General features: G+C 50.7%; 209 protein-coding genes, 5 tRNA genes, 1 pseudogene and 3 riboswitches (2 of these 218 only partly in view). Of the genes and pseudogenes, 113 read left to right on the top strand and 102 right to left on the bottom strand.

Translation table 11 applies throughout. The features are described 5' to 3' along the window. The 3 genes from FMR86_RS01615 to FMR86_RS01605 form a co-directional block, all read right to left on the bottom strand. A protein-coding gene (locus FMR86_RS01615; RefSeq protein ID WP_239057107.1) for a serine protease crosses the window boundary here: on the bottom strand, nucleotides 1-685 show its 5' end (the start). 1079 nt of this gene lie to the left of the window's left edge; only the first 685 of its 1764 coding nucleotides appear in the window; it begins with the start codon at nucleotides 683-685; its stop codon lies beyond the left edge, outside the window. Nucleotides 686-799: 114 nt separating this feature from the next. Further along, nucleotides 800-5050 (bottom strand): acyl-CoA dehydratase activase, encoded by a 4251-nt coding sequence (locus FMR86_RS01610; protein WP_239057106.1) that lies wholly within the window; start codon nucleotides 5048-5050, stop codon nucleotides 800-802. Beyond that, nucleotides 5010-5813 carry a glutaminyl-peptide cyclotransferase gene (locus FMR86_RS01605; RefSeq protein ID WP_163349456.1) on the bottom strand — a complete coding sequence of 268 codons (804 nt, stop codon included), beginning with the start codon at nucleotides 5811-5813 and terminating at the stop codon, nucleotides 5010-5012. The genes FMR86_RS01610 and FMR86_RS01605 overlap by 41 nt, the downstream gene beginning before the upstream one ends. Before the next feature lie 149 nt (nucleotides 5814-5962). On the opposite strand from FMR86_RS01605, the gene FMR86_RS01600 reads away from it, so the two are divergent. Then, nucleotides 5963-6946 (top strand): tetratricopeptide repeat protein, encoded by a 984-nt coding sequence (locus FMR86_RS01600; RefSeq protein WP_163349316.1) that lies wholly within the window; start codon nucleotides 5963-5965, stop codon nucleotides 6944-6946. 3 nt (nucleotides 6947-6949) lie between these two features. Here FMR86_RS01600 and FMR86_RS01595 read toward each other — a convergent pair whose 3' ends face one another. The 3 genes from FMR86_RS01595 to FMR86_RS01585 all read right to left on the bottom strand — a co-directional run bounded on the left by FMR86_RS01595 (nucleotide 6950) and on the right by FMR86_RS01585 (nucleotide 11270). Continuing rightward, a complete protein-coding gene (locus FMR86_RS01595) occupies nucleotides 6950-7606 on the bottom strand; it encodes a TrkA family potassium uptake protein (RefSeq protein WP_163349315.1) in 657 nt (218 codons plus the stop codon). Nucleotides 7607-7820: 214 nt separating this feature from the next. After that, on the bottom strand, nucleotides 7821-9218 hold the full coding sequence (locus tag FMR86_RS01590) for a TrkH family potassium uptake protein (protein WP_373682435.1): 1398 nt from the start codon (nucleotides 9216-9218) through the stop codon (nucleotides 7821-7823). 126 nt (nucleotides 9219-9344) lie between these two features. Then, the gene (locus FMR86_RS01585; protein WP_163349313.1) at nucleotides 9345-11270 is read right to left on the bottom strand and encodes an ATP-binding cassette domain-containing protein; all 1926 of its coding nucleotides are present in this window, start codon (nucleotides 11268-11270) and stop codon (nucleotides 9345-9347) included. 277 nt (nucleotides 11271-11547) lie between these two features. On the opposite strand from FMR86_RS01585, the gene FMR86_RS01580 reads away from it, so the two are divergent. Beyond that, the gene (locus FMR86_RS01580) at nucleotides 11548-11949 is read left to right on the top strand and encodes an Hpt domain-containing protein (RefSeq protein ID WP_163349312.1); all 402 of its coding nucleotides are present in this window, start codon (nucleotides 11548-11550) and stop codon (nucleotides 11947-11949) included. A gap of 78 nt (nucleotides 11950-12027) precedes the next feature. On the opposite strand, the gene FMR86_RS01575 is transcribed toward FMR86_RS01580, so the two are convergent. After that, the gene (locus FMR86_RS01575; protein ID WP_163349311.1) at nucleotides 12028-12465 is read right to left on the bottom strand and encodes a flavodoxin; all 438 of its coding nucleotides are present in this window, start codon (nucleotides 12463-12465) and stop codon (nucleotides 12028-12030) included. Between the two features lie 467 nt (nucleotides 12466-12932). Here FMR86_RS01575 and FMR86_RS01570 point away from each other — a divergent pair, with 467 nt between their 5' ends. The 3 genes from FMR86_RS01570 (at nucleotide 12933) to metC (ending at nucleotide 16435) form a co-directional block, all read left to right on the top strand. Continuing rightward, entirely contained in the window at nucleotides 12933-14024 is a 1092-nt protein-coding gene (locus tag FMR86_RS01570) for a bifunctional 3-deoxy-7-phosphoheptulonate synthase/chorismate mutase type II (protein ID WP_163349310.1), read from the top strand. Beyond that, on the top strand, nucleotides 14024-15112 hold the full coding sequence (gene aroB, locus FMR86_RS01565) for a 3-dehydroquinate synthase (RefSeq protein WP_163349309.1): 1089 nt from the start codon (nucleotides 14024-14026) through the stop codon (nucleotides 15110-15112). Before FMR86_RS01570 ends, aroB begins: the two co-directional genes overlap by 1 nt. Before the next feature lie 162 nt (nucleotides 15113-15274). Then, nucleotides 15275-16435 (top strand): cystathionine beta-lyase, encoded by a 1161-nt coding sequence (gene metC, locus FMR86_RS01560; RefSeq protein WP_163349308.1) that lies wholly within the window; start codon nucleotides 15275-15277, stop codon nucleotides 16433-16435. Between the two features lie 108 nt (nucleotides 16436-16543). Here metC and FMR86_RS01555 read toward each other — a convergent pair whose 3' ends face one another. Continuing rightward, a complete protein-coding gene (locus FMR86_RS01555) occupies nucleotides 16544-16894 on the bottom strand; it encodes a PilZ domain-containing protein (protein WP_163349307.1) in 351 nt (116 codons plus the stop codon). A 273-nt stretch (nucleotides 16895-17167) separates the two neighbouring features. Here FMR86_RS01555 and FMR86_RS01550 point away from each other — a divergent pair, with 273 nt between their 5' ends. The 4 genes from FMR86_RS01550 (at nucleotide 17168) to FMR86_RS01535 (ending at nucleotide 22905) form a co-directional block, all read left to right on the top strand. Then, a complete protein-coding gene (locus tag FMR86_RS01550; RefSeq protein ID WP_163349306.1) occupies nucleotides 17168-18457 on the top strand; it encodes a diguanylate cyclase in 1290 nt (429 codons plus the stop codon). A 168-nt stretch (nucleotides 18458-18625) separates the two neighbouring features. Continuing rightward, entirely contained in the window at nucleotides 18626-19201 is a 576-nt protein-coding gene (locus FMR86_RS01545; RefSeq protein WP_163349305.1) for a DUF4136 domain-containing protein, read from the top strand. Between the two features lie 196 nt (nucleotides 19202-19397). Next, nucleotides 19398-19588: riboswitch (cobalamin riboswitch) on the top strand. Nucleotides 19589-19665: 77 nt separating this feature from the next. Further along, a complete protein-coding gene (gene metE / locus FMR86_RS01540; RefSeq protein ID WP_163349304.1) occupies nucleotides 19666-21939 on the top strand; it encodes a 5-methyltetrahydropteroyltriglutamate--homocysteine S-methyltransferase in 2274 nt (757 codons plus the stop codon). A gap of 72 nt (nucleotides 21940-22011) precedes the next feature. Next, the gene (locus FMR86_RS01535; protein ID WP_163349303.1) at nucleotides 22012-22905 is read left to right on the top strand and encodes a methylenetetrahydrofolate reductase; all 894 of its coding nucleotides are present in this window, start codon (nucleotides 22012-22014) and stop codon (nucleotides 22903-22905) included. Between the two features lie 57 nt (nucleotides 22906-22962). Here the strand turns inward: FMR86_RS01535 and FMR86_RS01530 are convergent, their stop codons facing one another. Continuing rightward, nucleotides 22963-23625 (bottom strand): hypothetical protein, encoded by a 663-nt coding sequence (locus tag FMR86_RS01530; RefSeq protein WP_163349302.1) that lies wholly within the window; start codon nucleotides 23623-23625, stop codon nucleotides 22963-22965. 303 nt (nucleotides 23626-23928) lie between these two features. Here FMR86_RS01530 and FMR86_RS01525 point away from each other — a divergent pair, with 303 nt between their 5' ends. Next, entirely contained in the window at nucleotides 23929-24495 is a 567-nt protein-coding gene (locus FMR86_RS01525) for a transporter substrate-binding domain-containing protein (protein WP_163349301.1), read from the top strand. 70 nt (nucleotides 24496-24565) lie between these two features. Here FMR86_RS01525 and FMR86_RS01520 read toward each other — a convergent pair. Next, a tRNA-Leu gene (locus FMR86_RS01520) sits at nucleotides 24566-24652 on the bottom strand. A gap of 223 nt (nucleotides 24653-24875) precedes the next feature. Here FMR86_RS01520 and FMR86_RS01515 point away from each other — a divergent pair. Together FMR86_RS01515 and FMR86_RS01510 are read left to right on the top strand one after the other, a co-directional pair. Continuing rightward, complete coding sequence (locus FMR86_RS01515) at nucleotides 24876-25916, top strand: hypothetical protein (protein ID WP_163349300.1); 1041 nt, start codon at nucleotides 24876-24878, stop codon at nucleotides 25914-25916. After that, nucleotides 25916-28384, top strand: coding sequence for a cytochrome ubiquinol oxidase subunit I (locus tag FMR86_RS01510; RefSeq protein WP_239057105.1), 2469 nt, complete (start codon nucleotides 25916-25918; stop codon nucleotides 28382-28384). The genes FMR86_RS01515 and FMR86_RS01510 overlap by 1 nt, the downstream gene beginning before the upstream one ends. 255 nt (nucleotides 28385-28639) lie before the next feature. Here the strand turns inward: FMR86_RS01510 and FMR86_RS01505 are convergent, their stop codons facing one another. After that, the gene (locus tag FMR86_RS01505) at nucleotides 28640-30208 is read right to left on the bottom strand and encodes a DEAD/DEAH box helicase (RefSeq protein ID WP_163349299.1); all 1569 of its coding nucleotides are present in this window, start codon (nucleotides 30206-30208) and stop codon (nucleotides 28640-28642) included. A gap of 612 nt (nucleotides 30209-30820) precedes the next feature. Between FMR86_RS01505 and FMR86_RS01500 the strand changes: the two genes are divergently transcribed. After that, nucleotides 30821-31750: a glycosyltransferase gene (locus tag FMR86_RS01500; RefSeq protein ID WP_163349298.1), complete on the top strand. Its 930-nt coding sequence runs from the start codon at nucleotides 30821-30823 to the stop codon at nucleotides 31748-31750. Nucleotides 31751-31847: 97 nt separating this feature from the next. On the opposite strand, the gene FMR86_RS01495 is transcribed toward FMR86_RS01500, so the two are convergent. The 4 genes from FMR86_RS01495 to FMR86_RS01480 all read right to left on the bottom strand — a co-directional run bounded on the left by FMR86_RS01495 (nucleotide 31848) and on the right by FMR86_RS01480 (nucleotide 38390). Next, the gene (locus FMR86_RS01495; protein WP_163349297.1) at nucleotides 31848-34532 is read right to left on the bottom strand and encodes an adenosylcobalamin-dependent ribonucleoside-diphosphate reductase; all 2685 of its coding nucleotides are present in this window, start codon (nucleotides 34530-34532) and stop codon (nucleotides 31848-31850) included. Nucleotides 34533-34720: 188 nt separating this feature from the next. After that, nucleotides 34721-34858: riboswitch (cobalamin riboswitch) on the bottom strand. A 151-nt stretch (nucleotides 34859-35009) separates the two neighbouring features. After that, nucleotides 35010-35096, bottom strand: a tRNA-Leu gene (locus FMR86_RS01490). Nucleotides 35097-35308: 212 nt separating this feature from the next. Further along, complete coding sequence (locus FMR86_RS01485) at nucleotides 35309-36598, bottom strand: citrate synthase (RefSeq protein ID WP_163349296.1); 1290 nt, start codon at nucleotides 36596-36598, stop codon at nucleotides 35309-35311. A gap of 412 nt (nucleotides 36599-37010) precedes the next feature. Beyond that, complete coding sequence (locus FMR86_RS01480) at nucleotides 37011-38390, bottom strand: sigma-54-dependent Fis family transcriptional regulator (RefSeq protein WP_163349295.1); 1380 nt, start codon at nucleotides 38388-38390, stop codon at nucleotides 37011-37013. A 252-nt stretch (nucleotides 38391-38642) separates the two neighbouring features. On the opposite strand from FMR86_RS01480, the gene FMR86_RS01475 reads away from it, so the two are divergent. The 6 genes from FMR86_RS01475 to FMR86_RS01450 all read left to right on the top strand — a co-directional run bounded on the left by FMR86_RS01475 (nucleotide 38643) and on the right by FMR86_RS01450 (nucleotide 43263). Beyond that, on the top strand, nucleotides 38643-39629 hold the full coding sequence (locus tag FMR86_RS01475; protein WP_163349454.1) for a 4Fe-4S dicluster domain-containing protein: 987 nt from the start codon (nucleotides 38643-38645) through the stop codon (nucleotides 39627-39629). Next, nucleotides 39622-40086 (top strand): iron-sulfur cluster-binding protein, encoded by a 465-nt coding sequence (locus FMR86_RS01470; RefSeq protein ID WP_163349294.1) that lies wholly within the window; start codon nucleotides 39622-39624, stop codon nucleotides 40084-40086. Before FMR86_RS01475 ends, FMR86_RS01470 begins: the two co-directional genes overlap by 8 nt. Nucleotides 40087-40144: 58 nt before the next feature. Continuing rightward, nucleotides 40145-41773 carry a tetrathionate reductase family octaheme c-type cytochrome gene (locus tag FMR86_RS01465; protein ID WP_163349293.1) on the top strand — a complete coding sequence of 543 codons (1629 nt, stop codon included), beginning with the start codon at nucleotides 40145-40147 and terminating at the stop codon, nucleotides 41771-41773. A gap of 2 nt (nucleotides 41774-41775) precedes the next feature. Then, nucleotides 41776-42420, top strand: a complete 645-nt coding sequence (locus FMR86_RS01460; protein ID WP_163349292.1) for a cytochrome b/b6 domain-containing protein — start codon at nucleotides 41776-41778, stop codon at nucleotides 42418-42420. 128 nt (nucleotides 42421-42548) lie between these two features. Further along, a complete protein-coding gene (locus tag FMR86_RS01455; protein ID WP_163349291.1) occupies nucleotides 42549-42716 on the top strand; it encodes a hypothetical protein in 168 nt (55 codons plus the stop codon). Beyond that, on the top strand, nucleotides 42694-43263 hold the full coding sequence (locus FMR86_RS01450) for a GNAT family N-acetyltransferase (protein ID WP_163349290.1): 570 nt from the start codon (nucleotides 42694-42696) through the stop codon (nucleotides 43261-43263). Before FMR86_RS01455 ends, FMR86_RS01450 begins: the two co-directional genes overlap by 23 nt. A gap of 67 nt (nucleotides 43264-43330) precedes the next feature. On the opposite strand, the gene dmpI is transcribed toward FMR86_RS01450, so the two are convergent. The 7 genes from dmpI to satP all read right to left on the bottom strand — a co-directional run bounded on the left by dmpI (nucleotide 43331) and on the right by satP (nucleotide 49883). Further along, nucleotides 43331-43528 (bottom strand): 4-oxalocrotonate tautomerase DmpI, encoded by a 198-nt coding sequence (dmpI, locus tag FMR86_RS01445; protein WP_163349289.1) that lies wholly within the window; start codon nucleotides 43526-43528, stop codon nucleotides 43331-43333. A gap of 19 nt (nucleotides 43529-43547) precedes the next feature. Continuing rightward, complete coding sequence (locus tag FMR86_RS01440; protein ID WP_163349288.1) at nucleotides 43548-44033, bottom strand: hypothetical protein; 486 nt, start codon at nucleotides 44031-44033, stop codon at nucleotides 43548-43550. Nucleotides 44034-44058: 25 nt separating this feature from the next. Next, entirely contained in the window at nucleotides 44059-45987 is a 1929-nt protein-coding gene (locus tag FMR86_RS01435; protein WP_163349287.1) for a molybdopterin biosynthesis protein, read from the bottom strand. A gap of 84 nt (nucleotides 45988-46071) precedes the next feature. After that, nucleotides 46072-47313 carry a gephyrin-like molybdotransferase Glp gene (glp, locus tag FMR86_RS01430; protein WP_163349286.1) on the bottom strand — a complete coding sequence of 414 codons (1242 nt, stop codon included), beginning with the start codon at nucleotides 47311-47313 and terminating at the stop codon, nucleotides 46072-46074. 205 nt (nucleotides 47314-47518) lie between these two features. Beyond that, nucleotides 47519-48223, bottom strand: coding sequence for a molybdopterin-guanine dinucleotide biosynthesis protein MobB (locus tag FMR86_RS01425; RefSeq protein WP_163349285.1), 705 nt, complete (start codon nucleotides 48221-48223; stop codon nucleotides 47519-47521). A 24-nt stretch (nucleotides 48224-48247) separates the two neighbouring features. After that, entirely contained in the window at nucleotides 48248-49126 is an 879-nt protein-coding gene (argB, locus tag FMR86_RS01420) for an acetylglutamate kinase (protein WP_163349453.1), read from the bottom strand. A gap of 199 nt (nucleotides 49127-49325) precedes the next feature. Then, complete coding sequence (gene satP / locus FMR86_RS01415) at nucleotides 49326-49883, bottom strand: acetate uptake transporter (protein WP_163349284.1); 558 nt, start codon at nucleotides 49881-49883, stop codon at nucleotides 49326-49328. Nucleotides 49884-50247: 364 nt separating this feature from the next. Between satP and FMR86_RS01410 the strand changes: the two genes are divergently transcribed. Together FMR86_RS01410 and FMR86_RS01405 are read left to right on the top strand one after the other, a co-directional pair. After that, nucleotides 50248-51459 carry a cation:proton antiporter gene (locus tag FMR86_RS01410; RefSeq protein WP_163349283.1) on the top strand — a complete coding sequence of 404 codons (1212 nt, stop codon included), beginning with the start codon at nucleotides 50248-50250 and terminating at the stop codon, nucleotides 51457-51459. Nucleotides 51460-51556: 97 nt separating this feature from the next. After that, on the top strand, nucleotides 51557-51913 hold the full coding sequence (locus FMR86_RS01405; protein ID WP_163349282.1) for a PilZ domain-containing protein: 357 nt from the start codon (nucleotides 51557-51559) through the stop codon (nucleotides 51911-51913). A 7-nt stretch (nucleotides 51914-51920) separates the two neighbouring features. Here FMR86_RS01405 and FMR86_RS01400 read toward each other — a convergent pair whose 3' ends face one another. Continuing rightward, entirely contained in the window at nucleotides 51921-53099 is a 1179-nt protein-coding gene (locus FMR86_RS01400; protein ID WP_163349281.1) for an MFS transporter, read from the bottom strand. 139 nt (nucleotides 53100-53238) lie between these two features. On the opposite strand from FMR86_RS01400, the gene FMR86_RS01395 reads away from it, so the two are divergent. After that, nucleotides 53239-53991: a potassium channel family protein gene (locus tag FMR86_RS01395; protein ID WP_163349280.1), complete on the top strand. Its 753-nt coding sequence runs from the start codon at nucleotides 53239-53241 to the stop codon at nucleotides 53989-53991. Here FMR86_RS01395 and FMR86_RS01390 read toward each other — a convergent pair. The 14 genes from FMR86_RS01390 to FMR86_RS01325 all read right to left on the bottom strand — a co-directional run bounded on the left by FMR86_RS01390 (nucleotide 53988) and on the right by FMR86_RS01325 (nucleotide 65766). Next, nucleotides 53988-55151, bottom strand: coding sequence for a hypothetical protein (locus FMR86_RS01390; protein WP_163349279.1), 1164 nt, complete (start codon nucleotides 55149-55151; stop codon nucleotides 53988-53990). The two genes, FMR86_RS01395 and FMR86_RS01390, sit on opposite strands and share 4 nt — an antisense overlap. A gap of 293 nt (nucleotides 55152-55444) precedes the next feature. Next, entirely contained in the window at nucleotides 55445-56587 is a 1143-nt protein-coding gene (proB, locus tag FMR86_RS01385; protein WP_163349278.1) for a glutamate 5-kinase, read from the bottom strand. Further along, entirely contained in the window at nucleotides 56553-57611 is a 1059-nt protein-coding gene (obgE, locus tag FMR86_RS01380; RefSeq protein WP_163349277.1) for a GTPase ObgE, read from the bottom strand. Before obgE ends, proB begins: the two co-directional genes overlap by 35 nt. Nucleotides 57612-57693: 82 nt before the next feature. Next, complete coding sequence (gene rpmA, locus FMR86_RS01375; protein ID WP_163349276.1) at nucleotides 57694-57963, bottom strand: 50S ribosomal protein L27; 270 nt, start codon at nucleotides 57961-57963, stop codon at nucleotides 57694-57696. Nucleotides 57964-57996: 33 nt separating this feature from the next. After that, nucleotides 57997-58308 (bottom strand): 50S ribosomal protein L21, encoded by a 312-nt coding sequence (rplU, locus tag FMR86_RS01370; protein WP_163349275.1) that lies wholly within the window; start codon nucleotides 58306-58308, stop codon nucleotides 57997-57999. Between the two features lie 69 nt (nucleotides 58309-58377). Next, entirely contained in the window at nucleotides 58378-61464 is a 3087-nt protein-coding gene (locus FMR86_RS01365; protein WP_163349274.1) for a DUF5714 domain-containing protein, read from the bottom strand. Between the two features lie 74 nt (nucleotides 61465-61538). Further along, entirely contained in the window at nucleotides 61539-62282 is a 744-nt protein-coding gene (locus tag FMR86_RS01360; protein WP_163349273.1) for a ComF family protein, read from the bottom strand. Nucleotides 62283-62294: 12 nt separating this feature from the next. Next, entirely contained in the window at nucleotides 62295-62669 is a 375-nt protein-coding gene (locus FMR86_RS01355; RefSeq protein WP_163349272.1) for a response regulator, read from the bottom strand. Then, the gene (locus FMR86_RS01350; RefSeq protein ID WP_163349271.1) at nucleotides 62659-63267 is read right to left on the bottom strand and encodes a flavodoxin family protein; all 609 of its coding nucleotides are present in this window, start codon (nucleotides 63265-63267) and stop codon (nucleotides 62659-62661) included. The genes FMR86_RS01355 and FMR86_RS01350 overlap by 11 nt, the downstream gene beginning before the upstream one ends. 20 nt (nucleotides 63268-63287) lie before the next feature. Then, nucleotides 63288-63482: a hypothetical protein gene (locus FMR86_RS01345; RefSeq protein WP_163349270.1), complete on the bottom strand. Its 195-nt coding sequence runs from the start codon at nucleotides 63480-63482 to the stop codon at nucleotides 63288-63290. Nucleotides 63483-63606: 124 nt separating this feature from the next. Then, nucleotides 63607-64233 (bottom strand): MBL fold metallo-hydrolase, encoded by a 627-nt coding sequence (locus FMR86_RS01340; protein WP_163349269.1) that lies wholly within the window; start codon nucleotides 64231-64233, stop codon nucleotides 63607-63609. Further along, a complete protein-coding gene (locus FMR86_RS01335; RefSeq protein ID WP_163349268.1) occupies nucleotides 64233-64751 on the bottom strand; it encodes a nitroreductase in 519 nt (172 codons plus the stop codon). Before FMR86_RS01335 ends, FMR86_RS01340 begins: the two co-directional genes overlap by 1 nt. A 12-nt stretch (nucleotides 64752-64763) precedes the next feature. Further along, nucleotides 64764-65354, bottom strand: a complete 591-nt coding sequence (locus tag FMR86_RS01330; protein ID WP_163349267.1) for a hypothetical protein — start codon at nucleotides 65352-65354, stop codon at nucleotides 64764-64766. Between the two features lie 139 nt (nucleotides 65355-65493). Next, entirely contained in the window at nucleotides 65494-65766 is a 273-nt protein-coding gene (locus tag FMR86_RS01325) for a hypothetical protein (RefSeq protein ID WP_163349266.1), read from the bottom strand. Nucleotides 65767-65943: 177 nt separating this feature from the next. Then, a riboswitch (SAM riboswitch) is annotated at nucleotides 65944-66043 on the bottom strand. Between the two features lie 194 nt (nucleotides 66044-66237). On the opposite strand from FMR86_RS01325, the gene FMR86_RS01320 reads away from it, so the two are divergent. Beyond that, nucleotides 66238-66846, top strand: coding sequence for a hypothetical protein (locus tag FMR86_RS01320; protein ID WP_163349265.1), 609 nt, complete (start codon nucleotides 66238-66240; stop codon nucleotides 66844-66846). Between the two features lie 5 nt (nucleotides 66847-66851). On the opposite strand, the gene FMR86_RS01315 is transcribed toward FMR86_RS01320, so the two are convergent. From FMR86_RS01315 to FMR86_RS01305, 3 genes are read right to left on the bottom strand one after another with little or no spacing between them, the layout of a single operon-like run. Then, nucleotides 66852-68411, bottom strand: coding sequence for an AAA family ATPase (locus FMR86_RS01315; RefSeq protein ID WP_163349264.1), 1560 nt, complete (start codon nucleotides 68409-68411; stop codon nucleotides 66852-66854). Between the two features lie 12 nt (nucleotides 68412-68423). Then, a complete protein-coding gene (locus tag FMR86_RS01310) occupies nucleotides 68424-69269 on the bottom strand; it encodes an ABC transporter permease (protein ID WP_163349263.1) in 846 nt (281 codons plus the stop codon). Next, on the bottom strand, nucleotides 69269-70261 hold the full coding sequence (locus FMR86_RS01305) for an ABC transporter permease (RefSeq protein WP_163349262.1): 993 nt from the start codon (nucleotides 70259-70261) through the stop codon (nucleotides 69269-69271). Before FMR86_RS01305 ends, FMR86_RS01310 begins: the two co-directional genes overlap by 1 nt. 248 nt (nucleotides 70262-70509) lie before the next feature. Here FMR86_RS01305 and FMR86_RS01300 point away from each other — a divergent pair. The 3 genes from FMR86_RS01300 to FMR86_RS01290 all read left to right on the top strand — a co-directional run bounded on the left by FMR86_RS01300 (nucleotide 70510) and on the right by FMR86_RS01290 (nucleotide 74268). Continuing rightward, nucleotides 70510-70585 (top strand) — tRNA-Ala (locus FMR86_RS01300). Between the two features lie 440 nt (nucleotides 70586-71025). Next, nucleotides 71026-73290 (top strand): SUMF1/EgtB/PvdO family nonheme iron enzyme, encoded by a 2265-nt coding sequence (locus FMR86_RS01295; RefSeq protein ID WP_163349261.1) that lies wholly within the window; start codon nucleotides 71026-71028, stop codon nucleotides 73288-73290. A gap of 741 nt (nucleotides 73291-74031) precedes the next feature. Further along, nucleotides 74032-74268, top strand: a complete 237-nt coding sequence (locus tag FMR86_RS01290) for a hypothetical protein (RefSeq protein WP_163349260.1) — start codon at nucleotides 74032-74034, stop codon at nucleotides 74266-74268. Between the two features lie 31 nt (nucleotides 74269-74299). On the opposite strand, the gene FMR86_RS01285 is transcribed toward FMR86_RS01290, so the two are convergent. Beyond that, complete coding sequence (locus tag FMR86_RS01285; RefSeq protein WP_163349259.1) at nucleotides 74300-75562, bottom strand: EAL and HDOD domain-containing protein; 1263 nt, start codon at nucleotides 75560-75562, stop codon at nucleotides 74300-74302. Nucleotides 75563-75695: 133 nt separating this feature from the next. Here FMR86_RS01285 and FMR86_RS01280 point away from each other — a divergent pair, with 133 nt between their 5' ends. From FMR86_RS01280 to FMR86_RS01225, 12 genes and pseudogenes are all read left to right on the top strand, one after another. Beyond that, nucleotides 75696-76628, top strand: a complete 933-nt coding sequence (locus FMR86_RS01280; RefSeq protein WP_163349258.1) for a permease — start codon at nucleotides 75696-75698, stop codon at nucleotides 76626-76628. Nucleotide 76629: 1 nt separating this feature from the next. Further along, entirely contained in the window at nucleotides 76630-77394 is a 765-nt protein-coding gene (locus FMR86_RS01275; protein WP_163349257.1) for a hypothetical protein, read from the top strand. Nucleotides 77395-77534: 140 nt separating this feature from the next. Continuing rightward, a complete protein-coding gene (locus FMR86_RS01270) occupies nucleotides 77535-79010 on the top strand; it encodes an adenylate/guanylate cyclase domain-containing protein (protein ID WP_203544744.1) in 1476 nt (491 codons plus the stop codon). Between the two features lie 162 nt (nucleotides 79011-79172). Beyond that, nucleotides 79173-79793 carry a flavodoxin family protein gene (locus tag FMR86_RS01265; protein ID WP_163349256.1) on the top strand — a complete coding sequence of 207 codons (621 nt, stop codon included), beginning with the start codon at nucleotides 79173-79175 and terminating at the stop codon, nucleotides 79791-79793. Nucleotides 79794-80067: 274 nt separating this feature from the next. Further along, on the top strand, nucleotides 80068-82086 hold the full coding sequence (locus FMR86_RS01260; protein ID WP_163349255.1) for a methyl-accepting chemotaxis protein: 2019 nt from the start codon (nucleotides 80068-80070) through the stop codon (nucleotides 82084-82086). A gap of 190 nt (nucleotides 82087-82276) precedes the next feature. Then, nucleotides 82277-82585: pseudogene (locus tag FMR86_RS01255) on the top strand (Spx/MgsR family RNA polymerase-binding regulatory protein); the annotation flags it as partial. A gap of 161 nt (nucleotides 82586-82746) precedes the next feature. Next, the gene (locus FMR86_RS01250) at nucleotides 82747-83220 is read left to right on the top strand and encodes a methylglyoxal synthase (RefSeq protein WP_163349253.1); all 474 of its coding nucleotides are present in this window, start codon (nucleotides 82747-82749) and stop codon (nucleotides 83218-83220) included. 71 nt (nucleotides 83221-83291) lie between these two features. Continuing rightward, the gene (locus FMR86_RS01245; protein WP_163349252.1) at nucleotides 83292-83567 is read left to right on the top strand and encodes a hypothetical protein; all 276 of its coding nucleotides are present in this window, start codon (nucleotides 83292-83294) and stop codon (nucleotides 83565-83567) included. 131 nt (nucleotides 83568-83698) lie between these two features. Then, complete coding sequence (locus tag FMR86_RS01240) at nucleotides 83699-84571, top strand: hypothetical protein (protein ID WP_163349251.1); 873 nt, start codon at nucleotides 83699-83701, stop codon at nucleotides 84569-84571. Nucleotides 84572-84775: 204 nt separating this feature from the next. Beyond that, on the top strand, nucleotides 84776-85498 hold the full coding sequence (prxU, locus tag FMR86_RS01235; RefSeq protein WP_163349250.1) for a thioredoxin-dependent peroxiredoxin: 723 nt from the start codon (nucleotides 84776-84778) through the stop codon (nucleotides 85496-85498). A 190-nt stretch (nucleotides 85499-85688) separates the two neighbouring features. After that, the gene (locus tag FMR86_RS01230; RefSeq protein WP_163349249.1) at nucleotides 85689-86879 is read left to right on the top strand and encodes a putative sulfate/molybdate transporter; all 1191 of its coding nucleotides are present in this window, start codon (nucleotides 85689-85691) and stop codon (nucleotides 86877-86879) included. A 78-nt stretch (nucleotides 86880-86957) separates the two neighbouring features. Beyond that, on the top strand, nucleotides 86958-87809 hold the full coding sequence (locus tag FMR86_RS01225; RefSeq protein WP_163349248.1) for a uridine kinase: 852 nt from the start codon (nucleotides 86958-86960) through the stop codon (nucleotides 87807-87809). A gap of 42 nt (nucleotides 87810-87851) precedes the next feature. Here FMR86_RS01225 and FMR86_RS01220 read toward each other — a convergent pair whose 3' ends face one another. Further along, the gene (locus FMR86_RS01220; protein ID WP_163349247.1) at nucleotides 87852-88058 is read right to left on the bottom strand and encodes a hypothetical protein; all 207 of its coding nucleotides are present in this window, start codon (nucleotides 88056-88058) and stop codon (nucleotides 87852-87854) included. Between the two features lie 96 nt (nucleotides 88059-88154). Between FMR86_RS01220 and FMR86_RS01215 the strand changes: the two genes are divergently transcribed. After that, entirely contained in the window at nucleotides 88155-88502 is a 348-nt protein-coding gene (locus FMR86_RS01215) for a helix-turn-helix transcriptional regulator (protein WP_163349246.1), read from the top strand. Nucleotides 88503-88556: 54 nt separating this feature from the next. On the opposite strand, the gene FMR86_RS01210 is transcribed toward FMR86_RS01215, so the two are convergent. Next, nucleotides 88557-89333: a hypothetical protein gene (locus tag FMR86_RS01210; RefSeq protein WP_163349245.1), complete on the bottom strand. Its 777-nt coding sequence runs from the start codon at nucleotides 89331-89333 to the stop codon at nucleotides 88557-88559. Between the two features lie 177 nt (nucleotides 89334-89510). On the opposite strand from FMR86_RS01210, the gene FMR86_RS01205 reads away from it, so the two are divergent. Then, entirely contained in the window at nucleotides 89511-90227 is a 717-nt protein-coding gene (locus tag FMR86_RS01205) for a bifunctional 2-polyprenyl-6-hydroxyphenol methylase/3-demethylubiquinol 3-O-methyltransferase UbiG (RefSeq protein ID WP_163349244.1), read from the top strand. A gap of 4 nt (nucleotides 90228-90231) precedes the next feature. Here the strand turns inward: FMR86_RS01205 and FMR86_RS01200 are convergent, their stop codons facing one another. The 5 genes from FMR86_RS01200 to FMR86_RS01180 all read right to left on the bottom strand — a co-directional run bounded on the left by FMR86_RS01200 (nucleotide 90232) and on the right by FMR86_RS01180 (nucleotide 94485). Beyond that, nucleotides 90232-90912, bottom strand: a complete 681-nt coding sequence (locus FMR86_RS01200; protein ID WP_163349243.1) for a transporter substrate-binding domain-containing protein — start codon at nucleotides 90910-90912, stop codon at nucleotides 90232-90234. 77 nt (nucleotides 90913-90989) lie between these two features. Beyond that, on the bottom strand, nucleotides 90990-91760 hold the full coding sequence (locus FMR86_RS01195) for an ABC transporter substrate-binding protein (protein WP_163349242.1): 771 nt from the start codon (nucleotides 91758-91760) through the stop codon (nucleotides 90990-90992). Nucleotides 91761-91839: 79 nt separating this feature from the next. Then, nucleotides 91840-93195 carry a TolC family protein gene (locus FMR86_RS01190; protein WP_163349241.1) on the bottom strand — a complete coding sequence of 452 codons (1356 nt, stop codon included), beginning with the start codon at nucleotides 93193-93195 and terminating at the stop codon, nucleotides 91840-91842. A gap of 13 nt (nucleotides 93196-93208) precedes the next feature. Continuing rightward, entirely contained in the window at nucleotides 93209-94162 is a 954-nt protein-coding gene (locus tag FMR86_RS01185) for an efflux RND transporter periplasmic adaptor subunit (protein WP_163349240.1), read from the bottom strand. 2 nt (nucleotides 94163-94164) lie between these two features. Next, nucleotides 94165-94485 (bottom strand): DUF3302 domain-containing protein, encoded by a 321-nt coding sequence (locus FMR86_RS01180; RefSeq protein WP_373682434.1) that lies wholly within the window; start codon nucleotides 94483-94485, stop codon nucleotides 94165-94167. 208 nt (nucleotides 94486-94693) lie between these two features. Here FMR86_RS01180 and FMR86_RS01175 point away from each other — a divergent pair, with 208 nt between their 5' ends. After that, the gene (locus tag FMR86_RS01175; RefSeq protein ID WP_163349239.1) at nucleotides 94694-95350 is read left to right on the top strand and encodes a nitrite reductase; all 657 of its coding nucleotides are present in this window, start codon (nucleotides 94694-94696) and stop codon (nucleotides 95348-95350) included. A gap of 64 nt (nucleotides 95351-95414) precedes the next feature. Here FMR86_RS01175 and FMR86_RS01170 read toward each other — a convergent pair whose 3' ends face one another. Further along, nucleotides 95415-95765 carry a helix-turn-helix domain-containing protein gene (locus FMR86_RS01170; protein WP_136672894.1) on the bottom strand — a complete coding sequence of 117 codons (351 nt, stop codon included), beginning with the start codon at nucleotides 95763-95765 and terminating at the stop codon, nucleotides 95415-95417. A 424-nt stretch (nucleotides 95766-96189) separates the two neighbouring features. Between FMR86_RS01170 and FMR86_RS01165 the strand changes: the two genes are divergently transcribed. Both FMR86_RS01165 and FMR86_RS01160 read left to right on the top strand, forming a co-directional pair. Next, nucleotides 96190-97341 (top strand): iron-containing alcohol dehydrogenase, encoded by a 1152-nt coding sequence (locus FMR86_RS01165; RefSeq protein WP_163349238.1) that lies wholly within the window; start codon nucleotides 96190-96192, stop codon nucleotides 97339-97341. A 141-nt stretch (nucleotides 97342-97482) separates the two neighbouring features. Continuing rightward, nucleotides 97483-98706, top strand: a complete 1224-nt coding sequence (locus FMR86_RS01160) for an NAD(P)-dependent oxidoreductase (RefSeq protein ID WP_163349237.1) — start codon at nucleotides 97483-97485, stop codon at nucleotides 98704-98706. A gap of 179 nt (nucleotides 98707-98885) precedes the next feature. Here FMR86_RS01160 and FMR86_RS01155 read toward each other — a convergent pair whose 3' ends face one another. The 4 genes from FMR86_RS01155 to FMR86_RS01140 form a co-directional block, all read right to left on the bottom strand. Continuing rightward, a complete protein-coding gene (locus tag FMR86_RS01155; protein WP_163349236.1) occupies nucleotides 98886-100424 on the bottom strand; it encodes a DUF1566 domain-containing protein in 1539 nt (512 codons plus the stop codon). A 199-nt stretch (nucleotides 100425-100623) separates the two neighbouring features. Further along, nucleotides 100624-103056 (bottom strand): methyl-accepting chemotaxis protein, encoded by a 2433-nt coding sequence (locus tag FMR86_RS01150; protein ID WP_163349235.1) that lies wholly within the window; start codon nucleotides 103054-103056, stop codon nucleotides 100624-100626. Between the two features lie 212 nt (nucleotides 103057-103268). Beyond that, nucleotides 103269-103994: an ABC transporter substrate-binding protein gene (locus tag FMR86_RS01145; protein ID WP_163349234.1), complete on the bottom strand. Its 726-nt coding sequence runs from the start codon at nucleotides 103992-103994 to the stop codon at nucleotides 103269-103271. 65 nt (nucleotides 103995-104059) lie between these two features. Continuing rightward, nucleotides 104060-105382 (bottom strand): M48 family metalloprotease, encoded by a 1323-nt coding sequence (locus FMR86_RS01140; RefSeq protein WP_163349233.1) that lies wholly within the window; start codon nucleotides 105380-105382, stop codon nucleotides 104060-104062. Between the two features lie 145 nt (nucleotides 105383-105527). Here FMR86_RS01140 and FMR86_RS01135 point away from each other — a divergent pair, with 145 nt between their 5' ends. The 4 genes from FMR86_RS01135 to FMR86_RS01120 all read left to right on the top strand — a co-directional run bounded on the left by FMR86_RS01135 (nucleotide 105528) and on the right by FMR86_RS01120 (nucleotide 111045). Continuing rightward, on the top strand, nucleotides 105528-107825 hold the full coding sequence (locus FMR86_RS01135; RefSeq protein WP_163349232.1) for a GAF domain-containing protein: 2298 nt from the start codon (nucleotides 105528-105530) through the stop codon (nucleotides 107823-107825). Nucleotides 107826-107963: 138 nt separating this feature from the next. After that, entirely contained in the window at nucleotides 107964-108650 is a 687-nt protein-coding gene (locus FMR86_RS01130; protein WP_203544743.1) for an ATP-binding cassette domain-containing protein, read from the top strand. Next, complete coding sequence (gene fetB, locus FMR86_RS01125; RefSeq protein ID WP_163349230.1) at nucleotides 108647-109444, top strand: iron export ABC transporter permease subunit FetB; 798 nt, start codon at nucleotides 108647-108649, stop codon at nucleotides 109442-109444. Before FMR86_RS01130 ends, fetB begins: the two co-directional genes overlap by 4 nt. Before the next feature lie 71 nt (nucleotides 109445-109515). After that, on the top strand, nucleotides 109516-111045 hold the full coding sequence (locus FMR86_RS01120) for a diguanylate cyclase (RefSeq protein ID WP_163349229.1): 1530 nt from the start codon (nucleotides 109516-109518) through the stop codon (nucleotides 111043-111045). Nucleotides 111046-111081: 36 nt separating this feature from the next. Here the strand turns inward: FMR86_RS01120 and FMR86_RS01115 are convergent, their stop codons facing one another. Then, nucleotides 111082-113109, bottom strand: a complete 2028-nt coding sequence (locus FMR86_RS01115; protein WP_163349228.1) for a methyl-accepting chemotaxis protein — start codon at nucleotides 113107-113109, stop codon at nucleotides 111082-111084. 1064 nt (nucleotides 113110-114173) lie between these two features. Between FMR86_RS01115 and FMR86_RS01110 the strand changes: the two genes are divergently transcribed. From FMR86_RS01110 to FMR86_RS01075, 8 genes are all read left to right on the top strand, one after another. Continuing rightward, nucleotides 114174-114650 (top strand): cytochrome c3 family protein, encoded by a 477-nt coding sequence (locus tag FMR86_RS01110; protein WP_163349227.1) that lies wholly within the window; start codon nucleotides 114174-114176, stop codon nucleotides 114648-114650. A 5-nt stretch (nucleotides 114651-114655) separates the two neighbouring features. Next, on the top strand, nucleotides 114656-115801 hold the full coding sequence (locus FMR86_RS01105) for a 4Fe-4S dicluster domain-containing protein (protein WP_163349226.1): 1146 nt from the start codon (nucleotides 114656-114658) through the stop codon (nucleotides 115799-115801). A gap of 329 nt (nucleotides 115802-116130) precedes the next feature. After that, nucleotides 116131-117102, top strand: coding sequence for an RnfABCDGE type electron transport complex subunit D (locus FMR86_RS01100; RefSeq protein WP_163349225.1), 972 nt, complete (start codon nucleotides 116131-116133; stop codon nucleotides 117100-117102). Between the two features lie 3 nt (nucleotides 117103-117105). Then, nucleotides 117106-117675, top strand: coding sequence for an RnfABCDGE type electron transport complex subunit G (gene rnfG / locus FMR86_RS01095; RefSeq protein WP_163349224.1), 570 nt, complete (start codon nucleotides 117106-117108; stop codon nucleotides 117673-117675). A 9-nt stretch (nucleotides 117676-117684) separates the two neighbouring features. Further along, nucleotides 117685-118371 (top strand): electron transport complex subunit RsxE, encoded by a 687-nt coding sequence (gene rsxE / locus FMR86_RS01090; protein WP_163349223.1) that lies wholly within the window; start codon nucleotides 117685-117687, stop codon nucleotides 118369-118371. Between the two features lie 14 nt (nucleotides 118372-118385). Further along, nucleotides 118386-118961, top strand: coding sequence for an electron transport complex protein RnfA (locus FMR86_RS01085; RefSeq protein ID WP_163349222.1), 576 nt, complete (start codon nucleotides 118386-118388; stop codon nucleotides 118959-118961). A 27-nt stretch (nucleotides 118962-118988) separates the two neighbouring features. Then, nucleotides 118989-121103 carry an RnfABCDGE type electron transport complex subunit B gene (locus FMR86_RS01080; RefSeq protein WP_163349221.1) on the top strand — a complete coding sequence of 705 codons (2115 nt, stop codon included), beginning with the start codon at nucleotides 118989-118991 and terminating at the stop codon, nucleotides 121101-121103. Between the two features lie 11 nt (nucleotides 121104-121114). Then, nucleotides 121115-122164 (top strand): FAD:protein FMN transferase, encoded by a 1050-nt coding sequence (locus tag FMR86_RS01075; protein WP_163349220.1) that lies wholly within the window; start codon nucleotides 121115-121117, stop codon nucleotides 122162-122164. A 209-nt stretch (nucleotides 122165-122373) separates the two neighbouring features. Here the strand turns inward: FMR86_RS01075 and FMR86_RS01070 are convergent, their stop codons facing one another. Beyond that, a complete protein-coding gene (locus FMR86_RS01070; RefSeq protein WP_163349219.1) occupies nucleotides 122374-122820 on the bottom strand; it encodes an isoprenylcysteine carboxylmethyltransferase family protein in 447 nt (148 codons plus the stop codon). A gap of 141 nt (nucleotides 122821-122961) precedes the next feature. Between FMR86_RS01070 and FMR86_RS01065 the strand changes: the two genes are divergently transcribed. The 7 genes from FMR86_RS01065 (at nucleotide 122962) to FMR86_RS01035 (ending at nucleotide 130004) form a co-directional block, all read left to right on the top strand. Then, on the top strand, nucleotides 122962-123390 hold the full coding sequence (locus FMR86_RS01065; protein ID WP_163349218.1) for a MarR family winged helix-turn-helix transcriptional regulator: 429 nt from the start codon (nucleotides 122962-122964) through the stop codon (nucleotides 123388-123390). Nucleotides 123391-123599: 209 nt separating this feature from the next. After that, the gene (locus FMR86_RS01060; RefSeq protein WP_163349217.1) at nucleotides 123600-124616 is read left to right on the top strand and encodes a BMP family ABC transporter substrate-binding protein; all 1017 of its coding nucleotides are present in this window, start codon (nucleotides 123600-123602) and stop codon (nucleotides 124614-124616) included. Nucleotides 124617-124620: 4 nt separating this feature from the next. Beyond that, nucleotides 124621-125775: a sensor domain-containing diguanylate cyclase gene (locus tag FMR86_RS01055; RefSeq protein ID WP_239057103.1), complete on the top strand. Its 1155-nt coding sequence runs from the start codon at nucleotides 124621-124623 to the stop codon at nucleotides 125773-125775. Nucleotides 125776-125808: 33 nt separating this feature from the next. Then, complete coding sequence (locus FMR86_RS01050; RefSeq protein ID WP_163349215.1) at nucleotides 125809-126135, top strand: multidrug efflux SMR transporter; 327 nt, start codon at nucleotides 125809-125811, stop codon at nucleotides 126133-126135. Nucleotides 126136-126441: 306 nt separating this feature from the next. Continuing rightward, on the top strand, nucleotides 126442-128175 hold the full coding sequence (locus tag FMR86_RS01045) for a bacteriohemerythrin (protein ID WP_163349214.1): 1734 nt from the start codon (nucleotides 126442-126444) through the stop codon (nucleotides 128173-128175). 6 nt (nucleotides 128176-128181) lie between these two features. Further along, nucleotides 128182-128826: a LysE family translocator gene (locus FMR86_RS01040; protein WP_163349213.1), complete on the top strand. Its 645-nt coding sequence runs from the start codon at nucleotides 128182-128184 to the stop codon at nucleotides 128824-128826. A gap of 125 nt (nucleotides 128827-128951) precedes the next feature. Continuing rightward, nucleotides 128952-130004: a TrkA family potassium uptake protein gene (locus FMR86_RS01035; protein WP_163349212.1), complete on the top strand. Its 1053-nt coding sequence runs from the start codon at nucleotides 128952-128954 to the stop codon at nucleotides 130002-130004. 6 nt (nucleotides 130005-130010) lie between these two features. Here FMR86_RS01035 and FMR86_RS01030 read toward each other — a convergent pair whose 3' ends face one another. Genes FMR86_RS01030 through FMR86_RS01015 form a run of 4 tightly spaced genes read right to left on the bottom strand, consistent with a single transcriptional unit; the run spans nucleotide 130011 to nucleotide 134699 of the window. Continuing rightward, nucleotides 130011-131522, bottom strand: a complete 1512-nt coding sequence (locus FMR86_RS01030) for an ATP-binding protein (protein WP_163349211.1) — start codon at nucleotides 131520-131522, stop codon at nucleotides 130011-130013. Continuing rightward, complete coding sequence (locus FMR86_RS01025) at nucleotides 131519-132079, bottom strand: YfiR family protein (RefSeq protein ID WP_163349210.1); 561 nt, start codon at nucleotides 132077-132079, stop codon at nucleotides 131519-131521. Before FMR86_RS01025 ends, FMR86_RS01030 begins: the two co-directional genes overlap by 4 nt. Next, entirely contained in the window at nucleotides 132067-133998 is a 1932-nt protein-coding gene (locus FMR86_RS01020) for a TonB-dependent siderophore receptor (RefSeq protein WP_163349209.1), read from the bottom strand. The genes FMR86_RS01025 and FMR86_RS01020 overlap by 13 nt, the downstream gene beginning before the upstream one ends. Continuing rightward, nucleotides 133995-134699 carry a response regulator transcription factor gene (locus tag FMR86_RS01015; protein ID WP_163349208.1) on the bottom strand — a complete coding sequence of 235 codons (705 nt, stop codon included), beginning with the start codon at nucleotides 134697-134699 and terminating at the stop codon, nucleotides 133995-133997. The genes FMR86_RS01020 and FMR86_RS01015 overlap by 4 nt, the downstream gene beginning before the upstream one ends. A gap of 251 nt (nucleotides 134700-134950) precedes the next feature. Here FMR86_RS01015 and FMR86_RS01010 point away from each other — a divergent pair, with 251 nt between their 5' ends. The 9 genes from FMR86_RS01010 (at nucleotide 134951) to FMR86_RS00970 (ending at nucleotide 145365) form a co-directional block, all read left to right on the top strand. Next, nucleotides 134951-135808, top strand: coding sequence for a flagellin (locus tag FMR86_RS01010; RefSeq protein ID WP_163349207.1), 858 nt, complete (start codon nucleotides 134951-134953; stop codon nucleotides 135806-135808). Nucleotides 135809-136298: 490 nt separating this feature from the next. Next, nucleotides 136299-136844, top strand: a complete 546-nt coding sequence (locus FMR86_RS01005) for a sigma-70 family RNA polymerase sigma factor (RefSeq protein WP_163349206.1) — start codon at nucleotides 136299-136301, stop codon at nucleotides 136842-136844. Further along, complete coding sequence (locus FMR86_RS01000) at nucleotides 136841-137521, top strand: flagellar hook assembly protein FlgD (RefSeq protein WP_163349205.1); 681 nt, start codon at nucleotides 136841-136843, stop codon at nucleotides 137519-137521. The genes FMR86_RS01005 and FMR86_RS01000 overlap by 4 nt, the downstream gene beginning before the upstream one ends. Nucleotides 137522-137549: 28 nt before the next feature. Continuing rightward, nucleotides 137550-139091, top strand: coding sequence for a flagellar hook protein FlgE (locus FMR86_RS00995; RefSeq protein ID WP_163349204.1), 1542 nt, complete (start codon nucleotides 137550-137552; stop codon nucleotides 139089-139091). A gap of 114 nt (nucleotides 139092-139205) precedes the next feature. Beyond that, nucleotides 139206-140957 (top strand): flagellar hook-associated protein FlgK, encoded by a 1752-nt coding sequence (gene flgK / locus FMR86_RS00990; RefSeq protein ID WP_163349203.1) that lies wholly within the window; start codon nucleotides 139206-139208, stop codon nucleotides 140955-140957. A 79-nt stretch (nucleotides 140958-141036) separates the two neighbouring features. Further along, on the top strand, nucleotides 141037-142245 hold the full coding sequence (flgL, locus tag FMR86_RS00985; RefSeq protein ID WP_163349202.1) for a flagellar hook-associated protein FlgL: 1209 nt from the start codon (nucleotides 141037-141039) through the stop codon (nucleotides 142243-142245). Between the two features lie 25 nt (nucleotides 142246-142270). After that, entirely contained in the window at nucleotides 142271-143998 is a 1728-nt protein-coding gene (gene fliD / locus FMR86_RS00980; protein ID WP_163349201.1) for a flagellar filament capping protein FliD, read from the top strand. 20 nt (nucleotides 143999-144018) lie between these two features. Next, entirely contained in the window at nucleotides 144019-144822 is an 804-nt protein-coding gene (locus FMR86_RS00975) for an AraC family transcriptional regulator (RefSeq protein WP_163349200.1), read from the top strand. Between the two features lie 204 nt (nucleotides 144823-145026). After that, nucleotides 145027-145365 carry a tRNA-binding protein gene (locus FMR86_RS00970; RefSeq protein ID WP_163349199.1) on the top strand — a complete coding sequence of 113 codons (339 nt, stop codon included), beginning with the start codon at nucleotides 145027-145029 and terminating at the stop codon, nucleotides 145363-145365. On the opposite strand, the gene FMR86_RS00965 is transcribed toward FMR86_RS00970, so the two are convergent. The 4 genes from FMR86_RS00965 to FMR86_RS00950 are packed head-to-tail and all read right to left on the bottom strand — an operon-like array spanning nucleotide 145362 to nucleotide 151316. After that, nucleotides 145362-146477 carry an MBL fold metallo-hydrolase gene (locus tag FMR86_RS00965; RefSeq protein WP_163349198.1) on the bottom strand — a complete coding sequence of 372 codons (1116 nt, stop codon included), beginning with the start codon at nucleotides 146475-146477 and terminating at the stop codon, nucleotides 145362-145364. The genes FMR86_RS00970 and FMR86_RS00965 overlap by 4 nt on opposite strands. A 48-nt stretch (nucleotides 146478-146525) precedes the next feature. Next, entirely contained in the window at nucleotides 146526-149654 is a 3129-nt protein-coding gene (locus FMR86_RS00960) for an efflux RND transporter permease subunit (RefSeq protein ID WP_163349197.1), read from the bottom strand. Continuing rightward, nucleotides 149651-150691, bottom strand: coding sequence for an efflux RND transporter periplasmic adaptor subunit (locus FMR86_RS00955; protein ID WP_163349196.1), 1041 nt, complete (start codon nucleotides 150689-150691; stop codon nucleotides 149651-149653). Before FMR86_RS00955 ends, FMR86_RS00960 begins: the two co-directional genes overlap by 4 nt. Continuing rightward, the gene (locus FMR86_RS00950; protein ID WP_163349195.1) at nucleotides 150681-151316 is read right to left on the bottom strand and encodes a TetR/AcrR family transcriptional regulator; all 636 of its coding nucleotides are present in this window, start codon (nucleotides 151314-151316) and stop codon (nucleotides 150681-150683) included. Before FMR86_RS00950 ends, FMR86_RS00955 begins: the two co-directional genes overlap by 11 nt. 321 nt (nucleotides 151317-151637) lie before the next feature. Here FMR86_RS00950 and FMR86_RS00945 point away from each other — a divergent pair, with 321 nt between their 5' ends. Next, complete coding sequence (locus tag FMR86_RS00945; protein WP_163349194.1) at nucleotides 151638-152792, top strand: multidrug effflux MFS transporter; 1155 nt, start codon at nucleotides 151638-151640, stop codon at nucleotides 152790-152792. A gap of 78 nt (nucleotides 152793-152870) precedes the next feature. On the opposite strand, the gene FMR86_RS00940 is transcribed toward FMR86_RS00945, so the two are convergent. Next, nucleotides 152871-153170, bottom strand: coding sequence for a putative quinol monooxygenase (locus FMR86_RS00940; protein ID WP_163349193.1), 300 nt, complete (start codon nucleotides 153168-153170; stop codon nucleotides 152871-152873). 244 nt (nucleotides 153171-153414) lie between these two features. On the opposite strand from FMR86_RS00940, the gene FMR86_RS00935 reads away from it, so the two are divergent. After that, entirely contained in the window at nucleotides 153415-154863 is a 1449-nt protein-coding gene (locus FMR86_RS00935; protein ID WP_163349192.1) for a DNA-3-methyladenine glycosylase 2, read from the top strand. A gap of 2 nt (nucleotides 154864-154865) precedes the next feature. Further along, nucleotides 154866-155354, top strand: a complete 489-nt coding sequence (locus tag FMR86_RS00930) for a methylated-DNA--[protein]-cysteine S-methyltransferase (RefSeq protein WP_163349191.1) — start codon at nucleotides 154866-154868, stop codon at nucleotides 155352-155354. An 8-nt stretch (nucleotides 155355-155362) separates the two neighbouring features. Here the strand turns inward: FMR86_RS00930 and FMR86_RS00925 are convergent, their stop codons facing one another. The 3 genes from FMR86_RS00925 to FMR86_RS00915 form a co-directional block, all read right to left on the bottom strand. Continuing rightward, nucleotides 155363-156451, bottom strand: coding sequence for a tetratricopeptide repeat protein (locus tag FMR86_RS00925; RefSeq protein ID WP_163349190.1), 1089 nt, complete (start codon nucleotides 156449-156451; stop codon nucleotides 155363-155365). A 152-nt stretch (nucleotides 156452-156603) separates the two neighbouring features. Continuing rightward, a complete protein-coding gene (locus FMR86_RS00920; RefSeq protein ID WP_163349189.1) occupies nucleotides 156604-156987 on the bottom strand; it encodes a pancreas/duodenum homeobox protein 1 in 384 nt (127 codons plus the stop codon). A 126-nt stretch (nucleotides 156988-157113) separates the two neighbouring features. Beyond that, entirely contained in the window at nucleotides 157114-159579 is a 2466-nt protein-coding gene (locus FMR86_RS00915; RefSeq protein ID WP_163349188.1) for a PAS domain S-box protein, read from the bottom strand. 180 nt (nucleotides 159580-159759) lie between these two features. Between FMR86_RS00915 and FMR86_RS00910 the strand changes: the two genes are divergently transcribed. The 4 genes from FMR86_RS00910 to FMR86_RS00895 all read left to right on the top strand — a co-directional run bounded on the left by FMR86_RS00910 (nucleotide 159760) and on the right by FMR86_RS00895 (nucleotide 164142). Beyond that, the gene (locus FMR86_RS00910) at nucleotides 159760-160722 is read left to right on the top strand and encodes a DUF523 and DUF1722 domain-containing protein (RefSeq protein WP_163349187.1); all 963 of its coding nucleotides are present in this window, start codon (nucleotides 159760-159762) and stop codon (nucleotides 160720-160722) included. Then, entirely contained in the window at nucleotides 160715-162274 is a 1560-nt protein-coding gene (locus FMR86_RS00905) for an SDR family oxidoreductase (protein WP_163349186.1), read from the top strand. The genes FMR86_RS00910 and FMR86_RS00905 overlap by 8 nt, the downstream gene beginning before the upstream one ends. 97 nt (nucleotides 162275-162371) lie before the next feature. Beyond that, the gene (phrB, locus tag FMR86_RS00900; RefSeq protein ID WP_306770939.1) at nucleotides 162372-163598 is read left to right on the top strand and encodes a deoxyribodipyrimidine photo-lyase; all 1227 of its coding nucleotides are present in this window, start codon (nucleotides 162372-162374) and stop codon (nucleotides 163596-163598) included. 181 nt (nucleotides 163599-163779) lie between these two features. Then, nucleotides 163780-164142, top strand: a complete 363-nt coding sequence (locus FMR86_RS00895) for a hypothetical protein (protein ID WP_163349185.1) — start codon at nucleotides 163780-163782, stop codon at nucleotides 164140-164142. Nucleotides 164143-164196: 54 nt separating this feature from the next. Here FMR86_RS00895 and FMR86_RS00890 read toward each other — a convergent pair whose 3' ends face one another. Next, a complete protein-coding gene (locus tag FMR86_RS00890; protein ID WP_163349184.1) occupies nucleotides 164197-165219 on the bottom strand; it encodes a substrate-binding domain-containing protein in 1023 nt (340 codons plus the stop codon). A gap of 216 nt (nucleotides 165220-165435) precedes the next feature. On the opposite strand from FMR86_RS00890, the gene FMR86_RS00885 reads away from it, so the two are divergent. Beyond that, complete coding sequence (locus FMR86_RS00885; protein WP_239057102.1) at nucleotides 165436-166044, top strand: M15 family metallopeptidase; 609 nt, start codon at nucleotides 165436-165438, stop codon at nucleotides 166042-166044. Between the two features lie 215 nt (nucleotides 166045-166259). Beyond that, entirely contained in the window at nucleotides 166260-167273 is a 1014-nt protein-coding gene (gene msrB, locus FMR86_RS00880; protein WP_239057101.1) for a peptide-methionine (R)-S-oxide reductase MsrB, read from the top strand. Nucleotides 167274-167779: 506 nt separating this feature from the next. Here msrB and FMR86_RS00875 read toward each other — a convergent pair. Beyond that, a complete protein-coding gene (locus FMR86_RS00875; RefSeq protein ID WP_163349182.1) occupies nucleotides 167780-168712 on the bottom strand; it encodes a hypothetical protein in 933 nt (310 codons plus the stop codon). Between the two features lie 119 nt (nucleotides 168713-168831). Between FMR86_RS00875 and FMR86_RS00870 the strand changes: the two genes are divergently transcribed. Both FMR86_RS00870 and FMR86_RS00865 read left to right on the top strand, forming a co-directional pair. Next, nucleotides 168832-169686 (top strand): glycosyltransferase family A protein, encoded by an 855-nt coding sequence (locus tag FMR86_RS00870; RefSeq protein WP_239057100.1) that lies wholly within the window; start codon nucleotides 168832-168834, stop codon nucleotides 169684-169686. Nucleotides 169687-169703: 17 nt separating this feature from the next. Next, the gene (locus FMR86_RS00865; protein WP_203544742.1) at nucleotides 169704-170636 is read left to right on the top strand and encodes a multidrug resistance efflux transporter family protein; all 933 of its coding nucleotides are present in this window, start codon (nucleotides 169704-169706) and stop codon (nucleotides 170634-170636) included. On the opposite strand, the gene FMR86_RS00860 is transcribed toward FMR86_RS00865, so the two are convergent. Continuing rightward, on the bottom strand, nucleotides 170633-171178 hold the full coding sequence (locus FMR86_RS00860) for a cysteine hydrolase family protein (RefSeq protein ID WP_163349180.1): 546 nt from the start codon (nucleotides 171176-171178) through the stop codon (nucleotides 170633-170635). The two genes, FMR86_RS00865 and FMR86_RS00860, sit on opposite strands and share 4 nt — an antisense overlap. 113 nt (nucleotides 171179-171291) lie before the next feature. Between FMR86_RS00860 and FMR86_RS00855 the strand changes: the two genes are divergently transcribed. Together FMR86_RS00855 and FMR86_RS00850 are read left to right on the top strand one after the other, a co-directional pair. Beyond that, complete coding sequence (locus FMR86_RS00855; protein ID WP_163349179.1) at nucleotides 171292-172269, top strand: GlxA family transcriptional regulator; 978 nt, start codon at nucleotides 171292-171294, stop codon at nucleotides 172267-172269. Nucleotides 172270-172382: 113 nt separating this feature from the next. Beyond that, nucleotides 172383-173219, top strand: a complete 837-nt coding sequence (locus tag FMR86_RS00850) for a DUF4198 domain-containing protein (protein ID WP_163349178.1) — start codon at nucleotides 172383-172385, stop codon at nucleotides 173217-173219. 209 nt (nucleotides 173220-173428) lie between these two features. Here FMR86_RS00850 and FMR86_RS00845 read toward each other — a convergent pair whose 3' ends face one another. Continuing rightward, nucleotides 173429-174313, bottom strand: a complete 885-nt coding sequence (locus FMR86_RS00845; RefSeq protein WP_163349177.1) for a VacJ family lipoprotein — start codon at nucleotides 174311-174313, stop codon at nucleotides 173429-173431. After that, nucleotides 174310-175605 (bottom strand): alpha/beta fold hydrolase, encoded by a 1296-nt coding sequence (locus FMR86_RS00840; RefSeq protein ID WP_163349176.1) that lies wholly within the window; start codon nucleotides 175603-175605, stop codon nucleotides 174310-174312. Before FMR86_RS00840 ends, FMR86_RS00845 begins: the two co-directional genes overlap by 4 nt. 79 nt (nucleotides 175606-175684) lie before the next feature. Between FMR86_RS00840 and FMR86_RS00835 the strand changes: the two genes are divergently transcribed. Beyond that, nucleotides 175685-176143, top strand: coding sequence for a MarR family winged helix-turn-helix transcriptional regulator (locus FMR86_RS00835; protein ID WP_163349175.1), 459 nt, complete (start codon nucleotides 175685-175687; stop codon nucleotides 176141-176143). A 47-nt stretch (nucleotides 176144-176190) separates the two neighbouring features. After that, nucleotides 176191-177207, top strand: a complete 1017-nt coding sequence (locus FMR86_RS00830; protein ID WP_163349174.1) for a methyltransferase — start codon at nucleotides 176191-176193, stop codon at nucleotides 177205-177207. A gap of 176 nt (nucleotides 177208-177383) precedes the next feature. Here the strand turns inward: FMR86_RS00830 and FMR86_RS00825 are convergent, their stop codons facing one another. The 9 genes from FMR86_RS00825 to FMR86_RS00785 form a co-directional block, all read right to left on the bottom strand. Continuing rightward, nucleotides 177384-177815, bottom strand: a complete 432-nt coding sequence (locus FMR86_RS00825) for a hypothetical protein (protein WP_163349173.1) — start codon at nucleotides 177813-177815, stop codon at nucleotides 177384-177386. After that, on the bottom strand, nucleotides 177808-178347 hold the full coding sequence (locus FMR86_RS00820; RefSeq protein ID WP_203544741.1) for an HAD-IIIA family hydrolase: 540 nt from the start codon (nucleotides 178345-178347) through the stop codon (nucleotides 177808-177810). The genes FMR86_RS00825 and FMR86_RS00820 overlap by 8 nt, the downstream gene beginning before the upstream one ends. 170 nt (nucleotides 178348-178517) lie before the next feature. After that, nucleotides 178518-179318, bottom strand: coding sequence for a tetratricopeptide repeat protein (locus tag FMR86_RS00815; RefSeq protein ID WP_163349172.1), 801 nt, complete (start codon nucleotides 179316-179318; stop codon nucleotides 178518-178520). A 27-nt stretch (nucleotides 179319-179345) separates the two neighbouring features. Continuing rightward, nucleotides 179346-180470 (bottom strand): glutamine-hydrolyzing carbamoyl-phosphate synthase small subunit, encoded by a 1125-nt coding sequence (carA, locus tag FMR86_RS00810; RefSeq protein WP_163349171.1) that lies wholly within the window; start codon nucleotides 180468-180470, stop codon nucleotides 179346-179348. Continuing rightward, nucleotides 180467-181210 carry a 3-deoxy-manno-octulosonate cytidylyltransferase gene (kdsB, locus tag FMR86_RS00805; RefSeq protein ID WP_163349170.1) on the bottom strand — a complete coding sequence of 248 codons (744 nt, stop codon included), beginning with the start codon at nucleotides 181208-181210 and terminating at the stop codon, nucleotides 180467-180469. The genes carA and kdsB overlap by 4 nt, the downstream gene beginning before the upstream one ends. A 158-nt stretch (nucleotides 181211-181368) precedes the next feature. Further along, the gene (locus tag FMR86_RS00800; protein ID WP_163349169.1) at nucleotides 181369-182643 is read right to left on the bottom strand and encodes a 3-deoxy-D-manno-octulosonic acid transferase; all 1275 of its coding nucleotides are present in this window, start codon (nucleotides 182641-182643) and stop codon (nucleotides 181369-181371) included. Nucleotides 182644-182680: 37 nt separating this feature from the next. Then, on the bottom strand, nucleotides 182681-183589 hold the full coding sequence (locus FMR86_RS00795; RefSeq protein WP_163349168.1) for a D-alanine--D-alanine ligase: 909 nt from the start codon (nucleotides 183587-183589) through the stop codon (nucleotides 182681-182683). After that, nucleotides 183555-184214 (bottom strand): phosphohydrolase, encoded by a 660-nt coding sequence (locus FMR86_RS00790; RefSeq protein ID WP_163349167.1) that lies wholly within the window; start codon nucleotides 184212-184214, stop codon nucleotides 183555-183557. Before FMR86_RS00790 ends, FMR86_RS00795 begins: the two co-directional genes overlap by 35 nt. A 160-nt stretch (nucleotides 184215-184374) precedes the next feature. Further along, complete coding sequence (locus FMR86_RS00785) at nucleotides 184375-184659, bottom strand: hypothetical protein (protein WP_163349166.1); 285 nt, start codon at nucleotides 184657-184659, stop codon at nucleotides 184375-184377. A 409-nt stretch (nucleotides 184660-185068) separates the two neighbouring features. Here FMR86_RS00785 and FMR86_RS00780 point away from each other — a divergent pair, with 409 nt between their 5' ends. Beyond that, nucleotides 185069-185386, top strand: coding sequence for a TusE/DsrC/DsvC family sulfur relay protein (locus FMR86_RS00780; protein WP_163349165.1), 318 nt, complete (start codon nucleotides 185069-185071; stop codon nucleotides 185384-185386). Nucleotides 185387-185551: 165 nt separating this feature from the next. On the opposite strand, the gene FMR86_RS00775 is transcribed toward FMR86_RS00780, so the two are convergent. Next, a complete protein-coding gene (locus FMR86_RS00775; RefSeq protein WP_163349164.1) occupies nucleotides 185552-186262 on the bottom strand; it encodes a hypothetical protein in 711 nt (236 codons plus the stop codon). 35 nt (nucleotides 186263-186297) lie between these two features. Beyond that, nucleotides 186298-187425 carry a lipid-A-disaccharide synthase gene (gene lpxB, locus FMR86_RS00770; RefSeq protein WP_163349163.1) on the bottom strand — a complete coding sequence of 376 codons (1128 nt, stop codon included), beginning with the start codon at nucleotides 187423-187425 and terminating at the stop codon, nucleotides 186298-186300. Nucleotides 187426-187663: 238 nt separating this feature from the next. Between lpxB and FMR86_RS00765 the strand changes: the two genes are divergently transcribed. Continuing rightward, nucleotides 187664-187924, top strand: coding sequence for a hypothetical protein (locus FMR86_RS00765; RefSeq protein ID WP_163349162.1), 261 nt, complete (start codon nucleotides 187664-187666; stop codon nucleotides 187922-187924). 61 nt (nucleotides 187925-187985) lie between these two features. On the opposite strand, the gene FMR86_RS00760 is transcribed toward FMR86_RS00765, so the two are convergent. After that, nucleotides 187986-188768, bottom strand: a complete 783-nt coding sequence (locus FMR86_RS00760; protein ID WP_163349161.1) for an A24 family peptidase — start codon at nucleotides 188766-188768, stop codon at nucleotides 187986-187988. Between the two features lie 107 nt (nucleotides 188769-188875). Here FMR86_RS00760 and FMR86_RS00755 point away from each other — a divergent pair, with 107 nt between their 5' ends. Beyond that, the gene (locus FMR86_RS00755; RefSeq protein ID WP_163349160.1) at nucleotides 188876-190165 is read left to right on the top strand and encodes a phenylacetate--CoA ligase family protein; all 1290 of its coding nucleotides are present in this window, start codon (nucleotides 188876-188878) and stop codon (nucleotides 190163-190165) included. Between the two features lie 36 nt (nucleotides 190166-190201). Here FMR86_RS00755 and FMR86_RS00750 read toward each other — a convergent pair whose 3' ends face one another. From FMR86_RS00750 to rimP, 15 genes are all read right to left on the bottom strand, one after another. Continuing rightward, nucleotides 190202-191122: a metal ABC transporter solute-binding protein, Zn/Mn family gene (locus FMR86_RS00750; protein WP_163349159.1), complete on the bottom strand. Its 921-nt coding sequence runs from the start codon at nucleotides 191120-191122 to the stop codon at nucleotides 190202-190204. 71 nt (nucleotides 191123-191193) lie between these two features. After that, complete coding sequence (locus tag FMR86_RS00745) at nucleotides 191194-192099, bottom strand: metal ABC transporter permease (RefSeq protein ID WP_163349158.1); 906 nt, start codon at nucleotides 192097-192099, stop codon at nucleotides 191194-191196. After that, nucleotides 192099-192827: a metal ABC transporter ATP-binding protein gene (locus tag FMR86_RS00740; protein ID WP_163349157.1), complete on the bottom strand. Its 729-nt coding sequence runs from the start codon at nucleotides 192825-192827 to the stop codon at nucleotides 192099-192101. The genes FMR86_RS00745 and FMR86_RS00740 overlap by 1 nt, the downstream gene beginning before the upstream one ends. Next, on the bottom strand, nucleotides 192828-193766 hold the full coding sequence (locus FMR86_RS00735) for a metal ABC transporter solute-binding protein, Zn/Mn family (protein WP_163349156.1): 939 nt from the start codon (nucleotides 193764-193766) through the stop codon (nucleotides 192828-192830). 3 nt (nucleotides 193767-193769) lie between these two features. Beyond that, the gene (locus FMR86_RS00730; protein ID WP_163349155.1) at nucleotides 193770-194402 is read right to left on the bottom strand and encodes a DUF6162 family protein; all 633 of its coding nucleotides are present in this window, start codon (nucleotides 194400-194402) and stop codon (nucleotides 193770-193772) included. Between the two features lie 159 nt (nucleotides 194403-194561). Further along, a complete protein-coding gene (gene pnp, locus FMR86_RS00725) occupies nucleotides 194562-196802 on the bottom strand; it encodes a polyribonucleotide nucleotidyltransferase (protein ID WP_163349154.1) in 2241 nt (746 codons plus the stop codon). 250 nt (nucleotides 196803-197052) lie between these two features. Next, on the bottom strand, nucleotides 197053-197322 hold the full coding sequence (gene rpsO, locus FMR86_RS00720) for a 30S ribosomal protein S15 (protein WP_163349153.1): 270 nt from the start codon (nucleotides 197320-197322) through the stop codon (nucleotides 197053-197055). 72 nt (nucleotides 197323-197394) lie between these two features. After that, the gene (gene truB / locus FMR86_RS00715) at nucleotides 197395-198327 is read right to left on the bottom strand and encodes a tRNA pseudouridine(55) synthase TruB (protein WP_163349152.1); all 933 of its coding nucleotides are present in this window, start codon (nucleotides 198325-198327) and stop codon (nucleotides 197395-197397) included. Nucleotides 198328-198429: 102 nt separating this feature from the next. Then, nucleotides 198430-199395, bottom strand: coding sequence for a bifunctional oligoribonuclease/PAP phosphatase NrnA (locus tag FMR86_RS00710; protein WP_163349151.1), 966 nt, complete (start codon nucleotides 199393-199395; stop codon nucleotides 198430-198432). Then, on the bottom strand, nucleotides 199358-199711 hold the full coding sequence (gene rbfA, locus FMR86_RS00705; RefSeq protein WP_163349150.1) for a 30S ribosome-binding factor RbfA: 354 nt from the start codon (nucleotides 199709-199711) through the stop codon (nucleotides 199358-199360). Before rbfA ends, FMR86_RS00710 begins: the two co-directional genes overlap by 38 nt. A gap of 39 nt (nucleotides 199712-199750) precedes the next feature. Further along, nucleotides 199751-200038, bottom strand: coding sequence for a DUF503 domain-containing protein (locus FMR86_RS00700; RefSeq protein ID WP_163349149.1), 288 nt, complete (start codon nucleotides 200036-200038; stop codon nucleotides 199751-199753). A gap of 55 nt (nucleotides 200039-200093) precedes the next feature. Beyond that, nucleotides 200094-202997 carry a translation initiation factor IF-2 gene (infB, locus tag FMR86_RS00695; protein ID WP_163349148.1) on the bottom strand — a complete coding sequence of 968 codons (2904 nt, stop codon included), beginning with the start codon at nucleotides 202995-202997 and terminating at the stop codon, nucleotides 200094-200096. 6 nt (nucleotides 202998-203003) lie between these two features. Further along, nucleotides 203004-203243, bottom strand: coding sequence for a YlxR family protein (locus tag FMR86_RS00690; protein WP_163349447.1), 240 nt, complete (start codon nucleotides 203241-203243; stop codon nucleotides 203004-203006). Between the two features lie 45 nt (nucleotides 203244-203288). After that, nucleotides 203289-204662 carry a transcription termination factor NusA gene (nusA, locus tag FMR86_RS00685; RefSeq protein WP_163349147.1) on the bottom strand — a complete coding sequence of 458 codons (1374 nt, stop codon included), beginning with the start codon at nucleotides 204660-204662 and terminating at the stop codon, nucleotides 203289-203291. 75 nt (nucleotides 204663-204737) lie between these two features. Continuing rightward, nucleotides 204738-205205, bottom strand: coding sequence for a ribosome maturation factor RimP (gene rimP, locus FMR86_RS20790; protein ID WP_163349146.1), 468 nt, complete (start codon nucleotides 205203-205205; stop codon nucleotides 204738-204740). Nucleotides 205206-205630: 425 nt separating this feature from the next. Between rimP and FMR86_RS00675 the strand changes: the two genes are divergently transcribed. From FMR86_RS00675 to fliW, 12 genes are all read left to right on the top strand, one after another. Beyond that, nucleotides 205631-205903 (top strand): hypothetical protein, encoded by a 273-nt coding sequence (locus tag FMR86_RS00675; protein WP_163349145.1) that lies wholly within the window; start codon nucleotides 205631-205633, stop codon nucleotides 205901-205903. 144 nt (nucleotides 205904-206047) lie between these two features. Further along, nucleotides 206048-206812, top strand: coding sequence for a flagellar basal-body rod protein FlgF (flgF, locus tag FMR86_RS00670; RefSeq protein ID WP_163349144.1), 765 nt, complete (start codon nucleotides 206048-206050; stop codon nucleotides 206810-206812). A 24-nt stretch (nucleotides 206813-206836) separates the two neighbouring features. Beyond that, nucleotides 206837-207619, top strand: a complete 783-nt coding sequence (flgG, locus tag FMR86_RS00665) for a flagellar basal-body rod protein FlgG (RefSeq protein WP_163349143.1) — start codon at nucleotides 206837-206839, stop codon at nucleotides 207617-207619. Nucleotides 207620-207732: 113 nt separating this feature from the next. Continuing rightward, a complete protein-coding gene (gene flgA / locus FMR86_RS00660; protein ID WP_163349142.1) occupies nucleotides 207733-208737 on the top strand; it encodes a flagellar basal body P-ring formation chaperone FlgA in 1005 nt (334 codons plus the stop codon). A gap of 21 nt (nucleotides 208738-208758) precedes the next feature. Continuing rightward, nucleotides 208759-209457 (top strand): flagellar basal body L-ring protein FlgH, encoded by a 699-nt coding sequence (locus FMR86_RS00655; RefSeq protein ID WP_163349141.1) that lies wholly within the window; start codon nucleotides 208759-208761, stop codon nucleotides 209455-209457. A gap of 149 nt (nucleotides 209458-209606) precedes the next feature. Continuing rightward, complete coding sequence (locus FMR86_RS00650) at nucleotides 209607-210740, top strand: flagellar basal body P-ring protein FlgI (RefSeq protein ID WP_203544740.1); 1134 nt, start codon at nucleotides 209607-209609, stop codon at nucleotides 210738-210740. Nucleotides 210741-210977: 237 nt separating this feature from the next. Next, nucleotides 210978-211700, top strand: a complete 723-nt coding sequence (locus tag FMR86_RS00645; protein WP_163349140.1) for a rod-binding protein — start codon at nucleotides 210978-210980, stop codon at nucleotides 211698-211700. 78 nt (nucleotides 211701-211778) lie between these two features. Further along, entirely contained in the window at nucleotides 211779-212258 is a 480-nt protein-coding gene (gene flgN / locus FMR86_RS00640) for a flagellar export chaperone FlgN (RefSeq protein ID WP_163349139.1), read from the top strand. Next, complete coding sequence (gene flgK, locus FMR86_RS00635; RefSeq protein ID WP_163349138.1) at nucleotides 212258-214345, top strand: flagellar hook-associated protein FlgK; 2088 nt, start codon at nucleotides 212258-212260, stop codon at nucleotides 214343-214345. Before flgN ends, flgK (FMR86_RS00635) begins: the two co-directional genes overlap by 1 nt. Before the next feature lie 33 nt (nucleotides 214346-214378). Beyond that, complete coding sequence (gene flgL / locus FMR86_RS00630) at nucleotides 214379-215950, top strand: flagellar hook-associated protein FlgL (RefSeq protein ID WP_163349137.1); 1572 nt, start codon at nucleotides 214379-214381, stop codon at nucleotides 215948-215950. Nucleotides 215951-216095: 145 nt separating this feature from the next. Then, a complete protein-coding gene (gene csrA, locus FMR86_RS00625) occupies nucleotides 216096-216335 on the top strand; it encodes a carbon storage regulator CsrA (RefSeq protein ID WP_015850902.1) in 240 nt (79 codons plus the stop codon). Continuing rightward, nucleotides 216311-216754, top strand: coding sequence for a flagellar assembly protein FliW (gene fliW / locus FMR86_RS00620; protein ID WP_163349136.1), 444 nt, complete (start codon nucleotides 216311-216313; stop codon nucleotides 216752-216754). The genes csrA and fliW overlap by 25 nt, the downstream gene beginning before the upstream one ends. 112 nt (nucleotides 216755-216866) lie before the next feature. On the opposite strand, the gene flgM is transcribed toward fliW, so the two are convergent. Continuing rightward, the gene (flgM, locus tag FMR86_RS00615) at nucleotides 216867-217166 is read right to left on the bottom strand and encodes a flagellar biosynthesis anti-sigma factor FlgM (protein ID WP_163349135.1); all 300 of its coding nucleotides are present in this window, start codon (nucleotides 217164-217166) and stop codon (nucleotides 216867-216869) included. A 58-nt stretch (nucleotides 217167-217224) separates the two neighbouring features. Next, complete coding sequence (locus FMR86_RS00610; RefSeq protein ID WP_163349134.1) at nucleotides 217225-217641, bottom strand: DVU0524 family FlgM-associated protein; 417 nt, start codon at nucleotides 217639-217641, stop codon at nucleotides 217225-217227. Nucleotides 217642-217876: 235 nt separating this feature from the next. Between FMR86_RS00610 and FMR86_RS00605 the strand changes: the two genes are divergently transcribed. From FMR86_RS00605 to FMR86_RS00550, 12 genes are all read left to right on the top strand, one after another. Beyond that, on the top strand, nucleotides 217877-218728 hold the full coding sequence (locus FMR86_RS00605) for an NAD(+)/NADH kinase (RefSeq protein ID WP_163349133.1): 852 nt from the start codon (nucleotides 217877-217879) through the stop codon (nucleotides 218726-218728). A 7-nt stretch (nucleotides 218729-218735) separates the two neighbouring features. Then, a complete protein-coding gene (locus FMR86_RS00600) occupies nucleotides 218736-220481 on the top strand; it encodes an ARMT1-like domain-containing protein (protein ID WP_163349132.1) in 1746 nt (581 codons plus the stop codon). An 8-nt stretch (nucleotides 220482-220489) separates the two neighbouring features. After that, complete coding sequence (locus FMR86_RS00595) at nucleotides 220490-221770, top strand: MltA domain-containing protein (RefSeq protein WP_163349131.1); 1281 nt, start codon at nucleotides 220490-220492, stop codon at nucleotides 221768-221770. Between the two features lie 135 nt (nucleotides 221771-221905). After that, nucleotides 221906-223351 (top strand): Asp-tRNA(Asn)/Glu-tRNA(Gln) amidotransferase subunit GatB, encoded by a 1446-nt coding sequence (gene gatB / locus FMR86_RS00590; protein WP_163349130.1) that lies wholly within the window; start codon nucleotides 221906-221908, stop codon nucleotides 223349-223351. A gap of 116 nt (nucleotides 223352-223467) precedes the next feature. Further along, a complete protein-coding gene (gene mtnA, locus FMR86_RS00585; RefSeq protein ID WP_163349129.1) occupies nucleotides 223468-224508 on the top strand; it encodes an S-methyl-5-thioribose-1-phosphate isomerase in 1041 nt (346 codons plus the stop codon). A gap of 280 nt (nucleotides 224509-224788) precedes the next feature. Further along, on the top strand, nucleotides 224789-226141 hold the full coding sequence (gene der, locus FMR86_RS00580) for a ribosome biogenesis GTPase Der (protein ID WP_163349128.1): 1353 nt from the start codon (nucleotides 224789-224791) through the stop codon (nucleotides 226139-226141). A 102-nt stretch (nucleotides 226142-226243) separates the two neighbouring features. Beyond that, nucleotides 226244-226338: transfer RNA gene (locus tag FMR86_RS00575), tRNA-Ser, on the top strand. Nucleotides 226339-226507: 169 nt separating this feature from the next. Next, nucleotides 226508-227164: a response regulator transcription factor gene (locus FMR86_RS00570; protein ID WP_163349127.1), complete on the top strand. Its 657-nt coding sequence runs from the start codon at nucleotides 226508-226510 to the stop codon at nucleotides 227162-227164. Between the two features lie 74 nt (nucleotides 227165-227238). Continuing rightward, nucleotides 227239-227330: transfer RNA gene (locus tag FMR86_RS00565), tRNA-Ser, on the top strand. A 125-nt stretch (nucleotides 227331-227455) separates the two neighbouring features. Then, entirely contained in the window at nucleotides 227456-227752 is a 297-nt protein-coding gene (locus tag FMR86_RS00560) for a type II toxin-antitoxin system RelB/DinJ family antitoxin (protein WP_163349126.1), read from the top strand. Between the two features lies 1 nt (nucleotide 227753). Then, nucleotides 227754-228029 carry a type II toxin-antitoxin system RelE/ParE family toxin gene (locus FMR86_RS00555; protein WP_163349125.1) on the top strand — a complete coding sequence of 92 codons (276 nt, stop codon included), beginning with the start codon at nucleotides 227754-227756 and terminating at the stop codon, nucleotides 228027-228029. A 58-nt stretch (nucleotides 228030-228087) separates the two neighbouring features. After that, on the top strand, nucleotides 228088-229776 hold the full coding sequence (locus FMR86_RS00550) for a TrkA family potassium uptake protein (protein ID WP_163349124.1): 1689 nt from the start codon (nucleotides 228088-228090) through the stop codon (nucleotides 229774-229776). A 62-nt stretch (nucleotides 229777-229838) separates the two neighbouring features. Here FMR86_RS00550 and FMR86_RS00545 read toward each other — a convergent pair whose 3' ends face one another. Further along, on the bottom strand, nucleotides 229839-230686 hold the 3' portion of the coding sequence (locus FMR86_RS00545) for a bi-domain-containing oxidoreductase (protein WP_163349123.1). 1333 nt of this gene lie beyond the right edge of the window; only the last 848 of its 2181 coding nucleotides appear in the window; its start codon lies beyond the right edge, outside the window — the gene reads right to left on this strand; the stop codon is at nucleotides 229839-229841.

Here is a 230686-nt window from a genome sequence, read left to right as displayed (position 1 = left end):
CCATGTTGCGCAGGGTCTCAGCGGGGATCACATCCCCGTATTCCTTGATCATGTGCGGCACGTCTTTACCGTTGGCGGAACCTACAGTGCGCTCCAGCAGGGCGGCCTGCGACTTGAGGAATTTGGCCTCGTCCAGTTTTACGGGATAGATGGAAAAAAAATTCGGCCCGGTTTTAAGGGGATATTTCTTGAACTGGGCCAGCGCATCGGCGTGGATTTTTGATTCTTTTTCGTGGAGCTTGCTTTTCAGTTTTGCCAGACGGGGAGGTGTCTGGCCGAGATCGTTTAGGATGGCGAGGGATTCAATTTCATCCACAAGTGCACGCGCATTATCCAGCTTGAGGCGGATCAAAGTCCACTTAGCGGATTTTTCAGGCCAATGGATGGAAAGGATGTTTGTTGTAGCTGCGGAAATTTTCGGGCGGTAACGTTTTTTAAGATTGGAAGCCGCTTTGGTTATCTCATCCATTGCCTTCGGCTTTGCCAGAAAATAGTCCTGATTATCAAGCCAGATCTGTTCCGCCTCAGAGAATTTATTGCGGTCCACTGCCCGGGTGAATTTATCCTCCGGCTGGGATGAAATTACAGTTTCTTTGATATTTGTTTTTAGGGATCGTCCGGCCCGGCATCCGCAGATGGTAATCAGCAGTATTAACAGGCACAGCCCTATCATTCTTCTATTCAATGTGTCCTCCCCCCGGAAAAGCGTTTCCGCTTCAATCTATCCTGAGAGGTGGTATCATAATAGCTTGTGCTATATCAAGAAGAACTAAAGTAATATTAATTTGGGCCTGCCATTTCAATTCATCCGTTCATGCAGCCGTTTGGCCTGCAGACAGAATGCTTCCAGCCTTGCTTCGATCAGTTGCGGGAAGGGATTGCCGTCCGTCTCAATGGCCAGAAAAGGCAACCGTGAATCAGGAGCAACCACGGATGTGGCCTTGCCTCCTGCTGATCCGGCCCGGAATTTTTCACTGAGCACCGCTTCTGCCACCCGTGAGGGCATGCAGCCGAAAGGACCGATGGAGATGACCCCGCAGGATGGGGACATTATCTCGTGCAGGGATGCGCCCACAGTGAGGATTGCCTCCCCGGTGAGCTGTTCGGAAATATGCTTTTTGCCGTGGCTGACCACTTTTCGCACATCCGGTCCGGGATAGAAGAGCAGTCCGCTTTTGGCGAGTATATGCCGGATGCGCCGCTCAAAATATGATTTCACGCCTTGCGTAATCAGGGTTTTCAGTTCGGCCCTGCCTTCGATATTATTGCGGTTCAGCCAGTCGGTGTATTTCATCCACTCCAGCACCGGGGCCACGCGCACGATGAAGCCCTGTTCGGTAAGCCTTTCCGGCAGGGAGCGGCGGGCCAGCGGATCGTGGCGCACATAAATTTCACCAAGAAGGGAGATTACCGGATATTCCCGTATTGGTTTTGACAGTTTAATGGTGGATAGCTCTTTTGCCGCTTTGCGCAGTGCCTTGGAGAAGGTTTTCCAGTCGGCCATGCCATCGAGCAGGTTTTGACGGACCTGCCGGAAAAGTTTCAGGGCCGCGTCCTTATCTGTAGCGGCTGTGGAAATGGTGGCGTGGATGTCCTCAAGGATGGACCCGGCAACAATGCCTTGCCACATGCCAAGGGTCACCCCGGTGCTTAATCCCCCGTAGCCGTCCGTGGAACTGGGCGCGAAAATGGCAAGGTCCGGGATTTCCAAACGCTCAATGAGATCATTCATGAACACGGAATACTGCCCGAAGCGGCACGGCCCCTTGGCCTTGGGCATCAGGAAGAGGGCGATTTCGTCTTCGTCCCGGTTTTCCAGATGTTCCAGTAACGCTCCTGCTGTGAGTTGCAGGGGCAAACATTCCTTGCATGATGAATTGTTGCGGCCCATTTTGAGGGCAGCTTCACTGGCGTGACCCAGCACCTTGTAGCGGATGTTGTCCCGCTGCATGGAGGCGGCCAGAAAATCCGTGCTGATTTCACCTAGGCTGGGAATAAGCAGGGTGACTTTCGGATCATTGACCGCATACCAGTCTCCTTTGGAGTCGGTAATTCCGGTAATTCCGTCGCGAACTTCACAACAGGCCGGACGGAAAGAGTTCGCCGCCGGTCTGTCTGTTTCTTTTTGGCGGCTGAAACCGTCCACAATATCCAGAAACGCTTCAATGCGGGTTTCGATCCCGGCATCGGCGGTGTGACTGTCCAGCTCCAAGGTCAGTGAAGGCTTGCTGCCCATGACTTTGCGGAAATGGCCGAGCAGGAATGAATCCGGTCCGCAGGAAAAGTTGGTGATGTAGGTGCCGAAAAGTTTGGGATGTTCAGCTGCCTGCTTGGCACTGTCCATGATCTGTTCCCCGGTGGCCCAGTACATATTCAGTTCTGATCCGCATTTTTCACTGCGTGGGAGCATATCGCAGGGGATGATCTCAACTCCGCGGGTGGCGAATTTTGCGGGAATGGATTTATTGGCCCATGAGCTGAAAGCATTGTATGGGCGACCGAATAGCACCATGCCCTGCCTGTCGCTTTCATCCAGTGCGGCCATGAATTCTTCTCCTTTGCGACGCAGGTCGGAAAAGAATTGTTCCTGCGCGGCAAGTGCCGCCTCCAGTGCGTCTACAGCACGTGCGACATCCACCTTGAGTACGGCGGCTGTCTGGAGCAGGGCTTTGCGTAATTGTTCTTCACCGTCCTGCATGTGGATGACCGGGGCCAGCAGGGAGCGTTTTTCCAGTTCCGGGAAAGCGGATTTCAGGTAATAAGGCTCTCCCTGAACCAGCACGCAGGTGCAGGAGCGGTCACCGCTTTTGAGTGGCATGGAACGCAGATGGGGCAGGAAAATATGATCGGTCTCAAGTCCCAGCAGTTCCCCCAGCCCGCCGTGGGCCAGTTCCACCGGATGACAGAAGGGCGCGCCTTTCTGCTCAATGGAATCGGGATCGATTTTATCCGGCAGCCGGACTCCGAAGCCCATCTTTTTGAAAAAAGTATTGAAGAGCGGAAACCACGTGTTCATGAGCAGGGAGCGGTTCATGCCGATTACGGACTGGCCTGCCTCTGGCTCAGTCAAATCCCGGAAAACCCGTTTCTCCCGCCAGAGTACAAGATCATCTGCCGGCTTGGTGTTTTTGGCGACCTTGGAATTATCAAAGCGGTTGCAGATACCGCCGAAGGGGAAGGTTTTGCCCTGTACTTCAATGCGGGCAATGGTGCAGCCGAGGTCGCAATCCCGTCCGGCTCCGTTGCAGACGAAAGGTGATTTGTGGTTCACTTTTCTTTCAGCCAGCTCGGCGGGATTGAATTCTCCTTTGGCAATGGTACCCTGATCAGCTCTTTTCGCTGCCTCAAGAGCCACCCCGAAGGCTCCGGTAAGTCCCGGATGGGGCGGGACGATGATTTCCTGTCCGGTCAGTGCGGCCATGGCCGTGGGCACGGCCTTGTTGTAGCAGACCCCGCCCTGCATGAAAATTTTACGACCGACTGTGCGGCTGCCTTTAACCCGGTTGGCGTAATTTATACAGATGGAATAGACCAGCCCGGCAACCATGTCCTCCAGCGGAACACCCTCCTGCGCCGCAAGCTTGAGGTCAGAGCCGATGAAGGCCGCGCACTGGTCATTGAAGTTGGGTGGATTCTTTCCTTTAAAGGCCACATCAGCAATGTCGGTGACCGCGATGCCCAGAGTTTCTTTGGCACTTTCTTCAAGGAACGATCCGGTTCCGGCACTGCATGCTTCGTTCATGGCGTAGTCGCAGGGAACTGAATTTTTCAGCCATGTATACTTGGCATCCTGTCCGCCGATTTCGAAAATTGTGTCCACTTCCGGATCATAATGCACGGCGGCGGTGGCGTGGGCGGTGATCTCGTTGATAATGCCGTCCGTGCCCGCATGCAGCCCGGCAATGTTGCGGCCAGATCCGGTCACTCCCATGATTTCAGCCACGGTTCCGTCCGGAACCTGCGTAGCCAGTTCGGCGTAAACCCTGCATGATGCCCCGATGGGATCACCGTCCGTGCGCAGGTAGCAGGAGGCTGCAATCTCGGTACGTTCCAGATCAAGAAGCACCCCTTTAGTGGTAGTCGAACCTACATCAAGGCCGAGGGCCAGCCTGTTGCCGGGGACGAATCCGGCCTGCCTGCTTTTGTGAAATTTAACAGAATCAGTGAAGTTTTTCAGCGGCGGCAGGAAAGTGAACGCTGTGTCACCTTTGCGAATGATGCTGCCTGTCTCCTGCGGCAACGGGGCCCCGTTTTCAGCTGCCCAGATGGCCGCCCCAAGGGCCTCGAAGCAGTTGCCGTGCTCCGGCAGAAAGAGGTCCGCTATTTCCCGGCGCAGTTCATTGACCATGAATTTGTTCTGCGAGCAGTTACCGATCAGGGCTACTTTTTCCGCGGGTAGTTTGCGCAGCAGTTCCACGCATTTTCCGGCCATCATGCGGGCCAGCCCGGCCACCACGGCATCTTTTTCCACCCCTTTGTTCAGAGCATGGGTGCAGTCGCTTTTGCAGAAAACCGAGCAACGCCCGGAGACCTTGTGCGGTTCGCATTCCTGCATGGCGGACATATCGTCCAGAGTAAGGCCCATGCGGCCTAATTGCTGAGCCAGAAATTCCCCGGTGCCGGAAGCGCACTTGTTCCCGGTATGCACGGTTTCAACCTTGCCGTCATTATCAAGCAGGTAGGCCATGAAGGTTTCCCCGCCCGCGCTGAGTACGGTGCGGTAACCTTCTTTTACGAAATTCTGCTGCGTAAGTGCTGTTTCAAGGGCTTGCGGTTCGGAGATGGTCGGCAGTTCCAGCAGGTGCCGGAATTTGCGTCCGGTTACTGCTGCCGGAACGTTGTCCGGTAGCCCTAATTCCTGCAAGGCTTTGACGACGGTTTTCGCGGGATTGCCTTCGTGGTTAAGTGAAATTGATTTAATTATTTCAATTTGTCCGTCAGCGTCGTCCATGAGGACCATGCTGATAGTGGAAGCCCCGGCACAGATACCCAGTGAAGCGGTGGGGTGGTCAGTTTGGGGCGGGCTTATTTTCAAGTGTGGGTAGTTCAATTTCAAAAACCTTGTTCCAGAATTTTCCGGTCACGAAAAGTCGTTTGTTCTCAGCATCCCAGGCAATGCCGTTGGCGGCTTCGGCTTTTTCCCCGGCAAGAGGGCGCAGTGATGATATATCCAGCCAGAATTTTACTTTGCCGTTTCGGGGATCAATGGCTGCTATGCGGTCTTTTTTCCAGATATTGCTGAAAATCAGGCCGTTTATGAATTCCAGTTCGTTTAAACTATGAATGTTGGCAACGCCGTCCGTGACCCGCAGCCTTTTAATGCGTGCAAAATCATAAGGGTCGCGCAGGGTGATCACCGAAGAACCGTTGCTCTGGTAGATGAAGTCTCCGTCTGTGGTCAGGCCCCATCCCTGCCCCTTGTATTGGAAGATTCTTTTGCGGGCAAGGGAAGCAGCGTCATACACGTAACATTTACCTGACCGCCATGTTAGTTGGTAAATTTCATTGTTATGGTAGCAGATGCCTTCGCTGAAAATTTTCTCATCATTTTTAATCAGGGTGCGCACAATGCCGCTTTCCAGTTCAACCTTGCGCAGTGAAGATCGGCCACGCTTGCCCGTGCTTTCGTATAAATAGCTTTTATGATAGAGAAAACCCTGCGTGAATGCCAGGTCGTCGTGCGGAAACTGGTGGAGTAATCTGCACTGAATGATCGGAGCCGAAATCTTCTTGCGAGCGTAGCTTTTTTGCCCGAAAAAGTGCAAAATAAAGATAACGGTAAGAAAAAATAAAATTAAACGGTGTACTTTCATCACGCTGAAGACTAGCGAATTTTTTTTCGAAGTTCCAGCTGTAGGAATATTCATTTTTATTTAGATGATGGCAATCTATACCGGAACGGGTAGAATGCCGATAAGGAGTATGTGAGGGGTCTGAACAGGATATTCGGAGGCTTAAAACAATGAGTGCCGACTCATCATTATTTGACTATACTCCTCCCGCAGATCAGGGGATTCCAGAGGATTCAAGCCTTGTGACGGTTGTTTCCCTGCGCACAGACTCGCATAAAATCAAGGGTAAAAAATACTGGCTGGCCACCAAAGTGGACGATGACCGTTTTGAATTGCTGCTTCTCAATGAACAGCATATTCCCACAGGCGATCCCCAGATTATCGGCGGCGGCGAGTTTGCCGCCCATTACGCCCTTGAACTGGACTATTTTCAGCAGCATGTTCGTCCGGCCATGGACCAGCAGGAAGCACGGCTCAGCAGGGGCGAGGCCCACCGTGAACAGGGCGAGCTTTACAGCGCGGAAATGGAATACGCCGACGCGCTGGAAGTGGATGAGGAAAATGTCCGCGCCACCTTCGGTCTCGGTATGACCTACCTTGAAAAGGGCGATGTGGAGAGGGCGCAGGAAGTGTTCGCCAAAGTGCTCCAGCTCAAATCCGCCTTTACCACTGAACACAAGCACATGTTCAATGATTTCGGTATATCCATGCGCAAGAACGGCATGTATCGCGAGGCCCTGCAGTACTACAATCGCGGAGTCGATCTCGACAGTACCGATGAAAATCTTTTCTTCAACATTGCCCGCACCCACTATGAAGCGGGTGACTGGGAAAATTGTTTCCGCTATCTGACCATGTGTCTTGAAAAGAACCGCGGTGTTCAGGAAGCCCAGAAATTCTGTCATTACCTGATCAAAAAAACCGAAGAAGACGAAACCATGCTCCGGGAAATGGGAACCGGGGACAACGGCGAAACCCTGCGCAGTGACATTCTCAACCTGCTGCGCAAGATGCAGTTGGCCGCCGGGGTGGAGCTTGATGATGCCATTGAAAAGACACACGAAATCAGGGACCGCATGATCGCCCTTGCAGAAGAGGATATGCAGATGAAAGAGATTGAAAAGAATCTCTACAATGTCGATGTTGATTTATAGCCGCTAGGGCAGTTTCAGCAGGTTTTCCCGCGCTCCGATCATAATCAGCACATCATTTTCACTGAGCGGCTCGTTCGCTTTGGGCACGAAATTCAGTTCTTCCGATCCGTTTTTACGGATGGCAATGACCTGTACCTGATAATTGTTGGTCAGGTTCAGATCAATGAGTGTTTTTCCGGCCCAGTCATCGGCTTCGCGTTCTTTGATCAGAATGTCGTTGCCCATGGAAAGGTATTCGACCATGCCCGGAGTGGATAGCTTGTGGGCCAGCTGTTTTGCCGCAAAATGTTCCGGGAAGACAACATAATCCACGCCCATTTTGCTGAGTACCTTTTTATGGGCCGCGCTGATGGCTTTGACCCAGATCTTGTTGACCCCGATTTCCTGCAGATTAAGCACCACCAGAACGCTGGCCTCCAGTGAGTCCCCGGTGGAAACCACCACGTAATCAAAGTCCTGAAAGCTAAGCTGCTTCAGGGTTTGCGGATCAGTTCCGTCAGCCTGAAAGACTTGGGGAATGAAAGGTTTAGCAGCTTTGACCCGTTCTTCCCCGGTATCAATTCCCACAACATTGTGGCCCAGTCTGCGCAGGTTAAGTGCCAGTTCCAGACCGAATTTACCAAGGCCGATAACGCCTACTTCTATTGTTTTTTTTGTCATATTTTTGTGCCTCCGGCGGCTGGGGAAGGGGAAACTTTTGCAAAAGTTTCCCCTTCCCCAGACCCCATCCCCTTCAAAACCTTTTATTATGCTTCGCGAGTAGCGCGCTATAGCGGTCTTCGAATAAAGAGATGGCAAAGTCTTATTAAAACGTTTTGGGATTCTTAAACCCTTTTGGAAAAGGGGTTAAGGCCCCCGGCAGGGTCGCCGAAGGCTATCCTAACGGCAGATCGTCTTCAGGTAATCTGTAGCGGGGTTCGCGTTGCCAGCTGTTGATGGCTGTTAAGAGCCAGACTGGCCCCAGTCTTCCGACGAACATGAGAAATATTATGATCCCTTTTCCCGGTCCGCTCAAGTCCGGGGTTACTCCGGTGGATAAGCCCACGGTTGCGAAGGCGGAAATGGCTTCAAAGGTGATTTCGATGAAATGCCCGCGCACTTCGCTGTGCGGCAGGTGGCTGCCTTCGGTGATGCTGAGCAAAATGATGGCTGAGCCGAGGATTACGCTGGCGAGGGTCAGCAGGGTCAGGGCGCGGTTGACGCTTTCTTCGCTGAGTGCGTACCAGCCGACCTTGACTTGTGAATGGCCTTTGATTTTGGAGATGATAAAGCCCAGCCAGGTGCGGAAGGTGGTGGTTTTCAAGCCCCCGGCGCATGATCCCGGAGAACCGCCGATGAGCATCAGCCCGATCATGATCAGCAGGGATATATTGGTCAGCCCGGAAATATCAACGGTGTTGAATCCTGCGGTGCGGCAGGTGACCGACTGAAACAGGGCCGTGATCTCATTGACCATGGCCCCTTCGACTTTATGTACCTTGAGACTTTCTGCAAAAAAAATAGCCACCCCGCCGCCGATGATCAGGAAGGCTGAGGTTTCCAGTACAATGCGGGTGTGCCAGCTCAAGGCGTGGGCTGAGACTTCGGTTTTGCGTCTGCGGATGAAATTCTGGAATTTCTGCCACAGCTCGGTCATGACGTAGAAACCCAGCCCGCCCATGATGATCAGGGCCATGAAGACCGAGTTGATTCCCAGATGATTTTTCCATGTGGTCAGACTGTCCGAATAGAGCGAGAATCCCGCGTTGCAGAATGCCGATATGGAATGAAATATGGCCGAGAAGGGGTGGAATCCCGCTGGGTCCATAATGTTCAGGAGCAGTGCTCCCAGTGCTTCAATGGACAGCACTGCCGTGACCACGCCCACAATGAATTTACCGATATTAAAGGACGGGTCATGAATCAAAGTCTGGCTGACCGCGATACGGTCCGAGGCACTGACTTTTTTGCCCAGCAGGTAAATTACCAGACTGGCGTATGTCATAATCCCCAAACCGCCCAACTGGATCAGGGCCAGAATCACGCTCTGCCCGGTGCGGCTGAAAAAGCTCCCGGTATCCACCACCGCCAGCCCGGTAACACAGACTGCCGAGGTGGCCGTAAATACGGCATCAAGAAATGAAAGTTCCTTTCCCGGATGGCAAATGTCCAGTTTTAAAAGCAATCCTCCGACTAGAATAGTCAGAAAGAATGCGTAAATAGGCATCCAGAAAGGAGAAAAAGCTTTGGATTTCATATGATGCTTTTTACGCCTGAATTGTAAAGATAGCAAATTTAGATAGGTATGTGACGTACTGGCAAGTTATATGCGAAGCAAACTGAAAGGTTTTGAAAGGGATGGGGTCTGGGGAAGGGAAAACTTTTGCAAAAGTTTTCCCTTCCCCAGCCGCCGGAGGCATCAATTTTGTCCTGTTCTTCTACGATACTCTTCCAATTTTTCTTCCACTTCTTCCCAGCGCATGAAGGTTGTTTCGTGCTCGGATTCGAGTTCTTCCAGTTCCGCTTGTGCGGCGGCCATTTCTCCGCCGGATTTTTTGTAGAATTCCGGGTCGGCCATTTGGATCTGCATGGCTTCGATAGCGGTTTCAAGCTCTTCTATCTTTCCGGGCAACTCGACTATTTCCACTTCAAGTGCTTCAAATTCGCGCTGCTCTTTGTAGCTGAGCTTTTCCGGGCGCACGTCCGGGGTCTTCTTCGGCTTGGGCTTGGATGCTTTGGGTTTGGCTTCCTCTTCAGCCTGCGGACGCTGGCGCACCCAGTCATCGTACCCGCCAACGTAATCGTTAACCTGCGCATTGCCGTCAAAGGCAAGGGTGCCGCTGACCACGTTGTTCAGGAAGGCACGGTCATGGCTGACGATGATTACGGTACCGGGATATTCCATGATCCGGTCTTCGAGCAGTTCAAGGGTCTCGGCGTCGAGGTCGTTGGTGGGTTCGTCCATTACCAGCAGGTTGGAAGGGCGGGTGAACAGCCGGGCCAGCAGGAGACGGTTGCGCTCACCGCCGGAAAGTACGCTGACCGGAGAATTAGCCCGGTCCGGGGAGAACAGGAAATCCTTGAGATAGCCCATGACATGCTTGTTGCGGCCGTTGATGGTCACGGTGTCGTTGCCGTCGGCAACTGAGTTGCGCACGGTTTTTTCCGGGTCCAGCTGCTCGCGGTGCTGGTCGAAATAGGAAATTTCCAGCTTGGTGCCGAGTTTCACTGTGCCGGAATCAGGCTTGAGATTGCCGAGCAGTACCTGAATGAGGGTGGTTTTGCCTGCGCCGTTGGGCCCGATGATTCCTATGCGGTCCCCGCGCATGATGGTTGCGTTCAGGTCTTTGAAAATAGGAGTGTCGTCCCATGAATAACAGGCGTTCACGGTTTCGGCTACCACTTTACCGGAGCGGGCGGCTTCCTGAATTTCAATGGTCGCTTTTCCGGTCCGTTCACGGCGTTGCTTGCGTTCATCGCGCAGTTTTTTGAGGGCGCGTACGCGGCCTTCGTTACGGGTGCGGCGGGCCTTGATGCCCTGCCTGATCCAGACTTCCTCGCGGGCCAGCTTTTTGTCGAACTCGGACCAGTTTTTTTCTTCGGCAGCCAGCAGGTCTTCCTTGCGCTTGAGAAAGGTGTCGTAATCGCAGGACCAGTCTGCAAGGTTGCCTCGGTCAAGTTCGATGATGCGGGTGGCGATCTTGCGCAGGAACATGCGGTCGTGAGTGATAAAAATCAGGGTGCGGATGTTCTTGACGATAAATTCTTCCAGCCAGGCAATGGAGTCGATATCCAGATGGTTGGTCGGCTCGTCAAGAAGCAGAATATCCGGCTTGGAGGCCAGCGCACGGGCCAGCAGAGCGCGTCTTTTTAAGCCCCCGGAAAGGTTTTCAAAGCGCATTTCGGCACTGAGGGAGAGGCGGGAAATGACCATCTCAATGGTAGTCAATGCTTCCCAGCCGCCGTGCTTTTCCATGATCTCTTCCACTTCGGAAAGTTTGGCAACATCGCCGCCGTTTGCCACTTCAAGACTTACGGTGTGGTAGCGGGTCAGGGCTTCGCCAAGGTCGCCGAGGCCCCCGGCAACCACTTCGAAGATGGTCCCTTTCAGCACTTCGGGCACCTTCTGGGAAAGCCGGGCCACGCTGACTCCTTTCTGGTAAGAGATGTTTCCGCCGTCCGGCACAAGGTCTCCGCTCATGAGCCGGAGCAGGGTGGATTTACCTTCCCCGTTACGTCCCACAATACAGATCCGCTGGCCTTCCTCCACTTGAAAGGAAACTTTATCCAGCAGCTGGGGGCCGCCGAAGGTCATGGAAACATCGCTTACGCTCATCAAAGCCATTTTATTTAACTCCGCACTATACTTGATTAAAAATATAATATAATTAAAGACAGAAGGTGATATTTTTTACTAGTATCTCAAACTTGAGGGCGGCAGTGTAGAATTTTGCTGTCAAAAAGGGAAGTCCGTATAGGGCTGCGCAAAGGTGTTTTTTTGCGTTACAATTTGTTGACGAAAGCCTAAGCTTAGGGCAGATAACCTCTAACGTTGCTCCTGCAGAGTAACGAAATAGTGATTTTAACCCCTGCTGTTGCGGCGGGTGGGACAGATAAATATAATGAGTACCGGCGACAGACTACTGGACATCTTTCAGGATGAAACCCTTGAGCGGCTCGATAATATCGAGACCGGGCTTCTGCAATTGGAAAACAGCCCGGCCGATCTTACCCCGGAGCTGATCAATTCCATCTTCAGAGATGCCCATTCCATCAAAGCAGGGTCGAACCTGCTCAAGCTGACCGTCATCGAAGAGCTTTCTCACAAGCTGGAAAACGTGCTGGAGATGATCCGCTCCGAAGGACTGATTCCCACGGAACTCATCATTACCGCGTCACTTGAGTCGGTGGATAAACTTCGCATGCTGACGGAAGATGTGCTCAGCAGCAATACCAAGAGTATCCGCTTGCAGAAAACAATGCTGGAAGTTTCGGTTCAGCGTGCTCTGGCCGGCCAGAACTAGTTGAAGATAGAATAAAATTTTAAAGCCCCCGCAGTATTAGTGCGGGGGCTTTATTAATTGTGATCAGCTGGATTCGGGCTAAAGCTTTGCAGCGATCTCACCACCCCAGTCCATGATAGGATCGCGTTCCGGGTCACCGTCGATTTTAAGGCTGTCCCCGATAACAACGGCACCTATTTTTTCGAGTTTTTCTTCAATGGCGTCAACTGCCCCGCAGAAATAGGTGTAATCGGAATCTCCGCAGCCGAAGACCGAGACTTTCTTTCCTTTCAGGTCGGCATCTTCGAGAGAGTCGTAGAGGGGGATGAAGTCATCCTGCAATTCAATCTCTTCTTCGCCCCAGGTGGAGCAGCCGAAGAGTACGATGTCATATCCGCCCAGATCTGCTGCACCGACATCGGTGACATTTTTCAATACTACTTCGATTTCTTTGTTTTCAAAAGCTTCAGCCACGTATTCAGCTGTGGTTTCTGTGTTTCCAGTGGTTGAGCCGTAGACGATCAGTGACTTGGACATGATGTCCTCCTTTTAAATATGTAATCAGGTTTGTTAACGTTATTTTGACTTTTAGTGAGAATGAAATTTAAAGTCAATATCAATAAATAAAATTGTTAAGAAAATATGAAAAAAACAGTTTCCGGGTCATTGAGTGTTTACGCCGCATCACTGTGGTGTTATGGGGTACCTAAGACTTATCGGAAAATTCTGATGCAGCCACCGCCAGCAACCGGTTGCCGTCTGTTTTCCGCCTCTGCCTCCCCGGCAGGGTGTATAGTCCAACTTCATTTATAATTTATTTTTGATTACGTGGGATTGATGCAATCTCCCGTATTCGGTGCTTGTCTTTTTCCGGCCGATTTTTTCCTGCTGTTTTCTGCATTGTCTGTTATATTCAGATTTCATTTTTGCAGTATTATTTCATCTAGCGCCATCAAACCGGCCCGGACTTCTTTTCAACTTCAATTATTACGGAGGTCATTACCATGAGCGTACAACTCGATGTAAAAGGTTTGGATACTTGGGGTTTCAATAACGACGGTCCGCTGATTATCGCCGGGCCCTGCAGTGCGGAATCCCGCGAACAGCTGCTCGATACCGCACGCGGCATCAAAGACAAAGGAGTGCATCTCCTGCGCGCAGGCATCTGGAAACCCCGCACCCGTCCCGGCTGTTTTGAAGGCATGGGTGAGGAAGGTCTCAAATGGCTGGTGGAAGCCAAGGAAGAAACCGGGCTGCCCATCTGCTGTGAAACTGCCACCCCCGAGCACATTGAGCTCTGCCTTAAATACGGCGTGGACCTGATCTGGATCGGTGCTAGAACCACCGTTAACCCCTTTGCCGTGCAGGCCATGGCCGATGCCTTGCAGGGAACCGATATTCCCGTGCTGGTCAAGAACCCCATCAACCCCGATGTGGAACTTTGGCTCGGCGCACTGGAGCGCATCAACAAGGCCGGAGTAACCAAGCTCGGTGCTATTCACCGCGGTTTCTCCTCCGCCCGTCCCAGTGAATTCCGCAATGCTCCCAACTGGAGAATTTTTATTGAACTGCGCCGCCGCACCGAAGGCATGCCTATTATCTGCGACCCCAGCCACCTTTGCGGTAAGCGTGAACTCATCCCCGCAGTAGCCCAGAAATCTCTCGACCTGCTTTTTGACGGTCTGATGATTGAATCCCATATTAATCCTGACGTGGCACTCAGTGACAGCAAACAGCAGTTCACCCCTGAAGATCTCGGTGAAGTTCTTGCCGGACTTGAGGTCAAGCAGCCCGCTGCGGAAGATGAGGAATTTGCCCATCGCATGGAAAGCAAGCGTACCCGTCTTGTTGAAATTGATGACGCCATTGTTGAACTGCTTGCCGAACGCATGGCCCTTGGCCGCAAGATAGGTAAGATGAAATGTGAGCGCGGTATTGCACTTCTGCAGCCCGCACAGTGGAAGAAGACTGTTGAAAAGCGTACCCGCGAAGGTGTTGCCCGCGGCATGGACGAACATTTCATGCTCCGTATCTTCCAGTACATCCACGAAGAATCCCTGCGTCAGCAGGAATGCGTGCTGGCCGGGGAAGATTAATGCCCTGCGTCAGTGTTGAACTGCGCGGGGAGTTCGATAATTCCTATGAAATCAGCGTCGATTACTCCGTCATGGATGAAGTTGTCGCTGATCTCAAAGCACGGAAATTCGGACACACCCCGGTAGTTATCTGCGATGAAAATACCCGCGGGCTTTTCGGTCATGAGCTGGTCGAAAAGCTCGCTTTAGCGGGGGTTGACCCGCTGCTGCTCACTGTCCCCGCCGGGGAAAACAGCAAATCCCTTGATGTGTTCGGTTCCCTGCTGGAAGCAATGCTTGAGGCCGGGATTACCCGTCAGGATGTTGTGGTCGCCCTTGGCGGCGGCGTGGTCGGCGATCTTTCCGGCTACGTTGCCGGGAGTTATATGCGCGGCATTAATTTTGTGCAGGTTCCCACAACCCTGCTTTCTCAGGTGGATTCCTCCGTGGGCGGCAAGGTGGCGGTGAACATTAAGCACTGGAAGAATTACTGCGGTATGTTCTACCAGCCCAAGCGGGTTTATACCAACATCTCAGCCCTTGAATCTCTCCCTGAGCGGGAAATTCTCAGCGGGCTGGGCGAAGTGGTCAAGACCGCTTTCATCGCCGATGGCGGGCTGGTGGATTACCTCTCTGTCAATGCCGATAAAGTCCGCGCCCTTGACCCGGAAGTCATGGGCAAGGTTGTGGCCCGTTGCTGCGGGATCAAGGCCGATGTGGTTGCCCGTGACGAAAAAGAGGGCGGTGTGCGCCGTATCCTCAATTACGGTCATACCGTGGGCCATGCCATTGAGACTTTTGCCGGATACAGGATTTCTCACGGCGAATGTGTGGCCTGGGGCATGCGTATTGTTTCCCGGGCCTGCAATAGGGCCGGAATGCTTTCAGCCGAGGATCTCCGGTTGCATGAAGAGCTTATGGATAAGCTGAATCTTGCAACCGGAAAGCTGGATATTGATCCTGCCAAAATCATGCAGCTCATGCAGAAGGATAAGAAGGTCAAGCAGGGGCAGGTTGTCATTGTCGGTCTTGACAGGCTGGGCCGTGCAGTGGTTAAGGAAGACTTCCCCCTTGAGTTAATTGAGGAAGAATTGAAAAAGATGATTTAAGAATGCCTCCGGCGGCCAAAGAACCCTTTGGAAAAGGGGTCTCTGGACTCTCCTAAACTTTTTATTAGGGCTTCGCCGTGTTGTTTAATAAATTTGCGGGGAACTGGTTGTTTTACCAGTTTCCCGCTTTATGTTTGGGTCCAGCCACAACAAGGAACTTCCATGAAAAAATCCACCACTCTGGTCAATGCGGGCAAAGCCGAAGCCCGTGAATTTATAGATACTATCAATCCGCCCCTGCACCGCGCTTCCACTGTTCTTTTTGATTCCTACGCTGATATGCTTAAAGCCAACAAAGGCGAGTTTGAAGGAGTGGAGTACGGGACCTGCGGTCTGGCTGCCCAGAACGCTTTTGAAGCCGCCATGGTTGAGCTGGAGGGTGCGCACGGCTGTAAAGCGTATCAGTCAGGCATAGCCGCTATTGCCATGGTGCTTATGGCTTACACAAAGCAGGGCGACCATATTCTTATTTGCGATAATGTCTATGGCCCGACACGTCATTTCTGTGATGGTTTTCTTTCCAAATACGGTGTTGAAACAGATTATTTCCCATCTGATTCCGGGGCAGATATAGCCGGGTACATCCGTGAGAACACAAAGCTTCTGTTTCTGGAATCCCCCGGTTCAAATACTTTTGAGATTCAAGATATTGCTGCTGTCAGTGAAATATGCCGATCCAAAGGTGTGGTTTCTGTCATTGATAATACCTGGGCAACTCCATTATATTTCAACCCCTTTGAGCATGGGGTTGATGTTTCCATTCAGTCCTGCACCAAGTACATCACTGGGCATTCTGATATCCTTCTGGGCACGGTTTCCACTAATGAGCAGAGTTGGGCAGCCCTTGAAAAATGTTCCGGAATTTTTGAAGCTTTTGCGGCTCAGGAAGATTGCTATCAGGCTTTGCGCGGCTTGCGGACTCTGAAAGTTCGCCTCAAGGCCCATGAGGAATCCGCTTTTGAAATTGCCAAATGGCTGGAAAATCATGAAATGGTAGAATCTGTGATCCATCCGGCTCTGGAAAGCCACCCTCAACATGATCTCTGGAAGCAGTATTTCAAAGGGGCGAGCGGTCTCTTCGCATTTACCCTTAAAGATGAATATGAAGATATGGATCATTCGCCGTTTGTGGACAATCTGGAGTTGTTTGGCCTCGGTTACAGCTGGGGAGGCTACAAAAGCTTGATTACCGGAGGTAAGTTCAGGCGAACAAATCCTTTCGGTTACGAAGGCAAAACCATTTTCAGGCTGAACATCGGACTGGAAGATGTGGAAGATTTGAAGGCTGATCTGGCGCAGGGGCTGGAGAGGTTGAAAGGATAAAAAAAAGATCCCCCGGAACATTGGTTTCGGGGGATTTCTCATCAGTTGCTTCCAGATATCGTTTCAACATTCATTTTCTTGGAGTAGGCATGTCTCGGCGGAAAAGACTTAGGTCATCATTTCTGCAAGTGTGGTGTGGTCAATATCAAGGGCCGGGGTGAATTTTACTCCGTAAAGTGAATCCTCCTGCCATACGGTAACCGCCTTCTGGCTGCTCAGAAATCCGATATTATCATTGAAAATGCAGCCGCGGATGAATATTTCATCATCCGGATTGATCCCGCTGGAATCAGCTCTGGAGTTGAGTATAAATTTCATTCCCTGAGTGGATATATTCAGGATGGTGATGTCAAGGTCCCGACCGGACGATGATGCGGCAATATCGCATTGCCGGAAGAATCCGTTTATGGAGCCAAGTTCAATTCTTGTATGTTTGCGTCTTTCAGCTGATCTATTCATAATTATCTCCCCGAACGAACAGGACACTAAGTTTTATTAAAATTCAAGGGAATTATTTTTTGTCATTTTTGATGTACTGTGTTATTCTATACTGTTAAAGGATTGTATTGTGGCGTTCTTTTTATTGCGTAAATCTCAGTTGTTGAGTCTCCTTACATTGAAAATGTTGAGAGAGGTTGGAAAATGCTTGTGTGTTCGGTGAGTTGTTGACGTAGGAGAATTTTATTTTTTATACTTACGGTACTCAAAAGAATTTTCATTCCGGGGTATGTAATGAACATAGAAAATCTAATGAGGCGCATTGCCGAACTGGAAGGGGAGCTTGAGTTTAAAACATTGCTGGCGGACTCCTCATCGGAAGCTATCGGGGTCTTTGATGAAAATGTCTGTTGTGTGGCAGTGAACAGGGAGGTGCTTAAAGTTCTGGGGTATACCCACGATGAAGTAATCGGGATGGGCGGTCTGGATTTTATTGCCGAAGATTATCGCGGTCTGGTGAAAGAAAATATCGTGGAAATGTTTGAGGAGCCGTATTTTGTGATGGGCAGGCGTAAGGACGGTTCTACTTTCCCGGCAGAAATCCGCGGGCGTACAGTTGTAGTGCGTGAAAAACAATACCGTATCTCAGCCATCCGCGATATCTCCTATCTGAAAGCAACAGAAATGGAGTTGCGCGAAACCCTGCATGAATTAAAAATAATATTTGAAAGCAGCAGGGTCGGGATGATGTTTCTGCAGGGCGGGCGGGTCCTGAAAAGAGCCAATCAGGCCCTTGCCGATATTTTGGGGTATGATTCTCCCGAAGAAATGGTCGGCCTAGGCATGGGTGACTTGCATCTTTCCGAAAAGAAATTTCATGAGTTCGGCGAGCAGTATTATAACGCCCTTGAGGCTCGTGCGCAGGTGAATATTGAATACCAGTTGCGGAGGAAAGACGGAAAATCCTTATGGTGTTCCCTTTCCGGGCAGGCCGTGGATGTAAATAAACCTGCGGATTTGAATCGTGGTGTGCTCTGGGTGGTGGATGATATTTCTTTCCGAAAGGTTGAAGAAGAGCGTCTTGTTCTGCTGGCAACCACGGACAGTCTGACCGGGGCTTTGAACCGCAGAGAGTTTTTCCGTCAGCTTGATTTGCGCAACCAAAAAGATAAGCGCAGCTCTCCAGGGCCGTGCATGCTGATGATCGACCTTGATCATTTTAAAAGTATTAATGATACATATGGTCATGAGGGCGGGGATGAAGTTCTGAAGTTTTTTGCAGATTCCTGCCGGAGCATTGTCCGCGACAAGGATTTGTTTGCCCGTCTGGGCGGTGAGGAATTTGCAATTTTCCTGCCCGGCACTGATTTGGGCGGAGGTATTGCTGTGGCGGAGCGTCTGCGAAGAACAATGGAAGACAACGAAGTCTCTGTTTCAGGGGGCAGTATCCGTTGTACCGCAAGCGTCGGCGTTGCTTCGGTAAATTCACGCAGCCTTGATCCGGAGCGGTTGCTGCGTATGGCCGATTTGGCCTTGTATAATGCCAAAAGTTCCGGGCGTAACAGGGTCTGCTTTTATGATTAATAATTTTATGTGCTGCATGAAATCTGTTCCGGACATTGATTTTGTTTTACCACTTGGCTAAAGCCGTTAAAAAAGTTAAATGGTTAGGCTATAGGGAATTGTAATAAAGAGTTTAATACGGTTTTTTCCTTTAAAGGCGACCGTGACAAATAAAGTCAGGAGATTGTGGTGAGGAAGTTATTTGTTGTTTTTGCCCTGCTCGCAGTGATGCTTTCCGGGTGTGTGTATGTGAATATGGATGTTGAGAACAGACCTGTTAAAGGTACTGATTTCAGCCAGCTGAAAACTTTTGCTTTCAAGCAGAAAAGCGACTCCAAAAAGGATCTTGAAGCTATCCTGCTCAATAGTGCCAAGCTTGAGCTTGAAGCCAAAGGATTCCGCTACGATCCTGCAGCTCCTGATTTTGTGGTGGTTGTTAATTTCGGCTCCAAAGCTTTTATGGAAAGAGGGGTCACCTACAAAAGGGAAGCTAATGAATTCGATTACATAAGCAGTCAGACCTATACAGAAATCGGTGTGGTCAAGGATGCCGATGCTCCCCGTGTTGATAACACCGTGCGAATCTACCTGATGACCCCTGAAGAAGAAGGCATGAAAACCTATCTCTGGCGCGGTAAGGCTGTAAGTCAGGACCGCGAGGGGCTTGATATCGTAGGGCGTTGTCTGGTGAAAGGTGCTCTGCTGAAATTTCCGGCAGCAAGCGGCAGCTTCAAAGAAAAGCTGAATGTTAAGGATTGTGAATAATATTTTTTTCAGGACCGTCTGAATTATAGACGGCTTGTACATGATTTAAATGGGCTGTGAGGTTTTCCTCACAGCCTTTTTTGTTTTTCAGTGAGCGGGCTTTCCGGGGATTATTCCGGCTTTGAGTATGAAATTTTCAATTGCGCTTGACTTCAGGGATGAAGGATGGCATTTCTTGATCACTATATAACAATATTTTTATATATTGAATTTGAGTTATGAAAGCCCGCAGGAAACGGAAGACGGTGAGAGTCCGTCACAGGCGCGCTGCTGTAACCGGGAAATAAAAATGAATGGTGTCGGATCACTGTGAAAACGGGAAGGTTCGACACTGTGCGTCAAAACAGCCCGGAAGTCAGAAGACGTCCTGCAGGAACGAGTGGCCGGATCTCGCGAACAGGTCCGGAGAACAGGGATTGAGAATCCCACCGCCAAAGGCGGACACTGCAAACATGGAGAATTTTATGCTGACGCACACCTTGGGCTACCCCAGAATGGGCAGTAACCGTGAACTTAAAAAGAAACTTGAATCCTACTGGAGAGGGGAATCCGGAAGGGATGACCTTTCATTGACCGCCAGAAAGCTGCGCGTGCAGCACTGGGAAGACCAGAAAAAAGCAGGCGTAGACCTTCTTCCGGTAGGGGATTTTTCCTATTACGATCATATGCTGGATAATGCATTCAGGTTCGGCGTTATCCCGGAAAGATACGGCGTACACAATGGGAAAGCTTCCATTGATGATTATTTCAGGATGGCCCGTGGCGAAGCCGGAGAAAACGGTGTTGCCGCCATGGAAATGACCAAATGGTTCGATACCAACTACCATTATATAGTCCCCGAATTCAGTCGGGCTCAGGAATTTGTTCTTGCCGATGATTCCTTGCTGCAGCAGGTGGATGAAGCAGTTTTGCTGGGGCACAGGGTTAAAGCTGTACTGCCCGGACCGCTGACTTTTCTCCTGCTCGGCAAATGCGCGGATCAGGAATTTGACAGACTGGATCTTCTGGAAAGGCTGCTGCCTGTCTATGTGGAACTGATCGAAAAGCTTGCTGCCAAATGCGAATGGATTCAGTTTGATGAACCTGTTCTGGCTCTTGATCTTGATGAGAATGTCCGCAAACTTTTCGGGCCTGTTTATCGCACTTTCAAGGATGCTGCGGCAGGCTGCAAAATTATGGTTGCATCATATTTCGGCGGACTGGGCAGTAATCTTGAAACAGCCGCATCCCTGCCTGTAGACGCACTGCACGTTGATCTGGTGCGCGGCGCACAGGATCTTGAGCCGTTGCTCGCCAAGCTGGGCGGTAATTTGAGTCTTTCTCTGGGTGTGGTGGATGGTCGCAATATCTGGCGGGCCGACCTTGATAAAGCTGTGGCAGCCGTAAACTCTGCGTTGACAGTTCTGGGTGAAGACCGGGTGCTGGTTGCCCCTTCCTGCTCACTTCTGCATGTTCCTTTTGACCTTGAGCTGGAAGCAAAGCTGGATGCGGAAATTAAATCGTGGATGGCCTTTGCCCGCCAGAAGTGCGCGGAAATCAGGACTGTTGCCGATGCTGCTGCAGGTAAGGATGTTGAAGAAGTTCTTACTGAAAACCGCAGTATTCTTGAAGCCCGCAAAAGCAGCCCGAGGGTGAACAATCCCAAGGTTGCTGAAAGGCTGGGCGCGCTTAAAGCTGAAGATTACCGCCGCAAGTCCGTTTATGAACAGCGGGCGGAAATCCAGCGCGGCCTTGGTTTTCCCGTGCTGCCCACTACGACCATCGGTTCTTTTCCCCAGACCCCGGAAGTGCGCTCCACCCGCAGCGGATTTAAAAACGGACGCATTGAGCGCGCTGATTACGAAAGTTTCATGCGCAACTACATTGAAGACTGCATCCGCAAACAGGAAGAAATCGGTCTTGATGTGCTGGTTCACGGTGAACCGGAGCGCAACGATATGGTCGAGTATTTCGGGGAGAACTTTGACGGTTACTGCTTCACTTCCAACGGCTGGGTGCAGAGTTACGGTTCCCGCTGCGTGAAGCCCCCGGTGATTTTCGGCGATGTATCCCGTCCCGGTCCTATTACCGTGGACTGGATCAATTATGCCCGTTCTCTTTCCGATCGTGAAGTCAAAGGCATGCTTACCGGGCCGGTAACCATTCTCTGCTGGAGTTTTGTGCGTAACGACCAGCCGCGCAGTGAAACCTGCCGTCAGATCGCACTGGCTGTGCGTGACGAGGTTGCCGACCTTGAAAAGAGCGGGGTGAAGGTCATTCAGATTGACGAACCTGCTCTGCGTGAGGGGCTGCCCCTGCGCAAGGCCGAGCAGGCTGAATACCTGAAATGGGCTGAGGAATGCTTTCGTCTTTCCTCCTCCTGCGTTGGAGATGCGACCCAGATTCATACCCACATGTGCTATTGCGAATTTGATGAAATCATGAATTCCATTGCCGCCCTTGATGCCGATGTAATCAGCATCGAAGCCAGCCGCAGCCGCATGGAGCTTCTGGGAAGTTTCAGACAGTTCAGCTACCCCAATGAAGTGGGGCCCGGTGTTTATGATATCCACAGCCCCGCTATCCCGGCAGCGGATGATATGGCCGGATTGCTGGAAAAAGCACTGGAAGTCATCCCGGCAGAACGTCTCTGGGTAAACCCGGACTGCGGACTTAAAACCCGCAAATGGGATGAGGTTGTCCCGGCTCTTAAAAATATGGTTCAGGCGGCGGAAAGCGTTCGCCGCAAGATTCAATAGATAAATACAGAACATCCTCCCGGGCCGTGCCTGCGGTCCGGGAGCCAAGCAGATAAAAATGGAGAATTTAAAATGCAGGTGGCACAGAATATCAATGAAGCAGGACAGTTTTTTTCTTTTGAATTTTTTCCTCCCAAGGACAAATCCACATGGCCCAAGTTCATGGAACGGGCCGAAAGGCTGGCCGCACTCAACCCTCTTTTTGCCTCAGTAACTTACGGTGCGGGCGGCACCAGTCATGACAACTCCCTTGAGATCTGTTCCCTGCTGAAAAAAGATATGGGCATTGATATTCTCGCCCACCTGACCTGCGTTGGGGCCAGTGAAGAGTCTATTGACGGATTTGTGTCCAGTCTGGTGGAAGCCGGGGTTTCCGATATTCTGGCCCTTGGCGGCGACGGAGTAGCCGATGCCAACGGTAACGGGCAGAGTCGTTTTTATCATGCTTTAGATCTGGTGGAATATGTGGATGGTAAGTTCTCGGATGTTGGCATCGCCGTGGCCGGATATCCCGGCGGACATCCTGAATCCCCGTCCTTGTTTCGTGATCTTGAATTTCATCATGCCAAGCTTTCCAAGGGCGCGGATTTTACCATGACCCAGCTCTTTTTTGATAACCGGGTCTATTTTGATTACGTGGACCGTCTGGCCGAAATGGGCATAGACCGTCCGGTGATTCCCGGGGTGTTGCCCATTCAGTCCCTCGGTTCCCTGCGCCGGATCATGTCCCTTTGCGGTGCGGCTATTCCCGGTGATCTCTATTGCGGTGTGGAAAAAGCCTTTGAAGAGGGCGGTGATGAAGCGGTCATGGAATTCGGATTTGATTTCGCCCGCAAACAGATTGCGGACCTGCTCGATAAGGGCGCGCCCGGAGTACACATATACAGCCTGAACCGGGCCGCCATGTGTGAGAGATTGATTACTGATTTGAAGGGTGATGGATATTTCAATTTAAATGATAGATAGCCCGTAAAAAAGTCCCTCCAGCCGTTCAGGCTGGAGGGACTTTTTTTACTAATCATCTTACAAAAAGCCTTTGAACATTTCGGCAATTTTTGCGGCGGACTGCACCCGTTCCGGTCCGTTCTCAATGATGAAGGGCAGGATTTTGTCGGAATATTCGCCCAGCCCGGAAAGCAGGCTTTCGCTGAGTCCTTTTGCGGAGGGGGAAGCGATGAAATTCTTGATTTCAGTGTACAGGGTTTTGGCTTCGCTTACGGAGCTGTTACCGGAAGTGTAAGCTGTGGAGGCATGGTCATAGACTTTTTTGGCTTTTTCCATGCTGCCCGGAGTAGTGATAATTTTAGTAAGCTTGGAAGTCAGGGAGGGGCTGGTTGTAGCTGCATCCATGCTTTCGGAAAAACCGACCATTTTGCTCAGGGTGCTGAGTCCTGAACCGGAATCCATGTTCCCGAATTTGGAAATCAGGGACGCTCCTTCTTCAGGGTCAATCAGGCTCATGACTGTGGTCTGGGCATCTATGAGGTTGTCGGTGGAATCGTAAAACCCGGTATATACGGATTTGGCCCGGTCAAGCAGGCTGGCTCCTTCGGCCGCACCTTTTGCTGTATCTGCAGCGGAGGAAAGGTCCTTCAGGCCGAAGGCAGATGCAGCCGGGGTCTGAATGAGCATACTGGCTGCTACCAGCAGGCAAAGCAGTATCATGCGGGAACGTAAAATTTTCATATTGTTGTCTCCTTTTTAGTTAGGTCTGCAGTATACCTGAATGACGAAAATTTTCCATTAGAAAGCTTGCTTCTTTAGCTGTATTTTTTTTATGATAGTTCTGAATAATAATATTAACGCCGGGGTTAAGATTTGCCGTTAAGATTGTTCCTTTTCATATTAATTTTTGTTTGCTTGAGCAGCACTGCTTTTGCCTGGGAGCTAAAATTCGCCTCTATTGAAGGGTTGGCAGAACAGAAAATAGGAGGATATGTCCTGCCGCGTATTTATAAGCGGATCGGAGTGGATGTTGAAGTCCTGCCCATGCCCGGCAAGCGCGCCCAGTTGGCAGTAGAAAAAGGTGCGGTCGATGGTGAGGTCATGCGTATCTATACTTACGGTGGAGAAGTTCCTAATGTTGTGCGGGTGGAGCCTGCTTATTTTTATCTGGATACAACTCCGTATGTGAAAAAGGGCAGCGGGATTCAGATTAATGCAGTCGATGATTTGAGAAATTACCGTATAGCCAAAGTTCGGGGTGTAAAACACACTTCAAACATTACTGCGGGTATGGATCGTGTTTACGATCTGGACAGTGCTGAACAAGTTATCAAATTTCTGGAATATGGTCGGGCGGATGTGGCTATCGGTAATTCTCTGAACTTGAATTATCTGCTTAAAGAAATGAAAAATGAGGATGTTGTTGCTGCCGGGCCGCCTTTGGCAAGGTTGCCGCTTTATCATTATCTTACAAAAAAACATTCGCGTAAGGCAGCAAAAGTAGGGAAGATGATAAGTGGCATGCAGCAAAGCGGGAAGCTGGAAAGGTTGATACAGGAAGCTGAGTATAAAATTTTTCAGGCCCCGGGTGAGGCTCACTACAAGCATTGATACTGATCCGGGCGTGATGGACACAACAAAAAAAGCCGCAACATCTGTTGCGGCTTTTCTTATTTACGAGTGGTGCCGAAGAGAAGACTCGAACTTCCACGGAGAAACCTCCACTAGACCCTGAACCTAGCGTGTCTACCAATTCCACCACTTCGGCACTCGGTAGAAAGGTTTCTATTTACTTCGGCCTGCTTTGGCAAGAACTTTTTTTGTTAAATCGTAAATAAATTGTAAAATGGCGGGAAAATATCAATCGGAACGTTTTGGTATGCTGCTCCGAGAAGAAATGTTCCAATTTAATCATAATCCGTTTCTAATTGTGACTGTGCTTTTCTCCTGCTATGTAAAGCGGAAACTCCAATTCAATAAGGGGGAGATTCATGGACCCGTCCTCGCTGGTTCCGGCAGTCATTGGCATTTCAGTTCATCCCATATGGCCGGTAACGCTTTCGATCGTAACTTTTTCCGTCCATCTGCTGCTGATGAATGCAGTCTTCGGGGGTGCGGCGATTGTTTTTATTCATTCCCTTTCCGGCGGAACTCCGGTTTCGCAGAATATTTCCCGCAAGCTGCCGACCCTGCTGGCTCTGGCAATTAACGCCGGGGTGCCGCCGCTGCTTTTTTTGCAGGCGGTTTACGGGCAGTTCAGCTATGTGTCTTCCATACTTATGGCAGTGTTCTGGCTGGCGGTCATAGCGGTCCTCATCAGCGGCTATTACGGGTTGTATATCCATAATTACCGTTACGAAAAGCTGGGTGCCACAGGCCGTAAACTGCTCATGCTGGGTGTGCTCTGTGCCATTTCCTACATCGGGTTCATGCTTTCCAATAAGATGACCTTGATGCTGCGCCCGGAGGCCTGGTCCGAATATTTTGCCGATCCGGACGGTTTTGTGCTTAACCTGAGCGATCCGGTGCTTTATCCGCGTTTCATGCATTTCGCCATTTCCGCTTTGGCAGTGGGCGGACTGTTTGTGGCTCTTGTGGGCAAACGTAAAGGCGAGCAGTCCTTCATTGATACGGGCATGAAATGGTTTTCGCGCTCCACTCTGGTTAACGTAATCATGGGCGTATGGTTCCTGCTGGCCCTGCCCAGAGAAGTCATGCTCATCTTCATGGGGCAGGATATGCCGGCCACAGTGCTGCTCTGTGCGGGGCTGCTGGCAACTTTCGGTATGCTTCATGCCGGGTTTACAAAAAATATTTACGCAGCCGCCGCAACAACGGTCTTTATCGTTCCGGTCATGGCGGTCATGCGCCATCTTGTGCGCCAGAAATATCTTGAACCGTACTTCACTCTGGATACCGCTCCGGTGTCCGGTGATTGGGACCCGTTTATACTTTTTATTGTGTCGCTGATTGCCGGCGGACTGTGCATCGTCTACATGCTCAAACTAATGCTCAGGGCTGAAAGGGGTTAATGATGGAATATCCAATCTGGCATCTGACTACTTTCGGCGGCGGGTTCTGGATCGCGCTTATTGCGACCTTGCATGTGTTCGTGGCCCAGTTTGCCGTGGGCGGCGGTCTGTTTCTCGTCGTTACTGAGAAGTTGGCCTACAGGACTGAATCAAACGAACTGCTTGATTACGTAAAAAAACATTCCAAATTTTTCCTGCTCCTGACCATGGTTTTCGGCGGCGGGTCCGGGGTGGCTCTCTGGTTCACCATGGCCCTGCTCAGTCCGCAGGGCACCCTCGTGCTGGTGCGCGAGTTTCTTTTTGCATGGGCCACGGAATGGGTCTGGTTTGTGGGCGAGGTCATAGCCCTGCTCATCTACTATTATTATTGGGAAAAGATGAATCGCCGCGACCACCTGATTATCGGCTGGTTCTATTTCGTTTTTGCTTTTCTTTCTCTGTTGACCATCAACGGGGTGGTCTCCTTCATGCTCACCCCCGGCCCATGGCAGGAAACGCGTAATTTCTGGGATGCCATTTTCAATCCCACCTTCTGGCCCGCGCTCTTTTTCCGTACCGCCCTTTGCGGCATGCTGGCCGGGCTGTTCGGCTTTGTAACCGCTGCAAGAATCAAGGAACAGAGCCTGCGCTGCATGATGGTCCGGTTCTGCGGAATATGGACTCTGACCGGATTGGTGCTGACCGTATTTTCCGGCTACTGGTACATGAGCTATCTGCCCCCGGAACAGGCTATGCTGGTGCTTCATAAATCCCACCGGGTGGCATTTTTTCTGAAAGTATTCAAATACAGTGCTCCGCTGATTCTTTTCGGCGGTCTGTTTATGGCTGTCTGTGCTCCGCGCAGAGTCAATTTCAGTTCGGCCATGCTTATGCTTGTGGTTGCGCTGGTTTTCTACGGCTCATTTGAATTCATGCGTGAAGCAGGCCGCAAACCCTATGTTGTCTGGGGCGAGGTCTACTCCACCAATATCACTGTGGAGCAGGCCGAAGAGCTTAAAGGAAAATCCATCCTGCAAACTGCCAAATGGATTCCGCAGGATTTGCGTGAAATCAACGCTGAGAACCGCCTCCGGGCAGGGTCATGGCTTTACCAGATGCAGTGCGGTCCCTGTCACGCCATTAACGGTCCCATGAACGACATTGTTCCCCGCACCGCAAAATATACTGCCGCCGGGCTGGATGCGTTCATCTCCGGTATGGGGCGGATGAATAAATATATGCCTGAGTTTTTCGGTACAGCAGAGGAGCGGAGTGTGTTGGCCGAATACATCCATTCCGTCGGTCCGGGCTATGGACCGGAACTGGCCGCGCCGGAAGAACCGGCACTTGCCCCCGCTCCCTTTGAACCGGAGCAGGAATACGTGCTTATGGCCTGGCCGCTGGAAGGGCTGCGTCTGATCATCGACAAAGACCGGACCATGTCCGTTTCCGATAAAGGCAGCATCGTCCGCGCCCAGCTTATCATGCGTGGTGATTCGCCAGAGATCGTTACCGAAGATGTGAAGATCGTCTGTAAACCGCAGTCCATGGATAAAACCTTCGAACTGGCGGCTGAAGACGGTTATTTCCAGTCCGCTCCTATCGAAATCCTGCCCTACACCATGGAAACATACCAGCCCTTGCCTCCGGTGGAAGTGCAGGCCCTTGATGCGGATGGAAATATTCTCGCCGCAACAACTATAGTGCTTCCGGTTTCCACCCGTCCGGGCTGTAACAACTGCCATGGCGGCGGTTGGAATTTCCCGGAACAGGGCGGTTTCTCTGCGCAGACCGCAGCGGATATCGTCAGCGTGCATGACCGGGAGAATAATACCGACTTCAGAAAACGGCTCAAGAACAGCGAGAACATCGATTGTAGGGCTTGTCATGACGGCGGGTTGCAGCTGAACCTGTCCACAGCTCTGCACGGCTTTCACGCCGTATATCTGGCAGATAGGGAGAACGATGCCTGCATGATGTGCCATCCGCAGGAAAGTCTGCGCGGGGTTCATGTTGATGCCGGAATGGAATGCGTGAACTGCCACGGCTCCATGGAGAATCACGCTATTGCCCTGCTTAAAGGGGAAGAGCAGAAGCCCGCAGCCAGACAGCTTATAAAGCTGATCGCTCCGGTTGATTACGATCTGGATGAGATAAACCCGCGTCAGCCGGGCGAGCAGCAGCCCGACTGCCTGACCTGTCATGTTGAATTCGCCGATCCTGAATCGGACTCAGCTTTCAACGAATGGACCGAGGGTCGCGAAAGTCTCTTCCGCAACCGCAAAGATGAAATGGACGCAATAATGTGCGCGGCCTGCCACAACGCAGCGCACGCGGTCTTCCCGGCAGGAAATGAGCGTGATAATCTGCGCGCGCTGCAATTTATGGGTGAAGCACAGCCCATGGGTGCAGCCGGGACCTGCACAGTCTGCCACGAAGAAGAAATGGAAGACGCAGCCCACCATCCCGGAATGGGATTGGAAGAATAAGACTGGGGAAGGGGAACTTTTGGGAAAAGTTCCCCTTCCCCAGACCCCATCCCCTCAAAACTTTTCAGTAAGCTTCGCATGTAGCTTTAGATATTTTCCCATAAAAGAACCCCGCCATATCTCGAAAGATATCGCGGGGTTTAATCTTGGCAAATTTTAAATGCGAAGCGGCGCAGCCCTAGTAAAAGTTTTGGGAGAGTCCAGAGAACCTTTTTTCAAAAAGGTTCTTTGGTCCCCGAAGGGCCGCCGGAGGCATTAACCTCTTCTAAGCAAAGGTCTTTCGTTCTGGGAAGCTCTGTTCACTGCGCGCATGACGTTATCGGAATCACCTGCAGGCACGGTGAAGGTGGACTGGCGTCCCTGAATCTTCACGTGCTGGATGCGTACGGGATTGATACGTGCGCGGCGGCAGATCATGTCCACCAGTTTACGCGGGGTCATGCCGTGGGAGCGGCCTACACCGGCGGTGAAACGTACCCGGCCGCGGGGACCGTTGGAGCCGGGGCCGCATTCTTCGATTTTGCGGTAGCTGCGTTTATCCAGAACGCTGCCCTGTGAATGCTTGAGCAGTGCGGCAACGGCTTCCACCGGGTCAACGCCTTCGAGCAGCTCGTGGGCCAGGTCGAGGTAGGAAAGATGCTTGCCTGCTTCAACGATATCGCTGAGTTCAGCACCCATGCGGGATTTTTTGACATCAATGACCTGATCGATGGTCGGCAGGGGCTTTTTATCCACCTTGAGCTTGGTGATTTTGGTGATGTAGCGCAGCTTGCCGAATTCACGGGGGGAAATCAGGGTTACAGCCACGCCTTTTTTACCTGCGCGACCGGTACGGCCGACGCGGTGCACAAAGCTCTGCGGGTCCTGCGGCAGGGCGAAGTTTACAACGTGGGAGAGGTCCGGCACGTCAATACCGCGTGCGGCAACGTCGGTAGCCACGAGAATTTTACAGCGGCGTTTGCGGAAACGCATGAGGATGTCTTCGCGGCGGGCCTGAGAAAGATCTCCGTGGATGGGCTCGGCAGGGTAGCCGCGCTCGGCAAGGGTTCCGGCCACGCGGTCGGCATCGGCACGGGTGCGGCAGAATACCAGACCGTAAAATTCAGGCTGGGCATCAACAACACGGCAGAGTGCTTCAAAGCGGTCACGCTCGTTAACTTCGTGAAAGATGAGTTCGGTCAGCTGTGCTTCGTCTTTTTCGCGCTTAACTGCAATCACATCGTAATCGCCCATGAATTTCTTGGCGATGTTCATTACTTCGCGGGGCATGGTAGCGGAAAAGAGCAGGGTGCGGCGGTCTTCGCCTGCATTTTCCATGATCTCGGAAACTTCCTCAAGGAAGCCCATGTTGCACATTTCGTCAGCTTCATCGAGTACGAAATTGTTGATCTGGGAAAGGTCAAGGGTCTTGCGGCGGATGTGGTCGAGCACACGGCCGGGAGTTCCGACAACGATATCAGCACCGCGCTTGAGAGCCTTCAGCTGCGGAAGCATGGGCTGGCCGCCGTATACGGTAGCCACGAAAACTTTGCGCTTACCGCGAAAGGACATAAGTTCGTCCGCAACCTGCACAGCAAGTTCACGGGTGGGAGTAAGGATGATGGCCTGAACGTGCTTGGCACCTTCGCGGACATTTTCAATGATAGGCAGACCGAATGCAGCAGTCTTACCTGTTCCGGTCTGGGCCTGACCTACGATGTCCTTTTCGCCGGAAAGAAGCATGGGAATGGTCTTTTCCTGAATAGGGGTGGGTTCGGTGAAGCCTTTTTTTTCAAGTGCTTCAATAATGACATCGGAAAGGCCGAGATTTTTGAATTTTTCCATGATTTATTTATCTCTCTAAGATGGAAGAAAATTTAATTTCTATTAAAAGGGTAAAGAACATTAGTCGCGTGCGCAGCATTATGCCGGACGCGTGTTAATTCCCGTTTCAGCTGGGCCGGATTTATTAAATCGGGTCGTTTTTTATCACTGGCAAAAGTACAGCAACACGAATCAGCAAACCGCACAGGCGGCCTGATCCGGGGATGTTCCGGTCTTGCGGAAATGGGGTGAAAAAACAAAGCAATACCAGCCCCTTAAAAAGCAGGGGAGGTTTTTAGCTACCGTAATAAATGTCCGGTATTTTTGGAGGGACCGTCCGGTTATCTCGATCTACAAAAGGTGGGTAAAAAACTCACAAAGGCAGATCGTACTTTCTCCTGAAACAGCAAGGCGAACTGCCTGCATAACTGGTCCCAATCTTCTAATTAGGTTTCAGGGGAATCGTCACATAAGGACGATGTACGAAACAGGTACACTGCCCTTGCAATTAAAAACTCGGGTCTCTCTGGACCCAAAACAACCGGATATGGACGGACGCGAGAAGCCATAAGCACCGAATGGGGGTTGGGTCAAGGGTTTTCTTCTTGTAAGTTTTTATTTAGAGAGTAATCCATGAACCCAAAAATACTATACTTGGCCCACGACATAAAAAAGCCCTCCGGCGGGGTTAAGGTCATTTATGATCATGTAGCCATTTTACGCGAACATGGTTTTGATGCCTATGTTGTTCATAATGAACGGGGCTATCGCTACCCCTTTGCCGGTGTGGATGTTCCGGTGCTCTGGCAGGATGACGGTGTTAAGATTAGTTCGGGTGACCATCTCGTAGCACCGGAAAATTCCCCGTTGGCGGAGCTGGCTGGGATGAAGGGGGTAAATACTCATATCTTTGTTCAGAGTTTTGCTCTGCTGTATCAGGGGGCTTCACCGGAAGTATGGCGTAATTTGTCTTTGGCCGGTGTGTTTTGCCCTTCCGAATATATTGCAAAGATGCTGCAGGTCGATTTCGGCATGTCGCCGGAGATCATTCCCAATGCTGTTGATCCTCTTTTCAAGCCTGCCGCAAAGAAGCGGATGATTGCGTATATGCCCCGGCGTCTGGGGAGTGAGGCTGAATTTATCATTAAACATGCCTGCTCGATATCTGATAAAATGGATGATGTGCAGATATCTCCCATTCACAAGATGTCTCTTTCTGAGGTTGCAGGTATTTTAGGGGAAGCGGCAGTATTCCTTTCTACATCTTATCTTGAAGGTTTCGGCCTGCCCACTCTGGAGGCAATGGCCAGCGGCTGCGTTGCAGTGGGATTCAAGGGGTTCGGAGGTAAAGAGTACTGCCGGAGTATTAATGGACTGTGGATCCCGGAAGGAGATGTACTTGCTGCTGCACGCGGGTTGGTTAAGGCTGTGGATATGTTTGATTCGGGGTCTCCAAAGCTTGCAGGTATTGTTGAGCAGGCGGGTGTGATGGCCGCAAAATATTCCATAGAAGCTCAAAGTGAAGCTTTGGTCCGCTACTGGAATAATAAAATTTATAGTTAATTCCTTTATTTAAAATTTATCCCGCAACGCAAAAAAGCCGCGACTTCTGCCGCGGCTTTTCAATTATCTATCCCGGAAAGCTCCGGCTGCTGTCAGTTTACCCGCAGGTGGTGTACCCGCAGGCCTTGCAGATCTTGCATCCGCCTTCAGGAACGTATGCTTTTTTGCCGCATTCAGGGCAGGGATCACCGAGTCCTTTGGAAACGATGGTCTGGTCGTCCATGTCCAGTGAGATGTACTGGCGCAGGATACGGGAGATGATCGCTGCCGCGTCGATGATATTGTAGCTGGAGCGGTCCAGCTGGGTCAGGATGCGGTCGATGGGCATGCCCACGCGCAGGAGCATGCTGGTCAAACGGGTGATGGTTTCCCAGAGGGAGTATTTCTCCTGAAAGACCTGCTCATTGTAGAACCCGTCCCCGGTTACTCCTGCTTCCTTGGGCAGTTTTACGAATATCTCAATGGGGTTGCCGGAATCGTCCAGCGATACGATGATGTACATCTTGGACCCTTTCCACATGACCCGGTGACGCTCGGCCCGCTCAATATCGCCCAGCTCCCTTTCCACCAGAGTGGGATTCTGGCCCTTCATGGTCGGATCGGTTTCTTTGGGCTCTTCCTTCTTGCTCAGCACGCCTTTTTTGCAGCCGTTGCGGAATACGGTCACGCCCTTGAGGCCGTTTTTCCATGATTCAAGGTAAATCTCGAAGATGGTTTCCTGGGGTGTTTCCTCAGCGAGGTTGATGGTCGAGGAAATGGAACTGTCGGTGTACTGCTGGATTGCGGCCTGCATGCGGATGCGGTCCATGTAGTCCAGTTCATCAGCCTGTACGTAATTCAGTTTTTCCTTGAGCTGCTGGGCGGTGTATTTGCCGAAGAGATGCTCCTGATTGGTTTCAAGCATCCATTTCAGCGGAGGCATGTGGATGAATTCGAAGACCTTGCCTGCTTCGAGCCTTGTTTCACGGGCATAGCTGAACATGAAAACAGGTTCGATGCCCGAAGTGCAGTTATCGGACATTATGGAAATGGAACCGGAGGGACCGACAGTATTGAAGGCGGTATGGCGCAGTCCGGTTTTCAGGATTTTCTGCTGCAGCTTTTTGGGCAGTCCGAGATTGGTGATGTACGGGCAGTCCAGAAAACGCTTGCGGGCATCCTTATCCTTCAAAGCTTCAACTTCACCGAAACGCTCGGCAATATCCGCGCTGACCGAGATTTCGGTGACGGCCTTGTCGCGCATGATTTCTTTGATGAAAGCAATGGACTCATCGCTGCCGTAGCGCATGCCAAGCATGGCCAGCATATCACCCAGTCCGGTGAATTCGATACCGATGCGTTTGCCGTATTTGTCGGCGTCGCGGTGCTTCTGCAGGGGGTGCTTGTTCTGGTTCAGGTCGGACATGGTGTCCATGAAGGCCATGGTCCGGGTCAGGTCATGGTGGAAAAGATCGCTGTCGAAACGCGCTTCTTTGGTGAAGGGATTGACCACGTAGCGGTAGAGAACCATGGCACCCAGCAGGCAGTTGCTCCAGTAGCCGAGAGCCTGTTCCCCACAGGGGTTGGTGGACATGGGTTTTAACCGCAGTGGATCAATGAATGTGCCGGGGGTATTGCGCTGGGTGGTGTCCTGATAAAGAATACCCGGATCGCCTGATTTCCATGCGGATTCACTGATCTCTTCCAGTAGGTCGCGGGCTTTGACGGTGTCATATTTTCTGAAGGGAAGTTTAAGCTCCTGCCAGCGGCTGTAGTCGCCGTCCCAGAGGGTGTTGTATACGGACTTCACCGGATCAAAGATGTCGGAAGTTTCGTTGCGGCGTCTGGAGACGGAGAAGGTCAGAATTCCTTCGGCAGGAGTTTCACTGCCGTCATGAACCGGAAGGTCGGGCTGAACCTTGATCTGGTGCTTTTTCGGATCAACGGCGGTGACTTTATAGAGAATCTCGGCTTCGATCCGGTCATTTACCTGCGGATTCAGTGCTTCGTATATTTCCGGCAGCAGTTGCAGGGTGGATTCATCACAGATTTTACCGCTGATTTTGAATCTGTCGGGGAAAGTGAAGGTCCAGTCCCTGTCTTCTTCCACTGCCTGCATGAATTCATCAGTGACTTTAAGGCTGATGTTGGCACCGAATACATCCTGAACCTTTCCGGTCAGGGAATCCACGCCGAAAATTTCTTCGGGCTTGCTCTTGCACCAGATGAAACGGCGGGTTTCCGGGTGGCGGATGTCCAGAGAAATCATCAGTGCGCCGCGTCGTCCGTTCTGGCCGATGGTGTTGGTCAGTTCGCTGAAAAGGGGCATGAAGCTTACTGCCCCGGAGGAGGTCACCGCAGCATTGTTCACCGGGTCCCCGGAAGGACGCAGGATGGTGATGTCGATGCCGCTGCCGCCCCGGTAGGAGTATGTGCGGGCCAGTTTTTTCTGGGCTTCGAAGATGCCTTCAAGGGAATCGGATTCAATCTTGGCCAGATAGCAGTTGCTGAGCGAGCATTTTGCATAATCATTTCCCAGCCCGGAAAGTATGGAGCCTGCGGGGATGAAACGACCGGACTGAAGCAGCTCGCAGACCTGTTCATTTTCGTTCTTATCGAATTGGGACTGCTTTAGAAATTCCCGGCAGAGTCTGTGTTTGACGTCGGTAAATGAATGCTCCTGCAACCGCCCTTTGGGATCGCGGATCTGATATTTTTTGGAACTGACGGTTTCCTGAAAGCGGTTATGTTCTTCCAGAGCCATTTTAGCTGATTCGCGGGTGATAACAGTTTGTTCAGTCATGGTGATGAATTTCCTTTGAAGGGCTTTCTTCTGCCCTGAGATCAATAAACCACAAACAGCGGACATGCTGTATTCCGGATAGAATACATCTGTCGCCAAGAGACTCCCTTACGGAGCTTGATTTTTTGATTTGTGGTGCAGGCTGCCCAGAAGGCGTAACCTGAATTTTGAAGAGAAGTGTAGATTATCTGAGTAGATATGCTTCAGGTCGGGTTGCTGGCTTTTCCCGTCCCTTGAACAGGGACAGGAATCACAGCGGCAGAACCGCCCCGTACTTTAAACGGGTTCCCTTTTTGATTTGCAAAACCTGAAGTTGAAACCAACAGAAAAAATCTTAACAAACTCTAAACTTCGGTCAATAATTTTTTGCCCGTCGAGGTTAAAAAGTCCCCCAGCCCAATGAACAGTAGGACTGAAGGGCTTTTTGGTCAAAAAACAAAAGAGCCGCAACTTTTGTTGCGGCTCTTTTTAGAAAGATGGTGCCGAAGAGAAGACTCGAACTTCCACGGAGAAACCTCCACTAGACCCTGAACCTAGCGTGTCTACCAATTCCACCACTTCGGCACGGCGAAGAACTGTTTATAAATATCGGTTGCGAATTGCAAGCTTTTTTTTGAAAAAACTTTAATTTTTTTGAGAATAATTTAAATTCCGGTCCGTTGGAAAAGTATTGCCCGTAATCTCACCCCTTGTGGGGAGCGGGATTACGGGCATATCCGGGTAGGTATATCCATCGTTCCGGGACCGGATAAGCCCCGAACCGATATTGACTGAAATTACTTCCTGAAATCTATAGGTACGTAATTTCTGGGAGTTTCGCCAGTGTAAATCTGGCGCGGACGGTTAATTCTTGATGTGGGGTTGGTGTAATCCTCGTACCAGTGGGCAATCCAGCCGGGCATGCGGCCAATGGCGAACATAACCGGGAACATGGCCACCGGGATGCCCAGCGCACGCAGGATGATACCGGAGTAGAAGTCCACGTTGGGGTAGAGCTTGCGTTCGATGAAGTAATCATCGGAAAGGGCGCGCTCTTCAAGCTGCATGGCGATATCCAGCAGTTCATCGCTGAAGCCGTGCTGCAGGAGGTCGTGGGTCGCTTTTTTGAGGATTTTTGCACGCGGGTCAAAGCTTTTGTAGATGCGGTGCCCGAAGCCCATGAGGCGGCATTCTTTCTTCTTCACCTTCTCGATGTACTCATCGATGGTGTAGTCGCCGTTGTTGATGGTTTCGAGCATGTCGATAACCGCTGCGTTTGCTCCGCCGTGCAGGGGGCCCCAGAGGGCGCAGATGCCGGAAGATACGGAAGCAAAGATGTTGGCCTGTGTGGAACCGACCATGCGCACTGTGGAGGTGGAGCAGTTCTGCTCGTGGTCCGCGTGCAGCTGGAAGATGAGCGAAAGGGCCTTAACCGCTTCAATGGGCGGATCATACTGCTTGTAGGGGATGGAGAACATCATGTGCAGGAAGTTGTGGCAGTAGCTTAGTTCCGGGTCCGGGTATACAAAGGGGCGGCCGATGGATTTGCGGTATGAAAAAGCCGCGATGGTCCGCACCTTGGAGATGATCTTGCCCACAGCGAGGAAAAATTCGGACTTGTCGGTGATGTCGTTGAGGTCCGGGTTGTGGCTGCCCAGCGCGTTGATTACTGCGGAGAGAATAGCCATGGGCTGGTTGCGATGAGCGGGGAAGCCTTCAAAGTGGTGACGCAGGTCTTCGTGGATGAGTTCTTCGGCGGTGAGCAGGGCGGAAAAACGGGCCAGATCTTCCTTGAGCGGAAGTTCTCCGAAGATGAGCAGCCATGCGGTTTCAATGAATTTACCATGTTTGGCAAGATCTTCAATGGGATATCCGCGGTAGCGCAGGATACCTCTTTCGCCGTCCACAAAGGTGATGTTGCTGGTGCATGATCCTGTGTTGCCGTAGCCCGGATCATAGGTAATCAGGCCGCTCTGGGCCCGGAGTTTAGTGATGTCTACGCCTGTTTCGCCTTCACTGCCGTGGATTACGGGCAGTTCGTACTCTTTACCGTCATACTTCAGGATCGCAATGTCTTTATCGCTCATGTCTTCCTCCGGTTAATTGTCTGTGCGCGCTGTATTGTGTTTCTGTTAGGTGGCAATTCTCCACAACAATCAAAAGCAAAGTATGCGCACTGGTTTTCCAGTTCAGCGCAGACCTGCCTGATGCCGGGGCTTGCGGTCCGGGTGCAAGGTCTGGAGCCTTGCGGAGTTCCGGATATGTAGCGGGCAGAAATGTGATTTCTTTCGGACTGGGCAGGGCTGTGGAAACTGCTGCACCAGCGTAAATGGTTTTATGGCGACTTGTGGGGAAACAGCGGATGCTTTTTCCCGATGTTGAGAAAGTATTTACTCAAAAACAGCCGAAAAGTCCAGTGGCGACGCCTGTATAATCTTTCTAGAATAAGCGCGTAGGCCGTATAAAATTCAGTAATGGTGCGGATTCTCTGATAGGTGATTACTCATCCAGCTTGTATTGAACCGAATATTTACGCATGCGGTTATGGATGGTTCCCCGGCTGACTCCGATGATTTTTGCGGCCTTGCTTTTGTTGCCCCCGGCCTGCTTGAGTCCATTGATGAGTTCTTGTTTTTCATCCGGCTCAGTGACCGCTGCGGCGGACCGGGCCGGGCAATGGCAGTTATCAACCGGCGCATCGCTGATCTGCGGGGGTAGGTGTTCCGGCAGGATCGGGCCGTTGTCCTTTACCACTGCGGCGTATTCCAGTGCACTTTTCAGCTCGCGCACGTTGCCGGGCCAGTCGTAAGCCATAAGTTTGCGCATGGTTTCCGGGGTCGGACTGTCGTTGTTGCGGAGTTGCTCATTCATCTGGATAAAGTGATCTACCAGCAGGGGCAGATCTTCCTTGCGTTCTCGCAGGGGCGGCAGATGCACCGGAATGACATTGATGCGGAAAAAGAAATCTTCGCGGAACTGTTTTTCCTGCACCAGCTGGCGTAAATCCTGATTGGTGGCTGTGATCAGTCTTGCGTCCATGTTCAGGTTGATGTTTTCACCCACCCGTTCAAAAGAGCGTGTTTCCAGTACCCGCAGCAGTTTCACCTGAATAGGCAGCGGAACATCGCCGATTTCATCAAGAAATATGGAACCGTCCGCAGCTTCTTCAAAGCGGCCCTGCCTGTGGCGGTAGGCCCCGGTGAAGGCTCCTTTTACATGTCCGAAAAGTTCACTCTCCAGCAGGGATTCATTGAGCGCGGCGCAGTTCAGCTGCACAAAAGGTTTGTCTTTGCGCGGGCTCATCTCATGAATAGCTTGTGCGGCCAGTTCCTTACCAGTACCTGATTCGCCGAAAATTATTACCGGTCCGTCGGAGCGGGCCGCTTTCTGTAGCAGGGTATACACCTTCTGCATGGCGGGAGAGTGCCCCACAAACCCGCAGAAGCCTGTTTCTTCGTGTTGTAACTTCCGGGAAAGTTCACGGATTTTTAGTTCCTTGCGGTCCAGTTCGCTGATGTCTGTCAGTGTTTCTACCGCCCCGAGAATCTGACCTTCTTCGCCACGAAGCAAAGAGGCGTTTTTAAGCACGTGCAGGTAGTTTCCGTTTTTGTCGATGATACGGCAGCTCTTGCGGCTTTCTTTGCGTTTTTCAAATAGTCCGCACCAATGCCCCTCAGCCTGCTCACGCACCCTGCGGCAGGCATCGCAGCCCAGTACAGAGCAGGGCTTGTTGAGCAAATTATTTTTGGTAAATCCGGTCATGCGCAGCAGGGCGTCATTGACCATCATAATAGTTCCGTTGGGTCGGATGATGATCAGCCCGTCATTCATGGTGTCGATTACTTCCCGCAGATAAAGATTGATGTCCTGCTCGGTCATAGGTCTACCTTGTGTTCAAAAAGTGTTCAATTGTTCAAGTGTGTGTCTTAATTTGAACATATGTTTGCACACTTGTTCAAGTTGTTTTTGCTGCCGTTCTGGTTTTTGAGGATGTGTTTATGGACCGTACTAGGCATAAACAAAGGGTTCATGGTGATTATTGGAAGAATGTAGAAAGTAGGTACGGATTCTGCTTTGTCTTAGGAAAACCGTTTCATGATGAAGCTGATTGCAGTTCATAAAGGAATACAAATGACAGACAAGAAGAATGGAATTTCACGCAGGAATTTCTTAAAGGGGCTGGGGGCCGGAAGTGCGGCCATGCTCCTGCCTGCCCGTGAAGTCGCGGCCGCCGCAGGTAGAGACAGCGAAGAACTCTGTACCCTGCTTGATTTATCCAAGTGTATCGCATGCGGCGAATGCGTTTCGGCCTGCCGCGAAGTTAATGAACCAAAGTTTCCCAAGCCGGAGAAGCCATATCCTGAAATGTACCCAACCTCGCGGGTCAAGGTGGAAGACTGGTCGGACCGCACAGATGTGGATGACCGTCTGACCCCGTACAACTGGCTCTACATTCAGAGTGCGGAAGTTGAATTTGAAGGTGAAACCCACGAAATTAATATTCCCCGCCGCTGCCTGCATTGCCGTAATGCCCCCTGCGCCAATCTCTGTCCGTGGGGCGCAGCCGGAAAGCAGAAGAACGGTATCGTGCGCATTAATGAAGATGTCTGCCTCGGCGGGGCCAAGTGCCGCACGGTCTGTCCGTGGCATATCCCCCAGCGTCAAACCGGGGTGGGGCTGTACCTGCGGCTTATGCCGGGGTTTGCCGGGAACGGGGTCATGTACAAGTGCGACCGCTGCTACAACCGGATAGATGAAGGCAAGCTTCCGGCCTGCATCGAAGCCTGTCCCGAAGATGTGCAGACCATCGGCCCGCGCAGTGAAGTTTTAGCTAAGGCCCATGAGCTGGCGGAGCAGAATAATTGGCACATCTACGGTGAAGATGAGAACGGCGGCACCAATACCATCTATTTATCCCCGGTGCCGTTTGATCTGCTTAACGAGGCTGTGGAAAAGGGGCCCGGAAAGCCGGGACTTTCTCCGGTAGAGGATTCCATGGCAGACGAGGAAAAGCTGGCCTATGCAGTGGGCATAGCGCCTTTTGCCGGGATTGCCGCCGGTATCATAAAGGCCGGGAAGTTCCTATCATCCACAGCAGGAGGGCAGGACAATGACTAGCCCGCTGTTCGCACGTCTTTTCAAGCTGACCATTTTTATAATGGCCCTCACCGGAGCGGCTCAGATGCCCATATTCAAGCGTTATTACATCGCGGATGTTCCGGGCTTGGGCTGGCTGGCGGATTTCTACCTGACCAACAAGATTCATTACATATTCGGTGCAGTGCTCATTTTTATGGCCATGTATCTGCTGACCATGTTCGCCATGGACGGGAGGCGGCGTTTTAGATTGACTTCTTCCGGTATGCAGCGGGTCTGTATTTATGTTATTGTCATCGTAACTGGAGTACTGCGGGTGGTTAAGAACCTGCCTGCGGTTACTTTCGATCCGCTGACAGTTATGATCATTGATTGGACCCATCTGGGTTTTGCCATGCTTTTGGGGGTGGCGGCCATGTTTGCATTTTTCCGGGGACGGAAACCGTATCTGGAGGGATTGCCCGGTTTTCGCCGCTGATGATGGAAAGTTTCCGGGGTAACAACGTCCCGGTCATTTATAACTATGGAGGGTGGAGATGAAGTTAATGCGGAACTCGCTGCTGTTGCTCTCAGCGGTGGTCTTTCTGTGCGCAAGCGCATTTGCCGCCGGGGATACCGCTCCCGGCCGTCAGATGGCCCGTCAGGCTACCAAAGGGAAGGAATTATGGATCACGGCTGACCATTCCAAGTTCGATGCGTTGAAGCAGCCTTTTAAGAGCGGCCCGGAAGTGACCAAGGCCTGTCTGAGCTGTCATACCGAAGCCGGACACCAGTTCCACAAGACCATTCACTGGACATGGCTCGATCCCAAGGCGGAAAAGGAGCTTAAGGTCGGTAAAGGTGGCCTGGTGGTCAACAATTTCTGTATCAATATCCAGTCCAATGAACCGCGCTGTACCTCCTGTCATGCCGGTTACGGCTGGAAGAACAAGGATTTCGATTTCAGTTCACAGGAAAAGATCGATTGTCTTGTCTGTCATGAGCAGACTGGAACCTACAAGAAGTTCCCCTCAGGAGCCGGTAATCCCGCACCCCCGCCGGGTAAGAAATTCAAGGGTAACGGCAAGTTTTACGCTGCTCCCGAATGGAACAATGTTGCCCAGTCTGTGGGCCGTCCCACCCGCAAGAACTGCGGAACCTGCCATTTCTACGGTGGCGGCGGTGACGGCGTAAAGCACGGGGACCTCGACTCATCCATGCTCAAGCCGGCCAAGACTCTTGATGTGCACATGGGTATGGACGGTCAGAACTTCAGTTGCACCCGCTGTCATACCACAGTGAAGCACGATATTGCCGGCCGTATCTACTCAACCCCGGCTGCCACCGAGCGCAAGTCGTTGCTTGAAGATGACCTTGGTTCCAAGATCATGTGCGAATCCTGCCATAGCGCAAGGCCGCATAAGTCCGAGCTTGGTATGAAGCTCAATGATCATACCGACAAGCTGGCCTGCCAGAGTTGTCATATTCCGACTTTCGCTCGTGAATTGCCCACCAAGATGTGGTGGGATTGGTCCACCGCAGGCAGGAAGAAGGACGGCAAGCCCTACGTTGAAAAGGGTGAATGGGGCAAGCCCGTTTACATGACCAAGAAGGGCGATATGCGTTGGGAAAAGAACGTTGTTCCTGAGTATTACTGGTTCAACGGTACCATCGATACCATCACCGCCCAGACCACCATCGATCCCACCAAGCCGGTGCAGGTCTCCAAGCCTGTCGGCTCCATCGATGATAAGAATTCCCGGATTATGCCCTTTAAGGTTCACCGCGGCATGACCCCGTATGACAAGGTCAACAAGAATATCGTTATTCCGCACCTGTTCGGTAAGGATAAGGACGCCTTCTGGAAGGGCTACAATTGGGAAAACGCAGTTGCCTACGGCATGAAGTATGCCGGGCTGCCTTTCAGCGGCGAAGTGGGATTTGTGGAAACCGAGTACGTTTACCCCACCACCCACATGGTCGCGCCCAAGGAAAATACCGTTGCCTGCGAAGAATGCCACAGCAAGCAGGGCCGTCTGGCTAAGATGACCTGTTTCTACATGCCCGGACGCGATGCATCTTCCATCGTGGACGCAGGCGGCTGGTTTGTGGTTATCGCCTCGGCAGTGGGTGTTCTGCTGCACGCCCTTGGCCGTATCTTCATGTCAGGACGTAAGGAGGACTAGCTATGAGCGGAAATATGAAGAAGATTTACCTCTATTCAAAGTTCGAGCGTTTCTGGCACTGGACTCAGGCCATCCTGATCATCCTGCTTATGGTCACCGGACTGGAAGTGCACGGCGTGTTCAGCCTGTTCGGTTTTGAAAAGGCTGTGGATCTGCACAACACGCTGGGTATCAGCTGGCTGATTCTGTTCGTGTTCATCATCTTCTGGCTGCTGACCACTGGGGAGTGGAAGCAGTACATCCCCACCACCAGGAAGCTTTTCGAGGTGGCCAAGTACTACGCTTCCGGCATCTTCAAGGGTGAGGAGCACCCGGTGCAGAAGAGTAAGGATGCCAAGCACAACCCCTTGCAGCGTCTGGTTTACCTCAAGCTGTCTGCAATACTGCTGCCCCTGCAGATGGTAACCGGGCTGCTCTACTGGACCTACAACGATTGGCCCAAGTACGGCCTGGATTTCCTGAGCTTAAGCGTAGTAGCCAACATCCACATGGCCTGCGCCTACGCCCTGCTGGCCTTTCTTGTGGTTCATATCTACATGACCACCACCGGGCACACCATCACCGCCCACATCGCGGCCATGTTCTCCGGCTGGGAAGAAGTCCCCGAGGATTACAAGGTTGAGGAATGGGAGGTTCATGATAAGTAGGGTGTGTCTTGTCTTTTGTTGGCTTTATGTTTATATATAAAATATAAAATTATTGACGAGTGATACTCAGCATGCTAGCGCATTTATGCGCTAGCATGCTGAGTAAAAATAAAATTATGGAGGTAATCATGGCTAGACCAATTAAAGCTACCCCCACATTAAAAGACAACGATGCGAAAAATTTTGATAAACGTGTGGAAAAGCATCTGACAAAAAAATTGCAGGTGAAAACTCTTCCATGTCTGGATAAAGCAAAAGAGATAGTTTTTTCTTGTGATTTCAATTGCCAGAACTAAATTTGAAGATGACGATTGTGTCTTGGAACCCGTTGAGGATTTTTCAATCTTTAACGGGTTTTCATGTGGCGATGAGGATTTAGATGATTTTATAAAAAATGATGCACTGCCACATCAGCAAAAGCTGTTAACTATGACATATGCATACAGACTTAAAAAAGATGGTAGGGTTTCCGTTCCAGTTGCTTTTGTCAGCTTGTCAAATGATGCCATTCGCAGTTTTACTACCAGCCGAAAGAAGAAAAAATTTCCTCCACAGAAGAGATATAGTGAATTTCCTGCTGTTAAAATATGCAGGTTGGGAACCCATGAGGTGCTTCAAGGAAAAGGTGTTGGCACTCATTTGGTGACCTTGTTAAAGCAGATTTTTATATCTGCAAATAGAACAGGGTGCAGGTTTATGACCGTAGATGCATATAGAAGTGCGGTTCCCTTTTATGAAAGGAATGATTTTAATTACTTGCAACCTAAAGATAGATCGGGAAACGATAAAACAGTGTCGCTATATTTTGACTTGCTTAGATTTAAAGATGAAAATCTAAAATAACAAATGAAAACGGCCCCGGCGGGATAATCCCGCCGGGGCCTTGTTTATGAAAATTTTTGAAAGACTGTTATTTGTCCGGATACTTATCCGAACAAAGCTCACCACCCGCTCCCCAGTTCTCCTTCTTCACTTCATCGATGACAACGTAAATGGATTCCACGCTGCATCCGGTGATGCGGGCCATTTCTTTTGAGAAGACTTCCACAAGTTCGCGTTTCTGTTCGATTGAGCGACCTTCAAACATTTCTACTTTGATTACGGGCATTATCTTTCTCCTGAAATTGTTACCATTTAAAACTGTCTTTCACCTTGCAGAACAGACTTTTGATATTGTCGCTTGTCATCCATTCAACCTTCCCGATACGCATGTATAGGTGATCCAGAAAGAAGGGGATGAAGCAGTGCTCGATCAGTTTGGGGATATCTACGGGCATTTTATCAAAATAAAAGTTGAATTCGTGCATGGCGAAATTCTCGTTCTGCTCGAATTCAGCTGAATTGCGTAGTGCGGTAAGTAGCCCTTTGCGGGATAGCGGGCTGAAATCCAGCCGTCCCATGCGGTCGAGGATATCGTTGTCTGTCTCGATGCTGTCTGAATCAAAGATGAAGGTCAGCACCAGATGGCCGCCTTCTTTGTCTTCGAATTTCCCGATATTGAGCAACCCCTCGCGAATGAAGCTGCCCTTGCCGAAGCGGTAGCGGAACGGGGCAAAGCCGATCACGTTTTCACGGCATTTCTGCTTGATGATGTGCTCTTTGTCCTTGTTCATAATCCCCTCCGGCAAGATTTTATGCTTATCCTAATCCGACTCCGGGCTTCATTTTCTGTCCGGTCAGATTGGTTTCGTATCCACCCAGTTCGCTGATGGCCTGCTTGACCTTATCAGATTTTATGAGTTCGAGCAGTGTTTTTATCCTGCTGTCATTCATGTGTTTTTGCGGGATTACCAGATCGTATCTTTCATGGGCCAGCGGCACGAAATCGAGGTCCAGTGCCTTGGCGGCGGCAAAGATGCCCAGTCCGCAGTCCGCAGCCCCGGTGAGCACGTTGGCTGCCACAGCCATGTGGGTGAATTCTTCGCGGTCATAGCCGAGGATGTCCACAGGCTTCAGTCCGGCTTTTTTCATGTGGTAATCAAAAAGGATTCTGGTTCCGGCCCCTCGCTGGCGGTTGATGAAATTGATGGCCAGCCCGCCCAGAGATTCAATTCCCTCAATGCCCTTGGGGTTGCCCTTGGGCACGATAAAGCCCTGATGGCGGATAGCGAGGTTGACCACAGTCACTTCCATGCCGGGAAGGTATCTTTCAATGAACGGGAAGTTGAAATCATCGGTTTCCGGGTCAAAAAGGTGTGCTCCGGCAAAGAGGGCCATGTCGTTTTTCAGCGCAGTCAGTCCGCCCATGGACCCGGCGTGGGTGGAAACCAGACGCAAGGGGCTGTCGCCGCCCATGAGCATGTCGGCCAGCATGTCGATGGTGTTGTCATGGCTGCCCACGTGCATGAGCACTTTATCAAGCTCGGCACGGCTGGAGAAAAGTTCCACATCTACGCTGGAGTTGAGTTCCACTCCCTCGCTTTCCGCTGGAACGCGGGTGAAGCCCTGTGCCCTGGTCAGGGTGGTGATCATGCCCGCCCCGCGTGAAAGGGGCACGCCGATGTATTCATCACCCACTTTACCCACAGCCAGACGGACGATCTCTTCCTGTCCAGGCTTGGAAGGGGTGCGCCGTGCCAATCGGACCTGCACTTTATCCCTCTGCGGCTCATGTTTACCTGCCAGCCACGAAATAATCGGGGTTAGCACATCTTCAAAGCAGACCACCGCGCTGACCGGATATCCCGGTGCGCCCACCAGCAGTTTGCCCTGCGCCGTGCCCAGCACTGTGGGTTTACCGGGCATGACAGCAATGCCGTGGACCAGCAGCTTGCCCAGCTTTTCAAAAACTATGCGTGTGAAATCCTTACTGCCCGCCGAGGACCCGGCTCCGACCACCACGATGTGTGATGTTTCCAGTGCTTCTGCCACTGCCGCAGTAAGCTTCTCCTCACGGTCTTTTACCGGAGCAGTGAAAGTGAACTCCACATCCAGTCCGGCGGCAAGGGATTTGAAAACCTGTGAGTTGGACTCGATAACCTCACCCGGTTTAGGAGTGGGGCGGTTCGCAAAGGGCAGCACTTCGTCTCCGGTGGGGATGAAGGTCATGCGGATTTTTTCATAGACCTTGATCTCGTAAATCCCCGCGGAAAGCAGCGCGCCCATGTCAAAGGCGGAAATTGTGTGTTTGCGCGGAAGCAGCATTTCCGTTGCCACGATGTCTTCACCGATGCGGCGCACATGCTGCCACGGAAAGGCCGGGGCTTCGATGGAAATATTCTCACCTTCATCCACCACATGTTCGATCATAATGATGGCGTCCATGCCGTCGGGCAGGGGATTTCCGGTGTTGACCGCGATGCAGTCCCCGTCCTTTTTAAGCAGCAGGGGCTGGCCTTCGCGGGCGGTGAAGGTGGTGTCGCTTTTTACAGCGTAACCGTCCATGGCTGCGGAATGGTAGGTGGGTGAGGAGCAGCGGGCGATGACAGCTTCAGCGGTAACCCGGCCAAGTGCCTCATGAACCGGGATGGTTTCGGTCTCAACCAGTTTATCTCGGTCGAGATTGTCCATGGCAGCTTTAACGGCTTCGGGAACGGGGATGGTTTTGAGATAAATATTGCGACTCATTTTGTGGTCCTTAATTTAACAACTGTGCCTGTGTAGGCCTCCGGCGGCCAAAGGGGATAATCCCCTTTGGAAACCCTATTCGTTTTAAATTTTCCAGATGTTGACTGTGTTTCCGGCGTAGAAACCTTCGGTGTCCGCCGGGATGATCATCAAGCCGTCAGCCTGAATCATTGTCTTGAGCAGGCCGGATTTACCGTAAATGGGTTCGGCCAGCGGCAATTGACTCTCGCGGCTGGTCAGTTTCATGCGGACATAATCCTCGCGGCCCGGCTTGGAAACGGTATTGCGGCCCAGTTCGGCTTGAACCAGCATGCGGTCCGTTCCTGAGAATGCGTCTTTCTGGCCCATGAGCTGACGGATGAAAGGCACCACCAGTGCCAGCATAACCACCTGTACCGAAGTTACCTGACCGGGCAGTCCCAGCACAGGCTTGTTTCCAGCCCGACCGAGAATGGTCGGTTTGCCGGGGCTGATAGCTACACCATGGGCAAGGATTTTAGATTCCTCCATGGATTCAATGGCCTGCACGGTCAGGTCGCGCATGCCCACCGAGCTTCCGCCGGAAAGCAGTACCAGATCATTTTCCGCAATGGCCTGTGCAAGTGTGGATTCAAGCTTATCCAGCTCATCGCGCACTATGCCGTAATTGACGGCTTCCGCGCCTGCTTCATTTACCAGACAGCGCAGTGTGTGCGAATTCACATCGCGGATAGTACCGACTTTTTGCGGCGAGTCGATTTCCACCAGTTCATCCCCGGTGGAGATGATGCCCACACGCGGTTTGCGGTGGATGGCAACTTCTTTTATTCCCAGCGCGGCCAGCAATCCAACGTCCTGAAAGCGGACCTTGTGTCCGGTCTGAAAAATTGTATCGTTCTTGGCTACATCCTCGCCTTTGAGCATGGTGTTGTCACCGGGCGCGGCTGATTTGCGGATTTCAATGGTCCCGGAACCGAGATGGTGGGTGTGTTCTACCATGACCACCCCGTCAGCACCATCAGGCAGGGTGCCTCCGGTGGCGATGGCCGCACATTCTCCGGGTTGCAGCTCAAAGCAGGGATTCTCATCCACCCGTAAAGTAGCGGAGCATTCCAGATAGGCCGGGTTGCCCTCAGTCGCGCCAAAGGTGTCACGCCCGTTTACCGCGTAACCGTCCATGCAGGAACGGTTGGCGGGCGGCAGGTCTTCCTCTGAAACAATGTCTTCACCCAAGACCAGCCCGAATGCATCTGCAATGGAAACAGTCTCGGTTCCAACTGCATCAAAAGATTTCAGCAGAGCTTCAAATTCAACCCTGCTGATAATTTCGAAAAATTCGTGATTCATATACGGATGTCTCCGACGGCCCTGCCGGGGGCCTTAAACCCTTTTCCAAAAGGGTTTAAGAATCCCAAAACGTTTTAGTTTTGCTTCGCATTCTTTTTTTTGAAAGACGCTTTGCAAATATAAATCGGCGAAGCCCTAATAAAAGTTTTTGAAGAGTCCAGAGAAACTTTTTTCAAAAAGTTTCTTTGGACCCCGGAGGGATTCTTTAATTTTTAATCGTAATTTCAATATCTCCGGGTACGTAGCCCTTCAATTGCTGCAGCATGGCGGTAATCCCGGCGGAGAGCATGTCGGCCACAAAGGGATTGAAGCCCAGCTCGGTACCGTTGCAGGTTACGGACATCTGGGTCTTCATGGCTTGGCAGCCGGATACGCGGGCTTTCCCGGCAATGATGTCAGCCACGAAATCCATACAGTAATCATGTCCGCAGGCTTTGCAGTTCAGCCCCGGTAGGATGAATCCCTTTTCCATGACCAGATCAGCCAGTTCTTCCAGCAGTTCCTCGGACGGCGGATTATCCGGCGAACAGGCCGGGAGCTGCTTCAGGGCTAGTTCGGGGTAAAATTCCTTGTCGTCATTGTCTTCGCGGACCATGATCACCCGGGGCAGCCAGCCGACCTTGTTGCCGCCTTCCATGACGATGACATCGGCATCCATGAGCGGGATCAGGTCCTGCACTGTGCGTTCCTGCTTCCATGAAACAAAGGATTCACTGGGAGAATAGGCTGCCACGCAGGAAGCGATTTTTTTGTATTCTTCAGTATCCGCGCCTTCGGCTCCATCAAAGCCGTGGTGCGAATGTTTGAGTACCCCGACCTTGTATCCTTTTTCTGTGAGCTTCTTGACCAGCGCAAGGCCCATGGTGGTCTTTCCGGTCTTCTTCTTGCCGACAATGGCGATAGCTTTCATGTGTGTCTCCCCGTATTAATTTGATTAGCTGACGATCTCAGTACCGATGCCGTTCTTGGTGAAAAGTTCCAGCAACACACAGTTTTCAACGCGGCCGTCAATGATGTGCGCCTTTTCAACTCCGCTGTGCACCGCCTCAAGGCAGCAGCTCAGCTTGGGGATCATGCCGCCTACAGCTACGCCGGAATCAATGGCTTCGGCGGCTTCGCGACAGGTTAAAGAGGAAATGAGTTCTTTGTTGGCGTCCAGCAGTCCTTGTACGTCGGTAAGCAGGTGCAGACGCTTGGCGTTCATGGCTGCGGCTACTGCGCCTGCCACGGAGTCGGCATTGATGTTGTAGGTGGAACCTTCATCGTCCACGCCCACAGGCGCGATTACCGGGATGAATCCTTCGCTTTGTAGGGATTCGATAAGCGTGGTGTTGACCTCGGTCACTTCACCCACCTTGCCGAGATCGATGATTTCCGGGGATTTGGTCTCGGATTCGATGACCAGTTCCTTTTGCTCGGCCTTGATGAGCATGCCGTCTTTGCCGGAGAGCCCTACAGCCTTGCCGCCGTGCAGGTTGATCAGGTTGACGATCTGCTTGTTGACCTGCCCCACGAGGACCATCTCGACCACGTCCATGGTGGCTTCGTCGGTGACCCGGTAGCCGCTCTTGAACTGGCTGTCGATATTCAGCGCACTGAGCATCTTCTGAATCTGCGGTCCGCCGCCGTGCACCACCACAGGGTTGATGCCGATGTATTTTAGCAGGATGATGTTCAGGGCAAAGGCCCGCTTCAGGTTTTCATCGATCATGGCGTTACCGCCGTATTTGATGACAACGGTTTCGCCGTAGAATTCCTTTATGTACGGCAGTGATTCAATCAGAAATTTAGCTCTTATAATATCCTGTTCCATTTCCATGTCGGTTGTTCTCCTGAAGCTTTTTCTAAGGCTTGGCGGGTATGGTCCCGCGTACCGTCAGCTATCTATAATTTAAAAGTCGGGTGAGGGGAAGGGCGGGGATATCTGGTTGCGGATTGGCATGATTGCAATCAAAAAGGCCGCCCTACCATTTCGGTAGGGCGGCCTTTAGCTTTCATGAGAGCGGGTAGTTTTATTCGCCGATGGGCAGGACGGTGCGGCCATACTGCTCGTTGATGACTTCCGCCATGGCGAGGTAGAATGCGGATGCTCCGCAGACAATGCCTTCCCATCCGGCAATGGTGCCGATGAACTTGCTGCCGGAGAAATCACGTACAGCCAGCAGGAAGAAGAGCACGGTCAGGGAAAAGAAGATGAACTGCAGCACCTTGTTGCCTTTCAGGGTGCCGAGGAACATAAACATGGTGAAGATTCCCCACATGAGCAGGTACCAGCCCATGTATGCGTGCGGGGTGGGATCAGCAAGGCCCATCTTGGGCATGATGATCAGGGCCACGAGGGTCAGCCAGAACAGACCGTAGGAAGTGAAGGCGGTGGTTCCGAAGGTGTTGCCCTTCTTGAATTCCATCACTCCTGCAATGATCTGCGCTATGCCGCCGTAGAAAAAGCCCATGGCCAAAATCATGGAACTGATGGGGAAAAATCCTGCGTTGTGGATGTTCAGCAGGATGGTGGTCATGCCGAATCCCATCAGGCCCAGCGGGGCGGGGTTTGCGAGTTTTGATTCCATTTATCTCTCTCCTATAGGAAATGAATCCTGCAAAATACACCTTGATCCTGCATTTCCGCTGCCGGTGGGTTGCAGCGGGAGATGTGAGTGTGAGTGGGTGCGGGATTTTTGAGTGTTTCTTGCAAGTAGTGAACGCTCATTCAGCTAAATTAAAATGTATTTAATTGCAAGCTATAAATTGAACGAGCTGTTGTTGCGGTAGTGATTTCACTTAGTAAAAAATGCAAAAGTGAACGTGCGATCAGTCAGTTATGGCTTTTTGCGGCCCATTTATCTTTTTTGTTCAGAAGAAATGGTTTAATATAAAGACGGTGTAGAGTGGATTTTGTTTTGAAATAAACTCAAATCCCGGAACGGAAGTGCAATGACTGTATCCGCCCTGACTTTAATTACCCTCGGAATGCTGTTCATGGTCGGCTTTCTGGCTGATACCATCGGCAGGAATACTCCCATACCAAGGGTTTCTATTCTTATGATTGCCGGGTTTCTCATCGGGCCCAACGGCTTTGACCTGCTTCCGGCTTCTACCGGGAGCTGGATGCCCGTTGTTTCCGATATGGCTCTGGTCATGATCGGATTTCTGCTGGGTAGCTCGTTGCAGTACGCTTCCCTGCGCCGTTCCGGAATGCTGGTGCTTTGGATTACCCTCGGCGTTGTGGGGGCTACTGCCCTTATTGTGGGCGGAGGGCTCTGGTTGGCCGGCATTCCTCTGCCGCTGGCCCTTATTTACGGCGGTATTGCCCCGGCCACTGCCCCTGCGGCCACGGTGGATGTGGTTCACGAGGTTAACGCCAAGGGGCGTTTTACCGAGATTCTGCTCAAGATTATCGCCCTTGATGATGCTCTGGGGTTGATCATCTTCAGTCTCATGCTGGCGGCGGCCCAGATGCTGGCCAGCGGTGACGGCGGCAGTGTGGCGACCCTCATCCACGGCGGCAGGGATATCGTTTATGCCGTTTTTGTGGGCGCGGTTCTGGGGGCGCCCATGAGTTATCTGACCGGGTACCTGAAATCCGGGGAACACACCCTGCTGGAAGCACTGGGCATGGTCTGCATCTGCGGCGGGGTGGCCATGTGGCTGGATGTTTCTTTTCTGCTGGCGGCCATGACCATGGGCATGGTGGTGGTCAACCTTGCCAAGCGGCTGGATTGTTCATTTTATTCCATCCGTTCCATTGAATGGCCCATTGTGGTGCTTTTCTTTTTGTTTGCCGGAATCAACATCGAAATTGAGCATATTTACGTTAATCAGAAGTTGATCATGTTCTACATTCTGTTGCGCATCGGCAGTCGTTTTGTGGGCGGCATGCTGGGTGCGAAAAAGGGCGGTGAAGGTCTGTTTTTCGGTAAATGGATGAGCATGGCCCTTATGCCGCAGGCCGGTATTGCACTGGGTATGGCCCTCACTGCCGCGCACAGGTTTGAGGAATTTCAGTCCGTGGTATCGGTAATTGCGGCGACCACGGTGTTCTTTGAGATTATGGGACCGATCTGCACCCGTTTCGCTTTGAACAAGGTCGGCGATATTACTCCGGGTGAGCGACGCAAGAGCAACCGTGAGGGATGTTCATTTTAATGAATCTTTCCAGTTTGTGTTGAAGTGGCTAGGGATATCTAGTAAAGTAAAAAGTAACAAAGCTGTTCCTTTTACTAATAAAGTTGGTGGAGTATCCATGGCTCAGAATAAGAGACGCAGAACCCGTGTGAATGCAGGCTTCAGGGTTGCGCTGCATAAAGAAGATATTGATGCCTTTGTGGAATCACACAATCTCAGCCTGAAAGGCATTCTGTGCGATCCGGTGAAGGGTTTTTTTGTGGGGGATGAATGTGAGATTTCCATTCCGCTTTCTGAAGAAGCCATAATCAGGGTCAGCGCGAAAATTGTCCGCTCTGATGAGACCGGGCTGGCTGCAGATTTCCATCACATGGATGAGATGAGCTTCACCCATCTGCGCCGCCTGATTCAATTCAATGCCGAGGATGCGGACACCATTGACAGCGAGCTTACTTCACCCGCTTTTGATACCTGATCTGTTCTTATTGCACTGTTTCCGCTTCGTAGCCTCTTAAAAACAGGGTGGAAACAATGAAGATTATTACTGCCACAACCGCCCCCGCATAAAATACCGCTTCAAGGCTGAAGCCGGAGTAGACCAGCCCCATTAGTATAGGGGCTATGGTCTGGCCCGCGCGCAGCAGCATACCGTTTACCGACATGAAAATAGCCCGCTGTTCCATTGGGGCGATTGCAGTAAGCATGGACATGGAGTTGGGCATGTTCAAGCCCTGCCCCAATCCGAACATACAGACCGGAAGAATGCACCAGAGTGCGGAATCCGCCGCCGGGAGCATGATCATGGCCGCGCCGTATGCAAAGGCAGAAATGGAGATCATCAGCGGCTGGGACATGATATGGGCCAGTCTGCCCATCTGCGAGGCGGCCAGCGCGGTGATAAATGATGCACTGGATATGACCAGCCCGATCATGAGCGGTGAGGCTTCAAAGCGTGAATTAAGCAGCAGAGGCAGGTAGGTTACAATCGGCCCGTAAAGGATGATGAAGGTTAAAAGCGAGATGGCGAAGAGGCTGAGTACTTCCCGGCTGCGCATGCCCTCCATGGCCGCTTTCATGTATTTTTTGAAGTCTCCGTTGCCGGACGGTTCGGGGTTGTCCAGCTTGAAAGCCACCAGCCATGCAAGAGGCAAGGCACTGAGCGAGAGCAGGAAAGGTGCTTCCCAGCTGATCTGTGCTAAAATCCCTCCAATGGCCGGGAAAATGGCTGTTCCCATGCTCAGGACCCCGGCATTGAGTCCCATGGCCTTGATGCGGTCCTTGCCGCTGAAAAGATCACCGATAATGGTCAGGTTGATGACCCCGATGGCCGCAGCCCCGATGCCCTGAATAAAGCGCAGCAGGAGCAGGGACTCAAAATCCGGGGCAAAAAAACAGGCCGTGCCGAAGATTCCGAAAATCAGCAGTGAGGGCACGAGTATCTTTTTTCGTCCCATACGGTCGGCAAATATTCCGGCAAGAGGCGCGAAAAGAATGCCCGGCAGGGTGAAAATTGTGAAGATCAGCCCGATTGTCGATGCGGATATCCCGAATTGGCGGATCATGTCCGGCAGGGCGGGAATAATGCTGGAAACACCCATGATCGCCATGAGGGTCACAGCAAAGACAATCTGTAAGTTCTTGTTTTTATATAAAGCTTCCATCAGCGGTAAGTCCTTTGGGGTGGTGTGAACTACGGAAGCTACCCCCAATCTTCTGTCTTAGCAACCGCCGGGAAGGTGGAAAACTGAGGACAGCCATAAAAATCTGGAATTACGTGCTGTTGTCAGGTAATAATGGTCCATGCCCGAATCAAATAAAGAATTCAGATACAGCCCGTTCATGTTCAGGCTCTACCATATTTTCAAGTACAGTCCGTCAAAATTTACGGTCCTGCTTGGATTTCTGGTGGTTCAGATATTTATCAGCCCCATTGCCGGGGATTCCCTGTTTTTGCAGCAGGTCCTTTATTTTTATACCTATCTGGTGCTGCTTTCCGCTGTCTCGGCCATTATGGTCAACCGGGTCAAGCTTTACGCCTATTTCGTTCTTTACGGGATTTCACTGGTCAGCTCGATAATGTTTTTCCGGACAAGGGCCATGGGCTGGCTGGCTGGAAGTGAATGCGCGGATATGCTCATGCTGCTCATTGCTATCTGGGGAATCCAGCGGTTCATGTGGCGGCAGAAAAGAGTGACCCGCGATCTGATTTCCGGGGCTATCTGTATCTATATGCTGGCCGGACTGGTCTGGTCCGATGCCTACAGTCTTTGCGAAATTTTCAAAGACGGCTCTTTTTCCGGTATTGATCTATCTGACAATGTCTTCGCCATTCGGGGGGCTTTGACCTACTTCAGCTATGTAACCATGCTTACCGTGGGCTATGGGGATATCCTGCCCGTGTCATTCATGGCTCGTTCCCTTGCTATCCTGCAGGGGCTGTTCGGGCAGATGTATCTGGCTGTATTCATCGCTGGAATTTTGGGTGCATTTCTTTCGCAGAAGAGTTTGGATGGGGCCGGGAATGGTAAAGAAGAGAATGCTGATTCCGGCTAAATCCATCCGTTTAAGACGTTCGCATCAGTGTTGCGCTGGAAGTTGAACTGCGCTTCTTTCTCATTACCATACAACTCGGTGATTTTTACAGGGGAGTATATGGCCTGCCGGGTGGCGTTGTTTTGCGGGGAAAGATGCAGCAGGTTCGGATCAATTCCGCTTTTCAGCTGTTGTTCGATGGGTGTTAAAGCCGTTTGGCTCTGTTTTCCGGGGTTGTTCACTTTCTCCACCACCCTCGGGCTGGCTTCAAGCTTTAGTCTGCTGAATTCTTCTTCAAAGGATTCTGTTCTGCCGCGCATAAATGCAGTGAATTTATCTGCTTTGCGGGTATTCTGATGACGCAGCCTTTCCATCTGTTCTTCGGAAAGACCCTCGTTGTGATAAAGTTCGTCTATGTCTTTGAGGACTTCTTCATCCTCGGCGTAGTTGGAATCGTCTGTTCTGAAAATTTTACCTTTGGCGTAATCCGTGGCTGCGTGGGTTACACTGGCGGCATCTTCGGAATATTTGTTCTGTCCGGCATTATCCAGCTTGCTCTTGGCATGGGCAACGGCCCCGTCACGGGTGGCACTGACAAGATCGCTTAAATCCTCTGAGGAGAACTTATCCACTTCGGTGCGGGATTTTTCAATGGCCATCATGGCAAGGTCCAAGGTGGAAAGGTCGTCCCTCTCCTTGCCGTCAACGTACATGGTCCATTTCAGACCGTCATTTTTCAGGAATCCGAGATTGTCTTCAAGAGTCTGCCAGAAATTATCTTCTGCTGCTTTGGCAAGGTTTTCAACGCGGGTAATTATCTTGCTTGTGTCGCCGTTGTAGAATCTATCGATCAGTGCTTCAGCACTTTTAAAATCCTGACTTTGGATGGCTTTGCTCAGGTCGTTGATATGCTGCTCATATTCTGCACTGTTTCGCCCTGCGAGCAGTTTTTCGCCATTGTCGAAAATTTTATCCAGCCCATCTTTCAGGAATTTAGAAGATTCCCGCATGGTATTTTCAAGCTGGTATTCAATGCTGTTCTTGGAAATTTTACGGGGTTCCAGATCGTCGGCAGAAATGGGCGTTGTTTTCAGCTCGCCTGAGGCTTCATTTTTGGAATTGGCGAACTTGAATCCGGTTGACTGCTGTATATTGTTTTGTCCGAAGGATGAAATACGCATTTCCCGCTAATCCTCATGATTGAATAGAAATATTTCTGGTATTGCTTAAATAATCGGATGCTCTTATGAAATCTTTATGTTTATATGATAAAAATATTTATTAAAATAATTGATACGTTCACGGCATAATTATCAGGCAAAAAAATAGGACAGGCCGTGAAGACCTGTCCTTAAAATAGAAAGTGGGTTTTATAAGCTAGCGGCGAAGCCCTACTAGGGATTCTTAAGGGGCTTAGTCCCTTAAGCCGCCGGAGGCGAAATCTTTTAAACAAAAAGCGCGTAGCGCATCAATACTATAAAGCAGCGTCCAGCAAAAGATTGTCGCGGTGAATGGCTTCCGGGTAGGGGCATTTGCCTAATATCGATTCGATATTGCAGGACTTGCTGCCCATGATCTTGACCATGTCATTGGAGCTATAGCAGCTCAGACCCACAGCAACAGATTTTCCGGCCTTGTTGACCACGCGCACAAGTTCTCCGGCCTTGAATTTGCCGTCCACTTCGGCAACACCTGCGGGCAGCAGGCTCTTACCGCCTGAAAGCAGGGCTTTTTCCGCACCTTCATCAATGATCAGGTCCCCTGCGGGATCGCAGTGGTAAGCCAGCCAGTATTTGCGCCGGGAAACGGACTTTTCGTCCGGTACGATCCATGTGCCGCACTCTTCGCCGTTGAAGACGCGCTCGATGATCATGCGCTCTTTGCCCGCGAGAATCAGTGTCGGTACGCCAAGCTGCGCCGCACGGTTGGCCGCGCGCATCTTGGAGAACATACCCCCGGAACCCACGGCGGTTTTGCCGTCGCACATGGCGTCAAGGTCGAGGTCGTGGACGTTTTCAATGCAGGCCAGCGGCTTGGCATCGGGATTCTTGTCCGGGTTCTTGTCGAAAACACCGTCAGCGGAAGTGAGGTTGATGAACAGGTCCGCTTCAACCACGTTGAGAATCAGGCTGGCGAGGGTGTCGTTATCACCGAATTCCAGTTCCTGAACGGCCACGGTGTCGTTCTCGTTGATGATGGGGATAACCCGCCATTCAAGCAGTCTTGAAAGGGTGTTGCGGGCATTGAGGAAGCGGTCCCGGTGCTTGAGGTCGTCACGGGTGAGCAGTACCTGGGAGGTTACCAGACCGAAGCGGCGGAAAGTCTCGTCATACTCGTGCATGAGCCGGGACTGGCCGATGGCCGAAGCAGCCTGACGGGCAGGCAGGTCGTCCAGCTTGGCACCGGACGGGATGGAGTTGCGTCCGGCAGCGACCGCACCGGAGGAGACCAGCACGATATCCACCCCGCGCTCATGCAGGGTGGCCAGCTGGTCGGCAAGGCGGCAGATCAGGCCGAGGTTGATTCCCTCGTCCGTGGTCAGCACCGCACTGCCGATTTTTACAACAACGCGTTTGGCTTCCTTAAGAGTCTGAATCCTGTTGTTCGTCCTGCTCATCTGCTTCCTCTTGATTCATGGCTTTGAATCTGTCCCACATGTCGCTCAGGAGTTCCTGAACCCCGTCGCTGTGCAGGGCGGATATGAAATAGATCTTCTGTCCTGCTTCTTCGGCTTTGGCCTTGATGGATGCAAGGTCCTCTTCGGAGAGCAGGTCGATTTTGTTGATGACCCGCAGCTGGGTTTTTTCGGCCATCTCCTCATCAAAGATGCGCAGTTCTTCGTCGAGCATGTTGAAGCCGTCCAGCGGATCTTCAAGGCTCAAGTCTTCGGCACTGAGGATATGGACGAGGAATCTGGTCCGTTCCACGTGCTTGAGGAAACGGTGACCCAGTCCCAGACCTTCGCTGGCACCTTCAATCAGGCCGGGAATATCGGCGATGACCAGCTTGCTGCCCATGTCATCATCCACCACGCCGAGGTTGGGCACAAGGGTGGTGAAAGGGTAGGCTGCGATTTTCGGTTTCGCAGCGGAAATTTTGGAAATAAAAGTTGATTTACCCGCGTTGGGCAGACCGAGCAGACCTACGTCCGCAATGATTTTTAGCTGCAGACGGATGCGTTTTTCCTCTCCGGGGAACCCTTCCTCAGCCTGACGCGGGGCCTGATTGGTGGAGGACTTGAAGTGGATGTTGCCGCGTCCGCCGTCGCCGCCTTTACAGATGACCATTTCACGGCCTTCTTCAGTCAGGTCGGCGATGAGTTTTTCGCTGCCGTCTTCGGTGTTCACTTCATAAACTAGTGTGCCGAGCGGGAGATCGACGATCAGGTTATCGGCACCCTTGCCGTATTTGTCACGGCCCTGTCCCTGCTCTCCGTTTCTGGCTTCGTAGACTCTTTTGAGTCTGAAGTCATAAAGGGTCAGCAGCTTGGAGCTGCCGCGCAGAATGAGGTCGCCGCCCTTGCCGCCGTCACCGCCGCTGGGGCCGCCCTTAGGCAGGAAGCGCTCGCGGCGGAAGGCCACGCAGCCGTTGCCGCCCTTGCCGGAGCGAACAGTAATTGTTGCTTCATCTATAAATTTCATACCACCCCCGGCAAAACACGAAAAGGCAGGGGACGCATAGTTTAATGCGACCCCTGCCTGAAAAAGTGCTTTCGCCTGATTTCTAGGCTTCTGCAGGAACGATGTGTACTCTGGTTTTTACGCGGTTTTTGCGAATGTACTTTTCGTACTTCACAACACCGTCAACCAGTGCAAACAGGGTCCAGTCTTTACCGGTGCCTACGTTTGTACCTGCGTGGACTTTACTACCAACCTGGCGAACGAGAATGTTGCCAGCCAGTACTTCCTGACCACCGAAACGTTTAACACCACGTCTTTGGGCATTACTATCGCGACCGTTCTTCGAGCTACCGCCCGCTTTCTTATGAGCCATTATTAGCCTCCTTAGTAGGTTCTGTCGTCAAGCTTAAGCCTGAATGGCTTCCACTTTGATTCTGGTGTAGTCCTGACGATGACCCTGTTTGGTCTGAGAGTCTTTCCTGCGTCTTTTCTTGAAAACAACGATCTTTTTATCACGACCGTGTTCTACGATGGAGCAGGAAACCTTTGCACCTTCAACATAAGGTGCACCGATTTTAACGTCTTCGCCCTGACCAATAAGAAGAATTTTATCCAGATCGACTTTTGTGCCTGCTTCAGCGTCCATTTTCTGGACATTGAGTTCCAGACCTTCTTCAACGCGGAACTGCTTGCCGCCAGTCTCAATTATTGCATACATTTTTTACTTACCTCCGTCACGTAAGAGAGGGGAAGATATTCGTATCTAGGTGGAAAAGTCAAGTACGAATTAAACTTTTTTTTCAGAATCTGCTATCGACCCCAGAAGTTGTATCACGGGAGGTTGATTACCCTTACTGTTTCGTATTACCGGGCAATTTCGTCCCATGCACTCTTTATTAGTTTTCATTTGATCACACAGTATATGCGCATCCGCCTTTAACCGCAAGCCCAGAACCTCTTCGGATACCTGAGCAGCGGCCTTCAGGGCCAGCCAGCAGTCACGCTGGCAGCAACGGGCGGCTTCTATGTCTGCAATTAATTTAAGGGCTGCGAGGGTCCCTTTCTGGGCAATGGAGCGTTCGCACGCTGTTAACGGGGTTGCTTCCAGTATTGCACTCATGGCCGCACCTACGCCGATGGCTGCTCCGCAGACTCCCATGAATCCGCAGAAACCTCCAGCGACTTTCGCGCCGCGCGATATTGCCGTATCTATGACCCTGTCGTCAATACCCCCGCCGCAATTTCTGTAAGCAGCGGTAATTACACCCGGAACAAGGGCATGATGCTCCGGTCCGTGCATGGGGATGGCCGGATGGTTGCGGGCTTTCTGCATCAGTTCAATTAAATCTGTCTCTGTGCTGGCTTTCAGCAGATGGGGCAACACGGCCATGCCGTCTTCGCTGTGGCATTTATCGCAGACAAAATGTCCGTCCACACAATGTCCGTTGGCCTCATGGGTTTCACCGCAGAAAGCGCAGGTCATTTCCCGGTATTCGGTCAGGTATTCCAGCTGTGCCCCGCAGACCATGCATCCTTCCATGCTTTTCAGGGAAACGTGGCCGTGTGCGGGCTGCTTTTCCGGTTCCGGCTTGTCAAAGGAGTCCGGGGTGGGGCAGCAGCAGGATTCGCCGATGAAAATATTATCCACCGCACCCTCATTATTTATAATGAACAGCTGTTCGCCGAGCAGGTTGGCTTCCTGCTGGGGCAGTTCGGTCACGGTTCCGGGAATGAGGATATTGCCGCCGGGGGTGACGGCAGTCTTCAGCGGTCCGCGGTAAACGGCCTTTACTGTTTCGGACTCCATGGGCTTGCGGGCGGAGAAGGTCAGCGAGAAGAACTGGTGTCCGCCCACAGTGCGGTAGGGGAACCGTTTGATCATGATCAGGGATTCGAATCCCGCTTCCTCCAGCAGGCCGCAGAGGTTTTTCTGGGTCTGGGCTCCGGCGATGCATTCTCCGTGCAGGGTGTCGTCATTGCGGATCTCCGGGCCGGGTTCAGTCTCGCAGACCACATCGGAGATGGTCAGCCTGCCTCCGGGGGCCAGCACCCGGAACATTTCAGCAAAGGTGCGCCGCTTGTCCGTGGAGAGGTTGAGTACGCAGTTGGAGAGCAGCAGGTCGGCTGCGTCATCATCAAGGGGCAGGATCTCAAGGTAGCCCTTGCGGAAATCCATGTTGTCGTAGCCGAGCTTTGCGGCAACTGCGGATTGCCCTTCGCGGGCATGGTTCAGCATGGGATCGAGCATGTCGATTCCGGTTACTTTGCCCTCCGGTCCGGTCATTTTAGAAGCAATGAAACATTCAATACCGCGCCCGCTGCCGAGATCGATCACATGTTCACCTTCGGTAATTTCTGCATCCATGATCGGGGAGCCGCATCCGTAGCCCCGGAAGCGGTATCTTTCAGGAATGTGATCCATGAGCGCAGGGTCGTAGCAGGCCGGGTTGAGGATATCTTCTTTGGCTGTATCTGCCGCTTCAGTGTAGAAATCTTTGACCACCGCAAGGCTGTTGTTCCCGGCCACGGCCAGCAGACAGTTGGTGTGGGTCAGGGCCACTGCGCCGTGTCCGGAGCAGCGGTCCAGCCTGTCGCCCATTTTCAGCAACAGCTTCGGGGTGTCGTGCGGCTGCGACTGGGCAGCCTTGCGGGAAATCAGTTCAAGGGCCAGCTTTTCGTAAAGTTCGCTGTACGGATCATCGCCGATGAAGCTTTTCCTGTGCATGTAGCTGTGGTCGGTGTCACCGCCGCCAAGCAGCAGTTTGAATGGTGTCGGGAGGTCTTTCCCACTGCTCTTGCGCAGTTCGTCAAGTGCGCTGCTTTCTTTCCATGCCTGTTCTAAATCATCATTAATACAGGTGGCTAGCTTGTCGATGCCCACAGTGGCGGCGGAAGGGTAAAGATTCTCATCCGGTCCGACAGCCAGAGATTCCCACCCGGCGGTTGACCCGTCGTGCACAGTGCCGCAGGGGGCAAAAATCATACTTTTGACCGCTTCCACGTTATCGATGGTCACCCCGGTGCGTTCGCCTGCTTCCCATGCTTCCAGCAGGTGCGGGTATATCTTTTCCGGTTTGACGAACTGTTTGGGTTCTCCACGCCCGCGCACGAAATACCACATGAAATGAACGTTGGAAGCTCCGGTTCTGGCGGCGAATTCCACCACGTCCTGCATTTCTTTCACATTGTCCCTGGTCACGCACATGGAGAGGGTGAAGGGAATACCTGCATCTGAAAGCCAATTGAGGGATTTTTCAAGAGCCGCAAACATGCCCTTGCCGCGCAGCTTGTCGTGGGTCTTGCCGATGCCGTCCACGCTGATCTGCAAGTGCAGACGGTTGAAATCATAACTGTGTTTGGAAAAGAATTTTTCCACGGACAGTCCGTTGGTCAGCACGGCCACGTGACTGGATTCAATCTCCAGCATGCGGGTCAGGATTTCACCCAGCCCCTTGTGGACCAGTGGCTCTCCTCCGGTAAGGGCAAACATTTTACAGCCCAGTTTTTCCGCCTGATCGGTCAGTTCCAGCACTCGCTCGGTAGGCAATTCCCGTTTGGCCTGCGGGGAGGAGGAGAACAGGCAGTGAGAGCAGGACATATTACAGTTGTCCGTGATGTGAAACCATAGCTCGCGCAGGGTGTCGGTTTGCAGCAGTTCATATCTTCCGGGATAGGTGGTTTCAACCGCATCGGGTAAGCGCATGAGGAAACGTTTATCGTCAACTGAAAGTTCTTTGCCGGGGGTCTGCTGAAGACTGTCCAGCAGGGCATCGCCGGAAGGGGTGGGAACAAACCAGTCCGGGGATTCCGGTCGTATATAAACAGGAGTTTGGTCGTGGGTAATGCGGGTCCACTCTGAGATATTAAAGGACAATTCCGGTCTCCTTGGAAGAAAATATGTATTTGGAAAATTTTGGGTAAAAAATAAGATTTACCTATAAGTGCCGTTTAGATCAAGGCCCGCGAAAGGGTCATGACTTCCACCCGCGCGGCTCCTGCTTCAAGCAGGGTGCGTGCGCATTCATCCACTGTTGATCCGGTGGTGTACACGTCATCCACGAGCAGGATGTTATTGTCGGCCACAAGGGCGGGGTCGGCAATGAACGCGCTGTGAAGGTTCTTGCGCCTGTCCGCTCCGCTCAGTCTGGTCTGGGGGATGGTCTTTCGTCTACGGAGCAGGGCTTTGTCAGAAAGTTTTGTCATGAAGGCAGTACTTGCCCCCTGCGCAAGAATCAGGGACTGGTTGAAACCGCGTTCACGCAGTCTGGAAGGATGCAGGGGAACGGGAATAATCAGTTGCGGGCGGTTTGTGTCCGGTATGGTCTCGCAAAGGTTGCCGATAAATTGCTGGAACGGTGCATTGAAGCCGTACTGGTTGTTGAATTTCCAGCTGAGGATCATTTCACGCAGCAGCCCTTCATGCAGTCCGTAGAAATAAAGTCTGCTGAAATTGCGCGGCACAGTCTGGCAGGATATACAGGGCAGTTCTGCCGCATCCGGAGAGTTCAGTTCTTCGCCACAGATTATGCAGACATTTTCAGGTCTTGCTGCCATGCCGGCTGAGCATTCTGCGCACAGTCCTTTGCCGTAATGAATTTTCAGGCAGGCCGGACAACGTCTTTCGCGCAGCCCGTTTTTCAAACTTTTCAGTACACCTGAGGGTGAGAAAAAATGGATAAATCGTGAGAACATGATAGCTCAGGATCAGCTGAATTTTTCCACCAGCCGGAAGACATCTTCTTTCACGATCGGCTTGGGCAGGACGCTGTTGTACCCGGAATCAATGCAGCTTTGCAGCAGGTCCGGGTCGTCTGCGGTGGTCACGGCTATTATGGGAAGCTTGAGACCTTGTTTGCGTATTTTTTTTACCACTTCCCGGCCATCCTTTTCTGGCATGTGCACGTCCACAAAGGCCAGATCAAAGGATTCTTCATTGAGCATCCGCAGGGCCTCCTGTCCATTTTCAGCAAATTGCGGACTGATGCCCAGCTTGCCGAGATAGGTCTTGATGACCAGTCGCATGGGCGGTGAATCTTCCGCCACCAGCACCTTCAGTCCTGAGAAATTGTCAGCTCCCATTTTCTACCATCCTTTTCCATGCCTGTTCGCCCGCGTCCAGCAGGACCGCACACTTTTCGCCGTCTTTTTGTAAATCCTGCGGTTCGTCTATGGACCGGAAGGTTATCGCCGGTTGTAATTCCGTCTTGAAGAACCTGAGGAAGAATTTGAGCGAAAGTTCTGCTCCTTCGAACAGTTTCTCGCCTTTGGGTCTTCCGGCCACAAGGCATCCGTAGGCCGGGCGAATTTCCAGCCCGGAGAAGATATCGGAATTGCCTGTTGCAGCTTCAAACGCCCATTGTCCCCGGTCAATAAATGTCTTCAGCCGGGAGGGCAGATGGTAGAAGTATATGGGAGAGGAGAAAAAAGTGAAAGGGGCTTCGATGATTTTATCATACAATTCCTGCGCCCCGTCTTTATCGGCAAAGATGCAGCGGTTATTTTCCGCTGTACGGCATTTCAGGCAGCCGATGCAGTGCTTAAAATCCATATCGCCGAGGGTGATGATTTCCGCGTCACCACCGGCTTTGCGGATGCCCTGCAGAAAGAGATCGGCAGCAAGGTCGCTGTTGCCTTTACGGTGATGGCTGCATTTGAATAAAACCGGAAGCTGTTTCATTTTAATCGGACTGTTTTTTATCAGCTTTTGGGGGGGCGTGGAATTTTGCTCTGAAAGACCGCGCGCACGTGGTCTTCCTCTTCAAATATTTCAAGATCCCATTCGGGCAGGATTTCCAGCTGATGGCGCAGCTGGGCTTCCGTGCCTTTATCCACAAGGGCGGTTATTACATCGGTCCGCGCAAAACGGAGGTACCAACCTACCTCCAGTCCCACGCCTCAGCACTTGTTGCGGGCATCAACGATTTTTTGCTCGCTCATTACCTTCTCCCTGACTGCTTTTAAGTTCCCATAAAAAAAGGGCGTCAAATTCATATAGCTGAATTTGACGCCCGTTGCACTAAATATGAACGCCGCTGAAATACGGATTATGGTTCATTTCATCGCCTACGGATGTGGAGGGGCCGTGCCCGGCAAAGAGTTCTGTCTCAGCAGGCAGGGTGAAGATTTTTTCTTTTACTGAATTAAGCAGCTGTTCGGTATCGCCGTAGGGAAAATCAGTCCTGCCGATGGAGCGGCGGAAAATTAGATCACCCACGATGGCCGCCTTCAGGGCCGGGAAGTGAAAGGTCAGACTGCCCGGAGTGTGACCGGGAGTGGAGTAAATTTTACATTCCAGTCCGATAAGCTCAGTGTCGCCCTCGCCGATGTGTTCGCTCTCAAAAGAGGGGACTTCCGGAAAACCCATCAGTCCGCCGCGCCCGACCTGAGTGTCCATGAGCACGAGGTCGTCATTGGAGGCGTAAATCTGTTTTCCGGTGGCATCGGCCAGCGCGCGGTTGCCGAGGATATGGTCGAAATGCAGGTGGGTGTTCAGGATGCGTTCCACCTCAATGCCGGTTTTTTTCAGATAGGAAAGCACCGGGGTTGGATCGCCGCCCGGATCAATTACCAGTGCCTTGTTGTCGTTGGTAATTACAAAACAGTTGGTCTCAAGGGGACCGAGGGGAAAAATCTTGATTTCCATTAAAAATCCTCCAGCATATATTCTGATAATTCGTTTCGTTTTGAGCTGCCTTTCTGGTCCGGGTGACCAAGCGCGATGACAGCCTGAAGTTCATATTTTTCAGTGGACAAGCCCAGCACTTCCAGCACTGCAGCCTGATCATTAATGATCTGGCCCAGCCAGACCGTGCCCAGTCCGAGGGAATGCGCGGCCAGCATCATATTCTGGGTACAGGCTCCGGCACCCTGATGGTCCTTCATTTCACTGTACATGGCCTGCTTATCCAGAAAGACGCAGATCAGCAGCTTGGCCGCTTTAACGATGTGTCCGTACTTGGTGCATTCCGCAAGAGGCTCAACCCGTGCGTCATGGTCATGGATGACCAGAAAACGGTATGGCTGGTTGTTCAAGCCGCTGGGTGTCCAGCGTCCGGCCTCCAGAATGGCGGTCAGGTCTTTGCGTGAAACAGGATCATCGGTAAACTTTCTGATGGAACGGCGTTCATAAATAGCATCGAGAACCGGATTTGTTTTGCTCATGTTAATCCTGTTTTAGAAAGGCACACCACGGAAAATATTGAACCTGTTAACTGCGCCGTCAAATTCTTTTGGGTTCAGTTCATTGTTCAGGTCATGGTCGAAATCCTTGAAATTGGCCTTCAGCTGGATAGCTTCAGCTTCTTTCTCATCGATCTTGCCGTCTTTATTGGTGTCGGCTTTTTCAAAGGAAGGGATAGGCTGCCTGATTTCATACTCATCAACGATGGCGCACCTGATGTGCCTTCCGTCCGTATCAAGGGTTACATCAATGAAAGTGCCGGGATCGATGTAAAGCTTGGTGCAGGTGTCCCCGGAATAAAGGTCTTTGCCGTTCGACGCTTCAAGGGCCAGTTTGACTTTGGCTTTGCCGCCTTTTTTGTCAAAGCAGTCCTTGTTGTAAAGGGAGTTGCAGGTGCAGTCGGCAATAGTTTTGGGCTTGATGCGGCCGAATTTGTAGTCATTGGACTTGCCCCAGACCCTGATTACACTGTCGGTGTGGTTGATGACGGTGAAAATTTTTTCTTCCGCCGCTGCGGATGTGGCAGTCATTGCCAGCAGGGCGGCGGGCAGGATTGCTTTTTTCAGAAAGCCTTTGATGGTCATGTGTTTTCCCCCGGATTGTGATGTTGCCCTTTTTTAAGCGTTAGAGCGGTTAATTGCAAGGGTATATGAAGGATACAAGAAAAGCCCTCCGGAGTTTACTCCAGAGGGCTTGGCGAAACACTGGGTATGTTCTGAGAAATTAAACCAGTTTACCGAAGGACAGGATGATGTTCTTGCGGTAGGTACGGTTTTTCCAGACTGCTTCTGCGCCGTCTTCGTCAATCTCACGGCTCAGAATTCTGCGCAGTTCTTCTTTCTGGGTGTTGCCCAGATGTAGTTCGCTGATGTCTCCCAGCAGGGACAGCGGGTCGCTGTAGTCAGCGGGAAAAGGTTCGTTTTCACTGTCTCTGCAGAAGAAGCAGATTGTTCCGGAATGGAAGTTTCCTGTAGCTCTTTTTACGATGTCGGTCATTGGTTGGTCTCCGTGCATTTTAGCGGAATTAATTTTTAAGGTGGGAGCGCAAGTATCGATAAATCCTCCCACCGGATTTCCCGGTCGAAACTGCTGACGCCGTTCGGCCGGTTTTCCAGAAACGAAAAAAGGCATTCCCAATCGGAAATGCCTTTAAGAAATTCAATGTCTTAATCCCTCTCATGGGTCCCCGAACGGGAAGGCATTGGCACCTTGCTGACAAGCAGGTTGCCGGATGGTCAACGGGCCGATTCCCCTCGCATCCTCTTCATGAGTAAATATTTTCGCTTCAAAGAACGTAGATGCAGAATATTCAGATGGTGGTGGCGCGTCAACTACTTTTTTTCGGATGAAGTAAAAGCAGCCCAAAAAAGATCATTGTTTGCAACAAAGATATATTGAATGTATTCATACTGGAAACAGTGGAGAAGGTTGAATCTAAGTGCGATGATCAAAAAAAAGAGGTGGGATATGTTGAAAAAAACAGCTCTGTTATTAGGCCTTTCGTTCATACTCATGACACATCCTGCTTCGGCGGCGGACAAATTTCAGGCTGAGGAATATTTTCATTCCCCGTGGCTGGGGCTTTCTTTTTTTCAGGACGGGCAAAAAGTGGACATGGTTTCTGTTGATCCCCAGAGAAAAGAATATGACCGGATCAGGGTCAAACTTGACGCAAAGCCTTTTGAAATTCAGGTGCCCATAAGGTCGAATAATGACAGGGTGCGGATTTGTGTCTGGAATAGTGATGAAATTTTTAATGAAATAGCGATTAAAACACCCGTGGACGGAGGTTCTGTATTCGGCCACGGGCAGGCCCTGCCGGGGCCGGTATTTTCCCCGCCGGAGCTTTTTATTACAAACAGCAAGCATAATCTGTATTCAAACTGGCGGCTGACCAGATATTCCCGGTTCTACACCAGAATCCCTGTTTCCATGTTTTCATACCCGCAGGACAAAGGGAAGCGGTATCATATCTCCAAGCAGGACGGCCCGATGTACATGGTTGTTTTCATGAACCTTGATATGGACGGACTTGTGGAACGTGAGGAGCTGGAGTTTTTTATTTTGGATTTTTAGGGGGCCTACTCCTCCCCGGCCATCCGCGCCAATTCAGTCTCAACCTCAATGCTACCCAACTGGCGGCAGGTAGTAAAAGTTTCCTTGTTGACCACTCCTTTGTGGATCAGGAAATGACGTTCGGCAAGCTTGGCAAGCTGCGGCCAGTGGGTGATTACGATGAGCTGTTGGCGGTCGGCGAGTTCCTGCATTTTTTCACCGACCCGGTTCAGGGTGTGGCCGCCGATGCCGGAATCCACTTCATCGAAGATCAGGGTCGGTTTTTCGGATTCGCCCTGCAGTCCGGTGATTGCCAGCAGGAAGCGGGAAAGTTCACCGCCGGATGCGATTTTGTCCAGCGGCTGGGCGGCCTGACCGGGGTTGGGAATCCACATCAAGCGGCCGCGCATTTCGTTTAAGCCCGGATAAAGCTCATGGGGCTGGAATTCAAACTGGACCTGCACATGCTCGGAAAAGCCCAGACCCTTAAGCTCTGCAACCACGCGGTCAGTGAGCTTTTTGGCAGCGACTTCACGGGCCGAACCCAGTTTGTCGAGGGCCGTGGAAAGCTGCTCCACCAGTTCTTTTTCTTTTTTTTCAATCTGGGCAAGCTCAAGGGCGCATGAATCGAGGAAGTCGAGGTTTTCCTGAATTTCCTGTTGCAGGTCCACAATTTGGTCAAGGGTGCGGCCCAGTTTGCGTTTTAGTTTGGAAAGATCGTAGAGCCGCGATTCAATGTCATCTATGGATTCCCCGGAATCAAAATCGAGCGGCTGGGCGCGAAGTTTTCCGGCCAGTTCGTCCAAGAAATGTTTGAACTCAATGACCGTTTCCCGGTCCTGTCCGTATTCCGGGAAAAGCTCACAGATGCGTTCCATTTCCGCGCCGAGGGCTGATACCCCGCCTGCCACATCCAGCGGACCGCGCATGATGTCCATGGCGTTCTGGATGCATTTTCCCGCATCCTCCTGAGCGCGCAGGGTGTTTTTCTTTTCCAGCAATTCGTCTTCTTCACCGGGGTAGGGGGCAACTTTTTCAATTTCAGTGTGTTGAAATTCCAGAAAATCTTTTTTCTCCAGCAGGGAGGCGGAACGTTCTTTCAGCTCTTCCTTCTGGGTTAACAAATTGCGCAGTGCGGTCAGGATAGCGTCTTTCTTTTCGGGCAGAGAGGTATCGGCAAGAAAAGTGTCCAGCATGCGGCATTGGTAAGCGGGCTGGAGCAGTTTCTGCTGGGCGTGCTGGCTGGTGTGCAGAATCATGGACGCGCCCATGTCGCGGATGGTGGTCTGCGAACTGAGCTTGTCGTTGACATAAACCCGGCTGCGGCCCGTTTCAGCTGAGAGCACCCGGCGGACAATGGATTCCGTGCCGTCGGGATGGATGAACAGGGCTTCCACAAAAGCCTGCTCCTTGCCGGGGCGAACCATGTCCGGGCGCATTTTCTGCCCGGTCAGGAAGTCTATGGCCCGCAGGATGAATGATTTACCGGCTCCGGTTTCCCCGGTGAGCACGTTCATGCCTGCGGAGAATTCAATTTCAGCATCTTCAATGAGCGCGAGGTCGCGTATTCTGAGCAGTTCCAGCATTTATATTACCATTTATTGTTTGAGTCTGGGGTCGAGGATGTCACGCAGGGCTTCGCCGAGCAGGTTGTAGCCGAGCACGGTCAGCAGGATGGCCATGCCGGGGAAAATTGACAGCCACGGGGCGATTTCCAGTACTTCCTTGCCGTCCATGAGCAGGTTGCCCCATGAAGGGTCGGGAGGCTGCACACCTAAACCGAGGAAGCTGAGCGAGGATTCCACAAGGATTGCCCCGGCCACGCCCAGTGTTGCCGAAACCAGCACCGGGGTGATGGCGTTGGGCAGGATGTGGGTCAGCATGATGCGGATCGGTCCGGCCCCGGCCAGCCGGGAGGCCTGTACAAAGTCCCGCTTGCGCAGGGACAGGGTTTCCGCGCGGACCAGCCTTGCCACGCCCATCCATGAAGTAAATCCGATGACGATCATGATGTTGGTCAGTCCCGGCTCAAGAAAGGCGATGACCGCAAGGATCAGGAAAAATGAGGGGAAGCAGAGCATTACGTCCACCCCGCGCATGATGATTTCATCCACCAGTCCGCCGAAATATCCGGCCGCCAGTCCCAGTGCCAGCCCGATAGCCGTGGATATTCCCACCGCCACAAAGCCGACCCAGAGCGAGACCCGGCCTCCGTAAAGCATGCGTGCAAACACATCCCGCCCCAATGCGTCGGTGCCGAAGAGATGGGTCGCGCTCGGTCCCTGCAGCAGATGGTCCACGTTGAGCGCGTTGGGGTCATAAGGTGTCAGCAGGGGAGCGAAGACGGCTGCCAGCGAGACTGTTCCCACGAGGAAAAGACCAAGGTAGAGCAGCCCGTATTTCTGAAATTTAGAGGGCGGGGTGAGCGGTTTTTTATTACCCATCAGTCCTGACCTCCTGCGCGGATGCGTGGATCGGCCAGTCCGTAGGCCATATCGGCCAGCAGGTTGCCCGCAAGGGTCAGCATGGCACCGAGCACCAGCGAGCCCATGATCAGCGAATAGTCGCGGGCCATGACCGCCCCGTAGAAAAGCTGCCCCAGGCCGGGCAGGGCGAAGATGGATTCAATGATCACACTGCCGCCGATTAGTCCGGGAATGGACAGGCCGAGGATGGTGATCACCGGGAGTAAACCGTTGCGCAGCGCGTGTTTGAAAAGCACCTTGCGCATGGGCAGTCCCTTGGCCTTGGCGGTAGTGATGTAGTCCTGCCGCAGCACTTCCAGCATGGAGGAGCGCATGAATCGGGACATGCCCGCAAGGCTTCCGAATGTATATATAAATATGGGCAGGGCCAGATGGCGGGCCAGATCAACAAATTTTCCCCACGGGGAAAGCAGTTCGTAATCAAGGGAGGTCAGCCCCGAAATTGGAAAGACCGGATAGTAAATGCCCAGCCAGAGCATGAGCAGCAGGGCCAGCCAGAAACCCGGCACTGCAAAGCCGATGAAGACCAGTACGGTCATGGAGCGGTCAAACCAGCCGTCCTGCTTCCACGCCGAATACATGCCGATGGGTACGGCGATCAACAAGGTGAGGAAAAGGGAAGCCATATTCATGCCGAAGGTGAGCGGCAGCCGTTCCTTAATGCGGTCCCAGACCGGGCGGCGGTCCCCGGACATGGACATGCCGAAGTCGAATTTTACCAGCCGGGTAACCCAGTTGATGTATTGCTCGTGTATGGGTTTATCCAGCCCGTACAGTTTTTCCAGCTTCTGGCGGGTTTCGATTGTGGCTGTGGGGTTCAGGGTGGTTTCCATATCTGTAGGTGAGCCGGGCGCAAGGTGGATAACCCAGAAGCTGATCACCGTGATACCGATGAAAATCACAGAAACCCATGCGAATTTGGAAAGAATTTTAAAGGCAATGTCCAGCATGGTACCTCATTTAAAAATAGCAGGTTAGACAGCATCGATTTGCAGGCAGGATACTGCAAGTCGGCGTATGAAGCAATAGTTTGTGTTTATAAAAAGTAAACTTTGTTGTGCTTTGTTTACTGCTGTAGCATGAGGGTCAGTTTAACCGAAGCGTGCGGGTTGGGAAATCGATTTATGCTAAAATAATTGAAAAAGAGTGTTGACAGCTGGGCCATATTTTCATAAACACTTCCTCACCCAACACGAGTGGGGCTGTAGCTCAGTTGGGAGAGCGCTTGAATGGCATTCAAGAGGCCAGGAGTTCAATTCTCCTCAGCTCCACCAGATATTTCAAGGACTTACAATGAAAATTGTAGGTCCTTTTTTCGTTTTTACGGCAATTTTTACGTACAAATGGGGGTCTACAGGTTCTACACCAAAGAAAGGGGCGCAAGCTCGATTGATCAAATTTTTGATTTTATCCTACAGGTCTTCACGTAAAGCATATCTTCTTTGCATTGCAAACTTCCTGACAGAAGATGCAGTAAATTGAAGGCTAATTGTCGACAGTCCCAAAGTAGCAATGTCTAATTTTTTAGAAAAAAGTTAATAAAGTAATTGAAGGTTGGGTGCGTGATAGTTTAATAGGTCTAGGCTATAGGGTTCAGGGTGAACTGGTGGCATGTAGAGGTGTTTATTTTAAATTGTCTACGCTTGTTCATGGTGTGTTTACATCTGAAGTTCGTATGAAGCGTGCGAGAATATTGCTATCCAAGGGTAACGTTATGAATAAAACTATTCTTTTGGTTCTGGTGGGGTGTCTTGTTTTAAGCGGGTGTAGCCTTTCTAATTTATCCTTTACTCAAACCGGAGACAAAACACGTAAAAGCAGTGTGGTCAGAAGCGATGTTACCAGAAGAGACTTATGCCAAGAAGTAAAGCGTGGCGACTATAGCTACAAAGTATCCAAAGATGGCTATAGTAAAATTGAAGCTGTTTTATTTGACGAGAGCATTCAGCCTGCTGTGATCATCCCAAAGCTTATTGAGCACGGCAACGATATCAATGCCGGTAATGAAAACGGCGACACTGTGCTTCATCTTCTTGCCCGTAAAACCGATAGTGACAGGATAAGAAGTTTGATTAAGATTTGCTTGGATAACGGTGCTGATTTAACCATAAAAAACAACAAGGGAAGATCCCCTCTTACTGAAGCTTTTTATAGTGCGCATGACAACTCGCCTTTGAAGTTTCTCGCTGATTCCACTTTTCCCTATCCTCAGGCTGAAATTGACAGGCTTATGTATGAATACGTGCAGGAGGATTATACCCTTGATAGAATTATTCGCCAAGAGATAGTGCCAAGCCAGGCAGTCTTGGACGAAGCTATTCGGCTCAAGAGTGACCGGAGTGCTCATTCGATTATAGCCAACACGGATTTAATGGTTTCCAAAGAAGACTTGGCTGCGTTGTATCGGCGGGAACTCAAAGGTGGCTATGGTTCTGCTTATTATGATGTGTTTGTCCAAAGAGGTGTTGATATTAATGCAGTGATGACTGACAGGCGTCTTCAACTTCACCAGTTAGTGAAGCGTGGCGACTATCCAACAATTGAAAATCTGCTGAAAGCTGGGGCAAACCCCAGAGTGAAGAATCAACAACAGCAGTATCCGATTGAACTGGTTCCTGAAAGTGCGGCCAAATATTATTTGCCTCTGGCAAGAGCTGTGAACGATTTTGAGGGGTATGAATTGGCATTTAAGATAACCGGCGATAAGCAGGACTTTGTCGGGATGCAAAAGCATGCACGTACAAAAAAGCAAAAAGAGATTCTTGAAATGTATGCGTTGGATATTCTTAAGGACAAAAGCAAGGCCTGCAGCATAAGCTTGTCCGTAAAATCCGGAGAGACATCCAATAGAGAAGAACAAGGTTTTTTTAGTAAAAAAGATAGGATCGTCAAGGACTACAGTCTTGAATATAAGGTTCGAGAGAATAAAAAGCTGGGGCTGAAATACGGCCCATACAGAGTGACGCTTGATCTCGCAATAGAATGGGAAGAAACTTGCGGAAGAAGAAGTGAGGTTCTGGGAGACAATGATGGCGTCATCAAGAAGCAACGTTCTTCAAAAACTGTTGCCGTGGATATGAAGGGACTTAACAGCTTGCAGTCTGGAAAAGCGTCGTTTTCGGTGCAACAGTCATCTGTTTCTGTGGGAGCTTTAGGTGGTTCGACACAGTGCGTGATGTCCACAAACCCTGTGGGCCGGGCTGTGGTCACCAAGATTGAAGCTATTTCCCCGGATTTGGTACGTCGCTACAATTCCATGAAATATCTTAGGACGTCCGAAGATACTTCTGTGGTAAAAGATAAAACGACCGGCATGCAGTTCGTAAGAGTTCCTGGCGGATGCTACATGATGGGGGATGGAAAAAAAGAAAAACAGCCGGTACACAAGGTCTGCCTTGATGAGTTTTGGATAGGTAAATATGAAGTTACACAGGCGGAATGGGAAAAGGTTATGGGTAATAATCCATCCATAAGCCGAGGAACAACGAAGCCAGTTAATAATGTTAGCTGGGAAGACATTAAGTCATACATCAGAAAGCTCAATGCAAAAGGAAAGACGCAGTATCGATTGCCCACCGAAGCAGAGTGGGAATATGCTGCCCGCAGCGGAGGAAAACAGGAGCGATACGCAGGTGGTTCTGATTGTGAGCGACTGGCATGGTATGGCGGCAATTCCGAAGGACAAGTTTACACAGTTGGAATCAAAGAGCCTAATGGGCTTGGCATTTATGACATGTCCGGCAATGTCGGGGAATATTGTGAGGATATTTATGCTGAATGGGCCTATGGTAAGCATGAACTCAATAATCCTATCTACTTAGGTAAAGGCGATTTGACTGGCGATTATCATGCCTTGCGCGGCGGTAGTTCGTACTATGGAGCCTGGGATTTAAGAACCACTTCTCGGGCTTTAGGCAAGGATGGTGGCGAATACACCGGCTTTCGTCTTGTGCGGATCAGCCCAAAGGAGCTTCAGTAAATGTCGATACCCGTTCGGCTTCTGCCAGTGAACCACTTGTTAAAGATAGTTTTTTGTTTATTGTTGATAGCGTCAGACGCTTATGCGTTTGACTTTGACAAACTCACTTCTGGTGAGAATAAGTCCGGGGTGTCCACGAAAACTCGAGGCCAAATCGAAGAAGCATATGACAACTATTCAGACAATGTTCGTAAAGTGAGTAATGAACATCAGGTGGCAAGTAAATGTGCGCAGCGTTTTAAGAAAACCAGAGGTTTTTGTGAGGCAACCGACAGCGACAATGGTGGGCTTTTGACCCGATCTGACCGAGAGCGCTGCATGGATTATGTCTATGAGGCAGAGGCGGCCTGCTGTGAGGGGAAATACACGAAAGCTGAAAACCGGAGGTGCATGGCAAATTGTTCTGTGCTTCGAGATGACAACGGCGGGTTTCTCAGTTTGTCGAGTCGGGAACGGTGTATTGAATTTTGCCGCTCCAAGTATTGATTTGGTGTAAAAAAAATTGGTCAACCAAGTGCCTTTAACATAGCTCCAACATTACCGGGTCTACTCCAAACAAAGGCCCGCAAGCCCGATTGATCAAACTCAAATCGCTAAGTTTTTAGTGTAAGAAAGTGAATAAAATCATATGATTTCAATTCCTGATTTTTCCTGCTAGTATGCCTGAAAAGACATGATATTTTGCCTGAAGTACATATTGAGGCGATAGTTCACGTAACCGCAAACTAATCAGGACAGCAAATGAGCAAAGAACAGGAACAACTCGAAAGCATCTACATCGGTTATCATCCCCGTTCGAATGATGGCAGTTCCCCGGAATCACGCACACTGGATGAATCCATTCCGCTGATGGAAGCATACAACAAAAAGCAGGATGCGGCTGATTATAGGGCCGAAGTTGTTGAAATCGCTTTCACGGATCTTTACGCTGTTGCCGTTGTAGAAACAGCAAGGAACAGAGTCTGGCAATATCTCTAGTCTTATTTCCAGTTCTGGATATGTAATTGTTTTATTTTGTTTTATTGTCGGAGAGGATTTCATGCGCCCATTTGCCTGCTTCGGCATAGGCTTTTGCTGCGTCAGTCTCGGAGATGGAGTATTGCTGTAAAAATACTGCAACTGAGTCCCATTGGCCTGCTTCTACGGATTTCACCAAGGATAACAGGCTGCTGAAAGGGGTTTTCTCCCCGCAAAGGGTCTCGGTCAGTGACTTTTCCAGCGGAAGGTGTCCGGCCACCTCATCCATGGGCGATCCCAGCAGCCCGTCCAGATTGGAAAAAAGTCCCAGCAGAAAAAGGGATTCCCCCTCAAATTTATCGTCGGCTATGGAGTCGGTTATCAGCTCCATGAATTTTCCCCGCCGGGCCGATTGATAGACCAGTTCCATACTGCGGTCTTCCCGACTGGTGTCGGAAAGCATGGTGATCATCAGCCATTGCTTAAGCGGCTTCAGCCCAAGAAGCGAGACCGCATGGCCCAGTGAGCGTATTTCTGAGAGGCGCGCAACAGCTGATGCATAGCGAAGCAGCCTGTGACTGAGTCCCACATCGCGGGAAAGGGTCTCGGCTACTTCGTTCACTTCATAATCCGGGGAAGCCAGTTTCTCCATGAGTTGGAACTGGGTCAGCATGCTGCTGCTGATCTTGCGTCCTTTAATCAGTTCCGGTTTTGCAAAGTAATATCCTTGAAAGTAGGAATAATCCAACGACACCGCCAGATCGTACATCCCCCTGTTCTCGACTTTTTCAGCCAGCAGTTCGCAGTCATATTTGGTCAGGCTGCGGCTTAATTTTTCGACTGCACTGAGACTCATGCCCAGCATGTCTACTTTTACAATGTCAGCAAGTTTCAGCAGCGGCTCCATTCCGGGCTGGCCGATATAATCATCCACGGCGATTGAGTATCCGGCTTTTTTTAGCTCCTTTACTGCTGAAATTATCTCAGGGGTGATGCCTACATCTTCAAGTATTTCTGGGATGCATATTTCAGGCGGCAGTACAGTGGCTGATTCTACAAGAAGCATGTGCCGTGAAAAGTTTATAAGTATTTTTTTTGAGTCGGAAATTGAGTTGAGCGCAAGTGAAAGACCGTCCGAGATAACCCGCGAGGTAGCGGTGCTCGGAGAGCTGCCGTCCATGCAGACGTTGGCACTGGCCCGGTAAAGCAGCTCGTAACCCCAGATGTCGCCTTGGCGGTTGAATATGGGCTGGCGGGCAACAAATATCGGCAGGTATGATGTTGCTTCATTCTGTGGCTGGGAAGAGGGAGTCATGTCTGGATATCCATAGTTGTTTTGAATTCAGAGCGAAAAAGTAGGCTAAATCTACGCTCCATTGTCGAGGCTGTCCAGTTAAACAGGGGATAGCTCCTTTCTATCTATCTTTTTTTTTAGTACCACATCTGTCATGCAGGATATTTCAATTTTCGCCATGGCCGCCACCTCCATTTTTATTGAGGCCGCGCCTTTTTTACTTCTGGGATCATTTATCGGAGCCGTTATCGAGGTTCTGGTTTCCGAGGAAACGCTTTTGCGTTTTGTTCCTTCCAACCGTGCCGGGCAGGTTGCGGCGGGGCTTTTTGCCGGTATGCTGCTGCCCACCTGTGAGTGCGGCATTGTTCCGGTTGCCAAACGGCTGCTGCTGAAAAACGTTCCGCCAAGGTCGGCGATTCCGTACATGATGGCTGCTCCGGTGGTGAATCCTGTTGTTCTCGGTTCTACGCTTTTTGCTTTTCAGGGCGATTACACTGTTGTGGCTTTGCGGGTGCTCATGGTCATTGTTCCGGCCACGATACTGGGCTTTGTGCTTGGGGACGCCTCACCGCGGGATGTACTCAAACCCCAGCCCATCAATCTCCAGCGGCTCGGCGAATTGGAGGAAAAGCATTCGCATGATCACGGGCACGGCTGCGGCTGCGGTTGCGGTGCCACGGATGACAATAAATTCAAGGCGGTGATTTACCACACCGGAGCCGAATTTATGTCCATGGGCCGCTTTCTGATTTTCGGGGCCATTGTTGCTGCGGGCTTCAAGACTTTTCTGCCCCCTGAAATTCTGGATATGTTCACGGCCCATGGCTGGCTGGCCATTACCGGACTGATGGTCCTCGCCATTCTGCTTTCCATCTGTTCCGAGGCAGATGCTTTTGTGGCTGCGTCTTTTGTCTCCTTTCCGGTCACCGCTAAAGTGGCTTTCATGGCCATCGGTCCCATGGTGGATTTAAAGCTTATTCCCATGTTTTTTGCTGTATTCAGTAAGCGGGTCGCCGGGGCCCTTGTGGTGGTACCCACTGTCATTGTCTACGCCATGGCACTCATAATGAATCTGGGAGGGCAGTAATATGGCCGGTTTATTGCGTTTTCTGGAATCATTATTGTTAGTGGGTACAGGTACCTTCATGGTCGTCCTGTCCTGTTCCTCTTATTACTGGCAGTTTCTTAACCCCAAATATTCCTGGCTCACTTTTGTGACCGGGGTTGTGCTCTCGGTTGTCGGCGGTGTCTGTCTGTTCAATTGGGAAAGACAGCGTAAGATAAGTGAATTGTTGGGGATCGTTGTGTTTTTAGGGCTTGCTTACACTGCTGTAGTATCCTTCGAATATATGGGTGAAGATGATTACGGGCTGGCGGAATCCGGGGGACTGACCGGGGAATTTCATGCCGAAATTAAGCCCGCTGTAGATTACGGCGGAGTGGAGTATACGAAGATCAATTTGGCAGAGATGCTTGCTGTTGAGGAGTTCGTTTCTGCCGGGGATGCTTATGCCGTACAGGGGCTGGTTCTGCGTACTCCGGAACTGGACCGGGCCGGATTCATCGGAGTGGGGCGGCTTTTTATAACCTGCTGTTTTGCGGATTCCACAGCCGTTGTCTGTCTGGTGAAAGTGGACACCCCTGATCAATTTAAGGAAGGAGCATGGGTGAGGGTGCTGGGAACGCTGGAAAAGGGTGTTCCTGCGCTTGAGAAGAGCCTGACTATTAAAGGCGCACTCAATGCGGTCCGCAGTGATACATTCGTATTGAAGGCCGTTGAAGTAGAAGAGCACCCCGTGGAAGGGATGCCCTTTATTTTTGACGTGAAGACAGAGCCGCCTTTTGAATATTAGGGGAGGGCGGTTTGAATTTTTACAGGGGTATTATTGGCCCGGCTGGGTATGCTGCATGGCAGACTGTAATATTTTTGTTTTAATCTCTTCTGCAGTTGGTTAATAATGGTTTAAAGAGCTGTTGAAAAAGGAGATGCGGCGTGCAAAAACATAACCGCCCGGTTGTTTTTATCGTAAACAATGTAAAGCCCGAAATGGATTTTTTCGCGCAGATTCTGCGTGAAGATTATACCTTGCTGATGGCCATGAATATTTCCCATGTCTTTGATGTGGCCGCCCGTGAACAGCCGGATTTAATCCTTCTTGATGCCGATCAGAAGGAGATGAAAAGTTGTGATATCTGCAAAAAACTTAAGGATAACGAATCCACCGCTCATATCCCGGTGGTTCTTCTCACCGCCAGCAGGGACCCTGAAGATGAGTTGCGCTGGTTCGAGTCCGGGGCCATGGATTTTATACGCCGTCCCTTAAGCCCTCCCATGGTGCTGCGCCGCATTGCTTCTTCATTGATTCAGAAGGAGCAGACCGAAAGACTGGCCGGGCTTTCCGATAAGCTGGGCCGTTATCTTTCCCCGCAGGTTTACGAATCTATTTTTTACGGCAAGCAGGATTCCCTGATCGGGGCCAAACGTAAAAAGCTGACCATTTTCTTTTCCGATATCATCGGCTTTACCTCCACTACCGAGCGTATGGAACCGGAGGATATGACTGTCCTCCTGAATAATTATCTCGACCGCATGTCTTCCATTGCCATCAAGCACGGGGGGACCATTGATAAATTCATCGGCGATGCAGTGCTTATTTTTTTCGGCGACCCTGTCTCGCAGGGATACAAAGAAGATGCCGTGGCCTGCGTGAATATGGCAATCGAGATGCGCGAAGCCCTGAAGGAAATGCAGCAGCAGTGGTTTGAGCTTGGGATAGCGTCACCGTTCAAGGTCCGCATGGGTATTAATACCGGATTCTGCACAGTGGGTAATTTCGGCTCAAAACAGTTGATGGATTATACCATCATCGGCGGACAGGTGAATGTTGCCGCCCGGCTGGAGCAGAATGCGCCCCCGGATCAGATTCTGATCTCCCACGAAACATGGGCACTGGTGAAAGATGAGTTCCGCTGTCTTGGGCGGGCACCTATTCTGGTCAAGGGCATTCAGCATTCCATCCGCACTTATCAGGTCATAGGTAAAGGGAACAAGACGGAACTGGATTTACCGGGGTCACTTGGGGAAATGGTCTGGCCCGCGCAGTCTATTTCTATTGACAGCACGGTCTCGGATGCCCTGATACGGTTACGCGAAAGCGGGGAATGGGCCTGTCTTGTGGTGCTGGACGGACTCTCTCCGGTGGGCATGGTTACAAAGGGCCGCATGGATGAGATTGTGCGCCATGAAACGGACAAGGCTCTTTTTATGGATCGTCCTGTGGCAGTAATTATGGATAAGGAATTGCTTGTGCTCCCGGCGGAATCCGATCTGGATGAGGTGGCAAATAGTGCTCTTTCCCGTGAGGGAAGCTATACTTTTGATCCCATCGCTGTAACCAGAAACGGTGAATTTGCCGGACTGGTTTCTGTGCGCTGTCTTATGCAGAGGATTGTAAATCCCAGTCTTTAAAAGGTGTTTTTTCTGGCTCCTGAATATCAGCCAAAAGTATGATGTGTAATTCGGTATTGTGTTGAATTATCGCTGCACATAATTTGTTGCTTTGCATAAAAGAGCTGGGGCCGTCGGGCGGTCCGGTTCAATAATTCGAGATTATATTTAAGGGAGAGACAGATGAAAGTAATCGCAATCAACGGCAGTCCGCGCAAGGGCGGCAATACCGAAACCATGTTGAAAAAGGTTCTGGAACCGCTTGAAGCGGCTGGCTGGGAAACTGAACTTTACCAGCTTGGCGGCAAGAAAATCCGCGGCTGCATGGCCTGTATGAAGTGTTGGGAGAACAAGGATAACAAATGTGTCGTGGATAACGACAAGTTCAATGAAGTCTATGAAAAGATGGTCGAAGCTGATGCCATCGTCATCGGGTCGCCCACCTATTTCACTGATGTGACTGCCGAGATCAAGGCCCTGATTGACCGTTCCGGTTTTGTGGCCCTTGCCAATGACCGCCAGTTCGCGGGCAAGATCGGCGGGGCTGTTGTGGCGGTCCGTCGTGGCGGTGCAACCCATGTTTTCGATACCATCAACCACCTGTTCCAGATCAACGGTATGATTATACCCGGAGCCACTTATTGGAACATGGGCTACGGCCTGAATAAAGGTGAGGTTGCCGAGGATGCCGAAGGTATGGCCAATATGCTCAACCTCGGGCAGTCCATTGACTGGCTCGGCAAGGCCATTAAGCCGCACATGGACAGCTTCCCCAAGGTGGGAGACCAGTACGGGGAAGGTTAGTCTTTCTGTTTGTTGTATATGAATTGTACGGGGCCGATTGGGAAATCAATCGGCCCTTTTCTTATGCAGTGTTATTTTAAATGAGTTAAAAGTTTAAGTGTAAGTATGTAACCCTTGTGAACAGTACGTTTCCAGCCTTTATTACAATTATTGTCCAAAAAAAGTATGTTTTTCCTTCCAAAAATAGTTCAACTTAATGTAGTGTAGAAATTCCAAAGTCACATTCAGCTGTAAGTGGAAGCTGGTTCGACAAAATAGTCTTTTGGGGGATGAAATGAAATTATCGGCTAAATTGATGCTCGGTTTTGGTTCTGTTCTTGGGCTGCTGCTGGTTCTGGCAGTAATTTCTTTCTGGGCTCTGGAGAATTCCAGTGAGGGTTTCACCCAGTATCGCGGGTTGGCACGAGATACAAACTTGAGTGGGCGATTGCAGGCCAATATGCTCATGGTACGTATGAATGTTAAGGATTTCATCATAACTGGCAGTGATCTCGATCTTAAGCAATATGACGATTATTATACAAAAATGCGTGAATTTCTGGATGAAGCTATTTCTGAAATTCAAAAACCGGAACGGGCCAGCCTGATCGCGGAAGTTGATAAGGAAGTCAGAGATTACGGGGAATATTTTGAAAAGGTTAAAAAGTTTCGGGTAGAGCGGAATCATTATGTAAATGATATCCTCAATATAGCCGGTCCGCAGATGGAAAAGAAACTGACCCGCATTCTGGAAACCGCAGAGCGGGACAATGATATGGATGCGGCGGTCAAGAGCGGACACGCCATGCGCAATCTGCTGCTGGCCCGTCTTTATGTGGTTAAATTTCTTGATGATAACGCTCAATCCTCCGTGGACAGGGTTGGAGCTGAAATGGCAGCATTTGATGAGTTGCTCAATGAGTTGGACCGTAGTCTGCAAAATCCTGAAAGACGTCGTCTGCTGACTGAAATTGTTGATTTGAAAGAAAAATATGTGGCCGCATTCGACGGTGTGGCAAAGGTCATTTTTACCCGTAACGATATCATCTCCAACCATCTGGATAAGATCGGTCCTGAAATCGCCAAGGATGTTGAGGACGTCAAACTTTCAGTCATGGCAGATCAGGATGTACTGGGACCGAAGCTTCAGGCAGCCAACAATCAGGCCATCATGATGGCGGTAATTATCAGTTTGATTGCTCTTGGCGTAGGCGTTGCAACCGCAGGATTCATTATCAGGACTGTTAACAGGCAGCTCGGCAGTGATCCTGCTGAAATTGCGAATGTCGCTCAGCGTATAGCAGGCGGCGACCTTGATCTGAAGTTCGTGGAACCGGCAATCGGTGTCTACGGCAACATGCGTGATATGGCTGCGCAGCTGACTCAGGTTGTTTCGGATGTGCGTTCCGGAGCAGGTAATGTGGCTTCCGGCAGTACCGAGCTTTCCGCTTCTGCTGAGGGTCTTTCGCAAGGTGCAACAGAACAGGCCGCCTCCATTGAAGAAGTCTCCGCATCCATTGAGGAAATGGCCAGCAACATTAAGCAAAACACCCTTAACGCCCAGACCACCGAGGAAATTGCCCTTAAATCTTCATCCGATGCTCAGGAGAGCGGTTCGGCTGTATCTGAAGCAGTGACAGCCATGAAGAATATAGCGGAAAAGATTTCCATTATTGAGGAAATTGCCCGCCAGACCAACCTGTTGGCCCTGAATGCGGCAATTGAAGCTGCCCGTGCCGGGGAACACGGCAAAGGGTTTGCCGTTGTTGCCGCTGAGGTCCGCAAGCTGGCCGAGCGTAGCGGTAATGCCGCCGGGGAAATCAGCGAACTTTCTTCCTCCACGGTAACTGTGGCTGAAAAGGCCGGAGATATGCTTGATAACCTCGTTCCCAATATCCAGAAAACTGCGGAGCTGGTGCAGGAAATCTCCTCGGCAAGTGCAGAGCAGAATTCCGGTGCGGAACAGATCAGCAAGGCTATTGCTCAGCTTGATTCGGTGATTCAGCAGAATGCCTCCGCTTCCGAGGAAATGGCCTCTACCAGTGAGGAGCTTTCCTCCCAGAGTGCCATGCTTGAGAATACCATGGCCTTCTTCAAGGTCAGCGGTTACGGCGGTGGGTCTTATTCCCGGCCCAAAGCCCTGCCCGTGAGTGCCCCAAGGCAGGAAGCCCCGGTTAGCGCAGCTCCTGCAATTGCCCCGCAACCAACTCCTAAATCGGCTCCGCAGCCTGCTCCGGCCAAGTCTGAACCTTCCGATTTTGGCGGACTTTCGCTGGATATGGAAGCCGACGACAGCGATTTTGAAAAGTTCTAAAACTGTAATTCCGTAGTAATATTGTGCAGGTCTCCATGATTGTCCATGGAGACCTGTTTTTTGTCTATAATTGTGGCTGTTTTCTATCTGTGTTACTGATGGGTTTGGTGGTAAGAGTTGACTGTAAACATCAGACGGAGATGAAATAACCATGATTTTAGTGCATTATCCCAGTTGAACAACTTCCCGTAAAGCCAAGGCTTGGCTTGAAGAAAAGGGCTTTGATTTCACCATACGCCATATTGTCAAAGAAACCCCGACCAAGGATGAATTTCTCAGCTGGCAGAAAATTGCAGGGGTGGACAAAAAGAAATTCGTGAACACCAACGGCAAGAAATATAAGGAAATGGGACTTAAGGATACAATTGATTCCATGTCCGATGCTGAACTGTTCGAATTGATTTCCGCTGACGGTATGCTTTGTAAGCGGCCTGTTCTTGTTACCGATGATTTTGTGCTTATCGGGTTCAAACTCAAGGAATGGGAAGAGCGGTTTTAGCTTGTTTTTACAGTTGCGTTTTTTCGGGGCTGCTGATGTTTTCAGCAGCTTTTATTTTGACATCGTTCTTTTCTTCCTCTCAACACAGCGTAAGTGACATTCATAATCCTGCATGGCATAGTGCCCCGAGAAACTCCCCAAAACCTATGAGGACGATAGCCATGAGCTTAGTGAAAAATATAGCCGTAGTTGCCCATGATAACTGCAAAAATGAACTGCTTGATTTTGTGGATTGCAACCATAATATCCTTTCCCGGCATAATCTGGTAGCCACCGGGACCACCGGGGGGCTGGTGGAGAAAATGATCAGGGAACGTGCGGCCCAGAAGAAAGACGAGGGTTATGATTTCAAGCCGGTTAACAGGATGAAGTCCGGTCCTCTGGGCGGTGACCAGCAGCTTGGGGCCATGATTTCTGAAGGCAAAATCGATGTATTGATCTTTTTCTGGGACCCCATGCAGCCGCAGCCTCATGATGTTGACGTCAAAGCATTGCTTCGTCTGGCTGTGCTGTACAATATCCCTACTGCCAGTAACCGTTCCACCGCTGAGTTCCTGATTTCCTCGCCGTTTTTCGAAGGTGAATTCCAGCGCAAGGAAACTGATTTTACAGATTACACCCAGCGCAAGCTGTAGGCGGTTGTGCGCTGTCCTCATTTGATTTATGACCACCTGAAAATTTAAATGAGATCAAGTGTGAGGTGTATATGAGCAAGACTGTTGTGAAGAAGGTTACTTATAAGAAGCATGACATCCGCTACTATGTGGTTGGCAATGTTGCCTATGTCTGCCCGGAAGATCTGGTGCCGGTCATGGCCCTTGATTCCAAGAAAATTGATATCAGCGGCGAGAAGGCTCTGGATAAGGTCGAGGCAGGACGTAAGATTTTCCCTTACTTTGAGTTTTTTGACTGGTTTTCGGAGCAGTTTGATCAGTATGACTACTCAGATGATGTGATTTTGCCTGACCCCATGCCTTGGTAGAAGAAAATTTAATATTTAGATTTGTAAAGCTGCTCTGTTTTGAGCAGCTTTTTTTGTGCTTTGTATTGCAATACTTCCATAAAAGGTATCTACTATAAGATAAGTAATTAAATTTTAAGGTGGGTACTTTCATGAAGAAAGTGATCGTCTGTACCGTTCTGCTACTGGTTTTTGGGGCCGGGTTTTCCCATGCAAAAGTAACCGTATTTACCTACCGCGTGCCGGAAAGCCCGACCGACAAGCGTTATGATTATGATAACGCTGTATTGAAGCTGGCCCTTGAAAAAACCAAAGAGACATGGGGCGGCTATAGACTGGTACCAAGTCCGGTGATGAATTTTTCCCGCAGCATCACTGTATTGAAAGAAGGAAAGTTGAAAAATCCCATGTTCAAGCTTTCCGCTTCTGAAAAGCATTGCAACCAGTTGGCATACGCAGCATTTCCCATTGATCTCGGTATAGTCGGCTACAGACAGTTTTTTGTTTCTGAAAGGTTGAATGCGGAACTCAGTAAAGTGGACTCACTCAAGCAATTGAAGAAGTACAGCATCGGGCAGGGATTCGGTTGGCTGGATAGTGAAATTCTGGAGGCTGCTGAATTCAATGTATTAGTGGTTCCGAAATATGAGAGTCTTTTTTCAATGGTCGTTAAGGGAAGGTTTGATCTTTTTCCGCGTGGTGTGAATGAAGTGGAGGAAGAATATAAATCCCATCAGGATTTGAGAGGGCTTCGTTTGAATCGAGAGGTGGGGATATATTATCCGCTTCCGCGTTTTTTCTTTACGAATAAAAGAAGCAAGCTGGCAGCCCGCAGGGTCTATGAGGGATTGGTGCTGGCTTATGAGGATGGTTCACTTTTGCGTTTATGGAAAGAAAAGTACAAATCCAGCCTCAAGTTTGCGGACTTTAAAAATGTTAAATTTTTTCATATTGAAAATCCTTTTATAAAAAAGATTGATGATAACTACCTGAAATATATTTTGAACGTAAATTCCGCTGACTAGGTTGATTTTTTTGGGGAGGTAAGAGAAAAAACTTGACATAAAATAATAAAGATTACTATTATGATTTATCCCAAGTCAGCACAATTAATTTATCTGTTCTGAATATTTCTATGTTCTTTTGTATCAGGTTTTTTAATGAAAACACTTTCTGGCAATAGAAAGGGCTGATATAAGGGTTGATATTAAGAATGGAGGAAAACAATTATGAGTAATTCACAAGCAGGCTGCTCAAAACCTGTGGGCGTTCAGCCCGAGGAAACGCAGCCGGAAGTAGGAAGTGTCGCCTCCGAAACTTCTAAGGGAGCAGGAACCATGATTAAAGCTGGACAAAAAGCCCCTGATTTTACTGCCATGGCATATCAGGATGGCGGATTTAAGGAAGTTAAACTCTCAGATTACGCAGGCAAGTGGGTAGTGCTTTGTTTCTATCCCGGTGATTTCACCTTTGTCTGAGCAACCGAAATTTCGGCGGTCGCCGAAAAACATGCTGAATTCGAAGCTCTCGGTGTTCAGGTTCTTTCCATGAGTACTGACAGTGTCTTTGTCCACAAAATGTGGGAACAGACCGAACTTTCCAAGATGATCACCGCGGGTAAGGTGCCCTTCCCAATGCTTTCCGATGGCGGTGGTAAAGTCGGTGAAATGTATGGCGTTTACGATGAAAACGCGGGCGTTGACATCCGTGGCCGCTTTCTCATTGATCCGGACGGAGTGATTGTCGGTTACGAAGTGCTGACTCCGCCTGTGGGGCGTAATGTTTCTGAAACCCTGCGCCAGATTCAGGCATACCAGCACGTCAGGGAAACCGGTGCTGCCGAGGTCTGCCCCTCCGGCTGGAAGCCCGGCAAGGCCATTCTGAGCCCCGGCCCGGACCTTGTGGGTAAGGTTTGGGAAGCATGGAAAGTTTCCATGGCCTTTGATGATTAGCGATACAGTTTATTTGATTGTACTGCTCCCGGTCGGCGTAATGTCGGCCGGGAGTTTTTTATATTGAGCAGTCTGATGTTTCCGATGGTGTAAAAACAATATTATATCCGCTCTGTCAGCTTTAAAAAAAGATGTGAATTAATTGCATAATGCAGTAATAGTTAATCAGCCGACATAAAGAGGAGTTGCAGTGCGAATCAGTTTCAACAGGATGGAGTGGGCCGGAGCGGTGGGGGATCTGGGAGCCTTGCTGCCCCTTGCCTTTGCCATGATCATGGTCAACGGGCTTTCCGCAACCGGATTGTTCCTAACCGTGGGCTTGTTCTACATCATAGGGGGCATGTACTACCGGGTGCCTATTGCGGTGCAGCCCATGAAGGTGGTCTCCGCCTATGCCATTGCCCAGTCGCTCAGCCCTGCGGTTATCACCGGGGCCGGATATATTATTGCCGCATTCATGTTTTTTCTCGGTGCAAGCGGTCTGGTAAAACAGGCTGCCCGGCTGATTCCCCTGCCGGTGATTCGCGGAGTACAGGTTTCCACCGGGATGCTCCTGCTGCTTAAGGGCGTGTTTCTGGCCGCCGGAATCAGCGGTTTGCAGGAAGTTTTGGGCAAGGTTGAGCCGTTCTTGAGCTTTCAATCACTGGGCCCGCTGCCGCTCAGTGCTGTTTTCGGCGTCATCTTCGGTGTTGTTACCCTGAAGCTGATCAATAACAAGCGCGTGCCTGCCGGGCTGGTGGTCGTGGGCTGCGGTGCTGTGCTGGGGGGATTGCTCGGGGCATGGCAGGGGTTGGCTGATCTCAGTTTCGGTTTCCATTTGCCGCAGTTCATGCCTTTCGGATTTCCCACTGCGGATGAATTTTCTTTTGCCCTGCTGGCCCTTGTGCTGCCTCAGATTCCCATGACACTGGGTAATGCGGTCATCGCCAACCGTGATTTGAGTTATGAATATTTCGGTAATGAAGGGCGCAGGGTAACTGACCGGGCCTTGTGTATGAGCATGGGCATTGCCAACGGTTTTGCCGCGCTGGTGGGCGGTATGCCTGTCTGCCACGGGGCGGGGGGGCTGGCTGCCCATTACCGTTTCGGGGCACGGACGAATGGTTCCAACCTGATTATCGGGGCCTTATTCGTGTTGCTGGCAATCGGGTTCGGAGCACAGTCAGTTAAAGTCCTGCAGCTTATTCCCATGGGCGTGCTCGGAGTCCTGCTTGTTTTTGCCGGGCTGCAACTTGTTCTGGCTGCCCGTGATATGACCGCAAGGCCTGAGCAGGCGGTCATCGGGCTTATGCTGGTGCTCACGCTTGCGACCAATCTCGCCTGGGCTTTCGGGGCCGGGATTTTGCTGAGCATGGTTTTAGCAAAATTTAAGGTGTCATAATAGCTGTGAATAGTTTATGATAACACAACTCCATTTAAATTCGGGGTTGCCAATACTGATAATAAAACGGAGGGTTTTATGGGTAAGTTGATCAAAGAAGAAGGTGAAAAGGGCCGTTTGCATATAGAAACCAAGCTGCTGGGAGAATCCCTTGTGGGCAAGGACTGCCTGCGTAACACCGAGGCAGATAAGTATTTCCATATGCAGCCGGATGTTAACGTGCTCAAGATCGGTGGACAGTCCATCATGGACCGTGGTGCCAATGCTCTGCTGCCTATTCTTGATGAACTGGTCAAGGCCAAGGAAGAGCATAAAATCCTGCTCATGACCGGAGGCGGAACCCGTGCGCGCCACGTCTACAATATCGGTGTTGATCTCGGCATGCCCACCGGTGTGCTTTCCAAGCTCGGCGATAAGGTTTCATGGCAGAATGCGGAAATGCTTTCCGTGCTGCTGGCCAAGCGCGGCGGAGTAAAAATCGGTCACGGTGACCATCTGGAGCAGCTTAATATGTATTGCCAGCTCGGTTACCTGCCCATCACCACCGGTATTCCGCCTTACGGATTTTTCGAACATCCGGCGGAAGTGGGGTCCATCCCGCCGCACCGTACTGATTCCGGTGCTTTCCTGCTGGCGGAGAACATCGGTGCCAAGTCCGTAATTTATCTGAAAGATGAAAAGGGGCTTTATGAAGATGATCCCAAGAAAGCCAAGGATCGTGAGACTCTCAAGTTCTATGATCGCATCCACGTGGACGAGTTGATCGATATGGATCTTGACGATCTCATCGTAGAACGGGCCGTGCTGACCTTCCTCAAGAATGCCAAGACCCTCAAGCAGTTCCAGATTATCGATGTGCTGCGTGATCCGGAATGCGTACATGCCGCATTGCGCGGAGAACATGTCGGGACTATTGTTTATAAGGATTAAATAAAAAACGGGGAGCAGTTTTAGTTACTGCTCCCCGTTCTCTTAGCCCTGCTTTCCTTCAGCATTCTTGCCGTCCCGTTCCAGATAAACAATCTCTGCTCCGGTGATTTTGGCGAGCTGATTGAGTTCGCACTTACGAATGCGCTTCACCTTCATGGTCAGGCCTTCGCCCTGCACTGCAACTACGCGGTAGCGAGGCTTCTTGGCCCCTTCATTTGCCCTTACTCTTTCCCTTACGAAAATTTTCATAAAGCCTCCTCTTGGTTTTGTTGTGCCTTTATGGATATTCGTCTATACTAGATATATATCCTCTAAGAACATATAGTCAAGAAGAACAGGTGAAAAATGTCGAAAAAAGCAGGCGGGGGCAAGCCCCAGCGGTATGTTCAGCCATCGCTGCTGATGGCCTTAATGTCAGGATCTTCGTATGGTTATGAACTGATTCAAACCATCAGCGGGTATGGTTTTCTGCGCGGTGAGGCCCCTCCGGGAATGATCTACCGCCATCTGCGTCAGATGGATGAGGAAGGGCTGGTGGAATCCAAATGGGATGCCGAGGGTGACGGCCCGGCAAAGCGGGTTTATTCCATCACCCCGGAAGGTCAGGAGATTCTTGAAGCGTGGATAATCCACATGGAGCGTCAGCGGGATGCGCTGGAGAGTTTTATCAACCGTTATAGGGGAGAAAACTAATAGGGATTCCAAAGGGGATTATCCCCTTTGGCCGCCGGAGGCGAAATCCGGTTATCAATGGCGCGATAGCGCATCAAAATCAGCTCCGCAGGACCCTCGGAGAGTCGCCGAAGGCAGGCCTTTTTTGCGCTTGCCGTGGGCCGGTTCCCAGATACCGTAATCCACGCGTTTTACCTGCAGCACCGGACGTCCTCCCCAGAGCGAGGGTCTGATCCATATGGCATTGCGGATTTCATCGCCGGGCAGGGGGACCAGCGGGTCACGGTCTGTGGAGATGACGTCGATTCCGGCTTCATGCAGATCTTGAACGTGCAGTTCCCGGCCCAGTTCGCGCAGTCGTCCGTATTCAATGAACCGCCCGCACCAGCCGTACTTGGTAAGCCCCACGGCTGCGGTGGCCCCGATGATACCGTCATTGGTGCCGCCCAGCCCGTACAGCTCGATAGACCGGGCCGCGTGCATGGCGTCTTTCTGGGTCTGCCTTAGTCCGGTTACGGTTTTGGAGAATTCGAGGATTTCGTTGTTTACTTTGGATTCGCGGGCAATGCACAAGCCCGGATCGCTGCCGGGAGCACTGTGTTTATGCAGATGTGCGGTGGCCTGTTCGCGCAGGTAATCCAGATTGCTGTCCGGGGAAATTTCAATAATGGCGCAGGCCGAGCTGTTGTTGGAGGTGTACGGAATGTTATCCAGCCGGGGCAGCTGGTGGCGGACCACGCCGATCACATGGCAGTCGTTGTCCAGCCCGTATACAAATTCACGGACCAGCCGTCCGGTACCCATGGTGGCGTTCTTGTCGTCAGTATCGTCAAATCCCATATAAATGCGCATTCCGCTTCTCCTTCTTGAGTGGAAGCCACACCTCACATAATACACCTCTATAAGTCAACAACTCCGGCTCTGCTGCTGAAACGGCACAAAGCCTGACCGTTCTGGATTTTTGTCTGCAAATGGGGCAGGATTTAAGCAATATCTTCTGGATGCAACCATGTTTCTGCAGTGGGTTCGATGATGGACAAGTTAAAAATAATTTTACGCCGGAATGTTTCGAAGCTTTATCATGCCATTTCCAGAGGTTGGAAAAGAAAACGATTCATACGTTTTCTTGAATTGGTGAATCCCCGACCGGGCGGGACTGTGCTGGACCTTGGCGGAGGACGCGGTTCATTCTTTTACGATAATCTTGATCTGGTGCAGAAACGCAATTTGCGGGTGGTTGTTGCAGATATTTCCGCGCAGGATTTGCTGGTAGCAAAGAGCAGGGGATTTGAAACTTTTACTCTGAATGACGGCGGTCTTGGAGCTCTGGAGGACGGGCAGTTTGAGACCGTCTTCTGCAACAGTGTTATTGAACATGTGAACCTGCCCAAGGATCAGGTCTGGGATTACAGGGCTGATGATTTTTATGCCAAGGCATTTGCGGTGCAGAGAGTTTTTGCGGCCGATATAGAACGGGTGGCCCGGAAGTATTTCGTGCAGACCCCGTGCGTTCATTTTCCGCTGGAATCCCATTCCTGGCTGCCTGCGTTTTATGCCTACCCGAAATCAAGGGCAATGCATGTGGCCCGGCTGGAGAAAATATCAAGATATTGGATCAAGTCGACGTCACCGGATTTTAATCTGTTGAATGAAAAACAGATGCGGGAATTGTTTCCTCATGCAGATGAGGTGGTCAGTAACAGGGTGCTGGGGTTTCCCAAGGAATTGATAGCGTATCGCGGTTGAAAAATCAGTTCTGCTTTTTTAGGAAATTATTGACCATTTTTCGTACTTCGCCGGACTCAACCATCTTTTTCATGGCAGCTTCAAGTTCAGGAATCCGGTCAGCCAGCGGAGATTTTTTGGAAACCGCAAAGTAAACCGAAAGCGGCAGGGAATACTTATATTCAGCCTTTTCGATTCTCCCCTGATATCCGTGTTTGTTCACCAGATAATCACCTGTATCTTCGCTTATGATAACAGTATCAATCCGGTTATAAAGCAGTTTTTTGAAGCAGGTTTCTTCATTTTGTGCAGGGTCTTTTTGCAGCTGTGTGTCGTTGTCAAATTTTGGAAAATAGCTGTTTCCAAGCGTGGTCCCGATCTTCATTCCAACGAGGTCGGAGTAGGATTTGATTGTGCCGGAATTGCCATGTCTTACATAAAAAGCCTTTATGTCTTTATTGCTGTATGGAGGGTCAAGGTAGATCAGGTATTCCGAGCGTTCCTTGGTTTTTAATAGGCCTGCCATGATGTCGGCAGTTCCCCTTTCCAGCATGAGCAGGCACCTGCTCCAGGGTCGCAGAACGTATTCCGCTTTGAGCCCTAATTGTTTCAGCAGATGGTCGGTCAGTTCTATGTGTATGCCTGATATATCGGTGTCATTTTCAGCCAGCCGCCATGGCGGGTAGTGGTCGGTGGGGACAATCACTCTCTGTGCTTGAGAGGCGGCAGGTACTGCTAATGATAGGATTAAAAGTATAAGTAAAAAGTATTTTTGTTTCATGCCTAGTCCAGCTTTGTTTCGTCTGACCTGAACTGAAAATGGTCGATTATCCCCTGCGCCTCGCCTGACTCGACCATTTCTTTCAGGGCCGCGTTAAGTTCCGGTATACGCGCAGCCAGTGGGGATTTTTGAGACACTGCAAAATAAACGTTCAGCGGTTCACTGTATACATAATCCGCTTTTGCAATCCGGTCCTGAAAGCCGAGTTTGTGCAGCAGGTAGTCTCCGACAGTCTCGGTGGTGATAAGTGCGTCTATGTGTCCGGCATTCAGCTTTTTGAAGTTTCCGGTAGCATCCAGTCCCATGTCTTTTTGCAGCATTTCGTCATGATCGAATTTGGGAAAGAATTTTGAACCGAGCGTTACACCGATTCTGTACTTGTACAGGTCTTCATAAACATCAATTTTAGTTGAACTGTTTTTCAGAATGAAAAAAGCCTTTGAACTCTTGGTTTTGTAAGGCGGTTCAAGGTAGGTCATGTAGAGTTCGCGGTCATGATGTTTCAGCAAGCCGTTCATAATGTCGGCAGTGCCTCTTTTCATCATCAATTGCGCTCTCTTCCATGGGCGGACTACGTATTGCGCTTTTAAGTCCAGTTTTCGCAGCAGGGCATCCATCAGTTCGATATTGATTCCGCTGATATTTTCGCTGTCTTTTACAATCCGCCATGGCGGGTAGTGGTTGACAGGAACTATGACTTCCTGCGCGAGGCCTATCGACACCGAAGCGGTCAGAAGAAATATTGCTGAGATGAGAGTGAGGATTTTCTTCATTATGGAACAGTAGTAAAATTACGGGAAAAAAGAAAGCAGGACCTTGATTGTTCAAGGTCCTGCTTAATAAATCTTTATTTTATTCGAAGCTTCCACCGAGGGCCAGATGCAGGTTTACCCTGTTATCCAGCCGTTCTCGGCGTATATTCAGCAGGGACATTTCAGAACCTATCCAGCGGGTCTGGTGGCTGAGCAGTTCAAAGAGATCAATCTTACCGACCTTGTACTGGATCTGGGCCAGCTCAAAGGTCTTTTTGTTCTCTGCTGCGGCCTGAGCCAGATAATTTTCGCGCTCTTTAAGCAGTGCTTCCCCGGCCAGTCCGTTTTCCACTTCCTTAAATGCATTCAGTGCAGCGGATGCGTAGTTGGCTATGGCTTCTTTCTGCTTTGCCGTGGCCTGCTCAATCTCGGCTTCAATTGCACCGCCTGTGTAGAGCGGGGCAAAGAGACCTGCGGTCAGCCCGGCAATGGCATCGCCAAGAGCACCAAGCCCGGCTCCGGCACCGAAGGTGAAGCGGGGCAGGTGCAGCAGATCGGCTCCTTTCTCAGCATAAAATGCTGCGGCCACCCGGTCTTCGGCAGCAATGATGTCCGGCCTTCTTTCAAGGATGGAAGAAGGCTGGCCCACCGGAATGGGCGGGGGAGTTGCTCCCAGTTTATCTTCACCTTTAAGCGTATTGGAAGGGTAGCGTCCGATGAGGGTCTCAAGGCTGCGTGCCGCTTCCTGCTTGGCAAGCTCGGCCTGTGTTACCGCATCTTTTGCTGAAGACAGCTGGGCACGGACCTGATTCACTTCCATCATGGATACTTTGCCTATTTCCTGCTTGCGTTTTTCAATGGCTTCCATTTTTTTAAGAATATCAACCACGGATTTCAGGAAATCCTGCTGTACTTCGACCTCATTGAGCAGAAACCAGTTGCGGGCCGTGGCTGCGGCAAGTGACTGGCGTCCGAACTCATAATCCGCCTGCACTGCTTTGGCAGATTCTTCAGCAGAACGTTCGCCGAGTCCGAGTCTGCCCCAGACATCCGCTTCCCATGAAATACCAAGTCCCGCGCCCTGCGGCCTTGCGGTGCCGCCGGCGGTGGTTCCGGCCAGCTGTCCGCCCAGACCTACGGACGGCATCAGGGCTGCCCCGGCCTGTTTGGCCAGAGCGTTGGCCTGATCAACCCTGGCGGCGGAAGCCTGCAGGTCGGGATTGTTTTTCATGGCTTCAGCCACCAGCGCATCCAGCCGGGAGTCCTTGAAATTATGGATCCAGCCGTCCTTGACTGCGCCGCTGTCCACAGTGTTTCCGGCCCATTTGGACGGGGTTTCGTTTTTCATTCCCTCAGTCCCTACTGTGGCTTCGGTGTGGGAATAGTTCCGTTTACATCCGCAAAGGACCAGCAGGGCCGCGAGGCTCAGCAGCAGTATTTTAATATTGGTACGCATAATGACCTCCGGTTTAGAGTCCTTCAAAGCAGATGATATTCCGCCAGCTGACCATGCGCAACAGGACCTGCCTGATCAGGGCCAGCGGTTCCATGCTTTCACTGTAGACGCTGACCGCTGCCGCGCTGCCCAGAGGCAGGTTGTACCGGGACATGTCATCAGTGATATTAATGAAAACCGGGACCCTTCCTTCGGGAATATGGGTTGATACGCTCAGCAGATCGCCGGAAGGCTGCAGTTGTCCTTCAGCCAGTGCTTCCTGAATTTTGATCACCTTGCCTTTGAAAGCCCGGCCCGGAATGGCCGGAAAGATTATTTCGGCATTGAAATCGGGCTTGATGTTCTGCAGCGGGTTCTGCTTGAAAGCCGCCACCAGCATGGGGTCTTCCGAATGAACAAAGGTCATCACCGGTCGCAGGGGCAGGGGGACAGCCATCATGCCCGGACGCAGCCGCAGCTGGGTTACCCAGCCATCGGTGGGCGCGACAACTACAGTGCTGTTCAGGTTGAATACGGCTTTGTCCAGTTCGCCCTGCAGCTGGTTCACTTCTTCCTGATACTGCTCAACATCGTAACGGCTTCCGGCGGAATGTGCTGCCAGTTCCTGCGATTCTTTGAGCCGTTTTTGGGAGAATCTCAGCTGGGCTTCAATTTCGTCCACACGGGCCTGATAAGGGGTCGGGTCTATAGCGAAAAGTTTGTCCCCGGCTTTGAGCGGGGTATTCGGCTTAACATAAACATCAATTGTTTTACCCCGGACCTGCGGCACAATGGGGGTGGTTTGGAAATAGATGCGCGCATTGGGGGTATAAGGATGGTAATAAGCCATGCACAGAAAAATACCGCCGACCACAAATATCCCGCCCACCACCGCAGTGGTTACGGTCCACTTGGTTACGGGAATCTTAAGGACTTTGAAGGCAACAAAAACAATAGCCGCGTAAGTTAATTCAATAAGTATATCCACGGCTACACCTCTTTAGCTTCCGGTTCAACGCTTTCTTCTGCGATAGCGGTTTCTGCTTCATGTTCGACAAATTCATCATCACTTTCCATGTCCGGCTTATGGATCATGGCCCATATCCATAGGAAGGGCCAGATGGCGTGCAGGGTAAAAAGACTGACCCAGCCCGCGGCATGGATGGCATCCTGATGGGGGTGGTTCCGTTTTTTGGCGATGTTGTAGGGAATGTCGTGAATATAAATGATGCCGTAGACCAGCACCAGAAATACAAAAATAAGCATCCCGGCACCAAAGTAGTCCAGTATGCGGGAATCCGTCATGATCATAAAGTTCTCCTTGCCCAATGAATATGCATGTAAGTAATTAACTGCTTTACATGAAATTTTGCTTTAAGATTCTGTAGCACATTAATGTCTGTCGGCCTATTAAAAACTGTCGCATTCATAGGGGAATTGCGGCTTGCATCCCGTTATTGCACTGGAGCACGCTCTGATGTAAATGGATAGGCATCTAAATAAGCAAGGAGTCTTTTTTATGGATAATATTGTTGCTGAATCTCTCACAGCCATGCCTGTTGAACGTAAGGACGGAACTTACGCCCTGCGTATCCCTCTGGATCAGGGTAAGTGTACTCCCGGTATGATGAAAACCGTCATGGAAACCATGGCCAAATTTGATCTGACCTCCGTGCGCGTGACTACCGGACAGCGTTTGAATCTTGAAGGTATCCCCAAAGAGAAGCTGGATGAAGTTATTGCCAGCCTCGGAACCAAGATTGATAAAGTTCCGCCTACCGTTGGTGTCTGTACCGGAGTTGGCGTTTGTAAATACGGCGTTCAGGACAGCCGTGGCATGGGTAAAAAGCTGCTTGCAGTTATCAAGGCCAACGGTCCTTACCCCTTCAAAATTAAAAGCGGTGTTTCCGGCTGTAAGATGGTCTGTGCTTTCAGCAATGTGCGTGATATCGGCCTCGTTGGAACCCCCAAGGGTTGGGATGTTCTTTTCGGAGGCGGCGCAGCGCGCAATGTCCGTGCAGGTGTGAAAATCGGCACCAAGCTCGCTGACGATGAAGCTCTCGCACTGATCGAAAAGGCTCTTGATTTTTACAAAGAAAACGGCCGTAAGCGTGAACGCATCAGCGGTCTGATTGACCGTCTCGGTGAAGAAGCTCTGCTTGAAGCTGTTAAGTAAATTTAGTCCGACTTAATAATTTAGAAAGGCTGATTTCCTGAAGGAAATCAGCCTTTTCCATTTTTTATCCGTCCCGCTTTTCCAAATACTCCACGGCCCAGCCGTTCACACTCTCAAAGATGGGGATCAGTTTCAGTCCCATCTCGGTGAGGGAATACTCTACTGCCGGGGGTACTTCCTGATAGACCTTGCGGCTGACGATGCCGTGTTTTTCCAGTGCCCGCAGTTGTTGGGTCAGCATTTTCTGGGTCACCTTGGGCATCAGTCTGCGCATTTCCCCGAATCTTTTGGGTTCTCCGTCGGCAAGGTGCCAGATAATCAGCGGCACCCATTTTCCGGACAGGATTTCAAAGGCCACTTCCAATTCATATGTAAAGCTGCTGCAACTCACTTTGTGAGTTCTGTCTTCAGGCATGATTTTTCTCCATTCTTGCGGCGAAATTGGGCCGTCATCAAAAAAATAAAAAATATTTCAGGGAAGTTTTGAGCACTTTTGCGGCTTATTGAAAATTGCATTCAATTCAGCAGAGTTTTCAACTTACCAGATTTAAAGCTTTTTGTGTAGTTTTCGATTGATTCTAAAAGGTGGTTACCAAAAGGGAACTACGAACCAGTTGTAAACTAGGATACTGAAAGGTGCGTACTTTACAGTAAAAAGTTTTTTGTGTTTAACGCTTCTCAACCGATGCATAGAAACGTTTCTGGTTTTTAAAATTATTTTGTTTGGCCTTAGTTTAAAAAAAATCAAAATTAAAAAGTTGGCACTTTTAATTTGTTTTAAAATAAAAGTATCTTCATAAGATTGTAGTTGCTTTTAAAAGTTAATGGAGAAAATACAAATGGCAAGATTTACCATTCCCCGTGAAGTGTACTTTGGTGCAGGAAGCATTGAAGATCTCAAAAATATTAAAGGCAGCAAAGCTGTTATCGTTATCAGCGGCGGTTCTGTAAAGAGAAACGGTGCTCTCGCTAAGATTGAAGGTTTCCTGAAAGAAGCAGGAATCGAAACCATGCTGTTCGAAGGTGTTGAGGCTGACCCCTCCGTTGCCACTGTTCGTCGCGGTGTAAAGCTCATGAACGATTTCCAGCCGGACTGGATCATCGGCGTGGGCGGCGGTTCCCCCATTGATGCAGCAAAGGCCATGTGGATTTTCTACGAGAACCCCGATTTCACCTTTGAAGAAGCTGCAAAGCCCTTCAACCTGCCCGAACTGCGTAAAAAAGCACGTTTCATTGCTGTTCCCACCACCAGCGGCACCGGAACAGAAGTAACTGCGTTCTCTATCATCACCGACAATGATACTGAGCTCAAGTTCCCCATCGCCGACTTCAACATCACCCCCGATCTGGCTATTGTGGACAGCGATCTGGCCCAGTCCATGCCCGCATCCCTTGTTGCTCACACCGGTATGGATGCATTGACCCATGCTCTGGAAGCTTACGTTTCCATCATGTCCAATGAACTGACCGACTGCCTGGCCATGAAATCCATGGAAATGATTCAGGACGAGCTGGTTGCCTCTTACAAAGGCGGCAGGGAAGCGCGTGATAAAATGCATGTTTCCCAGTGCCTTGCAGGAATGTCCTTTTCCAACGCAATCCTCGGAATTGTTCACAGCATGGCCCACAAGACCGGGCATCTTTTCGGTATTCCTCATGGCTGCGCAAATGCCATCTATCTCCCCGCAGCAATCCGCTTCAATGCTGTAACAGCAGGTGAAAAATATGCGGACGCCGCCAAGAGACTCGGTCTTTCCGGTTCTACTACTGAAGAATTGGTCGACTCCCTGATCAATTTCGTGAAAAAACTCAACGTGGACATGCAGATTCCTGCTACCCTCAAAGAGTTCGGTGTGAATGAAGACGACTTCCTCGCCAACCTCGACAAAATTGCCGAAGGCGCATGCGAAGATCCCTGCACCAGCACCAACCCGCGTGAAATCAGCGTTGAGCAGATGAAAATGCTGTTTAGGGAATCCTACTACGGTTAATAGCATATTGGCTGTATCAGGCATCAAAGGGCTGGACCTTATGGTCCGGCCCTGCTATTTCCGTTTCTCCACGCACTACTTTCCAATCCTCTCATAAAAATCAGGTCCCATCATCAAAGGACCAAACCACACATCATTCATATGGGAAAACACATCATTGAAGAGGCGACCCGTTGCCTGCAATGCAAGAAACCGCTTTGCAGCAAGGGGTGTCCGCTCGGCACACCTATTAATAAAATGATCGAACTCCTGCTGGACGGCAAAATGCAGCAGGCCGGAGCTATGCTTTTTGAGAACAACCCGCTTTCCGTGGTCTGTTCGCTTATCTGCCCCCATGAAAATTTCTGTGAAGGGCATTGCATCCTGGGCCGTAAGAGTTCCCCGGTGCAGTGCAGCGATATTGAAAACTACATTTCCCGCTACTATCTGGACCAGTTTCAGCCGCAGAAGGTGGAAAAACGTAAAGCCCGCATCGCTGTGGTCGGGTCCGGTCCGGCCGGGATTACTGTGGCCTTCATCCTCGCCCTGAAAGGGTATGAGGTGACCATCTTCGAATCCGAAGACAAGATCGGCGGGGTTCTGCAATACGGCATCCCGGAATTCCGGCTGCCCAAGGATATCCTTGAAAAACTGCGTGATGTGTTGCTGCAGCTGGGCGTTAAAATCCGGCCCAACATGCTCATCGGTCCGGTTATCTCCCTCGACGATCTGCTGCGTGACGGCTACAAGGCCATTTTCATCGGCACCGGGGTCTGGAATCCGCGCCCCCTGCGGCTCAAGGGTGAAACCCTCGGCAATGTGCATTACGCTATCAATTATCTGAAGAATCCCGACGTCTACCAGCTGGGCAAAAAAGTGGCGGTCATCGGGGCCGGGAACGTGGCCATGGATGTGGCCCGAACTGCCCTGCGCAAGGGAGCCGATGAAGTTACCGTGCTTTACCGCCGCGGTCAGGAAGATATGTCCGCTACCAAGTATGAGTATGATTACGCCAAGCTGGACGGGGTCCGTTTTAAGTTTTTCCATTCCCCGCTGGAGCTCACCGAGGAGGGCGTGCTCTGCATCCGTACTGAAAAGCAGGAAGGTGAAGACGGAAAAATCATGCTGGCCAGCGTGGAAGGTTCGGAAAAGCTGGAACAGGCTGATTCCGTTTTTATCGCCGTAAGTCAGGCCCCGCGCAATAACCTGACCGGCATCGAGATCGGCAAGACCGGACTGGTTATCACCGACGAGGAAGGACGCACCACCCGTGAAGGCATCTTCGCTTCCGGGGATGTGGTCACCGGAGCCAGAACCGTTGCCGAAGCCGTGCGCTGTTCCAAGAATTCAGCACAGGCTATTATGGATTATGTGGAAGGTTTGTAAGAAGGTTTGATGCGCTGGCGCGCTTTTATTGGAAGATTTCGCCTCCGGCGGCCAAAGAAACTTTTTGAAAAAAGTTTCTCTGGACTCTTCAAAAACTTTTAGTTTGGCTTCGCCGTTTAGGTTTGAAAGTCGTTTTTAATATTATAGCCCGGAATGGCTCTCCATTCCGGGCTATACTTTTACTGTCTCGGTCTGCCGCCCATACCCCGGCCGTGTCCTTCGGGTACGCAGAAAGTCTGCTCGCCCCGGCTTACGCATTGGCCGTTAAGTGTTCCGTGCGGAGTCTCAACTGTGCAGTCGTCGCCTTGGGATTTGTTCTCACAGGCGGTGAAGGCTTCTTCCGGCGGTCCTTGGCCGTTACCGGGACCACGGCCTTGTCCCATTCCCATGCCGCCCTGCATTCTGCCTTGCCTCATGCCGGAATTCATGCCCTGATTTCTATTTCTTTGCTGTCTGTTGTTGTCCATATGGCTCATGCCCATGCCGGAACCGGAATTGCCGCCGGGATTGCCGCCTTTCCACGTGGGGATTCTGGTGTAGGGCGGATCGCAAGGCTCAACCCCGCCTCCTGTAACGCAGCGCACGTAATTATAGATGCGGATGTCGTCACCCTGCGGGCCGCGTCCATTGGGGTAATCATCGGGATCACCGGATTTGGGATCGCTGCGTTGCGCGCCGGCCCCGTGGACGTCCATCCATGTTTTTTTGCTGCTGCTTGGAGGCCCGAAGTAGCCCCATGCCCGGCCGAATGCCACGTAGGAAGCATGGGAGGGTTTGGGGCCGTCCATATGGGTTGTGGATGACCAGCAGTAGGATTCTTTTTTAGTGGTCTTGAAAATGGGATCGATGGCTGCGGTCCCGCTGGTTTTGGGGCTGCGGGCGTAATCCACGATGGATTGCAGTTCCTTAACGCTCGGGAGTCTCCAATCGTCGCGGCCTGCATAATTAAGGTTTTCGCAGTAGCTGAGAGCTTCTTCCCAGTTGAGTTTTTTTACGCTGTCCTGCTTTTGCCAGATCAATCCGGTGGCCTTGTCCGCAATGGTTCCGTCTTTGCGGTCTACGAAAATATTTTTGCCGTAATCCGGGTTGCCGCGCACATAGCGGACATATTTGCTTTTGCTGCCCCGGCGGTCTTTTTTGCCGTAGCCTTTAATTCTTCCGTCCGCAAAGTTGACCCCGAAGGCCGTGGGATTGTTGCCCATGGTGGTGCTTACGTAAGATGTTGAGGACCAGTCCTGACAGTCGATAATGCGTTGGCCTTTGGAGGTGTCTCCGAATTTGAATTCAAAGTAATCGGTATTGATGAACGGGGTGGAGTCCTTTTCTGTACCCTGTACCCAGCCGTTGAAATCAATTAGCGAGTACAACTCCTTGATGTTCGGGGCGCGCCAGTCTGAGTATTCGCCCACCCGGCAGTCTTCTGCTCCGTCCATGGCCTGTTGCCAGCTTACGGCAGGGCCGCGTTCCTTGACCCACATCAACCCGGTGACAAGATCGGAAATCGTGCCGTCCCCGTTATCTTTGTAGCGGGGTTGGTTCCCCTTGTATTGGGCGTCCTGTCCGTAGAAATCGCTTCCTTTGTCCGGGCAGTGAATCTGCCGGGAATTGTTGAAACAGGCATCCTGTCCGCTGTCCACAATGGGGTAATTACCGGCCCATGCGGAGTTTGTGCAGATGAATAAGGCAGTAAATATGATCAGCAGGATGGATCTTTTCATAAACGCTCCAGTTCTTTTTTGTATCCAGTAAACCATGAAGCGAGGCTTTCTGTCATAGGGAATGGATGATTTTTACAAAAGATGCAGGCCATGTGGTATTTTCTTAATATTGCTTGAGTTAAATATGTTCTGGGAACAAAACAAAATCCCGGCAAGCCGTGAAGCCTGCCGGGATTTTAGTTCTAGCGGTTGATTTTGTTTACGCTTTCAATTCGCTGATCAGATCATTCAGTTCGCTGGACATGACCGCCAGTTCCTGAACAGCCTTGGCCGACTGCTGGATGCCGTCAGTTGTTTCTCGGGTGATGTTGTTAATTTCATTGATGGCGCTGTTGATCTGTTCTGAGGTGCTGGATTGTTCTTCAGAAGCAGTGGCGATGCCTTCCACCTGTCCCGCGCTGTCTTCCACCGTGCTTACGATTACCTCAAGTGAGGAGCCGGAGCGGGCAGCCAGTTCGGTGGTTTTTTCTACTGCGACCACAGCATTTTCCACTTCACGCATGTTGGTGCGCATGGCCTGCTGGATGGATTCCACATTGCTGCCCACTTCATGGGTGGCGGACATTGTTTTTTCAGCAAGTTTGCGGACTTCATCGGCAACCACTGCAAATCCGCGTCCGGCTTCCCCGGCACGGGCCGCTTCAATGGCGGCGTTCAGGGCCAGCAGGTTGGTCTGGTCGGCAATGTCGGAAATAACATCCATAACCGTGCTGATGGATTCAGTCTGCTTGCCGAGATTAGCCATGCTTGTGCGCAGGTCGTCGGCGATGGTGCTGACTTCGGTGATGGAACGTACTGACTGGGAAACGATTTTTGCACCTTCCTCGGCCTGCTGTCTGGCTTCCATGCTTTTGCCCGATGCATTGGAGGCATTACGGGCCACTTCCAGAATAGTACTGTTCATCTGTTCCATGGCGGTGGCTGTTTCAGTGATACGCTCATGCTGAATCTCAGAACCGTTGCTGATCTGTTCCACCTGCGCGGCCAGTTCCTCACTGGCAGAGGAAAGTTGTTCGGCAACGGTCTGGGTGCGTTCGGCAACATCCTGCATGGTTCGCTGGGCGGAGCGGATCGTTGTCTGATCAAGGATGACCTCAAGAGCACCGACCACTTTGCCGTCTTTTTCAATGGGAACACCTATATAATCGATGTCGAGCCTGCCTGCCGGGGTATCGGCAACGGTCTCGCCGTTTTCGGGTTTACGGGAAGTGAAGGCTTTGGCGCAGGCGCAGTTCTCGGTTCCGCAATCGGGAGTCTGCATTGTGGCGGAGCAGGTGTTTTGTTTCAGTTCATCAAGTGATTTATTGAGCAGTCCTGTTCCGGTTTTGTTCATGAACAGGATTTTCATATCGCGGTCCATGGTCATTACGGGAACCGGAACGGAGTCAATAAAGGACCTCATCACATTCATGGCCAGATTGGTGCGGTCGATGAGATCTGCGTAGCTGCCTTTGAAAGTGGAGCTGTCGGCTTGACTGTCGATCCGGCCTTCCTCAATTCCGGTGATGGCATCATCAATTTCAGACATTACCTTTTTCAGGGTGCTTTCCACCTGAGCCATGTCTTTGCAGATCATGCCTACTTCGTCCTTCTGGTCCACTTCCATTTTGGTGTTGAGATTGCCGTTTGCCAGCTCCTGCACAAAGGCACGGGCCTTGGCCAGCGGACCGGTAATGGAGCGGGATATGAAGAAAGCGAGGATTATGCCGACGATGATGGTAATCAGCGAAGTTACACTCATGGACTGGGCGGCTGCAGCAATTGAAGACTGCATGCGCGGTCCCAGTTCGTCCTGCTCTTTCATGATGGACATTTTGAGATTCTCAATATGCTCGGCCATTACCGGACCGAGTCCGTTCAACTTCTGCTCTATTGCAATCTGGGCTTTTGTGCCATCAATCAGTTCGTTTGTATGTTTAAGATACAGTCGTGTGTTTTCCGACATTGTACCGATCATATTCAGGTCTGAAGGGGAGTAGAGGGTGTTTTCAATGTCGGTTATGCTTTGGTTGAGATTTTTTAAAAGCGCAACTGCTTTGTTCGCGTCTTCCGCTTTTTGGGTTTTGAAGATGAAGTACGAGTTGGTCAGCCTCGCCTCAAACATCAGAGCCCTGCTTTTCTCAATTCTGGAGAGCATGAACTGGTCGTCACGTTCTTTTGCGTTGTCACGCAAGGTAGCCAGACATTCACTGAGAATCCTGCTGCTCTTAACCGCTTTTTTCAGAATAATGGTTTCATTTTGCTTCTGGGCAAGTCTCTCGTTGAAAGTCTGTGCGTAATCCGCGACGTTTCGGCTTATTTTTTTTACCAGTTCGGACTGGCTGGGGCCGGAAATTTGTTTTTCCGCAGTCCGGACAAATTCTTCTAACTTGGCCAACCTTTCATTATATTGCTTCAAAGCCTGATCTGTGCCTGAATCCATGTAGGCTATGGCACCCATACGGGTCAGCAGCAGGTTGGCCTGAATGCGTCCGGTCAAATTGGTCTGCCGGGCCAGTTCACGGTACTTAGTGAATCCGTCCGAACTGTCATTGAGTTTGAAAATTCCCTGCCCGGCGGTTGCTGCCAGCAGGATCAGGATCAGCCCGAAGCCCGCAGCAATTTTAGTTGTTACTCCCAGATTTTTTAGCATTTGCAACATCCCCTCATGTTAAGCTTGTTGAAATAAGAGTATACGGTTGTTTGAATTGGTTTATGTTTGTTTATGTTGTTAATATAACGTATTAAATTTTGTAAAAAGATTATATTAAGAATACTGGTGGCCGCTGCGGTCTCTTTGCAGATGAAAATAAAAAACCCGGACTGTTGCCCGGGGTGTTTCTGGATTTTGTCAGTTAAAGCCGATCAGTGATTTGGATAGAAATGCTTTTGCAGATAGCTGTTTTTGATTTCCTTCATTCGTCCGCTCTTCTGCATTTTTTCCAGAACAGTTGTCAATTGCGGTATAAGTGCAGCATGCTTTTTATTGAGGTAGTGGTACAACGGTGTTGTTTCGACAGGTGGCTCCAGAATTATGACGTCAGTTGAGTTAGAGTTTTTCAGAGCTTCCATGGCAGCCACCTTGGAAATGACTCCGGCCTGAATCCGGTCAGCTTCAATCATTTTCAGCATATGGGCGTTGTTCTTGCAGGTCGCAAACTTTGTGCAGTCCCCTTTTTTTAAACCTTCTTCCAAAACATGGACCCCGCGCAGTATGCCCAGTCTGTACGGCGCAAGTGATTTCCATCCGGAGACTTTTATATTCGTGTTTTTGGTAAGGACAACAGCCTCAGTATAGTAGATGGGAACAGGAACGCGAATAAGGTTGGGGTATTGCTTTTCCATCCCTTCAATTTTAGCAATTTCTCCATCAACATGGCCTGAATTTGCCGTCTTTACGGCTCTCAGGATGGGATAATATTTAGGCTCAATTTCTATCCCCATTTCTTCGTATGCTTCTTTTAAAACTTCGGCGCATGCGTGGATCAGCGTGGAATTCTTGCCGGAAATGATGAGCTCCTCTGCAGCATGTGCGTTGACTGAAAAGCTGATCATGAAGGCAAAACACAATGCAGAGAATGTTCGAAGCATGCAGCCTCCCTGGGCGGTCCGGTTTGTTTGCTGATGTTATCTTTTGAATAATTTAGCACATTTTATCATTGCAGGTAACCCCATCCGGTCAGCCGGTCATAAGCATGTTTTGCGTAATCGCCCTGATTATTGACCTTCAGGAAACGGTAATATTCATTGGCAGCCATGTCGCGGTTGCCCAGTGCTTCGTAGGAGACTCCCTTGTAAAATGTAGTCATGGGGTTGCCGGGCAGTCTTTTTTCGTAGGCATCAAAGTTGGAAAGGGCCTGCCTGAATTTGCGGTTTTCAAGACTGAGCATTCCGGTCATGTGCAGGGCCTGTGCTTCCTGCGGGTAGCGGTCTTTGGCCCTCTGGGCGTAGTGCAAGCCCTGCTTGGCTTTGCCCTGTGCCAGCTGGCACTTGGACATGAGCAGCAATCCGGCATAATCATTGGGGGCAATGCGCAGGGCTTTTGCAAAATGATCCTCTGCTTCATGGTAGCTTTTCTTGCCCATGGCTCCTTCGCCCTTCTGCATTTCCACAATGGCCGGTTTGATTTTGCGCACTGAGGCGATGTTGTCCATGTATCGTTCACGCAGAAGTTTACCCTTGCTGTCGGCGTAAACAGTATTTCTTTTTTCTACGGCAGTGGCGTAGCGTTCAGAACTCATGGGATGGGAAGCGAACATCTGCTGCACGAATGAAGGCTTGCTTTTGTGAAGTTTCTCCAGTTCTTCCATAAGGCCGACCATGCCTTCAGGGTCGTAGCCCATGTTGTCCATGTATTCCATGCCGAGGCTGTCCGCCTGCCGTTCATCGGAACGGGAGTAGCTTGCCAACAGCATTCCGGCACCGACTCCTCCCAGTCCGGCAGCCAGCGGAACCAATCGGCTGTCCTGAGTGGCGGCCACGCCCACGCCGATGGCCACAATTCCCTGTACGGCAATGGCCGAACTCATGCGTGATGCCGTGTGCCGGGCATTAACATGTCCGATCTCATGTCCCATGAGCGCGGCCAGTTCGGCTTCATTTTCAAGAGTGACCAGAATGCCGCGGGTACAGGCGATGCTTCCGCCGGGAAAGGCGTAGGCATTGACATAGTTGGCATTCACGCAGCGGAAGGAGTAGGGCATGTCCGGCCTGTGACTGCTGGATGAAAGGGAAATCCCGACTCTGGTTATGTAGTCGTTGACCCGTTTGTCCTGAACGGCTCCGTAGTCAGCGGAGAACTGGTGCGGGGAATTTTGGCGGTCCATATGAATTTCCTGCTGCTGGGAAACCAGCATCAGCTGCTGCTGTCCGGTAACCGGGTTGATGGCGCAGCCGCTCAAGATGCCCAGTGTTCCGCCTGCAGCCAGCTTCAGGGCCTGTCTTCTGGAAATTGATCCTGCCTTATATTTTCTAGCCATGCTTCCTCCGAAATCGTCGTTATCTATAAAGATATATCCGCACGGTTTCTTTGGCAACCGTTTCTGTTTTCATGCGGCAAAGCTTCACCTGTTGCGCTTATTAAGCTATATTAATGTATCTACGAAAAATAAGCGGAGAATGACCATGCGTGATGAAGCCATGAAAGCATATGCGGCAATGCCCTTTACAGCGGAACTCAGTTTTGAACCCTTGTTCCGCAAGGCCCGATCCGTTCTGTCCGGGGCCGGGAATCCCTACAGCAGACAGATCGGTAAGATCTTGGACTCCTTGGAAGGTAAGGAAGGGCTTTCCGGTGCGGTCACAGCCGAAGATCTTCAGAAATATGCAGAAGAAATTCATTTTCTCATGCGTCTGGTCTTTCCCGATCTCGAAGATAAGGAATGCATCGGCAAGGTGCAGGCTCCTTTTACCCATGACCATTTTTTTGCCACCGCCCGTTACAGGGAAATGTTTGAAGAGCCGGGCATAGAGCTGGAACTCAGCGAAAGTCTGATGATGCGTCTTTCCGATCTCTACAGCGAGAATCTGCTTTTCGCTTACACCATGCTTTTCGATATCTACTACCAGCTTGACCACGAGATGATCGAAGTGATTATGAAAATGCCCGATCCGCAGCAGAAGGTGGATCGCTATTTTCTGGCTGATTATTCTTTCCGTTTTGTGGATGTGGATGCCGGAGGGCTTGACATTTTACCGCGTGAGCAGTTTTCGCGGCTGCTGATCATGCGCGATAAGGAAACCCTTGAACGGCTCATGCCGCTGGACGGGGTCAGCTTTAAAGGATTGATCACGGTCAGTTTTTCCGAGGTCACGGAAAAGGAAAATATCTCGCAGCTCAAGTCTGATCTCGTGGAAAACGGTTCTCTGCGCAAAGCGGAGAGTCTGGCCGCCATTACCCATCGCTTGCGTTCGATCCTGAAAGTGGAGGATCTGCGTGTAGGGCTGGTGTTGCGTTACCGGGTTACGCAGGGCAACAGGGAGACGATTCAGCGCAGTGTATTGCGGGACTATCCCGGTGAAACTCTGGGCTTGTTTGAAGAAATTTACGATCAGGTCTTCAGGACCGCAGAACCGTATTTCATCCCGGAAATTCTGGAGTGCGAAGGTCAGAACGGGGTGGTCGATTATCTTTACCGCAGCGGGGCGCGCAGCATGGGACTCATGCCGTTAATGGAAGAGGATCGGGTCATTGCCGTGTTGGAGCTTGTTTCAGATACCAAGGATATGATCAGCACCCATTCCGCCCGTAAACTGGCTGAGCTTTTACCCATTTTAAGTGTTGCCGTGCGCCGGGAAATGAACCGTCTGGAATCGCGGGTGGACCGGGTCATCAAGGAGCATTGCACGGCCATCCATCCCAGCGTTGCATGGCGTTTTGAAGAAGCAGCCTACAATTTTCTGAGTCGTAATGGTGAGGACGGGGAAGTCCGTTTCAATGACATTGTTTTCAGGGACGTCTATCCTTTGTACGGCAGTATGGATATCCGCAGTTCGTCGGTGGAGCGCAATCAGGCCATTCAGGCCGACCTGCTCAAGCAACTGGATCTTGCTTCCCAGACCTTGAGTGAAATCTACCGCAACAGGACCATCCCCATTGCCGATTACTATTTTGCCACTCTTGCCCGCTATGCAGCGGCTGTGCGTGAAGGACTTAATTCCGGGGATGAAATCAACATCATCGAATTCCTGCAGCAGCGGGTTGAACCGTTTTTCAATTACCTGCGTGAAACATCGGAAAAATACAGTTCCAAAATTGATGAGTATTTTAAGGAAATGAACCCCGGCATGGGCGTAATCTACCAGCGGCGCAGGGATTATGAGGATTCGGTTTCCCTGCTCAATCTTTCGTTGACCGCATTTCTGGATCAGGAGGAAGTGCGGGCGCAGCAGATTTTTCCCCACTATTTTGAAAAATACCGCACTGATGGAGTGGAATATAATATCTACGTGGGCGAATCCATGGTCAGGGATTTCAAGTTCGATGATGTTCAGCTCAGAAACCTGCGGGTCTGGCAGATGATCAAGATGTGCGAAATGGTCCGGCTGACCGATTCTTTGCTGCCGCAGCTAAGGGTACCCTTGAGCTGCTCTCCGCTGGTGCTTGTTCATTCCGCACCGCTGACGATTCTTTTCCGGGTGGACGAAAAACGGTTCGAAGTCGAGGGGACCTACAATATTCGTTACGAAATCATCAAGAAACGTATCGATAAGTCCACCATTCTGGGCAGCGGGGAGCGGCTGACCAGACCGGGCATGCTCTCGGTCATTTATACGCAGGATAAGGAGTGGCGGGAATACACCAGCTATTTTGAATATCTGGCGGATAAGGGGTTCATTGAAGGGGAGATTGAGAACCACGTGCTGGAAGACATGCAGGGCGTGCACGGGCTGCGGGCCTTGCGGGCAAAGGTGGTGCTTTGAAGGGCGGCAAAGATTACCAATTGATGACATTTATTCCTAAAGTATTGACTTAAAAGCCGCTTTGTGACTTGTAATCACTAAAATACTCAGGCCGGATTTCGCGTTTTTCAACCTGCAATATGGAGTACCAAATTGAATATGCCTCTTACGGAGGAGTCCGCCGGAGAGACTCCTGTTCTTGAATTCAGAAATGTTTCTTTCAACTGGCCGGGAGGGAAGGGCTTGAGTGATGTCTCCTTTGCCGTGCCTGCGGGTCAGTTTGTGCTTATTTCCGGACCTTCCGGGGCCGGGAAATCCACTTTGCTCCGTCTTGCCGTTCGTCTGGAAGAGGCCGGGCAGGGGGAAATCCTTTTGAAGGGGGACTCCGTACAATCCATGTATCCTCCGGAGTTGCGCTCCCGTATCGGTTTTGTGCAGCAGACCCCCACAGTCCTGCCCGGAAGCGTGCGTGAAAATCTGCTCATGCCCTTTACTCTTGATATCAGGAAAGGTTTAGCTGCCCCGTCAGACGATGTGTTGTCGCAGTGGCTGGAAAGGCTGGCTCTTAGCGATGTTTCACTGGAAAGCAAAGCTGCCGACCTTTCCGTGGGGCAGCGTCAGCGCCTTTGTCTGATCCGGTCGGTGCTGCCCAAGCCTGCAGTAATCTGTTTTGATGAACCCACCAGTGCTCTTGACCGTGAAAGCAGGGTCCTGGTGGAGGAGGTTGCCGAGGAGCTTGCCGCAGAAGGCGTCTCTGTGCTTATGGTCAATCACACCAGCTACCATCCCAGCTGTCCGCATATGCATCTTACTGTTTCCGAAGGCTGGGTGGAGGTTCTCTCATGAGCAGCGGTTTTATTTCCATAACCTGGATTCAGTTGCTCATCGCCCTGAGTCTTGTGTCTGTGTCTGGCGTCCTTTCCATTTATTATAAGCTCAAGTTGGAAAAGGATCTGGTCATCGGCGTCTTGCGGGCCTTTGTGCAGCTTTTGACCATGGGCTACCTGCTCAAAATCCTGTTCGGGCTGAACAGTGCTTTGCTGGTGCTGGCCCTCTACCTGGTCATGACTTTCTTTTCGGTTCATATCATTCACGGGCGGGTTAAGGAGAAGAATGTATCCTACCTGATGCCCACCGGGCTGGCGGTCATGTTCAGTTATTCGCTGGTTACCATTCTGGTTACAAAGTTTGTCATCGGTGCGAGTCCGTGGTGGGAGCCGCAGTATTTTATCCCCATCGGCGGTATGATTGCCGGGAATTCCATGAACTCGCTGGCCCTGTCCCTTGAACGTTTCTTTTCTGATCTCAAAAGCAGGCGCGATGAAGTGGAGATGATGCTTTGCCACGGGGCGGATTACAAGGAAGCCACAGAGGATATTTTCCGCAATGCCCTGCGTGCGGGCATGATCCCGGCCATTAACTCGCTCATGGGCGTGGGGCTGGTCTTTCTGCCCGGCATGATGACCGGACAGATTCTGGCCGGGGCCGATCCTGAAGAAGCTGTCCGCTATCAGATTGTGGTTATGTTCATGCTGGTGGCTTCCACGGCCCTTTCGTCGATTCTGGTCCTGTTGCTGGTACGTAAACGTTGTTTTTCTCCGGCCATGACCCTGCTTACCGGGCAGAGCAGGAGAAATTAATTGAATGTTTGGTATATTCATAGCTATTGTGTATAAATAGTATGTGAATCTCGTTCGTTTAAGGGGGGATTTTGTTTTATTTAAGTGACAAGTTTCAGGAGTTATTTGCGAATAACAGCCTGTGTAAAAAATTTATAGAATCCTCGCCCGATGCTATTGTTGTAAATGATGCGTCCGGTGTTGTGCTGGCCGGTAATACCCGTGCGGCGGAACTGTTCGGTTATATTGATAAAAATACAATTCCTCCCAATGTGATCGGCAGTTATAAAAATGAAGAGGACCGGGGCAGGGTGCTCGACATGTTGTCCCGGGGCGAATCTGTGCAGGATTTTGAGACTGAAATTCTGGACGGGAAGGGACAGACCTTCACTGCCAGCCTTAGTGTTTCCACTATGCTGGTTGAAGATAGTGCCATTCATATTTCTATTATCCGGGATATTTCGGAACGCAAAAAGACTGAAGTGGAATTGCGGGAAGGGGAGAAAAAAGCACGTTTGAATGAAACCCGGTTCGAGGCTCTTTCGTCCCTTGCCGGGATGGCCGAAGCGGAATTACCCCAATTATATGATTTTGCACTGGAAGCAGCAGTACGTATTACAGGTAGTGAGATCGGCTATATTTATTTTCTCAATGAAGATGAGTCGGAGCTCAGACTTTATGCATGGTCGCGTAAAGTGATGCCCCAGTGTTCGGTTGAGTCAATTCCCGATGCATATCATGTGGCTGATACCGGGGTCTGGGGGGAAGCTATCCGCCAGCGTCGGCCGATGATACTTAATGATTATGAAAGGTGTACAGAGAAAAAAGGTCTTCCTGCAGGGCATGTGCCTGTTGCCCGTCATATGAACGTCCCTATCTTTGATGGCGGGAAAATTGTCCTGCTTGCCGGAGTGGGTAACAAAGACAATGAATACGGGGATGAAGATGTCCGCCAGCTCAGTCTGCTCATGGAGGGCATGTGGAATATTGTCCGTCGTAAACAGGCGGATGAAGAGTTGCACAAGGCATATGCCGAGATGGAAACCAAGGTGGAGGAGCGCACTGCGGAACTTAGCAAGGCCCTTGCCGAGCAGAAGGTTATGTTTGAAGAAGTAAAACGGCTGGCCAGTACTGATTCTTTGACCGGGGCCAATAACAGGCGTTTTTTCATGGACCGTGCTGAAATCGAACTGGACCGTTTGTCACGTTACGGCGGTGAACTTTACCTGATGATGCTGGATATCGACCATTTCAAGAATGTGAACGATACCTACGGGCACAGCGTGGGGGATGTGGTTCTCAAGGAACTGGTCAAATGTTGTACCGCCACTCTGCGTACTTCAGATGTTTTCGGGCGTCTTGGAGGGGAGGAGTTTGCGGCCCTGCTTGTTCACGGCAGCGTGGAGTCAGCTATTCTGGTGGCTGAACGGTTGCGTCAGGCAATAGAGGATTTGGAAGTTCGCTCCGGTGAACATGTTGTAAAATTTACTGTGAGCATCGGTCTCGCCATGGTCTGTGCTGACGAAGATATTGAATCCGCTCTCAGGCATGCGGACGGGTGTCTGTATAAGGCAAAGTCGCAAGGGCGAAATCGGGTTGTTTCATATTGTGCAGAAGTTTAACAAAGCCGGTGTGCGTTTCCGCACACCGGCTTTTTCTTATGCTGATTTCATCTGATCAATAATGGTTTTGAGTTGCAGAGCCTGTGCAGCAAGGTCGGAAACTGCTTCCGCCGACTGGCGCATGGCACTGTTTGTTTCTGTGGAGATATTGTTGATCTCGTCCACTGCCCGGTTGATCTGCTCCGAGGTGGCGGACTGTTCTTCACAGGCAGCGGCAATTCCCTGAATCTGTTCAGAGACAGTATCGGTAAGTGAAAGTATTTCAGTGAGTGAAGTTCCTGCATTTTCAGCCATTTCTGAAACATTACCGATTTCATTGACTGTGTTTGTACACTGGCCGATGCTCTGTTTGGTTCCGCGCTGAATCTCTCCGATGGCGGATTCCACCTCGTTGGTGGCGGTCATGGTTTTTTCCGCCAGCTTGCGTACTTCATCTGCCACAACGGCGAATCCGCGTCCGGCTTCCCCGGCACGGGCCGCTTCAATGGCGGCGTTGAGGGCCAGCAGGTTGGTCTGGTCGGCAATGTCTGAAATTACGTCGATGATCTGGCCGATTTTGCCTGCGCTTTCGCCAAGCTCTTCCATCTCTTTTTCAAGAGCTTCGGAGTATTCCTGAACAACACCGATACCGGAAACCATGTCTTTGACCACATTTGAACCGTTGGTGGCGGTTTCAGTGGCATCGTCGGCTGTGGAGGACGCTTCTCCGGAGTTGCGGGCCACTTCCAGTACAGAGGCGTTCATCTGCTCCATGGCTGTGGCTGTTTCCCCTGTCCGCTGGCTCTGCATGTCTGATCCGGTGGCGGACTGCTCTATCTGGGCGGAAAGCTCTTCGGAAGCTGCAGATATAATCTCCACAACATCTTCCAGTTCTCTGGCCGCCTGTAGCATTCCTTCACGTTTTGCGTTTTCAGCCTGCTTTCTTGCTTCTTCTGCTTCGGCCATGGCTTCCTGCGCTTTTTCAGTTTCTTCTGCCGCTAAGCGGGTCTGCTCCTGCGCTTCTGCAATGTTCTCCTTGAGGGAGCTGACCATGGATGTCAATGCACCGGCCAGCACGCCGATTTCATCATTGGTCTTTACATTCAGTTCACGGTCAAGATCGCCATCGGCAACATGGCTGGCATAATTTGTGGTGGTGATGATGGGTTTTGCAAGGCTGCGCGCATAGAACCATGCAGCAAGCATGATCAGCGGCAGGATTATTGCGATGACCATCAATGATGATATTTCAATGTTGCGCTGGGCGGTAACCATGGTTTCAATGGGCATGCCGATGAACCACATGCCGATATTTTTCCCATCCATACTTTTAATGGGCCAGTATGCGGTCTGGTAATCAATGCCGAGAATGTTGTTCTGGGCCAGAAATGTCTCGCCCCGGCCGATGACTGTTTCAGTTACTTTCTGGTTGGTCATTTTAGTGCCTACGGCCCGGCGTCCTTTTTTGACGATGGTGGTCATTTCGCGGACATCGTTTTTGAATACAGTTACTTCAAGGTCGGAGAAACGTTTGATGTCATCAACAAAGGATTCAGCTGACAGTGATACACCAAGGGATACAGTTGCTATGATTTTGCCGTCAGTTTTTATGGGTGCCCCGGCCCTCAGGCTGAAAGGAATTACTGCACCGCGGACAATCCCGTCGCTGTCCGAACCGTTAAGCGCATTACGAACAGTACCCTGCATTGTCACGGAATCCCCGGTCTTGTCGGAATGTCCCCGGGCAATGACCATGCCTTTGGCATCTGTGACAGTTATAAAGTCTGCACCAATTGTCGGCATGAGATTGCGCAGCAAAGCCTGTAATTTTGCTGTGTCTCTGGACTCAATTACCTCAATGAGGTCAACATCCTTGGCCAGAAGGATTGCTTCCCCGTGAAATTTTGTTGTGAGGTTCTCCAGGTGCTTGTCCGTGACCTTTTTCATGGTCGAAATATTGCGGATTGCTTGCTTGGAAAACCCTTCTCCCACGTAGTGGTTTACAGTCAAAAAAATCGATGCGGCGGTCACCAGCGATATCGCTACTGCCGTTAGTACAATCTTGTTACGAATTGAAAATGTCATGACACCCCTTTGATTAGAAATTGCAAATTCCTTAAAAGCTCAAGGTCCTTCCCAGTGACCCGTTTGAACTTTACCTGAAATAATTAAGGCTTAGTGCTGTCTTTATTTTTAGAATAAGAGATTCTACATGTTTCTTAAGGAAAGGCGCAATTATAATAATTAGGCGTATTTTGACACTCGATCGTAACAAGGGGAGGGAGCGGAATTTATTCTAAATATGAATTTGAGTCATCAGGAGCCTGCTTTCGATTATCTAGGCTCATTTAGCATTCTGCCGGATTTTCAGACAAGCGGTTTTCGGAGTTTGCTTGTAAAATAGTTATATATCTAAAATTATGCACTAAACTGCTGCTTGGTTATGGTCAAGATAATGTCTAGTCTTAAAAACAGGACACAGGGGTAGATAGTTGTAGCGGTGTAAAGTGGCGATATATCAATGTGTTGCGGTGCTTGGTCTGAAAAAAAGGACTCTTGTTTTTCAGATTTTGTGCAAAAAAGCACAAAAAGAGAGCGGTGAGTTTCTTAAAAGAAATTATAAGAATTTTTTCACAATATTTTGTTTGTTTGGTTAAAGTTAGTTATTTTAGAGTGTTGAGTGGTCAAAATAATTATCCAGTCATGGATTTATAAATTCATGGTATGGTAATTGCTTGCTTTGGTCGGCTGAATGAATAATCAATCGTATCCAGCACTTGTCTGCTAGGGCTGGAGGTTTCATGCTTTTGATTTTTTGGCTGTGGTCTTCGGTTAAGATGGTATTTCCTACTTGACCCAAGCGGTATTTTTTGGAAAGGGTTACTCCGAAATAAATACTGAATGATTGACCAATCATTAGTCGCTTCGCAACTTCCGTTTTCAATGCGCGTCCTATCCCAAAGGGCGTGGAAAGCGGAGTGGCGGGGCGGAATGAATCTTTCCTAGGCTGTGGATAGAGGGTTCCATACACTTTTTAAAGATTTACCGGAGGATGAAACTGCAAATTGATGCATAGGTATTGCTTCTAATCGGTAGTTTCCGGCCTTAGTGCCTTAATCTTGAATCTTTCTAAATTAAGGATTGATCCGTTGAAGAACAGATATATCCCAATAACTTTAATTGTTGCTGTATTGTCCGTTGCGGCAGTCGCCGGGTTTCTTTTCCCGCCCGCAGTGCAGGAAAATCCGGCCCGTGTTGTTCTGGACAACAGCGGCGGCAGGGTTATTTTTACCCATTTTGTCCATGCCGATGAGTATGGCTACGAATGTTCCGACTGCCACCATGATGACATCGGGCAGGAGACTCCCATTGCTTGCGGCAGCTGCCACCCGGTAGCTTTCGACGCCAAGTTCAGAGCAGAACATCAGAAGAATTTCCCCAGTGAAGAAGCGTGTCTGCGCTGTCACGATGATGTTCCTTCCGGTCCTCTCGCAGAAGAGGACAAGCCTGACACCGAGAGTATTCCCCTGCGCGCTGAAGCGTTTCACGCCCAGTGCATGGACTGTCACGAGAGTGACGGAGGTCCCTACGGTGAAGACTCCTGTTACGATTGCCATGCGAGGTAGGTCCCATGCTTAGAATACATTATTCCCTCGAATCCGATGTCCAGAAGACTGTTTCCGACATCACTGCGCCTGCGGAACTCAACATTTCCATGCGCAACAAGATTCTGAAGATCAAGAAAGGCCAGAAGCTCGCCGCAGGTGAAATGCTTGCCGAGCGTCCTTCCAAATACGGTGCGGCCTGCAGTGCGGCTCTTTCCGGTAAAGCCACCAAAGTCAACTACCACCACCTGACCATCAAATCCGACGGCGGTGAAGAATCCGTTGAACCCATTGATGTAAAATCCATGGGGCCGGGCAAAGAGCTTCTGCGCACCCTGCAGGAGCTCGGTGTAAACATCGCCGTTCTTTCTTCCCATGCCGACAATCTGGTCATCAATGGACTCAACCCCGAGCCGGGTATCTCCGTAGCTGAACAGCTGCTTAAGGATGAGAAAGAAACCATTGAAGCCGGCCTGCGCCTCGCTGAAACGCTGATCACCCCGGTGCACACCACTCTGGCTGTTGCCGCAGGTTCACACTACGAACTGGCCGGAGCGGAGCGCGTTTTCGTAAAGCCCAAATACCCCAACTCCCTTGACGCCCTTGTGGTCAAAAAAGTCACCGGAAAGGAATTTCCAGATGACACCAAAGTGATCAGCGTCATGGATCTCTACAATCTCGGCAGGGTCTACGAAACCGGCATGCCCGTCACCGATACCATCATGACCATCGGCGACAACAACTACCGCGTGCTCTTCGGAACTCCCGTCAGCCATATCTGCAACGAACTGGGCATTGAAGTTAAGTCCGGCGATAAGGTCGTTCTGGACGGTCCTTTCCGCGGCGAAGCTGTTTACAGCCTCGACGAAGGGGTCAAGAAGGGCGATTACGGGTTGTTCGTAATTCCCGCCGGAACCTTCCCCACCATTGAAGACGCAACCTGCATCAACTGCGGCGAATGCGTGCTCAGCTGTCCGGCAAGAATTTTGCCGAACATGCTCAGCCGTTACGCTGAGTACGAGATGTTTGAAATGGCTGAAAAGCACAATCTGCACAGCTGTTTCGAATGCGGTCTCTGCTCCTTCAACTGTACCGTGCGCCGACCCATTCTGCAGTACATCCGTTTTGCAAAAGATCAGCTGCGTACCAGCGGTCAGGCTGAGAAGAGTTAAAGGCAGTTTGTTGCGCTTCGCGCTTTGGATGAATTGAGTTCGCCTCCGGCGGCCAAAGAAACTTTTTGAAAAAAAGTTTCTCTGAACTCTTCAAAAACTTTTATTAAGGCTTCGCCGCTTCGTTTCCGCAGACGGTAAGCAAAATACCGATGCGAAGCTTACTAAAACGTTTTGGGATTCTTAAACCCTTTTGGAAAAGGGTTTGAGGCCCCCGGCAGGCCTCGCAGCCGTTACCGAGAAGCGTTGCTTCGAGTTTTACGGATGAGTGAGACCTGGTGTGTCGCCGAAGGCATCTTAGATTGATTGAATAATCATACAGGATTTAAAATATGACTCCTCCAGTAATTAAAGCAATGTCCGACATTGCGGTCAGACTCACGGTTTCCCCTGCTCCGCACTGGCGCAGCAAGCGCACCGTGGAGAAGATGATGCAGTATCATCTTCTGGCTCTGGTTCCCGCTCTGCTCATGGCTTTCAATATGTTCGGCCTGCCTGCCCTCGCTACTGTGGGTATGGCCGGCGCGGTTGCCGTTCTTACCGAAGCTCTCATGCTCAAGTGGCAGGAACGGGACATTAATGTAGATAACTACACCGCCCTTTATGAAGGCATTCTCTTCGCCTTCCTGCTGCCTGCGGGCGCGCCGTGGTGGATGGTGGGCTGCGGTGCAGCACTGACCATCGTCATGGGCCGCACTGTTTTCGGCGGCTTCGGCTGCAACCCCATCTGTGCGCCTCTGGTTGCATGGGCATTCTGCCGTCTTTCCTGGCCTGCCGCCATGGATATTGACGCCAACCTTGCCCATTTCATGATCAACGCGCCTCTGGACCAGCTCAAGTTCTTCGGTCTCGATACCCTTGAGCAGTTCAATTATACTGATCTGTTTCTCGGCAAACAGCTCGGCGGACTGGGTGCTTCCCAGATCATCGCTGTGCTGGCGGGCGGTATTTTCCTCATCGCCACCAAATGGGTGCGCTTTTTCATTCCCGCTGCTTTCCTCGTGGGTGTGACTGTTACCGCGACCATCTTCTGGATGATTGATCCTGAAGTATACGCCAACCCGCTTTTCCATCTGCTGACCGGATCAGTGATGTTCGGGGCTTTCTTCCTCGCTCCTGATGTGGCTTCCAGCCCGGTGGGAATCATTCCGCAGGTCCTTTTCGGACTCATTGCCGGAACTATGGTCATCATTATCCGGGTTTACGGTGTTTATCCCGACGGCGTGCCTTTTGCCATCATGGTGGCAAACCTGCTTACCCCCCTGCTGGACCGCGTGCGTCCCAAACCTTTCGGAGGCAAGTAAGTCATGCGCGAAATACTTCATATGCTCGTGGTCCTCTCCATCATCTGTGCCACTTCCGGTGCGGTGCTGGTTAACCTGAAGCAGGCCACCAAATCCCAGATCGAACAGCAGGTCCTGACTTACGTACAGGGTCCCGCGCTGCTCTCCGTACTTGAGAATCGTGACAACGATCCCATTAAAGAACGTGTGAAAATAAAAGACGTGACTGTCTTCCCGGCCATGAAGGACGGCAAGCTGGTCGGTATCGCTCTTGAAGCTTTTGCTCCCGGTTACTCCGGCGACATCGGCGTCATGGTCGGTTTTGATGTTAATGAAGATCAGCTGATCGGCATCGGCATCACCACCCAGACTGAGACCCCCGGTCTCGGTGATAAGGTTATGAAGCCGTCTTTTACCGATAAGTTCAAAGGCCACGGTCTTGATTCCATGCAGGTATCCAAGAAGGGCGGAGATATCGACTCCATTGCCGGGGCGACTTACTCCTCCGTGGGTACTGTTGACGCTGTGCGCAAGGCCATCGAGACCTACCAGTCCATCAAGCCTGAGATCACCAACATCTGGAAGAACTCTTAAGGAGACACCATGAGCCGTTTAGTAAAAGAATTCGTAAAAGGACTCTGGGACGAGCTGCCTCCGTTCAGGGTTCTGCTGGGGCTGTGCCCGGTACTGGCTGTTACTTCCTCTGCGGAGAACGGCCTCGGCATGGGTATGGCGGTCATCTTTGTTCTGACCATGTCCAACCTGATCATTTCCAGCATCAGAAAAATTATTCCCGCGAAAGTACGTATCGCCTGCTTCATCGTTATCACCGCATCACTGGTTGTTACGGTTGAGCTGCTCATGCAGGCCTACGCATATCCGCTTTACCAGAAGCTGGGCATTTTTGTTCCGCTGATTGTTGTTAACTGCCTGATCCTCGGGCGTGCGGAAGCATTCGCTTCCAAGAACGGAGTAATCCTCTCCATTGCCGATGCACTGGGCATGGGAATCGGTTTTGCCGCCTCCCTGACTTTTCTCGGTGCTGTGCGCGAAGTCCTCGGTGCCGGAACCGTTTTCGGTGTCCCGGTCATGTGGGAAAGCTTCCAGCCCGCTGAATTCATGGTTATGGCCCCCGGCGCATTTGTCGGTCTCGGTGTCATCTTAGCGGGCATGAACGCCTTCAACAGATACCAGAGCCGCAAGAAAGGCGAGACCGTACCTGATGTAATGAACTCCGGCTGCGCACATTGCGGTGCCTGCGGCGGCATTCAAGATCTTAAGGATAAATAGGGGAGAGCGTTAAAATGGAATACTTTCTGCTTTTTATCTCCGCCATTTTCATCAACAACATCGTACTGGTTCAGTACCTTGGCGCATGTCCCTTCATGGGCACCTCCAAGTCCACCGATGTTGCGCTCGGAATGGGTGGAGCAGTTATATTTGTTACCCTGATGGCTACCGCCATCACCTGGCCCCTGCACCAGTTCATACTCATCCCTTACGGCATTGAGTATCTGCAGACCATTGTCTTCATTCTGGTCATCGCCTCACTGGTACAGTTTGTCGAGATGTTCCTCAAAAAGGTCATCCCGCCTCTGTACAAGTCTCTGGGCCTCTTCCTGCCCCTGATCACCACCAACTGCGCGGTGCTCGGTGTAGCGATTATGGTTCAGCGCAATGAGTACTCTTTCCTGAAGTCCATGATGTACGGTCTGGCTTCCGGTATCGGTTTTCTCATCGCGCTGGTCATTATCTCATCCATTCGTGAGCGTCTGGACGTTGCTCCGGTTCCCCATGTCTTCAGAGGCGTGCCTATCGCCCTGATTACTGCCGGAGTCATGTCCCTGATCTTTTTCGCCTTCAAGGGCATGGTTGCCTAACAGGTTAAGCAAGGAGAATATTTAGTTATGGTTACTTCTTCTATTCTGGTCCTGTTCCTGCTCGGTCTAACCGCCGCAGCCGTACTGGCTGCAGCATCCAAGGTTCTGCATGTGGAGGAAGATCCCCGCATCGCTGAAGTCGAAGGATGTTTTCCCGGCGCAAACTGCGGTGGCTGCGGTTACCCCGGTTGTAACGCTGCTGCAGGCGCAATTGTAAAAGGTGAAGCCGCTCCCGAAATCTGCGTTGCCGGCGGTCCTGAGATTGCTGAAAATATCGCGTCTATCATGGGCCTTGAAGCTACTTTCAAGGAACCCAAGGTTGCCAACAACATCTGCACCGGCGGTTCCCGTGCGAACCTGCTCTTCGATTACGAAGGTGTTGAAGACTGCCGCGCGGAAGCACTGCTTTACGGCGGTGAAAAATCCTGCGGTCTCGGCTGCCTCGGCCTCGGTTCCTGCGTAAAGGTCTGCGGTTTCGACGCTATCCGCCTCAACGAAGAGGGCGTGCCTGTTGTAGACATGAACGCCTGCGTTTCCTGCGGTAAATGCGCTGAAGTCTGCCCCACCGGAGCTATCCGTGTGTCCGGCATGACCATGGACCTGCTCCATCTTAATAAAATCGACGATTGTCTGGCTCCGTGCATGCAGAAATGCCCGGCCCAGATCGACGTCCGTACCTATATCAACCAGATGAAAAACGGCGACATGCGCGGCGCACTGCTGACCATGAAGGAACGCAACCCGCTGCCGCTGGCTGTGGGCCGTCTCTGCCCCGCACCCTGCGAAACCATCTGCCGCCGCAACATCGCTGACGACGGTGTGGCCATCCACACCCTGCACCGTTTCGTGGCTGACTGGGAAATGAATTCCGGCAACCGCGTAAACCTGAACTGCAACCCGCCGTCCGGTCACAAAGTGGCTATCATCGGCGGTGGTCCCGCAGGTCTTTCCGCAGCCTACTTCCTGCGCCGTATCGGTCATGAACCCGTGATCTTTGAAAAGCGTGAAGAGATCGGCGGTATGATGAAGGGTATTATTCCCGAATACCGTCTGCCTTCTAAGGTAGTGGACTGGGAAGTTCAGACTATTCTCGACCTCGGCGTTGAGGTGCAGAACGGTGTTGAATTCGGTAAGGATATCACCTTTGAAACACTTGAGCGTGACGGCTATGAAGCTGTATTCATTGCCACCGGGGCCTGGAAAGTTCCTGCTCTGGAGCTTGAGAACGCAGATGCCGAAGGCGTCATGGACGCGGTCACTTTCCTTGAGGAAGTAGGCAAATCCATCAACGATCTCAAGGGTAAGAAAGTTGTGGTCATCGGCGATACCAACACCGCCATGGACGTTGTGCGCAGCGGCGCGCGTCTCGGTTGCGATGTGACCTCCCTCGTAGGCTGCATCCAGCGTAAGATGTCCGCCAACAAGAACGAAGTTAAACGCGCCTCCGAACTGGGCAGTGAGCTGCTCTTCCTGACCAAGCCTTCCCGCTTTATCGCGGAAAACGGCAAGGTCACAGGCGTTGAATATATTGAAGTACAGTACAAGGACCCCAAGAAGGCCCTTGGCGAACCCCTGCCTGTTGAAGGTACCGAGCAGACCATTGATGCCGACCTCATTGTAATTGCCACCGACCGTGTGCCGGACATGACCCCGTTCATGAATGCTGAAGGTGAAATTCCCTTCAAGCTGAACAAGAAGACCGGCGGAATTGATTGCGACAAGACCTCCATGCAGACTAGCGTGCCCAGCGTTTTCGTTGGCGGCGAGCTGCACACAGGCCGTTCCATTATCATTCAGGCCGTTGCTGACGGACGCATGGCAGCGCGTGGAATCCATCACTTTATCACTGATGGTGCGATCCCCGAGCCTGTTAACCCGCAGCTGCGCGTTATCCCCGAATCCATCCTCAAGAATATGGACGTTACCTACACCATCCCCAGAATTAACGTTCCGGAGATCACTGTTGAAGAACGCCGTTCCACATTCAAGGAAGAGGTTAAGGGCTCCATTGTCTACGAAGCAGCCCGCAAGGAAGGCAGCCGTTGCCTGCGCTGTGGCCTGACCTGCTACGATGCCGAAGCCGGTGCGGAATACGCACAGGATTCCGACGTGCAGAAGTTCAGCGAGCTGGGCAAGGAATAGGGACTTAAGTCATGGAAAATGCGGTCAGACGTTCATTCGTTCAATCACTTGGTGCAAAGGCGGCCTCTATTGCCCATCCGCTGGGTGCGGCATTAAAACTGGCCGATACTTTGCGCATCGGTGACAGGAGACATAAAATCAGTGCCAGTCGTTTTCTCATGGGAACACAGGTCACTGTTGTTGCCCTGCACCTTTCCAAAGATGCGGCTGAAACAGCTGTGGCTTCGGCTTTCAGCGAGATGGAACGTCTTACCGCAATCTTTGACCGTCATCGGCCCGGTACTCCGGTTTCCGAGCTTAACGAAACCGGAAAACTGAGCGATGTAGCTCCCGAACTCCTTGAGGTGATGGGCAAAGCGCAGGCTTACTATCACCACTCCAACGGAACATTCGATGCCACTGTGCTGCCTGTACTGGAAATGCTGCAGAAAAACCGTGCCCCCAAGGGAAGACTGATGCTCAGCCAGAGTGATCTCGATGATGCGCTGGCTCTTGTCGGTTCCGGTTTTGTCCATGTTTCCAAGAGCGGAATCAGCTTTGAAAGAAGTTCCATGTCCGTGACCCTTGACGGCATCGGGCGTGGATATATCGTGGACCGCGCTTCGGACCTTATGGCTGAATTCGGCGTGGAGAACCACCTGATCACCGCAGGCGGGGATATCCGCGCCCGTGGTGAGCGTGCTCCGGGGCAGCCTTGGATTGTCGCCATTGAGAGCCTTTCCGGTAAAGGAGGGTTCCCGGCTGTAATCAGGCTTAAGGACTCTGCTGTAGCTACTTCCGGCGGCAGTGAATTCTACTTTGATGCCGAGCGCACCCGGTTTCATGTTCCAAACCCTGAAAACGCGCATTTTGCTCCATCACACCATGGCTGCCAGCTCAGCCTTTCGGTTGTGGCTCCATCAGTCATGGAGGCGGACGCGCTTTCCACTTCGGCATTTGCCATGAATCCGAAGGAAGCTCTCCGCTTTATCAATGGGCAAAAAGAAAGTGAATGCCTGATCGCCAGTGCTTCCGGTGTGAAGCTGGATTCCCGCAACTGGGAAGCTCAGGTCGGGATTTAAAAGATATAAAAGTCGATTCCGGAAGTCGGGGAACTGAATAATACCTCCTAAATGAAAGGTTCCCTGCATACTGTAAGGGACGGAACGTTCATTCCGTTCAGGGCAACAACGCAGCAGTCCGGAATACGACATCCTCAATACATGGGACTCCACCTCGTCCCCATGAAAGAAAACAGGGTCGGAAGCTCACTCTTCCGACCCTGTTGTTTTTACAGCCAACGCCTTACTTTCAAACAATACTCCTCATATTCCCTGCCGAAAACAGCAAGCATACGTCCTTCCTCAAAGGGTATGTAGACCGTTGCCACAATCATCACGAACAGCAGCAGGAACGCGATTCCCACGTAAGTGGCTGCCGCAAGACTGGTACCCAGCAGAGCTGCAACCATACCTACGTACATGGGATTGCGGCTTACCCTGAACGGACCGCTGACCACCAGCTTGTTTGGGTCCTTGAAGGTGTCAATGTTGGCCTTCTGCCTGCTGAACAGAATGGAACCGGAATAGCAGAAAACCGTTCCTGTTACGATCAGAAACCAACCTGTCCATTTGAGATAATCAGGCCTGCTGATGGGAGTGATGTCCGCCATTGAAGCTATAACGATCATAAAAACGCTGAAGAAAAAGAGTATTGGGGGGAGTGGATAAAACTTCATTTTTTGTCTCCTGTGGTTTGTGTTGAATTCAGAAATAGGGATGAAATTTTATTTTGTCAACCTTGTTGTCAAATTGACATGTTGGTTGCCGAAAAAGGAAAAGTATGTAATTAGTGAGATATGAAAAACGCAGACGGAGAAATGCTTCACGAATTTTTCAAGGCTCTTTATGGGGCTTGGAAGTCGGTAGAGGAAGTGGAGGAGTCTATCCACATGGAAAGCGGGTTCAGCAAGGCCCAAAAAATAAATATTGCGCACTTGATTTCAGCGGGGCCGATGACAGTGTCGGATCTTGCTTATGTGCGCGGTGTGTCACGGCAGTCGGTGCAGGTGGGGGTAACTGCCATGGTAGAGCAGGACTATGTCCGGCTCATTGATAATCCCCGGCACAAAAAGGCCAAGCTGGTTGAGGTGACTGATTCTGGTCGCGAAAGGTACGAGTTTTCGGAAAAGCTGGAGAATGAAATAATTGAAAAGGCTTTTCCGGGCTTTGCTGCTGAAGATGTACTTACGGCGACCCGCCTGTTGAAGGATGTTCATGAAACATTGGAAAAATGGGACAATGAATAAGTCCAACCCTTCCGGCTCAACTTAAGCGTTTTACCCTGCCGTTCAGGAAGAACTAAATCTTACAAGGTGTCAAAATATATTGTCTGCTTGCATTTTGTTATGAAAAGGTATTAAATTCAAAGTAGAAAAATTTCTATGGGGTGCTGATTTATACAATGCAACGGCGTGAAATAGTTATTCCCGTGCTGTCTATATCCAAAAGGGGTCTGATGAGAATACCGATCATTATAATGTTCTTTCTGTCGGCAGTGCTGCTTTGTTCTTCCAATGTCAGTGCCGATACTGATGAATTCAATCCTGTGCTGGTTTATCAAGGTCCGATTGATGAAAATTCCTTTACTGTATCCATCCATAAGGGTGTTGAGCGTTTCAAGAAGAAAACAGGGGATGACTGTACAGAGGTCGTGATCGGTACGACCGTCGAAGACTACGTGACTGCGATAACACAATTTGCAGAAGAGGGTTATTCTCCTATTTTTCTTCTTTACGGCAACCATTTCCCCGATCTGGTTACTTTTGCCCGTAAATATCCGGCAACAAGGTTTATCATTCTCGATACTGTCCGGGACGAACCCAATATTTATTCCTTTGTTCTGGCCGACCATGAAGGATCTTTCCTTGCAGGGGCCTTGGCGGCAATGGCTTCCAAGAGCGGTAAACTGGGATTTGTCTCTGTTGTGGATACTCCCTTCCAGCGTCGTTTTTTGTGCGGATACACGCAGGGTGCCAAGTACATCAATCCTGATATTGAAGTGCTCAAGGGGTTTATCGGAAATTATGAAAATGCATGGTTTGATGGAAATGCCACATCCAGATTGGCCAATCAGATGATGGATGAGGGCGCGGATGTTATTTATCAGGCTGCGGGGGGAGCAGGCCCCGCTGTCCTTGAAGCTTGTGCGGCCCGGGGAAAACTGGGAATCGGTGTTGATATCAACCAGAACGGCTTGTATCCGGGCAGCGTGCTCACCTCTATGGTCAAGCAAACAGATAAGGCCATCTATGCCGCTCTTATGCTGGCCAAGCGTGGAATCTGGAGGGATAATTACAAGCGTCTCGGACTTGAGCAGGAAGCTGTCGGAATAGTTTTTGATGAGCATAACAAAGGATTGGTAACCCCGGAGATGCGTAGTCGTATAGAAAATATTCGCAAGAAGATTGTTCTCGGAGAAATTCTGGTTAACGAAGATACTGAAAACCCGCCTTGTCCTAACAATGTCAAATAGTTATATGACAAGATTTCATAGCATCTCCCTGTTTCTGGTGAAAGTCATGCTGGTCGGGCTTATTGTCCCGCTGGCTGCAGGGTTGATCATTTCTTTTGAGTTGGAAAAAGAAGATATGATAACCCGTCTTGCCGAATTCCATCAGCGTTCCCTGGATACCCTGATCGATGCTGCTGAAGATTCCATGATTTCATTTTCACCGGAAGGTGCCCGCAATGTGGTGAGTCTGCTTCTACAGGATGAACGTATTGTAAAGATAGAAATTTTTTCAAATATTTATGATCTATATCTCCTGCGTGTATCCAAAGAAACCACAGAACATGAGTATAATACCATGGAGCTGGTTCAGAACGTGGTCAAAGACGGTGAAGACCTCGGCTTCGTGCTGGTTGCAGTGGATAAGGATTGGGTCAAGCCGCGTATCGCCGAAGAGCGCAATCAGATTATAGCCATGTTTGTGACTATGTTTGTGGGGGGGCTGTTGCTGGTAATTCCGGCTATCTATTTTAAAGTCCTTAGACCCTTGGACAGGCTCATGCGGCAGGTTGAAGTGCTCTCGAAAGGTGAGCTAGGAATTCCTTACCGCTGGAGCGGGCGTGATGAATTTTCCATGCTGGGCAAAACCCTTGATGATATGCGTACCAAGCTGGATAAAACATTCAGCCTGATGCGGGAGATGGCGATCACTGATGAATTGACCGGATTACCCAACCGGCGCGGTTTTTACGGCGAGGTGGAAAAGCTGCTTTGGCTCAGTGGTCGTTACAAACATCCCCTAGTGCTGGCTCTTTTCGACATCGATCATTTCAAATCCATCAATGATAATTTCGGTCACCCTGTTGGCGATGAAGTTTTGAAAAGTTTTGCAGGGGTTATTTCTTCCAGAATACGTAAGACTGATCTGCTCGCCCGTGTCGGAGGAGAGGAGTTTGTACTGGTCATGCCGGAAACATCGGCTGAAGATGCACACAAACTGCTGGACAGGCTCAGGCAGGCTGTTGCAAATTATGAATTTCCACATGCTGAAAAGGTTACAGTGAGTGCCGGATTTTCTGAATTTTCCGGTTCGGGAAAACTTGAAGGGCTCATGGACATTGCAGATAAGGCTCTTTATAAAGCCAAGCAGGAAGGTCGGGATCGAGTGCTTTTCGGTCAATAAATGGTGAACTTTACATTAAAATCAGGGTAATAAATGCAATACTGGATTATTCTTGCCGGTGCCATTGTGCTGGAAGTCTGCGGCACTGTGTCCATGAAATTTTCAGAAGGTTTCAGCAGGCTGCTTCCTTCTGTGCTCATGTTTATTTTTTACGGCGCATCCTTTGCCGCTTTGGCTATTGCCCTTAAAAAGATTGATGTCAGTGTTGCCTATGCCATTTGGTCCGGTCTCGGAACCGCCCTTATTTTCGCCATAGGGATTTTCTTTTTCAAAGAGTCTGTTTCAGCGCTGAAGGTTCTCAGTCTGCTGTTGATTCTCACCGGGGTTGTGGGGCTTAAGCTGAGCGGAGCCGGACATTAAAATTACGGTTCTGTCAGGAAATTGATCAGTCCCGTCACTGCTGTCCGGTGAGCTGGTTTATTGCTTTTTCCCTCGGCTTTCATCGCCCTTGTCAGCCATGTCTGACAGGGACGGGTGATTGCTGCTTGTTATTTGGGTTAACACTTGGACTTTGTCGGTAATGGTTATTAGTATCGGGTTTGTTTCTGAAAATACGCTCAAAAATAAAATAGTTGTTACACAAAAATAATTTCCATTTTTAAGGTGTTAAAGCTAGTTTACAGAAATTGTTCTTGGTCTGTATCAAAACTCTCAAGGTGGTTGTTCATGAATATTTCTACCCGTCTTAGGCTTTCGACATTTGTCCTTGGTTTTATTCCTGTCGTTATCTGCGCAATTCTTTTGGGCTTCTGCCCTGATTTTTCTTTTGGATCCACGTCTTCCATTATTCTGATTTGCGGGGTGATGGCCGGTTTGGTCATCACCGGATTTATTGTCTACAGCATCAGCCGCAATGTTACTTCTCCTATTGAAAATTTGCGGGATTACGCGGTTGATATCCAGAAAGGTCGTCAGAACAACGAGTGCTCCGGTTTTTATATGTATGAACTGGAAGAGCTTAAGGTTGCGGTTTGCGCCATGGTGGACAGCATGAATGAGGCCAACAAAAGGGCCGGGGATATGAGCGAAGAGGCCCGGAGCAAGGCCGCAGAGATTGAGAATGCCCTGCAGACCAGCCGGGAGAAGGAAGAAGAAACCCTGAAGCTCATTGATGCCATGCGCAAAGTTGCTGACAAGGCCGGGAATTCTTCCGAACGCATTTTTTCAGATATCAGCGATTTAAGCGACCGCATTGAAAAAGTAGGTGAGGGCGTTGAAATCCAGCGCGACCGCATGACTGAGACCGCCACAGCCATGGAAGAGATGAACTCCACAGTAGCAGAGGTTGCCCGCAATGCTTCCCTTGCCGCCGGAAACGCGGACCAGTCCCGCAGTAATGCGACAACAGGTGCGCGCGGAGTAAGTGAATCCGTGGATGCCATTAAAAAGGTTGAGGACGAGGTGCTCTCACTGAAGCAGACTATGAGCCAGCTTGGTGAACGGGCGGAGAATATTGACCGGGTCATCAATGTGATCAACGATATTGCGGACCAGACCAACCTGCTGGCCCTGAACGCGGCCATTGAAGCGGCCCGTGCCGGGGAGGCCGGACGCGGATTTGCCGTGGTTGCCGATGAAGTCCGCAAACTGGCCGAAAAAACCATGGAAGCCACCAAAGAAGTGGGCGACGCCATCACTGATATCCAGCAGCATGCCCAGACCAACGTGGCCTCAGTGGACCGTGCTGCCGAAGATATTGTGGCCGGAACAGAAACAGCTGTTGAGTCCGGTAAATATATGCAGGAAATCGTGACTATCATTGAAGCCACTTCCGAGCAGGTGGAGTCCATTGCCACTGCTTCCGAGCAGCAGTCGGCCACCAGTGAGGAAATTAACAGTGCTGTCTCCGATGTCACCCGCGTGGCGCAGGAAACCGCGGCTGAAATGGATGAAGCCCGTCAGATTCTCATCGAAGTTTCAAGTCTGGTACAGGAGCTGGATTCCCTGATTCACGGTATGTCCGAAGGAAATATTGATTCCGCTTCCGGCGATGAACTGGTCACCTGGAACGATACTGCCTTTTCCGTCGGCATCAGGGCCATTGATGTGCAGCACAAGAAGCTGGTCGGCATGATCAATGGTCTGCACAAAGCCATGCGCGACCGTGCTTCTGACACGGTTATGAAGCGACTGGTGGAGGAGCTTAAAAACTACACCGTGGATCATTTCAGCACTGAAGAAAAACTTTTTGACCGCTACGGCTATCCTCAGACTCCTGAACACAAAGAACTGCATGTCAAATTCGTCAATCAGGTCCTTGAGTTTGAATCCGCTCTGCATAGCGGAAAAGCCAAGGTAACCATGGACGTAATGAAATTCCTCAAAGACTGGCTGGTGCAGCATATTCAGGGTGAGGACCGCAAGTATACTTCCTTCCTGAACAGCCACGGGGTAAAATAGACAACAATGCTTGAAACCGTTTTCACCCTGCTCACAATCTGTTTTTTCGCTCGCATGAGTCCCGGCCCGGACATGATGCTGCTTATCCATCATGCCGGATGCGCACCTTCCAGTAGCGGCAGGGGATTTTTTCGCGGCTCGTCTGCGGCTTACGGTTGCATCATCGGGGTCTGCATGGGGCTTACTTTCCATGTCAGTCTTTCCGTACTCGGACTGGCTCTTGTGCTTAAAAGCCATCCCTTCATATACAATGCCGTGCGCTATGCCGGGGCATTTTACCTGCTTTATATCGGCTATCGCTGTTTCACGGATAACGGTGGACTGGAGCTTGAAGGTTCTGCTGAAAACTGCACCGGCTCGACCTTCATGCAGGGCCTGCGGGACGGGCTTTTCTGCAATCTGCTCAACCCCAAGGTGACTTTGTTCATCCTCAGTGTTTTTATGCAGCTGGTGGGGCCGGATGCGGCATTGGGCGAAAAAGCTGTTTACGGTTCGGTCATCGTGCTGGAAGCTTTTTTCGGCTGGGGATTGTTTGTGCTTTTCTTGAATACTTCGATAGTTCAGCGTATTTACGGCGAGTATGTGTCCCTGATCAATAAAATTACCGGGACAATTTTGTTTCTGCTCGGCGGTTATATATTCTTCAGTTAGCTAAAGCTGATTCCGGCGAAGCCGAAATAAAAGGGTTTAAGCCGCCGGAGGCAAATTCTTTCATTCTTAAAAGCGCGTAGCGTAACAGAATTGTTCTGAACAATTTAACGTGTTATGTTGCTCGTATGAAAAAGAGCACGTGCTTTTTATGGGCGGGAATGCTGATCTACCTGCTGACCATCCTGCTTATCTATTACTTTGAATCGACCTGCGAGAGTTCCAATATCAAGACTCTCTTTGATGCCTTCTGGTATTCGCTGGTCACCCTGACCACCGTTGGCTACGGTGATCTTTATCCCACGTCCGTTGTGGGGAAGATGATTTCAATGGTCATGGTGCTGGGCAGTATCGGCATCCTCGGCTATTTCATAGGCAGGCTCACCGAACATATTCAGGCTTTGGCAGAGAGGCGCAAAATGGGTTTTGACGGAACAGATTTCATCAACCATGTGGTTATTGTGGGCTGGAATGAATTTTCAGAAGATGTTGTCACCCAGCTGGTCCATGCCGGAAAAAAAGTCTGCATTGTCACTGACAACAAGGACCATATTGAATTTATTTACGAGAGTTTTTCACGGGATCAGGTCTTTGTGATCTTCTCGGACATGAACTGTCGTGAGTGTCTGAAAAAGGCCAATGCAGCTGAGGCCGTTTCACTCATGCCCTGCCTTGGTGATGATACCAAGAACCTTGTCTTTGTGCTCAACGCTAAGAAATACCATCCTCACCTTTCCTTTGTGGCGACCATCGATAACTCCGAGCTGAAGGAAACCTTTACCAGTGCCGGGGTCAGCTTCACCATCTGCCGCAATGACATCTCCTCCAAGATCGTAGCCAGCTATATTTTCGAACCCAGCGTGGCCCTGTTCAATGAGGATATCCTGTCATCCGCTTCGGGCAACCAAGATTATGATGTGCAGCAGTATTACATCAAGGAAGGCAGTAAATACGACGGGCTGGACTATGGGGATATTTTCAACGACTTGCGGGACTCTTTTAACGTGCTGGCTATCGGGGTGTCACAAGATAAGGGGCAGGGACGAGAGCTGAACAAGCTGCCGCCGACTTCACTGCAGGTCCGGGCCGGAGACTACCTGATTGTGCTCACTTCAGGGCGCAATATTGACCGTCTGAATGAAGTTTTCGGTTGTACAGAAGGCTTGTATTACGCTGAGTGATTAAGTCTAAGCCGCGCTGCTCTCATCAACAAAACTGGTTGTAACCTCGGTTCCGCTGGTTTCTGCTGTATGCATGCTGATTTCAGCCTTGTGGGTTTCGGCAATCAGTTTGGCGGAATAGGTGCCCAGTCCGGTTCCGTCTTCCTTGCCCAGAGTAACGTACTTATCAAAAAATCTTTCCCTGACTTCTTCAGGCACGGCAAGGGTGTTCTTCACTGTAACTGAAACAGGCGGGCCGCTCTTGATGGCTATGGTTACGGTATCCTCTTCGTTGGAAGCTTCCACTGCATTTTTGATCAGGTTGCGGAACATGGTTCGCAGCAGCATGCCTTCCCCGGTGAGGTGCAGTTCTTCCATGCCCTCGATTTCCTTGCCGTCCAGCATAATGGAAAGCTTTACTCCGGACTGGTTGAGCAGCAGGGCCATTTCCTCTTCCAGCGAGGTCATCAGGTCAATAAGGTCGATGCGCATGGTTTTCAGCCTGTAAATCCCCTGCTCCATCTTGAACATATCCAGATGGAACTGGATCATGTCCAGCATGCGATAGCCTGCCGAGGCAATGCGCTTCACATATTTGCGCTGGTTCGGGGTCAGTTCTTCGTCACTGTTGAGGATAAGCTCCGGGTAACCGATTACCAGATTCAGCGAAGATTTGAGGTCGTGCCTGTTAATGCGTTCCACTTCGTCGCGGATCATCTCCGCGGTGCGCCTTTCGTGAATCTGCTGCACCAGCAGTTTGTTTTTCTTTTCCAGTTCCGCCTGTTTGGAGCGTAGCTGTTTAGTGCGCTGTGCAACAATATTTTCCAGCATTTCGCGATGGTTGTTCAGCCAGTTGTCACGCTTTTCGATTTTACCGAGCATGGAGTTGAATTCGGTAACCAGATAGCCGATTTCATCGTCACTGCGGTAGGAAACCCGCCGGGTGTAGTCTTTGCTGTTTGAAATGTCGCGAACCGTAGCGGTCAGTTGTCCGATGGGGCTGGTTAATTTTTTGCGGATATAGTTTGTGGTCAGGAAACAGAATGTCAGTACGCTGAACAAAATGAGACCGGATGTGGCAAGGTTCTGGAAAAACCAGTCCAGCTGATCGGAATAGCAGCCGTCAAGAAGTATGTAGCCCAGCAGTTCGTCCCCGGAGCGGATTTCCTGAATTATTCGGTAGTTGTTGAATTCTTCTATTGTACTGGTGTCGCGTGTTGGTAACTCATCTGCCTGTTTTCCGAACCCGGCAAAGACCTGCCCGTCTGCGGTGAATATGGTCGCGCCCACGGAGTTGTTGACCAGTGCTAGTGATTGCAGGGCTTCTGTGGCCGAATCAGGGTCGTTAAAGTCCAGTGCCGGGGCAACGGAAGTTCCCAGCACCTGCGTCAGCGATGCCGCTTTTTGCAAGGTGGCCTGCCGGAATGAATGGAAAAATGAAGCGATATTCAGGGACATTGAAAGAACCACCGCCACAATGGTCGTACCCAGAATGGCAAGGCCCACTTTGCGTCCTATGCTGTTCCGGTATTTTTTCATCGAGGGGTGTCTCCACAGTATATTTCCGAGAGCTTCAAGAGTTTGGAGCTTATGGTCAGCCCGGCTTCACGTGCGGCACAGATGTTGGCCTGAAGCTTGAAACGGGAGCCGGATTCAACAAGGTTGATCATGCCGCCCAGCCGCAGGAAATCAGGACTCTGGCCGATGGTCAGTACCGGCTTGCCTTTTACTTTTTTCAGTACGGCGGCAATGATGCGCGGGTTGTCGATGTCTATGAAAAGGACGCTGCATTCCTCATCCGGCCAGCGCACCAGTTTGAATTTATCCGGATTTTTAAAAAAACGGGATATCTTTTTGGGTGCCACTGCAGCCACCGTAACCGGACGGTCGGCAGCTATCCTGCGTTTGTCCGGGCCGAGCACATACTTGGTGATTTTTTTGATGAACAGGGCCTGCAACTGCGGCTGGGTAGCGGTCAGCCTGCGCTGCTGTCCGCTTTTAACACGGGCATGGGCAGACATGTCCGGCATGGAGCATACCATAAAAATGGTGGCGACTGTAATTGCCATAATTTTATGGATTTTTAGAAGTCCCATGTCAACCTCAGCGTGCAGGAAGGTTCAACAGGGGCGAAATTGTTTTCGTCTACATTGGTCAGCAGATTGTTGCCGATAAGTTCAAGGGATAAGTCTTCCCGGGCCTGCCACGCCAGACGGGCGTCAAAACCGAATCCGGTGGAAAGATCTTTGTTGTCCATGGAATTCAGGTAGGACGTGAACAGGTCAAGTTCCCAATTTTCGGCCAGATCAATCAGGGCCTGCAGTTTGATATTGTATAGTGCGGAATTGAGCGGCGGTGAAAAACCGGGAATTCCTTCAGGAACGTTCTGAAAATCCTGATTGGAAAGATCGATAGAAGGGCGCAGGGTCAGGAAAGACCACGGCTGCCAGTCAAGGGCTACTTCGAGTCCATAAGATGTCCCGCTCAGTCCGCTTACCGGGGTGGCTGTGTTGGTATCTTCATCAAAGCTGAAGGTGACCATCTGGTCGTAGCTGTTCAGGTACAGGGAAAGGTCAAGTTTCAGGGTTTCGCTGAAAAGCTTGCGGTATCCGGCTTCAAATGAACTCAGTTTTTCATTTTCCAGGTCTTCCCCGACACTCATGGTGTACTCTTTGTCCCTTACCCGGACCCGGTAGTTGCCGTCGCGCAGCCAGAATCCCGGCTTGCGGTTGGCGTAGGAGTAAGCCAGCCAGTACTCCTCGTCGTCTTCCATATACAGAAGCCGGGCGGTGGGCTGCGGGGTCAGGTCTGAGTCACCTGAGTAATCCAGCTTCAGTCCGAGGGTCAGGAAAAGTTTTTCATCAATGAGTGTGATACGGTCCTTGGCAAATCCGCTGAAATCAAGACGGTAGATGCTGTCGTTGGATACCTGTACATTTTCACCCTGGCTGAATTCATCCCAGAAATATTTTCCGCCGATGCCGAAGGTCAGGAAGTGGCCGTCCAGCTGTTCATTGGAATAAATGAATTCCGCATCAACGGTGTTGGACATGTTTTCCATGTCGGAAACGGTGATTTCTGTTCGGGTGTAAGAACTGCGGAACTGCATACCGGAGCGGGCCCCGGTTTTTCTGTCCCAGAGAATCTGGGCGTAACCGGAGTAGTCGCTCTTATCTTTGTTGGCGGAAAAGGGGTTACCCGGCGGGGAGTACTCAGTGATTGATGAACCGGCAAGCTGACCCTGCAATGAAAACTGGTCGGTATAAGCGTTCAGCCAGTCGGCTCGGAAACCGCCGCTGCCGGTAGTCCAGTCAGTAGAGCCTTTTTCTGTCCGTCCACGGATGCGGTAGTTTTTACCCGGCTCATATTCGCCTTTGGCAAAAACGGCCATGGTTGCGTTTTCGGAAATGTGTATGCCTTTGCGCAGGTATTGGCTGACCCCGTCCGTTCCGGCGGTGGTCACGCTGCGGTTGCCCTGTATTTCTGCGGCGGATTTGGTAATGACGTTGATTACGCCGTTGAAAGATTCGGAACCCCAGAGGCTGGTCCATGGTCCGCGAATGACTTCGATTCGTTTGACCTGCTGGATGGGCAGGTTCTGGCTGGACCAGATTACCCCGTGGAAATAAGGCGAAGTGATCGGGCGGTTGTCCACCAGAATGAGTTGCTTGCTGTTGAAAGTGCCTGAAAATCCCCTGACCCCGATGGACCATTTGTCCGTATCAGTACGGGTAACCACCACGCCGGGAACTGTGCGCAGTGCTTCGGGAACCGATCTGGCTCCGCTGCGTTTGATATCCTCCTCGGTGAGGATGGTGTATGATCCGGCAATATTTTCGAGGGATTGCTTGCGTTCGGAAGGGGAAACCATTTCGACCTGCAGGAGGTCTTCAAGGTCAAGGCTTTCCAGTTCAGCAGAGACATCCTTGTCTGCTGCAAAACTTGGCGGTGTTCCGGCCACCATGGCCAGAATCATGAGAGAGAGGGCAACAACTGCCAACCGCAATCGGATCATGCCTCGGCCTGATTCCTCGCGGTCATCATGTATCCGCGTCCACGGATGGTCTTGATTGAAACGGAATCGCCGATTTTACGGCGCAGATTGCTCATATGCACGTTAAGCACATAGTCATCAAAGTCGGCGGTTCTGCCGAGAGCGATTTCCATGAGCTCGTCACGTTCAATGAGTTTACCGCAGCTGGCGGCCAGATGTTCGATGATGCTGAATTCAGCAGCTGTGAAGTGGGTGTCGATTCCGCGTACCTGAATGGAATGGGAATCAAGGTTGATGTCCAGTCCCCCGACCTTAATATTTCCTTTGGAGGAGGGGGTGATGCTCGGGGATTGCGGGGCCATGGAGCAGCGGCGCAGGGATGCGCGCATGCGGGCCAGCAGTTCTCTCAAAGGGAAGGGTTTGCAGATGTAGTCGTCGGCACCCATTTCAAGCCCCACAACCCTGTCTACTTCATCCCCTTTTCCGGTGAGCATGATAACCGGAACAGTTGAGTCCAGCCGGATTTTTTCCAGCACGTTCAGCCCGCTGATGTCAGGCAGGACAATGTCCAGCAGAATGAGATCATAGTCTTCATTGCCGAATGCCTTGAGTCCCTCCTTTGCTGTGCACTTGTGCTGCAGGCTGTAGCCTTCGCCGTCCAGATAGGTGGATAAGAGTTCCCCCATTTCCGGGTCGTCGTCGATAAGAAGTATCTTGTTCATATATATTCTCCTACAACAGATACTATGTGTTTAGAAGGGATAAGCAAATAAGTTTAGTGTAAATAAATGTTAAATAGATTAAGAAATGTTAAGATAAGGAATATTTGTCTATAGTGTCTGAAATTTGGGGCTGGAAGAAAATATTTCCGCCATAAACGTTCTTTACCTCCGCTGCGTATAAACAGGTAAAGCAGGTGAATCGGTCTCCTGCTGAAAGTGCAAGGATGTACGATACAACACGGAGGTTTTTTATGTCTTTAATCATTAACAACAATACCGTTGCAAATTCAACAGCCAGACACCTTAATGATGCATACAGTGCTCTCGGTTCTTCTACTGAGAAGATGTCCTCGGGGCTGCGCATTAACTCTGCAGCGGATGATGCGGCCGGTCTTGCTGTGCGCGAACTCATGCGTTCGGACATTTCCACCCTGCAGCAGGGTGTGCGAAATGCAAACGACGGTATCTCCATGATCCAGACTGCTGACGGCGCACTCGGCGTAGTGGATGAAAAGCTTATCCGCATGAAGGAACTGGCGGAACAGGCCGCAACCGGTACTTACACCGAAGAACAGCGCGGACTCATCGACAGTGAGTATCAGGCCATGGCTTCGGAAATCACCCGAATCGCCAGTGCTACCGACTTCAACGGTATTTATCTGCTCAACGGCAACTGCTCCGGCGACAACGCTGTTACCATCCACTTCGGAACCGGTAATGACAGCGCGGAAGACAAGTATGACGTTGAGATCGGTACCTGCACCGCATCCGCTCTCGGTATCGGTAACCAGAGTGTCGAAGGTGCCGGATTTGCCGTTTCCACTCAGGAAGCTGCGCAGCAGTCTCTGGCAGCACTTGATGCCGCCATTACTTCCAAGGATAAGGTCAGGGCGAACCTCGGTGCTCTTGAGAACAGGCTTGACGCTACTATCTCCAACCTTGAGATTCAGGGCGAAAACCTGCAGGCCGCCGAATCCCAGATCTCTGATGTTGATGTTGCAACCGAGATGACCAACTACTCCAAGCAGCAGATCATTACCCAGTCCGCAGTATCCATGCTGGCGCAGGCCAACTCCCTGCCCCAGATGGCATTGTCACTCATCGGCTAATTAGTCAACTAATGGCCTCCGGCGGCACCGCTGTTCTCAACAGCCACTAAACTCAAAGCAAAGCTTTTCGTTAAGAGTCTGTAAGGCCTGCCGGGGGCCTTAAACCCTTTTCCAAAAGGGTTTAAGAATCCCAAAACGTTTTATTAGGCTTCGCCGATTTAATTGACAAAAGGTCCGGTTTTGCCGGGCTTTTTTCTTTTGTGCAAGCATAAGGCCGTAGTTCCGAGTAGCTGGAGCTGCGGCCTTTTTGCGTTCTTAACCGGGCATTTGTTTCCGGCAAAAACTTCCCCCCCTCTGCACTTCGCCCCCCTGCACATCTCTAATTAGCCAAATCGAATTAAGTTTCATTAATTTCAGGCCTTTTTCATTAATCCTCCTGAAGAAAGTTAACTTTTCTTGAATGTAATCTGATTCATTCTGAATGCAATCTGATGTCAATTTAATGTTGTCAGGAATGCAAGTTGCTCAATTATAGGCAGTAGGAGGAATTATGAATACTTACATTAAAGAAAATCTGACATGCAATTCTGTTGATGTAGTGAATAGTTTTTTTAGAGACAATAGTCTCTTTATTAAAAATGTTGTCAGCAAGTTTTTATTCACAAAATATAATGGGGCATCAAAAGTTGATGTCGATGAAGTGTGTCAGGAAATAGCATTAAAGATAATTAAAAATAATTATATTTCAAAATATTCCTCTGAAAAAAGCTCTCTTAATACTTGGTTATACATCATAAGCCGTTCTGTGTCTGTGGATTATATGAGAAAAATAAATCCCATATATACTAATGTAGATGACTTGGAAGAAATTCCAGAGATAGAAAATGAACAAGTAGATTTTAATCTTCCTGATGGACTTCTTTCAAAAAGACAGAATGAAGTTGTGACAATGATTTTCTGGGGAGATTTAAAGGCAGTTGAAGTGGCGCAGCAGTTGGGTATTACCTCCCGCACAGTGCGCTGCATCAAGCATCAGGCAATTCAAAAACTTCGCCGCCATTTTTCAGCAGGCGACAAGAGGAGGGTCGTATCATGAGCAGTATAGATACCACCAGTTATTACAGTAGTTTGACCGGGTCTGATACGACCGGCTCCACAACTACAACCAGCGATAATACCTCACTTGATCAGGTGGACTTCCTGACCCTGCTGACCACCCAGCTGGAATATCAGGACCCTACCAACCCCGTGGATAACACGGAAATGGTCAGCCAGATGACCAACTACTCCATGCTCGATGAAGACGTGCAGCAGAATGAAAATCTGGAAACCATCATCAATCAGCTGGATTCCCTCTCGGCACTGAGTACCTCCGGCTACATCGGCGAGGAAGTCATGGCTGACGGCGGAATCATCACCGTGGAAGACGGTTCGGGCAGCGACATAACCATCGACCTGCAGGAAGATGCCGCCACCCTCGGTCTTAATATTTACGACTCTGAAGGCACTCTTGTGGACACTCTTTATTACACCGACGTTGAAGCAGGAACCCATGAGATTTCCGGTGAAGATCTGCTCAGCAGTGCCAACATCGAATCGGACGGAACCTACGTGGCCATGGCCTTTGCCAGCGATGCCGATGACGCCTCAGTAGAGGTTTACGTCAAGTCCGCCGGGACCATCACCGCAGTTGATCAGGATGATTCAGGCAACACTACCCTGACCCTTGATGACGGACGCGAAGTCTCAATTACCGACGTTACTTTTATTTAAATAAATTTAATAAACGCAGGAGTGAAAAATGGGTATCACCAGTTCTCTTTATACCGGAATTTCAGGCCTTAATGTTAACTCTCAGGCAACCTCAGTAGTTTCCAACAACCTCGCAAACTCTTCCACCGTGGGTTTCAAAGGTTCGGATGCGGTCTTCGAGGATGTTTTCTACTCCACCATCACCACCGGAAGCGGACTTTCGCAGGTTGGTAACGGTGCCGGGGTTTCCACCATCAACACCGATTACACTCAGGGGTCTTACGAAGATTCCAGCGTGTCCACCAACGTGGCTCTCAACGGCGACGGCTATTTTATAGTAGTGGACCCGGACACCAGCACCACTTACTACACCCGCGCCGGGAACTTTGATTTCGATAAAGACGGCTATCTGGTCGATCCTTACGGCAATCAGGTGCAGGGTTGGGAAATCGAAGACGGTACTGCTTCCGGTGTTTTGACCACCATCCAGCTGGACCAGTCCCAGTCACCGCCGAAAGCGACTTCCGAGATCAGCCTGACCATGAACCTCGATTCCCAGAGTGTGGATGAGGCGCAGACCGCAAATCCTTACACTTCCCTGTTCGAGCTTTATGACGGCACCAATAATCCGCCGCTGGATGATTCCCAGTACAGCTATTCCACCACCATGACTGTTTATGATGAAAACGGTTCCGCCCATGACATGACTTATTACATGGACCCGGTGGATGTGGATGCTGACGGTAACATCGTCTGGGAATATGTTGCCGCTTACGAAACTGAAGATGACATGCGCACCACTGCCGACGGTGTGGACATGAACACCACCAGCGGTGCCGGGCTGGCCATGACCGGAACCCTGACCTTCAACTCCGAAGGTCAGATGACTTCCATGACCGCCTTCACTCTTTCCAATGCCGCCACTTCCACCGAAACCAAGGATGCTGACCAGTGGGGGCTGGCCGATCTAAGCCCTGAAGGTTATCCGCAAGTAAACCTCAATTTCACCGGAAGCGCAGACGGTCAGGATGTTTCCATCAACTTCGGTATGTCCAGCGATAATGCCACCTGGGATACTTCCGGCGGTATCGATTCTCTCGACGACATAACCGCAGCCACTGACTATTCGGACCTGCCCTCATTCACCGACTACACCCTCGAACTGGGCGCGACCACCAGTTACTCCGACAGCTCCTCGGCCACCTACAGTGTGGGACAGGACGGTTATCCCACCGGGTCTCTCGTATCCGTAGAAGTGGATGAAAACGGTATTCTTGTCGGTAACTATTCCAACAGCCAGTCCATTGAACTCTACCAGCTCGGTCTTGCCGACTTCACCAACGAAGGCGGGCTTACCGCAGAAGGCGGCACCTTGTTCCGGGCCACCACCGAGTCCGGTGAGGCCATTATCGGAACCGCCGGGTCCGCCGGATTCGGAACCGTGGTCTCAAATTCCCTTGAAGCCTCAAACGTGGACCTCGCATCACAGATGACGGAGTTGATCATCATCCAGTCCGCGTATCAGGCCAACAGTAAAGTCGTAACTACAGCAGATACTTTGCTGCAGACTGCGATTTCACTCAAAAGCTAATTAACGCAATGACAAACAGACGATAGCAGCGAAGCTTATTAAAAGTTTTTGGGATTCTTAAACCCTTTTTGCAAAAAGGGTTTAAGCCCTCGGAGAGCCGCCGGAGGCCACATCATGAGTTTAACAAATGCAATGTCCATAGGTGAGAAGGCAGTTGCCAATGCGCAGGTCTCGATCAACACGACCAGCAACAACATCGCCAATGCCGAAACCGAGGGTTACCAGCGTGCTGATGCGGTTTACGACAGCACGGGCAATATCACTGTTTACGGTGACAGCCTCGGAACCGGCGCGGATATCATTGCGGTTCAGGCCAATTGGGACAGCTTTATTGAGAAGCAGTACCTTGCGGCCTCGGCTGATCTGGCCTCCAGCGAAATACAATCCAAATATCTGACCCAGATGGATTCCATCTTCAACCAGACGGACGAAGAAGGTCTGGCTGCAGCGCAGGATGAATTCCTGAGCGCGTGGAACGACCTTTCCACCTACCCGGACTCTCTGGCCGAACGTGAAGCCTTACTGGGCGAAGCGGATTCGCTGGTTTACGCGCTGAATTCCACTTCTTCGGAACTCAAGGATATGTCCGCCAGCGTGGAATCGGAAATTATCGAGCAGGTCGATACCGCCAATGAGCTGATTGATTCCATCGGCCTCTTGAATGAGCAGATAGCAGCCAACCCGGACAATTACGAGCTGGTCGCCAGTCGGGATCAGGCCATCCGTGAACTGGATGAACTCATCGGGGTGGAAGTACTCAGCTACGAAGACGGTTCCACCAAGGTTTATACCGAAACCGGTCAGCCGCTTGTTGAGGGTGAGGAAACCCATCACCTCGCAGTGGCATATGATTCAGATACTTCAAAGACCGGGCTGTTCTGGGAATCAGGTTCCGGTGCGCTGATCGACATCACCCCCATGAACGATGCTGACGGCGATCCGGTCTCCGGACGCACCGACAGCGGCTCAATTGCCGGGCTGTTCATTACCCGTGATGAGTACATCCAGCCCACGCTGGACAAGATTGATGATTACACCTCGGCTTTGATCTGGGAAACCAACGTGACTCATTCGCAGGGTGCGGGCCTGGAACCGCATACCTCAGTGGAAGGAACTTACAGTGTGGATGACCAGACCGCAGTGCTCTCAAACAGCGGATATGATTTCGCAGACAAGATTACTTCCGGCGAGTTCTCCATCTATATCTACGATGCTGATGGCAATGTAACCGGAAATTCTTCCATCGCTGTCGATCCTTCAGCGGATTCGCTGGATGACGTTGCAGCCGACATCAACGCAGCATTTGCGGGAACCCTGACTGCTTCGGTTAATTCCGACGGTGAGCTGGAAATTGATGCCGTGGGTGACGCTTCATTTGAATTCGGGGAAGACAGTTCCGGTTTTTTGGCAGCTGTGGGAATCAATACCTTCTTTGAAGGCAGCTCTGCCGGGGATATTGCAGTTAATGATTATGTGTCTTCAGACCCTTCACATCTCAATGCCGGACAGGTCGGTGATGACGGAACGGTTTCATCGGGAAGCAATGATACTGCCAAGAGCATAAACGATTTGCTGAGCGGGACCGTATCAATAGGTGAGGGGGCTTCTGCAACGAACGCGTCTTTGACCGAATATCTGGCAGCCATTGTTTCCGATGTGGGGGCTGCGGCGTCCACAGCTGAAACTCAGGTTACCTGCGATACCGCTGCAGCCCAGATTTATGCCGACCAGCAGGAATCCGTAAGCGGGGTGAATGTGGATGAGGAACTGGTCAGCCTGACCAAGGCTCAGCAGCAATATGAGGCGGCCTGTCAGATTATTTCGGTTACCCGTGAGATGATCGATACCATTCTGGGTATTGTTTAGTGTTTGAATAAAAATATTTGAGTTTTTCTCAAAAATAAACAGGGGTTTATTTTTGAGGGTGTTGTCTCAGGAGGCAGTCATGAGAGTAAGTACTTCACAGATTTATGACCAGAGCATGAACAACGTAACCAGGTCGTTGTCTGATTATCTGAATGTCAACGAACAGGTGGCAACTCAGAAAAAGCTTAATGCCCCCTCCGATGATCCGGCAGGTATGGGCAATGTGGTCAACCTGCGCAGCTACGACCAGACTCTGGAAAGCTATTACAACAACACCGAGTACGCCGGAAGCCTGCTGGGCACAGCGGACGGTCTGCTCAGTGAAGCCAGTGAAGTCATGATTTCCGTTAAGGAGCAGGTGGAGCAGGGTTCCACCGGGACTTATACTGACGACCAGCAGCAGTCCATGGCCGTTAATATGATCGGCTATCAGGATGCCATGCTGGCTATCGCCAATGCGGAACTGGGTGACGATTATCTTTTTTCCGGTGAGTCAACGGATACCGCGCCTTATGAGTATGTACCCGGTGTGACCGTGACCGGGGATTCCCCGGCAGAAAGTGATTTTGTCTCTTTCACAGGTTCTCTGGATGACCCGGTAATTGTTGAATTCACCTCGGACGGTACCATCGGCACCGATGCAGTGGATTACCGCTATTCGCTGGATGGCGGCAACTCATGGCTGACCGGGACCATGGACGGCACGGCTACGCCCCCGGACACCACCATGGAACTGGGAGATGTATCCGTGGAAATGAACGCGGGGACAGCGGTCACTGCTTATGATTCGGATGACAAAACAGGCGGGCAGTTCGTGGTCCGTAATTCCATGCAATACAACGGGGCGGATGAAGCCATGGCAATCAATATTTCCGAGAGTACCGAGCTGGAAGTAAATTCCGTGGGCAGTGATATTTTCGGCGGCATTGATCCTGACACCGGGGAGCCGTTTCCGGACCCGAATATGTTTGAAGCCATGAGTGATTCCATCGCTTACATGTGGATCGGGGATGAGCACGGCACGGCGACTACCCTTGAAACCATAGATGACGGCTACAACAATATGCTCATTGAAACATCCAATGTAGGTGCCCGTGAGGAAAAGGCCGATTTTACCGGGCAGAGTCTGGAGCTGACCCGTGAACGGGTGGCCTCGGCTATCAGCGATGAAGAAGATGCGGACAGTGCGGAACTGAGCGTGGAACTCAGCCGGGCGGAGTACATCTATAATGCGGTGCTCAGTTCAACATCGAATGTTATCAGCATGTCGATCATGAATTATTTGTAATTTTTTTATCACAAGGACGTGAATCATGGCAGTAGCATCAGTTTCTACCGGCACTTACGAGCCCACCAGTACTTCCGGAGGTTTCAAGATCAACGGACTCGGAGACGGCACGGACTGGACCGATCTCATTGCTGCTTCTGTGGAGGCGGAAAGCTATGAGCTTGATCAGTATAAGGAAGATCTGGAAGAAGCGGAAGCAATCTCGGAGCTTCTTGAAGCACTCAATGAAGAGGTCATTGCTCTTTCTACTACTCTGCAGGGCTTTGACGAGATGGATGAATTTATGTCCTACTCCGTGGCAACCACCGGGGAGGGCGAGGTGCAGGCTGCCATTGAGGACGGAGCCACCGAGGATTCCTACAATGTTGTCGTAAACCAGCTGGCCCAGAAGGATGTCTGGATTTCAGAAGGGATGTCCATTACCTCTTCCGATCAGCAGATTATTTCAGCGGACTCTTCCATCACCCTGTCTTATGCCGGGGAGGACATCACCATGGATGTCACCGCCGGAACCACGGCACAGGAACTGGTGGACCAGATCAACAGCGACCCGGATTTTGATGACAAGATAAGTGCCTCCCTGATCAGCGATGGTGATAATTATTACCTCAAGTTCAGCGGTGCGGATACAGGTGCGGATAATGCCATAGTGCTTACTGATTTGAGTGCTATTGACGGTTATTCCGGTACTTCTTTCACCAATACCCAGACCGCCCAGAACTGCCAGATGAAGGTGGACGGATTCCCGTCCGGAGCGGATGAGTGGATTGAGCGGGATTCCAACACAGTTGATGATGTTATCGACAATATGACCCTGACCCTCAATGCAACTACGGATTCGGCCGGTATCAATCTAGGAGTTTCTTATGATACGGATGCCATGATCGAAACTATTGAGACTTTTGTCTCCGAAGTGAATCAGCTGTTGTACGACCTGTTGGATGTAACCGGAGAGCTTACCGATGTTGATGATGAAGATGACGGCACAGTTTATATCAATGATGCCACCCTCGGCCTCGTCTATGACTCCATCAAAGATGCTTTGACTTCTGCGGGACTCGGTTTTCAGTACTATGACAGTGATACCGGGGAAGGAGATTTGTTTGCTTCTCTGTCAGCCATTGGAATAACCACCGACAGCACTGAAGGTTCATCCACTTTTGGGCAGTTGCAGGTTGATTATGATGAGCTTGAGGAAGCACTGGCCGAGGACCCGGAAGCCGTGGGGCTGCTTTTTGCCGCCAACGGAGAAGCGGAAACGGACAGTTCCGACCTGCAGGTCATTTCCACCATTTCCGGCCTGACCGGTGCGGGGGAATATGACGTGGAATATACTGTTTCCGGCGGAGCAATCTCTTCGGCCACCATTAACGGCGTGGATATGTTCATAGATGGAAATACGATTCTGGCAGGCAGCGACAGCGATGCCAACGGTCTTTATCTGGAGGTTTCGGATTTGACGGATGGATCATATTCCAGCACAGTTACAGTGAAGCAGGGCAAGTGCAGCCAGCTTGCTGACCTCTGCTCGGCTGTGACTGATGTTTCCACCGGAAGTATTCCTTTGCTCTCCGCAAGTTATGCCGATCTGACCAGCAAGCTTGAAAGTGATATTTATGACGAAGAAGCAAGGATCGATGCATACCAGACCCGGTTGGAAGAAAAATATTCCGCTCTGGATACGATGCTTTCTTATTATTCAAGCGTGGAGAGCCAGCTCGAAACCACTTTGGCTTCCCTTGATTCAAGCTAAAAACGGACTTGATGCATGAGATGAAAAACGACCATAAGCTGATTTATTCTTCGCCCAAAGAGGGGCTGGAAGTGCTCTCATGCAGTAGCGGGCGGGAGTTCAAAAGCCATCTGCATGACGGGTACGTGCTCTGGCTCAATTCCGAATCCGGGGAGAAGTACAGCCTTAAAGGCTGTACCGGTATCCTGCAGCCCGGTTCCATCAGCATCATCGAGCCGGAAACCATCCATTCCAACAGCCCTTGTTGTACCGAGCACCGTCATCTGCGCAGTTTTTATTTTTCCGAAGAATTCGTCCGTTCCCTGAATTTGAAGTTGCTGGGCAGTGAAAACGCACCCTCGCCATTTCGCAACAACCTGCTGGAGAATAGGAAGCTCTGGTTGTCTCTCTCAAATCTGCACCACAAACTGCTCAACACCGCCCATAAGCTGGAAACTGATGAATCCATTCTCTCTGTACTTTCCGGTCTGTATAAAAATATTGATGAGCGTGATTATATCCCCGGCAGCGAGGACAAGCGGGTCGATATGGTCATTGACTACCTGCACGCCAACATCGACGGCAACCTTTCTCTTGCCGAACTCGCTGATCTGGCCGGATGTACTGAATTTCATCTGATCCGTATTTTTCGCAGCCACAAAGGGCTGCCGCCGCACTCTTTCCTGATTCAGCTGCGGCTTGAAAAGGCCCGCAGGCTTCTCGCTGCCAATTCCAATATCGCCGATACCGCCATTCAGTGCGGATTTTCCGACCAAAGCCATCTGACCAGATTATTTAAGAATCGTTACGGACTTACTCCCCGCCAGTATCAGAAGAGTATTTGATGCGCTGTCGCGCTTTAAGAATTAAAAGATGATGCCTCCGGCGGCTTAAACCCTTTTGCAAAAGGGTTTAAGAATCCCAAAACCTTTTGTTAAGCTTCGCCGGATAGATTTATCAATCGTCACTGATGTCAATTTTATTCAATATTCATAATTCCGGTTTCGTTATTCTCTCCCCACGATAACAACATCTCAAGGAGAAGAATAATGGATACAATCAGCTGGAATGATTTTGAAAAGGTAGAGCTTCGGGTCGGGAAGATCGTTGAGGCCCGGGTCTTTGAAGAAGCCCGCAACCCTGCCTATATCCTGCATATAGATTTCGGGCCGGAAATCGGCATGCGCAAATCAAGTGCCCAGATTACCAAGCTTTATTCTGTGGAAGAACTGCCCGGCAAGCTCGTGGTGGGTGTGGTCAATTTCCCCAAAAAGCAGATCGGGCCGCTAATGTCCGAGTGCTTGGTGACCGGATTCCATAATGAAAATGGCGAGGTTGCACTCTGCGTGCCGGATAAGGAAGTGCCGCTTGGGGCGAAGCTTTGTTAATTTGCAACAGCTAATTTCTGTTCATCGGCAGGTTCCCACCATGCAGTGTGTGTGGATTTGCCGGGTATGCAGAATTCGCCCATCTGCGGGGTCAGCAGCTTAATCCCTTGTGCTGCTGCCAGAGCGGACACCCTGCGGATGGGCTCATCCCACTTGTGAAAGGCCAGGTCGTAAGCTCCCCAATGTACCGGGAGCATGTATTTTCCACCCAGTTCAAGGTGCGCCTGTACGGATTCCTCGGGCATCATGTGCACGTCTTTCCAGCCTTTGTCGTAGGCACCGCATTCAACCATGGTCAGGTCGAAGGGACCGTATTTCTCGCCTATTATTTTAAAACGTTCATCGTATCCGCCGTCGCCGGTGTAATAGGCACTGTGTTTGCTGCCTTTAAAGATGAAAGAAGCCCAGAGGGTTTTGAACCTGTCACCCAGACCTCGCCCTGAAAAATGCTGCGTAGGAGCGGCAATGATCTCCACATCCTTGATAATGATGGATTCATCCCAGTCCAGTTCCACAATCTGTTCCGGCTTGCAGCCCCATTTGCGCAGGTGCGAACCGACTCCCAGCGGAACGATGAAAAGCTTGGTGCGCGGGGCAAGGTGCTTGATGGTTGACATTTCCAAGTGATCGTAATGATCGTGGGAAATGACCACTGCGTCCACTTCCGGGAGTTCTTCGCGTGCGATTGGAGCGGCCTGAAAACGGTTGACCGTGAACGGCACCGGGGAGGCATTGCCGAAAACCGGGTCGATAAGCAGCCGAACCCCGTCAATGTCCAGAATCATGGAGGAATGACCCAGCCATGTGACCTGCAAATCTGCGGGCTGGGCAGGGAATGATTCTTTGGTAAGATGATAGTAGGGCAGTTTTTCAGCGGGCTTGCGGCTGAGGTCAAAGAAGAAGTTGATCATTTTGCCGAAGGTAAAGCCTTCCACTGTCATATTGACCGGATGCTCGTTGATGAAGGTGCCGTTTTCGAAATGGGTTGATTTTTCATACATGGTGCTTTCCTCAAGAGACGGGGCGTGGCCCATCTTGGAGCAGGCCGGGATTCCGATGGAAATCCCGGCTGCTGCCAGCAAAGTGAGTATATAAAGTATTGCTTTTTTCATTGAGTTTTAATTTAAGTGGTAATTAAGGCTTAATCCTCAGACTTTTGTCTAATTCATGGCCTGCGCAGCCATTTTGGCTGCTTTTTTTCGGGCCGCGCGTTCCTTCCAGCTTTCCTGTAAAGAACATAGCGTGGGCACGACCACGAGGGTCAGCACGGTGGCGATGGCCAGCCCGAAGATTACGGCTACGGCCATGGGGCCCCACCACTGGGAGGTCTCACTGCCCATGTCAAGACGCATGTTGATGAAGTCGAAGCTCACTCCTGTCGCCATGGGGATCAACCCCAGCACGGTGGTGATGGCGGTGAGCAGTACCGGGCGGAAACGGGTCAGCCCGGCTTCGATGAGTGCTTCGCGGGCATTTCGGCCCTGTTCCTTGAGCTGTTCAAAATAGTCAATAAGCACGATGGCGTTGTTGACCACGACCCCGGCGAGGGAGAGGACCCCGACCCCGGTCATGATGACCCCGAAGGCGGTCCCGGTAACCAGCAGCCCGACCATGACCCCGCCCAGCGAAAGGATGACCGCAGTCAGGATGATGAACGGGGTGGCAATGGAGTTGAACTGGGTGACCAGTACGATGAAGATCAGGAACAGTGCCCCGGCAAATGCTTTTTCAAGGAATGCGGAGGCCTTGGCCTGTTCTTCCTGCTCCCCGGTGAATTTGTAGGAGTAGCCGCGAGGCAGTTCTATGCCGGATACCGCCGCATTGATGTCGGCGATTACTTCTTCGGCCAGACGTCCCGAGACATCGGCGGAGATGGTTACCACCCGTTTCTGGTCAATGCGGTTGATACCGCCGAGGCCCCCGCCCATGGTTACATCGGCAAGGCTGGTGATGGGGATCGGTTCACCCTTGGGGCCGGACACGGTGATGCGCCGGATATCTTCAAGGGAATCGCGGTTATGCTTGGGCAGACGGGCCACAATATCGTATTCGTCCTTGCCTTCGCGGTAGACCCCGACCTTAAAGCCGTTGATGGCGGTCTTTACGGCCTGTGCGATGGTGAAGGCGTCAAGGCCCATGATAGCCGCTTTTTCCTTGTCCACATCCACGCGGATTTCCGGTTTGGCGGAGATATAGTTGTCTTTAAGGTCCACCAGTCCGGGGACGTTTTTAATGGCCCGTTTGAAGGATCCGGTGATTTCACCTAGCTTACGCAGGTCCTTGCCGTAAATTTCCATGTTGATGGCACTGCCTGTGGGCGGGCCCATCTTTTCCGGTTCCGCGCGAACTTCCGCGCCCCGGATGGCGTGTTGCAGACGTCCGCGGATTTCATCGGTGATTTCGGATGAAGGGCGGCTGCGGTCCTGAATATCAAGGTAATCGAGTTTCACAAGGCTGTAGTGGGTGCCGATTTCATCAGACTGCCCGGATTCACCTGTGTTGGCGATGACGTATTCAATATCCGGGTATTCTGCTGCGATTTTTTCGACAACTTTAACAAACTGGTCCGAGGCTTCAAGGTTGGTCCCCACCGGGGCCTTGATTTTGACGTCTGAACGTTTTGGCTCGGTTTTGGGCAGGAATTCCACCCCGCGTCCGAACATGCCGAAGCAGACTGTGGATGCAACGAGGAAGCCGAAGGAGAAAAGCACCACCAGTATCCTGTGGTCCAGGGACCATTCAAGGATGGGGCGGTAGAAGTTCTTCAGGGTTTCCATCATGCGGTCGATGAAGCCGGGGTTGGCGTTTTCGTCCTGCTTGGGCACATCCTGAAACTTTGCCGAAAGCACCGGGTTGATAACCAGAGCCACAAAGAGCGATGCAATCAGGGCAATGATAACGGTGATGGGCAGGTAGCTCATGAATTCGCCCATGATTCCGGGCCAGAAGACCATGGGGAAAAACGCGCCCACGGTAGTCAGGGTGGAGGCGATAACCGGCCATGCGACCTCGTCGGTGGCATCCATGGCTGCCTGAAAACGGGATTTACCCATGCCCATGTGGCGGTAGATGTTTTCGACCACAACAATACCGTTATCAACCAGCATGCCGAGGCTCAGGATCAGCGAGAAGAGGATGACCATATTCAGGGTGTAGGAGAAAATCTCCAGCACAGTGAAAGTGATCAGCATGGACAGCGGAATCGCCAGCGAAACAAACAGGGCCGAGCGTCCGCCGATAAAGGCGAAGACTACGATGAGCACCAGCAGCAGTCCGGTAATGATGTTGTTCTGCAGGTCGGCAACCATCTGGCGGATTTCATCGGACTGGTCCGCGGTCATATCGATCTTCAGGGTCGGCGGCAGAATCTGCTGCTCTTCCCTGATGATTTCCTTGGTTGTATCAATGATACGGATGATATTTTCCCCGGCCCGTTTTTTCACTTCAATGGTTACACTCCGGATTCCGTTAAAGCGGCTTTTGGAGGTCGGGTCTTTGTAGTGGTCACGGATGGTGGCGATGTCGCGCAGGTAGATGGGGCGGCCGTCTTTTTCGTAGACCACGATTTTATCAATTTCGTCCGGGTGCTTGAAATCTTCCGGCACACGCACGAGGTATTTGGATTTGCCGATTTCAACGGACCCGCCGGGGGTGTTTACGTTGGCATTCTTCAGCGCATTCAGCAGGCTGGAAATGGGAATGTTGTAGTAGGCCACGCGGTCCATATCGAATTCCACGTGAATTTCACGTTCCAGTCCGCCGATGATCTTGGCATCGAGCACGCCCTGTACTGATTCAATGCGGTCTTCCAACTGCTCGGCAAAGACTTTCAGCCGTTTCAGAGAGAACGGGCCGGATAGGACCACGTTCAGGATGGGCTGTTCCGAGAGGTTGACCTCGTTGATGACCGGTTCGTCGGGCAGGTCTGCGGGCAGGTCCGGTTTGGCCTGATCCACCTTGTCGCGGACCTTTTGCAGGGCGTCGTCGATATCCACATCGGGGTTGAATTCAACTTTGATGATGGATACCCCGTCATCGGAAATGGAGGAAATCTCCTTGGTCCCGGAAAGCCCTTTGAGCTTGCGCTCGATGGGCATGGTGATCAGGGTTTCCATGTCTTCCGGGGCCACGCCTTCGAAATTTGTCTGTACAAAGATGTAAGGGATGGTGATATCCGGATCACTCTCGCGGGGCAGGGATGCGTAGCTCGAAATCCCGGCGATGATGATGAAAACAAGCAGGACCATTACGGTGGACTGCCTGTTCAGTGCTGCCTTGTTGATAATCACTGGGTCACCACCTTCATGCCGTCTTCAACCATGGTATGCCCGGCGGTGATCAGTTTTTCCCCGGCCTTCAGACCTTTGGTGATCTGGGCGCGGTCGCCGTCAATTATGCCGAGTTCAACTGTGCGCACGTGGGCCAATCCGTCTTTTTCCACGTAGATGATCCTTTCACCGCCCTGATTGATAATGGCGGAAAGGGGAGTAGTCACGGCATCGGTCACGGTGCGGCGCAGCAGGGAAACACGGGCCAGCATTCCGGCGCGGATTTCCCCGGCCTTGTTGTCGGTGAGTACTTTTACTTCAAAAGTCTTGGAGAAACGGTCCGCCTTGAAGGAGACGAAATCAATCACGCCTTCCCATTTTTTGCCGGGCAGGGCGTCTACAGATACGGACACTTTCTGCCCTTTCTTGATATATGAAATATCCATTTCAGGCACGTTGATGTAGGTTTTGATGGTGGATGAATCCACGATATCAACCACATTGGCACCCACTTCCAGACGTTCGCCGCGGTCAATGTAACGCTTGTTGATCACCCCGGAGATGGGCGCGCGCACAATACCGTATTCAACGTTGACCATCATTTCTTTAAGCGAAGCTTCACTCTGCTCCAGTTCGGCCTTGATCTGGTCGTACTCCTCCTGGGCCAGCACGCCTTTGTTGAGCAGTTCCTTGCGGCGGCGCAGCTGTTCGGCAGCGAGTTTTTTGGCCGCCTTGGCTCGGTCGAATTTAGCTCCGCTGGAGGCTCCATCCAGACGGGCGATGAGCTGGCCTTTGCGTACAGTGTCACCTTCTTTTACTCCCAGCCAGACCACGGTCCCGGCGGATTCGGAAGACACGCAGACGTCTTTGTCCGGTACTGTCTCACCGGGCAGGGTCAGCATATCTTCAATTGTGACCGGAACAACTTCAACCACGCCGACCCGGATTGCTTTTTCCGGGGCAGCAGTGCTGGCTTCGGTCTTGGGGTCCGAGTCACAACCGCAGATGGCGAAAAGCATTATTAGCAGTGAGAGGGGAATGAAATGTCTATTTTTCATTGTATTTTTCCTTAATGGCTTTCAGGGAGCCGAGGATGAAGGTGGTGTAAAAATCTATCATGAATTCAAGCTGTTCTTCAGAATTGATTTCCCCTTCCGGGTAATGAATAATCATCAGGAAGTGGTGAACGATAACACCGCTTGCTGCCATGCAGGCCTGTTCCAGAATTTTGGGATCGTCCAAGGGGGCCAGCAGGTCCCTGACCATGGGGAAGAGTACTTTTTCTTCAATTGTGTCGTGGCACTTGAAAAGTTCCGGGTCGCAATCTTCAGAGACATACTCTTCAAGTAACAGTCTTATCTGGCGTTTTTTGGTTTTTTCAGGATCATCGTAGGTGCAGAGCGGGTACAGTTCATTGCGTACATATAGCCTGAGTTTTTCTTCCGGCGGCAAAGCCTGCACGGATTCTTCCAGCATGGTGGAATGTTTCATGGACTGATCCATCCACAGCTGCAGCACCTGATAGTAAAGTTTGCGCTTGTCGCCGAAGTGGTAGTTGATGGCCGCCACGTTGGCATCAGCTTCGGCGCAGATATCGCGCACGGTGGTGGCTTTGAATCCTTTTTCACAGAAAACCCGGCTGGCGGCTGCCAGAATCCTGTCCTTGGTGTTTTGATCGCTCATATATTATCTCCAACAATGATTTAAACAACGTTTGAAGTTTTGTATGATTGCGTGTGCGCTTAGTCAAGCAGAATTTGAAACAATGTTTGAATCTTTGTTTCGTGGTTTAGTTTAGCTTTGGGAAGGTGAAATTTTTGTGATTGTGAAGAAATGTAAAAAAAGCTGCTATAAGCGGTTTAACAGTTGACCTGTTGCACTGCCGGGCCTAATATCTTCAAATCCTGTCTCCGGCTCTAACGCATACCTCGCTTTTTCGCCTGACGTTTTTCCGCTTTTTATCTGAATAAATCCGTATCATTTTAATTTAATAACCGTACCGCTATGCCAAATTTTCTTTTCATTACCATGTTGGCGGCTTTTCCCGCCCTTTCAACGGATATGTATCTCCCGGCCCTGCCCACCATTCAGGAGCAGTGGGGTATTTCTTTAGCTGAGGTGAACCTTTCGCTGGTGCTCTTTTTTATTCTGTTCAGTTTTTTCATGCTCATTTACGGTCCGCTTTCCGATAAATACGGTCGCAGACCCGTGCTTATCGGCGGAGTGGGCGTGTATGTGCTGGGCAGCCTGCTCTGCGCTTTATCCACCAATATCTGGTTTCTGGTGGCGGCCCGTATTGTTCAGGCCTGCGGGGCGGCTTCGGCTGCGGCTCTTTCCATGGCACTGGCTAAGGATCTTTACAGCGGCATAGAGCGGCAGAAGGTGCTGGCCTATATCGGGGTGATAATTCCCCTGTGTCCTATGATCGCGCCCATGCTGGGCAGTATGATGCTGGAATTTTTGAGCTGGAAATGGATTTTCGGCTGTCAGGCCGTGCTGGCTTCGCTTGCTTTTTACGGAACGCTGGTCTTTAAGGAACCGGAATTTGAAAAGACCGAGGGCGGGGTTTTGGAAATGCTCGGCCGTTATCTGGTAGTGCTCAAGAACGTTGAGTTCAGCACCTACTGTTTCGCCTTTTCAGTTATCGGCATCGGATTTTTCGGCTTTCTGGCCGGGTCTGCGGATATTTATATTCGTGGTTTCGGACTCACTGAGCAGCAATACGCCATGTTTTTCGGGTTCAATGCTATCGGTTTCATGACCGGATCATTTACCTGCTCAAGGCTGTGTGTGGGCTATTCATCCATGTCTATTCTGCGATTTTCGTTGGCCGGGGTGGTGTTGTCCAGTCTTGGGGTGCTGCTCTTCGGCGGTTCTGAGTACTCATTTGCCGTTCCCATGTTTCTGATGACTTTTTCTATCGGAGTGAGCCGGCCCATCAGCAACCATATGATCCTTGAGACTGTGGACCGGGATGTGGGCGCGGCTTCCGCTCTTTTGACTTTTGCCTATTTTATTCTCGGAGCAGCAGCCATGGAGCTTGTTTCTTTTGATTGGGGGTCAAAGATCGGCACTATCGGGCAGATGGGCATCATCGGCGGGGCGGTTCCACTGCTTTCGCTGTTCTGGGTGACCCGGCGAGTGCGTGGCAGCAGATAGTTTTCTATTCTTTCATAAGAAAATCCCGCGATGTATATACATGCGCGGGATTTTCTTATGCAGTTTACGTTTTATTAATTATTCAGGAATGGAATCAATAAGTTCCAGCATTTCAAGCTCGCTTTCACCTGCGGCAAGCTTACCGATTTTTTCAACTGCTGCTTTGTAGTGGGCAGAATTGGAGTGGAAGTCGAAGGCAGCCTGATCCTTGAATTTTTCCACAAAACGGAACGCGCCGGGAGTGCCGATTACCCGGTGCAGTCTGTATTCCACTGCCCCTTCCTCTGTTGCGGTACCCTTGACCAGTTCACGCAGGACTGCTTCCAGTTCCTGCTCTTTGCCTTCTGCTGCCTGTACTTTTGCGGTAAGTGTTATCATTTCATATCTCCAAGTTGATGTTTAGTTATGGTTGGAAATCTTGTACCCAAGTCTTGTGTAACACAGATCAGCATTTTGGATGAATTATGATGCCATTTCCGAAAATCGCTTGTGTTTGTATGTTCAATCTCATTAAAACTACTAAAAAGGTTTTGGGATTCTTAAACCCTTTTGCAAAAGGGTTTAAGCCGCCGGAGGCGAAGTCTTTTCAATTAAAAGCGCGGTAGCGCATCAACTATCTCTTATGACCAACCAAGATTACAGCAGAGCACGCATTAACAGAGACCGCAATTTTGACGGGAAGTTCTTCTTCGCGGTCAAAACTACCGGGATATTCTGCCGCCCCTCCTGCCCTTCACCACGGGCCAAGGAAGAAAATGTAGTCTATTATGATTCTATTTTTCAGGCTCTTGAAGCTGGATTTCGGCCCTGCCTCCGTTGCCGTCCGGATATTAGTATCGAGTACGGTGCCGGTTATCCATCGTCTCATGAACTGGTCAATGAAGCCCTGCGCATGATTTATGACGGTTTTCTCAACTACCATTCGCTGAGTGATCTGGCAATGGAGCTTGGTATTACGGACCGACACTTGCGGCAGCTGTTTGTGGAGCGGCTGGGCGTGCCTCCGGTAAAGATGGCCCGTTATCATAAGGCTATGTTTGCCCGCAAAATGCTGCTTAATTCAACCGGCTCCATTACCGATATTGCCGCTGCTGCCGGATTCGGTTCTCTGCGCCAGTTCAACGATGTCTTTAAAAACGTCTTCAATATGACACCCACGGCAATGCGCCGGGAGCTGGGACGGTCCGTTGATGCACGGGAAAATACGACCCTGTTTTTGAAGTATGAACAGCCTTTTGATTTCGGGCAGATGCTTTCTTTCATGCGTGAGCGTGCTTTGAAGGGCGTTGAAGTTGTAACCGCAGACAGCTATTGCCGCAGTTTCCGCACAGCCGAGGCCAAAGGATATTTTACGGTTACTGATGATCCCGCGCAGTCCGCCCTGCGTCTGTCCATATTTTCAGAAGACATCAAGTGTTATATGGAAATCTACAACCGGGTGCGGCGCATGTTTGACCTTGATACGGATTTCCGTATTATCGGTGCCCATTTTCAGGGTGATCCGCTGTTGGCAAAAGGAATGATCAATGGACATGTTCCCAGATTGCCCAAGGCTTTTGAACCGTTTGAGTTTATGATCCGGGCCATTCTGGGGCAGCAGATTTCAGTCAAAGCGGCCACCACCATGGCCGGACGTGTGGCGGAAAAAGCGGGACTTGTTTGCGGGGATGATTTTCCGCGAGGGTTGGATTACTTTTTTCCCGGACCGGAAGAACTGGCCCGACTTGATCTTGAAGGCGTCGGACTGACTAATAACCGGCGGCAGACTCTTTCCACTGCGGTTCAAGCGATTCTGAACGGTGCTGTGAAATTGAGTTCAAATCAATCGCTGGAAAATTTTCAGCGCGATTTTTCCAGCCTGAAGGGAATCGGGGATTGGACCGTAAATTATGTCGCCATGCGCGGTTTGGGGCTGCCGGACAGTTTTCCCGCCGGGGATCTCGGGGTGATTAAAGCTCTCGCAGTGGACGGGGTGAAACCTGCGCCCGGGCAGGTGCTTGAAATAGCTGAGAAGTGGCGTCCCTACCGCAGTTACGCAACACTTTGTTTATGGAATTCTCTGGGGAATTAATTATGACCGTATACTATACAAGATTCATGACACCGCTGTGCGAGATAATTCTTGCCGGAAACGAGGATGGTTTATCCCATCTGCATATGCAGACCGGGGAGGGTAAACGCATCTTTGAAATCAGCCCGGACTGGGTGCGTGACGATGAGTTCTTTTCTGAAATACGAGGGCAGATTGAGGAATTCGCAGCCGGAAAGCGGTCCCGATTCGATGTAAAAGTAAATCCGCAGGGCAGTGATTTTCAGAAAAAGGTCTGGTCGGAGCTGTGCAGGATTCCTTGCGGGGAAACCCGCTCATACAAGGAAGTGGCTGCCGCTTTGGGAAATGAAAAAGCGAGCCGGGCTGTGGGAACGGCCAATGGTAAAAATCCCATCCCGCTGATTATTCCCTGCCACCGGGTGATTGCGGCAAACGGAAGTCTGGCAGGATTTGCGCACGGCACAAGAATCAAACAACAATTGCTGGAACACGAAAAGAGCATTAGGCCCTGATAAATTCACTACTCCAGTCCGTCATCAATTTCGACTTTCGGGGAATCTTCTTTCGGTGTGGGATTCTCTTTCTGCTGTTTTTCAAGCATTTTTACGATCTGTCCATGAAGTGAGCGTGACGGCTCAAGGCTGGAATCAAGTCGCAGGCTGAGTTCGGTGTAATTCAGTGCGCTTTCGTAGTCCTTGGCGTAGGTGTATGCGCGGGCCATGTTGTAGTAGAGATTGGCGTCGTTGGGAGTAAAAGTGCATGCCTGATGGTAGGCTTTGATGGCTCCCTGATAGTCTCCGTCCTTGCGCAGCTTTACACCGAGACGGTTGAAGGGGTTGACCGCATCCGGTTCGTTCTGGATGATTTCAATGAACAATTCCTTTACGTTATCAAGGTTGTCCTGAACCGCGTAGATGTCTGCGGCCTTTGTCAGGTAATCCTGATAGCTGTTCATATCTCCTTTGCCTTTGTATGCATCGGCCATGCCTTTATATGCCTCGGCATACATTTCATTGAGGGCTATTGCTTTGTTGAAAGCAATGATGGCCTTGCCGAATTTTTCCTGGGCAAGGAAATTGAGCCCTTTCTCAAAATATTCTTCAGCGGGATTTTTATCCGCTTCAGTAACTTCATCAAGGATTTCAGAAAAGCTGTCGATGGCTTCGTCAAAGCTGCCGTTGGCAACCAGATCCCAGGAGGAGCTGAGAAGTTCCTGCTCGATATCGTCCGGAGTGGCACTCATATAAGCGGCAAAAAGGTGGCGCTTAAGGGTTTCCATGCTGTAGGGACGCAGTACATAGCCTCCTACTCCGGCGGCAATGGAATTAAGGACAGACTCTTTGCGTTTATCCGGGGTAACCATGATCACCGGAAGTGAGCGCGTGGCATGGCGGCGCAATTTGCGCACACAGTCCGTGCCGGAAGCGTCATGAATTGACTCATCCACCAGCGCAACATCTATTTCCCCATTCTCCAAGGCACTTACGGCGTTATCCAGATTGGAGTAAACATAAATATCAGACGCGCCAAGACCTACCAATGTCAGTCTGTCATTGGATATGTGTTTGGAGTTATTAGAAAAAATTCCGTATCGAAGTTCTTCGAGCATTCCCCGCCCCTGAAATGGTTAATTTATCTGTAGATAATACCTTTTCGTCAGGTCTGATTCAACTGAATTTCCACTTTAACGTGTTATTATGTTTCTCATATCAAATGAGACCCGTTTACCGGGGTCGGAAAACGGGTCTGGTCTTTTTTCAGCTAGCTCAAGCTGACGGCAAGAGGAATAACGTGCAGTTCCCTGCTTTTTTCCTGTGTGGAGCCGAGCTGCCAGCTTACATTTTCAGGCTTGCCAACTGCTTCGCCCACTTTTTCCGCAACACCCTGTATGTTGATGATGGGGTGACGGGAAAATACCTGCGGGAGACCGTAAGTCAGGTTGCAGGCCAGACAACAGCCCGGACGCTGACGCAGCTGCAGTTCAAAATGAACAGTATCTCCGTTGTCTCCGGCATAGGCCAGTGAAATGTCATAGCTGCCTTCTTCCGCGTCTCCGAAAAGGGCCTCAAAGAACTGGTTGGTCTTGTCTTCGGGGAAAATGTTGCTCATCATTTCCTGATTAAAAATATCAGAATATTGAGTCATGATAACTCCGGTCAGTTGTTTTTTGGTCTATTTGAGTAATCCGCCAAGCAATACTAGATGCTTTGAAAACCGTGTTGTGTCAACTCTTGCGGTACTGATTTTCCCTGAGCGGGAGGCTGTGAGAGGCTAATTCTTGCGGACAGATCCGGCCAGTATCTTTTCGAGATCCTTCATTTCAAAGGGCTTGCACAGATAGCCGTTAACCCCGGCTTCAAGGGCTGAGTACCTGCTTTCCTTATTGGCATGGGCGGAGAGGGCGATGATGGGAATGCTGCGCACATTTATGAAATCATTTGAGGTACGGATGGTCCTAGTGGCCTCAAGGCCGTCCATCACCGGCATCTGTATGTCCATGAGAATGGCATCGATCTTGTTGTCCGCCAGCATTTCAAGACACTCAGCACCGTTTTCCGCACAGATTACCTCATGACCCATTCTTTCAAGCAGTCTGCGGGCCATCATCCTGTTAACCAGTTCGTCCTCCACAAGCATGACTTTGAGCTTTGAAGACACAACCGGAATATCGGACAGGCTGTCGTTTTCATTAGTTGCCGGGGCTGATGTTTTAAGAGAGATTGCAAAATTAATTGAAGTGCCCTCGCCGAGGGTGCTTTTTATGCTGATGGAGCCGTCCATGAGGTCAATGAGCCTTTTGACAATGGACAGTCCGAGACCGGCACCTTTGTATTTGCGCGAGAGGGAACCGTCCACCTGGGTGAAGGAATCGAAAATGCTTTCCAGATAATTTTCCGGTATACCCACTCCGGTATCCTTTACCGTGAAAGTTAATTGCCGCTTATCGCCTGCGCAATCAATCCCGGAACCGACTTTCACCGTCACCGAACCGTGGTCCGTAAATTTTATGGCATTACCCATCAGGTTGAAAAGGATCTGTCTGATGCGTCCTTCGTCTCCCAGATAACAGTCTTCAACACCGGGATGAACGGTATATGAAAGGCTGATTCCTTTTTCATCCGCCTGAAGTTTGAACAGATCCATACTTTCAGTGAGCAGTCTGTCCAGTGAGAAGGATTCTTCGTAAAGATCGAGGGTGCCGACTTCCACCTTGGAGAGGTCCAGAATATCATCAAGCACGCGCAGCAGGTTGCGTGATGATTGCAGAGCAACGTTTATACAGTCACGGTGTTCCTGCTTCAGATCATCTGTATCCATGACCTGCAGCATGCCCATGACGCCGTTGAGCGGGGTTCTTATTTCATGGCTGATATTGGCCAGAAATTCGTCCTTGGTCTTGTTGGCTTGAATTGCAGACTCTTTGGCCTTGGAAAGTTCCCTTTCATCTTCCAAACGCTGGGTAATGTCGTGGATGATGGATATGAGCCGTGTTTTTCCTTTGAAATCAAAGGGACCGGAAAATACCTCAACGTCTCTTATTTCGCCGTCTGCAATACGGTGCTGGAAGATGAAGCTGGCAAGCTTGCTCCGCTTTGCCTCCTTCATTTTTGCTATTACTTCTTTGCGGGGCAACTGGTTGAGATCAAAAACGGTTTTTGATTTAAGCTCATCCCGTGAGTAACCATAAAATCTGGCCGCGGCCTTTGTCGCATCCTCTATTCTTCCGTTTTCCGGGTCGATGATGAACATGACCGAATGGTTGTCTTCAAAAAAAGCCCGGTAGTGCTCTTCGCTTTCACGGATGGTCGTATCAAATTTTTTGCGCTCAATGGCATGGGCTATCTGGTCGGAGCAGGCGGAAAAAAGTCGAATATCATCTTCTGAAAAAGCATCGGCATCTTCGTAATCCTGAATTACCAGCACTCCGATGGTTTTGCTGCGGATACGCATGGGCACCCCTATCCATATTTCAGGAATCCGGCCCATAATATCCATGGTTCCGTTTTTGATGGAATCCGTGATTTCCTGCTGCGTCAGGCGAACAATCTTGTTTCTCCGAATGGGCAGCAGGCTTATGCGTTGGTTGGAGGGAGCGTATATTTTTTCAATGGGTGGATATTCAGTAATTTCCTGATCAATGCAGTAAGTGAAATTTAGTCTTTCCTGTTGCTGGTCTATGAGTGCGATGAAAAAATTGTTTGCTTTCAACTCCTTGAGCAAAATTTCATGGATTGATCTCAATAGTTCATCCACGCTGCCTGTGGAGTTGGACTGGCCCATGATCTGGAGGAGTACGGACTGCAAGTGCTTGCTCCGTTTCAATTCCCGTTCTTTGGTTGTGATTTTTGTTATGTCTTCGGCGTAAATGGCAACACGGCTGACTTCGCCGTTGTCAAAGATGGGGTAGTGGGAATGGAGAATGGTTCTTCCGTCACGTACGTCTTGAAATTTGGCCGGTTTCCCGGTTTCTATCACTTTCTGCAATTGTTTGCGGCGCGAATCGGCCAGTTCAGGAGGCAGGTAATTAAATATGTTTTTGCCTGTCAAAGTCTGCGGTGTTGTTTCCAGAATCTCGGCAACTATACGGTTGACGTAGATGACCGTACCGTCTTTTTCAATCAGTAGAATGGACTGGGTGTTGGCATCAAGAAGGGCCTTGATGTTTTTTTCAGCATCAATTGCCTGTTGCCGGGCTTCTTTCAGCTCGCATTGTGATCTGTTCAGCAGTTCTTCCATAAAAAAAAATACTTTTAGTCAGTTGCAGGGATAATAATACTAGGTCAAAGAATTATATTTTTCCATCAAAGAATGAAAAAAATGATGAACCCTCGTAGCTGATTTATTATGACTCTGGTTTTCAGTCTGTTTATGGGGTACTTTGTATTAAAGTGGGAAAATTTATAGAGGAGTCCGGATATGAGTGATGTTGAAACGAATAGAATCCGGTTGGGAATAGCCAGATGTCTGCTGGGCGAAAAGGTCCGCTATGACGGCGCGCATAAGCTGAACCGCTATCTAAGAGATGTGCTGGGGCCTTATGTGGAGTGGGTTCCTGTCTGTCCTGAAGTGGAATGCGGAATGGGCATCCCCCGCGAAGCTGTCCGGCTGGTCGGGGAGCTTGAAAGTCCGCGGCTTATAGGCAGGAATTCCGGAGAAGACTGGACCGGACGCATGCAGGAATGGGGGCGTAAAAAGCTGGCCCTGTTGGAAAAGGAAAATCTCAGCGGCTATATCTTTAAACACGGCTCCCCCTCCAATGCCATGGGCAGGATGAAGGTTTTCGGTGCTGATGGGAAAATTTTTTATTCCGGCACCGGAATCTGGGCCCGTATGGTCATGGATCATTTTCCGGACCTGCCCTGTGAGGATGACGGCAGGCTGCATGATAACGGCATCCGTGAGAATTTTATCAACCGTATTTTTACCTTCAAACGCTGGAAGGATGCGATTTCATCAGGTCTGACTCCGGGGAAACTGGTGGAATTCCATACCCGGCATAAAATGCTGGTTATGTCCCATAATGAGGTGGTCTACCGTCAGCTTGGCAAATTGGTGGCGACAGCCGGAAGTGTTGAGCTCAATGACCTTGCCGGGGAGTATTCCGCACTGCTCTCAAAAGCGTTGACTTACAGGCCCACGCTGAAAAAGCATGTGAATGTGCTGACCCATGCGCTGGGACATTTTAAAAAGAATATTTCCGGGGATGAAAAACAGGAAATGCTGGAGCTGATTGAGCGGTTCCATAACAGGCTGATTCCGTTGATTGTCCCGATAACCATGCTTAATCATTACGTGCGCAAGTATGATAAAGTTTATTTACAGGAACAAATTTATCTCAACCCGTACCCTGCGGAACTCATGCTGAGGAATCATGTCTGATCGTCAAAATAAGATAGTCTGTGTGCTGGGGGCTACCGGATATGTGGGCGGGCGTCTTGTGCCGCAATTGCTGGAAAAGGGTTGGAAAGTCCGGGCCGTGGGCAGGTCGGCGGCCAAACTGCGTAACCGCCCGTATAGTTTTCACGAGAAGTGTGAAATTGTTGAGGCCGACCTTTTTGACCCAGAATCCCTGCGTGCAGCCTTGCAGGATTGCTGCGCGGTTTATTATTTGGTCCACTCCATGCAGCCGGGAAGCAATGATTTCGCCGGGAAAGATCGTCTGGCCGCTGAGAATTCCGTGCAGGCCGCGGAACAGGCCGGGGTGGAGCGCATAATTTATCTCGGCGGTATGGTTCCCGATGACCCCAACATCAGCCATCACCTCAAGTCCCGGGCTGAAGTGGGGGAGATCCTTTCTGCCGGAAAGGTGCCCTGTACAGTACTCAAGGCGGCGGTAATTCTAGGCTCGGGCAGTGCTTCGTTTGAAATCCTGCGTTACCTTGTGGACCGGCTTCCGGTTATGATCACCCCGCGCTGGGTGCGGACCGAGAGCCAGCCCATCAGCATCCGCGATGTGTTGTTCTATCTGGCCGGATGTCTGGAACACCCTGAAACTGCCGGGGAAAGTTATGATATCGGGGGGCCGTTCATCGAAACCTACGAAAAATTATTCCGCATTTACCAGCAGGAAGCCGGATTGCGCAAAAGGGTGATCATTCCGGTCCCGTTTATTTCTCCGAAGCTTTCATCATACTGGTTGGGACTGGTTTCCCCGGTTCCTGTGCCGCTGGCAGTGCCGCTGGTTCTGGGGTTGCGCAATCGGGTGGTCTGCAAAGAGTTCCGCATCCGTGAGATCATGCCCCGTGAATTGACTGATTGCCGCACTGCCATCCGCCGTGCTTTGAATAAGGTGGAGCAGGAAGTTGTCGATACCTGTTGGTCCGATGCCGGAACCCTCGGCACACCGGAATGGGCAATCTGCGGGGATGCCGGGTATTCCGGCGGAACTGTTTACCATTCCGCCTACCGCATCAAGCTGGAAGGCAGTTCAGAGCGGCTCTGGGAGAAAGTTGTTTCCATCGGCGGTGATGAGGGCTGGTATTGCTGCGATTCCCTGTGGTCTCTGCGTGGCTGGATGGATAAACTGGTGGGCGGTGTGGGGTTGCGGCGTGGGCGCAGGCATCCGGCTGAAGTCTGCGTCGGTGATGCTCTTGATTTCTGGAGGGTGCTGGATGTGCAGCCCGGCGAACGGCTGCTCCTGCTGGCTGAAATGAAATTACCCGGTGAAGCACTGCTGGAATTCAGCCTTGAAAATACCTTGGTCGGGGATACGGAACTGACCATGACCGCCCGTTTTCTGCCACGTGGGCTGGGCGGTATACTTTACTGGTGGTCTGTGTATCCGCTGCATTCCGTTGTTTTTAAGGGCATGGCCCGGTCACTGGCTGAGAAAAGCGGTTCCCGGATTATGGAAGGTCCGGAACTGCTGGACGGACCTGCCCCGCGTTGCCGTATTCCCGGAAGCAGGGGAGGGAATGGTGATCAAGGTTGACCTCAGAAGGATCAAGCAACTGAACGAGGAGGAGCAATCATCAGGTCCGGTAATTTACTGGATGAGCCGCGAACAGCGTGTCCGCGACAATTGAGGGTTGCTTCATGCCCGTGAATTGGCCGGTGATAAGTGCCCGCTGATTGTAGTTTTCTGTCTCGTGCCGACATTTATAGGTGCGACGTTGCGCCAGTATGAGTTCATGCTTAAAGGGCTTGCAGAGGTTGAGCGGGATCTTCGTAGCTTAGGGTATTCGTTTGCTCTTTTGGGCGGTGCGGCAGATGAAGTCCTGCCCGGTTTTGTGCGCAAAACCGGGGCCGGAGCCGTAGTCACGGACTTTGATCCTCTGCGTATAAAGCAGCAATGGCAGAAGGCTGTAGCCAGTGAAATCGATGTCCCGCTGATTGAAGTGGACGGGCACAATGTTGTTCCGGCCCGTTTTGCCACTGATAAATGTGAGTATTCAGCACGGACCATCAGGCCGAAAATTCACAGGTTGCTTCCTGAATTTCTGGAAGAGTTTCCGGAGCTTCTCCCTGCACAGAGTAGAAGCGATGAATTTCCTGCTGTGGATTGGAAAGAGGTGCGCCGGTGGATCGATGTGGATGAAAGCGTCGCTCCGGTGGACTTGATTCCCGGCGAGTCTGCGGCCCGTGCTGCTTTGGATTTTTTTGTGAGTAGCAGGCTGGAAAGATATGGGCAGGAACGCAACGACCCCAATGCGGAAGCAACTTCCCGGCTTTCAGCTTATTATCATTTCGGGCAGCTGGCCCCGCAGCGGGCGGCTCTTGCCGTGGCACAATGTGAGGCAGGTGAGTCTGTCGATTCATATCTTGAAGAATTGATCGTCCGCCGCGAACTGGCGGAGAATTTCTGTTTGCACACCCCTGATTATGATTCGTTACATGCAGCTCCCCAGTGGGCGTTGAAAACATTGACGGAACATGCTGCAGACCGCCGTGATTATTTGTATTTCTATACCGAATTTGAACAGGGACGCACTCATTCCGCCCTCTGGAATGCGGCCCAGCAGCAATTGCTCAAGTCCGGATATATGCACGGATACATGCGCATGTATTGGGCCAAGAAGATTCTGGAATGGTCGCCAACGCCTGAGGATGCACTGCGTATAATCATTACCCTGAATGACCGTTACCAGTTGGATGGACGTGATCCCAACGGCTATGCGGGGTCGCTCTGGTCCGTGGCCGGACTGCATGATAGGGGCTGGAAGAAGCGGCCCGTGTTCGGGTCAATCCGCTATATGAATGAGCGGGGCTGCCGCCGCAAATTTGATGTCGATGCCTACATTAAAAAATGGTCTTGAACAGCAAAGCGGCAATCCCTTTCCTGTAAAGAGAAGTAAGTGGGTGCTCTTTTTTGTGCTGCAATAGTCTGGAACCATGAAGTTTTATCGGGGTTTGTATTTTTTTAAAAAAACAATGCCTAAAGCGATATTGAGTGCTATACTGAAAAGGTCCTATAAATCTATTTTTTGGAGGTTTATCATGGCGAATATGGATTATCCGGGCCCGTGCCCCAGTTGTGTCGGTATTGACGGTTGCAGCACAGAAGAAGCAAAGAAGCAGGCCGTTAACCATTATTGCAAAGGTTTGGAAATGGAGCTTAATTCATGGAAAGCCCGGCTTTATGATGTTCTGGCTGACGACAAATCTGAAACTCTCAAAGACCAGATCGTGATGCTCAAGTCCACCATGAAAGAGCTTGAAGCGGTTGTTGCCCAGATGCAGGAAATCTGCCCCACCAGTCTGGGTGAGCAGGAGAAAGTTATTTCCGGTAAGCTGGAAGATCTGCGCGTGCATTACACCAAGGCCATGGAGGTACTGGCTCCCGGTTGGTTCGGCGGTTAATTAATAAAGCAATAGGTTGAGAATTGAAGGCTGGCTTATTTGTCAGTCTTTTTTTTAATTGAAGCAGATGGGGCAGACCGCTTTTTCTCTTTCGGTCATTTTTTGCAGGCATTTTAATGTGCTGGATATGTTAACGTTGTCCTGAGTTATTACGGTAACCGGACTTTCCATGGTTCTACCAACTTTTTTCCCGTCTATCAGGTCAATGGCTGCGTTAACCCCAAAGAAACCCAATGCATACGGTTTTTGGGCGATCAGTCCACTTACTTTGCCGTCTTTTATTCCCTGAACCAGATTTTTGTTATTGTCAAAAGCGATAAAAGGAATGCTGATATCCGGGTGTTTACTGAGCACATGGAGTACACCGTCTGATGTCGGTTCATTCACTGCGAATATACCGGCAATGGAGGGCAGGGCATTTAGAATTTCCCCCGCAGCGATTCTTGTTTCCCTTTCGCTGCCGTTTTCCATGTGCAGCCTGATCACGGACTGTCCCGGTAAGAGTTCATTAATCCTGTCGATAAAGCCCTTTTCCCGTAAAAATGAAGCTCCGTTTTCCGGGGTATGACCAATGAGTAGTATGGGACCTGTGCTCTTTATTTTTCCTGCCAGCATTTGGGCACCAAGTTCCCCGGCCTTGTAATTGTCTGTTGCAATATAGGTCTGGGGGGCTGTTGTAGTTACCGGGGAGTCTATTATCACTACCTTGATGCCTGCTTGTACGGCTTCTTCAATATCCTGATTAAGTTTTTCTTTATCTGCCGGAGCTATGACAATGGCTTCTACCTTTTTGTCAGTGTAGAACTTCAGCAGGTGTTGCTGTGCTTTGGATTTGTTTTCCACTCTTGGGCCGCGCCAGATGAGATTGATGTCTTGGCCCTTGATAGCGTCATGCGCGCCGACACAGAGTATTTTCCAGAAATTAAGGATTGTCGCTTTGGGGATGACCACGATTGTTTTTTGGGCATGGCCTATCGCAGGGGAACACAGTAAATATGCTACCAGAAAAAGGGCAGCAGAAAATCTGATGATAGTTGTGCGGCAGGTGTAAGTATGAAAGAATCTTGATTCTGGCATAATTGTTTGTTTTTTATGTGGTCAAGTCCATTAAATATGAATATCTTCTATTTAAATATATCGCAATTTATTTTGGTTTTATCAGTTGCATTGCATGTTGTGTGGATTGATTAATCTTGCGGAGGCTCCATGCGTATCAGGAAAATTATGATTTTCTGTTCCAGTTTGTTATTATTTTTTGCGTCAGTATTTCCTGCTTTTTGCGGGGAAGACAATTTGCCTGCGGATTTCTGTTATCTGGACCGGATTATTCCGGGAGCGGTTTATGATGTGCGCTATTTCGGGACGGATAATTTTGTCGGTGAACGTATTGACGGCTATCATGTTCCGCGCATCATCCTGAGCCGCGATGCGGCTGCCGCCCTTGCCGGGGTCCAAAAGGACCTTGCGCCTTTCGGGCTGGGACTCAAAATTTTTGACGGCTACCGACCGCAGGATGCTGTTCTCCATTTTGTGCGCTGGGCAAAGGATCTGGATGATACCCGCATGAAAGCCCGCTACTACCCTGATGTGCAGAAAAAGAATCTTTTCCGGGATGGATATATTGCGGAAAAGTCCGGGCATTCCAGAGGGTCCACCGTGGACCTGACTATTATTGACCTCAAGACCGGGCAGGAACTTGATATGGGTACGGGCTTTGATTATTTCGGTCCTAAATCATGGCCTGCCAATAAAGAGATGGGCATACAGGTGCGCGCCAATCGCGCTTTGTTGCGGGAAACAATGGTTCGCAACGGCTTCAGGCCCCTTAAAGAAGAGTGGTGGCATTTTACTCTTCAGTATGAGCCATACCCGGATACATATTTCAATTTTCCGGTAAAATAGCCGGGATTAGAATGTGTCTTTGATCAGCGCAGTCCTTCGGGACTGCGTTTTTGTTTTTTTAGCGATTGACTTTAGCTAATTTATTTTTATTTAGTAGTAATGATAATTATTTAAAGTAAGGTGTTTTTATGAATAAATTGATGCCGTTTTTATTCTTAATATTGGTGATGTTCACCGGGCATGCTTTGGCAATCGCGAATAATGGAGAAATTACGATGCAAAATAAAGTTGAGAATTTTGAAACCGCAACTGTGGCCGGGGGATGCTTCTGGTGTGTAGAGTCGGACCTTGAAAAAGAGGACGGAGTTCTCGAAGTTGTTTCCGGCTACTCGGGCGGCCATGTGGAGAATCCCACTTACGAGCGGGTCAGCACTGGAAAATCCGGTCATCTTGAGGTGGTGCAGGTCCGTTATGATCCTCAAAAAATAAGCTACAGGGAAATGCTGCTGGTTTTCATGAAGCATCATGACCCCACTGACCCCGGTGGTTCGTTCAATGACCGCGGCGAACAATATACCTCGGCAATCTTTTATCATGACCAAGAGCAGAAGAAGATAGCCGGGGAAGTCCTGCTGGAAATTGACGGGTCCGGTGTTTTTGATCAGCCGCTGGCAACAAAGCTGATCCCCTTTGCGAAGTTTTACCGGGCCGAGGAATATCATCAGGATTACTACAGGAAGAATCCTGTGCGTTACAATTGGTACCGCTTCATGTCCGGCAGGGATTCTTTTGTGGAGGAGCATTGGGCTGAAAAAAAGCAGGATATAGCCCCTCCTTCCGGCGGGAGGGATGATTACACGCGCCCGGATGATGCTGCGCTACGCGAGACTCTGACCCCGCTGCAGTTCAAGGTGGTCCGTGAAGACGGCACTGAGCCTGCTTTTAATAACGATTTCTGGGATAACCATCGCGAGGGCATTTATGTGGATGTTGTTTCCGGGGAGCCGCTTTTCAGTTCGCGCGATAAGTTTGACTCCGGCACGGGCTGGCCTAGCTTTACCCGGCCCATTGAAGGGCAGGGAGTGGTTGAAAAGGAAGACCGTTCCTTTTTTATGGCCCGAATCGAAGTCCGCTCCCGTAAGGCCGATTCTCATCTCGGGCATGTCTTTGAAGACGGCCCGCAGCCTACAGGGCTGCGTTACTGCATTAATTCCGCCGCTCTGCGGTTCATCCCGCTGGAAGAACTGGAGGCTCAAGGCTACGGTGAGTATTTAAAGTTATTCAAGTAAGTTTTCTGGTTTTGAGTCTTTCTTTAAATTTTATTTATTTTTCGTGTTGGGAGGTTATATTTTTTTCTTTTTTTAACTCAGTAGTAAATGCGACTTCTAAATTTATTAACTCTGATAAGTTCGTGATTGACGTAAATGTTTCAACTAGGGAGTAGGATATAAAAAAGATTGTAGTCATTTCTAAGAATTCAGTTGTGGCTGTAGATGGAAGACATATGATTAAGATGAGAGACGCTAAAGTTGGTAGAGTTGGAAACCATGAAGAATTTAGCATGTAACTCAGTGCATTATTGTAGCGGAGCCATTGTGCAAAATCTCCAGATTTTATTTTCTCAATAGTTTTATAGTATATAGTTAGGTTGACTGCGAGGAATGATGCACAGAAAATTGAGGATTGAATTGTATTGTTTTTAATGAATTTTATTACTAAAGCAGCAAGTCCAAATTTAATGGCTATAAATGTTATGAGCATACTAAGTACTAAAGAGCTTAAGTATGTTCTTATTTTATTTGTTGTTTTCATTGTCTACCTGTTCAAGGTTTTCACAAATAGCCTGAACAGCTCTAAGTTGGCTATTCCCAGTAGAATTCAGCATACTTGATGTAAGAGATTTTTCCATGTCAATGTGTCGAATCTCGGCCTTTGCACCTGTTATTTTTTTATCAAGCTTACCGTCTTTAACCCCTTCAAGGGTTACAGTTCCATCTTTGTATCCTAGCTGTGCCATTGCGAGGCTGGCGTATGGAAGTTCTGTTATTTCTTTTGAAAGGCCCGTAGGACTTTTCATGTCTTGCATATACTCACGGATGTTTCCTTTTTTTAGCTTCTCATACAATGCCTTTGTTGCCATATTCCATTCTGGATTAGGGAGACGTAAGGCAATTTTAAGTCTAGTAATTTTCTCAAATAATGAAAATTCTTTAAAAATTTCATCGGCACTAGGTTTATCTTCAAAGTCTAAATAGGAACAATATCCATTGTTGGTAGATGCTTTATTGGAGATGTTATAGAAGTTTGTTTTCCATGCATCTGAATTTGTGATTTGATGAACATTTTCAATTGCAACCAAATGCCTCCCCATATGCACAATAATATGTGCGATCGCATCAGCTGAAGGTGGGTGAGTTCTAGAAATCCCTTCTTCTGTTGTGTTTCGGGTAACGATCACGCCTTCCTTTTCAGTTAATGATTTTATCAGTTTAAATAGCACAATTTCAGACATTGCAGCTACCCCACTCGGAAAATGTTTGACATCACGAATTGACCAAACATATTTGTTTTTCTTTGCTTTTTGTGGGGAGTCGTAGAGTTCTTGCGCACTTAACCCAAGGATTTTGATTATATCTTCATCTGTCCTAATTCGTTTTGATCCACTATGTTCAAGAAGATCCAAATCAACAATATTTAATCTATTAACTAAGTATGAAAATTTTGGCATTTTATAAGTAGGGGGTTAATATGTTGCTTCTGTTATTTGTGTCTTTATATGAATGTGCTATTCTTAGCAATTAAATATGCTTGATTTGTCTATGCTTGTGCCGGACTGCTTGCGTTGTTATGGCTGTGTGGTGTACTTCTCATCTCATGGCCCTGATTTCCATCATCATACCCAATTACAATTACGGACGATTTGCCGACCGTTTTTACGGCTCTCTTGCAGGTCAGACCATGTCGCTGAAAGACGTGGAAATAATTTTTGTGGATGACGGCAGCAGTGATGATTCCCTTGAACAGGCCCGGAAATGGGCAGCTAAACTTGCGTGCCGAAGTTTTGAAATTCTGACCCCGCCCAGAACCGGCAGGCCCGGCCCGGTTCGTAACACGGGGCTGGCAAAAGCGGCCGGTAAATATCTGCTCAGCCTTGATCCCGATGATGAATTGCTGCCGGAGTTTCTGGAAACACATGTTGATGTTCTGGAATCGAATCCCAAGTTTTCAGTGTCTTATTCAGATTATCTTGAAACCACCCCGGATAAATCATTCAACCGTTTTCTGCCTGATTTTAATCCGGTCCAGCTGCGGACCCAGAATACCGTTGCCCCCTGTGCGCTGTATCGCAGGGAATTATGGGATACCGGGGTCCGTTACCGGGAAAATACGACTTACGAAGATTGGGACTACTGGGTGCAATGTTTGATGGCCGGGGGAAAATTTAAACATATTGCCCAGCCTCTATATATCCACCATATCCATGAATCCAATTTTTCCCATCAGGCGGAAAAAGAGGATGGCGCGGGCAAGGCGTACATTGTTTTGAATAATCCCGGATTTTTTAATCCGGCGGTAGTCCAGTGGGCGCAGGATTATTTCCGCAGGCGCGTACATGCTCCTTCATTCCAGCGCGGCTATATTCCCACTGCCGATGAACTTCTCAAATTGTCTGATGTGATCAGAGCGGCGGGATGTAAATAAAGAGATTGGAGAGTTTGATGAAGATCATCCTGACCGGCGTTCTGGCCGCTTTGTTTTTCAGTTCCACTTTTGTGCTCAACCGGGCCATGAGTTTAGAGGGCGGGCATTGGGTATGGTCGGCCAGTCTGCGCTATTTCTGGATGCTGATTTTTCTTTTTGCCGGGCTGGGGATTTTTCGCCGCAATCTGCTGGCAGGTTCATTCAGGCTTTACCTGAAGCACTTGAAATTCTGGACTCTTGCGGGCGGTGTCGGGTTCGGGGTTTTCTATGCCCTGATCACCTTCAGCGCATCCTATACCCCCGGCTGGGTGGTGGCCGCCACATGGCAGACAACCATTCTGGCCACTCCGCTGGTGCTGCTGGGATTCGGCAAAAAAGTGCCTTTGCGGGCCATATTGCTGACTTTAATCATCTTTGCCGGGGTGCTGCTGGTAAATCTGGAGAGCGTGGAAGACAGTTCGTGGAACGCGGTGCTTCTGGGGGCTGTCCCGGTCTTTGCCGCCGCCTTTGCCTATCCTTTCGGCAATCAGTTGGTCTGGGAAGCCCGTAACGGCGGCAGCGGACGCATCCCCGCTCTGGATGATCCGGCCATGGATGATCCCTTCTGTCGCGTGCTGCTGCTGACCCTCGGTTCCCTGCCGCTGTGGGTCGGGCTGATCCTCTTTACCCAACCTCCGCTTCCGCAGTCCGGTCAAATTCTCAATACCGCGTTGGTGGCTGTGTTTTCAGGCATTGCCGCGACCAGCCTGTTTCTTTACGCCCGGCACAAGGCCCGGAGCGCGGCAGAACTGGCCGCGGCAGATTGCACCCAATCCATGGAAGTGCTTTTTTCTTTGGCCGGAGAGGTGGTCCTTTTGCACGGAGCGTTGCCCGGCATGCTGGGCTGGTCCGGCATTGGGCTGACCATGCTCGGGCTGGTGCTTTACATCCGGGTTCAGAATGTGCGTTAGCCGAGCAGATCTTCCGCGCTGATCATCTGCGCATAAAACATCCCCAGCGAAGCCATAAATCCGGCATGGACTTCTGCGGACCCGGCTTTAACCCCGTCGAACTCAAGGGCTGCACCGCAGCATGCATCATGCACTACTGTGCATTTGTATCCCATATCTGCAGCAGCGCGGGTGGTGGCGTCCACGCACATGTTGCTCATCATGCCGCAGATGACCAGTTCATCCACGTCCAGTTTTTGCAGTTCGCCCTGAAGTGAGGTTTCCCGGAAGCTGTTGGGGAAGTTTTTAAGGATCACGGTTTCAGTTTCAAGCGGCTCTACGCAGTCATGGATTTTAACCCCTGCGGTTTTCGGCAGGAAAAAGAAAGAGCCTTCCCGTACGGAAATGTGTTGGATATGGATTACCGGCTGTCCGGTTTTCCTGAAAAACTCAAGGACCTGTGCGGCCTTTGCCCCGGCCTGCTCGCTGTTCTCAAGGGTGAATTTACCACCGGGGAAATAGTCGTTCTGGATGTCGATGATGATCAATGCTCTCTTGCCCATTTTTATGCTCCTTGTTGAGGTTTTGTGTTTAAGTTGAGCTCATTCTGGCAGAATCAGACTGATTTTTAAGTGGCGATATTGACAATAAGCGTGCTGTAAATGACAATGCGCAGATGAAAAACGTTGCAGTCTTAGCCTATGATGATTGTCTGGTCAGTGCTGTCTCCGGGGTGCTGGAGATTTTTAGCATTGCCAATACCCTCACCTCGGAATCCTCTGCTAAGGATTTGTTTGCCGGGCTGAAGATTGTCAGCCCGGACGGGAAAAATATCAGCGGATATGTGGGGATTCCCTTGCAGGTGTGCGGGAGTATTATGGATATCCGGCCAGACATTCTGGTCATTCCTCCGGTTTTCGGCCCCATAGATGTATTGCTGGAGAATGAGCCGTTCATCGCACGCATTGCGGAACTGGAAGGGCAGGGGACCATTCTTGCTTCAGCCTGTGCCGGATCATTTCTTGTGGCCCGGGCCGGTCTGCTGGACGGTAAGCCGGCCACCACCCATTGGAAGCTGGCCCCGGATTTTTCCGCCCGTTTTGCGGAGGTGGATTTGCAGCCCCGGCGCATGCTCATTGACGGCGGAGGTTATATCTGTGCCGGGGGGGCTATGGCCTGGCAGGATTTGGCTTTGCATATTGTGGCCCGGTTTATGGGGCGTGAAGTGGCTGCTGATTGTGCAAAAATATTGGTCATGGATTCCACCCGTGATGTGCAGACTCCTTATTTCATGTTCGACAATAAGACCGAAGAGAGCAGTTTTACAGATAAAGAGATTGGCCGGGTGCAGGAATGGATGCAGGAAAATTACCATCTTCCGGCATCCACACGGATATTTGCTGAAAAGGCGGGCCTTGGTGAACGCACATTCCTGCGCCGTTTCAAGAAAGCCACGGGCATGACTCCCAATAATTATCTTCAGCAATTACGCATTGAGGCTGCCCGTCATCTGCTGGAAGTAAGTTCCAAAGGCGTGGAAGAAATTACAGCCCGTGTAGGCTACGACAACCCCTCGTCGTTTCGGCGTTTATTTAAGAGCATGACCGGGCTGAGTCCTCGCGAATACCGCACTCGTTTCAGCAGAATGGAGTAAGTTGAAGTTTTATTGCCAAAATATAAATAAATCGGAATTGCTTGAAAATGAAAACGAATTTCGTTACCTCTCGTAACCCTCAACTAATTGTAACGACATAAAAGGATCACCAGATGCTTAAAAAAATGTTCTCTCTCTTTATGGCTTTGGCCGTATTCTTGCCTGCGGTGGCGTCGGCCCACTCCCTGTATATTCAGGCCGGGCGTTATCATGTTTCCGAAGGTAAGAATTCCCCGCTCTTTTTCTGCTACGGGCATCATATTCCGGTGGATGATGCTGTACGTATGAAGAAGCTCAACCACGTGACTGTCATCAAACCCGATTCCAACAGCTACGATGTGAAACTCCGCGATGAGAAATCGCTGCATTCCTATGTAATCAATTATGATATGCCCGGAACATATGTTCTTACCGCAGCCACCAATCCCGGTCATTTCACTACCTGGATGGACAAGAAAGACCGCAAGCGTCATTCCATCAAACCCATGAGCAGCGTTGCGGACCGGGCTTCAAAGATTGTATCCAGCCTGCGCAGCAGCCAGTGGACCAAGACTTACGTGGTCTGCGAAAATCCTTCTGCCGTTTTCCCGGCAATAGTAGGTATGCCCATGGAGCTGGTTCCGGCCAGGGATGTATCCATGCTCAAGAAAGGAGATGTGCTTGAAATGCAGGTCTACATGGACGGCAAACCATACAAGGGGGACGGCTACTGGGACGCCACCTACATGGGGTTCTCCACTCAGGCCGAAGATATGTATATCCAACGCGAGAAAATTTATGATGGAAAGATCAAGCTGCCCATCGACGTAAGCGGACGCTGGTTCGTGCGTTTCTTTACCAAGAAGAAGCCCATCAAGGACAGCCCTGATTTTCTGCAGGAAAAGAAGACCGCTACACTGGTTTTTGAAGTTCCCAATGAGCGCAAAAGGCCCAAGATTGATAGTCATTAAAGATATGCCTCCGGCGGCCCTGCCGGGGGCCTCAAACCCTTTTCCAAAAGGGTTTAAGATTCCCAAAACGTTTTAGTTGTTTGATTTTATCGTGAGCAACAATTTTTCGTTCTAATCGGCGAAGCCCTACTAAAAGTTTTAGGAGAGTCCAGAGAACCCTTTTTCAAAAGGGTTCTTTGGTCCCCGAAGGGCCGCCGGAGGCCTTTAAATTAATTCTTCTCAGGCTCCCGGTTTTTACGGGGCGTATCAAATTTCTTTTTCATGTACGGCTTGCCCGGCGGGGTGGTTCCCAGTTCTTCGCGTTGCATATCAAGCTCGCGCTTTTTGCTGTAAAGAAAGCGGACCATATCGTACTCAAAGGGCGATCCGGTCTGGTAGTAGCGAAAGGGCACATTGGCGCGCAGGTTCAAGCCGCGAACGGTGGATTCACCGATTCCGATGGCCGTGCGTCCGTCCGTGACTCCGGCAAGGTCGTAAACCCAGTTCATTTCGTACCAGAGCAGGGCGAAATCTCCCAGAGAGCCGCCTGTATCACGCACGCTGGACGGTCCCATCAAGGGCAGGACCACGTATGGTCCGGGCGGTACTCCCCAGACTCCGAGTGTGTCGGCGAAACCTGTTTCCATGCTTTTTAAATCCCACATGGAAGCAACATCGAATATGCCCAGCAGCCCGATGGAGGAGTTGATCACAAAGCGGGTAAAGGCCCGCGCTGTTTTGTCTCCGCTGAACTGGAGGATGCCGTTGGTAAAGGATTTTACCTCATTGAGGTTGTTGACCGCGTTGGTCACGCTCTTGCGTACGGGAGAGGGCAGCACCGTGGTGTAAACATCCACCGCCGGAAGGTAAATGGAGCGGTCAAAGCGGGCGTTGAAAGAATAGATGTGGCGGTTCATGGAATCCCACGGATCGTAGACATCAAGGAAATCAAGGTTTGCTTCTTTGCTCTTGGTCATCCCCTTAAGCGGAGCGCGGGAGACCGGAGCTATAAAACCTTGCGGTTTCAAAGTAAGCGAGGGGTCTTCCCTGCTGATGGTGGCGCAGCCTTGAAGCAGCAGGAGGAGCAGCATGAAGCTGAAAAGTCTACGCATCATTTGATCAGCTCCTGCGCTTTACGGGCATATGGCCCGAACATTATGTTCCCGCAATGCCCGCCACGGGGAAAGAAAGTGGCCCGGTAACCGAATGTTTTTTTCAGGAACTCCAAGTCCGCGTTATCCAGAATGATGTCATCTTCATTGCCGAGCACGAATATTTTTTCTGATGTGTTCAGGTATTCCCTGATGCTGTCCAGGTCACAGTTTTTTACCAGCTCGCCTTTGGTGGTGCCCGGTTTGAGAAATTGCAGGTAGGGCAGCAGGTATTCATCCATGTAATCTTCAAAGGTAATGGCCGCAGCAGTGCGGTGGTAGGGCATAAGATTATCGCCTACACCGAGATGCCTGTTTACCGGGACGACGTAACCGGCATTGAGACAGACATCGGAACTGAAAATCATGCTTGATGAAGACATCCTGAACGCGGCGGCAATGATGGCCTTCATGTCCATGTTGGAAAAATTGGTGTGCTGCGAGAGGGCGTAAAGGAAGTTGTCATCAAGGTCCACAACATTGGAATGAACGTAGATTTCGGAGAAAGCCTCGATCAGTTCGTCGATGACCTGCCGGGGAGTTTTGTTGCCGAGATTCTCCGGGCTGAGCCATGAATCAAAGCGCAATGCGGAAGTGTACAGGCTGACCGGGGGATTGAGCATGAGCACCCGCCGGAAATGGAAATCCTTGCGTTCCTCATCCATCTTGGCGAGGAAGGCCGAATGCATACCCCCCAGACTGTATCCGGTGATACTGTAATTTCTGATCGAGTGATCTTCTTCAAGGTCGGCCTTGATCCATTTCATGGCCCGGTACAGGTCCTCCACATCATGGGGGACATAGCCGGGAGCACCGTATTTGGAAAAACTGACCACGAAATTCATATGCGTGGGCGAGGAAAGAGCCACCACATGGAATCCGGCTTCATAAAAAAGCTGGGTCAGGAAGCGCATTTTAGCGGAATCATGCTCCGATCCGGTCCCGGCAATAATGAACAGCAGGGGAGCTTCTTCATCCTGCATTGCCGTGGAGTAATAAAATTTTTCATCATACCAGAAAATGTTCGGAATCCTGCGTTCTTCAATGAGTATTTCGCATTCATCAGGGCTGGTCGGTTCTTTTAATTTATACATCAATTCCGGCGGGGTGCCGAAAATGGTAGCTTTGTAGGGATCGGCAATGGGAAACTGCGTTACTTCGGCATGTGCCGAAGTGTTCATGCAGGCCATGAACAGCAGCAGCACATAAAACAAAAATAAGGTTTTTTTCCCCGGCCCGTTAAATACTTTTTCCATAGAGTATATGTAGCAATAGTCATATTGTTTGTAAATTCATGGTTGACAGAAAACTGTTTAGCAGCTAAACACTGAAATTGTGAGAACCATAGAAGAAATAATTCCCCATATGCGTGAATGCGGGCGTGTGCTGGTCAAGTACAACATGATCGAGCGTAAAGCTTTTGATTTCGGTATCGGTATCAAGCTTTACCCTTCGGAAATACATACCCTTTCAGCTGTGGATCGGTTGGGAGGATGCGGAGTTACCGAACTGGCCCGCGAGTCCGGGGTTACCAAGGGTGCCACTTCACAGCTGGTCAGCAAGCTGGTCAGGAAAGGGCTGATGGTTAAAGAACCGGACCCGGAAAACGGATCAAAGGTGGTATTACAGTTGACCGAGCTGGGCAAAAAAGCCAGCGACAACCATTACAAGTTTCATCTGGATCATGACCGTGAATTCATAGCCTACCTGCAAGCTATGGATGATAAGGAGCTGCAAGTGTTCGACGATATCTGTAGCAAGATGAATGAATGGATGGATAACTATCTAAAATAATTTTTTTACCGATAGTGTTTAGTTGCTAAACACTTCTGGAGGATTTTATGAACTATCCCATACCTGAACAGGATTTTTCACCGGTACACGGCCTGATTATTCGCGGCGTGACTTCACAGGCCATAATTGAGGCCGTAAAATTCAAGCTTTTTGACGCTCTTGAGATGAAGCCTGCAACAGCGAAAGAGCTGGCTGAATATTTTGAATTTGATGAACTCAAGCTCAGAGCCATGCTGGATCTGTTGCAGGCCTGCGATCTGGTGCAGAGTGCGGATGGCCTGTTTTCCAATACTCATCTTTCAACTGAATATCTGGTCAGCAGTTCGCCGCTTTATCAGGGGTTGGCTATGGGGCTGACCATGGATTTCTGCGCTGCGGTGAACCGGGATATGGGGGATCTGCTTAAAGGTAAGGCCAATAAGCGGGACGAAAGTGACAGCAATTGGGGGGCGGCTGAAGCCATGGAAGGAACAGCGCAGGAATCATTAAGCAGCGGACTGCATGAAACAATATATGCCATCAGCAATCTGCCGGGTTTTGAGGATTTCCGGCTCATGGGAGATTTGGGCGGCAATCACGGTAATTACACCATGTCGCTTCTGGCCCGTAACCCTAAGATGGACGGCATGATTCTGGATCTGCCTCATGTTGTCCCTCTGGCAGAGGAGCGTTGCCGCGAAAAAGGTTACGGGGGGCGGATCAGCGCAGTGGGGCTTGATATGCGTGAAGACGAGCTTCCGCAAAAGGATTTTGACCTTATCTTTGCCTCGCACGTGCTTTATGCCTGCCAGGGAAATATGAAACCGCTGCTGGAAAAGATCGCGCGTTCCATCCGGTCCGGAGGCTGGTTCTGCGCCAACCATTACGCCAAGACCGGAAGTCCTATGTCTACCCAGACCATTGCCTCGCTGGAAGTTATCACCACTTTCGCGGGGTACTTCTCTCACTTTATTGAACCGGATGTACTGGAAAGTGAGTTACGCGATTGCGGGTTCGGAAATTTCCGCCGCACGTGGAGTGATTCCAGCAAAGGCATCATGCTGGTATCGGCTCAGAAACTTTAGTCGAACCAATTAAAGCCTCCGGCGGCCTTGCCGGGGGCTTGATTTTGATGCGCTATCGCGCTTTTTGATAATTTGATTTTGCCTCCGGCGGCCAAAGAACCTTTTTGAAAAAAGGTTCTCTGGACTCTCCCAAAACTTTTAATAAGGCTTCGCCAAGGTGTGACCGGAAGCGAGATTTAATCATCCATGTCTACCAGCATTCTCGGCTCCGGCAGATATTCCACGATCCATTTGGTCCATTGTTCGGGGGTGACCAGTTCCATGATTTTCTGGGCTACTTCGTGTCCTTCGAACGGTTCCTTGTAATCGTCCAGTACCACCGCGCCTTTGAAGGTCGGGCAGAAGTCACCCTTGTTGTATGTTTCAATACTGAAATCGAACATATCGATGAGGAATCCGTCCAGATTGCCCTTGGCTACCCAGTCGAAAATAATCTCATAGCCCGGTTTGCCATGGCGGGAGAATCCATAAACCTCGGCAACTTTTTCAATGCCCCTGTCCTCGTCTCCCATATGGAAATTTTCAGCAGTAACTTCCACATGCGGTTCAAGGGATATCATTTCAAGCGCAAGGTCCTGAAATTGTTTCAGGGTAAGAATTTTATTCATTTGCAGTTCCTTTGATAAACTCCGCAGCATCCAGCAGATCATCGGCAATGTAGTCCGCCTTGCCGATGCATTTCGGTTCTTCCTTCTGTCCCTTGCCTGTGCGGACCAGAATGGATTTAGCCTTGCGGGCCATGCCCAGTTCCACATCACAGAGTTTATCTCCGATAACATAGCATTCTTCGGGATTCAGGCCGAATTCGGCAATGGCCTGATCAAACATGCCCGTCGCGGGTTTGCGGCAGTCGCATTCCTGATCCGGTGCGTGGGGACAGAAATAGACTTCCTTGAATTCGATCCCGTACCCGGCCAGAAGCTCTGCCATACGCGCGTTCACCGCATGCATATCCGCTTCCGAATAATACCCGCGACCGATCCCGGACTGGTTGGTGGTTACCAGAAGTCCGTATCCGGCGTCCTGCATGATCTTCAGCCCCTGTGCGGTGTTCGGGAAAAGTTCCACACCTTCAGGGTCACTTAAATAATGCTTATCAACGATGATTGTTCCGTCACGGTCCAGCAAAATATACTTCATGTGTATTTCCATCAAAAAAAGGAGGACTGAAAACAGTCCTCCTTTTGAATTTATTTAAAATGACGCCCAGCCGCGCTAGTCGCGAAGCGTAATAAAAGGTTTTGGGAGAGTCCAGAGAACCCTTTTGCAAAAGGGTTCTTTGGCCCCCGGAGGGCCGCCGGAGGCATCTTTTAACTCAGTTTCTTCTTGGCAAACTTGAGCATCTTCTCTGCTTCGGCAAAGTTGGGATTGATTTTGAGTGCCATTTTAGCGGCTTTGCCCATTTTTTCCCAGTTTTTCCAGTCGTAATAAAGGCGACCGGTGTTGAAGTAGAGATATTCGTCTTTATTATTAATCTTCAAAGCCCTGAGGTAGTATTTTTCAGCTGCTTCAAAGTCTTTCATTTTGCGCAGTACAATTCCGATACGGTTATAGAGAAAAATCGCATTGGGATCGTTTTTGAGTGCCTCTTCAAGGTATCCAAGAGCCTCGTTATACAGTCCGGCTTTAATGAATTTATCTGCTATGTCAGCACGAAGTTCGGTATCGTCCTTGAATTCCCTGATCAGGGCATCAAAGAGTTTTTGCGCTTCGTCGGTTTTGCCCTCTTCAATAAGAGCCTGACCTTTTTCCAGTTGCTCCCTTTTGCGCTTCTCCATGGCGGCCAGCATCAACTGGGCACCGTCACTGACCTTTTTCTGCAATTCCTGCAGAAGCTCGCGCAGTGTTTCCAGAAGCTCTTTTTCTCCGCCGGGGGCGTAGTTGATGATGAGCGGATAATCTTCCCGAAGCTTTTTATCGCTGTTGAGGATGTGTACAGTGCTGTCGATCAGCTCCTGAAATTCCTCTCGTTCAGCTTTCATCAGGCCGCCTTTGAGCATAATTACAACTGCATCATAGGTTGCCTGAACCGCAGGCATGGCCTTCTGCTGCTTGAGCAGGGAAGATACGGTTGCCAGTTTTTTTCTGGCAGTGGTCAGTTCACCGGACATATTTGTCTCCGACGTGTTTAGCGCTGTTTATTTACCGGTTGCTTCTTTTACCAGATTACGGAATCTGGCGAAGAAGTAGCAGCTGTCGTGCGGGCCGGGAGCTGCTTCCGGGTGAAACTGGATGGCGATGATCGGCTTGGTTTTGTGAGCAAAGCCTTCCAGAGTTTCGTCGTTAAGGTTCTTGTGGGTGATTTTAAGATCGGAACAGTCGGAAATGTCAACGCAAAAGCCGTGGTTTTGCGAAGAAATTTCGATTTTTTTACTTTCCATGTCCATAACAGGGTGGTTGCAGCCGTGATGGCCGAACTTCAGCTTGAAGGCTTTACCTCCGAGAGCCTGCCCCAGAATCTGGTGACCGAGGCAGATTCCCGCTACGGGGAAGTCTTCACAATAGGACTTTGCGTTGGTCACAGCCTGATCGAGAACTGCCGGGTCGCCGGGACCGTTGGAAAGGAAAATTGCGTCAGGTTCAAGTGCCCGGACCTGTTCTTCGCTGTAGTGAGAGGGCACGGAAAGGACTTCGAAACCCTGCTCATCCAGCAGACGCAGGATGTTCCATTTCACACCGTAATCAATAAGCACAAGACGGGGTTTTTTGTTGCTCCAGTTGTAGCCGGTAAGAACTTCAACCGGAACAGGCTTGCCGTTTTCCCATACGTAGCAGCTTTCGGAAGTTACGGTGTCGGCAAGGTTCTGGCCTTCCATGGTGGGCAGCTGCCTGGCTTTTTCTGCCAGTTTGGCAGGATCGAGTTCTTCGGTGGAAATAATGCCGCGCATGGCACCGTTCAGGCGCAGATGGCGGGTCAGGGCGCGGGTGTCGATGCCCTCAATGCCCATGACTCCTGCTTCCTTGAGGTAGTCGGGCAGGGACATTACAGAACGCCAGTTGGAAGGATGCTTGCAGCATTCTTTAACGATAAAGGCGGCAACGTGGACTTTTGCGGATTCGATGTCTTCTTTGGTGATGCCGTAGTTGCCGATAAGCGGATAGGTCATGCAGACCATCTGTCCGGTGTAGGAGGGGTCGGTAAGGACTTCCTGATATCCGGTCATGCCGGTATTGAAGATGGCTTCGCCGCCGGATTCGCCGGGGCCGGTAAAGGAGGTTCCTTCGAAATAGGTGCCGTCTTCAAGTGCCAGTATGGCTTTCATATTTTCTCCCTCTCAAGAATCTTAATGGCTGTATCCAGGTCTTCGGGACGGTCCACCCCGTGGCAGGAGTGCTCGGTGATGGTGACATGGATGGGTATTCCGTTTTCCAGCAGTCGGAGCTGTTCCAGCCGCTCTCTTTTTTCCAGAGGCGAAGCGTCCGTGCCGGCAAAGGTTTCAAGGGTTTCCATGCGGAAACCGTAAAGGCCGATATGTAGAAGGTAATCCCCGTCACCCTGATGGGAAAATGGAATGGGTGAGCGGGAAAAGTATAACGCCCGGCCATCTTTTGCAAGTGCTACTTTTACCCGGTCCGGACTTTGGGCTTCCTGTGCACTGATTGAAGCGGCCAGTGTGGTCACCCGGACCCCGTCTTTGGCAAAGGGCGAGACCAGTTCGCTGATCATTGCCGGCTCAAGGCAGGGTTCATCGCCCTGAATATTGACCACTACGGAATCAGAGGGCAAATCAAGCTTGCGGGCCGCCTCCAGCACCCGGTCTGTTCCGGTGCTGTGGTCGGATCTGGTCATTACTGCCGGGACACCGTGTTTCTGCGCCGCTTCCATGATGACTTCGCTGTCCGTAGCCAGCACAACCTTGTCCATCTCCGGGCATTTTGAAGCGCGGTTCCAGACATGCCAGAACATGGGCTTGCCGCAGATATCTGCCAGGGGTTTGCCCGGAAAGCGGCTAGAGTCATATCTAGCGGGAATTATTCCATAACAACCGTAAGTTATACTCATTTACTAAAAAGACCTATTTGCTGCGCTACGCGCTTTTATTAACTGATTTCGCCTCCGGCGGCTTAAACCCTTTTCCAAAAGGGTTTAAGAATCCCAAAACGTTTCAGTTGTTTAGTTTTGAAGTTAGCAATAATTCTGCATTTTAATCGCCGAAGGCATTAAATGTTCCTTTTAATAGCTTCGCAAACAGCGTCAGTTCCGCCGCGCATGTCTGCGAGATATTTTTCGAAATCTTTTTTGACCTTTTCAGGCTTGAAGGCTTTTTTGCTGATGTCAAGGAGGCCTTGAAGCACTCCCTGCCAATCCTGTTCCTGACGGGCCAGTTTCTTTTCGAAAATTTCTTCGCCGATCCATGTGAAATTGGACCAGTAGGGTCCGATGACCGGGGTCACGCCGTGCATGAGCGGCTCAAGGAAATTCTGTCCGCCCACCGGGGCCAGCGATCCGCCGATGAAGGCCGCACGGGCAAGGGAGAACGCGGACTGCATTTCACCGAACACATCCCAGAGAACCACATGGCCAAAGGGTACGGTGCTCTCTATTTCTGAGCGCAGCACCCACGGCAGACCTGCGTCTTCAAGCATCTTCTTCCATGCCTCAATACGGTGCATGTGGCGCGGGAAAAGACCGATCACGGTCTTGGGGCGTTCTTTTTTCAGTCCCTCAGCCAGCTTGAGCACCTGTGATTCCTCCTCCTTGCGCACCGAGCCGAGAATGATGAACGGGGTCTTGGGGCGGAAGATGGAGGAAAGCGGGTTGGCGGTGTAGGGCACTGCCGCTGCTGTTCCGGTGCTGTCAAACTTGACATTGGGCATGGTTGAGACTTTTTCGATCTCAAAAAGGGTCTTGAAGCGGGTGGCATCGTCTTCGGAAATGGCGAGGATTTCCTGCGGAGCCACGGAACGGAAAAATTCCGGCAGGGCCATGTATCCGGCAAGGCTCTTGGTGGTCATGCGTCCGTTGACAATGATCACTTTTACGCCGAGCTCTTTGCAGGCGGAAAGGAAGCCGGGCCAGATTTCAGTCTCGATGAGCACTACCAGCTTGGGGCGCACAGCTTCAAGGGCCTTGCGGGCGATCTCCGGGCTGTCAAAGGGAAAATAGGTTGTGGCAGCGGAAACATTGCGCGGATTGGGGCTCAGTCTGTATGCAGTCCGTTCTATCTCGGACATTCCCTGCGCTGTATTGGTGGTCAGCAGGAATTTGGTCGGGCCGGCCATGGAGATATTTTCCATGATTCGGGAAGCTATCTTGGCTTCACCGGCTGAAGCGGCCTGAATCCAGACATCCGCACGGGGCGGCAGGCTGTGTTTGAGGGTTCTGCGGTCGAATCCTTCCCTTAACCTGTCATTTTTCTTGAGAAAAGGGATGGCGGCCTTCCAGCCGAGACCGTAAAGAAAAGATACAGCTTTGAGTTTGAGCGATACTGACATGTGTTGATCCTGACGTTTCCGTTCCGTTTGAAAAAAGTTACTTCCGCTTTTTTTGTCCCAGTTCAATGAGTTTTGCGATCAACTCGTTGAATGGATAGCCTGCCTCCTGAGCGGCTTGCGGGACAAGGCTTGTGGGAGTCATGCCGGGGAGTGTGTTAACTTCCAGCAGGTAGGGGACTCCTTCAGAAATTATGAAATCAGCCCTGCTGTAATCGCTTAAGCCCAGCAGCTTGTGGACTTTGGCCGTGATCTGCTGAATCTGTTCAGTCAGTTCCGGGGCGATGGGGGCGGGGCATATCTCTTCCGCCCCGTCAAGGGCGTATTTGCTGTGATAATCAAAGAATTCGGCATTTTCGGGCGGATTGATCATGATCAGGGGCAGCGGCTCACCGTCGAGAATACCGCAGGTGACTTCCACGCCTTCGATATATTCTTCCACAAGAGCACTGTCGCCGAGGCTGAATACAGTCTCGATTCCTTTTTCAAGCTCCTCCTGAGTACGGGCAAAGGTCATACCCAGACTGGAACCGCCGTTGTTGGGCTTGATGAAAACCGGAACTTCTAGTTCTTCCAGTCCCTTGCAGCCTTCGGCAGGGCAGACCAGCTCCCATTTCGGGGTGCGGATTCCGTGGTGGTCAAAAACGGTTTTGGTGGCCCCTTTGTTCAGGGTCAGGAAAGAGCTTTCCGGTTTTGCGCCCTGATAGGGACAATTGACCTGATTTAACATGGCCTGAATCAGGCCGTCCTCGCCCGGAGAACCGTGCAGGTTGATGAAGGCGAAATCAGCATGTTCAGCAAGAAGCAGAATGTTTTTGAAGTCTTTTGCAGGGTCAACAAATTCAACATCATGTCCGAGTTCCAGCAGTGCTTTTTCGATACCTTTTGCACCGCTCAGGGACACTTCGCGTTCATCAGACCAGCCGCCCGCAATCAAGAGAACATGCATTCAGATCAACTCCGATAAGTTTGCCGAGTCTGTCCTCAAGGACGAGGGCCTGCTCGAATGTTTTATGAATTCTTTGTTTGATTTTTTCGGTCTTGCCGTAGCGGACCTTCAAATCATTGAATCTTTTTTCAAGTGTGGTGAATGAGTCATGCATCACGCGTTTGTCGGCGTAACTTATTACCAACGGAAGGAAATATTTGTCAGCCTCAGGCTCGAAGGGCCAGAATACGTGATGCAGCACGCCCATGGCAATGGCCGGATTTCCGGTCAGCTGCATGGCCCATGCGGCACCTATCTGGCTGTGGTTGCCGCTGTGGAGAATGCAGTAGCTTTTGGCAATGTCATGCAGAAGGGCCGAAGCCTGAATGGTGGGTATATCAACATCTATCCCGGCTTCCGCAGCAAGTGTGGAAGCCTGAACCGCCACTTTGGCCACCAGCATGCTGTGGGCTTTGATGTTTTCAAACATCTGGTAATCATCCCACCACGCGATGCATTGCTCGGCGGAAGGGACACCCCATGCCGGATCAATAGTTACAGGCATAGGTGGAATCAGGGTGGACTCCATGGGCGGGTAACCGGGGGTGGGTTTGTCCGGGGTTTTTATCAAGCTGGTTTTATTCATAGAAAGCTGTTGCAAACAGTTGTTGGCTGAAACTTCCTTCTATTACCATTTTGCTACTGAAAAGGCAAAGCCCCGAAAACAATGTTTTCGGGGCTTTGCCTTTTCAAAAAAACGAACACTTATGTTCAATGAAAATCGTTTTTGGTGCAGTTGTAATTTTTTATTCCGGTACATCTTCCTGCAGCAGGGGGTCGGAAAGGAGTTCCATGATTCTGGCCATGTTGAAATCATGCGCTCCGTCAATGGCGCCTTCCTGAGCACTGGCTTCCACGGTCTGTTCCAGCAGTTGTTCCGGGTTCTGTTCAGCGGAATTAAGCCCGGCTCTGATGTTTCCGGAAACCGAATCCAGTTTCTGTTCGCGGGTGACGCTGGCCTGTGCAGGGGGCGCGGAATTTTCATTTCTGACAGGTGTTTTTATTGATTCGTTAACAAAACTGATTTCCATTTGAATCCTCCTGATTTTATGGAAATTAGAAAGCATGAACTGTTCCGCCCGATAAAAAATGTTTTATTGTAGGGTGTTACTTTTAGTGTTGCGGACAAAAATTCCGTATTCGAAATCGAGGAAAGTGAAAAGAAGTGTAAAGATTTTCCGCTTTTTTCTAAAGAAGGAATTAATTTTGTATGGGGAATATTGCGGTGTGTCATGTCCGGCAGCAAAGATTTTGGACATTATTGTGTGAAATATGCAAACTCGTACAATATTTTTCTTGAATTTTTCTTGCCAAGGTTTTAATTGGCTCTTTGGGTGAGTGAGAAATTTTCTCCGAAACTGGGTTTCGGGAAATTCACTATAACCTGTTGTTAAAGTGCCGAGCGCGCTTTTACGAGTAATTTTTTTTAGGAGGTTTTACATGGCAATCGTTGAATTCATGGGAAAAAGCTTTGACGTAGACGAAGACGGTTTCCTGCTCAAGTTCGAAGACTGGTGCCCCGAGTGGGTTGATTTCTGTAAAGAAAGCGAAGGCATCAAAGAACTGAACGAAGAGCACCAGAAAGTTATCGACTTCTTGCAGGACTACTACAAGAAGAACGGTATCGCACCCATGGTCCGTATCCTTTCCAAGGTTACCGGATTCAAACTCAAGCACATTTATGAGCTGTTCCCCTCCGGTCCCGGTAAGGGAGCTTGTAAAATGGCTGGTCTGCCCAAGCCTACCGGCTGCGTATAGTTTTATAAGTAAATCAGTTTGTGAATTGTGGAGCAGTCACGGTGATTGCTTCACAGCGAGTCCAAAGTCAGAAAAACCCCGGGGATCGGCTCCGGGGTTTTTTTTGTTGGCACTTTCTAGACTGAATGAACTCTTTGGCGAGAGTGATATGTCAGATTTCCTTTCTTACCGTTGAACCTTCCCGATCAACCGCTGCAAAGAAATAAAATCCGTAAACCGATACCAGGGTTTATCAATTATCTCAGCTGACTTTATCTCTTCATCCACATCACCCTGCTCAAATTTATCCATGATCAGTACTGTCTCCGCCCGCTGGTCAAAGGCGGCAAAGAAATCTTTTTGCGCCTGACTGAGTTCTCCGTAATTTGCTGAGCTGAACAATTTTTCAGCGATTTCTTTATTCACTTGCCCGGCAAAGCCGATGGAGATTTTCTGCTCGGTGGAGATTAGTTTTGTGCAGATGCGCACTGCCGTATAATCGGGCAGGGAGGCCAGCTCGCTTTTGCCTGAGCCGGGCGGGATCAGGAAGGTGCGGCAATAGTAGCTTTCTCCCGCTATTTCACGGGTGTAAATGCCGGTGTTGGGCAACTTGCCTCCCGGAACCTGCTTGGAGCGGACATTCCAGCCCTGTCTTACGTCGAGGATTTCCACCCATGCGCCATTTGTGCCGTCCCGGTCAGCATAGAAATAGGTGCGCACATTGGCTTTGCCTTTGCTCTCTTTGTATTCACCCTGATATTCCAGACCATTGAATTTTACGGTCAGGGTAGGTGATTTGGTGGAATAAAAGCCGTGCTTGCCGGGAATTTTACGGGCCACGCATCCGCAGAGGATGAGTGTTGCCAGCAAAGTGATGAGCAGGATTGTTTTTTTCATATCGATATCCGGGGTTCAGGTTTCCGGTTATGTGGCTACAGGCTTTTAAGGTCCTGTAGAATCGTCTCGGCGGTGCGTGCGGCCACGCCTGGTTCGCCGATCATTTCACGCAACTCTTTTAACTCCGCTCTAACATTCTGTGCTGATTCAGGGAAGCCCACCCACTGACGGATCTGTTTGTAAAAGTTATCCGCAGTGGCGTTTTCCAGCAGGTATTCCGGGAGGATGGATTTATCCGGGATAATATTGGCAAGGCTGACATACTTTATGTTGAGGATTTTTTTTGCCAGAAAGCCGCTTATGGGAGACATCTTGTAGGCCACCAGAGTAGGGGTGCCGATGAGGGCGCATTCCAGGGTCGCAGTGCCGGAAGCGGCCATGATCACATTGGAGTTGCGCATGAGGCGGTATCTGTTTTCAGGCTGGTTGATGGTTACCGGAATGTGCTCCGGCCAGAAGTTGCGCAGTTTTTCTTCTTTTACTCCCGGTGCGCGGGCAATGGAAAATTTAAGTTCCGGGAAATCTTTTAAGAGCCGCTCGGCTGCCTGTGCGAATTCGGGCAGCAGGGATGAAATTTCCTTGCTGCGGCTGCCCGGCAGAATGCCCACCAGATTGGGGTCCGGGTCGATTGCGTCAAGTTCATCAAGGGGCATGAGATCCAGCAGGGGATGGCCCACGTACTGGGCGTCCACCCCGCGATCTTTGAAAAACTGCTGCTCAAATGGCAGGATGCACAGGATTTTGCGCACATGTTTTTGCAGGAATTTTGCCCGGCCCTGCCGCCATGCCCAGATTTGGGGAGTGATGTAATAGTAGACCGGAATATCCAGCTTACGGGCGATCTTGACCAGCCGGAAGTTGAAGTCCGGGCAGTCTATGAGGATGATGGCCTTGGGGCGTTCCGCTTTAAGGATGTCTTCGATCTGGCCGAAGAGCTTGAGCAGTCGGGGCAGCTTGGGCAGTACTTCGGTCAAACCCACCAGCGAAATCAGCTGCATGGGGTAGCGGATGTTGCAGCCTGCTTTTTCCATGGCCGATCCGCCCATGCCCATGACCTTCAGGCCGGGGTCGCGTACCATGAGCTCTTTAGCGAGCCTCGCTGCGTGCATGTCGCCGGAAGCTTCGCCCGCGTTGATCCAGATGCTGTTATTTTTAATGTTCATATTTTTATCTCTTATATTATTAAAAAACCTATGTGTTTTGGTATTGTAAAACGGGATAGTACGTTTGCGGTCTTCAAAAAGCAATGTCGGCCATGGCTATTTCTTTTGTAGCGTTAATAACAGTCTCAGAAAGAGTTGAAGCGGGGAACTGCTTGCAATGATGGATTAAATAGTGTTATCTCAGGCAAAGGTAGTGAGGTATTTTCTAAAAATTTCATTTATTAAGGAGTAATACTCAATGGCTCAAAAGAACGTAAAAAATATGATGGGCGTTCTGTCCGGGGTTTTTGCCCATACCGGTCACCTTTCCAAAGAAGAAGCCATGGAAATGGCAGGCATGGACGAAGCAGAATTCAAATCTGTTTATGAAAAAGCTGCAAACGTTGTTAAAAAGCTGGAAAGCTACGACAGTGCTGCTGAAAAATACGACAACTTTTCCGAGCACCTCTGGGAAGAACTTCAGGAATACGTCAAGAAGTTCGGTCCTTTCGGTATCTAGGTTCTTTTTCCCGTCTTTGATGGGTATAAAGGAGGATGCTTTGCCCGCATCCTCCTTTTTTTTAAATTAAATACCAGTTCCAGAACGGATCGGCGTATAAAATGGTCAGCATGGACCCCAGAGCCAGAAACGGCCCGAAGGGGATCATTGAACCGTATTCCTGATCCTTATCCACCACCATCATGATTAAGCCTGCCAGCAGTCCGGTGAAGGCCGAAACCGTGATCACCAGCGGCAGGTTCTGCGGCCCGGCCAGCGCGCCGATCATGAACATGATTTTAACATCCCCCAGTCCCAATCCTTCCACGTCCTTGAGCCCCCGGTAGAGTAGGCGCAGGGACCAGAACAGCCCTCCGCCGATTCCAGCACCAAGCAATGCCCCTTCCCAGCCCACAGGAGTAAACAGGGCCGCGCAGGGGACAGCTGCGATTGAACCGGGAATGGTGATGATGTCCGGAAGGATGAAGGTGCGCAGGTCAATAAATGAGGCCACGATCATCAGCCCGCCGAAAAACATGTAGATCAGCCATTCCACCGAAGGGCCGAAGGTGAGCATTAGCAGCACCGCCCAGGCCATGGAAACAAGCTCAATTACAGCGTACATGGGGCTGATTTTCTGTTTGCAGGATGAGCATCTGCCGCGCAGCAGCAGGTAGCTGATAAGCGGGATGTTTTCAAACCAGCGGATGGTATGACCGCATTGGGGGCAGGTGGAACGGCGCGGATTGGTCAGGGTCTGACCGTTGATGTAGCGCAACACCGCGCAGCCGTAAAAACTCCCCAGAACCGCTCCGATGAGGGCTGCGGCGGCAATATGAAATATATTTATGGAAATCAGATGCATGTTGACCTTGGATAACTTGAAGATTTAGGGTGCTTGTGCAAAACAATTGATCCATACGTGGATACGACACATCAGATAATTGAACAAGCTTTCTACGGAGACCAGGAATGGGCGGCAAATATAGATTTATACCGGAACTGAGTGCGCAGGAACTGGCTGATAAACAGCTGCAGGGATTGAAAAAGACAGTGGAGCATACTGCTGCCAACAGCCCTTTTTATCAGGCGCAGTACAAGGAGCAGGGAGTTGAGCCCGGCGACATCAAATCCCTTGAAGATTTGCAGAAACTTCCTTTCACTACGGCCGACCATCTCAAGGAAGGGTATCCGCTGCCGCTGCTTTCCGTTCCTGAAGAAGATGTGGTGCGTATCCACGGTTCCAGCGGAACCACCGGGAAACGCAAGATTCTTTCTTACACCCGCAATGATATCGAGACATGGAAAAACATGTTCGCCCGCTGTTACGAACTTCCGGGCCTGACCACCCTTGATCGGGTTCAGGTCTGTGTGGGGTACGGTTTGTGGACTGCCGGGGCCGGATTCCAACTCGGCGCAGAACATTTCGGGGCCATGACCCTGCCCGTGGGACCGGGGATGCTTGAAATCCAGCTCCAGATCATGGAAGATCTCGGCGCAACCTGCCTCTGTTCCACAGCTTCCATGGCTTTGTTGCTGGGGGAAGAGGCCCGTAAGGCCGGTATTGTGGAGCGGCTGAAGCTCAAACGTTGTATCTTCGGCGGTGAAGCTGCTTCACCCAAGATGCGCAAGCAGTTTGAAGAAGCCCTTGGACTTGAAGGAAGCTACGATATTACCGGTATGACCGAGCTTTACGGTCCCGGAGCAGGGGTCGAGTGTAACGCCCATGACGGCATTCATTACTGGGGCGATGAGTACATCGCCGAGATTATTGATCCGCTGACCCTAAGGCCCGTGCCTGACGGTGAAGTTGGCGAACTGGTGGTGACTACCCTGAACAAGGAAGCTTCTCCGTTGGTCCGTTACCGCACCCGCGACCTGACCCGGATTATTCCCGGTGAGTGTTCCTGCGGTTGTACCATGCCCCGTCACGATACTATTTCCGGACGCAGTGACGACATGTTCATCTTCCGGGGCGTGAATATTTATCCCGGCCAGATCGCATCTGTGCTGGAATCTTTCCCTGAAGCAAGTTCCGAGTACCAGATTTATCTTGAGCGTCGCGAAGGGTTGGATCACATGTCCGTGAAGGTCGAACGCAAGGTCGGAGTTTCCGCAGAGAATGACACAAACCTCGCCAGAGCCATCTGTGATGAGATCAGGAAATTCATCCTTGTGCGGGCCAACGTGGAAATTCTCAAGCCCGGCCTGCTGCCCAGAAGTTTCGCTAAGACCAAGCGTGTGTTTGATGAGAGAAGATAAAAGAAAGCGGGGATGTTGTTGGACATCCCCGCTTTTTTACTCCAACCCACCATATATCCTTTCCAGATTCTCCGAATAGAATTCAAGCAGTCTTTGCTTGGGCGGTAGATGCGGATCATTGGCAGTGACCAGTGTGGTCAGTACCACCGGGTGCGCGCCGTTATTCACTATTGCTTCAAATATTTTACCCTGCGGCATACGGTTGCAGAGCACGGTCTTGATTTCATTCTCGCGGATGGACTGCGCAAGTGCCGCAACATCCGCATCGTTCCAGTCTATTTCCTGCTTCAGGAAACTGTCCACTACCTCGATTCCGAATTCTGAAATGAGATAATCGAAATCTCCGGTCAGGCTGATTACGTCCATTGATTCCAGATCAATGAATTTTAATTCGTATTTTGTGCGCAGCTTGAACAGCTGCTGCTTCAATGATTTAAGATTGTTGTCGATTACTGCGGCCTGATCCGGGTATAGGGCCATGAGATCCTTGGCGATGAAGTCTGCCATTTTGGTCAGGTTTCCGGGGGAACGCCAGATAAAGGGCGAGACATTGCCGCCGGTTTTTTCCTTGATCAATTTTACCCCGGCCTGTGTTTTATCCACCGGGGCGGAGCCGTCAATTTCAACAATGCGCACATTGGCGCGACGGGCGTAGGGGTAGAGATCATCGCGATTCCAGATGGAACGGATGGTCACGCAGGCAGCAGCACCCATGGCTTGCTCGTTGAATTCACGAGCGTGTTTTTTGAAATAGCGGGCTTGCGAATTCATAGAATAGGTCGATGGCACAGTCTGGATTGTCTGAATCCTGGTATCGGCGGTCAGAGTCTGGGTGAGCAGCTTTGTTGCTTTTAGTGAAGTAAGAATCTGCATGCCCGAAGTTCGGGGTTGGGTAGTAGACTGCTTGGCGCAACCGAGCAGGCAAAGCAGCATGATTAAGGGCAATATTTTTTTCATATCAATATCCTGTAAATTAACCCCTTGCCCGAAGGGCAATAAAAGGGATTCCAAAGGGTCTTATCAGCTCACTAAACAGCGGCTTCCCTGAAAGCGGGCAAAGTTGCACGCAATAGCGAAGTCAGTGCAAAAAATACAGCAGCAACAATAATAATCGCCCCGCCGGAAGGCACGGGTATTTCGTACTGCATGGGAATGATTACCCCAAGCAGGCAACTCAGTGTGGCAAAGAACATGCTGTAAAAGAAAAATCCGCGCATGGATTTGCTGATGTTGCGCGCAGCCGCTGCCGGGATGATGAACAACGCCTCCACCAGCACCGCACCGACGATTTTCAGTGCCGCCACGGTAATTACTGTGATGATGAGGATGAACATGTAATCCACCAGCTTCACATTGATACCGCGTACATGGGCAAGGCTGGGGTTGAAACTGGCCAGCAGGATTTTGTTGAACATGGGCAGGCAGACAGCCACGCAGAGCAGGCAGATGATAGCCAGCACGTTGATGTCGGTGTTGTTCACGGTCAGGATGGACCCGAAAAGGATGTTGTCCAGCACATGCATGTTGACCTTCCCGGTTACGTAGAGCAGCACGCAGGCACCCACGGCCAAGGATATGGATAGAAATACCCCGATTACCGTGTCCGAGGACATACGGGTCCGGTTGCGGGTGTAGTTCATGAGCAGCCCGAAAAGGATGCAGAAACCGAATAGGGATACGTAGGGCGCGGTGTACGGTTCGCCGAGGACAATGCCGAGAGCCACACCGGTGAGTGCGGCCTGTCCCACTGCCTGCGAGAAAAAAGCAAGCCGTTTGGCAACCACCATGGTTCCGATTCCGCCGAGGATGGGCCCGGCCAGCAGGGAGCAGATCAGGGCGTTGATGACGAAAGCGTACTGGAAGTAGTCGGGCAGGGTGCCGCTTCTGCCCATTTCCATGAGCGGGGTTCTGATAAGATCGTAGATGAGTTCCATTATGCTGCCTGCCTTGCGGAGCTGAAGATATTCAGGATGCGCTCGGCACTGAGTTCTTCCGTGGGGCAGCCGGAGAAAAGCACCTCGCGGTTGATGCAGGTTACGCAATCGCCGATTTCTTTCACCTCCATGAGATCGTGGTGGATGATCAGGATGGTTACTCCTTTGGCTTTGAGCTCTTGCAGCAACCCGCGCATGATGGCCGCCCCGGCCTTGTCCAGCCCGGTGGTGGGTTCATCTAGGATGAGCAGGGCAGGGTCGGGAAGCAGGGCTTGAGCCAGCAGCACACGCTGTCTTTCCCCCCCGGAAAGCTGCCCGAAAATGCGCTTGGATTTTTCGGCCATATTGACCCGTTCAAGGGCGGAGTTAATTGTTTCACGATCCTTAGCGGCAGGATTCATGAACGCGGGTCTGCTCTGGCAGGTCATGGACATGAAATTTTCCACGGTGACGGGCAGGGTGGTGTCGTAATTGAGAGTCTGGGGCACATAGCCGATGGTCCGATTCTCCTGCCAGTCAATGTGGATGGCCCCGGAATGGGGCATCTGCCCCAGCAGGGAGCGCAGCAGGGATGTTTTGCCGCCGCCGTTGGGACCGATGATGCAGTGCAGGGCCCCGGAGTAAATTTCAAAATTGAGTTTTTTAAGAATCTCCGTGTTGCCCAAGGTAAGGCTTACGTCATTAAAGCTGATGGACGGGCCGTATTTAGTTTCAAGCATGGTATTCATTTATTCCCCTGCCTTGATTTCATGGGCTTCGATGAGGGCATCGGTCAGGGCTTTCATATTGTTCTCAATACCCTTTTCAAAATCATCAGCAGCGTATGAGCCTCCGGTGAGGTGGGAAAGATGGCGGATGCGGATTCCGGTTTCTTCATGGATAGTGTCCACGTATTTGTCCGGGAAATGCATTTCAGTGAAAATGACATCCACCTTGAGGGCCTTGATTTTCTTGATGGTCTTGGCGAGCTGGTTGGCAGTGGGCTTGAGTCCGTGGTTGGGTTCGATTACTGCGGTGACCTGAAGGCCGAAATCCTGCAGCAGATAGTCATAACCGCCGTGGATGGTGGCGCAGCGGAATTCCACATCCGGCAGATCTGCAATGCGCTGCATATATTTTGCTTTGAGTTTGCGCAGCTTACGCACGTATTTACGCGCATTCTTTTTATAATATTTAGCGTTGTCCGGGTCTATCTCAGCCAGCTCGGCAGCAATGGTGTATATCTGCTGGATGGAGGTGGTCACCGATATAAAAGTATGGGGGTTGACGATTTTAAGGTCGTCAATGTTCCCGGCCACCGGGATGAGCGAGACATCCTTGTTGGCAAAGATGACCGGGATTTTACCTTTCATCCGGGCCGCTGCGAGGATTTCCATGGCAAATTCATCATGACCGATGCCGTTGACCACCAGTACGTCCAGATTCATTACCCGTTTGATGTCTTCCGGCTGGGGACGGTAGTTGTGCGGGTTGAATCCTTCACCGATAAGAGGTTGCACAACAGCCCGGTCCTTTACGATGTTGCTTACAAAGCTGTAGTAGGGGTGCAGAGTGGTGCCGATGACCAGTTTGTGACCTTCAGTGCGGTCCTGCTCTTGAGCGTAGCCCTGTGCGGCAACAGATATAACCAGCAGTGCGGCCAGTATGAAAATTTTTATGCGTGACATGGTTTAACCTTTTATCCTTTTAACTTCATCTTCTCCGCTGTAGGCGATGACTTCTTTCCAGCCTGCGGCGATAAATCCCTGATCGGTAGCGACCTGCGGGGCAGGTTTGTTTGCGGAAGTGTGGTACCAGATTTCATAAGGGGCATGGCGCGGTCCGGTTCTGGCACTGCCCTGTTTCTTTTTGTGGTCGTGGAGGAAAAGCAGGATAAATGAACCTGTTGATTCGCCTTGGCCCGGATGTCCGGTATATAGTGCGATATCCATGGAGCCTGCCGGACGCAGTTCCCTGTTCCAGCTGAAGCGTCCGCTTTTTTTCCACGAAGCGTCTCTGGTAAAAGGCGGCATGAATTCTTCTTCAAGCTGCGGCACGGTGAGCCATTCCTCTCCTTCATTGTGGATTTCATTGATTTCAACCGCAGCAGTGTACAATCCGTTGAATACGGCCAGTTCTTTATCATTGAGATCAGAGAAGGCCCTGATCTGGAAGTTTGCCAGATCAGCGACTTGTGACTGCTTTTGATTGATAAAAATCAGCGTGGCGCAGGTTATGCCTACCAGCAGGGCAGCGAGCAGGACATACATGGTCTCCTTGCCTTTACCTGAAGGTGAAACCAGTTGCCGGGGTGGTTTATTCATAATGTTTCCTGTTGATGTGATATCGGGGATGAAAATCATTATCGCTTGAAGAGGGCGACGTCAAGCAAGTGAAGGAATTATATATGCGCAGTGTTTGGCATTAAAAAAGCCGCCCGGTGAATTACCGGGCGGCTCTTAATATACTTTGCGTGGCAGAGATTATCTGCGGCGTCTGTCGTCACGACGTCCGCCACCGCGTCTGTCATCACGGCGACCGCCGTCACGTCCGCCGCGACCGCCACCGGGGCGTCCGCCGCCCATCTTGAATTTCTCAAGATCTACTTCCTGTCCGGCCTGCTCCATGAGCCATGCCTTGCGGGAGAGACGGATACGGCCATTGGGCTGTACTTCAACAACTTTAACGGTGATTTCCTGACCGAGCTGTACAACATCGGTAACTTCAGCGATGCGCTCAACGTCGATCTGGGAGATGTGCAGCAGACCTTCAAGACCGGGCAGGATTTCAACAATCGCGCCGATTTCGAGGATCTTTTTAACGGTACCCACGTAGTTTTTACCCAGTTCTGCGGTCTGGTCGTAGTACTGAACCATTTCCACAGTTGTCTTGAGGGACTCAAGGGTGGGTGCGAAGATGGAAACCTTACCGGAATCTTCGATGTCGATATCGGCAGCGGTTTCAGCAGTGATCGCCTTGATGTTTTTACCGCCGGGTCCGATGAGATCGCGGATCTTTTCGGGGTTGATCTGCAGTACTTCCATCTGGGGAGCGTTCACGGAAAGTTCAGCTCTGGGTTCGGCAATAACCTGCTTCATGTCATCGAGGATGATCTGGCGGGCTTCTTTTGCCTGACCGAGCGCGTTGCGCAGGACTTCTGCGGGGATACCGCTGATTTTGATATCCATCTGAATTGCAGTGATACCTTCTTCAGTACCGGCAACTTTGAAGTCCATATCGCCGAGAGCATCTTCATCACCGAGGATGTCGGTGAGAACGTAGTACTCGTCGCCTTCCTGGCAAAGCCCCATGGCGATACCTGCTACAGGCGCGCTGATGGGTACACCTGCGTCCATGAGGGACAGGGTGGTGCCGCATACGGAAGCCATGGAGGAAGAACCGTTGGAGTCCATTACCTCGGAAACTACACGCATGGTGAAGGGGAATGCTTCTGCTGCGGGCAGTACCGGAGTAAGAGCGCGTTCAGCCAGAGTTCCGTGGCCGATTTCACGGCGGGAAGGTGCACGCAGGAATCTTGCTTCACCAACGCAGTACGGAGGGAAGTTGTAGTGCAGCATGAAACGTTTGGTGTCTTCACCGATGAGGGTTTCAAAACGCTGCTCATCACGGGTGGAACCCAGTGTGCAGACAGCGAGAGCGGAAGTCTCACCGCGGCGGAACAGGGCGGAACCGTGGGTCATGGGCAGGCTGCCTACTTCCATGGAAAGATTACGTACGGTGGTCAGGTCACGACCGTCAATACGAACGCCGTTGTCAACAATGCGTTTACGAACGATTTTCTTTTCAAGATCGCCCATGACATCGCCGACAGCTTTTACTCTGGCAGGCTCTTCGGGGAATTTTTCCTCAACCAGTGCCTTGGCTTTGGCTTTAACTTCAGACTTGGCATCTCTGCGTTCCATCTTTGCGGGAATGGAAAGTGCCTTGTCGAGGTCATCAGAAAAGTTCTCGGTAACGAGGGTGATAACTTCTTCGTCTTTAACTGGTTCAGCCACTTCCATTTTGGGGCGGCCTACTTTTTCGCGCAGTGCGTCCTGCAGGTCGAACATGGGAGCCATCTGCTCGTGTCCCCACTCCAGTGCTTCAGCAATGGTGTTTTCAGACAGGAACTGGGAACTGCCTTCAACCATGATGACTGCGTCGCGGGTAGCGGCGAAGACGAGGTTGAGTTCGGACTGCTCAGCCACACCTTTGTAGGTGGGGTAGAGTACGAATTCGTTATTGACGTAGCCGACGCGGGCTGCAGCAACAGGACCGTTGAAAGGCAGGTCGGAGATGTGCAGGGCTGCGGATGCACCGGTCATGGCCAGGACATCGGGGTTGGTGTCGGTATCAGCGGAAAGAACAGTTGCGATAACCTGAACTTCGTCGCGGTATCCTTTGGGGAACATGGGGCGGATGGGGCGGTCCATAAGACGGGAAACAAGGGTTTCACGGTCGGAAGGACGACCAACTTCACGGCGGAAGTAACCGCCGGGGATGCGGCCTGCTGCGTAGGTTCTTTCGAGGTAGTTGCAGGTCAGGGGAAAAAAGTCGCGCGGGCCGTCTGCGGCCATGCCTACGGCAGTAACGAGAACAACGGTGCCGCCGGACTTGATAAGTACGGTTCCGTTGGTCTGGTTAGCCATACGTCCGGTTTCCAGTGTGATGTCGAGATTACCGACCTGACCGGATACGGAAGTGGGTTCAAAAGGTACTAACATTTAGATTCCTCATTAAATAAGTTGTAATGTCGGAACCCGGTGCTGTCCGAATTTTCCAGCCGGCTAAGGGAGGATTTCATAGACGGGGATGAACCCCTTCCTCAGCCAACTAAAAATCCATTGCAGGAGAGCACGGATTCCACTGTTCGATTCAATCTAACTACCATCTATATGATGTAAAGTCAGATGAAAACACAAATGTGTGAATATCTATAAAAAAAGGGGAGGGTAAACCCTCCCCGGAAACTGCTTATTTGCGCAGACCAAGTCTTGCAATAAGATCGCGGTAACGCTGAATGTCTTTGGACTTCAGGTACTTCAGGATGTTTCTGCGCTGGCCGACCATTTTGAGCAGGCCGGTGCGGGAGTGGAAATCCTTTTTGTGGCTCTTGAAGTGGTCGGTCAGGTACTTGATTCTTGCGGTAAGAAGAGCAACCTGTACTTCAGGGGAACCGGTGTCACCTTCTTTGGTCTGGTATTCTTCAATTACTTTTGCCTTGTCTTCAGCAGTCATAACCATAGCGTTATCCTCCAATTCGCGTTTAAACGCGAATGTTTAGTTGTGCCGGAAGTTGATAATCCCGCGGGGGAATCAGCCCCACAGGCCGCGAAGAATTACCCAGAGAAGCTTATCGTCGATCTGCTTTGTCTCCATTAGAGCCAGAGCGGTACCGTCAGGTTCAAGGAACATTGCCCTTTCTCCTTCGATAATTTCCTGATCAGCAGCAATATCCGCGACAGGGATTCTTGTTCCGTTCTTGATGGCTCCTGACATGTCTTCCGAAACGGTAAACCTGTGCCAGTGGGGCAGGGCATCCGCAAGGGGAATAATCCGTGCCTCGAATCCTTCAGGATCGGCAAGAACCTCGTCGAGGTTGTGCGCTTCACTGAGCCGATAAGGTCGGCTTTCTTCACGCCTAAGTGATTCCATTACCGCGCCGCATCCGAGCCGCGACCCCAAGCTATGGACCAGGGAGCGAATATAGGTGCCGGCAGAGCACCCAACCCGGAAACGGGCCAGTGGCAGAGTCACTTCCAGCGGTTCTGCGTCAAATATTTCAATGCTCTTGATCTTGACCGGGGTTTCTTCCCCTTTTCTGGCCAGTTCATAGAGCGGTTTGCCTTTATGCTTTGCAGCCGAATAGGCAGGAACTTCCTGACTAGTCAAGTCATTCCAGTGTAAAATTTCATTTTCCACCATTTTTTCCGTAATTTCGGAAATGTCTCCGGTGGATGTTTCAGTTCCCTGAATATCGTAAGTGTCTGTAGTTCTACCGATACTTAAGCTGCCAGTGTATACTTTATCATGTCCGAGTAAATAAGGCCCTAACTTTGTGGCCTGACCGAGCATGACCAGCAGTACGCCCTCCGCCAGAGGATCAAGGGTCCCGGCATGGCCGATTTTGTACTGCTTCAATTCGCGCTTGATGGAATTGAGGCAATCAGCAGAAGTGGGGCCGCTGGGCTTATTAAGAACCAGAACGCCGTGCTTCTGGAATGGACTTTTTTTTGGTTTTCTTCCCATATTAACTAATGCCTTCGGCGAGCCTCCCGGCGGGCTTAAACCCTTTTGCAAAAGGGTTTAAGAATCCCAAAACCTTTTATCGAGGCTTCGCCTGAGTGAAATTTAATTCATGACCTTATCGCCAATTGCTGTGATAAGTCTTTCGCGGACGGTTTCCGGTGCATTCTCAATCAAGCCGCCGGAAGCGTTCTTGTGACCGCCGCCTCCGAAGAGGGAGGCTACAACCTGTACGTTGTCGCGGGACTGGGAACGCAGGCTGAACTTGTAGCGCATGGGGCTGTCCTCGCGGATGAGCACTGCCACGCGTACGCCCTTGATGCGCAGGATAAAACTGACCAGTCCTTCGCAGTCCGAACCTGCTGCACCTGCTTCATCGAGCATTTCCTGCGGGATGAAGAGCATGGCGGTCTGTCCGTCATGGTGCATTTCAATCTTGCCCAGCGCGGTGGCCCAGAGATTGATGCGTTTCATGGTCCACTGGTTGCGGATTTTGGGTACAAACTCACCGAGATCGAGACCGTAGCGGATGATGTCCGCGATGATTTCAAGGGTCTCGGGCTTGGTGTTGTTGTAGGTGAAAAAACCGGTATCCGTGGCAATGGACAGGTAAATGGACTCGCCCAGCCTGCCGGAAAGGGAAATTTTCAGTTCGCGGGCAATGAGGGTGACCATTTCACCTACTGCCGGGCGGTTGGTATCCACCCAGTTCACGGCGGCAAAGCCGGAGTTGCCCATGTGGTGGTCGATATTGATGGATTTTTCCGGGTCCATGGCGTTCATGAGCGTTTCGCCCATGCGCGGCGCATCACCGCAATCAAGGATGATGTACCAGCCCTCGAACCCTTTAGGGATTTCGGTCAGAATAGGTGCGGGAGTCTCGAACCATTCCATGGCTTCGGGCATGCCGCTCTGGTTGTATAACCTGTAGCGTTTTCCAAGCTTTTCAAGAATGTATCCCATGGCAGCGGTGGAACCCAGGGCATCCCCGTCCGGATTGAAGTGCGCTGCTACGAGAAAGTCGTCTTCTTCTTTAAGAATCCGACATATCTCTTTCAGTCGAGCTTCCATAAACCATCTCCTCGAGGAAGTTGTCGTGCACGAACCTGAGTTCGGGAATCTGGCGGGTGCGAATACGTTTGCTGAGCTTGGAACGCATGAAGCCTTTGGCTTTGTCCAGTGCCTTTACAGCAGCGGCAATCTTGTCCTTGTCCCCGGCCATGGTGAACATCACCTCGGCGATTTTATTATCTTTATTCATACGCACTCCGCTGATGGAAACCATCTCCAGACGCGGGTCACCGATCTCTTCAATGAGCATGGTGGCGATTTCGCGCATGATTTGGTCGCCCATTTTTACAGAGCGGCGTGATGTAGAAGTTTTCATTTTGTATATCCTCTAAAAAAATATTCCTGATCATAAAGATCAGGAACTGAAAATTTCTGTTTCGCAGTGGATAAGCTCGGCCGGGGCCATGGCTTCAATCATGGCTAGAGCCTTGGATAGCCTGCTTTCCACCTTGCGGGTTTCATTGGCGACAGTCACTGCGGCGAGTACCAGCCTTTCGTGAGAGTCCATTGCTTCAACTTCGGATACAGAGAGGTTGAACTTGTTTCGAAGCTTCTGCTTCAGGCTGAGGGATATTTTGCGTTTCCCCTTGAGTGATCTGTTTCCGTGCAGTCTGAATTCCAGTGAGAGTACGCCGATGATCATATCTAATTTTAAATCAGAGACGGAAGCAGTGCTTCCGTCTCTGATGTTTTTTATCTTATTCGAGTGTTCTTGCTACTTCCACGACCTCGAAGGCTTCGATGAAGTCGCCTTCCTTGATGTCGTTGAACTTCTCAAGACCGACACCGCATTCGTAGCCTTTGGCCACTTCCTTGGCGTCATCTTTGAAGCGTTTCAGGGAAGTCAGGGTTCCGGTGTAGATAACTACGCCGTCACGCAGCAGACGAACCTGAGCATGTCTGGTCAGCTTGCCATCGACCACGTAACAACCGGCGATAACACCGACTTTGGGTACGGAGAAGGTCTGCTTGACTTCTGCCTGACCGAGGTACTCTTCCTTGATATCCGGGGAGAGCATGCCGCCCATGGCGTCTTTGATTTCTCCGACCAGCTTGTAGATGATGTCGTAGAAGCGGATTTCCACTTCTTCGCGCTCTGCGATTTCCTTGATCTTCACAGTCGGTCTTACGTTGAAGCCGATGATAATCGCCTGTGAAGCGGAAGCCAGCAGGATGTCGGATTCAGTGATCGCACCGGCACCGCCGTGGATGACTTCAACCTTGATCTCTTCGGTAGCCAGCTTGGCAAGGGCTTCGTTGATCGCTTCAAGTGAACCCTGTACGTCAGCCTTGAGCACAACGTTGAGGGTCTGCACTTCCTGATTCGGCTTGGAAGCGAGGAAGGATTCAAGGGTAACCTTGGATTTACCTGCCAGTTCGCGTTCACGGTGTTTGAGCTTACGTTCCTGAGCAATGCGGCGGGCCACTTTGTCGTCAGCTACGCAGATAAACTCGTCACCAGCTTCGGGGATGCCGTCAAAACCCTGAATCTCGACCGGGAATGCCGGACCTGCGGATTTGATCTTGCGACCGCGGTCATCGAACATGGCACGTACACGACCGTGGTAGAGACCGCAGACAAAGGGATCGCCCTGATTGATGGTACCTTCCTGAATGAGGACAGTACCCACGGGACCACGGCCCTTGTCGAGCTTGGCTTCAACGATGTTACCGCGTGCGCCCTTGTCCGGGTTGGCCTTGAGTTCGAGAACTTCAGCCTGCAGCTGAACCATCTCGAGCAGGTTGTCCAGACCGGTACCCATTTTAGCAGATACGGGAACGAACATGGTGTCGCCGCCCCAGTCTTCGGGAACGAGGTCGAAGTCAGCCAGTTCACGCTGTACGCGTTCGGGGTTGGCTCCTTCCTTATCCATCTTGTTGACAGCAACAACGATGGGTACGCCTGCAGCTTTGGAGTGGGAGATAGCTTCACGGGTCTGATCCATGACGCCGTCATCCGCAGCTACTACGAGGATAACAATATCGGTAACCTGTGCTCCGCGCATACGCATGGTGGTAAACGCTTCGTGACCGGGAGTATCGAGGAAAACGATTTCGCCGCGGTCGGTGGAAACGTGGTACGCACCGATATGCTGGGTGATGCCGCCTGCCTCGCCGTCGGTAACCGCACTGTGGCGGATGGCATCCAGCAGGGATGTTTTACCGTGGTCAACGTGACCCATGATGGTCACGATGGGCGGACGGGGTTTCAGGTGCTCTTCCTTATCCGCTTCGCTGGTAGGTACAAGCAGCTCTTCTTCGGAGTAGGATACGTTTTCTACTTCGTATTCGAACTCTGCAGCAAGCAGGGTGGTTGTATCAAGATCCAGAGACTGGTTGATAGTTGCCATTACACCGAGACCGAAAAGGGTCTTGATGAGTTCCTGAGCTTTGAGTCCCATCTGGTGGGCCATGTCGGAAAGACGGATGGCCTCGTTGAACTTGATTTTACGTTTGGCGGCCTTGAGGGGCTTCTGAACAACAGGAGTCTGCTCAACGCGGTTCCTGCCTTTCTTGCCTTTTTTCTTGCCGCGAAACTTGCTTTCAAGTTCTCTTTCGCTGTCGTTTTTGCGGTAATCCTTACCGAATTCGACAACGCGCTTGTCTTTCTTGAATTTCTTCTTCTTGCTCTGATCATTGCCGGGAGCCGGTGCACCGGGAACTGGTCTTCCACCGCCGCCACCGGGCCTTCCGCCGCCGGGACCACCGGGACGACCACCACCGGGACCGCCGGGACGACCACCACCGGGTCTACCGCCGCCGGGACGGCCTCCACCGGGACGACCACCGCCGGGTCTTCCACCGCGACGGTCATCGGAAGGTCCGTCGCCGCCGGGACGACGTCTTGCTCCGCCCGGACCTTCTGCAGCACGCTGTGCAGCCTGAAGGTTGGGATCAGGTCTGGAAATAATTTTTACTTTGGGCGCTTCTACTTCTTTTTTCTTCTTGCGCTTTTTCTTCTTGGGCTCAGCCTCTTTGGCTTTTTCGCCTTCTGCCGCAGGCTTTTTCTCAGCTTTTGCTTTGGCTTCGGCCTTGGGTGCTTCAGGAGCCTCTTCCTTGGGAGTGTCCTGTTTTTCTTCAGCAGGAGCTTCCTTCACGGCTTCTTTCTCTTTAGCTACCTTGGCGGCGGGGGGCGTTTCCGCTTCGGGAGCTGCGGGTTCTTCGCTTGCGGGGGCTTCTTCTTTCTTTTCCAGTTCTTCAGGCTTGATAATTTTTACCTTGGGCTTCTCGCTTTTGGCGGGAGCCTTCTTGGCGGGCTTTTTCTTTTCAGGAGCCTTTTCTTTAGGAGCTTCCTGTTTTTCTTCAGCAGGGGTTTCCTGCTTCTCTTCTTTTACGGGAGCTTCTTTTGCTTCCGCTTCTTCTTTCGCTTTTTTGCGTCCGCCTTTACGACGGCGAACGATAACGCCGGGCTGAACCTCGCGCTGTTCCACTTTGCCGGACTTGCCGGAAAGTTCCTTGCGGACGGCATCTGCCTCTTCCGCTTCAATGGCGGCTACAGTGCTTTTCGCCTGCACGCCGTGTTCGCGGAGCTTTTGAAGGATGTCTTTGGCATTGACCCCGAGCTCGGCGGCCAATTCCTTTACTTTGATTTTTGAAGCCATATGGTACTACCCCCTGAAGTTCTTCTTCCGTGGCCGAAAAAATTTAAATCTTTCAAGGCACTTTTCGTTGCCGCAGACATAATATCCACGACCCTGCATTGCCTTTTTCTCATCCGGAATAAGTCCGCTGTCGGAAGCCCCCTTGCCCACAACGAACCTGGACAGTTCTTCCTTGGCAAAACGCTGCCTGCAAATGACACATGACCTTGTGGGTACATGTTTTTCTGTGCTGTCCTTTCCGGTCAAATACAATAGCCTTTATTGAGACTCCGGGGTTTCCCCCGGAGTGTATTATTCTTCGTCAGAAGCTTTTTCTGCTTCTTCGTCTGTTGCGTCTTCAGCGGTTTCATCCGCAACCTGCTCTTCCGCTTCAACGGGAGCATCGGTTTCAACTGTTTCTGCAACTTCTTCTTCAACTGCATCCTCTTCAGCATCACCTATGCCCAGCAGCATGATCGCGGACTTCATGTCGGATACTTTGGAGGAAGTCATGCCGGAAATGGACATGAGGATTTCCTCAGAAGCATTGGCGACCTGGCTGACGGTTTCAAATCCTGCGGAGAGGAAATTGTCTACCGGAATTTCAGCAACGCTGGCCAACTGGTCAAGGCCCTTGCTGGCGGCGTTCATTTCGCCGTAGCGGCTTTCAGTGAAGACGTCGATTTTCCAGCCCAGCAGTCTTGAAGCCAGCTTTACGTTCTGTCCTTTGCGGCCGATGGCAACGGTGAGCTGATCATCGGGAACCACGACTTCAAGGGTCTTTTCCTCTTCATCTACTGCGATTCTGGTGATCACCGCAGGGGAGAGGGCGTTCTGGGCGTATTTAGCGATATCCTGACTCCAGACGACGATGTCGATGCGTTCGCCGCGAAGTTCCTGAACAATGTTCTGGATGCGGGAACCGCGAATACCGACACATGCGCCAACAGGGTCAACATCACGGTCAAGGGAGTTCACAGCCACTTTGGCACGCAGGCCCGGATCACGGGCAACACCCATGATTTTAACAGTGGCGTCGTCCACTTCGGGGACTTCCCTTTTGAAAAGTGCGCTCATGTAGTCCGGGTGTGAGCGGGAAACCACGATCTGGGGACCGCGGGATTCTTTCTGCACATCAATGATGAAAGACTGGACGCGGTCACCGCGTTTGTATCTTTCGCGGGGAATCTGCTCATTCTTGGGCAGAACTGCTTCGGTGCGGCCGAGGTTGATGATCCAGCCTGTACGGTCGCGGCGCTGGATGATGCCGCTGACGATTTCGTGCATGCGGTTCTTGAATTCATCGTAGATGATTTCCTGTTCCGCATCGCGCATGCGCTGGATGATGACCTGCTTGGCGGACTGGGCGGCGATCCTGCCGAGGTCTTCGACTTTGAGCTTGAAGCCCATTTCATCGTCGATCTGGACGTTGGGATCGTGTTCTTTTGCTTCCTCAAGGGTGATTTCGCTGATTTCGTCTTCAACTTCTTCTGCAACTACCTTGAACTGGTAGACTTCGATTTCACCGGCTTCTTCATTGAAGTTGACCTCGATATCCATGGCGTCGCCGTATTTGCGGGCCACAGAAGAACGTACCGCTTCTTCAAGGGTATCGATGAGCAGGTCTCTGTCGATCCCACGGTCCTTGCTGATCTGGTCAATCGCCTTTTTGAGTTCAGAACCCATATCGCTCCTCCGCTTCGGCTCAATTTACTGACACATGGGTGGTGCCGGAGTGCCGAATGACTGCCTAATTAATTTTTATTTAAACTCGTGGATGAGTTTTGCTTTCTTTATTCTGTCCCATTCTATTTTGATGGGATCTTCCTGATCTTCGAGCTTGAGCAGGAGCCCTTCCTCGTCGGTTTCCTGAAGAAGGCCTTTGAATTTCTTGCGGCCTTCAATGGAAAATACGAGGGCGACGTCCACTTTTTTACCGATGTATGCGGACATCTGCTCCGGAGTGAAAAATTTTCTTTCCAGCCCGGGGGAGGAGACTTCAAGGACGTATGCGCTGTCGATGATTTCCTCAACCTCAAGCATGAGACCTATGTCTCTGCTTACTTCTGCGCACTGGTCGATGCTTACGCCTTTTTCACTGTCAATATAAATGATGACAGCAGGGCGATTTGCGGAAGTGACTTCCACACCCCAGAGGGTCAGCCCCATTGATTCAATGGACGGCTCCACGAACTGGCTTACTTTTTTGGCTAATGAGCCCTGTTCCACGACTTACCCCGTGTATATGATTTTCAGGCTGATAAAACAAAAAAAAGTGGACCTGAAAAAGGCCCACCTCAGCATCTTAACCCAACGAAAGGTTATAAAATTGAGGCCGATGCGTGTGTATGAGGTTTGCCTGAAACTTCAAAAGTCAAGATGCATACCCGTTGGGAACACTGAGTTACACCCGCACCGAGTTCAGCAACTTAGGCATAACCCGGATCAATGTCAAGTACTGAATGAGTGTTGGGGCAGGGAGCGGAAAATAGCGGGGAATCCCCAGTTGCAGGTCGATTGATTAGTATCATTATATTATAACACCCGCAAGCCCGACACTCTTTGACTTTATCTGTTCATGCAGGTAGATTTGACTTATCACGTTCCGGATTTATCATTAAGTTATACGGAACACATTAAAACAGGATAAAAAAATGCCGGTACTTACTGATAATATAGTCGCAGGTCCCGCTGGTCATGTCACCGCAGGTCCTGCAGGTCATGTTACCGCAGGTCCGGCCGGGGCTACCGTTCCCGGTCCGGCAGGGCATGTGGACACACTGCCGGCTACGCAGGGTGTGCGCAGCGTTGATGCCACTGTTGCTTTTGAGGTCTCCGACGCCACCATGGGTTTTATGACTCCTGACGCAACACAGGGAGTAGTTCCCGAAATGCGGGTGGGGGGGATTGTTTACTGTTCCGCCTGATAATCATCTGCCAGAATTGAATATATCCCGGCCAAGTATTTGCTTGGTCGGGATTTTTTTATGCTGTTGTCTTTTTGGCCTGTACTTTGCAAGTAACGACTCAACAACTGATGCGAAGTAAATCCTCTTTCAGGAGAAAAAGACATGCGATCCAGTATTTTCAGTGCCCTCTTCGGGGCCATGTCCAACGAACACCGGATTGATATCAGCGCCAATAATTTGGCGAACGTCAATACTACCGGCTACAAACGTGACAACTGCGCGTTTCAGGACACGTTTGTAAGATTCGCCCACGACTATGTGGCCGATGCCAAACCCTATCTCAGGGACAAGGATCTGCTCCCCGAAGCAAAAATCATGGCCCGTCCCAGACTTTCCGAAGAAGTTATCGACATGTCGCAGGGGTCTTTCCAGAAAACCGGAAACCCTCTTGATCTTGCTATCCGCGGTGACGGATTTTTCAAAGTCCAGAAGGACGGCGGACAGTACCTCACCAGAAACGGTGTGTTCACACTTTCTCCTGAAGGGACCCTTATTACCGAACAGGGCTATCCGGTCATGGCCAATGGCGGAGAGGTGAACCTTCCGCCCCGATCCACCGTAACCGTTGACGGCGAAGGCGTCATTTACGCCGACGGTCAGGAAGTGGGCCGGCTGGATTTTGTGCAGCCCGCAGATACCCGGGCCCTCAAAAAAGACGGTGAGAACCTTTTCATCAATGAAGGCGGGGAAATTCCCGCAGAAGGCGAAATCGCGCAGGGCTACATTGAAAAGTCCAACGTGCAGGTCGTCAATGAAATGGTTTCCATGATCGAATGTCAGCGCACTTTTGAAATGTACCAGAAAATGATTACCACCACCGACACGCTTGACCAGAAGGTCATTGAGAAGGTCGGTCGTACTATGTAATTTATAACTCAGGGGGATATAATTATGATGCGTTCACTCTGGACCGCGGCCACAGGGATGGTTGCCCAGCAGACTCACATCGATGTTCTTTCCAACAACCTTGCCAACGTGAACACTCAGGGGTTCAAAAAAAGCAGGGTCGAATTTGAAGACCTCATGTACCAGACCATGAGAATTGCCGGTTCTGAAACCGAAGGCGGCAACAGGCTGCCCACAGGTATGCAGATCGGTATGGGTGTAAAAGAGGTCAGCATTCACAAATTCTTTAGTCAGGGATCTTTTGAAAGCACCGGGAACCCGCTGGATGTCGCTATCGAAGGTAACGGGTTCTTTCTCATAGACCGTAACGGTGAAGACGCCTACACCCGTGCCGGGGCTTTCAAGCTCGACAGTGACGGGCGTCTGGTAACCTCTAACGGCTATCCCTTGCAGCCTGAATTCACTGTTCCTGCGGAAGCGGTGAACGTGGTTGTCTCTGAAGACGGACACATTGCAGCCCTTGACAAGAATGGAACCGAGCTTTCCAGTGCGGACATTACCATTTACGACTTCATCAACGAAGCCGGTCTGAACGCAGTTGGTAAGAACCTCTACGTTGAAACCGAAGCTTCCGGTGCAGCCATTCAGGGTACACCGGGTGAAGATAACTTCGGTACCCTTGCACAGGGTTACCTTGAAGGCTCCAACGTCGAACTGGTTGACGAAATGGTCGGACTCATCGTCGGGCAGAGGGCTTACGAGACCAACTCCAAAGCCATCACCACTTCCGACTCCATGCTCCAGACCGCTATTAACGTTAAGAGATAATTGATGCGCTGACGCGCTTTTGACAAGTGATTTCGCCTCCGGCGGGCAAAGGGGCTAAGCTCCTCTGCACTCCCTAGTTGGGGAGTAGTCTTAAGCAGTAAGGACGGTTTATCATGACTAAGGCAGATTTTATTTATACGATTCGTAGAGTGGCTTTGCTGCTTCTGGTTGCTGCGGGAATGGCTGCTTTCGTGGCTGCTCCGGCTTCGGCTTCCAAGCAGAACACCGACTGGCGGATCAAGATCAAGTCTGCCGCCGTGGTCAACGGTCCAAGGGTTACTCTGGGTGATATTGCCGAGTTTTACGGCGATCTTCCGGAGCAGACCAGAGCGGATCTTTCCGCGGTTGAGCTCTGGAATGCCCCGTCCCGCAGCCGCAAGCCCGTTCGGGTGAACCGCAATAAACTGCGGGTCATCCTGCAGCACTATCTCGGCGAAATGGTTCGCAACTGCATTATCCCGTCTACTCTGACCATGCAGACCGGCGGCAAAGTAATGTCGCAGGAAGAGCTGCAAAGAGCGGTTGTCAAAGTATTGACCCCTCAGGCAGAAGCCATGGGCGGAGATTACAAGTTCAGAGATTACAAGCTGCCTGCCCATCTGTTTTTTAAAGATTCCATGGACAGTTTGAGGGTCCAGATCCCCCGGGCCCTCAGACCGGGTAGCAACAGTATTAAAATGAAAGTTGTCAGTGTGGACGGACGGGTGCTGCGGCAGATTGCCGGGTCGGTATTTGTTGATCTCTGGAAGCCTGTGCCCTGTCCGGTGCGGCCCATTAACCGCAAAGAGCTGGTAACCCCTGATTTAATCACCTGGAAGAGTAAAAATATGGCCCATCTGGGCAACCGTGTCTGGGACGGAAAGGGCGGTCCGTGGCGGGTTAAGGTTCCCGTGGGAACGGGACAGCCGATCATGCGTTCATCCATTGAACCTGCCCCGGTTATCGCAAGGGGTGAGAAGGTTACCCTCGTATTTAGAAGCAGAAGCTTGAAGCTGACCGTCCCGGTGGAAGCCCTTGAAGACGGCGGAGTCGGGCAGACTATTACGGTCCGTAATTTGCAAAGTAAGCGTAAAGTGGTTGCGACAGTCGTCAATGCCCAGACAGTTCAGGTCAAGTAAGTAAGCGGAGGAATAAATAAAATGAAAAAATCAATGCTGGCAGTACTGCTTTTATCGGCCATTTGCGCGGGGTGTTCCCCTGCCAAGCAGGCTCCGACCCCCATGCCGGTCATGACTCCGCCTGCCCAATACGAGCCGGAACCCATGAATAATCCCGGTTCCCTTTTTGCGGCTACCGATTCCGAGTATCTGTTTGATGACAACCGTGCCCGGCGCATCGGTGATATCGTTGTGGTAACTGTTTCCGAGACCAGCAAAGCCAAGCACACCTCTGACTCCAAGGCAGAGAAAACAAACGATACCAGTCTGGCGGTGACAGCATTCAGTGCCGGTATCGCCACTGCTGTTGATCCTTTTAATATGAAAGGCGGTGCCGGAGATACTCCGCTGATCGGTTCAGCAACTTCAAACAAATTTTCAAGTACCGGTGAGACCAAAAACGAGTCAACCCTCACCGCTTCAGTGGCCTGCAGGGTGGTTCGGGTTCTTCCGGGCAACGTGATGCAGGTGGAAGGTGCGCGTCAGGTGCGCATCAATGATGAAACTCAGGTGCTGGTTGTGCGCGGACTGCTTCGTCAGCGCGATATCGGCCCCAGCAACACCGTGGCATCCAGCTATCTTGCTGATGCGCATATCGAAGTCTACGGGCGCGGTATTCTTGCTGACAAGCAGAGACCCGGATGGCTTTCCAGAATTCTCGACAACGTCTGGCCTTTCTAAGGTTTGAACTGGTTTTATTAAAAGTTTATAAATACAAACGGCGAAGCCATAATAAAAGGTTTTGGGATTCTTAAACCCTTTTGCAAAAGGGTTTAAGGCCCCCGGCAGGGCGCCCCGCGAGGCTGCCAGAGGCACACATGGAGGAAAGAATGAAATTCGCTAACAGGATGAACAGAATATCAGCAGGGCTTGCGGCAGCCATGATGCCCCTGTTTATCGTACTCATGAGCGCGCAGTCCGCGGAAGCGGTCAGACTGAAGGATATTTCCTCTTTCAGCGGCGTGCGAGACAACGATCTGGTCGGCTACGGTCTGGTTGTCGGTCTCTCGGGAACGGGGGACGGAACCAACTCCGCATTCACCATCACCTCCATGATCAACATGCTGGAAAAAATGGGTGTTCAGGTTGACCGTGCTTCCATCAAGCCCAAGAACGTAGCCGCAGTTATGGTCACCGCTAAAATGCCTGTCTCCGCCAAACCCGGTGCGCCCCTTGATGTAACTGTTTCATCCATCGGTGACAGTAAGTCCCTGTTCGGCGGAGTGCTGCTCATGACTCCTTTGAAAGGTATTGACGGCAAGGTTTATGCTCTTGCGCAGGGCGCGCTCACCGTAGGCGGTTTTTCCGCAGGCGGCGAAGCGGCCACAGCCTCCAAGAACGTGGTTACCGTGGCCCGTATTCCTTCCGGTGCCACCATTGAACGTTCTGTTCCTTTTGATTTCAACCGTCAGCAGAAGATTACCATCAATCTCGGTGTTTCCGATTTCGGCACCACCATGCAGGTTGTGAAGAGAATCAATAATGTTGTGGGCGGTTCTTTTGCCAATGCGGTGGATGCTTCTACCGTTGATCTGGCTATTCCCGAACATTTCCGGGGCAACATGGTTCCGCTCATGGCCGCCCTTGAAAATATTGAAATTTCACCGGACACCAAGGCCAAGGTCGTGGTTGACGAAAAGACCGGAACAGTGGTTCTGGGACGCAACGTACGCCTTACCAAGGTCGCAATCGCCCACGGCAACCTGCAGGTGGTCATTGCTGAAGGTGCCGACGTAAGCCAGCCCGGACCGTTCGCCCCCGAAGGTGCTGAGACAGTGGCCACCCCGGAAACCGATCTTCAGGTTGAAGAAGACAACAACAGGCTGATGCTTGTTGAGGGTGCCACCCTGCAGGAGTTGGTTGACGGACTTAATGCCATAGGTGCCACCCCGCGTGACCTCATCTCCATCCTGAGAACCATGAAGGTTGCAGGGGCACTGCATGCGGAGCTGGAAGTGATCTAGTCAGAATCAAATCCGAATAATATGGAAAAGCCCGGCACTCATCTGCCGGGCTTTTTTGCGTTTGCGGAGGGTGGTCAAAAATCGGTCAGAGTCTTGAGTTGATGTGATTGTGCTGAATTACTTAATGCTTGTAAATAAAGGTCTGCTAAGCTTCGGTACACTAATTGCTTTGAACGGTTAGACAATGGTCCCGACTGAATTGATGCCGGGACCGTTCACTAACTGGAGGAAACAAAAATGATCGATAACGCAATGAGTGCAGCCAACGCACAGGCTAATGCCGAAAGCAGGGAATTGCAGGGGTTCAAACGTAAACTTACCTCTCTTAACGACCGTCTTTCCGGCGGGAATGAGCAGGAAAAAGCCTTGCGTGATGCCTGCAAGAAGTTTGAAGCGGTCTTCATGGGCAAGATCTGGCAGCAGATGCGTAAGAACGTGCCTGATGGCGGCTATCTGTCCAACAAGTATGAAAAGCAGTACACGGCCATGTTTGATAAGGATTTTTCCGAAAAGCTGGCCGAGGGCGGCGGTATCGGGTTGGGAGACATGCTTTATGACCAGCTGCGCTCCAAGCTGGATAAAGCCAGCAAGTCCACCCTGCCGGGTACCGGTAATTCCACTGCGCTCAAGACTCTGGATGAAGTCGGTCGTCAGGGTTCCGTGCACGGTGCCCATCTGACTGCCGTCAATAACAAATCTTCCAACGGACTGCCGGGAATCCCTCTGCCCAAACCGGGAATTTCTCTTGAAGATGAGGATTTCTCTTTTGAGCAGCGTGTTGAGCGGCAGGTGAGTCGCAATGCTGCCGCAGAATCCAAGGAGCAGGTTCCCCTGAGCAGGACCGAGGCCATGGCTAAAATTGAAGAGCTTGCACGCAGCATTGAGCAGAAGCATGACACAAAAGTTTATGTACAGGGGGTAACTGCTGAAGAAATTGGCAGGAAACTTGCTGGTATATAAATAAGATTTTGTTAAGAAATATTAGAAAAATATAAAAAAGCATTAAAAACAAGCTGTTAGGTAGGGAGGAGAGGAAAGATGATCAAGCTCATAAAGGCAAATCTTGACAGGCAGTCAAAGGCGGTCTTGTTGCTTTCTATGCTTCTTCAGGAAGAATTTTCCCTGCTTATGAATAAAGATCCGCAGGGAGTTACCGGAGTAGAACTGGTAATTCAGGAGCTTATGCGCCAGATTTCAGCAGAGCGTATGTCTCTGAAGTCCTTCATTCAAAAAATTGACCCTGCGGCCCAGAGGTTGGGACAGGTACTTCCCGCCATCGAGGACGGACAGCGCAAGGATATTGAAAAGCTGCTGGGAAGGATTGATGAGCATGAGCAGAAATGCGGTGTGCAGGCCACCAAGAACCATCAGCTGGCTCAGGCCCTGCTGGAGCAGTCTTCTTCCATGCTGGATTTTCTGCACAAGGAAATTACACCCAAGGAACAGAATGTTTATTCCGCGCGTGGACGTTACTTCAATCCCAAGCCTCAGGCTTCATTAATTAACGGGAGGCTGTAATGCCCGGTGTTAACTCTCTCCTGAATCTGGGCACAGGGGCCCTTTTTGCATCGCAGTCGGCGATTTCCGTAACCGGTGATAACATTTCGAATGTTAACACTGAAGGTTACTCCCGCCGCAATGTTCGTCTCGAAGAGCAGATGAGCATCAACTACAATCCGGGCCAGATCGGCACCGGTGTACGTGCTGCTGAAATTTATCGCAATTTCGACCAGTTCGTGGAGAACAGTTACAACGATAAAGCCACCATGCGTGAGCGCTGGGATAACCTGTACAATTCTTTGACCAGTGTTGAATCCCTTTTTAACGAATCAAAAGGCTATGGGCTCAACTCCAGCCTGACCAAATTTTTCAATGACTGGCAGGATCTCAGCCAGCGTCCTAACGACGCTGCTTCCCGTCAGCAGTTGCTCAGCGATACCACCAACCTTGTCAACTCTCTGCACTCCATGGAAAACGACCTGACCCGCTATCAGCAGCAGGTTGAAGATTACATCAAGCAGGATGTGACCAAGGCCAACGATATCATGGCCCGTATCGCGGAGATCAATCAGCAGATCAACACCCAGCAGGTTGACGGCCAGAACAATCCCAACGCCCTTTATGATGAACGGTCCACCCTGATCCGGGAAATTTCCGAGATCATGGATACCAAGTTTATTGACAACGGTAAGGGCAACATCACCCTGCTTACCGGTGCCGGACAGACTCTGGTGGACGGCGATAAGCATTTCAGCATTTCCTATGACGGCCCGCAGAGCACGAATAATCTGGACCCGTCTTCAACTTTCGACGGCAAGGCCTACTTCGACGGTTCCAGCGAGTTTGAATACACTCTGGAATGTACCTCTGGCGGGGATACAAGCGGTGGTGCCACTGCAGCCAAATACAGGGTTTCCCTCGACGGCGGAACCACCTGGCTGAAGAATGATGACGGGACCATCAAGGAATTTTCCGCCAGTGGTGATGGCGGGCCTATTCAGGTTGGTGACCTGAAAATCTGGTTCGGTACTCCGACTGATTCCACTGCAACTCCCGCTAACCCCATTTCAGTTGGTGATAAGTTTTCCATCGTACCAAAGAGTGCTTTGTACTGGGTTGAGAACACCTCCACCAAGGAGAACATCACCCCGCAGATCAACTTTGCCGGGCAGGATGACACCAGAAGGCTTACCGGCGGTTCGCTTGCGGGGCTTTTCAACTTTCGCGACAACGCTGTGGGCAGATACAAAGAGCGCATGGACGCCCTGACCAAGGAAGTAATCTGGCAGACCAACCGTATCCATTCTCAGGGAGCGGGGATCAAGGCCCATAACTCCATGGAAGGGACTTACGCGGTAGCAGCCGATACCGTAGCACTGGGAAGCGGTTCTTCCGGGTTGCCTTTTGCGGACAGACTTCAGTCTGGAAATTGCATGTTTTACATTTACGATTCTACTACCGGTGCTCTTGATTCTACCAATACCATCAGCTTTGATCCGGCCACTGATACATTGGAAGATGTCCGGGATGCCATCGATGCACTGACCGGGGTTTCCGCTACAATTGAAAATCACAAGTTACAGATCACGACTGATGGCAACCATGAATTCCAGCTGGGTACCGATACTTCCGGGGTGTATGCAGCTCTCGGACTGAATACCTATTTTGAAGGTTCAAATGCCTCGGATATAGGGGTGAATAATTCCGTCAACGGGGATATTGATTTTATCAATGCAGGACACGTCAATGGTGCAGGGGAATACAATGAAGGTGACAATACCAATGCCCTGAAAATGAAAGAAATGGGTATGACCGATTTGGAAATAACCACTTCATTTGACGGAACAACCAAGCAGACTTTGATTGAATATTATGACGGTACTGTTGCAGTTGTCGGTGCTGATACCGGAACCGCCAAGTTCAACAAAAATTTCCAGACGACACTTGCATCCGATCTTAATGACAAGCAGCAGGCTGTGTCGGGTGTGAATATTGATGAAGAAATGAGTAACCTGATCAAGTACCAGCACTCATATACTGCTGCGGCAAAGCTGATCACAACCGCCGACCAGATGCTTCAGACCCTGCTGGGAATGAAGAACTAAGGTGAGCTGTAAGAAGGCAGAGGGAGAAGGGCTATGAGAGTATCACAGCAAATGCTTTTTAACACATACGTGTCCAATATGAATACGTCTCTTACCGATCTGGTGGAGACCAATATTCAGGCGCAGACTCAGAAGAAGGTGAACAAGCCTTCCGATGATCCTGTTGGCATGGCCCGTATTCTGGATCACCGTGAAACTCTCGCCACTGTGCAGCAGTACCGGGATAACATTGATACAGCCAAGGGCTGGCTCTCGCTTTCCGACACCACCCTGACTCAGGTTTCCACCATCCTGACCCGTGCCAAGGAACTGGCCGAGCAGGGGGCGTCCGGAACTTTGAGTGCTGACAACAGGGAGCAGATCAGTTATGAAGCCCGCCAGCTTTTCGAACAGATGGTCTCCCTTGCCAATACAGAATACGAAGGCAAGAGCATCTACGCCGGTCACAAGGTGGAAGATAACGCCTTTGTTGAAAAGCTTTGGATGACCACCAACGATTCCAATGTCTCTTCTCGTGATTTTACCATTGCCGGCAGTTCAGAAAAAACTATCTTGGTACAGTTTCTCGATACCGATGACATTGGGGATGCTGATCCTATCCAGTACCGCTACTCCAAGGACGGCGGGAATACCTTCACTACCAAGACCCTTGCTGCCAGTGCTACCACACTGGATTTGGACGGGGTGACTCTGGATTTTGATCTCGGTACTCCTGCGGTCAATATTCCTGTGGTCGGCAATGACCCCAACAATACCAACGACACTTCCGGTACATGGCTGTGGGTAAGGCCCACTGCCGAATATGTCGGAGATGATGCGGACGAGATCAATGTTGTCCGCATGAGTGGTGCTTTCCCCACAGCTGATGTTTCTGCCGCCGGTGCCTTTACCGAGGATGTGGTGGTCAGGATTGATGCCACTACCGGTGACGTGGATGATGAAATCACTTATTCCTACAGTTCTGACGGTGGAGTGACCTGGAATGAAGGTAATGTGAAGCCAGCAGGTGCTGCAGGTTCCTCCGCAGTGCTCGCCCTTCCCGATGGAACCTTTACGCTGGATGATAACGGCGGTGTGCTGGCTGTCGGCGACCAGTTTCTGATTCATCCCGATACTGCGGCCATTGATGTTCAGATTCAGGAAAATGAATTTGTACGTATAAATGATATAGGTAAGGATCTTTTCGGCGGTGTTTACCAGAGGCCCGGTGATAGCGCGGCCAGTGTAGTTTTTAACGGTAATAGTATGCTCATGGACGGCAGTAGCGGCGTTACCCAGAACATGTTTGAAACCATGGGTAATCTCGTGGCTTTTCTGGAGACCAACAATCAGACTGGTGTCCAGCAGTGTCTTGATGATCTGAATGCTTCGCAGAAGCACGTGCTGACCAAGGCTGCCGATGTGGGCGGCAGGGAAAACAGGCTTGCTGTGGCGGACAGGGTTCTTTCCAGTCTTGAACTGAACGAGAAGGACCGTATCTCGCATATTGAAGACGTGGATGTCGGAGAACTCATGACCAAGCTCTCCCAGCAGCAGATCGTTTACGAGGCCGTGCTGAAGAGTTCATCCATGATCATGAAGATGAATCTGCTTAATTATGTATAATTTTATTAAATGTAGATAGTTGTGCTTGCCCGTATGGGCTTTCTTGAGCTAAGACAATCTCAGTGCTGAAAATTCGCTCCACAGTGGGGTGTGTTTTTAAACAAAGCAGAAACGATCCAAAAGGATTATTTACACACATATTGATATGCTTATTTTGACCCGGAGACCGGGGGAAGCCCTATACCTGGATGACAACATAAAGATCACGGTATTAAGTGTGCAAGGCCGCCAAGTTAAGCTGGGCCTTGAAATACCGGCTGAGACTACTGTCTACAGGGAAGAGGTTTACCTCAAGATTAAAGAACAGAACCGTTTGGCGCTTGAAAACACAGAGCAGGACCTTCTTGCTGCGACCGAGTTATGGCAAAAGAAAGAAAAAAAATAATCAGGACCCGTATCGGGGAAAGAGAGATTACCGAAGAAGGTATCATCTACTTCTCCCGTGGTTTGATCGGCTTTGACGATAAAAGGGAATTCGCTTTGATTCAACTTAGCGATGCTTCTCCGTTTCTCCTGCTGCAGAGTGTCGAAGACCCAGGTCTCGGTCTGCTGGTGGCTGATCCGTACAGCTTTATGGATGACTACGAAGTCCGTCTTAGTGAAGCTGAGAAGAGAATTCTGAGGGTGGAAAATGTCCGCCAGATGGCTGTGCTGGTTACGGTGACAATTCCCCCGGGAAGACCGAATGAGACCACCCTGAACCTTGGTGGTCCCATCATCATCAACTCCGAGGCAAGGCGCGGTATGCAGGTGCCGCAGGTAGACTCCAAATATCCGACACACTTCCGCCCGGCCAACGATTAATCTTCCTTGTGGAAGCGTTGCCGGGTCAGCAGTGCGGGAAAACTCCCATATATTTCAGCTTGGCAGGCGGTGGAATCCTTAACCGGGTTTCACCGTTTTTTTTACGTTATGTTCAGCGTAAAAAATCAACTTCATCGCGTACAAGATTCATAGCCGTCTTACGAATATCCGGCTTGTAAGTACCTGAACGCACCTGTTCCCTAAGCTCTCTTACCTTTTGTTCTCTGGTGTCCGGGCTCTCGGTGGCGGTCTGCCGTGCGGTTCCGAGAAGCTTTGCCTGGGACGAAACATTTACAGAGTCCCGGCTGGGGGCTGAAGTGTTCTGCTGGCTCTGGGCCTTGTCGGCAGCGTCCTTCACCCGGTTTTCAGAGTAGGCCTTGAGAGGGGTCTGGCTATACTGGTTAATCTTCATAATCCCCTCCGGGGTTACCAATTTACAATAATCTGAGGTTTATATGGATCAGCACGCATCAGAGCATGGTCCGGTCTACCTTGTCCAGTGTGATTTCCCAAAGACGGTTCATGACCTGCGCTTTTTCGTCGCGCGGCAGGTCAAAAACACCTTCCGGGGTTTCTTTTAGAACTTGCACATCGCTGCCGTCGAGAGGGTACTCGAAAACAAAGCGGTCACCGAAATCAAGTTCCAGCTGTTCTAATATATCGGACACTACCGGATTTTCATTACCCGAGACGATGAGATTTTCGATAATTTCCCGGGAAACTTTTTCCACAAGCTCGCGACGCCTTGCCTGCCGTGAAATAGTGACCGTGTCAGGAGACTCGGACCTTTTCAGGGCACGCCTGAATCGGGCCAGTCGCTTGGCACTGGTCAGCTGCTTTCCGTAAGTCTGCAGCATATTTCGTATTTCAGCAGGGTTGTGAGCCACGGTACATAATCCTCCTCATACCCTGTATCGGCAGCTTTCAATATATTCTTTAGGATAAAAAGAGAAGAAGATGAGAAAATATTTTATATTTTTTACAGATGTTTACGGCTGGCTGGAAAAATAAGCTTAAAATTTGTCCCAAAAAAAGTATAGTGGCGTCAGATTATTTTTTATTCTTTTTTTTAAGGCAGCAAACAGTTGAATCTTGGGCTTCTTTCTAATAGGAGAGTTATCTATGTCAGATAGTCAAGGTTCTGTTTTAATTGTTACCAAGTCCGGCGGGGGAACCGCAGCAGATCTGGGCGGCGATATCGCACGCTGGCTCAGCCTGCGTGGTGTGGATTCGGATATTGTGGAGCACCCCTGTCCCCCGGCACGCATAAATGTAGCCGCCTACCGGGAAAACACCATGCTGGTGCTTGTTCTCGGCGGGGACGGAACATTTATCAGTGTTGCCGGAAACGTCATTGACTGGAAAGTTCCGGTGCTGGGTATCAACCATGGCCGGGTGGGCTTTCTGGCAGAAGTTCTTCCTGAGGACTGGGAAACCGCGCTGGAGAATTTTTTCAGCAATGAACTTGATATTTCCCCCAGAACCGCTTTCGATTACGAAGTGCAGCGCGGAAACGGCATTGTTGCCCGAGGTGTTGCCATTAACGATCTGGTTATTTCCCGTGGTGCCGTGGCCAGAATTATTTCCCTTGATATCGGCCAGAAAGGCCAGTGGATAAAAAATCTGCGCGCGGACGGGCTGATTGTTTCCACCCCGACCGGATCCACGGCCTATAATGTTTCTGCCGGAGGTCCGCTGGTGCATCCCGAGCTCGCAGCAATGTGTTTGACCCCGGTCTGTCCCTTTCTTAATGGTATCCGGCCCATGGTCCTGCCTGTGGACACTCCGCTGACCATCGACGTCGGCGAGGCTTCAGGGGATGTGTATCTCACCGAAGACGGGCGGGTTCCCTATCCTTTGAGTGAAGGCTACCGCGTTGTTATTTCCCGTCATAAAAATGATCTTATGCTGGCCCGCATCCGCAGCAATACTTTTTTTGAAAAATTAAGAAGCAAGGGCTTCCTTACGGAGTAGCACACCAGTGAGCAACCTGCCTGATTTTACATCCATTAAAGATCTCAAGTACGGTGAAGACCCGGTTTTTGACGCCTGGCTTCTTCATTTCATGACAGCCAATCATCTGGAATCCATTATCGATCCGGTCAAGAATGCATCGCCTGAGCAGTTGCGGTTTATGGTTGCGCTGGATGAGAATCAGGTTTTCGCGCCTTGTTCGGATTGGCAGTTCAACAGGCTGGTTACTCCGGGACTGGAGCAGGACCTGCTGGATGTTTATGTTTTTGTCTGGCGGGCTTTGGTCAAGCTGGTCAAGAACCACGTTTCCGACCGCTACCAGCGCAGGCTGATTCTTAATCTCTGCCGCCACAAATTCAAGCAGGCCCTTGATTCTTCCATCATGATTCCTTTGCGTCTGCTTAAGAACATGATCACCATATTTCTTTCCCGCAGCGGTCTGGATGACCCCTATCGCAATCGCAAGGAACTTCTTTTCAGCAGGGGCAAGGCTTACGTGGAAAGTGATTTCTTCAAGCAGGCCATGGAGTCCTGCCCTTATCCGGTGCCGGATTGTGAAAATCTTGCGGACATGCGTTTTGAATTGGATATGATTGAGCTGGAGCGCATCTTTCGCCTTTCCAGTCTGCCCGATCAGTGGAGTCAGGCCCTGTTCAGCGAGGATTACAAGCTTTATTCAAAGATGTATGGACGCGATGAGGTTGATTTCAGGGCCGTACGCGATGTTTTTCATGGCAATGGCGGTGGGTTGAAAATCCTGTTCATCCCGGATGAAACCGGGGGGCTGATGGCCGATCTTTTGATGATCAAATCCCTGCTGCGGCAGGGACACAGTGTTGTCCTCGCCTTGAAGGAAGGTTTCTGGTTTGATTCACCGACCTTCTGGGACCGGGAAAATAACCATCTGCTGGCCGAGGCCCTCAAGGACGCGCTGTTTATTTCTGAAGAACGTATTTCCAAAAATGATCTGCTTGCCAACCTGCGGGAGAATCCTTTTGTCGTAATTTCCGACGGTACAAGGGAGCGGTTGAACCTGATCCGCTGCAGTGTGACTTTTGCCCGGGCCTGGAAAGAGTCGGACCTTATTCTGGCTAAGGGCTGGGGCAATCGGCGCAGGCTTATCGGCAACAGCAACCTGTTCACCCGCGACATCATCAGTTTTTACCGTAACCTTGAAGGTGAGTTTAAACTTGAATTCAAACCCAAGTCGCCCAAGGTCAGCAAGTTCACCGAAGCGGGGATTTCCGCCAAGGCCAATGAAATCATCGCCGAGATGCAGCAGGCCCGCAGTGAACGCAAGGCGGTCATGTTTTACAGTGCCATCGTGGGAAGTATTCCCGGTCAGGTGGATACGGCCATCAAGGTGCTCAACACTTTTGTGGGCCATCTGCGTGACAGGCTGGCCGATACCTACATCATCAACCCGGCGGAACATTTTGAAGAAGGCATGGATGCTGACGATCTCATGTTCATGTGGGAAAAGGTACAGCGCAGCGGGTTTATTACCATCTGGCGTTTTCAGACCTATGCCGATATTGAAGCCAGTTTTGAATTAATGGGCGAAAAAGTTCCCCCGGTCTGGGCTGGTAAGGATGCTACCTACTCCACAGGTTGTACCAAGGAAATGCACATTGCCCAGGACGTGCAGCGTCGCCATCGTGAACTGCAGATTATCGGTCCCGGCCCGGATAAATTCCTCAGAAGACGCGAGTACGGAGTAGGGCGTTTCAGCGACGTGGTCATTGAGCCTTAAAAAAAATAATGAAAAAAAATATTTCCACCATCAGATTACTGGCGGTTATCTGCCTGTTTTCAATCCTGCTTTGCGGCTGTGCGGCCAAGGTCAGCACTGTGCCCAAGAAGCGGGTTGTTAAACAGCGCACTCAGACCAAGGTCTGGAAAAGCAAAAAGGCCAGCGGAAAGTTTATTTCCGGCCCGGTGCGCTATTCCAGATTACCGGAACAAAGTTCAACCACTGCCGCACGCCGTCTTTCCGCACAGAGTCAGAGCATGCGCACATGGCGTGATCTCGGTCTGCAGATCAGGAAATCCATTGAATACGTGCAGCGTAATCCGTCCGGCGGTCTTGCGCTCAGGCGCAAAGAACTCCGTCTCACATGGGGACAGTTGCGTAAATCACTGGAAGATCTTGAAAGACTGCTGCCGAGACTTGACCGCAATCCGGAGTTGCTTGGCAAGTATTTTGTCTGGTATGAACTCCAGTCCGGCGCGGAGATGACCGGGTATTACACCCCTGTTATCGAGGCCAGCCTGACCAAAAAAGGACCGTACAAATATCCGGTCTACAGGCTGCCGCCCGATCTACGCAAAGCGCGTCCGGGCCAGACCCATCCGTGGTCGGAGCAGCTGCGCAAGGCTTACCGGGTTGAAAACGGCAAGATACTCCCGTATCATTCCCGCCGTGATATTGATGTCAAGAAGGTTCTCGCCGGGCGGGGGCTGGAAGTGGCATGGCTTAAAGACCCGGTTGACCTGTTCTATATGCACGTACAGGGCGGGGGAGTGCTGCGTCTGCCTGACGGACGTCTGCGCACCGCAGTTTTCAGCGGCAGCAACGGACGCTCCTTCAAGGGACTGGGCAGTATCATGCTGCATAGCGGAGTTCTCAAGAAAAGCCAGCTTTCCCGTGAAAAAATAAAAGCATGGCTGCTCAAGCATCCCAAGCAGATGTGGGAGCTGATGGCCAAGAACGAAAGCTACATATTTTTCAAGGTAACCCGTGGACAGCCGCAGGCTGCCATCGGCAAATCCTTAAAATCCATGGTCAGCCTTGCCACAGACCCGAAGCTGATTCCGCTTGGTTCCATCGTCGGTTTCCGTACGGATATCTACCCGAAAAAAGGCAAGCCCTCCCGCCGGGTAAACGGCATCGGGCTGGCACAGGATACCGGGAAAGCAATCAAGGGAACGCGCCTCGATTACTATATCGGGACCGGGAACCAGTTCAAATACCCGGCGCATCATTTAAAGACGCATGTACCAGTATATTTATTGATAAGTAAGTCTGCCTTACGCAGATAGAGCAGTATTTAAAGAAAATTAAACGCCAACCCCGGCGAAGCCCTAATAAAAGTTTTTGGGATTCTTAAACCCTTTTTACAAAAAGGGTTTAAGGCCCCCGGCAGGGCCGCCGGAGGCATAAGGAGCTTATATATAATGACTATGTTTGAAACAGTAATCGGGCTTGAGGTTCACGCCCAGCTTAAGACCAAGACTAAAATTTTCTGCGGTTGTTCCACTGAATTCGGCAAAGACCCCAACGAGAACGTTTGTGAAGTCTGCTCCGGCATGCCCGGTGTGCTTCCGGTTCTCAATGAAAAGGTTATGGAATACGCCGCCAAAATGGGGCTGGCCACCAATTGCACCGTGAACCAGAAATCCATCTTCGCCCGTAAAAACTACTTCTATCCCGACCTGCCCAAGGGTTACCAGATTTCCCAGTTTGACCTGCCCATCTGTGAGCACGGCCACCTTGATATTTCATGGGAAGATGTTGACGGCGAAAAGCAGAGTAAACGTATCGGCATCACCCGTATTCATATGGAGGAAGACGCCGGGAAAAATATCCACTCCGCTGCGGAAAACGCAAGCTTTGTGGACCTGAACCGTACCGGCGTGCCGCTCATCGAGATCGTCAGTGAGCCGGACATGCGCAGTGCGGATGAAGCTGTTGCTTATCTCAAGGCCCTGCGTTCTATCCTGCTTTACCTCGGCATCTGCGACGGCAACCTTGAAGAAGGCTCTTTCCGTTGTGACGCCAACATTTCCGTGCGTCCGTTTGGGCAGAAAGAATTCGGCACCCGCGCGGAGCTGAAGAACATCAACTCCTTCCGCAACATTCACAAGGCCATCCGCTACGAAGTTGCCCGTCAGATCGACCTTATCGAAGACGGCGAAAAAGTGGTGCAGGAGACCCGCCTCTATGATGCGGACAAGGGTACCACCCACTCCATGCGCGGCAAGGAAGAAGCCCACGATTACCGCTACTATCCGGACCCGGATCTTGTCCCGCTGGTAATTGCTGACGAATGGATGGGCGAATGGCAGGCATCCCTGCCCGAACTGCCCGCTGAGCGCAAAGCCCGTTTCATTGATGATATGAGCCTTAGCGAAGACGATGCTGAACTGATCAGCTCTGAAAAAGATATTGCCGATTATTTTGAAGACGTTCTCGAAATTCAGAACGATCCCAAGAAGGTCGTCAACTGGATTAAAGGCGACTTTTTACGTGAACTTCACCAGTCTGAAATGACAGTGGCTGAGTGCAAGTTTAAACCGGAAATGATGGCTAAGCTGATCCAGCTTGTTGATAAGGATACCATCAGCATCAAGATCGGTAAGGACATTTTTGCCGATATCTTTGCTGAAGGCCTTGATCCTGAAAAGTACGTCAAGGACAAGGGACTGGTTCAGATTTCCGACAGCTCTTCACTTGAAGCCGTGGTCGACAAAGTTCTGGCCGACAACCCCGATGAAGTTGAAGCATTCAAGGGCGGCAAGAAAAAGCTGATGAGCTTCTTCATGGGCCAGATCATGCGTGAGACCAAGGGGAAAGCCAACCCCGGCATGGTCAGCAAGATGATTTCCCAGAAATTATCCTAAACTATTAGGGATTCCAAAGGAGATTATCCCCTTTGGCCGCCGGAGGCGAAATGCGATTATCTAAATCGCGCGAAGCGCTTCAAATAAATTCCTAGATTAACAAAGCGAGATAAAAAATGACCGAACATATTCAGTTTTCCGCAGAAAAAGATGCCCTCGTACTGCTGGACCAGCGTTACCTGCCCACACGCGAGGACTGGTTCGATTGCAAGACCACCGAAGATATTTGTGAAGCTCTCGTGGTTATGGTCGTGCGCGGTGCTCCGGCCATCGGCGTAACCGCTGCATACGGCTGCTACCTTGCAGGCCGTGAAGTTTCCGGCAGCGCGGACTGGAAAGCCGATCTGGAAAAGAATCTTGATAAAATCGAAAATGCCCGTCCTACCGCAGTGAACCTGCGCTGGGCCGTGCGCGAAATGAAACGCATCTGGGCTGAAGCTGGCGATGTTTCCCTTGATGAACTCTGCGACATCTGGCTCAAGCGTGCGAAAGAAATCCACGTGGATGACATCCGTATGTGTGAAGACATCGGTAAGTTCGGCGGCGCGCTCATGGACGACGGCGACACCATCATGACCCACTGCAACGCAGGCGCACTGGCTACCGCTGGTTACGGTACCGCGCTGGGTGTTGTGCGCGGCGCGGTTGATCAGGGCAAGAAGGTTTCCGTTATTGCCAACGAAACCCGTCCATTTCTTCAGGGCGCACGTCTCACCGCATACGAACTGCATCGCGACGGCATCCCGGTAAAGGTTGCCTGCGATAACGCCTGTGCACTGCTGATGAAAAAAGGTCTGGTGCAGAAGGTTGTTGTGGGCGCGGACCGCGTTACCGCCAACGGTGATGCCGTGAACAAGATCGGAACCTACGGCGTGGCCCTGCTGGCCCGCGAATTCGGCATTCCGTTCTACGTTGCCGCTCCGGTCTACACCATCGATCCCGAAACACCCACCGGTGACGATGTGCCCATTGAAGACCGCACTCCCACCGAAGTAACCCACGTGGGAGATCATCGCATCACCCCCGAAGGCGTGGAAGTTTTCAACTTCGCCTTCGACCCGACTCCCAACGAACTCATTGCCGGGATCATCACCGAAAAGGGTGTTCTGAGACCTCCTTACACTGAGGCTATCAAGAAGCTTTTTGCGGAAGAATAAGTTGATGCGCTTTCGCGCACTAAGAGTGAATTGAGTTTGCCTCCGGCGGCCAAAGAAACTTTTGAAAAAGTTTCTCTGGACTCTTCAAAATCTTTTAATAGGGCTTCGCCGGGTAGTGTAATAAATTACTTTACAGGCTCACAGACCTTATGACATAGAACTCCTTTAAGGAGATTTTAATAGCGGGAAGCAGATGTCTTCCCGCTTTTTTTGATATATAATGCTCTCCTCGGATACAGGAATTTTCCGGGAACGCATGCTCATATTTCGGAGGCCAGCGATGCTGCCAACTATTGCACTTATCGGACGTCCCAATGTAGGAAAGTCCACCTTATTCAACAGGTTGTTGAGAAAAAAAAGGGCTATCACCCATGATATGCCCGGTATTACCCGTGACCGTATTTACGCCGAAGGTCATTACAACGGCATTCATTACGCCCTGATCGATACCGGCGGTCTGGTCATGGAAAGTGATAATGATTCAGAGGAATTTCAGGGTGATATCTTCGAACAGGCCCGTGAAGCCATCGAAGAGTCCCAGGCCCTTATACTTGTTGTGGACGGACGTGCCGGAATCACCCAGCTTGATGAGCAGGTGGCCGCATACATCCGCCAGAGCAACAAGCCTATCCTGCTGCTGGTCAACAAAGTTGACGGTTCTGAGCTGGAAGCCACTGCCACTGCTGATTTTCATGCCCTTGGTTTCGAGATGATGGCTGTTTCCGCAGAGCACGGCTTTAACCTGCTTGAGCTGCGTGAAAAGGTTGCTGATATGGCCCTTGCCACCGGCATCGAATATGAGGAAGAAGACGAGGAGGCCCTCGGTCTCAAGATCGCCATGCTCGGCCGTCCCAATGCGGGTAAATCTTCCATGGTCAACGCTTTGACCGGGGAAGAGCGGGTTATCGTCAGCGATATAGCCGGAACTACTCGCGATAGCGTGGACGTTACCTTTGAAAGCGGTGGAAAAACTTACACCTTTGTCGATACCGCCGGGGTGCGCCGCCGGACCAACATCACCGATACCATTGAGCGGTTCAGTGTAGTGCGCGCTCTTAAGAGCAGCACAAAGGCTGATATCACTGTAATGGTCGTGGATGCGCTGGCCGGAATCACCAAGCAGGATAAGCGTTTACTGGAATACCTGTTGCGTGAAGCCGTTCCTTTTATGATTACTGTAAATAAGATTGATCTTGTTTCCAAGAAGGAACGCGCCGCATTGCGCGAAGGATTCGAAAGGGCCTTGCGTATGGCGCACCATGTGCCGGTGGTCTATACTTCCTGCATTTCAAAGTCCGGGCTGGGCGGGATTCTGCCCCTTGCCAGCAAGCTGAAAAAAGAATGCTCCCTGCGCATTTCCACCGGGCAGCTGAACCGCATCATGAAGGAAATTATTGAGAAGCATCAGCCTCCTGTTGTTAAGCGCAGAAGAGCCAAGTTCAAGTATATGACTCAGGCTGACGATGAGCCGCCGACCTTTATTTTCTTCATCAACGATGAAAAATTGATTAAGGCTACGTACCATCGTTTTTTGGAAAACAGGCTGCGCAAAATCCTGAATGTGAAGCATGCACCGCTTAATATTGTGTTCCGCTCAACATTCCGGGCTAAAGAAGACATAGTTCATAAATAATTGTAGAAAAGTTTAAAAATGTAGTTGACAATCAGGGGGTGTGGAGATATTACAACGCTTCCTGAGTGAGTGAAGCGGATCACGCTTCTTCACCACATATACGGAGAGGTGGCCGAGCACGGCTGAAGGCGCTCGCCTGCTAAGCGAGTATAGGGCTTAAAACTCTATCGAGGGTTCAAATCCCTCCCTCTCCGCCACATGAAAGTCAGAAGGCAGCTGGAGAAATCCGGCTGCCTTTTTGTTTGCATAAGGGATTAATCGTCGCGAAGACTCTCTAAGAGTTGTTGCAATATATGCTGCTTTGCTGCTAAGAATTAGTATCTATTGTCTCAATTGGAATTCTTTTATCTGCTATTCAGGTGCTTAATGCTAAATCTGGTTAAAGTCGTTATTGCTGATGACCATGCTCTGGTCAGGGAGGGGCTGAAGACAATCCTCAAGTCTCAGCCCGGAATAAGTGTGCTCGGTATGGCTGAGAATGGAGAGGAGGCGGTACGTCTTTGCAGGCGGCTCAATCCTGATGTTGCGCTTATGGATCTTTCCATGCCCGTTAAGAGCGGAGTGCAGGCCATTCAGGAACTCTCCGGGGAAGGTCGAACAAAATTTCTGGCTTTGACCGCACACGTGGAGCCGGACCATATCTTTTCCGCTCTCGATGCCGGGGCCAGCGGGTATGTGCTTAAAACTTCATCCAGCAAAGAGCTGGTCATGGCCATTGAGACGGTCATGGAAGGTAAAGTTTACCTCGCGCCGGATATTTCCGCAGAAGTAGCCAAAGGTTTTCTGCAAAAGGAACGCAGCAGGAGCAGCGACAGTCTCGATTCTCTCACTGACCGCGAGCGTGAAATTTTAAAGCAGGTCCTTGCCGGGTATAAAAATCGGGAAATAGCCGATCTGTTGGTGATCAGCATCAAGACCGTAGAGAAGCACCGTTCCAACCTGATGAAGAAGCTCGGCCTGCGCTCAAAGGCAGAACTCATGGCTTACGGCGAGGAATTGAAAGAGAAGGGTGTTTTTTTGTAACACCGTGCAGAAGTTATATTTAAAAAAAGGTTGACATTAGAGGCGAGTTCGGGAAAATTCTTGTCTCACGTTTTGGAGAGGTGGCAGAGTCCGGTTGAACGCGGTAGTCTTGAAAACTATTGAGGGTGCGAGCCCTCCGGGGGTTCGAATCCCTCCCTCTCCGCCAGAATATAAGTAAGGCCCTGACTGATAAGTTGGGGTCTTTTCTTATGTCTATAGTCTGACGAAGCTTACCCTCAGAGTTGTGCTTGTGTCTCAAATGAGATACACTCCTTTCAGGAGGATAAAATTATGCCACCAAAATCATCCATGCTTCATGTCCGGGTTGACCCCGCAGTAAAAGCAGAGGCAGCAGAAGCTTTGTCAGGAGTCGGGCTTAGTCTGTCCGATGCTGTAAGAATATTATTGACCAGAATAGCGAGAGAGGGCGGATTGCCTGCGGGACTCACCTGCACAGAGAAAGAGCATGACCGCTGGTTTAAGGCCAAGGTCCATGCTGCCCTGAAAGATGAGAGGCCCACCTCAGAACACAATCAGGTTATGGACGAGGCTGAAGAGTTGTTATCGTTGTTGAGTAAGGACAAATAGGATGTTGCAGATCCACTGGAAAGAGGACGCCAGAGTAGATTTTTTATCCATACTGGGATTTATCGGTGAAGATAATCCAGACGCTGCGCGGAAGATGAAAGATGAATTGGAATCAAGAATTGACGGGCTGGTCAATTTTCCGAAAGCGTACAAGGTTGGCCGGGTTTCCGGGACACGTGAGATGGTTCTGTCTTCCAATTATATCGTGGTTTATTCCGAAGATTCTGTTCAGATTACTATTTTGAGAATTTTGCATGCTGCCCGGATGTATCCGTAAATATTTTGTCAAAGGTACGCTTGAGCCGGATGAACCTAAACTAAGACGAGTTTGAATAATGAAATTCATTCCTTCACAACTGCTGTACTTCTTTCAGGACCGTCGCGCACAACGCAACCTGCACTCCCTTATAAGATTTATCCTGTTTTTGTGTTTTTTTATTGTTGTCTACAGTGTTTTATTTCACGTACTCATGGAAATGGAAGGGCAACATTATTCATGGGTTACAGGTTTTTATTGGACCTTGACAGTCATGTCCACCCTTGGTTTCGGCGATATCACCTTTACGTCAGATCTCGGAAAGGTGTTCTCTTTGTGCGTCCTTATGTCGGGTATCGTTTTTCTGTTGGTCATGTTGCCCTTTACGTTTATTCAGTTTTTTTACGCGCCGTTTCTCGAAGCGCAGACCAAGTCGAGGGCTGCCCGGGAATTACCTGAGGAAACATCCGACCACCTGATCATCATTGGTTCCGATCAGGTCGCCCTGAGTCTGGCTTCGCGTGTCAGACAATTCAACTATAAGTATTGCATTCTGGCCAACGAGGTGAACCATGCCTTAGATCTGGTGGATCAGGGGTACAATGCCGTGGTGGGCGAATCTGACAATCCGCATACCTTCCAGCTTTTGCGTACCGATAAGGCGGCCATGGTGGTGTTGCTGAGCGATGATATGAAAAATACCAATGCGGCCTTCACCATTCGTGAAGTGGCACCGGATGTGCCGGTGGTGGCCAATGCCGACTCCGAAGAGTCGGTGGATATTCTGGAGCTGGCAGGCTCAAGTCATGTGTTCCAGTTCATGGACATGCTCGGGGAAAATCTCGCACGGCGCACCCTTGGAACCGGTACCCGGAGCAACATCATAGGTAACATCAACACACTCAATATTGCCGAGGCCCCGGTCTCGGACACATTGCTTGTGGGGAGAACTGTCAAAGATAGCGGGGTGCGCGATGCCACCGGTATGAACATAGTTGGTCTCTGGGAGCAGGGTCGGTTGGTCTCTGCCCGCCCGGATACTGTTATCACTTCAAAAATGGCTATGATTCTTGCCGGTTCTGAGGATCAGCTGAAAGCTTTTGACGACTTTGTCGGCGAAGCTCCTTCCATGGAGGCTCCGGTGCTTATCCTTGGCGGTGGGCGAGTGGGGCAGTCTGCAGCAAAATTACTCAGGGAACGAGGTGTCGACTACAAGATAGTGGAAAAGAATCCCAATCTCATCGGTGACGACGGGCATTACATTCATGGCAGTGCTTCTGATATCGATGTGCTGAAGGCTGCAGGTATTGATAGCGCGCCCTCGGTGTTCGTTACTACACATACCGATGACCTGAATATCTACCTGACGATTTACTGCAGACGACTCAGACCGGATATTCAGATTATCAGCCGGGCAACGTTCGACAGGAATGTCACGGTCCTGCACAAGGCCGGTGCCGATCTGGTCATGTCCTACGCCTCCATGGCGGCCAATACGATTATCAATCTGTTAAGCCCGGGCAAGGTGATGACCCTGACCGAAGGTCTGAACATCTTCCGGGTCGAGGTAGGTCGCTCACTTGCCGGTAAAACACTTATGGAGAGCAATATTCGTGACGAAACCGGATGCAGCATTATAGCGGTCTCTCGTGGTGATGATATGGAAATCAACCCGGATCCGATGCTTCCGCTGGACAAGGGGGCATCGCTGCTTGTTATCGGTGCGGCCGATGACGAACGACGCTTTCTGGATAAGTACCAGATTTGATGGACTTGAAGAAGATGGCAATATTTCTTTTTGTCTGACTGGAGAGTTGTATGGCGTCCAGTTTATTCCTCCCCAGCGGGTTCCAGAAGCTTCATATCGATTTCTAGGGGCATACCGACAGTCAGTGATTCGACGGCTAAAACAGTCGCAAGACTGCTGAACATGATACTTTCATAATCAAGTACCGGAGTGCCGGACAAGACGCCGTTAACCCATGAGTTTAGCATGTTGCGCTGGCCTTTATCCTGACTGCGCAATTTTTTTTGCGACCTTTTTGTGGCACTGGAAAAGCATATCGCATCTTTAAAGTCATTTAGTACGGCAGATTTTCCGCCACCGAATACTTCCACAAGTTCTTTGGACATAGCCTTTGAGCCGTCAGCGGTATAAACAATTGAAGCAATGGAGCCATTATCGAAGGTAACCGAAATAATGACGTTATCATTCAAAAGCGGCGACTTATTATCCTTGGCCGTTGCTGCTGAATACACTGAGATCGGCTTTGCCCCAACCAATGCCATTGCCAGATCAATGAAGTGGCAGGCTTCTCCGATAATCCTTCCCCCGCCTTTTTTCGGATCCTGAATCCAGTGGGTGTCAGGGATAAATCCGGCATTTACTCGTATATTAACGATTTTTGGGCCATATACATCCTTAAAGTGGTCCTGAATATAAATAGTAAGCGGCGAATATCTCCGGTTATAGCCAACCATGAGTTGCCCCTCGCTATTTTGATAAGACTTGTGTATCCCGCTGAGTTCAGCAACTGTCATAGCCAGGGGTTTTTCAACATAGACGCTCTTATTTGCTTCAAGAATCCTCCTTACGGAAGAAGCATGTGTGTCATGCCTTGTTGTGACCATGACCGCATTTGCTTCCGGGGAGAGCAGCGAATCAATATCGCCGCCGC

Source organism: Desulfovibrio sp. JC010 (assembly GCF_010470675.1).
In the GTDB taxonomy this organism is placed as follows: domain Bacteria; phylum Desulfobacterota; class Desulfovibrionia; order Desulfovibrionales; family Desulfovibrionaceae; genus Maridesulfovibrio.
This window is presented reverse-complemented; position numbering and strand designations above follow the sequence as displayed.

What these genes read in the sequence shown, in the direction of transcription:
- FMR86_RS01160 (WP_163349237.1), top strand. Translation starts at nt 97,483, where the DNA reads ATGGGAAAACACATCATTGAAGAGGCGACCCGTTGCCTGCAATGCAAG.
- pnp (WP_163349154.1), bottom strand. Translation starts at nt 196,802, where the DNA reads ATGTTAGTACCTTTTGAACCCACTTCCGTATCCGGTCAGGTCGGTAAT.
- FMR86_RS00855 (WP_163349179.1), top strand. Translation starts at nt 171,292, where the DNA reads ATGAAAAACGTTGCAGTCTTAGCCTATGATGATTGTCTGGTCAGTGCT.
- FMR86_RS01100 (WP_163349225.1), top strand. Translation starts at nt 116,131, where the DNA reads ATGACTCCTCCAGTAATTAAAGCAATGTCCGACATTGCGGTCAGACTC.
- glp (WP_163349286.1), bottom strand. Translation starts at nt 47,313, where the DNA reads ATGAATCACGAATTTTTCGAAATTATCAGCAGGGTTGAATTTGAAGCT.
- FMR86_RS01405 (WP_163349282.1), top strand. Translation starts at nt 51,557, where the DNA reads ATGGCTCAGAATAAGAGACGCAGAACCCGTGTGAATGCAGGCTTCAGG.
- FMR86_RS00870 (WP_239057100.1), top strand. Translation starts at nt 168,832, where the DNA reads ATGGCTGTGTGGTGTACTTCTCATCTCATGGCCCTGATTTCCATCATC.
- FMR86_RS00740 (WP_163349157.1), bottom strand. Translation starts at nt 192,827, where the DNA reads ATGAATACCATGCTTGAAACTAAATACGGCCCGTCCATCAGCTTTAAT.
- FMR86_RS00750 (WP_163349159.1), bottom strand. Translation starts at nt 191,122, where the DNA reads ATGAAAAAAATATTGCCCTTAATCATGCTGCTTTGCCTGCTCGGTTGC.
- carA (WP_163349171.1), bottom strand. Translation starts at nt 180,470, where the DNA reads ATGAAAGCCATACTGGCACTTGAAGACGGCACCTATTTCGAAGGAACC.
- FMR86_RS01035 (WP_163349212.1), top strand. Translation starts at nt 128,952, where the DNA reads ATGAAAAAGAGCACGTGCTTTTTATGGGCGGGAATGCTGATCTACCTG.
- FMR86_RS01340 (WP_163349269.1), bottom strand. Translation starts at nt 64,233, where the DNA reads ATGGAAATCAAGATTTTTCCCCTCGGTCCCCTTGAGACCAACTGTTTT.
- FMR86_RS00820 (WP_203544741.1), bottom strand. Translation starts at nt 178,347, where the DNA reads ATGAAGTATATTTTGCTGGACCGTGACGGAACAATCATCGTTGATAAG.
- kdsB (WP_163349170.1), bottom strand. Translation starts at nt 181,210, where the DNA reads ATGAGTATAACTTACGGTTGTTATGGAATAATTCCCGCTAGATATGAC.
- FMR86_RS00790 (WP_163349167.1), bottom strand. Translation starts at nt 184,214, where the DNA reads ATGAATAAAACCAGCTTGATAAAAACCCCGGACAAACCCACCCCCGGT.
- satP (WP_163349284.1), bottom strand. Translation starts at nt 49,883, where the DNA reads ATGGAATCAAAACTCGCAAACCCCGCCCCGCTGGGCCTGATGGGATTC.
- FMR86_RS01595 (WP_163349315.1), bottom strand. Translation starts at nt 7,606, where the DNA reads ATGACAAAAAAAACAATAGAAGTAGGCGTTATCGGCCTTGGTAAATTC.
- FMR86_RS00975 (WP_163349200.1), top strand. Translation starts at nt 144,019, where the DNA reads ATGAAAAACGACCATAAGCTGATTTATTCTTCGCCCAAAGAGGGGCTG.
- FMR86_RS01355 (WP_163349272.1), bottom strand. Translation starts at nt 62,669, where the DNA reads ATGGGAGCTGACAATTTCTCAGGACTGAAGGTGCTGGTGGCGGAAGAT.
- FMR86_RS01505 (WP_163349299.1), bottom strand. Translation starts at nt 30,208, where the DNA reads ATGGAAAAATTCAAAAATCTCGGCCTTTCCGATGTCATTATTGAAGCA.
- FMR86_RS00650 (WP_203544740.1), top strand. Translation starts at nt 209,607, where the DNA reads ATGAAATTCGCTAACAGGATGAACAGAATATCAGCAGGGCTTGCGGCA.
- FMR86_RS01305 (WP_163349262.1), bottom strand. Translation starts at nt 70,261, where the DNA reads ATGCTGGACATTGCCTTTAAAATTCTTTCCAAATTCGCATGGGTTTCT.
- der (WP_163349128.1), top strand. Translation starts at nt 224,789, where the DNA reads ATGCTGCCAACTATTGCACTTATCGGACGTCCCAATGTAGGAAAGTCC.
- FMR86_RS01190 (WP_163349241.1), bottom strand. Translation starts at nt 93,195, where the DNA reads ATGCGTACCAATATTAAAATACTGCTGCTGAGCCTCGCGGCCCTGCTG.
- FMR86_RS01575 (WP_163349311.1), bottom strand. Translation starts at nt 12,465, where the DNA reads ATGTCCAAGTCACTGATCGTCTACGGCTCAACCACTGGAAACACAGAA.
- FMR86_RS00765 (WP_163349162.1), top strand. Translation starts at nt 187,664, where the DNA reads ATGGCTCAAAAGAACGTAAAAAATATGATGGGCGTTCTGTCCGGGGTT.
- FMR86_RS00735 (WP_163349156.1), bottom strand. Translation starts at nt 193,766, where the DNA reads ATGTCACGCATAAAAATTTTCATACTGGCCGCACTGCTGGTTATATCT.
- FMR86_RS00970 (WP_163349199.1), top strand. Translation starts at nt 145,027, where the DNA reads ATGGATACAATCAGCTGGAATGATTTTGAAAAGGTAGAGCTTCGGGTC.
- FMR86_RS01605 (WP_163349456.1), bottom strand. Translation starts at nt 5,813, where the DNA reads ATGAAAGTACACCGTTTAATTTTATTTTTTCTTACCGTTATCTTTATT.
- FMR86_RS01045 (WP_163349214.1), top strand. Translation starts at nt 126,442, where the DNA reads ATGAATATTTCTACCCGTCTTAGGCTTTCGACATTTGTCCTTGGTTTT.
- argB (WP_163349453.1), bottom strand. Translation starts at nt 49,126, where the DNA reads ATGGAACAGGATATTATAAGAGCTAAATTTCTGATTGAATCACTGCCG.
- metE (WP_163349304.1), top strand. Translation starts at nt 19,666, where the DNA reads ATGCTGACGCACACCTTGGGCTACCCCAGAATGGGCAGTAACCGTGAA.
- FMR86_RS01455 (WP_163349291.1), top strand. Translation starts at nt 42,549, where the DNA reads ATGGCTAGACCAATTAAAGCTACCCCCACATTAAAAGACAACGATGCG.
- FMR86_RS00905 (WP_163349186.1), top strand. Translation starts at nt 160,715, where the DNA reads ATGTCTGATCGTCAAAATAAGATAGTCTGTGTGCTGGGGGCTACCGGA.
- metC (WP_163349308.1), top strand. Translation starts at nt 15,275, where the DNA reads ATGAAAAAATCCACCACTCTGGTCAATGCGGGCAAAGCCGAAGCCCGT.
- FMR86_RS00675 (WP_163349145.1), top strand. Translation starts at nt 205,631, where the DNA reads ATGCCGGTACTTACTGATAATATAGTCGCAGGTCCCGCTGGTCATGTC.
- FMR86_RS01500 (WP_163349298.1), top strand. Translation starts at nt 30,821, where the DNA reads ATGAACCCAAAAATACTATACTTGGCCCACGACATAAAAAAGCCCTCC.
- FMR86_RS01060 (WP_163349217.1), top strand. Translation starts at nt 123,600, where the DNA reads ATGAGAATACCGATCATTATAATGTTCTTTCTGTCGGCAGTGCTGCTT.
- FMR86_RS01290 (WP_163349260.1), top strand. Translation starts at nt 74,032, where the DNA reads ATGAGCAAAGAACAGGAACAACTCGAAAGCATCTACATCGGTTATCAT.
- FMR86_RS00865 (WP_203544742.1), top strand. Translation starts at nt 169,704, where the DNA reads ATGAAGATCATCCTGACCGGCGTTCTGGCCGCTTTGTTTTTCAGTTCC.
- flgN (WP_163349139.1), top strand. Translation starts at nt 211,779, where the DNA reads ATGATCAAGCTCATAAAGGCAAATCTTGACAGGCAGTCAAAGGCGGTC.
- flgA (WP_163349142.1), top strand. Translation starts at nt 207,733, where the DNA reads ATGACTAAGGCAGATTTTATTTATACGATTCGTAGAGTGGCTTTGCTG.
- FMR86_RS01495 (WP_163349297.1), bottom strand. Translation starts at nt 34,532, where the DNA reads ATGACTGAACAAACTGTTATCACCCGCGAATCAGCTAAAATGGCTCTG.
- FMR86_RS01205 (WP_163349244.1), top strand. Translation starts at nt 89,511, where the DNA reads ATGATGGACAAGTTAAAAATAATTTTACGCCGGAATGTTTCGAAGCTT.
- FMR86_RS00795 (WP_163349168.1), bottom strand. Translation starts at nt 183,589, where the DNA reads ATGCATGTTCTCTTGATTGCGGGCGGCTGGTCTGATGAACGCGAAGTG.
- FMR86_RS01320 (WP_163349265.1), top strand. Translation starts at nt 66,238, where the DNA reads ATGTTGAAAAAAACAGCTCTGTTATTAGGCCTTTCGTTCATACTCATG.
- FMR86_RS01130 (WP_203544743.1), top strand. Translation starts at nt 107,964, where the DNA reads ATGCCTCTTACGGAGGAGTCCGCCGGAGAGACTCCTGTTCTTGAATTC.
- FMR86_RS01175 (WP_163349239.1), top strand. Translation starts at nt 94,694, where the DNA reads ATGGATAATATTGTTGCTGAATCTCTCACAGCCATGCCTGTTGAACGT.
- FMR86_RS01525 (WP_163349301.1), top strand. Translation starts at nt 23,929, where the DNA reads ATGCCCGGCAAGCGCGCCCAGTTGGCAGTAGAAAAAGGTGCGGTCGAT.
- FMR86_RS00840 (WP_163349176.1), bottom strand. Translation starts at nt 175,605, where the DNA reads ATGGAAAAAGTATTTAACGGGCCGGGGAAAAAAACCTTATTTTTGTTT.
- msrB (WP_239057101.1), top strand. Translation starts at nt 166,260, where the DNA reads ATGCAAAATAAAGTTGAGAATTTTGAAACCGCAACTGTGGCCGGGGGA.
- FMR86_RS00920 (WP_163349189.1), bottom strand. Translation starts at nt 156,987, where the DNA reads ATGACTCAATATTCTGATATTTTTAATCAGGAAATGATGAGCAACATT.
- FMR86_RS01280 (WP_163349258.1), top strand. Translation starts at nt 75,696, where the DNA reads ATGCAGGATATTTCAATTTTCGCCATGGCCGCCACCTCCATTTTTATT.
- FMR86_RS01070 (WP_163349219.1), bottom strand. Translation starts at nt 122,820, where the DNA reads ATGAAGTTTTATCCACTCCCCCCAATACTCTTTTTCTTCAGCGTTTTT.
- FMR86_RS01250 (WP_163349253.1), top strand. Translation starts at nt 82,747, where the DNA reads ATGAGCTTAGTGAAAAATATAGCCGTAGTTGCCCATGATAACTGCAAA.
- FMR86_RS01170 (WP_136672894.1), bottom strand. Translation starts at nt 95,765, where the DNA reads ATGCCTGAAGACAGAACTCACAAAGTGAGTTGCAGCAGCTTTACATAT.
- FMR86_RS01075 (WP_163349220.1), top strand. Translation starts at nt 121,115, where the DNA reads ATGGAAAATGCGGTCAGACGTTCATTCGTTCAATCACTTGGTGCAAAG.
- FMR86_RS01225 (WP_163349248.1), top strand. Translation starts at nt 86,958, where the DNA reads ATGGGTAAGTTGATCAAAGAAGAAGGTGAAAAGGGCCGTTTGCATATA.
- FMR86_RS00935 (WP_163349192.1), top strand. Translation starts at nt 153,415, where the DNA reads ATGACCAACCAAGATTACAGCAGAGCACGCATTAACAGAGACCGCAAT.
- rplU (WP_163349275.1), bottom strand. Translation starts at nt 58,308, where the DNA reads ATGTATGCAATAATTGAGACTGGCGGCAAGCAGTTCCGCGTTGAAGAA.
- FMR86_RS01360 (WP_163349273.1), bottom strand. Translation starts at nt 62,282, where the DNA reads ATGTTCTCACGATTTATCCATTTTTTCTCACCCTCAGGTGTACTGAAA.
- obgE (WP_163349277.1), bottom strand. Translation starts at nt 57,611, where the DNA reads ATGAAATTTATAGATGAAGCAACAATTACTGTTCGCTCCGGCAAGGGC.
- FMR86_RS01220 (WP_163349247.1), bottom strand. Translation starts at nt 88,058, where the DNA reads ATGAAAATTTTCGTAAGGGAAAGAGTAAGGGCAAATGAAGGGGCCAAG.
- FMR86_RS01470 (WP_163349294.1), top strand. Translation starts at nt 39,622, where the DNA reads ATGACTAGCCCGCTGTTCGCACGTCTTTTCAAGCTGACCATTTTTATA.
- fetB (WP_163349230.1), top strand. Translation starts at nt 108,647, where the DNA reads ATGAGCAGCGGTTTTATTTCCATAACCTGGATTCAGTTGCTCATCGCC.
- FMR86_RS00570 (WP_163349127.1), top strand. Translation starts at nt 226,508, where the DNA reads ATGCTAAATCTGGTTAAAGTCGTTATTGCTGATGACCATGCTCTGGTC.
- FMR86_RS01330 (WP_163349267.1), bottom strand. Translation starts at nt 65,354, where the DNA reads ATGACCATCAAAGGCTTTCTGAAAAAAGCAATCCTGCCCGCCGCCCTG.
- fliD (WP_163349201.1), top strand. Translation starts at nt 142,271, where the DNA reads ATGGCAGTAGCATCAGTTTCTACCGGCACTTACGAGCCCACCAGTACT.
- FMR86_RS01150 (WP_163349235.1), bottom strand. Translation starts at nt 103,056, where the DNA reads ATGCTAAAAAATCTGGGAGTAACAACTAAAATTGCTGCGGGCTTCGGG.
- FMR86_RS01425 (WP_163349285.1), bottom strand. Translation starts at nt 48,223, where the DNA reads ATGAAAGCTATCGCCATTGTCGGCAAGAAGAAGACCGGAAAGACCACC.
- FMR86_RS00850 (WP_163349178.1), top strand. Translation starts at nt 172,383, where the DNA reads ATGCTTAAAAAAATGTTCTCTCTCTTTATGGCTTTGGCCGTATTCTTG.
- FMR86_RS00830 (WP_163349174.1), top strand. Translation starts at nt 176,191, where the DNA reads ATGAACTATCCCATACCTGAACAGGATTTTTCACCGGTACACGGCCTG.
- FMR86_RS00785 (WP_163349166.1), bottom strand. Translation starts at nt 184,659, where the DNA reads ATGGAAATCAGTTTTGTTAACGAATCAATAAAAACACCTGTCAGAAAT.
- FMR86_RS00845 (WP_163349177.1), bottom strand. Translation starts at nt 174,313, where the DNA reads ATGATGCGTAGACTTTTCAGCTTCATGCTGCTCCTCCTGCTGCTTCAA.
- rbfA (WP_163349150.1), bottom strand. Translation starts at nt 199,711, where the DNA reads ATGAAAACTTCTACATCACGCCGCTCTGTAAAAATGGGCGACCAAATC.
- flgL (WP_163349137.1), top strand. Translation starts at nt 214,379, where the DNA reads ATGAGAGTATCACAGCAAATGCTTTTTAACACATACGTGTCCAATATG.
- FMR86_RS01105 (WP_163349226.1), top strand. Translation starts at nt 114,656, where the DNA reads ATGCTTAGAATACATTATTCCCTCGAATCCGATGTCCAGAAGACTGTT.
- FMR86_RS00895 (WP_163349185.1), top strand. Translation starts at nt 163,780, where the DNA reads ATGGCGAATATGGATTATCCGGGCCCGTGCCCCAGTTGTGTCGGTATT.
- FMR86_RS01010 (WP_163349207.1), top strand. Translation starts at nt 134,951, where the DNA reads ATGTCTTTAATCATTAACAACAATACCGTTGCAAATTCAACAGCCAGA.
- FMR86_RS01395 (WP_163349280.1), top strand. Translation starts at nt 53,239, where the DNA reads ATGCCCGAATCAAATAAAGAATTCAGATACAGCCCGTTCATGTTCAGG.
- FMR86_RS00955 (WP_163349196.1), bottom strand. Translation starts at nt 150,691, where the DNA reads ATGAAAAATAGACATTTCATTCCCCTCTCACTGCTAATAATGCTTTTC.
- FMR86_RS00890 (WP_163349184.1), bottom strand. Translation starts at nt 165,219, where the DNA reads ATGCCAGAATCAAGATTCTTTCATACTTACACCTGCCGCACAACTATC.
- FMR86_RS01180 (WP_373682434.1), bottom strand. Translation starts at nt 94,485, where the DNA reads ATGATCATGACGGATTCCCGCATACTGGACTACTTTGGTGCCGGGATG.
- rpmA (WP_163349276.1), bottom strand. Translation starts at nt 57,963, where the DNA reads ATGGCTCATAAGAAAGCGGGCGGTAGCTCGAAGAACGGTCGCGATAGT.
- FMR86_RS00760 (WP_163349161.1), bottom strand. Translation starts at nt 188,768, where the DNA reads ATGCATCTGATTTCCATAAATATATTTCATATTGCCGCCGCAGCCCTC.
- FMR86_RS01460 (WP_163349292.1), top strand. Translation starts at nt 41,776, where the DNA reads ATGAGCGGAAATATGAAGAAGATTTACCTCTATTCAAAGTTCGAGCGT.
- FMR86_RS01580 (WP_163349312.1), top strand. Translation starts at nt 11,548, where the DNA reads ATGAGTACCGGCGACAGACTACTGGACATCTTTCAGGATGAAACCCTT.
- truB (WP_163349152.1), bottom strand. Translation starts at nt 198,327, where the DNA reads ATGGGAAGAAAACCAAAAAAAAGTCCATTCCAGAAGCACGGCGTTCTG.
- FMR86_RS00555 (WP_163349125.1), top strand. Translation starts at nt 227,754, where the DNA reads ATGTTGCAGATCCACTGGAAAGAGGACGCCAGAGTAGATTTTTTATCC.
- FMR86_RS01145 (WP_163349234.1), bottom strand. Translation starts at nt 103,994, where the DNA reads ATGCTTCGAACATTCTCTGCATTGTGTTTTGCCTTCATGATCAGCTTT.
- FMR86_RS01135 (WP_163349232.1), top strand. Translation starts at nt 105,528, where the DNA reads ATGCGTGATGAAGCCATGAAAGCATATGCGGCAATGCCCTTTACAGCG.
- FMR86_RS01000 (WP_163349205.1), top strand. Translation starts at nt 136,841, where the DNA reads ATGAGCAGTATAGATACCACCAGTTATTACAGTAGTTTGACCGGGTCT.
- infB (WP_163349148.1), bottom strand. Translation starts at nt 202,997, where the DNA reads ATGGCTTCAAAAATCAAAGTAAAGGAATTGGCCGCCGAGCTCGGGGTC.
- FMR86_RS00780 (WP_163349165.1), top strand. Translation starts at nt 185,069, where the DNA reads ATGGCAATCGTTGAATTCATGGGAAAAAGCTTTGACGTAGACGAAGAC.
- FMR86_RS01335 (WP_163349268.1), bottom strand. Translation starts at nt 64,751, where the DNA reads ATGAGCAAAACAAATCCGGTTCTCGATGCTATTTATGAACGCCGTTCC.
- FMR86_RS01040 (WP_163349213.1), top strand. Translation starts at nt 128,182, where the DNA reads ATGCTTGAAACCGTTTTCACCCTGCTCACAATCTGTTTTTTCGCTCGC.
- FMR86_RS00605 (WP_163349133.1), top strand. Translation starts at nt 217,877, where the DNA reads ATGTCAGATAGTCAAGGTTCTGTTTTAATTGTTACCAAGTCCGGCGGG.
- FMR86_RS01155 (WP_163349236.1), bottom strand. Translation starts at nt 100,424, where the DNA reads ATGAAAAGATCCATCCTGCTGATCATATTTACTGCCTTATTCATCTGC.
- rnfG (WP_163349224.1), top strand. Translation starts at nt 117,106, where the DNA reads ATGCGCGAAATACTTCATATGCTCGTGGTCCTCTCCATCATCTGTGCC.
- FMR86_RS01555 (WP_163349307.1), bottom strand. Translation starts at nt 16,894, where the DNA reads ATGAATAGATCAGCTGAAAGACGCAAACATACAAGAATTGAACTTGGC.
- FMR86_RS01265 (WP_163349256.1), top strand. Translation starts at nt 79,173, where the DNA reads ATGAAAGTAATCGCAATCAACGGCAGTCCGCGCAAGGGCGGCAATACC.
- FMR86_RS01115 (WP_163349228.1), bottom strand. Translation starts at nt 113,109, where the DNA reads ATGACATTTTCAATTCGTAACAAGATTGTACTAACGGCAGTAGCGATA.
- FMR86_RS01400 (WP_163349281.1), bottom strand. Translation starts at nt 53,099, where the DNA reads ATGGAAGCTTTATATAAAAACAAGAACTTACAGATTGTCTTTGCTGTG.
- FMR86_RS01435 (WP_163349287.1), bottom strand. Translation starts at nt 45,987, where the DNA reads ATGAGTCGCAATATTTATCTCAAAACCATCCCCGTTCCCGAAGCCGTT.
- FMR86_RS01440 (WP_163349288.1), bottom strand. Translation starts at nt 44,033, where the DNA reads ATGAACAAGGACAAAGAGCACATCATCAAGCAGAAATGCCGTGAAAAC.
- FMR86_RS01530 (WP_163349302.1), bottom strand. Translation starts at nt 23,625, where the DNA reads ATGAAAATTTTACGTTCCCGCATGATACTGCTTTGCCTGCTGGTAGCA.
- FMR86_RS01510 (WP_239057105.1), top strand. Translation starts at nt 25,916, where the DNA reads ATGATGGAATATCCAATCTGGCATCTGACTACTTTCGGCGGCGGGTTC.
- FMR86_RS00800 (WP_163349169.1), bottom strand. Translation starts at nt 182,643, where the DNA reads ATGTCAGTATCGCTCAAACTCAAAGCTGTATCTTTTCTTTACGGTCTC.
- FMR86_RS01475 (WP_163349454.1), top strand. Translation starts at nt 38,643, where the DNA reads ATGACAGACAAGAAGAATGGAATTTCACGCAGGAATTTCTTAAAGGGG.
- FMR86_RS01210 (WP_163349245.1), bottom strand. Translation starts at nt 89,333, where the DNA reads ATGCGCATTTATATGGGATTTGACGATACTGACGACAAGAACGCCACC.
- FMR86_RS01015 (WP_163349208.1), bottom strand. Translation starts at nt 134,699, where the DNA reads ATGAACAAGATACTTCTTATCGACGACGACCCGGAAATGGGGGAACTC.
- FMR86_RS00950 (WP_163349195.1), bottom strand. Translation starts at nt 151,316, where the DNA reads ATGAGCGATCAAAACACCAAGGACAGGATTCTGGCAGCCGCCAGCCGG.
- FMR86_RS01195 (WP_163349242.1), bottom strand. Translation starts at nt 91,760, where the DNA reads ATGAAGAAAATCCTCACTCTCATCTCAGCAATATTTCTTCTGACCGCT.
- FMR86_RS01240 (WP_163349251.1), top strand. Translation starts at nt 83,699, where the DNA reads ATGAAGAAAGTGATCGTCTGTACCGTTCTGCTACTGGTTTTTGGGGCC.
- FMR86_RS01585 (WP_163349313.1), bottom strand. Translation starts at nt 11,270, where the DNA reads ATGGCTTTGATGAGCGTAAGCGATGTTTCCATGACCTTCGGCGGCCCC.
- FMR86_RS01065 (WP_163349218.1), top strand. Translation starts at nt 122,962, where the DNA reads ATGCTTCACGAATTTTTCAAGGCTCTTTATGGGGCTTGGAAGTCGGTA.
- FMR86_RS00930 (WP_163349191.1), top strand. Translation starts at nt 154,866, where the DNA reads ATGACCGTATACTATACAAGATTCATGACACCGCTGTGCGAGATAATT.
- FMR86_RS01215 (WP_163349246.1), top strand. Translation starts at nt 88,155, where the DNA reads ATGTCGAAAAAAGCAGGCGGGGGCAAGCCCCAGCGGTATGTTCAGCCA.
- FMR86_RS01550 (WP_163349306.1), top strand. Translation starts at nt 17,168, where the DNA reads ATGAACATAGAAAATCTAATGAGGCGCATTGCCGAACTGGAAGGGGAG.
- flgG (WP_163349143.1), top strand. Translation starts at nt 206,837, where the DNA reads ATGATGCGTTCACTCTGGACCGCGGCCACAGGGATGGTTGCCCAGCAG.
- FMR86_RS01295 (WP_163349261.1), top strand. Translation starts at nt 71,026, where the DNA reads ATGAATAAAACTATTCTTTTGGTTCTGGTGGGGTGTCTTGTTTTAAGC.
- FMR86_RS01085 (WP_163349222.1), top strand. Translation starts at nt 118,386, where the DNA reads ATGGAATACTTTCTGCTTTTTATCTCCGCCATTTTCATCAACAACATC.
- FMR86_RS01005 (WP_163349206.1), top strand. Translation starts at nt 136,299, where the DNA reads ATGAATACTTACATTAAAGAAAATCTGACATGCAATTCTGTTGATGTA.
- FMR86_RS00860 (WP_163349180.1), bottom strand. Translation starts at nt 171,178, where the DNA reads ATGGGCAAGAGAGCATTGATCATCATCGACATCCAGAACGACTATTTC.
- FMR86_RS01350 (WP_163349271.1), bottom strand. Translation starts at nt 63,267, where the DNA reads ATGAAACAGCTTCCGGTTTTATTCAAATGCAGCCATCACCGTAAAGGC.
- FMR86_RS00825 (WP_163349173.1), bottom strand. Translation starts at nt 177,815, where the DNA reads ATGAATAAAATTCTTACCCTGAAACAATTTCAGGACCTTGCGCTTGAA.
- lpxB (WP_163349163.1), bottom strand. Translation starts at nt 187,425, where the DNA reads ATGAACATTAAAAATAACAGCATCTGGATCAACGCGGGCGAAGCTTCC.
- FMR86_RS00745 (WP_163349158.1), bottom strand. Translation starts at nt 192,099, where the DNA reads ATGGAACTCATCTACGATCTTATCAGAACCCCGCTCATGGAAATGGGC.
- FMR86_RS01515 (WP_163349300.1), top strand. Translation starts at nt 24,876, where the DNA reads ATGGACCCGTCCTCGCTGGTTCCGGCAGTCATTGGCATTTCAGTTCAT.
- FMR86_RS00915 (WP_163349188.1), bottom strand. Translation starts at nt 159,579, where the DNA reads ATGGAAGAACTGCTGAACAGATCACAATGCGAGCTGAAAGAAGCCCGG.
- FMR86_RS01410 (WP_163349283.1), top strand. Translation starts at nt 50,248, where the DNA reads ATGACTGTATCCGCCCTGACTTTAATTACCCTCGGAATGCTGTTCATG.
- csrA (WP_015850902.1), top strand. Translation starts at nt 216,096, where the DNA reads ATGCTTATTTTGACCCGGAGACCGGGGGAAGCCCTATACCTGGATGAC.
- FMR86_RS00700 (WP_163349149.1), bottom strand. Translation starts at nt 200,038, where the DNA reads ATGATCATCGGCGTACTCTCACTGGAATTCAGACTGCACGGAAACAGA.
- FMR86_RS01020 (WP_163349209.1), bottom strand. Translation starts at nt 133,998, where the DNA reads ATGATCCGATTGCGGTTGGCAGTTGTTGCCCTCTCTCTCATGATTCTG.
- gatB (WP_163349130.1), top strand. Translation starts at nt 221,906, where the DNA reads ATGACTATGTTTGAAACAGTAATCGGGCTTGAGGTTCACGCCCAGCTT.
- FMR86_RS01165 (WP_163349238.1), top strand. Translation starts at nt 96,190, where the DNA reads ATGGCAAGATTTACCATTCCCCGTGAAGTGTACTTTGGTGCAGGAAGC.
- FMR86_RS00940 (WP_163349193.1), bottom strand. Translation starts at nt 153,170, where the DNA reads ATGATAACACTTACCGCAAAAGTACAGGCAGCAGAAGGCAAAGAGCAG.
- FMR86_RS00645 (WP_163349140.1), top strand. Translation starts at nt 210,978, where the DNA reads ATGATCGATAACGCAATGAGTGCAGCCAACGCACAGGCTAATGCCGAA.
- flgL (WP_163349202.1), top strand. Translation starts at nt 141,037, where the DNA reads ATGAGAGTAAGTACTTCACAGATTTATGACCAGAGCATGAACAACGTA.
- FMR86_RS01050 (WP_163349215.1), top strand. Translation starts at nt 125,809, where the DNA reads ATGCAATACTGGATTATTCTTGCCGGTGCCATTGTGCTGGAAGTCTGC.
- FMR86_RS00655 (WP_163349141.1), top strand. Translation starts at nt 208,759, where the DNA reads ATGAAAAAATCAATGCTGGCAGTACTGCTTTTATCGGCCATTTGCGCG.
- FMR86_RS01285 (WP_163349259.1), bottom strand. Translation starts at nt 75,562, where the DNA reads ATGACTCCCTCTTCCCAGCCACAGAATGAAGCAACATCATACCTGCCG.
- FMR86_RS01480 (WP_163349295.1), bottom strand. Translation starts at nt 38,390, where the DNA reads ATGACCGAGCAGGACATCAATCTTTATCTGCGGGAAGTAATCGACACC.
- FMR86_RS01465 (WP_163349293.1), top strand. Translation starts at nt 40,145, where the DNA reads ATGAAGTTAATGCGGAACTCGCTGCTGTTGCTCTCAGCGGTGGTCTTT.
- flgK (WP_163349138.1), top strand. Translation starts at nt 212,258, where the DNA reads ATGCCCGGTGTTAACTCTCTCCTGAATCTGGGCACAGGGGCCCTTTTT.
- FMR86_RS01080 (WP_163349221.1), top strand. Translation starts at nt 118,989, where the DNA reads ATGGTTACTTCTTCTATTCTGGTCCTGTTCCTGCTCGGTCTAACCGCC.
- FMR86_RS01570 (WP_163349310.1), top strand. Translation starts at nt 12,933, where the DNA reads ATGAGCGTACAACTCGATGTAAAAGGTTTGGATACTTGGGGTTTCAAT.
- FMR86_RS00560 (WP_163349126.1), top strand. Translation starts at nt 227,456, where the DNA reads ATGCCACCAAAATCATCCATGCTTCATGTCCGGGTTGACCCCGCAGTA.
- FMR86_RS01025 (WP_163349210.1), bottom strand. Translation starts at nt 132,079, where the DNA reads ATGGGACTTCTAAAAATCCATAAAATTATGGCAATTACAGTCGCCACC.
- FMR86_RS01140 (WP_163349233.1), bottom strand. Translation starts at nt 105,382, where the DNA reads ATGGCTAGAAAATATAAGGCAGGATCAATTTCCAGAAGACAGGCCCTG.
- rpsO (WP_163349153.1), bottom strand. Translation starts at nt 197,322, where the DNA reads ATGGTTATGACTGCTGAAGACAAGGCAAAAGTAATTGAAGAATACCAG.
- FMR86_RS01310 (WP_163349263.1), bottom strand. Translation starts at nt 69,269, where the DNA reads ATGGGTAATAAAAAACCGCTCACCCCGCCCTCTAAATTTCAGAAATAC.
- FMR86_RS00710 (WP_163349151.1), bottom strand. Translation starts at nt 199,395, where the DNA reads ATGGAAGCTCGACTGAAAGAGATATGTCGGATTCTTAAAGAAGAAGAC.
- FMR86_RS01315 (WP_163349264.1), bottom strand. Translation starts at nt 68,411, where the DNA reads ATGCTGGAACTGCTCAGAATACGCGACCTCGCGCTCATTGAAGATGCT.
- FMR86_RS01030 (WP_163349211.1), bottom strand. Translation starts at nt 131,522, where the DNA reads ATGAAAAAATACCGGAACAGCATAGGACGCAAAGTGGGCCTTGCCATT.
- FMR86_RS01600 (WP_163349316.1), top strand. Translation starts at nt 5,963, where the DNA reads ATGAGTGCCGACTCATCATTATTTGACTATACTCCTCCCGCAGATCAG.
- aroB (WP_163349309.1), top strand. Translation starts at nt 14,024, where the DNA reads ATGCCCTGCGTCAGTGTTGAACTGCGCGGGGAGTTCGATAATTCCTAT.
- mtnA (WP_163349129.1), top strand. Translation starts at nt 223,468, where the DNA reads ATGACCGAACATATTCAGTTTTCCGCAGAAAAAGATGCCCTCGTACTG.
- FMR86_RS01055 (WP_239057103.1), top strand. Translation starts at nt 124,621, where the DNA reads ATGACAAGATTTCATAGCATCTCCCTGTTTCTGGTGAAAGTCATGCTG.
- flgK (WP_163349203.1), top strand. Translation starts at nt 139,206, where the DNA reads ATGAGTTTAACAAATGCAATGTCCATAGGTGAGAAGGCAGTTGCCAAT.
- FMR86_RS01535 (WP_163349303.1), top strand. Translation starts at nt 22,012, where the DNA reads ATGCAGGTGGCACAGAATATCAATGAAGCAGGACAGTTTTTTTCTTTT.
- dmpI (WP_163349289.1), bottom strand. Translation starts at nt 43,528, where the DNA reads ATGCCCGTAATCAAAGTAGAAATGTTTGAAGGTCGCTCAATCGAACAG.
- FMR86_RS00595 (WP_163349131.1), top strand. Translation starts at nt 220,490, where the DNA reads ATGAAAAAAAATATTTCCACCATCAGATTACTGGCGGTTATCTGCCTG.
- rsxE (WP_163349223.1), top strand. Translation starts at nt 117,685, where the DNA reads ATGAGCCGTTTAGTAAAAGAATTCGTAAAAGGACTCTGGGACGAGCTG.
- FMR86_RS00550 (WP_163349124.1), top strand. Translation starts at nt 228,088, where the DNA reads ATGAAATTCATTCCTTCACAACTGCTGTACTTCTTTCAGGACCGTCGC.
- flgF (WP_163349144.1), top strand. Translation starts at nt 206,048, where the DNA reads ATGCGATCCAGTATTTTCAGTGCCCTCTTCGGGGCCATGTCCAACGAA.
- FMR86_RS01260 (WP_163349255.1), top strand. Translation starts at nt 80,068, where the DNA reads ATGAAATTATCGGCTAAATTGATGCTCGGTTTTGGTTCTGTTCTTGGG.
- FMR86_RS00755 (WP_163349160.1), top strand. Translation starts at nt 188,876, where the DNA reads ATGGGCGGCAAATATAGATTTATACCGGAACTGAGTGCGCAGGAACTG.
- FMR86_RS01325 (WP_163349266.1), bottom strand. Translation starts at nt 65,766, where the DNA reads ATGACCGACATCGTAAAAAGAGCTACAGGAAACTTCCATTCCGGAACA.
- FMR86_RS00875 (WP_163349182.1), bottom strand. Translation starts at nt 168,712, where the DNA reads ATGCCAAAATTTTCATACTTAGTTAATAGATTAAATATTGTTGATTTG.
- FMR86_RS00775 (WP_163349164.1), bottom strand. Translation starts at nt 186,262, where the DNA reads ATGAAAAAAACAATCCTGCTCATCACTTTGCTGGCAACACTCATCCTC.
- FMR86_RS00925 (WP_163349190.1), bottom strand. Translation starts at nt 156,451, where the DNA reads ATGCTCGAAGAACTTCGATACGGAATTTTTTCTAATAACTCCAAACAC.
- fliW (WP_163349136.1), top strand. Translation starts at nt 216,311, where the DNA reads ATGGCAAAAGAAAGAAAAAAAATAATCAGGACCCGTATCGGGGAAAGA.
- nusA (WP_163349147.1), bottom strand. Translation starts at nt 204,662, where the DNA reads ATGGGTTCTGAACTCAAAAAGGCGATTGACCAGATCAGCAAGGACCGT.
- FMR86_RS00730 (WP_163349155.1), bottom strand. Translation starts at nt 194,402, where the DNA reads ATGAATAAACCACCCCGGCAACTGGTTTCACCTTCAGGTAAAGGCAAG.
- FMR86_RS00965 (WP_163349198.1), bottom strand. Translation starts at nt 146,477, where the DNA reads ATGAAAAAAGCAATACTTTATATACTCACTTTGCTGGCAGCAGCCGGG.
- flgM (WP_163349135.1), bottom strand. Translation starts at nt 217,166, where the DNA reads ATGAAGATTAACCAGTATAGCCAGACCCCTCTCAAGGCCTACTCTGAA.
- FMR86_RS01275 (WP_163349257.1), top strand. Translation starts at nt 76,630, where the DNA reads ATGGCCGGTTTATTGCGTTTTCTGGAATCATTATTGTTAGTGGGTACA.
- FMR86_RS00995 (WP_163349204.1), top strand. Translation starts at nt 137,550, where the DNA reads ATGGGTATCACCAGTTCTCTTTATACCGGAATTTCAGGCCTTAATGTT.
- FMR86_RS01390 (WP_163349279.1), bottom strand. Translation starts at nt 55,151, where the DNA reads ATGCGTATTTCATCCTTCGGACAAAACAATATACAGCAGTCAACCGGA.
- FMR86_RS01245 (WP_163349252.1), top strand. Translation starts at nt 83,292, where the DNA reads ATGAGCAAGACTGTTGTGAAGAAGGTTACTTATAAGAAGCATGACATC.
- FMR86_RS00945 (WP_163349194.1), top strand. Translation starts at nt 151,638, where the DNA reads ATGCCAAATTTTCTTTTCATTACCATGTTGGCGGCTTTTCCCGCCCTT.
- FMR86_RS00910 (WP_163349187.1), top strand. Translation starts at nt 159,760, where the DNA reads ATGAGTGATGTTGAAACGAATAGAATCCGGTTGGGAATAGCCAGATGT.
- FMR86_RS00815 (WP_163349172.1), bottom strand. Translation starts at nt 179,318, where the DNA reads ATGTCCGGTGAACTGACCACTGCCAGAAAAAAACTGGCAACCGTATCT.
- proB (WP_163349278.1), bottom strand. Translation starts at nt 56,587, where the DNA reads ATGAGCAGGACGAACAACAGGATTCAGACTCTTAAGGAAGCCAAACGC.
- FMR86_RS01485 (WP_163349296.1), bottom strand. Translation starts at nt 36,598, where the DNA reads ATGAGCGATAAAGACATTGCGATCCTGAAGTATGACGGTAAAGAGTAC.